This is a genomic window from Streptococcus sanguinis (genome assembly GCF_001078705.1).
Classification (GTDB): Bacteria; Bacillota; Bacilli; order Lactobacillales; family Streptococcaceae; genus Streptococcus; species Streptococcus sanguinis_D.
In genome coordinates this window covers 1,382,568-1,613,253 of the sequence record NZ_CDMW01000001.1, presented here as the reverse complement: position 1 = coordinate 1,613,253, position 230,686 = coordinate 1,382,568, and the positions used below count along the sequence as shown (strand labels likewise).

Annotated in this window: 230 protein-coding genes, 1 tRNA gene, 8 pseudogenes and 1 other annotated feature (2 of these 240 only partly in view); of the genes and pseudogenes, 197 read left to right on the top strand and 42 right to left on the bottom strand. The window is 42.7% G+C overall.

The features are described from left to right. The 7 genes from SSV_RS08145 to SSV_RS08115 form a co-directional block, all read left to right on the top strand. Nucleotides 1-732, top strand: partial view of an endonuclease/exonuclease/phosphatase family protein gene (locus SSV_RS08145; RefSeq protein WP_072074409.1) — the final stretch only. The gene continues 1,518 nt to the left of window position 1, outside the view; only the last 732 of its 2,250 coding nucleotides appear in the window; the start codon falls outside the window, past its left edge; its stop codon occupies nt 730-732. Between the two features lie 225 nt (nt 733-957). Further along, nucleotides 958-1,767 carry a pyruvate formate-lyase-activating protein gene (pflA, locus tag SSV_RS08140; RefSeq protein ID WP_072074408.1) on the top strand — a complete coding sequence of 270 codons (810 nt, stop codon included), beginning with the start codon at nt 958-960 and terminating at the stop codon, nt 1,765-1,767. A 139-nt stretch (nt 1,768-1,906) separates the two neighbouring features. Then, nucleotides 1,907-2,842 (top strand): manganese-dependent inorganic pyrophosphatase, encoded by a 936-nt coding sequence (locus SSV_RS08135; RefSeq protein ID WP_072074407.1) that lies wholly within the window; start codon nt 1,907-1,909, stop codon nt 2,840-2,842. 92 nt (nt 2,843-2,934) lie between these two features. Then, the gene (locus tag SSV_RS08130) at nt 2,935-3,447 is read left to right on the top strand and encodes a YiiX/YebB-like N1pC/P60 family cysteine hydrolase (RefSeq protein ID WP_072074406.1); all 513 of its coding nucleotides are present in this window, start codon (nt 2,935-2,937) and stop codon (nt 3,445-3,447) included. Further along, entirely contained in the window at nt 3,440-4,093 is a 654-nt protein-coding gene (locus SSV_RS08125) for a DUF1803 domain-containing protein (protein WP_072074405.1), read from the top strand. The genes SSV_RS08130 and SSV_RS08125 overlap by 8 nt, the downstream gene beginning before the upstream one ends. Nucleotides 4,094-4,193: 100 nt before the next feature. Beyond that, nucleotides 4,194-4,388, top strand: a complete 195-nt coding sequence (locus SSV_RS08120) for a CsbD family protein (RefSeq protein WP_002894655.1) — start codon at nt 4,194-4,196, stop codon at nt 4,386-4,388. Between the two features lie 219 nt (nt 4,389-4,607). Beyond that, nucleotides 4,608-5,366 (top strand): CPBP family intramembrane glutamic endopeptidase, encoded by a 759-nt coding sequence (locus SSV_RS08115; RefSeq protein WP_176693592.1) that lies wholly within the window; start codon nt 4,608-4,610, stop codon nt 5,364-5,366. 45 nt (nt 5,367-5,411) lie between these two features. Here SSV_RS08115 and SSV_RS08110 read toward each other — a convergent pair whose 3' ends face one another. After that, complete coding sequence (locus SSV_RS08110) at nt 5,412-6,857, bottom strand: UDP-N-acetylmuramoyl-L-alanyl-D-glutamate--L-lysine ligase (protein WP_072074403.1); 1,446 nt, start codon at nt 6,855-6,857, stop codon at nt 5,412-5,414. A gap of 86 nt (nt 6,858-6,943) precedes the next feature. Between SSV_RS08110 and SSV_RS08105 the strand changes: the two genes are divergently transcribed. From SSV_RS08105 to SSV_RS08055, 11 genes are all read left to right on the top strand, one after another. Further along, on the top strand, nt 6,944-8,572 hold the full coding sequence (locus SSV_RS08105; protein ID WP_072074402.1) for a putative polysaccharide biosynthesis protein: 1,629 nt from the start codon (nt 6,944-6,946) through the stop codon (nt 8,570-8,572). Nucleotides 8,573-8,668: 96 nt separating this feature from the next. Continuing rightward, on the top strand, nt 8,669-9,826 hold the full coding sequence (locus SSV_RS08100) for a cystathionine gamma-synthase (RefSeq protein ID WP_072074401.1): 1,158 nt from the start codon (nt 8,669-8,671) through the stop codon (nt 9,824-9,826). A 1-nt stretch (nt 9,827) separates the two neighbouring features. Further along, nucleotides 9,828-10,994: a MalY/PatB family protein gene (locus tag SSV_RS08095; RefSeq protein WP_072074400.1), complete on the top strand. Its 1,167-nt coding sequence runs from the start codon at nt 9,828-9,830 to the stop codon at nt 10,992-10,994. Between the two features lie 163 nt (nt 10,995-11,157). Continuing rightward, nucleotides 11,158-11,787 carry a uracil phosphoribosyltransferase gene (gene upp, locus SSV_RS08090; RefSeq protein WP_002903228.1) on the top strand — a complete coding sequence of 210 codons (630 nt, stop codon included), beginning with the start codon at nt 11,158-11,160 and terminating at the stop codon, nt 11,785-11,787. Nucleotides 11,788-11,867: 80 nt separating this feature from the next. Beyond that, entirely contained in the window at nt 11,868-12,485 is a 618-nt protein-coding gene (locus tag SSV_RS08085) for an ATP-dependent Clp protease proteolytic subunit (RefSeq protein WP_223310285.1), read from the top strand. Between the two features lie 160 nt (nt 12,486-12,645). Next, the gene (locus tag SSV_RS08080; RefSeq protein WP_002920616.1) at nt 12,646-12,915 is read left to right on the top strand and encodes a YlbG family protein; all 270 of its coding nucleotides are present in this window, start codon (nt 12,646-12,648) and stop codon (nt 12,913-12,915) included. An 87-nt stretch (nt 12,916-13,002) separates the two neighbouring features. Continuing rightward, complete coding sequence (locus SSV_RS08075; RefSeq protein WP_072074399.1) at nt 13,003-14,163, top strand: ABC transporter substrate-binding protein; 1,161 nt, start codon at nt 13,003-13,005, stop codon at nt 14,161-14,163. Between the two features lie 245 nt (nt 14,164-14,408). Continuing rightward, on the top strand, nt 14,409-15,278 hold the full coding sequence (locus tag SSV_RS08070) for a branched-chain amino acid ABC transporter permease (protein WP_072074398.1): 870 nt from the start codon (nt 14,409-14,411) through the stop codon (nt 15,276-15,278). Nucleotides 15,279-15,281: 3 nt separating this feature from the next. Continuing rightward, nucleotides 15,282-16,235, top strand: coding sequence for a branched-chain amino acid ABC transporter permease (locus tag SSV_RS08065; RefSeq protein WP_060976680.1), 954 nt, complete (start codon nt 15,282-15,284; stop codon nt 16,233-16,235). Further along, nucleotides 16,235-16,999 carry an ABC transporter ATP-binding protein gene (locus tag SSV_RS08060; RefSeq protein WP_004185854.1) on the top strand — a complete coding sequence of 255 codons (765 nt, stop codon included), beginning with the start codon at nt 16,235-16,237 and terminating at the stop codon, nt 16,997-16,999. Before SSV_RS08065 ends, SSV_RS08060 begins: the two co-directional genes overlap by 1 nt. Further along, nucleotides 16,999-17,709, top strand: a complete 711-nt coding sequence (locus tag SSV_RS08055) for an ABC transporter ATP-binding protein (RefSeq protein WP_002894681.1) — start codon at nt 16,999-17,001, stop codon at nt 17,707-17,709. Before SSV_RS08060 ends, SSV_RS08055 begins: the two co-directional genes overlap by 1 nt. Before the next feature lie 299 nt (nt 17,710-18,008). On the opposite strand, the gene SSV_RS12265 is transcribed toward SSV_RS08055, so the two are convergent. Further along, on the bottom strand, nt 18,009-18,140 hold the full coding sequence (locus SSV_RS12265; protein ID WP_002931319.1) for a hypothetical protein: 132 nt from the start codon (nt 18,138-18,140) through the stop codon (nt 18,009-18,011). Between the two features lie 318 nt (nt 18,141-18,458). On the opposite strand from SSV_RS12265, the gene SSV_RS08050 reads away from it, so the two are divergent. Next, entirely contained in the window at nt 18,459-19,115 is a 657-nt protein-coding gene (locus tag SSV_RS08050; RefSeq protein WP_072074397.1) for a CBS domain-containing protein, read from the top strand. Nucleotides 19,116-19,150: 35 nt separating this feature from the next. Here the strand turns inward: SSV_RS08050 and SSV_RS08045 are convergent, their stop codons facing one another. Continuing rightward, entirely contained in the window at nt 19,151-20,038 is an 888-nt protein-coding gene (locus tag SSV_RS08045; RefSeq protein WP_072074396.1) for a YitT family protein, read from the bottom strand. A 313-nt stretch (nt 20,039-20,351) separates the two neighbouring features. Here SSV_RS08045 and tmk point away from each other — a divergent pair, with 313 nt between their 5' ends. The 12 genes from tmk (at nt 20,352) to nth (ending at nt 30,019) form a co-directional block, all read left to right on the top strand. Beyond that, nucleotides 20,352-20,990 (top strand): dTMP kinase, encoded by a 639-nt coding sequence (gene tmk, locus SSV_RS08035; protein WP_072074394.1) that lies wholly within the window; start codon nt 20,352-20,354, stop codon nt 20,988-20,990. Further along, a complete protein-coding gene (locus SSV_RS08030) occupies nt 20,987-21,877 on the top strand; it encodes a DNA polymerase III subunit delta' (RefSeq protein ID WP_072074393.1) in 891 nt (296 codons plus the stop codon). Before tmk ends, SSV_RS08030 begins: the two co-directional genes overlap by 4 nt. A 24-nt stretch (nt 21,878-21,901) precedes the next feature. Beyond that, entirely contained in the window at nt 21,902-22,219 is a 318-nt protein-coding gene (gene yabA / locus SSV_RS08025) for a DNA replication initiation control protein YabA (RefSeq protein WP_002894690.1), read from the top strand. A gap of 2 nt (nt 22,220-22,221) precedes the next feature. Then, nucleotides 22,222-23,091 carry a 16S rRNA (cytidine(1402)-2'-O)-methyltransferase gene (rsmI, locus tag SSV_RS08020; protein ID WP_072074392.1) on the top strand — a complete coding sequence of 290 codons (870 nt, stop codon included), beginning with the start codon at nt 22,222-22,224 and terminating at the stop codon, nt 23,089-23,091. Between the two features lie 112 nt (nt 23,092-23,203). Next, nucleotides 23,204-24,064 carry a DNA adenine methylase gene (locus tag SSV_RS08015; RefSeq protein ID WP_072074391.1) on the top strand — a complete coding sequence of 287 codons (861 nt, stop codon included), beginning with the start codon at nt 23,204-23,206 and terminating at the stop codon, nt 24,062-24,064. After that, nucleotides 24,057-24,860: a DNA-methyltransferase gene (locus tag SSV_RS08010; protein ID WP_011837305.1), complete on the top strand. Its 804-nt coding sequence runs from the start codon at nt 24,057-24,059 to the stop codon at nt 24,858-24,860. Before SSV_RS08015 ends, SSV_RS08010 begins: the two co-directional genes overlap by 8 nt. Beyond that, nucleotides 24,857-25,387 (top strand): hypothetical protein, encoded by a 531-nt coding sequence (locus SSV_RS08005; RefSeq protein WP_002897081.1) that lies wholly within the window; start codon nt 24,857-24,859, stop codon nt 25,385-25,387. The genes SSV_RS08010 and SSV_RS08005 overlap by 4 nt, the downstream gene beginning before the upstream one ends. A gap of 11 nt (nt 25,388-25,398) precedes the next feature. Continuing rightward, complete coding sequence (locus SSV_RS08000; RefSeq protein WP_072074390.1) at nt 25,399-26,319, top strand: type II restriction endonuclease; 921 nt, start codon at nt 25,399-25,401, stop codon at nt 26,317-26,319. Between the two features lie 207 nt (nt 26,320-26,526). Further along, nucleotides 26,527-27,618 (top strand): 3-phosphoserine/phosphohydroxythreonine transaminase, encoded by a 1,092-nt coding sequence (gene serC, locus SSV_RS07995; protein ID WP_072074389.1) that lies wholly within the window; start codon nt 26,527-26,529, stop codon nt 27,616-27,618. Between the two features lie 12 nt (nt 27,619-27,630). Further along, entirely contained in the window at nt 27,631-28,806 is a 1,176-nt protein-coding gene (locus SSV_RS07990; protein WP_072074388.1) for a 3-phosphoglycerate dehydrogenase family protein, read from the top strand. A gap of 135 nt (nt 28,807-28,941) precedes the next feature. After that, the gene (locus tag SSV_RS07985; RefSeq protein ID WP_072074387.1) at nt 28,942-29,295 is read left to right on the top strand and encodes an arsenate reductase family protein; all 354 of its coding nucleotides are present in this window, start codon (nt 28,942-28,944) and stop codon (nt 29,293-29,295) included. 94 nt (nt 29,296-29,389) lie between these two features. Then, entirely contained in the window at nt 29,390-30,019 is a 630-nt protein-coding gene (gene nth, locus SSV_RS07980) for an endonuclease III (RefSeq protein ID WP_072074386.1), read from the top strand. A 27-nt stretch (nt 30,020-30,046) separates the two neighbouring features. Here nth and SSV_RS07975 read toward each other — a convergent pair whose 3' ends face one another. Both SSV_RS07975 and SSV_RS07970 read right to left on the bottom strand, forming a co-directional pair. Continuing rightward, on the bottom strand, nt 30,047-30,433 hold the full coding sequence (locus SSV_RS07975) for a bleomycin resistance protein (protein WP_072074385.1): 387 nt from the start codon (nt 30,431-30,433) through the stop codon (nt 30,047-30,049). A gap of 11 nt (nt 30,434-30,444) precedes the next feature. Next, nucleotides 30,445-31,272: an exodeoxyribonuclease III gene (locus SSV_RS07970; protein ID WP_072074384.1), complete on the bottom strand. Its 828-nt coding sequence runs from the start codon at nt 31,270-31,272 to the stop codon at nt 30,445-30,447. A gap of 141 nt (nt 31,273-31,413) precedes the next feature. Here SSV_RS07970 and SSV_RS07965 point away from each other — a divergent pair, with 141 nt between their 5' ends. From SSV_RS07965 to SSV_RS07900, 15 genes are all read left to right on the top strand, one after another. Next, nucleotides 31,414-31,869, top strand: coding sequence for a DUF3290 family protein (locus tag SSV_RS07965; protein WP_002897090.1), 456 nt, complete (start codon nt 31,414-31,416; stop codon nt 31,867-31,869). After that, a complete protein-coding gene (locus tag SSV_RS07960) occupies nt 31,866-32,498 on the top strand; it encodes a DUF421 domain-containing protein (RefSeq protein WP_072074383.1) in 633 nt (210 codons plus the stop codon). Before SSV_RS07965 ends, SSV_RS07960 begins: the two co-directional genes overlap by 4 nt. Before the next feature lie 128 nt (nt 32,499-32,626). Then, nucleotides 32,627-34,624: a methionine--tRNA ligase gene (gene metG, locus SSV_RS07955; RefSeq protein ID WP_072074382.1), complete on the top strand. Its 1,998-nt coding sequence runs from the start codon at nt 32,627-32,629 to the stop codon at nt 34,622-34,624. Nucleotides 34,625-34,836: 212 nt separating this feature from the next. Further along, nucleotides 34,837-35,787: a hypothetical protein gene (locus SSV_RS07950; protein ID WP_080983545.1), complete on the top strand. Its 951-nt coding sequence runs from the start codon at nt 34,837-34,839 to the stop codon at nt 35,785-35,787. A 453-nt stretch (nt 35,788-36,240) separates the two neighbouring features. Beyond that, nucleotides 36,241-36,996, top strand: coding sequence for a DeoR/GlpR family DNA-binding transcription regulator (locus tag SSV_RS07945; RefSeq protein ID WP_072074381.1), 756 nt, complete (start codon nt 36,241-36,243; stop codon nt 36,994-36,996). Nucleotides 36,997-37,204: 208 nt separating this feature from the next. Further along, entirely contained in the window at nt 37,205-37,630 is a 426-nt protein-coding gene (lacA, locus tag SSV_RS07940) for a galactose-6-phosphate isomerase subunit LacA (protein ID WP_009659075.1), read from the top strand. Nucleotides 37,631-37,646: 16 nt separating this feature from the next. After that, nucleotides 37,647-38,162: a galactose-6-phosphate isomerase subunit LacB gene (gene lacB / locus SSV_RS07935; RefSeq protein WP_072074380.1), complete on the top strand. Its 516-nt coding sequence runs from the start codon at nt 37,647-37,649 to the stop codon at nt 38,160-38,162. A gap of 12 nt (nt 38,163-38,174) precedes the next feature. Continuing rightward, on the top strand, nt 38,175-39,104 hold the full coding sequence (locus tag SSV_RS11800) for a tagatose-6-phosphate kinase (protein ID WP_080983544.1): 930 nt from the start codon (nt 38,175-38,177) through the stop codon (nt 39,102-39,104). A gap of 3 nt (nt 39,105-39,107) precedes the next feature. Further along, the gene (gene lacD, locus SSV_RS11795) at nt 39,108-40,088 is read left to right on the top strand and encodes a tagatose-bisphosphate aldolase (RefSeq protein WP_080983543.1); all 981 of its coding nucleotides are present in this window, start codon (nt 39,108-39,110) and stop codon (nt 40,086-40,088) included. Between the two features lie 196 nt (nt 40,089-40,284). Beyond that, nucleotides 40,285-41,118, top strand: a complete 834-nt coding sequence (locus tag SSV_RS07925) for a PRD domain-containing protein (protein ID WP_072074379.1) — start codon at nt 40,285-40,287, stop codon at nt 41,116-41,118. A 48-nt stretch (nt 41,119-41,166) separates the two neighbouring features. Further along, nucleotides 41,167-41,484, top strand: coding sequence for a PTS lactose/cellobiose transporter subunit IIA (locus SSV_RS07920; protein WP_002894735.1), 318 nt, complete (start codon nt 41,167-41,169; stop codon nt 41,482-41,484). Beyond that, nucleotides 41,484-43,190, top strand: a complete 1,707-nt coding sequence (locus SSV_RS07915; protein ID WP_072074378.1) for a lactose-specific PTS transporter subunit EIIC — start codon at nt 41,484-41,486, stop codon at nt 43,188-43,190. Before SSV_RS07920 ends, SSV_RS07915 begins: the two co-directional genes overlap by 1 nt. An 83-nt stretch (nt 43,191-43,273) precedes the next feature. Beyond that, nucleotides 43,274-44,680, top strand: coding sequence for a 6-phospho-beta-galactosidase (gene lacG / locus SSV_RS07910; protein WP_072074377.1), 1,407 nt, complete (start codon nt 43,274-43,276; stop codon nt 44,678-44,680). 224 nt (nt 44,681-44,904) lie between these two features. Further along, nucleotides 44,905-45,015 carry a hypothetical protein gene (locus SSV_RS12260; protein WP_255297048.1) on the top strand — a complete coding sequence of 37 codons (111 nt, stop codon included), beginning with the start codon at nt 44,905-44,907 and terminating at the stop codon, nt 45,013-45,015. A gap of 19 nt (nt 45,016-45,034) precedes the next feature. Continuing rightward, complete coding sequence (locus SSV_RS07900; RefSeq protein WP_072074376.1) at nt 45,035-45,937, top strand: aldose 1-epimerase family protein; 903 nt, start codon at nt 45,035-45,037, stop codon at nt 45,935-45,937. 426 nt (nt 45,938-46,363) lie between these two features. Here SSV_RS07900 and SSV_RS07895 read toward each other — a convergent pair. After that, nucleotides 46,364-47,410: pseudogene (locus tag SSV_RS07895) on the bottom strand (ferredoxin reductase family protein); the annotation flags it as partial. Nucleotides 47,411-47,600: 190 nt separating this feature from the next. Further along, nucleotides 47,601-47,687 (bottom strand): annotated as a pseudogene (locus tag SSV_RS12005) (low temperature requirement protein A); the annotation flags it as partial. A 201-nt stretch (nt 47,688-47,888) separates the two neighbouring features. On the opposite strand from SSV_RS12005, the gene SSV_RS12110 reads away from it, so the two are divergent. The 4 genes from SSV_RS12110 (at nt 47,889) to SSV_RS07880 (ending at nt 50,420) form a co-directional block, all read left to right on the top strand. Continuing rightward, nucleotides 47,889-48,026, top strand: a complete 138-nt coding sequence (locus SSV_RS12110) for a hypothetical protein (RefSeq protein WP_176693517.1) — start codon at nt 47,889-47,891, stop codon at nt 48,024-48,026. 75 nt (nt 48,027-48,101) lie between these two features. Beyond that, entirely contained in the window at nt 48,102-49,094 is a 993-nt protein-coding gene (locus SSV_RS07890; RefSeq protein WP_080983542.1) for a replication initiation protein, read from the top strand. After that, nucleotides 49,091-49,294: a DUF3173 domain-containing protein gene (locus SSV_RS07885; RefSeq protein WP_072074374.1), complete on the top strand. Its 204-nt coding sequence runs from the start codon at nt 49,091-49,093 to the stop codon at nt 49,292-49,294. Before SSV_RS07890 ends, SSV_RS07885 begins: the two co-directional genes overlap by 4 nt. After that, nucleotides 49,281-50,420, top strand: coding sequence for a tyrosine-type recombinase/integrase (locus SSV_RS07880; protein ID WP_072074373.1), 1,140 nt, complete (start codon nt 49,281-49,283; stop codon nt 50,418-50,420). The genes SSV_RS07885 and SSV_RS07880 overlap by 14 nt, the downstream gene beginning before the upstream one ends. Before the next feature lie 91 nt (nt 50,421-50,511). On the opposite strand, the pseudogene SSV_RS07875 reads toward SSV_RS07880, so the two are convergent. Then, a pseudogene (locus SSV_RS07875) lies at nt 50,512-50,670 on the bottom strand (ferredoxin reductase family protein); the annotation flags it as partial. 325 nt (nt 50,671-50,995) lie between these two features. On the opposite strand from SSV_RS07875, the gene SSV_RS07870 reads away from it, so the two are divergent. After that, nucleotides 50,996-51,388 carry a DUF805 domain-containing protein gene (locus SSV_RS07870; RefSeq protein ID WP_072074371.1) on the top strand — a complete coding sequence of 131 codons (393 nt, stop codon included), beginning with the start codon at nt 50,996-50,998 and terminating at the stop codon, nt 51,386-51,388. 264 nt (nt 51,389-51,652) lie between these two features. Here the strand turns inward: SSV_RS07870 and SSV_RS07865 are convergent, their stop codons facing one another. Then, nucleotides 51,653-52,966 (bottom strand): DUF2974 domain-containing protein, encoded by a 1,314-nt coding sequence (locus SSV_RS07865; protein ID WP_176693591.1) that lies wholly within the window; start codon nt 52,964-52,966, stop codon nt 51,653-51,655. Nucleotides 52,967-53,007: 41 nt separating this feature from the next. Between SSV_RS07865 and SSV_RS07860 the strand changes: the two genes are divergently transcribed. The 10 genes from SSV_RS07860 to SSV_RS07815 all read left to right on the top strand — a co-directional run bounded on the left by SSV_RS07860 (nt 53,008) and on the right by SSV_RS07815 (nt 61,652). Further along, entirely contained in the window at nt 53,008-53,694 is a 687-nt protein-coding gene (locus SSV_RS07860; RefSeq protein WP_032908743.1) for a response regulator transcription factor, read from the top strand. Next, the gene (locus SSV_RS07855) at nt 53,678-54,658 is read left to right on the top strand and encodes a sensor histidine kinase (protein ID WP_072074369.1); all 981 of its coding nucleotides are present in this window, start codon (nt 53,678-53,680) and stop codon (nt 54,656-54,658) included. Before SSV_RS07860 ends, SSV_RS07855 begins: the two co-directional genes overlap by 17 nt. A gap of 11 nt (nt 54,659-54,669) precedes the next feature. Beyond that, nucleotides 54,670-55,050, top strand: coding sequence for a class Ib ribonucleoside-diphosphate reductase assembly flavoprotein NrdI (locus tag SSV_RS07850; RefSeq protein ID WP_176693590.1), 381 nt, complete (start codon nt 54,670-54,672; stop codon nt 55,048-55,050). Nucleotides 55,051-55,198: 148 nt separating this feature from the next. Next, nucleotides 55,199-55,954: a TraX family protein gene (locus tag SSV_RS07845; protein ID WP_072074368.1), complete on the top strand. Its 756-nt coding sequence runs from the start codon at nt 55,199-55,201 to the stop codon at nt 55,952-55,954. Between the two features lie 169 nt (nt 55,955-56,123). Continuing rightward, a complete protein-coding gene (locus SSV_RS07840) occupies nt 56,124-56,903 on the top strand; it encodes an ABC transporter ATP-binding protein (RefSeq protein WP_072074367.1) in 780 nt (259 codons plus the stop codon). Next, nucleotides 56,884-58,884, top strand: coding sequence for an ABC transporter permease (locus tag SSV_RS07835; protein ID WP_072074366.1), 2,001 nt, complete (start codon nt 56,884-56,886; stop codon nt 58,882-58,884). Before SSV_RS07840 ends, SSV_RS07835 begins: the two co-directional genes overlap by 20 nt. 149 nt (nt 58,885-59,033) lie before the next feature. Further along, nucleotides 59,034-59,900 (top strand): ABC transporter ATP-binding protein, encoded by an 867-nt coding sequence (locus SSV_RS07830; protein ID WP_072074365.1) that lies wholly within the window; start codon nt 59,034-59,036, stop codon nt 59,898-59,900. Nucleotide 59,901: 1 nt separating this feature from the next. After that, entirely contained in the window at nt 59,902-60,747 is an 846-nt protein-coding gene (locus SSV_RS07825; RefSeq protein ID WP_072074364.1) for an ABC transporter permease, read from the top strand. A gap of 22 nt (nt 60,748-60,769) precedes the next feature. Then, nucleotides 60,770-61,225: a LytTR family DNA-binding domain-containing protein gene (locus tag SSV_RS07820; protein ID WP_061410523.1), complete on the top strand. Its 456-nt coding sequence runs from the start codon at nt 60,770-60,772 to the stop codon at nt 61,223-61,225. A 10-nt stretch (nt 61,226-61,235) separates the two neighbouring features. After that, complete coding sequence (locus SSV_RS07815; RefSeq protein ID WP_072074363.1) at nt 61,236-61,652, top strand: DUF3021 domain-containing protein; 417 nt, start codon at nt 61,236-61,238, stop codon at nt 61,650-61,652. A gap of 122 nt (nt 61,653-61,774) precedes the next feature. On the opposite strand, the gene SSV_RS07810 is transcribed toward SSV_RS07815, so the two are convergent. Next, nucleotides 61,775-62,728 carry a hypothetical protein gene (locus SSV_RS07810; RefSeq protein ID WP_072074362.1) on the bottom strand — a complete coding sequence of 318 codons (954 nt, stop codon included), beginning with the start codon at nt 62,726-62,728 and terminating at the stop codon, nt 61,775-61,777. Nucleotides 62,729-62,879: 151 nt separating this feature from the next. On the opposite strand from SSV_RS07810, the gene SSV_RS07805 reads away from it, so the two are divergent. From SSV_RS07805 to SSV_RS07610, 38 genes and pseudogenes are all read left to right on the top strand, one after another. Next, entirely contained in the window at nt 62,880-63,446 is a 567-nt protein-coding gene (locus SSV_RS07805; protein WP_072074361.1) for a TetR/AcrR family transcriptional regulator, read from the top strand. A 194-nt stretch (nt 63,447-63,640) separates the two neighbouring features. Continuing rightward, entirely contained in the window at nt 63,641-63,988 is a 348-nt protein-coding gene (locus SSV_RS07800) for a hypothetical protein (RefSeq protein ID WP_072074360.1), read from the top strand. After that, nucleotides 63,989-64,345 (top strand): class Ib ribonucleoside-diphosphate reductase assembly flavoprotein NrdI, encoded by a 357-nt coding sequence (locus tag SSV_RS07795; protein ID WP_176693589.1) that lies wholly within the window; start codon nt 63,989-63,991, stop codon nt 64,343-64,345. Nucleotides 64,346-64,378: 33 nt separating this feature from the next. Further along, the gene (locus tag SSV_RS07790) at nt 64,379-64,564 is read left to right on the top strand and encodes a hypothetical protein (RefSeq protein ID WP_072074358.1); all 186 of its coding nucleotides are present in this window, start codon (nt 64,379-64,381) and stop codon (nt 64,562-64,564) included. A gap of 297 nt (nt 64,565-64,861) precedes the next feature. After that, complete coding sequence (locus SSV_RS07785) at nt 64,862-66,715, top strand: SpaA isopeptide-forming pilin-related protein (protein ID WP_176693588.1); 1,854 nt, start codon at nt 64,862-64,864, stop codon at nt 66,713-66,715. A gap of 186 nt (nt 66,716-66,901) precedes the next feature. Next, complete coding sequence (locus SSV_RS07775; RefSeq protein WP_072074356.1) at nt 66,902-67,642, top strand: class I SAM-dependent methyltransferase; 741 nt, start codon at nt 66,902-66,904, stop codon at nt 67,640-67,642. A gap of 327 nt (nt 67,643-67,969) precedes the next feature. Further along, on the top strand, nt 67,970-73,300 hold the full coding sequence (locus tag SSV_RS07770; protein WP_072074355.1) for a SpaA isopeptide-forming pilin-related protein: 5,331 nt from the start codon (nt 67,970-67,972) through the stop codon (nt 73,298-73,300). Between the two features lie 163 nt (nt 73,301-73,463). Next, nucleotides 73,464-74,640: pseudogene (locus tag SSV_RS07765) on the top strand (oxidoreductase). A gap of 348 nt (nt 74,641-74,988) precedes the next feature. Continuing rightward, nucleotides 74,989-75,120 carry a hypothetical protein gene (locus tag SSV_RS12255; RefSeq protein WP_009659231.1) on the top strand — a complete coding sequence of 44 codons (132 nt, stop codon included), beginning with the start codon at nt 74,989-74,991 and terminating at the stop codon, nt 75,118-75,120. Between the two features lie 178 nt (nt 75,121-75,298). Next, nucleotides 75,299-76,060, top strand: coding sequence for an ABC transporter ATP-binding protein (locus SSV_RS07755; protein ID WP_072074354.1), 762 nt, complete (start codon nt 75,299-75,301; stop codon nt 76,058-76,060). After that, a complete protein-coding gene (locus tag SSV_RS07750; protein ID WP_072074353.1) occupies nt 76,060-78,048 on the top strand; it encodes an ABC transporter permease in 1,989 nt (662 codons plus the stop codon). The genes SSV_RS07755 and SSV_RS07750 overlap by 1 nt, the downstream gene beginning before the upstream one ends. A gap of 158 nt (nt 78,049-78,206) precedes the next feature. Continuing rightward, the gene (locus tag SSV_RS07745; protein ID WP_072074352.1) at nt 78,207-79,613 is read left to right on the top strand and encodes an amino acid permease; all 1,407 of its coding nucleotides are present in this window, start codon (nt 78,207-78,209) and stop codon (nt 79,611-79,613) included. Between the two features lie 37 nt (nt 79,614-79,650). Continuing rightward, nucleotides 79,651-79,920 carry a hypothetical protein gene (locus tag SSV_RS07740; RefSeq protein WP_072074351.1) on the top strand — a complete coding sequence of 90 codons (270 nt, stop codon included), beginning with the start codon at nt 79,651-79,653 and terminating at the stop codon, nt 79,918-79,920. 137 nt (nt 79,921-80,057) lie between these two features. Continuing rightward, a pseudogene (locus SSV_RS07735) lies at nt 80,058-81,002 on the top strand (S41 family peptidase). Between the two features lie 63 nt (nt 81,003-81,065). Further along, nucleotides 81,066-81,491, top strand: a complete 426-nt coding sequence (locus SSV_RS07730; RefSeq protein WP_072074350.1) for a GNAT family N-acetyltransferase — start codon at nt 81,066-81,068, stop codon at nt 81,489-81,491. Nucleotides 81,492-81,506: 15 nt separating this feature from the next. Continuing rightward, a complete protein-coding gene (locus tag SSV_RS07725; RefSeq protein WP_072074349.1) occupies nt 81,507-81,965 on the top strand; it encodes a GNAT family N-acetyltransferase in 459 nt (152 codons plus the stop codon). Nucleotides 81,966-82,042: 77 nt separating this feature from the next. Continuing rightward, entirely contained in the window at nt 82,043-82,513 is a 471-nt protein-coding gene (locus tag SSV_RS07720; RefSeq protein WP_072074348.1) for a GNAT family N-acetyltransferase, read from the top strand. Nucleotides 82,514-82,676: 163 nt separating this feature from the next. After that, nucleotides 82,677-83,498, top strand: a complete 822-nt coding sequence (locus tag SSV_RS07715; protein WP_072074347.1) for an EbhA — start codon at nt 82,677-82,679, stop codon at nt 83,496-83,498. A 233-nt stretch (nt 83,499-83,731) separates the two neighbouring features. After that, entirely contained in the window at nt 83,732-84,400 is a 669-nt protein-coding gene (locus tag SSV_RS07710) for a Fic family protein (RefSeq protein WP_072074346.1), read from the top strand. 338 nt (nt 84,401-84,738) lie between these two features. After that, the gene (locus SSV_RS07705) at nt 84,739-84,975 is read left to right on the top strand and encodes a DUF2829 domain-containing protein (protein WP_002899859.1); all 237 of its coding nucleotides are present in this window, start codon (nt 84,739-84,741) and stop codon (nt 84,973-84,975) included. After that, a complete protein-coding gene (locus SSV_RS07700) occupies nt 84,968-85,666 on the top strand; it encodes a 3-oxoacyl-ACP reductase (RefSeq protein WP_072074344.1) in 699 nt (232 codons plus the stop codon). The genes SSV_RS07705 and SSV_RS07700 overlap by 8 nt, the downstream gene beginning before the upstream one ends. 9 nt (nt 85,667-85,675) lie before the next feature. Next, the gene (locus SSV_RS07695) at nt 85,676-86,656 is read left to right on the top strand and encodes a glycerophosphodiester phosphodiesterase family protein (RefSeq protein WP_072074343.1); all 981 of its coding nucleotides are present in this window, start codon (nt 85,676-85,678) and stop codon (nt 86,654-86,656) included. Continuing rightward, nucleotides 86,653-87,396, top strand: a complete 744-nt coding sequence (locus SSV_RS07690) for a GNAT family N-acetyltransferase (RefSeq protein WP_072074342.1) — start codon at nt 86,653-86,655, stop codon at nt 87,394-87,396. The genes SSV_RS07695 and SSV_RS07690 overlap by 4 nt, the downstream gene beginning before the upstream one ends. Further along, nucleotides 87,393-87,740 carry a DUF7716 domain-containing protein gene (locus SSV_RS07685; RefSeq protein ID WP_072074341.1) on the top strand — a complete coding sequence of 116 codons (348 nt, stop codon included), beginning with the start codon at nt 87,393-87,395 and terminating at the stop codon, nt 87,738-87,740. The genes SSV_RS07690 and SSV_RS07685 overlap by 4 nt, the downstream gene beginning before the upstream one ends. 50 nt (nt 87,741-87,790) lie before the next feature. Beyond that, the gene (locus tag SSV_RS07680) at nt 87,791-88,240 is read left to right on the top strand and encodes an ASCH domain-containing protein (RefSeq protein ID WP_072074340.1); all 450 of its coding nucleotides are present in this window, start codon (nt 87,791-87,793) and stop codon (nt 88,238-88,240) included. 94 nt (nt 88,241-88,334) lie between these two features. Further along, nucleotides 88,335-88,961, top strand: coding sequence for a PadR family transcriptional regulator (locus SSV_RS07675; protein ID WP_072074339.1), 627 nt, complete (start codon nt 88,335-88,337; stop codon nt 88,959-88,961). 403 nt (nt 88,962-89,364) lie between these two features. Further along, the gene (locus SSV_RS07665; RefSeq protein ID WP_141640141.1) at nt 89,365-90,159 is read left to right on the top strand and encodes a hypothetical protein; all 795 of its coding nucleotides are present in this window, start codon (nt 89,365-89,367) and stop codon (nt 90,157-90,159) included. 126 nt (nt 90,160-90,285) lie between these two features. Further along, nucleotides 90,286-91,665: a bifunctional UDP-N-acetylglucosamine diphosphorylase/glucosamine-1-phosphate N-acetyltransferase GlmU gene (gene glmU, locus SSV_RS07660; RefSeq protein WP_072074337.1), complete on the top strand. Its 1,380-nt coding sequence runs from the start codon at nt 90,286-90,288 to the stop codon at nt 91,663-91,665. Between the two features lie 8 nt (nt 91,666-91,673). Beyond that, the gene (locus SSV_RS07655) at nt 91,674-92,225 is read left to right on the top strand and encodes an NUDIX hydrolase (protein ID WP_072074336.1); all 552 of its coding nucleotides are present in this window, start codon (nt 91,674-91,676) and stop codon (nt 92,223-92,225) included. Nucleotides 92,226-92,237: 12 nt separating this feature from the next. Then, nucleotides 92,238-92,660 (top strand): cell wall synthase accessory phosphoprotein MacP, encoded by a 423-nt coding sequence (macP, locus tag SSV_RS07650; RefSeq protein ID WP_072074335.1) that lies wholly within the window; start codon nt 92,238-92,240, stop codon nt 92,658-92,660. 75 nt (nt 92,661-92,735) lie between these two features. Then, nucleotides 92,736-93,428 (top strand): 5'-methylthioadenosine/adenosylhomocysteine nucleosidase, encoded by a 693-nt coding sequence (locus SSV_RS07645; protein WP_072074334.1) that lies wholly within the window; start codon nt 92,736-92,738, stop codon nt 93,426-93,428. A 13-nt stretch (nt 93,429-93,441) separates the two neighbouring features. Then, on the top strand, nt 93,442-93,750 hold the full coding sequence (locus tag SSV_RS07640; RefSeq protein WP_072074333.1) for a DUF898 family protein: 309 nt from the start codon (nt 93,442-93,444) through the stop codon (nt 93,748-93,750). Between the two features lie 111 nt (nt 93,751-93,861). Then, entirely contained in the window at nt 93,862-95,403 is a 1,542-nt protein-coding gene (locus tag SSV_RS07635) for an ABC-F family ATP-binding cassette domain-containing protein (RefSeq protein WP_072074332.1), read from the top strand. 139 nt (nt 95,404-95,542) lie between these two features. After that, nucleotides 95,543-97,612 (top strand): Sgo0707 family adhesin, encoded by a 2,070-nt coding sequence (locus SSV_RS07630; RefSeq protein WP_072074331.1) that lies wholly within the window; start codon nt 95,543-95,545, stop codon nt 97,610-97,612. Between the two features lie 89 nt (nt 97,613-97,701). Further along, nucleotides 97,702-99,162, top strand: coding sequence for an isopeptide-forming domain-containing fimbrial protein (locus tag SSV_RS07625; protein WP_072074330.1), 1,461 nt, complete (start codon nt 97,702-97,704; stop codon nt 99,160-99,162). 56 nt (nt 99,163-99,218) lie between these two features. Continuing rightward, nucleotides 99,219-100,685, top strand: a complete 1,467-nt coding sequence (locus SSV_RS07620) for a SpaA isopeptide-forming pilin-related protein (protein ID WP_072074329.1) — start codon at nt 99,219-99,221, stop codon at nt 100,683-100,685. A gap of 61 nt (nt 100,686-100,746) precedes the next feature. Next, a complete protein-coding gene (locus SSV_RS07615) occupies nt 100,747-102,189 on the top strand; it encodes an isopeptide-forming domain-containing fimbrial protein (RefSeq protein WP_072074328.1) in 1,443 nt (480 codons plus the stop codon). 72 nt (nt 102,190-102,261) lie between these two features. After that, nucleotides 102,262-103,158, top strand: a complete 897-nt coding sequence (locus SSV_RS07610) for a class C sortase (RefSeq protein ID WP_072074327.1) — start codon at nt 102,262-102,264, stop codon at nt 103,156-103,158. 173 nt (nt 103,159-103,331) lie between these two features. On the opposite strand, the gene SSV_RS07605 is transcribed toward SSV_RS07610, so the two are convergent. The 3 genes from SSV_RS07605 to SSV_RS07595 are packed head-to-tail and all read right to left on the bottom strand — an operon-like array spanning nt 103,332 to nt 104,896. Beyond that, nucleotides 103,332-103,568: a zinc-ribbon domain-containing protein gene (locus tag SSV_RS07605; protein ID WP_002897142.1), complete on the bottom strand. Its 237-nt coding sequence runs from the start codon at nt 103,566-103,568 to the stop codon at nt 103,332-103,334. Nucleotides 103,569-103,603: 35 nt separating this feature from the next. Continuing rightward, nucleotides 103,604-104,422 (bottom strand): peptidylprolyl isomerase, encoded by an 819-nt coding sequence (locus SSV_RS07600; protein ID WP_072074326.1) that lies wholly within the window; start codon nt 104,420-104,422, stop codon nt 103,604-103,606. 54 nt (nt 104,423-104,476) lie between these two features. After that, nucleotides 104,477-104,896: an NUDIX domain-containing protein gene (locus tag SSV_RS07595; RefSeq protein WP_072074325.1), complete on the bottom strand. Its 420-nt coding sequence runs from the start codon at nt 104,894-104,896 to the stop codon at nt 104,477-104,479. 226 nt (nt 104,897-105,122) lie between these two features. Here SSV_RS07595 and SSV_RS07590 point away from each other — a divergent pair, with 226 nt between their 5' ends. The 3 genes from SSV_RS07590 to gloA2 all read left to right on the top strand — a co-directional run bounded on the left by SSV_RS07590 (nt 105,123) and on the right by gloA2 (nt 108,254). Further along, the gene (locus tag SSV_RS07590; RefSeq protein ID WP_072074324.1) at nt 105,123-105,320 is read left to right on the top strand and encodes a PspC domain-containing protein; all 198 of its coding nucleotides are present in this window, start codon (nt 105,123-105,125) and stop codon (nt 105,318-105,320) included. Nucleotides 105,321-105,449: 129 nt separating this feature from the next. Then, the gene (locus SSV_RS07585; protein WP_072074323.1) at nt 105,450-107,750 is read left to right on the top strand and encodes a DNA translocase FtsK; all 2,301 of its coding nucleotides are present in this window, start codon (nt 105,450-105,452) and stop codon (nt 107,748-107,750) included. Between the two features lie 117 nt (nt 107,751-107,867). Continuing rightward, nucleotides 107,868-108,254 (top strand): SMU1112c/YaeR family gloxylase I-like metalloprotein, encoded by a 387-nt coding sequence (gene gloA2, locus SSV_RS07580; RefSeq protein ID WP_072074322.1) that lies wholly within the window; start codon nt 107,868-107,870, stop codon nt 108,252-108,254. A 110-nt stretch (nt 108,255-108,364) separates the two neighbouring features. Here the strand turns inward: gloA2 and SSV_RS07575 are convergent, their stop codons facing one another. After that, nucleotides 108,365-108,712 (bottom strand): DUF3397 domain-containing protein, encoded by a 348-nt coding sequence (locus SSV_RS07575; protein ID WP_002897148.1) that lies wholly within the window; start codon nt 108,710-108,712, stop codon nt 108,365-108,367. Between the two features lie 151 nt (nt 108,713-108,863). Between SSV_RS07575 and rplK the strand changes: the two genes are divergently transcribed. The 9 genes from rplK (at nt 108,864) to SSV_RS07530 (ending at nt 116,879) form a co-directional block, all read left to right on the top strand. Then, complete coding sequence (gene rplK, locus SSV_RS07570; RefSeq protein ID WP_072074321.1) at nt 108,864-109,289, top strand: 50S ribosomal protein L11; 426 nt, start codon at nt 108,864-108,866, stop codon at nt 109,287-109,289. Nucleotides 109,290-109,390: 101 nt separating this feature from the next. Further along, a complete protein-coding gene (gene rplA, locus SSV_RS07565) occupies nt 109,391-110,080 on the top strand; it encodes a 50S ribosomal protein L1 (RefSeq protein ID WP_002894855.1) in 690 nt (229 codons plus the stop codon). A gap of 133 nt (nt 110,081-110,213) precedes the next feature. Further along, entirely contained in the window at nt 110,214-111,662 is a 1,449-nt protein-coding gene (locus tag SSV_RS07560) for an APC family permease (protein WP_072074320.1), read from the top strand. A gap of 181 nt (nt 111,663-111,843) precedes the next feature. Beyond that, a complete protein-coding gene (locus SSV_RS07555) occupies nt 111,844-113,058 on the top strand; it encodes a glycosyltransferase (protein ID WP_072074319.1) in 1,215 nt (404 codons plus the stop codon). A 195-nt stretch (nt 113,059-113,253) separates the two neighbouring features. Further along, the gene (gene pyrH / locus SSV_RS07550; protein ID WP_072074318.1) at nt 113,254-113,979 is read left to right on the top strand and encodes a UMP kinase; all 726 of its coding nucleotides are present in this window, start codon (nt 113,254-113,256) and stop codon (nt 113,977-113,979) included. 19 nt (nt 113,980-113,998) lie between these two features. Further along, nucleotides 113,999-114,556, top strand: a complete 558-nt coding sequence (gene frr / locus SSV_RS07545) for a ribosome recycling factor (protein WP_072074317.1) — start codon at nt 113,999-114,001, stop codon at nt 114,554-114,556. Nucleotides 114,557-114,660: 104 nt separating this feature from the next. Next, on the top strand, nt 114,661-115,515 hold the full coding sequence (gene cvfB / locus SSV_RS07540) for an RNA-binding virulence regulatory protein CvfB (RefSeq protein ID WP_002897151.1): 855 nt from the start codon (nt 114,661-114,663) through the stop codon (nt 115,513-115,515). A gap of 68 nt (nt 115,516-115,583) precedes the next feature. Beyond that, the gene (locus tag SSV_RS07535; RefSeq protein WP_002894860.1) at nt 115,584-115,799 is read left to right on the top strand and encodes a YozE family protein; all 216 of its coding nucleotides are present in this window, start codon (nt 115,584-115,586) and stop codon (nt 115,797-115,799) included. A 90-nt stretch (nt 115,800-115,889) separates the two neighbouring features. Continuing rightward, entirely contained in the window at nt 115,890-116,879 is a 990-nt protein-coding gene (locus SSV_RS07530; RefSeq protein WP_141640140.1) for a PhoH family protein, read from the top strand. A 66-nt stretch (nt 116,880-116,945) separates the two neighbouring features. Here the strand turns inward: SSV_RS07530 and ald are convergent, their stop codons facing one another. Continuing rightward, entirely contained in the window at nt 116,946-118,058 is a 1,113-nt protein-coding gene (ald, locus tag SSV_RS07525) for an alanine dehydrogenase (protein ID WP_072074316.1), read from the bottom strand. A 128-nt stretch (nt 118,059-118,186) separates the two neighbouring features. Between ald and SSV_RS07520 the strand changes: the two genes are divergently transcribed. The 22 genes and pseudogenes from SSV_RS07520 (at nt 118,187) to SSV_RS07405 (ending at nt 141,064) form a co-directional block, all read left to right on the top strand. Next, nucleotides 118,187-118,756, top strand: a complete 570-nt coding sequence (locus SSV_RS07520) for a GNAT family N-acetyltransferase (RefSeq protein WP_072074315.1) — start codon at nt 118,187-118,189, stop codon at nt 118,754-118,756. 48 nt (nt 118,757-118,804) lie between these two features. Further along, nucleotides 118,805-118,877, top strand: a tRNA-Thr gene (locus SSV_RS07515). Nucleotides 118,878-119,101: 224 nt separating this feature from the next. Further along, nucleotides 119,102-119,599, top strand: coding sequence for an rRNA maturation RNase YbeY (gene ybeY / locus SSV_RS07510; protein ID WP_011837247.1), 498 nt, complete (start codon nt 119,102-119,104; stop codon nt 119,597-119,599). Beyond that, nucleotides 119,580-119,978: a diacylglycerol kinase family protein gene (locus SSV_RS07505; RefSeq protein WP_002894866.1), complete on the top strand. Its 399-nt coding sequence runs from the start codon at nt 119,580-119,582 to the stop codon at nt 119,976-119,978. Before ybeY ends, SSV_RS07505 begins: the two co-directional genes overlap by 20 nt. A gap of 66 nt (nt 119,979-120,044) precedes the next feature. Then, on the top strand, nt 120,045-120,944 hold the full coding sequence (gene era / locus SSV_RS07500) for a GTPase Era (RefSeq protein ID WP_072074314.1): 900 nt from the start codon (nt 120,045-120,047) through the stop codon (nt 120,942-120,944). 24 nt (nt 120,945-120,968) lie between these two features. After that, complete coding sequence (locus SSV_RS07495) at nt 120,969-121,751, top strand: alpha/beta fold hydrolase (RefSeq protein WP_072074313.1); 783 nt, start codon at nt 120,969-120,971, stop codon at nt 121,749-121,751. Nucleotide 121,752: 1 nt separating this feature from the next. Continuing rightward, nucleotides 121,753-122,223, top strand: a pseudogene (locus tag SSV_RS07490) (NUDIX hydrolase). A 27-nt stretch (nt 122,224-122,250) separates the two neighbouring features. Continuing rightward, nucleotides 122,251-123,075, top strand: a complete 825-nt coding sequence (gene mutM, locus SSV_RS07485; protein ID WP_072074312.1) for a DNA-formamidopyrimidine glycosylase — start codon at nt 122,251-122,253, stop codon at nt 123,073-123,075. A gap of 5 nt (nt 123,076-123,080) precedes the next feature. Next, a complete protein-coding gene (gene coaE / locus SSV_RS12250) occupies nt 123,081-123,677 on the top strand; it encodes a dephospho-CoA kinase (protein WP_072074311.1) in 597 nt (198 codons plus the stop codon). Between the two features lie 3 nt (nt 123,678-123,680). Continuing rightward, nucleotides 123,681-124,883 carry a multidrug efflux MFS transporter gene (locus SSV_RS12245; protein WP_304362502.1) on the top strand — a complete coding sequence of 401 codons (1,203 nt, stop codon included), beginning with the start codon at nt 123,681-123,683 and terminating at the stop codon, nt 124,881-124,883. After that, nucleotides 124,883-125,032 carry a 50S ribosomal protein L33 gene (gene rpmG, locus SSV_RS07470; RefSeq protein WP_072074309.1) on the top strand — a complete coding sequence of 50 codons (150 nt, stop codon included), beginning with the start codon at nt 124,883-124,885 and terminating at the stop codon, nt 125,030-125,032. The genes SSV_RS12245 and rpmG overlap by 1 nt, the downstream gene beginning before the upstream one ends. 42 nt (nt 125,033-125,074) lie before the next feature. Beyond that, nucleotides 125,075-125,308, top strand: a complete 234-nt coding sequence (gene secG / locus SSV_RS07465) for a preprotein translocase subunit SecG (protein WP_002894878.1) — start codon at nt 125,075-125,077, stop codon at nt 125,306-125,308. A gap of 89 nt (nt 125,309-125,397) precedes the next feature. Then, nucleotides 125,398-127,746 carry a ribonuclease R gene (gene rnr, locus SSV_RS07460; RefSeq protein ID WP_072074308.1) on the top strand — a complete coding sequence of 783 codons (2,349 nt, stop codon included), beginning with the start codon at nt 125,398-125,400 and terminating at the stop codon, nt 127,744-127,746. Further along, a complete protein-coding gene (gene smpB, locus SSV_RS07455) occupies nt 127,709-128,176 on the top strand; it encodes an SsrA-binding protein SmpB (RefSeq protein ID WP_072074307.1) in 468 nt (155 codons plus the stop codon). The genes rnr and smpB overlap by 38 nt, the downstream gene beginning before the upstream one ends. 176 nt (nt 128,177-128,352) lie before the next feature. Then, nucleotides 128,353-129,315, top strand: a complete 963-nt coding sequence (locus SSV_RS07450) for a hypothetical protein (protein WP_072074306.1) — start codon at nt 128,353-128,355, stop codon at nt 129,313-129,315. Nucleotides 129,316-129,339: 24 nt separating this feature from the next. Beyond that, a complete protein-coding gene (locus SSV_RS07445) occupies nt 129,340-130,386 on the top strand; it encodes a hypothetical protein (protein ID WP_072074305.1) in 1,047 nt (348 codons plus the stop codon). Between the two features lie 382 nt (nt 130,387-130,768). Further along, entirely contained in the window at nt 130,769-132,496 is a 1,728-nt protein-coding gene (locus SSV_RS07440) for a C69 family dipeptidase (RefSeq protein ID WP_072074304.1), read from the top strand. Nucleotides 132,497-132,649: 153 nt separating this feature from the next. Beyond that, entirely contained in the window at nt 132,650-133,513 is an 864-nt protein-coding gene (tehB, locus tag SSV_RS07435) for an SAM-dependent methyltransferase TehB (RefSeq protein ID WP_072074303.1), read from the top strand. A gap of 425 nt (nt 133,514-133,938) precedes the next feature. Then, nucleotides 133,939-136,008: a M13-type metalloendopeptidase gene (locus SSV_RS07425; RefSeq protein WP_072074302.1), complete on the top strand. Its 2,070-nt coding sequence runs from the start codon at nt 133,939-133,941 to the stop codon at nt 136,006-136,008. Nucleotides 136,009-136,410: 402 nt separating this feature from the next. Further along, entirely contained in the window at nt 136,411-138,075 is a 1,665-nt protein-coding gene (locus SSV_RS07415) for a C69 family dipeptidase (protein ID WP_072074300.1), read from the top strand. Then, nucleotides 138,068-138,889: a PrsW family glutamic-type intramembrane protease gene (locus SSV_RS07410; protein WP_072074299.1), complete on the top strand. Its 822-nt coding sequence runs from the start codon at nt 138,068-138,070 to the stop codon at nt 138,887-138,889. The genes SSV_RS07415 and SSV_RS07410 overlap by 8 nt, the downstream gene beginning before the upstream one ends. Nucleotides 138,890-139,012: 123 nt before the next feature. Then, nucleotides 139,013-141,064 (top strand): C69 family dipeptidase, encoded by a 2,052-nt coding sequence (locus SSV_RS07405; protein WP_072074298.1) that lies wholly within the window; start codon nt 139,013-139,015, stop codon nt 141,062-141,064. Between the two features lie 90 nt (nt 141,065-141,154). On the opposite strand, the gene SSV_RS07400 is transcribed toward SSV_RS07405, so the two are convergent. Continuing rightward, nucleotides 141,155-141,715 carry a TetR/AcrR family transcriptional regulator gene (locus SSV_RS07400; RefSeq protein WP_072074297.1) on the bottom strand — a complete coding sequence of 187 codons (561 nt, stop codon included), beginning with the start codon at nt 141,713-141,715 and terminating at the stop codon, nt 141,155-141,157. Nucleotides 141,716-141,858: 143 nt separating this feature from the next. Here SSV_RS07400 and SSV_RS07395 point away from each other — a divergent pair, with 143 nt between their 5' ends. The 6 genes from SSV_RS07395 to SSV_RS07370 all read left to right on the top strand — a co-directional run bounded on the left by SSV_RS07395 (nt 141,859) and on the right by SSV_RS07370 (nt 148,361). Continuing rightward, a complete protein-coding gene (locus tag SSV_RS07395; RefSeq protein ID WP_072074296.1) occupies nt 141,859-142,560 on the top strand; it encodes an ABC transporter ATP-binding protein in 702 nt (233 codons plus the stop codon). Nucleotide 142,561: 1 nt separating this feature from the next. Beyond that, on the top strand, nt 142,562-145,285 hold the full coding sequence (locus SSV_RS07390; RefSeq protein WP_072074295.1) for an FtsX-like permease family protein: 2,724 nt from the start codon (nt 142,562-142,564) through the stop codon (nt 145,283-145,285). Between the two features lie 93 nt (nt 145,286-145,378). Next, entirely contained in the window at nt 145,379-146,227 is an 849-nt protein-coding gene (locus SSV_RS07385; RefSeq protein WP_072074294.1) for a metallophosphoesterase family protein, read from the top strand. A gap of 56 nt (nt 146,228-146,283) precedes the next feature. After that, complete coding sequence (locus tag SSV_RS07380) at nt 146,284-146,733, top strand: Rrf2 family transcriptional regulator (protein ID WP_072074293.1); 450 nt, start codon at nt 146,284-146,286, stop codon at nt 146,731-146,733. Between the two features lie 230 nt (nt 146,734-146,963). Beyond that, nucleotides 146,964-147,821 carry a VOC family protein gene (locus SSV_RS07375; RefSeq protein ID WP_072074292.1) on the top strand — a complete coding sequence of 286 codons (858 nt, stop codon included), beginning with the start codon at nt 146,964-146,966 and terminating at the stop codon, nt 147,819-147,821. A 36-nt stretch (nt 147,822-147,857) separates the two neighbouring features. Continuing rightward, on the top strand, nt 147,858-148,361 hold the full coding sequence (locus SSV_RS07370) for a methylated-DNA--[protein]-cysteine S-methyltransferase (protein ID WP_072074291.1): 504 nt from the start codon (nt 147,858-147,860) through the stop codon (nt 148,359-148,361). A gap of 109 nt (nt 148,362-148,470) precedes the next feature. Here SSV_RS07370 and SSV_RS07365 read toward each other — a convergent pair whose 3' ends face one another. The 5 genes from SSV_RS07365 to SSV_RS07345 all read right to left on the bottom strand — a co-directional run bounded on the left by SSV_RS07365 (nt 148,471) and on the right by SSV_RS07345 (nt 153,539). Beyond that, on the bottom strand, nt 148,471-149,163 hold the full coding sequence (locus SSV_RS07365; RefSeq protein WP_072074290.1) for an alpha/beta hydrolase-fold protein: 693 nt from the start codon (nt 149,161-149,163) through the stop codon (nt 148,471-148,473). Further along, nucleotides 149,144-150,172 carry an ABC transporter substrate-binding protein gene (locus SSV_RS07360; RefSeq protein WP_072074289.1) on the bottom strand — a complete coding sequence of 343 codons (1,029 nt, stop codon included), beginning with the start codon at nt 150,170-150,172 and terminating at the stop codon, nt 149,144-149,146. Before SSV_RS07360 ends, SSV_RS07365 begins: the two co-directional genes overlap by 20 nt. A 55-nt stretch (nt 150,173-150,227) precedes the next feature. Then, nucleotides 150,228-150,983 carry an ABC transporter ATP-binding protein gene (locus SSV_RS07355; protein ID WP_072074288.1) on the bottom strand — a complete coding sequence of 252 codons (756 nt, stop codon included), beginning with the start codon at nt 150,981-150,983 and terminating at the stop codon, nt 150,228-150,230. Nucleotide 150,984: 1 nt separating this feature from the next. Next, nucleotides 150,985-152,031, bottom strand: a complete 1,047-nt coding sequence (locus tag SSV_RS07350; protein ID WP_072074287.1) for a FecCD family ABC transporter permease — start codon at nt 152,029-152,031, stop codon at nt 150,985-150,987. Between the two features lie 425 nt (nt 152,032-152,456). Continuing rightward, a complete protein-coding gene (locus SSV_RS07345; RefSeq protein ID WP_072074286.1) occupies nt 152,457-153,539 on the bottom strand; it encodes a M24 family metallopeptidase in 1,083 nt (360 codons plus the stop codon). Between the two features lie 162 nt (nt 153,540-153,701). Here SSV_RS07345 and ccpA point away from each other — a divergent pair, with 162 nt between their 5' ends. The 7 genes from ccpA (at nt 153,702) to thrS (ending at nt 160,540) form a co-directional block, all read left to right on the top strand. Further along, on the top strand, nt 153,702-154,706 hold the full coding sequence (gene ccpA / locus SSV_RS07340) for a catabolite control protein A (RefSeq protein ID WP_002894913.1): 1,005 nt from the start codon (nt 153,702-153,704) through the stop codon (nt 154,704-154,706). 88 nt (nt 154,707-154,794) lie between these two features. Continuing rightward, entirely contained in the window at nt 154,795-154,938 is a 144-nt protein-coding gene (locus tag SSV_RS12105) for a hypothetical protein (RefSeq protein ID WP_176693586.1), read from the top strand. A gap of 14 nt (nt 154,939-154,952) precedes the next feature. Continuing rightward, on the top strand, nt 154,953-155,951 hold the full coding sequence (locus SSV_RS07335) for an LTA glycolipid anchor biosynthesis glycosyltransferase, IagA/BgsA family (protein ID WP_072074285.1): 999 nt from the start codon (nt 154,953-154,955) through the stop codon (nt 155,949-155,951). A gap of 1 nt (nt 155,952) precedes the next feature. Next, on the top strand, nt 155,953-157,275 hold the full coding sequence (locus tag SSV_RS07330; RefSeq protein WP_072074284.1) for a glycosyltransferase family 4 protein: 1,323 nt from the start codon (nt 155,953-155,955) through the stop codon (nt 157,273-157,275). Between the two features lie 70 nt (nt 157,276-157,345). Further along, the gene (locus SSV_RS07325; RefSeq protein ID WP_072074283.1) at nt 157,346-157,828 is read left to right on the top strand and encodes a hypothetical protein; all 483 of its coding nucleotides are present in this window, start codon (nt 157,346-157,348) and stop codon (nt 157,826-157,828) included. Between the two features lie 338 nt (nt 157,829-158,166). Then, complete coding sequence (locus SSV_RS07315) at nt 158,167-158,565, top strand: hypothetical protein (RefSeq protein ID WP_072074281.1); 399 nt, start codon at nt 158,167-158,169, stop codon at nt 158,563-158,565. A 31-nt stretch (nt 158,566-158,596) separates the two neighbouring features. Next, on the top strand, nt 158,597-160,540 hold the full coding sequence (gene thrS / locus SSV_RS07310; protein ID WP_072074280.1) for a threonine--tRNA ligase: 1,944 nt from the start codon (nt 158,597-158,599) through the stop codon (nt 160,538-160,540). A 54-nt stretch (nt 160,541-160,594) separates the two neighbouring features. Here thrS and SSV_RS07305 read toward each other — a convergent pair whose 3' ends face one another. Further along, nucleotides 160,595-160,957 (bottom strand): MerR family transcriptional regulator, encoded by a 363-nt coding sequence (locus SSV_RS07305; protein ID WP_004192884.1) that lies wholly within the window; start codon nt 160,955-160,957, stop codon nt 160,595-160,597. Between the two features lie 77 nt (nt 160,958-161,034). Here SSV_RS07305 and SSV_RS07300 point away from each other — a divergent pair, with 77 nt between their 5' ends. Further along, on the top strand, nt 161,035-161,412 hold the full coding sequence (locus SSV_RS07300; RefSeq protein WP_002899930.1) for a carboxymuconolactone decarboxylase family protein: 378 nt from the start codon (nt 161,035-161,037) through the stop codon (nt 161,410-161,412). Nucleotides 161,413-161,450: 38 nt separating this feature from the next. On the opposite strand, the gene SSV_RS07295 is transcribed toward SSV_RS07300, so the two are convergent. From SSV_RS07295 to SSV_RS07275, 5 genes are all read right to left on the bottom strand, one after another. Next, nucleotides 161,451-161,849 carry a hypothetical protein gene (locus SSV_RS07295; protein ID WP_072074279.1) on the bottom strand — a complete coding sequence of 133 codons (399 nt, stop codon included), beginning with the start codon at nt 161,847-161,849 and terminating at the stop codon, nt 161,451-161,453. A gap of 108 nt (nt 161,850-161,957) precedes the next feature. After that, a complete protein-coding gene (locus SSV_RS07290; protein WP_072074278.1) occupies nt 161,958-162,617 on the bottom strand; it encodes an amino acid ABC transporter permease in 660 nt (219 codons plus the stop codon). A 10-nt stretch (nt 162,618-162,627) separates the two neighbouring features. Beyond that, nucleotides 162,628-163,308: an amino acid ABC transporter permease gene (locus SSV_RS07285; RefSeq protein ID WP_072074277.1), complete on the bottom strand. Its 681-nt coding sequence runs from the start codon at nt 163,306-163,308 to the stop codon at nt 162,628-162,630. A gap of 12 nt (nt 163,309-163,320) precedes the next feature. Continuing rightward, nucleotides 163,321-164,133, bottom strand: a complete 813-nt coding sequence (locus SSV_RS07280) for a transporter substrate-binding domain-containing protein (protein ID WP_072074276.1) — start codon at nt 164,131-164,133, stop codon at nt 163,321-163,323. Nucleotides 164,134-164,147: 14 nt separating this feature from the next. Continuing rightward, complete coding sequence (locus SSV_RS07275) at nt 164,148-164,909, bottom strand: amino acid ABC transporter ATP-binding protein (RefSeq protein WP_072074275.1); 762 nt, start codon at nt 164,907-164,909, stop codon at nt 164,148-164,150. Nucleotides 164,910-165,250: 341 nt separating this feature from the next. Here SSV_RS07275 and yycF point away from each other — a divergent pair, with 341 nt between their 5' ends. The 9 genes from yycF (at nt 165,251) to ftsY (ending at nt 176,037) form a co-directional block, all read left to right on the top strand. Then, a complete protein-coding gene (gene yycF / locus SSV_RS07270; protein WP_002894937.1) occupies nt 165,251-165,952 on the top strand; it encodes a response regulator YycF in 702 nt (233 codons plus the stop codon). Continuing rightward, entirely contained in the window at nt 165,945-167,291 is a 1,347-nt protein-coding gene (gene vicK, locus SSV_RS07265; protein WP_061602833.1) for a cell wall metabolism sensor histidine kinase VicK, read from the top strand. Before yycF ends, vicK begins: the two co-directional genes overlap by 8 nt. Nucleotides 167,292-167,300: 9 nt before the next feature. After that, nucleotides 167,301-168,101 (top strand): MBL fold metallo-hydrolase, encoded by an 801-nt coding sequence (locus tag SSV_RS07260; protein ID WP_072074274.1) that lies wholly within the window; start codon nt 167,301-167,303, stop codon nt 168,099-168,101. 91 nt (nt 168,102-168,192) lie between these two features. Continuing rightward, a complete protein-coding gene (locus tag SSV_RS07255; RefSeq protein ID WP_061602831.1) occupies nt 168,193-168,552 on the top strand; it encodes a YbaN family protein in 360 nt (119 codons plus the stop codon). Nucleotides 168,553-168,673: 121 nt separating this feature from the next. Then, nucleotides 168,674-169,372: a ribonuclease III gene (rnc, locus tag SSV_RS07250; RefSeq protein ID WP_002912898.1), complete on the top strand. Its 699-nt coding sequence runs from the start codon at nt 168,674-168,676 to the stop codon at nt 169,370-169,372. Further along, complete coding sequence (smc, locus tag SSV_RS07245; protein WP_072074273.1) at nt 169,363-172,899, top strand: chromosome segregation protein SMC; 3,537 nt, start codon at nt 169,363-169,365, stop codon at nt 172,897-172,899. Before rnc ends, smc begins: the two co-directional genes overlap by 10 nt. 1 nt (nt 172,900) lies before the next feature. Further along, nucleotides 172,901-173,695 (top strand): Cof-type HAD-IIB family hydrolase, encoded by a 795-nt coding sequence (locus SSV_RS07240; protein ID WP_072074272.1) that lies wholly within the window; start codon nt 172,901-172,903, stop codon nt 173,693-173,695. After that, the gene (locus SSV_RS07235) at nt 173,695-174,513 is read left to right on the top strand and encodes a Cof-type HAD-IIB family hydrolase (RefSeq protein ID WP_072074271.1); all 819 of its coding nucleotides are present in this window, start codon (nt 173,695-173,697) and stop codon (nt 174,511-174,513) included. The genes SSV_RS07240 and SSV_RS07235 overlap by 1 nt, the downstream gene beginning before the upstream one ends. Nucleotides 174,514-174,516: 3 nt before the next feature. After that, the gene (gene ftsY / locus SSV_RS07230) at nt 174,517-176,037 is read left to right on the top strand and encodes a signal recognition particle-docking protein FtsY (RefSeq protein ID WP_072074270.1); all 1,521 of its coding nucleotides are present in this window, start codon (nt 174,517-174,519) and stop codon (nt 176,035-176,037) included. 51 nt (nt 176,038-176,088) lie between these two features. Here the strand turns inward: ftsY and zwf are convergent, their stop codons facing one another. The 4 genes from zwf to SSV_RS07210 form a co-directional block, all read right to left on the bottom strand. Further along, complete coding sequence (zwf, locus tag SSV_RS07225) at nt 176,089-177,549, bottom strand: glucose-6-phosphate dehydrogenase (protein ID WP_072074269.1); 1,461 nt, start codon at nt 177,547-177,549, stop codon at nt 176,089-176,091. 175 nt (nt 177,550-177,724) lie between these two features. Continuing rightward, a complete protein-coding gene (locus tag SSV_RS07220) occupies nt 177,725-178,543 on the bottom strand; it encodes a TIGR03943 family putative permease subunit (protein ID WP_072074268.1) in 819 nt (272 codons plus the stop codon). Further along, entirely contained in the window at nt 178,540-179,445 is a 906-nt protein-coding gene (locus tag SSV_RS07215; protein ID WP_072074267.1) for a permease, read from the bottom strand. The genes SSV_RS07220 and SSV_RS07215 overlap by 4 nt, the downstream gene beginning before the upstream one ends. Further along, the gene (locus SSV_RS07210) at nt 179,442-179,579 is read right to left on the bottom strand and encodes an SPJ_0845 family protein (protein WP_002894961.1); all 138 of its coding nucleotides are present in this window, start codon (nt 179,577-179,579) and stop codon (nt 179,442-179,444) included. Before SSV_RS07210 ends, SSV_RS07215 begins: the two co-directional genes overlap by 4 nt. 178 nt (nt 179,580-179,757) lie before the next feature. Here SSV_RS07210 and SSV_RS07205 point away from each other — a divergent pair, with 178 nt between their 5' ends. The 10 genes from SSV_RS07205 (at nt 179,758) to SSV_RS07160 (ending at nt 187,090) form a co-directional block, all read left to right on the top strand. Next, nucleotides 179,758-181,890 (top strand): Tex family protein, encoded by a 2,133-nt coding sequence (locus tag SSV_RS07205; RefSeq protein WP_072074266.1) that lies wholly within the window; start codon nt 179,758-179,760, stop codon nt 181,888-181,890. Then, a complete protein-coding gene (locus SSV_RS07200) occupies nt 181,877-182,314 on the top strand; it encodes a SprT family protein (protein ID WP_072074265.1) in 438 nt (145 codons plus the stop codon). Before SSV_RS07205 ends, SSV_RS07200 begins: the two co-directional genes overlap by 14 nt. Nucleotides 182,315-182,451: 137 nt before the next feature. Continuing rightward, the gene (locus SSV_RS07195; protein ID WP_304362498.1) at nt 182,452-182,727 is read left to right on the top strand and encodes a PspC domain-containing protein; all 276 of its coding nucleotides are present in this window, start codon (nt 182,452-182,454) and stop codon (nt 182,725-182,727) included. Between the two features lie 71 nt (nt 182,728-182,798). Continuing rightward, nucleotides 182,799-183,287 carry a histidine kinase gene (locus SSV_RS07190; protein WP_072074263.1) on the top strand — a complete coding sequence of 163 codons (489 nt, stop codon included), beginning with the start codon at nt 182,799-182,801 and terminating at the stop codon, nt 183,285-183,287. 12 nt (nt 183,288-183,299) lie between these two features. Further along, nucleotides 183,300-183,749, top strand: a complete 450-nt coding sequence (locus SSV_RS07185; RefSeq protein WP_072074262.1) for a preprotein translocase — start codon at nt 183,300-183,302, stop codon at nt 183,747-183,749. 47 nt (nt 183,750-183,796) lie between these two features. Beyond that, nucleotides 183,797-184,288 (top strand): NUDIX hydrolase, encoded by a 492-nt coding sequence (locus SSV_RS07180; RefSeq protein ID WP_072074261.1) that lies wholly within the window; start codon nt 183,797-183,799, stop codon nt 184,286-184,288. 137 nt (nt 184,289-184,425) lie between these two features. Beyond that, entirely contained in the window at nt 184,426-185,361 is a 936-nt protein-coding gene (gene hprK, locus SSV_RS07175; protein ID WP_072074260.1) for an HPr(Ser) kinase/phosphatase, read from the top strand. Next, nucleotides 185,354-186,139 (top strand): prolipoprotein diacylglyceryl transferase, encoded by a 786-nt coding sequence (lgt, locus tag SSV_RS07170; protein WP_072074259.1) that lies wholly within the window; start codon nt 185,354-185,356, stop codon nt 186,137-186,139. The genes hprK and lgt overlap by 8 nt, the downstream gene beginning before the upstream one ends. Before the next feature lie 57 nt (nt 186,140-186,196). Continuing rightward, complete coding sequence (locus SSV_RS07165; RefSeq protein WP_072074258.1) at nt 186,197-186,595, top strand: DUF948 domain-containing protein; 399 nt, start codon at nt 186,197-186,199, stop codon at nt 186,593-186,595. Between the two features lie 15 nt (nt 186,596-186,610). Next, the gene (locus SSV_RS07160) at nt 186,611-187,090 is read left to right on the top strand and encodes a YtxH domain-containing protein (protein WP_072074257.1); all 480 of its coding nucleotides are present in this window, start codon (nt 186,611-186,613) and stop codon (nt 187,088-187,090) included. Nucleotides 187,091-187,210: 120 nt separating this feature from the next. Here the strand turns inward: SSV_RS07160 and SSV_RS07155 are convergent, their stop codons facing one another. After that, nucleotides 187,211-187,513: a DUF3270 family protein gene (locus SSV_RS07155; RefSeq protein WP_002894977.1), complete on the bottom strand. Its 303-nt coding sequence runs from the start codon at nt 187,511-187,513 to the stop codon at nt 187,211-187,213. A 130-nt stretch (nt 187,514-187,643) separates the two neighbouring features. On the opposite strand from SSV_RS07155, the gene SSV_RS07150 reads away from it, so the two are divergent. From SSV_RS07150 to SSV_RS07140, 3 genes are all read left to right on the top strand, one after another. Continuing rightward, nucleotides 187,644-188,573, top strand: a complete 930-nt coding sequence (locus SSV_RS07150) for a peptidase U32 family protein (RefSeq protein WP_176693585.1) — start codon at nt 187,644-187,646, stop codon at nt 188,571-188,573. Between the two features lie 228 nt (nt 188,574-188,801). Further along, complete coding sequence (locus tag SSV_RS07145) at nt 188,802-190,088, top strand: peptidase U32 family protein (protein WP_141640139.1); 1,287 nt, start codon at nt 188,802-188,804, stop codon at nt 190,086-190,088. Nucleotides 190,089-190,160: 72 nt separating this feature from the next. Continuing rightward, nucleotides 190,161-190,484, top strand: coding sequence for a CHY zinc finger protein (locus SSV_RS07140; RefSeq protein WP_176693584.1), 324 nt, complete (start codon nt 190,161-190,163; stop codon nt 190,482-190,484). Between the two features lie 26 nt (nt 190,485-190,510). On the opposite strand, the gene SSV_RS07135 is transcribed toward SSV_RS07140, so the two are convergent. Beyond that, a complete protein-coding gene (locus SSV_RS07135) occupies nt 190,511-190,867 on the bottom strand; it encodes a hypothetical protein (RefSeq protein WP_072074253.1) in 357 nt (118 codons plus the stop codon). 90 nt (nt 190,868-190,957) lie between these two features. On the opposite strand from SSV_RS07135, the gene SSV_RS07130 reads away from it, so the two are divergent. Then, a complete protein-coding gene (locus SSV_RS07130; RefSeq protein ID WP_002897227.1) occupies nt 190,958-191,170 on the top strand; it encodes a YdbC family protein in 213 nt (70 codons plus the stop codon). A gap of 24 nt (nt 191,171-191,194) precedes the next feature. On the opposite strand, the gene SSV_RS07125 is transcribed toward SSV_RS07130, so the two are convergent. Beyond that, nucleotides 191,195-191,740 carry a biotin transporter BioY gene (locus SSV_RS07125; protein ID WP_072074252.1) on the bottom strand — a complete coding sequence of 182 codons (546 nt, stop codon included), beginning with the start codon at nt 191,738-191,740 and terminating at the stop codon, nt 191,195-191,197. Nucleotides 191,741-192,059: 319 nt separating this feature from the next. Between SSV_RS07125 and SSV_RS07115 the strand changes: the two are divergent. Further along, nucleotides 192,060-192,771: pseudogene (locus tag SSV_RS07115) on the top strand (cyclase family protein). 355 nt (nt 192,772-193,126) lie between these two features. Here the strand turns inward: SSV_RS07115 and gorA are convergent. Further along, the gene (gene gorA / locus SSV_RS07110) at nt 193,127-194,476 is read right to left on the bottom strand and encodes a glutathione-disulfide reductase (protein ID WP_176693583.1); all 1,350 of its coding nucleotides are present in this window, start codon (nt 194,474-194,476) and stop codon (nt 193,127-193,129) included. A 209-nt stretch (nt 194,477-194,685) separates the two neighbouring features. Here gorA and SSV_RS07105 point away from each other — a divergent pair, with 209 nt between their 5' ends. Genes SSV_RS07105 through SSV_RS07095 form a run of 3 tightly spaced genes read left to right on the top strand, consistent with a single transcriptional unit; the run spans nt 194,686 to nt 197,799 of the window. Continuing rightward, the gene (locus SSV_RS07105) at nt 194,686-195,849 is read left to right on the top strand and encodes an efflux RND transporter periplasmic adaptor subunit (protein ID WP_002931019.1); all 1,164 of its coding nucleotides are present in this window, start codon (nt 194,686-194,688) and stop codon (nt 195,847-195,849) included. Next, nucleotides 195,833-196,531: an ABC transporter ATP-binding protein gene (locus tag SSV_RS07100; RefSeq protein WP_072074249.1), complete on the top strand. Its 699-nt coding sequence runs from the start codon at nt 195,833-195,835 to the stop codon at nt 196,529-196,531. The genes SSV_RS07105 and SSV_RS07100 overlap by 17 nt, the downstream gene beginning before the upstream one ends. Continuing rightward, the gene (locus SSV_RS07095) at nt 196,531-197,799 is read left to right on the top strand and encodes an ABC transporter permease (protein ID WP_072074248.1); all 1,269 of its coding nucleotides are present in this window, start codon (nt 196,531-196,533) and stop codon (nt 197,797-197,799) included. The genes SSV_RS07100 and SSV_RS07095 overlap by 1 nt, the downstream gene beginning before the upstream one ends. Before the next feature lie 98 nt (nt 197,800-197,897). Here SSV_RS07095 and lysS read toward each other — a convergent pair whose 3' ends face one another. The 6 genes and pseudogenes from lysS to SSV_RS07065 all read right to left on the bottom strand — a co-directional run bounded on the left by lysS (nt 197,898) and on the right by SSV_RS07065 (nt 203,196). Next, on the bottom strand, nt 197,898-199,388 hold the full coding sequence (gene lysS / locus SSV_RS07090; RefSeq protein WP_072074247.1) for a lysine--tRNA ligase: 1,491 nt from the start codon (nt 199,386-199,388) through the stop codon (nt 197,898-197,900). A 100-nt stretch (nt 199,389-199,488) separates the two neighbouring features. Beyond that, nucleotides 199,489-200,123, bottom strand: a pseudogene (locus SSV_RS07085) (histidine phosphatase family protein). Between the two features lie 62 nt (nt 200,124-200,185). Then, a complete protein-coding gene (locus SSV_RS07080) occupies nt 200,186-200,671 on the bottom strand; it encodes an aminoacyl-tRNA deacylase (protein WP_072074246.1) in 486 nt (161 codons plus the stop codon). Then, nucleotides 200,664-201,512 carry a DUF368 domain-containing protein gene (locus tag SSV_RS07075; RefSeq protein ID WP_176693582.1) on the bottom strand — a complete coding sequence of 283 codons (849 nt, stop codon included), beginning with the start codon at nt 201,510-201,512 and terminating at the stop codon, nt 200,664-200,666. Before SSV_RS07075 ends, SSV_RS07080 begins: the two co-directional genes overlap by 8 nt. Nucleotides 201,513-201,654: 142 nt before the next feature. After that, nucleotides 201,655-202,512, bottom strand: coding sequence for a glycoside hydrolase family 25 protein (locus SSV_RS07070; RefSeq protein WP_072074244.1), 858 nt, complete (start codon nt 202,510-202,512; stop codon nt 201,655-201,657). 207 nt (nt 202,513-202,719) lie between these two features. After that, entirely contained in the window at nt 202,720-203,196 is a 477-nt protein-coding gene (locus tag SSV_RS07065) for a glutathione peroxidase (RefSeq protein WP_072074243.1), read from the bottom strand. 154 nt (nt 203,197-203,350) lie between these two features. Here SSV_RS07065 and ftsW point away from each other — a divergent pair, with 154 nt between their 5' ends. From ftsW to SSV_RS06975, 18 genes are all read left to right on the top strand, one after another. After that, nucleotides 203,351-204,583, top strand: a complete 1,233-nt coding sequence (gene ftsW, locus SSV_RS07060; protein WP_072074242.1) for a cell division peptidoglycan polymerase FtsW — start codon at nt 203,351-203,353, stop codon at nt 204,581-204,583. Nucleotides 204,584-204,629: 46 nt separating this feature from the next. Beyond that, the gene (ppc, locus tag SSV_RS07055; protein ID WP_072074241.1) at nt 204,630-207,476 is read left to right on the top strand and encodes a phosphoenolpyruvate carboxylase; all 2,847 of its coding nucleotides are present in this window, start codon (nt 204,630-204,632) and stop codon (nt 207,474-207,476) included. Between the two features lie 252 nt (nt 207,477-207,728). Next, the gene (tuf, locus tag SSV_RS07050) at nt 207,729-208,925 is read left to right on the top strand and encodes an elongation factor Tu (RefSeq protein ID WP_002912857.1); all 1,197 of its coding nucleotides are present in this window, start codon (nt 207,729-207,731) and stop codon (nt 208,923-208,925) included. Nucleotides 208,926-209,263: 338 nt separating this feature from the next. Then, nucleotides 209,264-210,592, top strand: coding sequence for a lipopolysaccharide biosynthesis protein (locus SSV_RS07045; RefSeq protein WP_072074240.1), 1,329 nt, complete (start codon nt 209,264-209,266; stop codon nt 210,590-210,592). Nucleotides 210,593-210,598: 6 nt separating this feature from the next. Continuing rightward, nucleotides 210,599-211,591 (top strand): glycosyltransferase family 8 protein, encoded by a 993-nt coding sequence (locus SSV_RS07040; RefSeq protein ID WP_072074239.1) that lies wholly within the window; start codon nt 210,599-210,601, stop codon nt 211,589-211,591. 36 nt (nt 211,592-211,627) lie between these two features. Beyond that, nucleotides 211,628-212,344, top strand: a complete 717-nt coding sequence (locus SSV_RS07035) for a glycosyltransferase family 2 protein (RefSeq protein ID WP_176693581.1) — start codon at nt 211,628-211,630, stop codon at nt 212,342-212,344. Continuing rightward, nucleotides 212,344-212,703, top strand: a complete 360-nt coding sequence (locus tag SSV_RS07030; protein ID WP_002912850.1) for a DUF2304 domain-containing protein — start codon at nt 212,344-212,346, stop codon at nt 212,701-212,703. Before SSV_RS07035 ends, SSV_RS07030 begins: the two co-directional genes overlap by 1 nt. Then, complete coding sequence (locus SSV_RS07025; protein ID WP_072074237.1) at nt 212,693-213,472, top strand: glycosyltransferase family 2 protein; 780 nt, start codon at nt 212,693-212,695, stop codon at nt 213,470-213,472. Before SSV_RS07030 ends, SSV_RS07025 begins: the two co-directional genes overlap by 11 nt. A gap of 24 nt (nt 213,473-213,496) precedes the next feature. Continuing rightward, the gene (locus SSV_RS07020; protein WP_072074236.1) at nt 213,497-216,478 is read left to right on the top strand and encodes a rhamnan synthesis F family protein; all 2,982 of its coding nucleotides are present in this window, start codon (nt 213,497-213,499) and stop codon (nt 216,476-216,478) included. Beyond that, nucleotides 216,465-217,772, top strand: coding sequence for a DUF2142 domain-containing protein (locus tag SSV_RS07015; RefSeq protein WP_072074235.1), 1,308 nt, complete (start codon nt 216,465-216,467; stop codon nt 217,770-217,772). Before SSV_RS07020 ends, SSV_RS07015 begins: the two co-directional genes overlap by 14 nt. 3 nt (nt 217,773-217,775) lie before the next feature. Further along, a complete protein-coding gene (locus SSV_RS07010) occupies nt 217,776-219,023 on the top strand; it encodes a glycosyltransferase family 4 protein (RefSeq protein ID WP_072074234.1) in 1,248 nt (415 codons plus the stop codon). A gap of 113 nt (nt 219,024-219,136) precedes the next feature. Next, on the top strand, nt 219,137-220,285 hold the full coding sequence (gene cps2T / locus SSV_RS07005; protein ID WP_072074233.1) for a beta 1-4 rhamnosyltransferase Cps2T: 1,149 nt from the start codon (nt 219,137-219,139) through the stop codon (nt 220,283-220,285). After that, complete coding sequence (locus tag SSV_RS07000; protein WP_072074232.1) at nt 220,282-221,217, top strand: glycosyltransferase family 2 protein; 936 nt, start codon at nt 220,282-220,284, stop codon at nt 221,215-221,217. Before cps2T ends, SSV_RS07000 begins: the two co-directional genes overlap by 4 nt. A 5-nt stretch (nt 221,218-221,222) precedes the next feature. Further along, a complete protein-coding gene (locus SSV_RS06995) occupies nt 221,223-222,029 on the top strand; it encodes an ABC transporter permease (RefSeq protein WP_072074231.1) in 807 nt (268 codons plus the stop codon). Then, nucleotides 222,029-223,234, top strand: a complete 1,206-nt coding sequence (locus SSV_RS06990; RefSeq protein ID WP_072074230.1) for an ABC transporter ATP-binding protein — start codon at nt 222,029-222,031, stop codon at nt 223,232-223,234. Before SSV_RS06995 ends, SSV_RS06990 begins: the two co-directional genes overlap by 1 nt. Before the next feature lie 16 nt (nt 223,235-223,250). Further along, nucleotides 223,251-224,921 carry a rhamnan synthesis F family protein gene (locus tag SSV_RS06985; RefSeq protein ID WP_072074229.1) on the top strand — a complete coding sequence of 557 codons (1,671 nt, stop codon included), beginning with the start codon at nt 223,251-223,253 and terminating at the stop codon, nt 224,919-224,921. A gap of 56 nt (nt 224,922-224,977) precedes the next feature. Then, nucleotides 224,978-227,446 carry an LTA synthase family protein gene (locus tag SSV_RS06980; protein WP_176693580.1) on the top strand — a complete coding sequence of 823 codons (2,469 nt, stop codon included), beginning with the start codon at nt 224,978-224,980 and terminating at the stop codon, nt 227,444-227,446. A gap of 79 nt (nt 227,447-227,525) precedes the next feature. Then, nucleotides 227,526-228,014 carry an EbsA family protein gene (locus SSV_RS06975; protein WP_002895031.1) on the top strand — a complete coding sequence of 163 codons (489 nt, stop codon included), beginning with the start codon at nt 227,526-227,528 and terminating at the stop codon, nt 228,012-228,014. On the opposite strand, the gene SSV_RS06970 is transcribed toward SSV_RS06975, so the two are convergent. Then, nucleotides 228,011-228,208: a ferredoxin gene (locus SSV_RS06970; RefSeq protein WP_295345912.1), complete on the bottom strand. Its 198-nt coding sequence runs from the start codon at nt 228,206-228,208 to the stop codon at nt 228,011-228,013. The two genes, SSV_RS06975 and SSV_RS06970, sit on opposite strands and share 4 nt — an antisense overlap. Nucleotides 228,209-228,253: 45 nt before the next feature. Between SSV_RS06970 and SSV_RS06965 the strand changes: the two genes are divergently transcribed. The 5 genes from SSV_RS06965 to rplT form a co-directional block, all read left to right on the top strand. After that, nucleotides 228,254-228,691: an SAG1386/EF1546 family surface-associated protein gene (locus SSV_RS06965; protein WP_002895035.1), complete on the top strand. Its 438-nt coding sequence runs from the start codon at nt 228,254-228,256 to the stop codon at nt 228,689-228,691. Nucleotides 228,692-228,700: 9 nt separating this feature from the next. Beyond that, complete coding sequence (gene cmk, locus SSV_RS06960; RefSeq protein WP_072074227.1) at nt 228,701-229,378, top strand: (d)CMP kinase; 678 nt, start codon at nt 228,701-228,703, stop codon at nt 229,376-229,378. A gap of 26 nt (nt 229,379-229,404) precedes the next feature. Further along, nucleotides 229,405-229,535 (top strand) — a sequence feature (ribosomal protein L20 leader region). Nucleotides 229,536-229,551: 16 nt separating this feature from the next. Continuing rightward, on the top strand, nt 229,552-230,082 hold the full coding sequence (gene infC / locus SSV_RS06955) for a translation initiation factor IF-3 (protein WP_002895037.1): 531 nt from the start codon (nt 229,552-229,554) through the stop codon (nt 230,080-230,082). Between the two features lie 33 nt (nt 230,083-230,115). Further along, entirely contained in the window at nt 230,116-230,316 is a 201-nt protein-coding gene (gene rpmI / locus SSV_RS06950) for a 50S ribosomal protein L35 (RefSeq protein WP_002895038.1), read from the top strand. 44 nt (nt 230,317-230,360) lie between these two features. Next, nucleotides 230,361-230,686: the 5' portion of a 50S ribosomal protein L20 gene (rplT, locus tag SSV_RS06945; RefSeq protein ID WP_000124830.1), read on the top strand. It continues 34 nt past the right edge of the window; the window shows 326 of its 360 coding nt (coding positions 1-326); it begins with the start codon at nt 230,361-230,363; its stop codon lies beyond the right edge, outside the window.

Genomic DNA, 230,686 nt, shown 5'->3' with positions numbered 1-230,686 from the left:
CGTAAATCCTTGGCAGCTGAGTTTGAATTTAAGGGACAGCATATCGTTGTTATCGCCAATCATTTGAAGTCCAAGATTGGGGATGATGCCGTGTATGGCTCCGCTCAGCCAGCAGTTCAGCATACGCAGGCTGCTCGGATAGAGCAGGCTAAAATTTTAAATAGCTTTGTTCAAGAAGGGCTGAGACAAAATCCTAACCTTAAGTTTGTGTTGACTGGTGATTTTAATGATTTTGAATTTTCCGAAACAGCTAAAGCACTGGCAGGTAATGAACTCATTAATCTCATGCAGGAACATGACACGGCTGACCGTTATTCCTACTTCTACCGCGGCAGCAACCAAAGCTTGGACAATATTTTCATTTCGAAGAACCTGGCTGGAAAGGCAGTCTTTGCGCCTGTCCATATCAATGCCTCTTTCATGGAGGAACATGGCAGAGCTTCAGACCATGATCCCGTAGTGGTGCAGCTGGACTTTTCTAAGGATGTCGCAGCTTCGTCTTCTGACAGCTCCCAACCGTCTCAATCAACTGGACAATCTTCTGTAGCAGCAGAGCAAGGAGCTCCGTCTCAGACCAATCCTCCATCGTCCAATCAAACTGGACAAGGTCAGACAGTTGGCAGCAAGAAGAAGGGACTCCCGCAGACCGGCCAAAATAACAGTAGCTGGGCAGTCTTGGGATTGACCTTGCTGATGTTTGCTTTTACTCTCAAAAAGAGAAGCAGAAATTAACTAAAATCAATTTAAAAAGCGAAATCAGGGTGGAATAAAGATTCTGCCCTGCTTTTTTATTTGCCTACTACTTTCGCCCTAAAGTTTCATCTGTTGTAAAACACTGAAAATGAAACTGAAAAACAGTTTGTTTTCTAAAAAATAGGCAAATTAAGTCTATTTTTGCTTTAATCATGTTATAATGTAGTTAGTTATAAAACGTTTTCAGACTTAAGAGGTTTTGCGATGGTTGAAGAGAAAATTGAAGAAGCAGTTGATTATGGAAAGGTAACGGGCATGGTCCACTCCACCGAAAGTTTTGGAGCTGTTGATGGACCGGGTATCCGTTTTATTGTTTTTTTGCAGGGCTGCCACATGCGCTGCCAGTATTGCCATAATCCGGATACTTGGGAGATGGAGACCAACAAATCTCAGCTGCGGACAGTGGATGATGTTTTACAAGAAGCTCTCCGTTATAAGGGTTTCTGGGGCAATAAAGGGGGAATCACTGTCAGTGGAGGAGAAGCCTTGCTGCAGATTGATTTTTTGATTGCCCTCTTTACCAAGGCTAAGGAGCTGGGCATTCACTGTACATTGGATACCTGTGCGCTACCATTCAGAAATACGCCTCGCTATCTGAAAAAATTTGACAAGCTTATGGCAGTCACCGACCTTGTCCTGCTAGACATCAAGGAGATTAACGAAGAACAGCACAAAATTGTGACCAGCCAGACCAACAAGAATATCTTGGCTTGTGCCAAGTACCTGTCTGATATTGGAAAACCAGTCTGGATTCGCCATGTCTTGGTGCCAGGATTGACCGATCGCGATGATGACTTGATTGAGCTAGGTAAATTTGTAAAGACGCTGAATAATGTTGATAAGTTTGAAATTCTACCTTACCATACCATGGGAGAATTTAAATGGCGGGAGCTGGGCATCCCTTACAAGCTGGAAGGAGTTAAGCCTCCGACAGCTGATCGGGTCAAGAATGCCAAGGAGCTCATGCAGACTGAGTCCTATACAGAGTATATGAATCGGGTGCATAATAGCTAATCTACTTTGAGTATGAATAAATGGGCTGGTGGGCTAACCAGTCCATTTTTCTTAAGAAAATGTCCTTCTGCTTTTGTGAAATGCCTGTAATTATGGTAAAATAAATGCAATAAACATTATATAAAAGAAGAGGTTTATCATGTCTAAAATTTTAGTTTTCGGTCACCAAAATCCTGACTCAGATGCCATTGGTTCATCTTACGCTTTTGCTTACTTGGCTCGCGAAGCTTATGGCTTGGATACAGAAGCTGTTGCTCTGGGTGAGCCTAATGAAGAAACTGCCTTTGTTTTAGATTACTTTGGTGTAGCTGCGCCGCGCGTGATTACATCTGCCAAGGCAGAGGGAGCTGAGCAAGTCATCTTGACAGACCATAATGAATTCCAGCAGTCTGTAGCAGATATTGCTGAAGTTGAAGTTTATGGCGTGGTGGACCACCACCGTGTAGGCAACTTTGAAACAGCTAGTCCCCTTTACATGCGCTTGGAGCCAGTGGGATCTGCTTCCTCTATTGTTTACCGCATGTTCAAGGAGCACGGCGTAGCAGTTCCAAAAGAGATTGCAGGACTGCTGCTGTCAGGTTTGATCTCTGACACTCTCTTGCTCAAGTCACCAACTACCCACCCAACTGACAAGGCTATTGCACCAGAATTGGCTGAGCTGGCTGGTGTCAACTTGGAAGAGTATGGTTTGGCTATGCTCAAGGCAGGTACAAACTTGGCTAGCAAGTCTGCAGAAGAATTAATTGACATTGATGCTAAAACCTTTGAGCTGAACGGAAACAATGTCCGTGTAGCACAGGTCAACACTGTTGATATTGCCGAAGTTTTGGAGCGTCAGGCAGAAATCGAAGCTGCTATTGAGAAAACAAACGCTGAAAATGGCTACTCTGACTTCGTCTTGATGATTACTGACATTATCAACTCAGACTCAGAGATTCTGGCTATCGGAAGCAATATGGACAAGGTCGAAGCAGCCTTTAACTTTGTTCTTGAGAATAACCATGCTTTCCTAGCAGGCGCTGTCTCTCGTAAGAAGCAGGTGGTACCTCAACTGACAGCAAGTTTTAATGCTTAAAAAGCTCATTTGAATAGATTAGTTACTAGATGAGGGACCATTCCCCTCATACTTAAAAGGAGTTTCGGCTCCTTTTTTGATAGACGAGAGAAATGAAGATTCAAGATTTACAAGACGGAGATTTGATTTTTACAGTCGGAGCTTCAGAAATTGCTGCAGCAATCCGAGCAGCAACTGGTTCATACAGCCATGTGGCCATCTTTTTTAATGGTGAGATTTTTCATGCAACCCATGAGAAGGGTGTTGTCAATCAAGATTTGTCTGATTTTTTGCAGGATGAGGATGTTTATGACGTGTACCGCTATCCAGCTATTGAAGCAGAAGCTGTCTTTAAAAGGGCCAAATTACATCTAGGAAAGCCATACAATTTCAGTTTTTATCCGCAGTCCGATGGTTTTTACTGCTCGGAGTATATTGCGGAGATTTTGCCGATTTTTGATACGATTCCCATGCAGTTTGGCGATGAGGAAAATCTAATTTCTGATTTTTGGCAGGAATATTATCGGGACTTGGGCTTAGCGGTTCCCCTAGGTCAGCCCGGGACGAATCCTAGTCAGTTGGCTCAGTCAAGAAAACTCATCTACAAAGGAGAACTCCATGATTAAAATTATAAATCCCAGCCGTTTGACACGCCAGCCTTTTTTTCAGGAATTGATTGATTATTTGGACCAGCATGAGGCAGTGATTCTACGTGAGATTAAGCGAGAGTTTGAGGACGTGGCTAATATTGACCGCTCGATAGAGGACTATATCAAAGCTGGCTACATCCGGCGGGAGAACAAGCGATATTACCTGTCGCTGCCTTTTGTGGAAAGTTTGGAGGATTTGCGATTGGACCAGGAGGTCTTTATCAGTGATGATAGTCCCCTCTATCAGGAACTCTTGGAGCTGCGCTTTGAGACCCAGCTTTCCAATCAGACCAATGCGGCGGTCTTGCTGGAAGAGACAGATTTTCAGCGGGATAAGCTGACCTTGGCTAATTATTTTTACAAGATGCAGCGTCAATATCCGCTTTCTGAGGCACAAAAGCCCCTCTATGCTGTCTTGGGCGATGTCAATCCCGAGTATGCTCTCAAGTATATGACGACTTTTCTCCTCAAGTATGTCCGCAAGGATGAGCTCATGCAGAAGCGGCGGGACATTTTTGTCGATAGCCTAGTAATCTTGGGCTATATCCGGCAAAACGAAGTAGGCAAGTATGAGTTGCAGGCCAGCTTTGATAAGGAGAGATTGATTTTCCAGCTGGACTGATTTTCTCATAGAATGAGCAGAATATTTGACCTTTGAAAAGAAAAATCCTATACTACTGTAAACGGTATCAGAAACCGTAAAAAAGAATGGAGGCAATCATATGTCACTAGAAAATAAATTCGATCAAGCCAAAGGCGCTGTTAAAGAAGGCGTGGGCAAAGTTACAGGCGATAACAAGACTGAAGCAGAAGGCTTTGTAGAAAAAACTGTTGCCAAAGCCAAAGAAGTTGCTGAAGATGCTAAAGAAGCTGTAGAAGGTGCCGTTGAAGGTATCAAAAACAGCTTGGATAAATAAGAATAGTGAGAAGAGAGTTAAAATTTGACTCTCTTTTTTCCTTTCCAAGTAGAGATGAACTCTTTTTTTCAGTTTCTGACTATAGATGAACATATTAAGCAGTAATAAAAAAGTTTTATAAATTTGTAAATAATAAAAATTTAAGCTTTTCATGCTAAGATAGAAATATAAAAAAGAACCTGAAATGATGATATAAATTTACAGGTGGTGAAAGGAAAGATGATGAAACGATTGACACACCTACACCCCTCAAAGCCTTTGAAAGAGTTGAGGTGGTTTGATATTGCTGTGATTACTCTGCTCATGTTTGGGCAGTTTATTTACCGCTCAACGGAGCTTTATTTAGCTAGCTTTGCGCCAGCCGCCAGCACAGGAGCGACTGAAACGGTGACCAATACAGTCACTGAAGGAGCGGCTTTTTCTAGCAATTTCAATTTTCAGCTGCTGATGCTGTTTTTGACCATTCTTTATCTATTGCTTCGGCGCTTTGACTTTAAGCAGCTTCCTATCCGTCTGAGCTGGTCGGTTCTCCTTTGGACTCCGCTTATTTTTGTAGTGGTAGGCTTCTTTGGTGACATTGTGACGACCCTGAGCGGCGAGTATAATTACTTTGATCCAACTCTCTGGTCTTATGTAGATGTTCTGGAAATCTTCCGGAAATTTGCTGAACTGACACCTATGGCTATTCTATACGGGCTTCTCAATGGCTTCTATGAGGAATTCTTCTTTCTAGGACTTATGACTTCTGTTAAGGATAAGTATAAGTGGTGGGCTCTGGCCTATTCTACCATCATTCGGATTTCTTTCCACACCTATCAGGGCATGCTGTGGGCCTTGGTTATCGGAGTGGTGTACGGTCTCTTTTACTATTTCCTTTACAAGTACAAGGTCAAGAATCTCCTGCCTTTCTTTCTCATGCACGCTTTGGCAGATATGTTTGGCTCCAGCTTGATGTACGTTCTGATTAAATGGCAGTAATTTTTACAAAACAACAATAAAAAGGCGATATGCTCGCCTTTTTTCTTATAAATACTTTTCAGCAAGAGCGTAGTCTCCTGGATAGGCTACTTTTTCTCCTTCTACGATTTGATAAGCATCTGCTCCTTTACCAGCCAGAATGACGGCATCTCCCTCTCGGTCTGTCAGACTCAGAGCTTTTTTGATGGCTTCTTCACGGTCGGCTATTTTGTCCACTGGATAGGAGATGTAGGATGCGATTTCCTTCGCAATGGCTAGAGGATCTTCATAGTTGGGGTCGTCCGCAGTTAAGATAACGGTCAGCTCAGGATGCTGATTGAGTAGGAGACCGAAGTCTTTGCGGCGACTTTCACCCTTGTTTCCGGTAGCACCCAAGAGGAGGATAATCTTGCCCTTTTGGTGTTCCTGTACCACAGACAGTAGGTTGCTTAGGCTTACGCCATTGTGAGCATAGTCAACGAAAATCTTGGCGCCATTTTTCTGAGTCAGAACTTCCATGCGACCCGGTACTCGGGTTGCAGCAATTCCTTTTTTGATGTCTTCGAGTCTAGCACCCAGTCGCAGACAGGCAAGACCAGCCGCTACTGCATTTTCCTGATTGAAGCGGCCGATGAGCTGGATATCGTAGTGGCCAGCTAACTTACCAACAGCTTCAAAGCTGAAAGCCTGAGAGTCCGTGATGGTATTGCTAGAGTCTGCTCCATAGAAATCGTGTTCCATAGAAGCGACTTGCTCTTTCACGATTTGGAAATGGTCCATGCCGCTATTCACGATAACTGCTCGGCTATTGTTCATCAAGAGCCGCTTATTGTAGAAGTAATCTTCAAAGGTTGGATGTTCGATAGGGCCGATATGGTCGGGGCTGATATTAAGAAAGACACCGACATCAAAGGTCAGGCCGTAGACCCTTTTCTTGAGATAAGCCTGACTGGAGACTTCCATGGTGAGATGAGTCCGATTATTAGCAAGGGCTTGGGCCATCATTTTAATAAGATCCAGACTCTCTGGTGTGGTCAGAGTTGACTTGAAGAAAGTCTCGCCATCCAAAGTAGTGTTCATAGTCGAGAGCAGGGCAGGCCGATGACTTTGGGAAAGGATCTGATAGGCAAAATAAGCTGTAGTTGTCTTGCCCTTGGTGCCAGTAAAGGCCAGCAATTTGAGCTTTTTCTCAGGATGGCCGTAAAATTCCATGGCTAAGAGACTCATGGCCTGCTTGACATCGTTGACCAAGAGAACCGGAATACCCACTTGAAAGTCTGTCTCGCTGATATAGAAGCGCAGACCAGCTGTGACGGCTTTTTCTAGAAATTCTTTCTTAAAAGCCTCACCCTTGACAAAAAAGAGGGTAGAGGCATCCGCTTCCCTGCTGTCATAGCTGATACTATCGAAAGTTAAGTCGCTGTATGAGAAGAAGTATTCTCCATCTTTGACAATATCACGAAAATTATGGTCTTCTTTTAAAATATCTAATACGGTTTCAATTTTAATCATAAATCTATTGTAACCCTTATGGCTAGGTTTTACAAGAGGCAAGGAAAAGTTTATAATAAAAGAAGAATAAATAGAAGAGGTTTTCTATGAGCCAAGAAACAACAAGCCAGCAGCAGCAGATGCTGCGGGGAACTGCCTGGTTAACTGCCAGCAATTTTATCAGTCGTCTTCTGGGGGCCATCTATATCATTCCTTGGTATATTTGGATGGGCAAGCACGGCGCCGAGGCCAACGGCCTTTTTACTATGGGCTACAATATCTATGCCTGGTTTTTACTGATTTCTACAGCTGGCGTACCAGTAGCTGTGGCCAAGCAGGTGGCTAAGTACAATACCATTGACAAGGAAGAGCATAGCTTCACTCTGATTCGAGAGTTTCTCAAGTTTATGTTGCTTTTGGGAGCTGTCTTTGGGGTGATTATGTACCTGCTCTCACCAGTTTTCGCTTCTATGTCAGGGGGCGGAGCGGACTTGATTCCAGTCATGCAGAGTCTGTCCTGGGCTGTTTTGATTTTCCCATCGATGAGTGTTATCCGAGGCTTTTTCCAAGGATTTAACAATCTCAAGCCTTATGCCATCAGTCAGATTGCGGAGCAGGTTATTCGGGTTATCTGGATGCTGCTGACAGCCTTTTTCATCATGAAAACTGGTTCTGGCAACTATGTAGAAGCGGTTACCCAGTCTACCTTTGCCGCCTTTATCGGTATGCTTGCTAGCATGGCTGTCTTAGCCTTCTATCTCTGGAAAACAGGGATGCTGACTTCCATCCTTCATAAGCCATCGAATGCTACTGAGATTAATGGCCGTGCCCTCCTTTGGGATACCATTCGAGAAGCCATTCCTTTCATTATTACAGGATCTGCCATTCAGCTTTTTCAGATTATTGACCAAGCTACCTTTATCCATGTCATGGGTTGGATTAGCAAGTACAGCAAGTCCGAGCTCTTGGTTCAGTTTGCCTACTTCTCAGCCAATCCTAATAAAATTACCATGATTTTAATTGCAGTGGCTACCTCTATCGGCGGTGTCGGGATTCCTCTTTTGACCGAGAACTATGTCAAAGGTGATTTCCGATCGGCTGCCCGCTTGGTGCAGGATAATCTTAGTATGCTGATTTTCTTTATCTTGCCAGCAACAATTGGTGCTGTTTTGGTGGCAGAGCCTCTGTATACTGTTTTCTATGGCAAGCCAGACGGCTTAGCGCTGGGACTTTTCATCTTTGCTATGCTGCAGACCATTATCCTTAGTCTATATACGGTGTTGGCTCCGATGATTCAGGCCCTCTTCCAAAATCGAAAAGCTATTATTTACTTCCTTTATGGAGTAGGAGTCAAGCTGGTGCTGCAAGTACCCTTGATTTATATTTTCAAAGCTTATGGACCTCTTCTTGCGACGACAGTCGGCTTGATTATCCCAATCCTGCTCATGTACCAGGAAATTCGCAAGGTAACAGGTCTGAATCCTAAGAATCTCTTTAAGCGGAGCCTCCTGTCAGTGATTCTGACGGTTCTAATGACCATCTTTGTCTTGGTGGCAGAACTTCTCATTGGACTCTTCTTCCATCCTAGCGGACGGATTTCCAGCTTTGTCTATATAGCTCTGATTGGCGGCATTGGCCTCGCTGTCTATGGCGGACTGGCGCTCAAAGTTCGCCTTATGGATCGCTTTATCGGTTCAAAAGCGGCTAGTCTTCGACGACGCTTTCATATCTATTAAAAAGCCACTAGGCTTTTTAATTTTTAGCTTTGCTTTTCTAAAACATCAACATTATAGTTTCAAACTATAGCTAGCTCTTGGAAAGAAAAAAGATAAATATTTTCAAAAGATGTTACAATAGAGGATGAAGTATTATCAAAGGACTGGAAGGTTAATATGAGTAAGGACGTAAAATTAAATACACTACTGGCTCAGGCTGGGGTTAAAACAGATGAAACAACTGGTGCTTTAACAACACCCCTTCATTTTTCAACCACCTACCAGCACCCTGAGTTTGGCCAGTCAACAGGCTATGACTATACTCGAACCAAGAATCCAACGCGGGTTAGCTTGGAAGAGACTCTGGCTGCTATCGAAAGCGCAGAGTATGCCCTAGCGACTAGCTCTGGTATGTCGGCTATTGTGCTGGCATTTAGTGTCTTTCCAGTCGGCAGTAAGGTTTTGGCTGTTCGGGATCTCTATGGCGGCTCTTTCCGCTGGTTTGCCCAGGCTGAAGCAGAAGGGCGCTTTGCCTTTACCTATGCCAATACAGAAGAAGAACTTCTGAATAGTCTAACAGAGGATATAGATATTGTCTATATCGAGACACCGACCAATCCTCTTATGGTAGAGTTTGACATTGCCCGCATTTCCCAAGTGGCTCATGAGCGAGGAGCATCTGTCATTGTGGACAATACCTTCTACAGTCCTATTTACCAAAGACCGTTGGAGGATGGAGCTGATATAGTTCTGCACTCTGCGACCAAGTATCTGGGCGGGCACAATGATGTCTTGGCTGGAGCCATCATGACCAATGATGTTGCTATCTATGACAAGCTTTTCTACAACCTCAATACAACCGGTTCGGTCCTGTCTCCTTTTGACAGCTATCTGCTTCTGCGCGGTCTCAAGACACTGGCTCTCCGCATGGAGCGCTCTACTCAGAATGCACAAGAAGTAGTCGCTTTTCTGAAGAAATCTCCTGCGGTAAAAGAGGTTCTCTATCCAGGCAAGGGTGGTATGATTTCCTTTAAAGTTGTGGACGAAGGCAAGATTCCTCATCTCTTAAATAGCCTGAAAGTCTTTACCTTTGCGGAAAGTTTGGGCGGAGTAGAGAGTCTGATTACCTATCCGACGACCCAGACTCATGCAGACATTCCGGTTGAGGTGCGTCATTCTTATGGCTTGACTGATGATTTGCTGCGCCTGTCGATTGGAATTGAGGACAGTCGAGATTTGGTCGACGATTTACGCGCGGCCTTGGAGAGTGAATAATATGGGAAGATATAATTTTGAAAAAGCCCCCTGTCGTGTAGGGCATCATACTTATAAATGGAAAGAAGTGGAGAAGGACAAAGAAGTCCTGCCAGCCTGGATTGCAGATATGGATTTTGAAGTCCTGCCTGAAATCCAGCAAGCCGTTCATGATTACGCTAATCAGTTAGTCTATGGCTATACCTATGCCAGTGAAGAGCTAATCAATGCTGTTCTAGATTGGGAGCGGGATGAGCACGACTATACTTTTGATAGGGAAGCCTTGGTATTTATAGAAGGAGTTGTTCCTGCTATTTCGACAGCTATCCAAGCCTTTACCAAGGAAGGTGATGCTGTTCTAATCAACACTCCTGTTTACCCACCTTTTGCCCGCAGTGTCAAGCTCAATAATCGTCGGCTTATTACCAGTTCTCTGATAGAGCAAGACGGACTTTTTCAGATTGATTTTGAGCAGCTAGAGCGGGACATCGTAGACAATGAGGTCAAGATTTATGTTCTTTGCAATCCGCACAATCCCGGAGGCCGAGTTTGGGAACGGGAAGTATTAGAGAAAATTGGCCGCCTCTGCCAAAAGTACGGCGTTCTCTTGGTCTCAGACGAAATCCATCAAGACTTGACGCTGTTTGGCCATGAACATCAGTCCTTCAATACTGTCTCGCCTGACTTTAAGGACTTTAGTCTGATTTTAGCAAGTGCGACTAAGACATTTAATATTGCTGGGACTAAAAATTCCTATGCTGTGATTGAGAATCCTAGCTTGAGACATCAGTTTAAAAAACGCCAGCTGGCTAATAACCAGCATGAAATTCCTGGTCTTGGTTTTTTAACGACAGAAGCAGCTTATCGTTACGGTTGGTCTTGGTTGATGGAGCTCAAGGAAGTTCTGGAGAAGAATGTAAATTTTGTGGTTGATTATTTTGCCAAGGAAGCGCCTCGCCTGCGGGTCATGAAGCCTCAAGGGACTTATCTGATTTGGCTGGACTTTTCAGATTATGGCCTGACAGATGACCAGCTCTTCCAGCTGCTGCGAGAAGAGGCAAAGGTCGTCCTGAATCGAGGAAGTGATTTTGGTCAAGAAGGAAAAGGTCATGCACGTCTGAATGTTGCTACTCCTGAGACGATGGTTGAAGAAATCTGCTTCCGTATTGCAGAGGTATTGCCAAAATAAATCAAAAATTTTTTTGATTTATTTCTCAAATACCTTTATATCATGTGTTATAGTCTATGGAACTAAGGTAAAGAAAATCCTTGAAAAGGCTTGCTTATGGCAAGCCTTTTCACTTTTTTTTTGATATAATAAGAAGAATAAATTGAAAGAAGGAAATCCAATCATGGGAAAACTTGAAGTTATCGCTCATCCACTTATTCAGCATAAATTGTCAATCTTACGTCGTACAGATACCTCTACCAAGGCTTTTCGTGAATTAGTTGATGAAATCGCAATGCTCATGGGATATGAGGTCTTGCGCGATTTACCACTTGAAGATGTAGAAATTGAAACACCGATTACGAAAACCATTCAAAAGCAGATTGCAGGTAAAAAATTGGCTATTGTTCCAATCTTGCGCGCAGGTATTGGCATGGTGGATGGACTTCTGAGCTTGGTTCCAGCAGCTAAAGTTGGGCATATCGGAATGTACCGTGATGAAGAAACCCTGAAGCCGGTTGAATATTTGGTAAAGCTGCCAGAAGATATTGACCAACGTCAAATTTTCGTTGTAGATCCAATGCTAGCTACGGGTGGTTCTGCTATCTTGGCTGTGGATTCTCTCAAGAAACGTGGTGCTAGCCATATTACATTTGTCTGCTTGGTTTCAGCGCCAGAAGGAGTAAAAGCCTTGCAGGAAGCTCATCCAGATGTTGATATTTTCACAGCTGCCCTGGATGATCACCTCAATGACCATGGTTATATCGTACCAGGACTGGGAGATGCAGGAGATCGTCTTTTCGGAACCAAGTAAAAGTTTCTATTTGACCTTTTTTGACCAAAAGGATATAATAGTTCCGTAATTTGAAATTCTATTTCTTAGTTTGATAGAAAATTTTAAAAAGAGAAAGAGAGAAAACTATGATTCCTGTAGTTATTGAACAAACCAGCCGAGGGGAGCGCTCCTATGATATTTACTCTCGGCTATTAAAAGACCGCATTATCATGCTGACCGGTCCAGTAGAGGACAATATGGCTAATTCAGTCATTGCCCAGCTCCTTTTCTTGGATGCTCAGGACAATACTAAAGATATTTACCTCTATGTAAATACGCCGGGTGGATCTGTTTCAGCAGGTCTGGCTATTGTGGATACTATGAACTTCATCAAGTCTGATGTTCAGACCATTGTTATGGGTGTAGCTGCCAGCATGGGAACGATCATTGCTTCCAGTGGTGCCAAGGGCAAACGCTTCATGCTGCCAAATGCAGAATATCTGATTCACCAACCAATGGGAGGAGCTGGAAGCGGTACCCAGCAGACTGATATGGCTATTGTAGCGGAGCACCTGCTTAGAACTCGGAACACCTTGGAAAAAATCTTGGCAGAAAACTCTGGTAAGTCTGTTGAGCAAATCCACAAGGATGCAGAGCGTGATTACTGGATGAGCGCTCAAGAAACCTTGGAATACGGCTTTATTGACGAAATCATGGAAAATAGCAATTTAAGCTAACATAGGAGGAGCCAAAAGCGGCTCCTTTTTTGCTGTTTTGAATCTGCTGAGCTACCAAGCTATGGCGTTTTAAGCTGATTATAAAGCTTTTGAGGGCTAGTTTTTTTGCCCTATCTTTGCTATAATCATCTAAGAACTACATGGACCGGAAAGGAGTTTTATGATAGAGAGAGAAGAAAGGGTAGGCTTGATTGTCTATCTTTACTATAATCGAGATGCCAAAAAGCTAGCTAACTTTGGGGATATTATTTATCATTCTAAGAAGCATCGTTATCTGCATCTCTATGTCAAGCAAGAGGAAGCCCAGAACTTACAGGAGAATCTGCCCAAGGAGCGCTATGTTAAGCAAGTTCGGATTTCTCACATAAAAGAACTGGATCAAAACTTTGTTGGAAGCCTGTATAGAGAGCAAGAAAACGTTATCATTTGATAAAATTTTTATAAAGGGTTGACAATTGTCAGATAATTCGATATATTCTTACTATATCATCAAATAAATACTTAAGGAGATTTCCTAATGAAGAAAAAATTTGCACTATCCTTAGTAGCTTTTGCTAGTGCGGCCCTTCTCGCAGCTTGTGGAGAAGTATCTAACAACAACTCAACAGCAACTGGTACAGAAATTGGCGATACGATTAAATTTGGTTTTAACTTTGAAGAATCAGGTGAAGTAGCAGCCTACGGTACAGCTGAACAACATGGTGCTCAGTTGGCAGTTGATGAAATCAACGCTGCTGGCGGCGTAGATGGTAAGAAGATTGAAGTTACTGATAAGGATAACAAATCAGAAACTGCTGAAGCATCTACTATCACTACTAGCTTGGTTACCCAAAGCAAGGTAAATGCAATCATTGGCCCTGCGACTTCTGGAGCTACAGCTTCAGCTACTGCAAATGCTGCTAAAGCAGGTGTACCAATCATTACACCAAGTGCGACACAGGATGACCTGACCAACAAGCAAGATTATCTTTTCCGTGCTACCTTTATTGATAGCTACCAAGGTAAAATCATTTCTAAGTATGTTACTGACAACTTGAAAGCTAAGAAAGTCGTTCTTTACTACGACCAATCTAGTGACTACGCTAAAGGAATGGCGGATGCCTTCAAGAAGGAATTCAAGGGTGAGATTGTAGCAACAGAAACCTTCCAATCTAAGGATACAGACTTCCAAGCTGCTTTGACAAAGATTAAGGGTAAAGAATTTGACGCTCTGGTTGTTCCAGGTTACTATACTGAAGCTGGTAAAATTGTCAATCAAGCGCGTGGTTTGGGTATTGACCAAACAATCGTTGGTCCTGATGGCTTTGGTGATGCTAAGTTCGTTGAGCAAGCAACTCCTGCTGCAGCTACAAATGTTTACTATGTATCTGGCTTTACAACTTCTGGTGAAATGTCAGAAAAAGCTAAGAAGTTTATTGAAGCATACAAAGCTAAGTACAAAGAAGAGCCATCTATGTTTGCAGCTCTGGCATATGACTCTGTTTATATGGCAGCAGAAGCAGCCAAAGGTGCTAAAACTTCTGTAGATATCAAAGACAACTTGGCTAAGCTTAAAGATTTCGATGGAGTGACTGGTTCAATCACTATTGATAAAGATCACAATCCAGTGAAAACAGCTTTGATGATTGGCTTGAAAGACGGTCAGGTAGATACTGTAGAAACAGTTAAAGCGGAATAAGAGTTATGAGGCTGGGGCTATCCCAGTCTTTGACTTGTTTTCGATTTTTAGTTGTTTGAACGAAATTAGTAGATGATTTCTTGCTTTATGAATCTATGGATTGAAAGAGTATTGTTTTATAATCTATTTTTCTTCGTTTCTCAATTAACTATTATTCGTATTTTGGGAGTGGGATGATAAAATCACGACCTAGTCTGCTGATTTTTCTCCCATTCCTTATTTTATTATAGAAAGAGTGGTGTCTAATGCTCCAACAATTAGTCAACGGTCTAATCCTGGGTAGTGTTTATGCGCTTCTGGCTTTGGGTTATACCATGGTTTATGGGATTATTAAGCTGATTAACTTTGCCCACGGCGATATCTATATGATTGGTGCCTTTATGGGCTATTACTTGATTAATATCCTGAAGTTTAATTTCTTCCTTTCTCTTATTTTAGCGATGTTTGGGACAGCGATTCTTGGTGTGATTATTGAGTTTTTAGCCTATCGTCCTCTGCGAAATTCGACTCGGATTGCGGCTTTGATTACAGCCATTGGAGTTTCCTTTCTCCTCGAGTATGGCATGATTTTCTTTGTCGGTGCCAATACCCGTTCCTTCCCGCAGGTTATTAAAACAGTACGCTTTAACTTAGGACCTATTTCTATCTCAAATATTCAGTTGCTGATTTTGGGAATTTCCATTTTCCTTATGGTGGCTCTGCAATTTATTGTGCAGAAGACAAAGATGGGTAAGGCTATGCGCGCTGTATCTGTGGACAGTGATGCTGCTCAGCTGATGGGAATCAATGTCAATCGGACAATCAGCTTTACCTTTGCTTTGGGGTCAGCTCTTGCAGGAGCTGCTGGCGTTCTAATTGCCCTTTATTATAATTCATTGGAGCCTTTAATGGGGATGACTCCAGGTATTAAGTCCTTTGTAGCGGCCGTTCTCGGTGGTATTGGAATCATTCCTGGTGCAGCACTTGGTGGCTTTGTTATCGGTCTTTTGGAAACTTTTGCGACAGCGCTTGGACTATCTGATTTCCGCGATGCCATTGTCTATGCGATTTTGATTGTCATTCTTCTGATCCGTCCAGCTGGTATCCTCGGCAAAAATGTGAAAGAGAAGGTGTAAGGTATGAAAAAGAATTTAAAGGTAAATATTTTCTGGCTTGGCCTTGTCTTAATCGGCTACCTGCTGATGACAGTATTGGTTAGTGCTGGTGTTCTCAATGCTTTTTACATTCAAATCTTAGAGCAGATTGGAATTAATATTATTTTGGCTGTGGGGCTCAATCTCATCGTCGGATTCTCGGGTCAATTCTCTCTTGGGCATGCTGGCTTTATGGCTATTGGTGCCTACGCTGTAGCAATTATTGGCTCTAAATCACCAACTTATGGAGCTTTCTTTATTGCTATGCTGGCGGGAGCTGTCATTGCTGGTATTGTGGCTTTGGCAGTTGGTTTGCCAACACTACGTCTTAAAGGGGACTATCTCGCGATTGCGACTCTTGGTGTCTCAGAGATTATCCGGATTCTGATTATTAATGGCGGTACTTTGACTAATGGTGCAGCTGGTATCCTATCCATTCCGCCGTTTACGTCTTGGCAGATGGTCTATGTCTTTGTTGTTATCACAACGATTTTGACCTTGAATTTCCTGCGCAGTCCTATTGGCCGCAGTACTCTGTCTGTCCGTGAGGATGAGATTGCTGCCGAGTCTGTTGGGGTTAATACTACTAGAATCAAAGTGACAGCCTTTGTCTTGGGAGCTATCACGGCTTCTATTGCTGGCTCACTTCAAGCTGGCTTCGTTGGTTCAGTTGTTCCTAAGGACTATTCCTTTACCAACACTATCAATATCTTGATTATTGTCGTTTTTGGTGGCCTAGGCTCTATGACTGGAACCATTGTAGCTGCAGTAGTATTGGGAGTTCTCAATATGTTGCTGCAGGATGTATCCAGCATTCGGATGATTGTCTATTCTTTGGCTCTAATCTTGGTCATGATTTTCCGTCCAGGCGGACTTTTAGGAACTTGGGAGCTCAGTCTGTCTAAGCTCTTCAAAAAGAATAAGGAGGTCAAAGAATAATGGCACTTCTTGATGTGAAAAATCTAACTAAAAACTTTGGCGGTCTGACTGCTGTCAGCGATGTGACCTTGGAACTCAACGAGGGCGAGCTGGTTGGTCTGATTGGCCCTAATGGTGCGGGAAAAACGACTCTTTTCAATCTCTTAACGGGCGTTTATGAGCCGAGTGAAGGGACAGTGACACTAGATGGCCACTTGCTCAATGGTAAGGTTCCTTACAAGATTGCTGCTTTAGGGCTCGGGCGGACCTTCCAAAACATCCGGCTCTTTAAGGACCTTAGTGTTTTGGATAATGTTCTGATTGCCTTTGGTAATCATCATAAGGCTCATGTGTTAGCTTCCTTCTTCCGCCTGCCAGCCTACTACAAAAACGAAGAAGAACTCAAAGCCAAAGCTTTGGAGTTACTGAAAATTTTTGACCTGGACAAGGAAGCAGAAACCTTGGCTAAGAACCTAGCTTATGGTCAGCAGCGTCGCTTGGAGATTGTTCGGGCCTTGGCAACGGAGCCTAAGATTCTTTTCTTGGATGAGCCGGCTGCAGGGATGAACCCTCAGGAGACAGCAGAGCTGACTGCATTGATTCGACGGATTAAAAACGAATTTAACATTACCATCATGCTGATTGAACATGACATGAGTCTGGTAATGGAAGTCACTGAGCGCATCTATGTGCTGGAGTACGGCCGCTTGATTGCGCACGGAACACCTGATGAAATCAAGAATGACAAACGCGTTATTGAAGCTTATCTAGGAGGTGAAGCCTAATGTCCATGCTTAAAGTTGAGAATCTCTCTGTCCATTATGGCATGATTCAGGCTGTCCGTGATGTCAGCTTTGAAGTAAACGAAGGAGAAGTCGTTTCCCTGATTGGTGCCAATGGCGCTGGGAAAACGACCATTCTCCGGACTATTTCAGGCTTGGTTCGTCCAAGTGCTGGTAAAATTGAATTTGTAGGCAATGAAATTCAAAAAGTTCCTGCTCAAAAAATCGTAGCAGCCGGACTTTCGCAAGTACCAGAAGGTCGACATGTCTTTCCAGGTTTGACCGTTTTGGAGAATTTGGAAATGGGCGCCTTTCTCAAAACAAACCGCGAAGAAAATCAAGCCAATCTCAAAAAGGTCTTCTCTCGTTTCCCACGCTTGGAAGAGCGTAAAAATCAAGATGCTGCAACCCTTTCAGGTGGTGAGCAGCAGATGCTGGCTATGGGACGGGCGCTGATGTCTACTCCTAAACTTTTGCTTTTGGATGAACCTTCTATGGGCTTGGCGCCGATCTTTATCCAGGAAATCTTCGATATTATCCAAGATATTCAGCGACAAGGAACAACTGTGCTTTTGATTGAGCAGAATGCCAACAAGGCTCTCTCTATCGCCGACCGCGGCTATGTTCTTGAAACAGGCAAAATCGTTCTGTCCGGAACCGGCCAAGAGCTCCTCGCTTCTGACGAAGTCCGCAAAGCATATCTAGGTGGCTGAAACAATCTGGGGGATTGTTTCAGATTGCAGATAGGAACTCGCGGCAGCGAGTTTTCTTTAAAATGTCTGGAAGACATTTTTAGGTTGTTGATAGAAAGTTACGATAGTAACTTAACATTTTGAAAAGATCCATTGGATCTTTTTCTTTATTTGTAGGATGAGGATTTTTTTAAGTCTCATTTTGCGGTGATGAAGTATACAATCATTGAAAAATAAAAAGCAGCGTATCATACACTGCCTATCAATCGAAACATATTTGAATATCAGATTTTAAAACATGAAGTTCTATACTTTAAAAATTATTTGCTAGGTGCAAATAGATTAAATCCAACATGGTACATAATTGCGAACATGACTGCAAAGATAATCACTGCTAGGACTAGCTGAACGCCTTTGGGTAGATTGTTTAATTTGTCCATCAGATTTTTCATGGGAACTCTCCAATTCTACTGATATTTTAATAGTATTGTATCATTAATATATGACCAAGTCAATACATGTTCTGATATAATTGAAGACCTGAAGCTGATGCTTATTAACTCGTTACCGACTAGCTAAAACTTGAACTTTAAAAATGGTTTCTGAAGTGAGATAGTATAGTCGACCATTTCCTATCTTCAATTTTTCCAATCGCGGGATTTTTCTAAATTTTGAAAACTTAGGCAAAGCACTTGGAAGCGTTTGAAATCAGCTGCAAAATAAAGTATAATAAGTACAAGAAATACGGATAGGAAGAAGAGGGGACTCTTATGGCAGTTAAAGATTTTATGACGCGTAAGGTGGTTTATATCAGCCCAGATACAACAATTGCTCATGCGGCAGATATGATGCGTGAGCAGAAGCTCCACCGTCTGCCGGTGATTGAGAATGACCAATTAGTGGGACTGGTGACAGAAGGAACGATTGCGGAAGCTAGTCCGTCTAAGGCAACGAGCCTGTCCATTTATGAGATGAACTATCTTCTCAACAAAACTAAGGTTGGTGATGTTATGATCCGTGATGTGGTCACGATTTCTCAGTTTGCCAGTCTGGAAGATGCGACCTATCTGATGCTGAAAAATAAGATTGGCATCCTACCTGTTGTGGACAATGAGCAGCTTTATGGGGTTATCACTGACCGCGATATTTTCAAGGCCTTCTTAGAAGTATCTGGCTATGGTGAAGAGGGAGTCCGTCTGCGTTTTGTCACTGAGGATAAGGTAGGGGTTCTTGAGCAGATTATCCGCCTTCTGGTGGAAGAAAACCTCAACATCTCCAATACAGTCAATATCCCACGCAAAGATGGCAAAGTAATTATTGAGGTGCAGTTGGCTGGCGATATAGACATGGAGATTCTCAAGAAAAAATTTGAAGAGCATAGCATTGAGCTGGCTGAGATTACACATACTGCTGCAAAAGCTTTATAAATAACATAAAAAAGCCTCATCGTTAGATGAGGTTTTTAACGTACAATAGGTTGTTTGTTGGCATCTAAAGTGAAGCCTTCGCCCAAAATCTCATGAGCTTCGGTAATAGTAGTAAATGCAAATGGGTCGACTTGATTGATGAGTTTCTTCATTTGCTGCATTTCATTACGGGAAACAACACAGTAGACAATTTGCAGATCCTGCTTGCTATAGAAGCCTTGCCCCTTGAGGTAGGTCACGCCACGATCTAGCTTGTCATTGATAGCTTCAGCCAGCTCAGTTGGCTTACTGGTAACGATAAGGAATCCCTTACCAGCAAAACCTCCTTCTGCAATCAGGTCAATGACGCGGGAGGTGATAAAGACAAACATGAGGGTATAAGACACCATACGCAGGTCTTTGAAGACCAGAAGAACCAAGGTAATGACCACAAAGTCAACAGTCAGCATGAGTCTACCCATGGAAATGCTGGTGTATTTATTGAAGATGCGGGCTACAATGTCGGTACCGCCAGTTGTTCCGCCAGCATTAAAGATGGTTCCTAGTCCAATTCCCATGACAATCCCTGTTCCTAGGCAGGCAAGTAAGACGTCGCCATCCAGAGCCGAAAAGAAGTACTCTTGCAGGTGCTTAGAAGCTGGCAGCATTTCAAAAATCTTGAGCCAGGCAGACACAGAGAAAGTCCCTAGAATGCTGAGATAGAGTGTGCGAGACCCCAGTAACTTCCAAGCAATAATAAAGAGCGGGATGTTAATCACTAGGTTGGTCGTTGAGACAGGGATTTTAAATAGATAGTAGGTAATCAAGGTCAGACCCGTTGCTCCACCCTCATACAAATGAAAGGGAATGACCAAATAATGAATCGCAAAAGAAAAAATTCCAGCCCCAAAAATGATGGCCAGTACGTTTTTTAATTTAAACATAAGATCCTCCTAAATCTCTTTCCAGAAATTTCTTCTGAATATATTTTACCAAAAATTTAGCCTTTGTAAAACACTTTGAAAAAATATTTAAAGTTTTTTCTTATGATGGGCTTTTAGCTTTTTTTTTGGTAAAATAAACAATAGATAAAAAAGAGTGGGATGAAAATAATGAGTTGACGGAGTCGGCTCTTATCAGGCTGCTCAGCAATGTGGACGAACTCTGAAAAGTAGCTTATATCAAGCTTTAGAGCAATTCGCATCTGCATTTTCTTATAAAGATTAAGCAATTAGAAGTTAGAGATTAAAGGTAAAGATGAAAAATGGTATTTTGATTTCACTGGAAGGTCCGGAAGGGGCTGGAAAGTCGAGTGTGTTGGAAGCCTTGCTTCCTTTTTTGCAAAATTATGGTACTGGCCTGATTACGACGCGGGAGCCGGGCGGCGTCCAGATTGCGGAGGCCATTCGCGAAGTGATTTTGGAGCCTAGTCATACGGCTATGGATGCAAAGACGGAGCTCTTACTGTACATTGCCAGCCGCCGCCAGCACTTGGCTGAGCGGGTTTTACCAGCTTTAGCACAAGGGAAAATCGTCTTGATGGACCGTTTTATCGATAGTTCGGTGGCCTATCAAGGATATGGCCGCGGATTGGATGTAGCAGACATTGAATGGCTCAATCAATTTGCGACAGATGGACTCAAGCCTGATTTGACCCTCTATTTTGATATTGATGTGGAAGAAGGGCTGGCGCGGATTGCTAGAAACGAGAGCCGAGAGGTGAATCGGCTTGATCTGGAAGGTTTAGACCTGCACCAGCGGGTTCGGCAGGGTTATTTGGCGATTCTTGAAAAGGAGCCCGAGCGCTTTGTCAAGGTGGATGCTAGCAAACCTTTGGATAAGGTGGTGGCTGATAGTTTGGCCATCATTCAGGAACGATTTGGGAATCCGTCATGAAGATAAAAGATATACAGCAAAGCCAGCCCAGCTTGTTTGAGCAGTTTCAGCATATTCTTGAACAGGGGCGGCTTAGTCACGCCTACTTGTTTACCGGAGCTTTTGGCAGTTTTGAAATGGCTCAAATCCTGTCTCAGAGTCTCTTTTGCGAGAATAAGCAAGGCGTCTGGCCTTGTCAGTCTTGTCGTTCTTGTCGTTTGATTGCAGAAGAAGATTTTTCTGATGTAACGGTGGTGCGACCGGTTAATAACATTATTAAAACAGACCGAGTTCGGGAGCTGGTCCGAAACTTCTCTCAGAGCAGCTTGGAAGGCAGTCGGCAGGTTTTCATTATCTGCGATGCGGATCGGATGCACGTCAATGCAGCCAATTCCTTGCTCAAAGTCATTGAGGAACCACAGAGCGAGATTTATATCTTTCTTCTGACTGCTGATGAACAGCTGATTCTGCCGACGATTCGAAGTCGGACTCAGGTTTATCATTTCTTGAAAAATACAGCTGCTTTGCAGCACAGCTTGGAACAGGATGGCTTGATTAAAAGTCGAGCGGAGCTGCTAGCTGCCTATAGTCAGACTCAGTCTGAAGCGGAAAGCTTGGCTCATAATAATGCCTTTTTTGAATTAGTCAGTGAATGTGAGCGCTTTGTCAAGGATTTTCAAAATCGCTCCAGTCAGGCATTTCTGCAGGTTTCGCGTCTAGCAAAGCTGGCTGATGATAAGGAGAAGCAGGAACAGGTCTTCAAGCTCTTGGAAGTGTTATTTTATAAGGAAATAGCATCAGAAAGCGGTCGACAGGCCTTGGAGCAGCTTTTGCTGGCTCGGAAGATGTGGCGGGCCCAAGTATCTTTTCAAAACGCTTTAGAATATATGAGTTTGAAGGGAAAGTAAAAAGAGGCAGCACAGGAGTATAAAATGGATAAAAAAGACTTATTTGACGCCTTGGATGATTTTTCACAGACGCTTTTAGTGACCCTTGCTGAGGTGGAAGCTGTCAAGAAAAATCTCAAGAGTGTGGTAGAGGAAAATATTGCTCTGCATCTGGAAAATGACAAGCTGAGGGAGCGCTTGGGAGAGGTGGAGAAGGAAGCTCCGACCAAGACCAAGAAAAACCGGGATAATCTGCGTAAGCTTTACTATGACGGCTTTCATGTCTGTACGGATTTCTATGGCCAGCGCCGGGAGAATGACGCAGAGTGCATGTTCTGCGATGAATTGTTATTTAGGGAGTAGTGATGCAAGTTCAAAAAAGTTTTAAGGGCGAAACTGCCTACGGCAAGCTTTATCTGGTCGCAACTCCTATCGGTAATCTGGATGATATGAGTATCCGTATGATCAATATCCTGAAAGAGGTCGACAGGATTGCGGCTGAAGATACGAGAAATACAGGCCTGCTGCTTAAGCATTTTGGGATTGAGACTAAGCAGATCAGTTTTCACGAGCACAATGCCAAGGAGAAAATTCCAGTTCTCTTGGACATGCTTCAAAGTGGAAGAGATATAGCTCAGGTTTCGGATGCTGGTCTGCCCAGTATTTCTGATCCTGGACATGATTTGGTTCAGGCAGCGCTAGAAGCTGGAATTACTGTAGTGCCGATTCCTGGTCCTAGTGCTGGAATTACAGCCTTGATTGCCAGCGGATTGGCTCCCCAACCGCATATTTTCTATGGCTTTCTGCCTAGAAAGGCAGGCCAGCAGAAGGAGTTTTTTACTAGCAAAAAATCCTATTCTGAGACTCAGATTTTCTACGAATCCCCTCATCGGATTCGGGCTACGCTGGAAAATATGCTGGCAGTTTATGGTGACCGACATGTCGTCTTGGTGCGCGAGCTGACTAAGATTCATGAAGAGTATCAGCGAGGGCTGATTTCAGACTTGCTGGCCTATACGGCTGAACATCCGCCTAAAGGAGAGTGTCTCTTGATTGTAGCTGGGGCGGTAGAAGATGCTCCACAAGAAATTTCTCAAGAGCAGATCCTAGCTGAAATTGATTTTTTAGTTGAAGCCGGCAGCAAAAAAAATCAGGCCATCAAGGAAGTGGCCAAGAAATATGGCAGGAACAAGAGCGAGCTCTATGCGGTTTATCATGAACTAAGAGAAAGTTGAAATCTGATTTCAACTTTTCTTTTTAGCGGCTTCTTTGTATTTTATAACATAAAAGCAAATTCTTTGTTTGGTATGTGTTATAATAATTTCATTACAATTAAAAGGAATAATCATGTCTTTAGACACTAATGTAAAATTAAAATATTATAATCTCCAGCCGTTTACTAAATGGACTGGGGGAAAGCGCCAACTTTTAGGAGAGTTAAGGAGCTATATGCCGGAGACCTATAGTCGCTATTTTGAACCATTTGTTGGCGGTGGAGCATTATTTTTTGATTTGGCTCCAGAAAAAGCGGTCATTAATGACTTTAACGAGGAACTGATAAATGCCTATCGCCAGATAAAAAATAATCCAGCTGAATTGATTAATTTACTGATAAAGCATAAAGAGAATAATAGCAAAGATTATTATTTAGAATTGCGTTCGGCAGATCGCGATGGTCGAATTAGTAGGATGACAGGGGTAGAGAGAGCGGCGCGAATTCTCTACATGCTTCGGGTTGATTTCAATGGATTGTATCGAGTCAATTCTAAAAATCAGTTTAATGTTCCTTACGGTCGCTATAAAAATCCAAAAATAGTGGATGTAGATTTACTTTATCAAATCAGTGAATATCTAAATGAGAATGATATAGAAATTTTGCAAACGGATTTTGCGGAGGCGGTTAAGGATGCTCAAACAGGCGATTTTGTCTATTTTGATCCGCCCTATATTCCTTTAAACGAAACAAGCTCATTTACCTCTTATACCCACGAGGGCTTTTCTTATGAGGAACAGGTTCGTTTACGCGATACTTTTAAGGAATTGACGGAGCGAGGAGTCTATGCTATGCTGTCAAATTCCTCGAGTCCTTTGGTAGAAGAATTATACAAGGATTTTAATATTTATTTTGTGGAAGCTCAGCGAACGAATGGTGCCAAGAGCTCAAGTCGTGGAAAAATTTCAGAAATTATAGTAACAAATTATGACTAATTACGAATATAAGTATGGGGGTGTTTTAATGACAAAACCATACTATAATAAGGAAAGGGCTATTCTGGTTCATGCAGATACCTTTGACTTCTTATCACAAATGAAGCCAGAAAGTATGGATATGATCTTTGCTGATCCACCATACTTTTTGAGTAACGGAGGTTTTTCGAATTCTGGCGGTAACATTGTCTCTGTTGATAAAGGTGATTGGGATAAGGTTTCTGGCCTTGAGGAGAAACATGACTTTAATCGACGGTGGTTACGATTAGTCAGACCTATTTTAAAGCCTAATGGTACTATCTGGATTTCAGGCAGCTTACATAATATTTACTCTGTGGGTATGGCCTTGGAACAAGAAGGTTTTAAAATTTTAAATAATATTACTTGGCAAAAGAGCAACCCAGCTCCGAATCTATCTTGCCGCTATTTTACTCATTCCACGGAAACGATTTTGTGGGCTCGTAAAGATGATAAAAAAGCTAAGCATTACTATAATTATGATTTGATGAAAGATATTAATGGCGGTAAACAGATGAAGGATGTGTGGATAGGACCATTAACTAAAAAGGCAGAGAAGTGGGCAGGAAAACATCCAACACAAAAGCCAGAATATTTATTAGAACGGATCATTTTGGCTAGCACAAAAGAAAATGATTATATACTTGATCCCTTTGTTGGCAGTGGAACAACAGGAGTTGTAGCTAAGCGGTTAGGTCGTAAATTCATTGGTATTGATGCGGAGAAAGATTATTTAGAAATAGCCAAAAGAAGATTGGAGGAAGAGGTTATATTATGAGTAGAATAGAACTTACAAGATATTTTTCTAATGAAGGAAGTCGAAATGATGTAAGAATGAGAGTTGTTGAATGTTTTTCAAGAGAGCAACCGGGTGAAGGAACTGGTGATAGTGCAACAAGATATGTATATTATGTGGAGCAGTTGAACGATGGAAAAAGAGTGTATCTTCAGAGACCTGCTAATTTACACAACGGTTTCGATTTTTTAGTCTGTGTTGAAGATGTTAATTATTCTTCTGAAGGAAAGAGGAAAAGAAATTATCCTAAACATGAAGATATTAGTCACGATTTACAGTTAAAAAAATCTAATAATCCTAGTGAATACAAAAAGCTATATTCCTTGTTACAAAAGGTGTATGAATGTTATGATATTTCTGAACATGAAATAAAATCTATACATTTTGAAATTGGTTTTCCAGTTGATCATATTGTCAAAACTATTAAATGGTTGTTTATTGAACAAGATATAAGATATTGGAATTATTCTGGTAGAAATATGACTTGGAATGTTATTCCAGAACCATAAGGAGAATAAACATGAAATTTTCTGATTTTGTCACCTTATCATTGGATGAGCGTTTACAATATTTCCTCTTAACTCTTTCAGTTACCAACCGTACACCAGAGTACTATGTAAATTGGAGTAAGGTTAGACGGGAGACAAAGGAGTTTGAACTTGAATTAAACACTTTAAACTATTTAATTGGTAAAGATAATATTTATGAAGAGGCCTTTAATTTATTTTCAAAACAGCCTGATTTACTGAGGGCTGTTCCTAGCTTGATTGCCAGCCGTGATAAAGTTTTAGATATTCTTTCCTTGGATGAAGATGATAATATGAGCTTTCATCAATTAGATTTTAAGAAGATTGACAAAAGTGATATAAAAGTTTATGTAGATTTTATTGAGCAAGCCGGTTTGTTGTACTTTTTACAAAAGGAAGCTAGCCGATCACTTGTTGATTATGTGTATGGTGTAGAAGCGGGATTAGATAGTAATGCTCGTAAAAATCGAAGTGGAACGACTATGGAAGGCATCCTTGAACGAAGTGTTGCTAAAGTTTGTCAGCAGCATGATTTAGAGTTTAAATCCCAAGCCACGCCATCTTTCATAAAAGAAATGTGGAATATAGAAGTACCAGTTGATAAATCACAACGCCGTTTTGATGTAGCTGTTTATTCAAAGGAAAAACATAAAATTTGGTTGATTGAAACAAACTACTATGGTGGAGGCGACAGCAAACTGAAAGCTGTGGCTGGAGAGTTTACTGAATTAAGCCAGTTCGTCGTCAATTCACCAGATGATGTAGAGTTTGTGTGGGTGACAGATGGGGTGGGCTGGAAAACGGCTCGTTTGCCATTAGCAGAGGCATTTGCTCATATTCCGTATGTGTTTAATTTGGATATGCTTAAACATGGTTATTTGTATGATTTATTGATGCCAAAAAAAATTGATTAGAAACTAAACATTTATCAGCGGTAGTTTTGTATTGATATAGTTATTCTGTTAAAATTAGGTCTAAAATAATTAGAAGCTTTCACAGCTTCTTTTATTATTTCTTCATTTTGTTCGTGTTTTCCTAAAAAATTCCCTTCTTTTTAAGAAAAAATAGATATTTTCTAAACTTTGTGATATGATATACAAAATAAATTTTGGAGGTAGGATATGACGATTTACAATTTTTCTGCTGGACCGGCAGTATTGCCCAAGGAAGTCTTGAAAAAAGCTCAGGCTGAGTTTTTAGACTATGCCCAAAGTGGCATGAGTGTGATGGAGCTGTCCCACCGATCCAAAGAATTTGACGATATTATCAAAGAAGCTGAAAGTTTGCTGCGTGAGCTCATGGATATTCCGGACAATTACCGCGTGCTATTTCTGCAGGGTGGGGCTTCTACCCAGTTTAGCATGATTCCCCTTAATCTAGCCCAAGGCGGCAAGGCCTACTACCTAGTAGCTGGATCTTGGGGAAAGAAAGCTTACACTGAAGCAGTCAAGCTGTCTAAGTTCATTCCTTTTGAGCCTATTCTCTTGACTTCGTCAGAGGACCTAAATTACACGGAAATCCCTTCTTTTGATGAAAAGGAGATTGATCCGCAGGCGGCTTATGTGCATCTGACAACCAATAATACTATCGAAGGAACGGCTATTTATGACCTGCCTGCGACTAATGGCGTGCCGATTGTGGCGGACATGTCTTCTAATATCCTTGCTGCTCAGTACCGAGTAGAGGATTTTGGTTTGATTTATGCTGGGGCTCAGAAGAATATCGGACCTGCTGGCGTGACAGTTGTCATCATCCGAGAAGACTTGTTGGATGATGAGCCAGTTCTATCTAGCATGTTGGATTACCGCATTCAGGCGGACAATGCCTCTCTTTACAATACACCACCGACTTTCGCCATCTATATGGCCAAGCTGGTCTTTGAGTGGGTCAAGGAGCTGGGTGGCGTAGCAGAAATGGAAAAGCGCAATCGTGAAAAATCTAGCCTTTTGTACGACTTCATTGAGCAGTCAGGCTTTTACCGCAGTCCAGTCCGTTATAAGGAGCAACGCTCAGTAGCTAATATTCCCTTTGTGTCTCCTAGCCCAGAGCTGGACGCCAAATTTAACAAAGAGGCTGCAGCAGCGGGATTTAAAAATATCAAGGGGCACCGCAGTGTAGGCGGCATGAGAGCTAGTCTCTACAATGCCTTTCCGCTCCAAGGTGTCAAGGATTTGATTGCCTTTATGCAGAAATTTGAAGAAGAGAATTCTTAAGGGAGGGAATCTATGGTCTTTAGTGTCAAAACCTTTAACAACATCAATCAAATCGGGCTTAAGGAGCTGGGCAATGCTTTTCAGATTGACGGAGACAAGTCTGACAATCCGGATGCTTATATCCTGCGCAGTCAAAACCTGCATGGACAGGAATTTCCGAGCAAGCTCAAAGCCATTGCGCGGGCAGGTGCAGGAACCAATAATATTCCTGTCGATCAGGCAACAGCTCAGGGAATTGTGGTTTTCAACACACCAGGAGCTAATGCCAATGCGGTGAAAGAAGCGGTCTTGGCTTCCATTCTCCTGTCTGCCCGTGACTATATCGCAGCTAACAGTTGGGCTAACGGCCTTTCTGGAGATGATGTTCCCAAGCAAGTGGAAGCTGGTAAGAAGCAGTTTGCTGGGACAGAGATTTCAGAGAAGACTTTGGGAGTCATTGGGCTGGGAGCTATCGGCGGCCGTATTGCCAATGATGCCTATCGTCTGGGGATGAACGTCCTGGGCTATGATCCTTATGTATCCATTGAAACAGCTTGGAATATCTCTAGCCATGTCAAACGGGTAGCAGACATTAAGGAAATCTTTGAGAAGAGTGATTATATCACTATCCATGTGCCCCTGACTGAGGATACGCGTGCTACTTTCGATCAGGAGGCTTTTGGTCTCATGCAAAAAGGAACAACCCTTATCAACTTTGCCCGTGGCGAGCTGGTGGATAATGCTGCCCTCTTTGAAGCCTTGGAAGCAGGTGTTATCAAGCGCTATATCACAGACTTTGGTGTAGATGAGTTGCTCCGTCATCCGCAGATTACAGTCTTTCCGCATCTGGGCGGATCGACTGAAGAAGCTGAGCTCAACTGTGCCATTATGGCTGGGAAAACCATTCGCCGCTTCATGGAAACGGGCGAGATTATCAACTCAGTGAATTTCCCTAATGTCCGTCAAGCTCTCTCAGCCCCTTATCGGATTACCCTGATTAACAAAAATGTACCGAATATTGTAGCTCGGATTTCAACAGCGGTCAGTGATTTGAATATCAATATCGACAATATCATCAATCGTTCCAAGGGTGATTATGCCTATACTTTGCTGGATCTGGATGAGTCGGATGAAAGTAAGATTCAGGACTTGGTTGATAAATTTGAGAATAGCGACAATATTGTGCGCGTGCGTTTAATTAAAAAATAATCGAAAAATAGAGGTGTTTCTTCATGGAATGCGTCTGTGCCTGCCGATGAGCCTTTCGCTTGTCGGCTTTTTCTAATGAGTCTCGGCTTGACAAGAAGGAGCTAGCTAGGCTATCATAGGGACGGAGGAAAAACAATGTTACAATTTATCGAATACCCAAAATGCTCTACCTGCCGCAAGGCCAAGGCTGAGCTCAATCAATTAGGAGTGGACTTTGAAGCGGTGGATATTGTCCAAAATACACCTAGCCGGGACCAGCTCCTAGACTGGATTCAGAACTCGGACTTTGAGCTCAAGGCCTTTTTCAATACTAGCGGCCTCAAATACCGTGAACTAGGTCTCAAAGAAAAAGTTCCGCATTTGACAGCTCAGGAAGCTGCAGATTTATTATCGACAGACGGCATGCTGATTAAACGACCGCTCTTGGTTCGAGATAACCAAATCTTGCAGATTGGCTACCGGAAGGCGTATGAAGAGTTAGGTTTGTAAAGTATTAAGAACAGCTGCATTCTCAATCATGATTTTTGGATGCTTCTTCCTTTCATGATATAATAAATCTATCTCAATCTTAGAAAGAAGAATCATGGTTTTATCAAAAAAACGGGCTCGTCATGTCATCGAAGAGATTATTGCTCTTTTTCCTGATGCCAAGCCCAGTCTTGATTTTCGCAATCACTTTGAGCTTTTGGTAGCGGTCATGCTGTCGGCTCAGACGACAGATGCTGCGGTCAATAAGGCGACACCAGCTCTGTTTGAAGCCTATCCAAGACCTCAAGACATGGCTGCGGCTAGTGAAGCAGACATTGCCAAATACATCTCCCGCCTAGGGCTCTATCGCAACAAGGCCAAGTTTTTGAAGAAATGCGCCCAGCAGCTTTTGGATGACTTTGACGGTCAAGTACCACAAACGCGGGCAGAATTGGAAAGTCTGGCCGGTGTCGGACGCAAGACGGCCAATGTAGTCATGAGTGTGGGCTTTGGTATTCCAGCCTTTGCTGTCGATACCCATGTGGAGCGCATCTGCAAGCACCATGATATCGTTAAAAAGTCGGCAACGCCACTAGAGGTAGAAAAGCGAGTTATGGATGTCCTTCCACCAGAACGTTGGCTGCCAGCCCATCAGGCCATGATTTACTTTGGTCGTGCCATCTGCCATCCTAAAAATCCCGAGTGCGAACACTATCCGCAACTCTATAACTTTAAAGACATTTAAAAAGCGAGGTCAAATGACTTCGCTTTCTTATTCACTAAATCTTAAAAAATAACCATCAGGATCCAAAATCGCAAATTCATGAGGGTAAATAAAGCTATCTCCTACTCGAAATTCTCTTTTTGTCAGGGAACGATGGATAGGATAGTCAGCTTCCAGCAGTTTTTGGTGGAGCTGAGGAACATCCGCAATGCCAAAGGAAATATTGACACCGCGCCCGAAAGGATAGATCAGCTGAGCTAATTCTTCTACGCTGCCTTCTTCTAGCATAAGTTGGCAGTCTTCAAGCGAGAGGAAGAGAAATTTCTCCTCTGGACGCTCGTATTCGACAGTGAATCCCAGCAAGTTGCAGTAGAAGTGGCGTGATTTTTCGATGTCAGATACCACAAATTCAGGAATGACAGCTTGATAGTCCATTCGTTTTCTCCTTAGAGCTCAATCTCCATGACAATCGGTGTGTGGTCTTGGCGCGCACCGGAGTCAATCATATCAGACTTGGTTACCTTGTCAGCTACGCGGTTGCTAGTCAGCCAGTAGTCGATTCTCCAGCCTGTATTGTTGATTTTAGAAGTCTTGCTGCGTTGCGCCCACCAAGTGTATTGGTTAGGAATATCGCCGTGTAAGTGGCGGAAGGTATCGGTAAAGCCTTTAGCCAGCAGGTTGGTGAAGCCAGCGCGCTCTTCGTCAGTAAAGCCTGGTGAACGGCGGTTGCTTGCTGGATTGGCCAAGTCGATTTCTTTGTGGGCCACATTGTAGTCGCCAGTAGCGAGGACTGGTTTTTGTTCATCTAGTGTTGCCAAGTATTCAGCATATTTGGCATCCCAGACTTGACGGTCATCCAAGCGTTTGAGGCCATCGCCAGCATTAGGAGTATAGACCTGAGTGACAAAGAAACCGTCAAATTCCAGCGTAATGATGCGGCCTTCGACATCCATGGTTGACGGAGCGCCGATTTCTGGGAAGGTTACGGTTGGCATCAGTTCTTTTTTGTAGAGGAACATGGTTCCTGCATAGCCCTTGCGGGCCGGCTCTTGGGAGGAGCGCCAAGTGTTTTCATAGTCTGGGAAAAGATTTGTCAAAATCTCCAAGTGCTTTTTTGTAGGACCTTTAGCAGATAGCTTTGTTTCCTGAATGGCGATAATATCTGCATCTTCTGCTTGCAAGGTCTGAAGAACAGCTTGCGAGAGCTTAGCGCGGGCTGAGTCACCGGTTAATGCAGCGTTGAGAGAATCAATGTTCCAAGAGATGAGTTTCATAAAATTTCCTTTTCTAGTAAAATTTACTGAGTTTATTATAACAAAATTTAGGGCTGATTTATAGCAAAGTGATTGTAAGGAAGCTTGAAAAATAATGAAAATTTTTCTATAATTATCCTAGAAAAATAGAGGGGAGAAACCATGAAATTCTATTCTTATGATTATGTTTTGAGTCAGATTAGCCAGCAAAACTGGGTGACAGTTGCGCTTTCTGTCTTGCTGCTGCTTGTGACAGGATTTTTTGCTTTTAAGGCCTATCGCAATAAGCGTGATTCAAAATTCCGGGAACTAGCCATCATCTCTGTTTTGGCCTTGGTCGCTATGGTATTGATTGGCATTAGCAATTTTCAGACTGACCAAGACTCTAACAACCAGTTTCAAACCTCTCTGCATTTCATTGAGGTTATTTCAGAAGACTTAGGTGTGGATAAGTCAGAAGTTTATGTCAATACTTCAGCCGCAACGGATGGAGCGATTTTGAAAGTCGGAAAGAACTTTTATCGGGCTATGAGCGGCAGTGAGCCGGATAAATATTTGCTTGAAAAAATTGACTTGCATAAGACGACAGATATCGAAATAGTGGAGGTTGAAAAATGACATTGAATTTTCTTGAAATCCTAATTAAGCTAGCGCTGGGTCTTTTCTCACTGGTGTTTGTCATCAATGTGACGGGAAAAGGCAATCTGGCGCCCAATTCAGCGATCGACCAGATTCAAAACTATGTCCTTGGTGGCATTATCGGTGGGGTGATTTATAATAGCTCCATTAACATTCTTCAGTATGCAGTCATTCTCATCATGTGGACTATCTTGGTCTTGACCCTAAAGTGGCTCAATAATAATGTCCGTGCGGTTAAGCATTTGATTGATGGCAAGCCGACAACGTTGATTCAGCACGGGAAATTGAGTCCCGAAGCCTGCCGTTTTGTTGGTCTTTCAGCAGCAGATGTAGCTTTGAAGCTACGCAGCCAAGGTATTTTCCAGCTCAAGCAGGTCAAACGGGCGGTTATAGAACAAAATGGCCAGCTCATCGTTGTTCAGGCAGGTGAAGAGAATCCTAAATATCCCCTTATCACAGACGGTGTTGTTCAGGTTGATATTCTGGAGTCTATTGACAAAACAGAAGACTGGCTGGTGGAGAGACTGGCTAAAGACGGATACACCGATATTTCGAATATCTTCATCGCAGAGTATGAAAGTGGCAACTTGAATGTTGTGACCTATTAAACCTAGAATATTTTCTAGGTTTTTTAATTGATTTTATTGTAAATGAATGTCTTTTCGCAAACTTAACAAAATATGATATAATGAAGTGCTATCAAAAAAGGTTTCATTAGCCTTGAAAGGATTAAAAAATGACTGAGAAACAATCGTTTTATATTACAACCCCTATCTATTATCCGAGCGGTAAGCTCCACATCGGGTCTGCCTATACGACCATTGCTTGTGATGTTCTGGCTCGCTACAAGCGTCTCATGGGCTATGATGTTTTCTATCTGACTGGCCTTGACGAGCATGGACAGAAGATTCAGGCTAAAGCTGAAGAAGCTGGTATCAGCCCACAAGCTTATGTAGATGGTATGGCGGTTGGGGTCAAGGAACTCTGGAAACTGCTGGACATTTCTTATGATAAATTTATCCGGACGACCGATGACTACCATGAAAAGGTTGTAGCTGATGTCTTTGAGCGTCTCTTAGCACAAGATGATATTTACTTGGGTGAATATTCAGGCTGGTACTCTGTATCTGATGAGGAATTCTTTACTGAAAGCCAGCTGGCAGAAGTCTTCCGTGATGAAAATGGAAAGGTAACAGGCGGAATCGCACCGTCTGGACATGAAGTGGAGTGGGTATCAGAAGAGTCTTACTTCCTGCGCCTTAGCAAGTACCAAGACCGCTTGGTAGAATTTTTCAAATCTCACCCTGACTTTATCACTCCTGATGGTCGTCTTAATGAAATGCTGAAAAACTTCATTGAGCCAGGTCTGGAAGACTTGGCCGTATCTCGGACGACTTTTACTTGGGGCGTGCCTGTGCCATCTAACCCTAAACACGTTATTTATGTCTGGATTGATGCCCTGCTCAACTATGCGACAGCACTTGGCTACGGTCAGGATGATCATGCTAACTACGATAAATTCTGGAACGGAACAGTCTTCCACATGGTGGGCAAGGACATTCTGCGTTTCCACTCTATCTACTGGCCAATCCTGCTCATGATGCTGGATATTAAGCTGCCCGACCGCTTGATTGCTCACGGCTGGTTTGTCATGAAGGATGGCAAGATGTCCAAGTCTAAGGGCAATGTGGTCTATCCGGAAATGCTGGTAGAACGCTATGGTTTGGATGCATTGCGTTATTACCTTATGCGCAGTCTTCCGGTTGGATCCGATGGAACTTTCACACCTGAGGACTATGTGGGTCGTATCAACTATGAGTTAGCTAATGACCTTGGGAACCTCCTCAACCGTACTGTTTCTATGATTAACAAGTACTTTGACGGTCAAGTGCCAGCCTACGAAGAAAATGTGACAGACTTTGACGGAGCTCTGGCTCAGGTAGCATCTGAATCAATCGCTGACTACTACAAACACATGGATGCAGTTGACTACCCACGTGCTCTGGAAGCAGTCTGGACGCTCATCTCCCGCACCAATAAATATATCGATGAAACAGCTCCTTGGGTTCTGGCAAAAGATGAAGCTAAGGTAAAAGAGTTGGCAGCAGTTATGAGCCACTTAGCAGCCAGCCTTCGTGTTGTGGCACACATGATTGAGCCTTTCATGATGGAAACGAGCCAGGCTGTCCTCAGTCAACTAGGCTTGCCTCAAGCTGAGTCTCTGGAAAATCTAGCAATTGACCAGCTCCCAGGAGGCTTGACAGTTGTAGAGAAAGGGACACCAATCTTCCCTCGTCTGGATATGGAAGAAGAAATTGCCTATATCAAGGAACAAATGGAAGGCAACAAACCTGAGGTTGAAAAAGAATGGAATCCAGAAGAAGTCGAGCTCAAACTTAACCGTGGTGCTATCAAATTTGACGACTTTGATAAGGTGGAAATCCGTGTCGCAGAAGTCAAAGAGGTTTCTAAAGTTGAAGGCTCAGATAAGCTTCTTCAATTCCGCTTGGATGCAGGAGACGGTGAGGACCGCCAAATCCTCTCTGGTATTGCTAAATACTATCCAAACGAGCAAGAACTGGTCGGTAAGAAAGTCCAAATCGTAGCCAACCTCAAGCCGCGCAAAATGATGGGCCGTATCAGCCAAGGTATGATTCTATCAGCCGAGCACGGCGACCAACTAACTCTCCTTACTGTGGACGAAAAGGTCCAAAATGGAAGTTTGATTGGATAACAATTTTTGATCTAATGACAATCCCCCAGCAGGAGGCTGCTGGGGGATTTTTGAATTTGGAAATTAAAAAGGTATGGTTTGTGATTGAGAAAAGAATTGTTAGCCAAAAAACATTTAAATAACCGTCAGTACATTGACAAAGTTGACAAGTTGTAGGATAATTGGCTTGTAGATTTACTTTTATCTATTAAATTATTTTAGGAGAATTATTTATGGCTTTTTGGGATGATGTTGTTAAAGGAGCTGGTGACTTAGCCAATGGGACTGTTAAAGCAGTAGGAAATGGTTTTAATGCTACTACTAAAGCTGTCGGAGATGTTGCAGGGAGCGCTGGTAAAGAGATTGATAAGGTGGTTAATGGAGCTAAGGGTAAATTTGATGCGAAGCCAGAAGAAGTGGCCATGCAAGTCTTAGAGCAAGTATCCAAGCTACCAGTAGTTAAAGTTGATAGAAATCAATTTCTAATGGATAAATTTGGCAAGGGTTTAAGTCAAGATGAAGTAGGGAAATTATTAGCTGATGGTCCTGTAAATATTGTTTCCAAGGATAAATTGGACAAAGCTGCAAAGGCTTGTATTATGGATAATGTCCTATTATCAAGTGGAGCTTCTGTTCTTGCTGGTTTACCAGGAGGAATTGCTATGGCTGTGACCATACCAGCAGATGTTGCTCAATATTATGCCATGGCTTTAAAATTAGCTCAAGAACTAGGTTATATTTACGGCTTCCAATATCTGTGGTCTGAAAAGGATAAATTAACAGAAGAAGCCCAAAATACATTGCTATTGTATCTGGGTGTCATGTTAGGTGTCTCTGGAACAGGTGCGTTACTGAGAGCTGGAGGCATGGCGATTGGAAAACATGCACTCAAGTCAATTCCACAAAAAGCTTTAACGAAAACCTTATATTATCCAATTTTGAAAAAAGTATTAAAGGTTTTCGGTATCAGTCTTACAAAGGGAACATTTGCTAAAGGAGTTTCCAAGGTTCTTCCTGTTGTTTCAGGGGTTATTTCAGGAGGTATCACTTTTGCTACTATGAAACCAATGGGGGAAAACTTGCAAAAAGAACTTTCTAAAATGATTGATTACAATGAAGAACAATATGAAAAAGATGTTAAATTAATCCGTAAAGAAGCTGAAGTAATTGAAGATGGGGCATAATTCAATTGTTAAAATTTATTATGAAAGTCTTTGGTCTACAAGTATGGGCTAAAGGTATGAATAAAATATCTAAAGATTTGAATAAACCTAAGGAAATATCTGTTGGAAAGGCTTTGTTCTATTCATTTACCTTCCCAAAAATGATTGGATTGTTTAATTGGATATTAAAGACGAATGACAAGGATAAGTAAAATTTAATCAAGTCTTCTCACTTGCTTTCAATTTTAATTGGCTGTTTAGGCAATATAAACTTTCTTTCCAAAATCAGCCTTAGTAAACTACATAGTGATTATTCAGAATAGAAATAAGCCTCAGGATAATCTTATTGAGGCTTTTCTAATACCCTGTACCACAGCATAAACCCTCATTTTTGTTTAAAACAAACAAAAAATATGGAAAAAAACAGAAAAATGAGTTATAATAAACAAAACCAATGTGTAGAGAGGCTAAAGTATGGGAAAAAATCAGAGACAGGACGAAATAGTTAAGCTGGTGGATCGAGCTGGGACAGTGACAGTTGCTGAGATTGTGGAGAGTATGAAGGTCTCCGACATGACGGTTCGGCGGGACTTGATTGAGTTGGAAAGTAAAGGGCTGCTGACTCGTGTTCACGGTGGGGCTAAAAGTAATCAGCACCTCAAGTACAGAGAAATCCCTCATGAAGAGAAGCTTTATCAGAATATTGAGGCCAAGCGGGCTGTTGCCAAGAAGGCTGTGGAGCTGATTGAAGATGGCGATACTATTTTTCTTGGACCGGGGACTTCTGTAGAAGTGCTGGCTGAGGAAATCAGCAATCAGCATCTGCGCGTGATTACCAACTGCCTTCCGATTTTTCACGATCTTTTGAAGAAGAAGTCGGATACCTTCAAAGTTTTTCTCCTGGGTGGGGAGATGCGGGAAGCGACTCAAGCCTTTGTCGGCGAGATGACCAATGCCATCATGGACAAGATGTATTTTACCAAGATGTTTTTCAGCGGCAATGGTATCAAAAATGGTCAGATTATGACTTCTTCTTTTGAAGAAGCCTACACCCAGAAGCTAGCTTTGGAGCGCTCGACAGAGACCTACCTACTGATTGATTCTTCTAAGATTGGCAAGGAAGATTTTACCTCTATCTGTCCTTTGGCTGATATTACAGCTGTTATCACAGACCAGATGTCTGAAAATGCTCAAGAAGAACTTGAGGTTTATACCAAGATTATTTCCTAGTTTATTTTAAATGGATGAAAAAATTATCAGAAAGCTCTTTTTAGGGCTTTTTTTGTTTATTTTAATCATCTTTAAAAATATTTTGATTAAAATAAACAAAAATCTGTTGACAAATAGCTTTTAAAGGAGTATAGTATGCTTATAGGAAACAGAAAGTGTTTTTTATAAACAATATTCTGTGCAAAAAATCAAACAAAGGAGAATGCTCATGGCAATTATTATTGGAGCAGATGCTGCTGGAAGCAAGCTGAAAGATGTGGTCAAGGATTTTCTCGTCGGAGAAAACTTTGAAGTGGTGGATGTGACGAAAGAAGGTCAAGATTTTGTTGATGTGACCCTTGCAGTTGCGGCTGAGGTGAATAAGCAAGAGGAAAATCTTGGTATTGTCATTGACGCTTATGGGGCTGGTCCTTTCATGGTGGCGACCAAAATCAAAGGGATGGTTGCGGCAGAAGTCTCAGATGAACGCTCTGCCTATATGACTCGTGGCCATAACAACTCTCGCATGATTACGATGGGAGCTGAAATCGTTGGTGAAGGACTGGCTAAGAACATTGCCAAAGGCTTTGTCAATGGCAAATACGACGGCGGTCGCCATCAAATCCGTGTTGATATGCTCAACAAAATGTGTTAAGAAAAGGAGAAATCAAATGAAAATTGCAATTGGATGTGACCATATCGTTACCAATGAAAAAATGGCAGTCTCAGATTTTCTAAAATCAAAAGGCTATGAAGTTCTTGATTTTGGTACTTATGACCATACTCGTACTCACTACCCAATCTTTGGTAAAAAAGTAGGGGAGGCAGTCGTTAGTGGACAAGCTGATCTTGGTGTTTGTATCTGTGGTACAGGTGTCGGTATCAACAACGCTGTAAATAAAGTTCCTGGTGTTCGTTCAGCTTTGGTACGTGACATGACTTCAGCTCTCTATGCTAAAGAAGAACTCAATGCCAATGTTATCGGTTTTGGCGGAAAAATCACTGGTGAGCTCCTCATGTGTGATATCATTGAAGCTTTCATTCATGCGGAATATAAACCAACCGAAGAAAACAAGAAGCTGATTGCAAAGATTGAGCACGTTGAGACTCACAATGATCATCAAACAGATGCCAACTTCTTTACAGAATTTCTTGAAAAATGGGATCGTGGAGAGTACCACGATTAGTGAGGTAGCTAGATGATTCTTACAGTGACCATGAATCCTTCTATCGATATTTCCTATCCCTTAGAAGAATTGAAAATAGATACTGTTAATCGTGTTTCGGAAGTCAGTAAAACAGCAGGCGGAAAGGGTCTCAACGTAACCAGGGTCTTGGCAGAAATTGGAGACAATATTGCTGCGACGGGCCTGATTGGTGGGACTAATGGAGAGTTCTTATTACAAAACCTTCATCCTAATGTTAGACAATGCTTTTATAACATTTCGGGAGATACGAGAAACTGTATTGCTATCTTACACGAAGGTAAGCAAACAGAAATCCTGGAAGCCGGTCCGACTATTACAGCGGATGAGGCAAATGGTTTTTTACATCATTTTAAATCATTAATGGAATCAGCTGAGGTAGTCAGTATCTCGGGCAGTCTGCCAGCGGGCCTGCCGAAAGACTACTATATTCAGCTGATTGAAATGGCTAATCAAGCTGGCAATAAGGTGGTGCTGGATTGCTCCGGAGCAGCTCTGGAAGCTGTACTCAAATCAGATGTCAAACCAACTGCCATCAAACCAAATAACGAGGAACTTTCTCAGTTATTGGGTCACGAAGTTTCCAAAGATTTGGATGAGTTAAAAGCTGTCCTTTCAGAACCCTTATTTGAAGGAATCGAGTGGATCATCGTATCACTCGGTGCAGATGGAGCTTTTGCTAAACACTGGGATACTTTCTATAAAGTGGATATTCCTAAAATCCAAGTGGTCAATCCAGTTGGCTCTGGAGACTCAACTGTTGCAGGGATCTCTTCAGCCTTGAGTCATCAAGAAGATGATGTCTCTCTGCTCAAAAAAGCAAATGTTCTGGGCATGCTCAATGCCCAAGAAAAAATGACTGGTCATGTCAACGTTGAAAACTACGACGGCCTATACAATCAAATCACAGTAAAAGAGGTATAAAGAATGGTATTAACAGAACAAAAACGCAAGTACATGGAAAAACTTTCTGATGAGAATGGCATCATTTCTGCTTTGGCATTTGACCAACGCGGTGCTTTGAAACGCCTCATGGCCCAACACCAGGAAGCAGAACCAACAGTAGCTCAAATGGAAGAACTGAAAGTTTTGGTTGCAGAAGAGCTAACTCCTTATGCTTCATCTATGCTTCTGGATCCTGAGTACGGACTGCCTGCTACTAAGGCTTTGGACAAGAATGCTGGCTTGCTATTGGCCTATGAAAAGACAGGCTACGATACTTCTAGCACTAAGCGCCTGCCAGACTGTCTGGATGTTTGGTCTGCAAAACGCATCAAAGAACAAGGTGCGGATGCAGTGAAATTCCTCCTTTACTATGATGTAGATAGCTCTGACGAACTCAACCAGCAAAAGCAGGCTTATATCGAGCGTGTGGGGTCAGAGTGTGTGGCAGAAGATATTCCTTTCTTCCTTGAAATCTTGGCTTACGATGAAAAGATTGCGGATGCTTCCAGCGCTGAGTACGCTAAAGTAAAGCCACACAAGGTTATCGGTGCTATGAAGGTCTTCTCAGACCCACGCTTTAATATTGATGTCTTGAAAGTGGAAGTGCCAGTCAACGTTAAATACGTTGAAGGCTTTGGCGATGGTGAAGTGGTTCATACAAAAGCTGAAGCAGCTGCTTTCTTCAAGGAACAAGATGAGGCAACCAACTTGCCATACATCTACTTGAGTGCGGGTGTATCTGCGAAACTTTTCCAAGAAACACTTGTGTTTGCTCATGAGTCAGGTGCTAACTTCAACGGTGTTCTTTGCGGACGTGCGACTTGGGCTGGTAGCGTTAAAGACTACATTGAGCAAGGTGAAGAAGCAGCTCGCAAGTGGCTTCGTACAACAGGGTTTGAAAATATTGATGAGCTCAACAAGGTTCTTCAAAAAACAGCTACCTCTTGGAAAGAAAGAGTCTAAAATTTATTGAAAAATAAATAAAGTAAGGGTTTACATTCTGATACTGATATGCTATAATGAAATCAAAAATTGAATAGGGTGAGCGTTACTAAGTTGGATTAGGCGTGACCGCAAATAAATTGAGGGAAGATATAGCCTCGGTTTGTTTGTGGTCTTTTTGTTTTGCCAGCACCCTAGAAAATGAAGAGGAGGAGATATGTATCGAATCATACATCCTATGAACAACAATGTTGCTCTAGCTAAACATGAAAATGGTGAAGAGGTTGTTCTGATTGGGAGTGGCATAGCTTTTAATAAAAAGAAGGGTGATATCGTTCTGGAAAGTAAGATTGAGAAAATCTTTCGCCTAAGAACGGAAGAGTCTAAAGAAAACTTTGTGGCCTTGCTCAAAGATGTTCCGCTGGACTTTATCACAGTGACTTATGATGTGATTGATACCCTTTCTAAGAAGTATGATTATCCTGTCCAGGAGTATATCTATGTCACGCTGACGGATCACATCTACTGTTCTTATCAGGCTGTGCAGCAGGGCAGGTACAAGGAGAGTGACCTGCCGGATGCTTCGGATAAATACCCTGTTCCTTATCAGATTGCTCAGGAAGCCTTAGCGATATACCGCGAGAGGTTGTTGGATAATTTCCCTAGCGACGAGGTCAATCGCATTGCTTATCACTTTATCAATGCCGAAGGGGAGACCAATCCTGAGGGACAAAGCCATTTGGGCAGACGAAAAGATATTCTGGCTGCAGTTGAGGCAGAGCTGAAGGAAAATGGCATTAAAAGAAGTGCAGAAAACAGCAACTTTTATGACCGTTTTATGATTCACCTGAACTACTTTTTGGACTATCTGGACAGAAGCCGTGATGACAATGTTTCCCTGCTGGAAATGGAAAGTCAGATCCAAATGACCTACCCTCAAGCCTATCAGGTCGGAAGCGATATTTACCAAATTATTGCCCAGAAGACGGGAATTGATCTCTACCGCAGCGAAAGAGTCTACCTGGTGCTGCATATCCAACGCCTTTTATAATAGAAAATAATAATAAAATTTTACATAAGAATACAAGGAGGAACTCTCATGAATAGAGAAGAAGTAACATTGCTCGGTTTTGAAATTGTGGCCTACGCTGGTGACGCTCGCTCCAAGCTCCTAGAAGCTTTGAAAGCAGCAGAAGCTGGGGATTTTGCTAAGGCAGACGCCTTGGTAGAAGAAGCCAATGGCTGCATCGCTGAAGCTCACCATGCTCAGACCAGTCTCTTGACAAAAGAAGCGGCTGGTGAGGACTTGGCTTACAGTGTGACCATGATGCACGGCCAGGATCACTTAATGACTACCATCTTGCTCAAAGACATGATGCACCATTTGATTGAACTATACAAAAGAGGAGTAAAATAATGAACAAACTCATCGGACTTATTGAGAAAGGGAAGCCTTTCTTTGAGAAGATTTCTCGGAATATCTATCTCCGCGCTATTCGGGATGGCTTTATCGCTGGTATGCCAGTCATCCTCTTCTCATCTATCTTTATCTTGATTGCCTATGTGCCAAATGCTTGGGGCTTCCATTGGTCTAAGGACATTGAAACTTTCCTAATGACTCCTTATAGCTATTCGATGGGGATTCTGGCTTTCTTTGTGGGTGGAACCACTGCTAAGGCTTTGACAGACTCTGTCAACCGCGACCTGCCTGCTACAAACCAGATCAACTTCTTGTCTACTATGCTGGCTTCTATGGTCGGCTTCCTCCTCATGGCAGCTGAGCCTGCCAAAGAAGGTGGCTTCCTAACTGCCTTCATGGGAACCAAAGGTCTTTTGACGGCTTTCATCGCAGCCTTTGTAACGGTTAATGTCTATAAGGTTTGTGTAAAAAATAATGTCACCATTCGCATGCCAGAAGAAGTTCCACCAAATATTTCCCAAGTGTTTAAAGACTTGATTCCATTTACTGTCTCAGTCGTTCTGCTCTACGGCCTGGAACTGCTTGTTAAAGCAAGTCTGGGAGTAACCGTTGCTGAATCCATCGGAACACTTCTTGCTCCACTCTTTTCAGCGGCAGATGGCTATCTGGGAATCACGCTTATCTTTGGTGCTTATGCTTTCTTCTGGTTCGTGGGAATTCACGGTCCGTCCATCGTTGAGCCTGCCATTGCTGCCATTACTTATGCCAATATCGATGCCAACTTGGCTTTGGTACAAGCTGGGCAGCATGCGGATAAGGTCATCACTTCTGGTACTCAAATGTTCATCGTTACCATGGGTGGTACTGGTGCGACCTTGATTGTTCCATTCCTCTTCATGTGGATCTGTAAGTCAGAGCGTAACCGTGCAATTGGACGGGCATCTGTTGTCCCAACTTTCTTTGGTGTCAATGAGCCCATTCTCTTTGGTGCTCCAATCGTACTGAATCCAATTTTCTTTATTCCATTTATCTTTGCGCCTATCGCAAACGTATGGATTTTCAAATTCTTTGTTGATACCTTAAACATGAACTCCTTCTCAGCCAACCTTCCTTGGGTGACACCTGGACCTCTGGGAATTGTGTTGGGTACGAACTTCCAGCTTCTGTCCTTTGTTCTTGCAGCCCTTCTTGTCGTGGTGGATGTGGTTATTTACTATCCATTTGTCAAGGTTTATGACGAACAAATCCTGGAAGAAGAGCGTTCCGGCAAAGCTAACGATGCTCTCAAAGAAAAAGTAGCAGCCAACTTTAATACTGCTAAAGCAGACGCTATCCTTGAAAAAGCAGGAGTGGATGAAGAAGCTCCAGCTCAAAACAATATTAGCGAAGAAACCAATGTTCTGGTGCTCTGTGCAGGTGGTGGTACTAGTGGATTGCTGGCTAACGCTTTGAATAAAGCAGCAGCTGAATATAATGTTCCTGTGAAAGCAGCAGCAGGTGGCTACGGTGCTCACCGTGAAATGCTGCCTGAGTTTGACCTGGTTATCCTGGCTCCTCAGGTTGCCTCCAACTTTGAAGACATGAAGGCGGAAACTGATAAATTGGGTATCAAGCTGGCTAAGACTGAAGGCGGCCAATACATCAAACTCACCCGTGATGGTAAAGGAGCGCTAGCCTTCGTTCAGGAGCAATTCAACAACTAAATCTGTTTATGTGAGATGAAGCAACTTGATAAGAATGTCATCAAGCTTGACTTCATCTCAAAGGCTATTGAAAGGAAAATAAGATGACAAAAACTTTACCTAAAGATTTTATTTTCGGAGGTGCAACAGCGGCCTATCAAGCTGAGGGAGCAACCCACACAGATGGAAAAGGACCTGTTGCCTGGGATAAGTACCTAGAGGACAACTACTGGTACACGGCAGAACCTGCCAGTGACTTTTACCACAAATACCCAGTGGATCTGAAATTGGCTGAAGAGTATGGTGTCAATGGTATTCGGATTTCCATTGCTTGGTCACGGATTTTCCCGACAGGCTATGGCGAGGTCAATCCAAAAGGTGTGGAATTTTACCATAATCTTTTCGCAGAATGCCACAAGCATCATGTAGAGCCTTTTGTGACCCTTCACCACTTTGATACACCAGAGGCCCTTCATTCAAATGGCGATTTCCTCAATCGGGAAAATATTGAGCACTTTGTGGACTATGCGGCTTTCTGTTTTGAAGAATTTCCAGAAGTTCGCTATTGGACAACTTTCAACGAAATTGGCCCCATTGGTGATGGTCAGTACTTGGTCGGCAAATTCCCGCCGGGTATCCAGTATGACTTGGCCAAGGTTTTCCAATCCCATCACAACATGATGGTCTCTCATGCCCGCGCCGTTAAGCTTTATAAGGACAAGGGCTACAAGGGTGAAATCGGTGTCGTTCATGCCCTGCCGACAAAATACCCTTACGACCCAGAAAATCCAGCAGATGTCAGAGCAGCAGAGTTGGAAGATATTATTCATAACAAGTTTATCCTAGATGCGACTTATCTGGGGCACTATTCAGATGTAACTCTGGCAGGAGTAAATCATATCCTTAAGGTCAATGGTGGTCAGCTGGATCTACGAGATGAAGACTTTGCGGTTTTAGAAGCAGCTAAAGACCTCAATGACTTCCTTGGCATCAACTACTATATGAGTGATTGGATGCGCGACTTTGACGGTGAAACAGAAATTATCCATAACGGAAAAGGCGAAAAGGGAAGCTCTAAGTATCAGATTAAGGGAGTAGGGCGCAGAGAACCTCCAACCCATATTCCGAAAACTGATTGGGATTGGATTATCTATCCGCAAGGTCTCTATGACCAAATCATGCGGATTAAGAAAGATTATCCCAACTACAAGAAGATTTATATCACGGAAAATGGTCTGGGTTATAAGGATGAATTTGTGGACAATACGGTTTACGACGATGCTAGGATTGATTACGTCAAGCAGCATCTGGAAGTCTTGTCCGATGCGATTGCGGACGGTGCTAATGTCAAGGGCTACTTTATCTGGTCTCTGATGGATGTCTTTTCTTGGTCTAACGGTTATGAAAAACGCTACGGCTTATTCTACGTAGACTTTGAAACCCAGGAACGCTATCCGAAGAAATCCGCTCACTGGTATAAGAAACTAGCCGAAACACAAATGATTGAATAGAAAGTAAAGCCGTTAGAGTTGAACTCTTTCGGCTTTTCGAAAAGAGGGAGGCCATGCTTGAAAAAAACAAAGAGTTTACTAAAAGCAGTATCAGGTTCTCTATATAAAAAAGTTTAAATTATTAATTTTGAACGATGTTCTCAAGTACCTCGGATTAAAAAACGGAACTTATTCTTATTGGAGATTGGTTCGTATCAGAAGGTTTAGAAGGGATTTGCCATTCTATGTTGACTATTGATTGTTTTGAGTATACGTTTCTAAGTTTAGTTGAGGAATCTGACAGAAGTTTGGTTAGTTTTGATGTAGATATAATACCTTATGAAAAGGATAAATAGTAAAAAGAGAGGTAAAAATATGGTACTAGAGTTATCAAATGATTTTCTAAAAGTTCATTTTAAGGAAAAGGGTGGAGAATTATCTTCTATAAAAGATAAGGATGGCGTGGAATATTTATGGCAGGGAAATCCTGAATATTGGGGAGGACAGGCTCCAGTCTTGTTTCCTAACTGTGGTAGTGTCCGTGATGATGCTCCTCTCTTTATTATGGGAGATGAAGGAGTTATAGAAGGCCATCTTCCTCGTCATAGTTTAGTTAGAAAGAAAGATTTTGAACATAAGATAATAAATGACCATCAAATTATGTTTTCAATTGAAAGTAATTCGGAAATGTTAAAACAATATCCTTATCCTTTTCGTTTAAGTATATTTTATACTTTAGATAAATCTAAGATTGAAGTAGAATACTTAGTTGAGAACTTAGGATTAAATCAAGATATGCCTTATTTCATAGGCGCGCACCCGGGTTTTAATTGTCCCTTATTTGAAAATGAACGGTATGAAGATTATTATCTCGAGTTTGAAAAAGAAGAAAATTGTAGTATTCCAGCATCATATCCAGAGACGGGATTGCTTGACATAAAAAGCCGTTCTCCTTTTTTAAATAAAGAAAAAGTATTAGCTTTAGATTATGATCTATTTTCAAAGGATGCAATTACTTTGGATAAGCTGGTTTCTCGTTCGGTAACATTAAAGTCTAAGAATCATAATAAGGCAGTAAAAATTGATTTCCAAGATTTTCCATATTTGATTTTGTGGTCTACTGCGAATAAAGGGCCGTTTATTGCAATTGAACCATGGGGCGGCTTATCTACATCAAAAGAAGAATCTGGATTTTTTAATTACAAGGAAAATGTAACTTTTATTGAGCCTGAAATGTCTGATTATAAAACTTATTCCATTGAGATAACAGAAATTTAAACGAATAATGGATAAAAAGTACTTGCTTTATTAGATTAGTAGGTAAAAAATCTGTAAAGGTATCGTTGGGAGAGGGATTATTATGTTGTTTCAAAAGTTACTCCAAGACACTATTTATAATGCATTATTTGCCAATATAATCTAGTATATTTATGAATGTAGAGAATCATTGGATGTATCCACGTATTTGATTTAAAAACAAAAATATATTAGGTTGGATGATTTTACTATTAAAAGCATAGCTGTAAGCAATAAAGATGAGGATTTCATTGTTTCGGATTTACTTGTTATAGGTTATTTAGAGATTGTTGGATATTCTAAATATGGCGTAGACCTCCCAATTTGTATCTTGATTCAGCTCCATCCATTACTAGACAATAAAACATCAGGAGCAACCTTATTGTTGCTCCTGATGTTTTATGCTCTTTATTTAAATTTAAAGCCTTCATAGACCAGATCTGCTTTAGGATTGGTCTTTTTAAATTCGTTGGCTAGCTTCTCCATCATCTTGACAGGTCCGCACATGAAGACGGTGGTTTGGTTATCCAGAGGATAATTCTTGAAGTCTAAATAGCCGGAGACCTTGCTATCGACCAAATGAAGGTCAAACTGCGGATTCTTGGCCGCATAGTCTTTGAGGAGGTCTAGGTAAACAGCATTTTCTGCTCCAGTATAAGCGTAGTAGAAGCTGACTGGACGATTCAGATTAGGATTTTCACGGATATAGGAGATAAAGGGCGTAATGCCAATCCCACCAGCAATCCAAATCTGCTTTTCCTGTCCTTGGTCAAGAATCATGTGGCCATAAGCTCGGTCAATGGTAACCTTTCTTCCTTCTTGAATGTTGTCATAAAGTTTCTTAGTGTGGTCTCCAGAGTTCTTGATAGTAAAATAGACAATATTGTCATGGCCGCCAGAGATAGAGAAGGGATGTGGCGCTTTTTCAAATCCTTCTTGGAAAATCTTGACGAAGGCAAACTGACCGTACTGGTAGTCTAACTTTTGACTGAGTTGGATTTTCAACTCCACGTTATCGTGGTTGAGGCGTTTGACCTGCATGATTTTTCCCAGATGGCGAAAGGCCAAACTTTGATAGAGGAAGATGATGTAAAAGCCAGAAGCTAAACCGATGATAGCGTAGAATCCGACTACGAAACCTAGTAAGGTCGGTGTTAGGAGTCGACCGCCCATCAGCATATAGGCGTGGAAGAGACCAAAGATATAGGCCAAATAGACAAAGCGGTGAATCCAGCGCCAAGCTTCATATTTGATGTGCTTGCCAAGATAGGCCACCAGAACAATGCTGACAAATAGATAGATGCCGACGTTCCCAAGCTGGGCTGCCAGATGAGAGCCCCAGAGACTGCCACCCATGGCAACATTGTGGAGAGCAAGAAGAACGACGGAAAAGATAGCTGTAAACTTATGATAAGCATACATCTTTTCGATGCCATGGAACCATTTTTCTAATTCCGAGAATACATTTGAAATAAAAAAGAATGCTGACAAATCAACATTCTTTTTATGTTCACTTTGATAAACATTATAAAATTTGTCTGTTTAGCTACCAAAAAGCTACCAATAGATTTGTAATTTTTAAAAAACAAATTAATGAAAAAATTAAAGCCTTGGTTCCCAAAGCTTTTTTTATGTTATAAACTCATTAAAAGAACTCCCAGTTAGATTTGGAATATTTTTTATTCTGTGTCATATAAAAATAAATAAAATGAATGGCTATAGCTAGAGCTAATTAACTTATTTTATCACCTAAAAACTTACAAATCAAGTTTTTAGTTGACTAACTAAAATATTTTTTATAAAATATATTTATAACTTAGAAATAAGTTATAAATGATAAAAAATAGTTCATAAGTTTAGGAACAGTGAGTGAGGAGGAAGTTGAGGACGAGACTATGACTTACGACTATTCGAAGCCTTGGAGCTAGAAATTGTGTGGACAAGGACAAGGGACGAGCCTGACGGGAAGTCAGGCGAAGTCCTGCAGACTGGCGTCCATACAATTTCTAGCCAAACAAAAGCTGGCTATTCTAACAGCCAGCAAACCGATACACTTAAGACAACGTCCTAAGTAACGAGTCATTGGCAAAAATCAATAGTAGCAATGAATTACGCATATTTTAAACATAGAAAGGAGGCGTTACAGTTGAAAAATACCATTCAATCTCTACGAGAATATCAAAATCAAGTAGATTTATCAAAACTAGAAAAATCTATTTATATCAGTATTGACCGATTAACAGTAATCTTTGATAGTGAAAACCAATCACTTAGACGAATATTTCGTGAATTACGAAAATCACTCAATAATATAATTCAAGAATTTAGTATTCAAGAAAATCTAAAAGAAAACTATTTTACTCTTTATAAAACTATAAACGAAGATAGTATAAATCTAATTTTCTTTCAACTATCGGATTATGGTGGTTATCAAGTCATACGCCTAGACTTCAACCCAAACTCACTAAAAGAATTTGAGGGGTTACAAGTGTGGAGGCAGATTATGAATTACGCTCGATTAAATCGATTAGAAATTAGACTGTCACGATTAGACCTTGCTTTTGATATCTTTAATAGGCCAGAAATAGTTTTTTTACAACATATCAAAGGAGGCGTTAGTCATAAAATATTCTATGGTAGAGGGGGAAATATAGAAAGTAAATACTGGGGGGCAAGTGGTAGCAACGTTCAAGTACGTTTGTATGATAAGAATATAGAGGTATTAAGTCATAAAAGAGCTGATAAATTAAATATAGAGAGCAAACCTTTTTGGTGGCGATTAGAGTTCCAACTTCGGACAAAGGCTATAAATGAAGAAACCATTTCAGAAATTTCTAAACGATTAGAGAATTTTAGTTTTTTTAGTCTTTCAAGTGTTCCAGATGATAGCAAAGCATTTGCTTATATCTTTCTCCATGCACCAGCTCTTTTACCCGAATTATTTCCCTATCTAAAACCTAACACTATAAGAGTCAAAAAAACTAGACTTAGAAAACACCTAAAAGCATTTGATAGTAACTCATTTTCTTTAGAGCTTCAAGATGCACTTAAAAAACAAACGCCACGATTAAACAATGAATTAAAACAATTAATAGGTGAATTCATTGAACTTACTGGGAAAGGAGAAGATATTTTATGAACAATAAACTCACTATGACAGTACAAGATATTATGGACTTAGGGTTCTCAAAATGGACTGCTTATAACATTTTACGACAAGCAAAACACATTATGGTTGAACGTGGTTTCGATTTCTATAACAATAAAGGGCTCGGAACTGTTCCCGTATCAGTTGTATCAGAAATTCTTGGATTGGAGGAACTGCATGTCAAAAACTAGATATACTGGTGTTACTAGAGACGATAAAACTGGGAAATATACTTATTATTTTAAAGCTGGAGTTGACCTAGCTACTGGTAAACCGTATCAAGAACGCAGACGTGGTTTTCAAACCGCAAAAGAAGCCTTTGAGGCACGAACAAGAGCTTTAAATAAAGTGCATCAAAAAGGTGGAATTAAGCACACTCAGTGGACGTTTAAACAATTTATGGACGAAGTATTTATACCAAACTATTATGCTACTACAAGTCCAGACCTTGAACGAAGACGTCAAATTATATTTGATGAATTTATTCAATATTTTGGTAAGAAAAAACCTAGAGAAATTACAACTTATGATGTTATAAATTATAGAAATAGTTTATTAGAAAAATATTCAAATTCATACGCAAGAAACAAAATGATATTACTTAATCAAGTTTTGAAAACCGCAAAAAAGTATGGGTTAATTTTCCATGAAATACCTACAAGTAATATCAGTCCTATTCCAATAACAAAAAAACATATCGACTTTTGGACAAAAGATGAATTTCAAAAAGTAATACAATCCCTTGATAAAGAGAGTTATTTTGAGCATTTTATTTATACACTCCTTTGGCTTTATTATTTTACGGGAATGCGTGTAAATGAGGCAACTGCTCTTTATTGGGAGGATGTGGACTTTGAAAAGAAAACACTAGCAATCAATCACAACTTACAGTATATAAATCGTGAAAATTGGGAGCGCCGTAACAAGCTAAAAACCGAAAGCTCTCGGCGTACTATTGGACTCGATGATAATACTCTAAAGGTTCTTAAGGAGTGGAAAGAAAGACAAGAAAAAGTCGATAAAATACCATTCATTCTGTCGCCCGACGGAGTTCCATATCGTAAACGTAGTATTAGAGACCAAATTTTAAAATACTCTAAACGTGCTGGTGTTAAATACATTCAACCAAAAGGTTTGAGACACTCCCACGCATCTTTGCTTATTAATGAATATAATGTAAATGCCCTATATATCCAAAGACGATTAGGCCATGCTGATGTCAAAACAACACTTAGCATTTATAGTCATTTATACCCCAACGCAGATACCGAATTAACTGATAAACTCAATCTCATATCAAATGATTTTATTAATTAAGTCTACTTAGCTACCAAAAGAGCTACCAAAAAATATAAAAGTATCTAAAAAGCCTTATTTTAAAGGGCTTTTTTTGAATTTTTCCCACTATTTCTAATAGGGCATTCCGAGTCGCAAGTAAAAAGGTCAGCGAAAGGGTTGTTAAGGCCAAACCAGGTACGATAAAGTTGGTCATCCCAGCTGAAGCCCAAGTATAGATGGTCAGGATTATGCTAACAGCAATAAGGGTGATTCCTTTGATAGATTTCATGATGGTTTCCTTTCTGATTTTTATCACTATTTAGTTGTAAATGAATTTGTTACATTCTAACAAAGAAAAAACAAGCTGTCAAGATAAGAGCTTGTTTTGTTAGTAGCTATTGATGTCTAATATTTAAAATCTATTCTAGGCTCACTAGAGATAAAGGTCTTTCGTTTTTATATCTTAATAAGGCTTTGATTTTCAGTGAAATTTTTCATGTGATACAGGGAAAGGAATTCGGTATGTTTTTATGGAAGAGAAGTTTATTTTCTGAAAATCTTGTAAAAATTTGTTAGATATGATAAACTGATAAAAAAATAAAGAGGTTTGTTTTATGATTAAGGCTTATAAAAATTTTCTCAAAGGTTATGTAGATTTTTCTGGTCGCTCTACACGTTCTGATTACTGGTGGATTTACCTAACCAATTTTTTTCTTGGTGTTTTTTTGTACGTGGCTACTTACTCAACACTAATATCTAATCCAAACAGTATTGAGGCAGTTAAAACCGCCAATTCCTTAACTTATTTTTCTATCTTTTGGTTTCTCGTTTTCTTCTTGCCTGGCTTAGCTTTAACTATTCGTCGTTTACGAGATGCTGGTTTCCACTGGGCTTTAATTTTTGTCGCTTTGATTCCTTGGGTAGGCTCAATAGCTCTTCTTGTTTTGTTAGCTTTTCCAAGCAAGAATATTGTAGATTTAGATGCCAAAATTGATCAAGAAATGTAGTTGTTTAATGATTCATCAAGTAAATCGGTATGCTTTGTCACTATGCTGCTTGGATCATCCTATTTTCTTGTAAGACTATGTTTATTGCTGATTTCTAGTCGCTATTTATTGAAATCTTATTTTGCTTCATCTTGATACAAGCTAGTATCAATTTTTGGCGAATTATTTTGACGTCTATGATGAAACACTCCTGACTCTAGTTTTCTAGATTCAGGAGTGTTTTTCTTTTATATCTAGAGAGTTATTCAGTGTAGAGTTTTTGGTTTATAGGCTATCGTTTTTATCTGTTTGAATCAGCTTATTACTTGTAAAGGGGAGATTCTTAGTGAATTCGGATAGATTTCCTTTGACCCCTTGCATAAATTTGCTAGGATTTGGCAAATTAATATCATCTTTCCAGCTTTGAACACGCATATTCAGCAGGAGCTTGGACAAGCGCAGCAGCATGTCACGTTCTTGGTCTGTTAGAGATTGAGCATTTTTCAGGATTTCGAGGACTTTGTTAAAGTTTTCAACATTGGACAGTTCGTTGACAGATTGGATACCAGCATCTAAAATCAGTCCGAAAAAGAGGTCGAAAAAGTCTTTAAGTTCTTCATCTGAAACGGTGCTCACCCAATTTTTAAACGTTTTGTCTATCTGCAGGCTCTCTGCATCTAGTGTATCCAGCAATAGGAAAGAGTCTCCCTTTATTTTCCATGAAAAGGTATCGTGCTGGGCAAAGCCGCCGATGGCACTGCTTTTGACAATCCTAGCTTCCTTAGGTGTTTCCAGCATCATGCCGACGATGGAGTTCTGAGGCAGGTAGCGTTTCATCCTTTCAACCACAGTCTGATAGCCATCGCTTTCGATGACAGAGTGATTGAGACCAGGAGAGTCATAGCTGTAGATGGCTTTAATGCGGTCTTGGAGCGACGCATCCATCTGACTGGCCGCATAAGAAGCCAGGTTTCCCCCTTTGGAATGGCCGGTTAGGATAAAGTTACCGGGCAGATTTTCTAAGGCTTTCTGTAGGTAGCGGGCGGCCATTTTCTGAGCAGGGATTTGAGCCATATAGGTCATGTGGAAGTCTTCCTTCCAGCCGACAATGGAGTCGTCTGTGCCGCGAAAGACCAGGACATAGGTATCGGGCTTGATTTTGAAAATCAAGGCAGCGAATTGTTTCTGGATATCTTGGTCAACGTCATTGACATAGCCCATCAGTTTTAGATTTTTAAAGCGGGTAGAGGCTGCGGCCAAATCCAGTAGTTTCAGTCGGTTTTTGCTGACCATCATGGAGAGGTCGCGCGGTACTTGATTGGCCAAATCCAGCAGCCGGCAGTCACAGTAAGGGGACATGTCTTCATGCACTAGTTGGTCAAAAGGCAAGTAGGTCAGCTCTGTCAGAATTAGCAGATCCAGTTCATTGAAAGGTTTATCATAAATGCTGTCATGCTGGACTTCTTCAAGGTAAGTAAAAATATTGCTCATATTATATCTCCAATTTCTACTAGTTAGTATAGCATATTTTTCTGATAGAATTTCTCTTTTCCAGAAAAATCCTACCTTAGACTGAGGATGATAAACAAGTAATCGCATTTTTTGGTATAATGTTACTAGCAAGAAATCGGGAGGGAAAGATGCACAAGATTTTACTAGTAGAAGATGATCCAGTCATCCGTCAGATGGTTAAGAAAATGCTGGAACAATGGGGCTTTCAGGTAGTGGCAGTTGAGGACTTTATGGATGTGCTGACTGTCTTTGTCCGAGAGGAGCCGCATCTGGTGCTGATGGATATCGGCTTGCCCTTGTTTAACGGCTATCATTGGTGTCAGGAAATCCGCAAGATTTCAACGGTGCCTATCATGTTTCTGTCTTCCCGCGATCAGTCCATGGACATTGTCATGGCTATCAATATGGGGGCAGACGACTATATTACCAAGCCTTTTGACAATAATGTCTTTCTGGCTAAGGTTCAGGGCTTGCTGCGTCGTTCCTATGAGTTTGGAAACGACCAGAGTCTCTTGGAGCACCAAGGTGTCATTCTTAATCTCAAGTCTACAGATCTGGTCTTTGATGGGAAAGTGGTGACCTTGACCAAAAACGAATTTCAGATTTTACGGGTTCTCTTCGAGCATTCGGATGGTATCGTGGCGCGTGATGATCTGATGAAGGAACTCTGGAATAGTGACTTTTTCATCGATGACAATACCCTATCGGTCAATGTCGCTCGCCTACGTAAGAAGCTTGAAGAGCACGGACTTAAAAACTTCATCGAAACCAAAAAAGGAATAGGATACGGTCTCATCAATGGACACACAGGATAAATTTTTCTTTTTTAAGTCTTACCTTTATTCACGGCGATTTTTTCTAGCTCTGCTAATTCTTCTGCTAGGCTTTATTCTGCTCTTTGCCTTTGTCTTTGATACTTACCGCAGTCTGCTGGAATATGTCGCGCTCTTGCTGGCTTTTCTGTCTTTCTTGTTTATCGGAGCAGATGCTTGGACTGCCTTTAAGGGCTATCGCAGCCAGAAGCTGCAGGCCTCTGCTCAGGCTCAGACTCCTCTAGAAAAGCTTTTGCAGGAACGAGTGGAGGAGCTGGAGTACGAACAGAAGAATCAGCTCTTGGTTGAGCAGGAAAAATACAATGATTTGCTGGACTACTACACTCTTTGGGTTCATCAAGTCAAGACACCCATTGCTGCCAGTTCACTCTTGATTGGAGATTTGAAGGATAAGGAAGCCAAGTCTCAGTTGGAGCAGGAGCTCTTTAAGATCGAGTCCTACGTTCATCTGGTGCTCCAGTACCTCCGTCTGGAAAGCTTCCATGATGATCTAGTGCTGAAGCAGGAAAATCTGGCTGATTTGGTCAGGGAAGTGGTCAAGAAATACGCCCTTTTCTTCATTCAGCAAGGACTCAGCCTCAATCTTCATGACCTAGACCACACGATTGTCACTGATAAAAAGTGGTTTGTAGTGATTTTGGAGCAGATCCTGTCCAATAGTCTTAAATACACCAAAGAAGGCAGTATAGAGATTTATTTTCACGAGGGCAGCCTCTACATTAAGGACACGGGTTTGGGGATTCAAAATGCTGATTTGCTGCGGGTTTTTGAGCGCGGTTTCTCAGGCTACAATGGTCGTCTGACCCAGCAGTCATCAGGCTTAGGTCTTTATCTGTCCAAGAAAATTGCTGACCAGCTGGGACACAAGATTGCGATAGACTCTCAAGTTGGTCAGGGAACGACGGTTTCCATCGCCTTTCCTGAGAAGAAATTGATCTTTGAATAGGAGGAAGAAAGTTGCTAGTAGTGGTTTATGATAGTCTGACTGGTTTGGGCAAGAAGTTTGCTAAAAGTCTGGGGTTACCTAACCAGTCAGTCTGGAAAAAGCTGGAGGGACCCTGTATTTTAGTCAGCAGAAATAGCGGTGCTGGGCAGATTCCGTGGACGACCAAGCGCTTCATCAAAAAGTATGAGCATCTAATCAAAGGCTTTGTCATCAATGGCAACCAGAAGCGTTATCCGCAGACCTTTTGCGGGGCAACGGATAAGATAGTGGAGCAGTATGGTCTCCGCCATATTCGTAACATAGAGGGCTCTGGAACGGAAGCAGACCGACAAGCGGTCAAAGGCTTTCTAAAACAGTTGCAGACAGAAGAAAGTTCTCATAAAAGCCGCTAGGTTTTGTGCTATTTTAGGTAGATGCTTTGCAAGATTTTTAAAAGTGACAAAATTGTAAGAATAAAACTAGCAAATGAAAGGTTAGGTTATGGTACCGGCCTTTCTTTTTTATTATCATAGAGGCAAGAAATAAGAAGGAGACAGAAAAATGAAATCAAAAGGTATAAATGCTTTTCAGTTGAAGCTCTTCATGGCCTTTCTTATGGTTTTTGACCATATCAGCCAGATACCAGGGCTAGTGCCGGACGGCTGGGATGGCGTCTTGCATGCCCTAACCCGCTGTGTCGGAGTAGCATTTGCCTTCATGGCAGTGGAAGGTTTTCTCCACACTCGTAACCGCCTGGCTTACAATATGCGGCTCTTCTTTTGGGCAGCCCTGATGCAAACAGGAAACTGTATCCTGACACTCCTCTTTCAGGAGAAGGGCATCTACCTCACTCACAATATCTTCCTGACCTTGGCCTGCGGGGTTCTCATGCTGAGTCTTTTCTTTGGTTTTTCTGAAAATGGCGGAGCTGCTAAGGATAGGAAGCGTGGTTTGCGGATAGCGGCAGGAGTATTAGTCTTGCTGGCTGGGCTTCTCTTTAGCGAAGGCGGCATGGCTCTGCTTCCTTTCATGCTCTTGACCTACCTTTTTAGAAATCAAGTCTTTTTCAGAAACTTGTCCTATGTAGTTTGGGCGGGAGTTCTCTTTGCCATGAGTATTCAAATTTATCCAACCTTGCAGGACACGCTATCGATGCTGCTCTATAATTCAGACTGGCTCTTTATCACTGTTCTTCCCCTCTTGCACTTCTACAATGGTGAGCGAGGATCCAGCAGCAAGTGGAGCAAATATTTCTTCTATATTTTCTATCCAGCCCACCTTTGGTTAATTGCTTTGATTGCCTTTTGGGTAAAATAAAGTCCATCTTATCTTACAAAAGTGTAAGATTGCACTTTAAAATGTAAGCTTAGGTTATGGCTGGGCGGTTGGTATTGAGATAAAATAGACTTATCAATTAGGAGGCAGTTTATAAATGCTGCTAAAAGCAGGGCTTTGATAGGTGCCTGCTAGACAGAAAGGAAGAAAGATGACATTATTAGACGTACAGCACGTGAAAAAGATTTATAAAACCCGCTTTCAGGGCAGCCAAGTAGAGGCCTTGAAAGACATTCACTTTACAGTAGAAAAAGGCGAATATGTCGCCATCATGGGGGAGTCAGGCTCTGGGAAATCGACCCTGCTCAACATCCTAGCCATGTTGGACAAGCCGACTGAGGGCCGCGTCTTTCTCAACGGAACTGACACGGCAACCATCAAAAACAGCCAGGCTTCCAGCTTCCGCCGAGAGAAATTAGGCTTTGTCTTTCAGGATTTCAATCTGTTGGATACCCTGTCGGTCAAGGATAATATTCTCCTGCCTCTAGTTCTCTCTCGCCGTCCCATTACCGAGATGATGCAGAAGCTGGTCACAATCTGCAATGAGTTGGGGATTAACAAGCTGCAAGAGAAGTTTCCATATGAGATTTCCGGTGGCCAGAAGCAGCGGGTCGCAGTGGCTCGGGCTATTATCACAGATCCTGAGATTCTGCTGGCGGACGAGCCGACAGGAGCCTTGGATTCCAAATCTTCGGCGGCGTTGCTGGATGTCTTTGACGACATCAATGCACGAGGCCAAACCATTCTCATGGTGACCCACTCAACGGCAGCGGCTAGCCGCGCCAAGCGGGTGCTCTTTATCAAGGATGGGATTCTTTATAATCAAATCTTCCGAGGTGACAAGACCGAGCGGGAGATGTTCCAAGAGATTTCTGACACTCTGACAGTTATGGCAAGTGAGGTGGGCGATTATGTTCAAACTAACGAGTAAACTGGCTTTGTCAAACCTGGTTAAAAATCGCAGTTTGTATTATCCATTTGCTTTGGCGACGGTACTGGCAACAGCGATTTTGTATAGTTTTGTCTCACTGGCTCATAGCCCCAACATGGAGACCTCTTATGGTGGTACAGCAGCTCGCATGACCTTGCAGTTTGGTATCCATGTCATTCAGATTGCCGTCCTTATCCTCATTACCTATGCCAATAGCTTTGTCATGAAAAACCGCTCCCGAGAGTTGGGAGTCTATAGTCTGCTGGGCATGGAGAAAAAGCATCTGCTAGTCATGACCTTCTTTGAACTCTGTGTCTTTTATCTACTTACAGTTGGTCTGGGAGTCTTGTCTGGTCTAGCTTTGGACAAGATGCTTTACGCAGTCCTTTTGAAATTGATGGGAATGCCGGCAGTTCTTGCCTCGACCTTCCAATGGCAGAATGTCTGGATTACTCTAGTCAGTCTGGGAGTCGCTTTTGCGGTGATTTTGTTGCTCAACTCTACCCGACTTCTACGCTATAGCTCTCTTAACCTAATGAAAGAAAAGAAAGCAGGCGAGAAGAAAGGACGCTTCCTTTTTCTGCAAACCTTGCTGGGGCTCCTGCTCATGGGTGTGGCTTATTATATGGCTTTGACCGTTACCAAACCTGTCGCTGCTATTGGCAATTTCTTTATAGCTGTGATCATGGTTATCCTAGCAACCTATCTGCTTTTTAATGCAGGCTCGATTACACTATTGCAATTTCTCAAAAAGCGCAAAGGCTACTACTATAAAACGCAGAATTTCATTTCTGTTTCCAATCTCATCTCGCGGATGCGCAAAAATGCAGCAGGATTGGCAACTATCTCCATTCTATCTACCATGCTCCTAGTGACTCTGGTCGGTACAATCAATATCTATGTTGGGGGTCAGGATTATATTACCACCTTGCATCCGAAGGATTATAATGTCAGCATCGTCTTGCCGAAATCGACTGATCAGAAGGAGGCTCTGTTGGACAAGATCCAGCAAGTTGCTCAGGACACAGGTCTGAAGAAGCCAAGCTATACTGACTATCTCTACCAATCGGCCTTCATCATGAAACTGGCTGGTAATGATGTGACAGTTCCAATGCAAAGCGAGCTGGAGTCGGATTCAAGTATCTTGACCAAGTCTGTAGGCACGATTACGGTCATCAATCGTCAGGATTATGAAAAAATGACAGGGGAAAAGATAGACATGGCAGACGATGAAACTCTTGTCTATGGAAAAAATATTTCCTTAAATAAGGACAATCCTCTCCGAGTGAATGGTAAGGACTGGAAGATTAAGCAGCTTTTATCGTCGAATTTTACGCATGGGGAAATTCCTAATCCAAACGATGTGACCATGGAACAGGGGCTCTATATGGTGGTCAATGATAGCAAAGAGGTTAATCTCGATGTGGATCATTACTACTACATTGGAGTTGCTTCAGAGACTAAGGACAGTAAAAAGTTTGTTGAGCAAGTCCAACTGGGGTTGAGGGACACTCTGGAACAGGAACAAGCACAAGATGGTAGCTTCGCAATGGCTAGTGACCGTTACAGCTCAGAAAAGAGCTATCAAGAACTTACTGGAACCTTGCTCTTCATCGGTGTCTTCCTTTCCGTTATCTTCCTCCTAGGGGCCGTTCTCGTGATTTACTATAAGCAAATCTCTGAAGGATATGAAGACCGAGATGGCTTTATCATCTTGCAAAAAGTTGGTTTAGATGAAAAGCAGACTAGAAGTACCATTCGAAAGCAAATCTTGACTGTCTTCTTCCTACCTCTCATCTTTGCTTTTCTACATGTAGCAGCGGTCTTTCACATGCTGCGCTTGATAGTTGCCCTATTGGGTGTGACCAATCTTCCTCTTTTGATTCAGACAACACTTGCAACTTGCGGAGTCTTCCTCTTGACCTATATTCTAGTCTTTCTGTTGACTTCACGTAGCTACCGCAAGATTGTCGCCCTCTAAGAGCAAATCCTTGACCTCTGGTCTGGGATTTTTGATGTCTGGATTTTTACCTCTCATCTTCTTGATTTTACCGCTTGTCCAAAAAGCTGAGATTTTTCAAAAAAGACTTGCTATCATAGTCTCAGAAGTTAAGGACAGGAGAAAAGATTATGTTAGTAGAAACGAAAAATCTTAGCAAGGTTTATGGCGATAAGGTGGCTGTCAATGGTCTCGATATTCAGATTGAGAGAGGCAGTTTCACCGCTATTCTAGGACCAAATGGCGCAGGGAAATCCACGACCATTCAGATGCTGATAGGGCTCTTGCAGCCGACATCCGGGCAGATTTGCTATACTGAAAAGCCTAGGCTGGGTGTGGTTTTCCAAAACAGTGTGTTGGACGCCCGGCTGACAGTTTTAGAAAATCTGACCATCAGAGCCAAGCAGTACAAGGAGATGCCGGCAGGTAGAATTGAGCGCTTGGTGTCTCAGCTAGGTTTATCAGCCTTTGTCAAGCAGCCTTATGGCACGCTGTCTGGCGGCCAGAAGCGTCGGGTGGACATTGCGCGAGCCCTGCTCAATAGTCCCGACCTGCTTTTTCTAGATGAGCCTACGACAGGCCTGGACATTCAGACTCGGGAGAGTATTTGGAGTTTGCTCAAGCAAATTCAGAAAGAAGAGCAGATGACCATTGTCTTGACAACCCACTATCTCAATGAAGCTGATGATGCAGATAAGATCTATATCGTAGATCATGGTCAGGTCATTGCCCAAGGCTCTGCAGACCAGATTAAGGGAAACTATGCCCGCAATGTCTTACGGATTTTAAGTCAAGATGCAGCAAGTTTAGAGAAAAGCTTGCCAAGAGGCTACGCTTGGGAGCAAGTCAAGGAAGGGGAACTTATCCTTCACCCTAAAACGACTCAAGAAGCTCTGACCTTATTGGCTCAGGCAGGTCCCTATATCGAACAATTTGAATTCCAACCCGGAACCATGGACGATGCCTTTATGGCACTGACAGGAAGAGAGGTACGCTAATATGCTCGCTTTGATAAAACGTAATTTTTTACTTTATTTCCGCAACCGCAGTGGGGTAATTTTGTCCCTCTTCGGAGCCATTATTCCCTTTGTGCTTTATATCGTTTTTTTGAAAAATAATTACAAAGCTCATTCCAGTCAGCTGATGGACTTGTGGCTGATTGGCGGCGTGTTGGCAGTTACAGGATTAACGACCACCTTGGCGGCTTTCTCTCGGCAGGTCGAAGATCGGGAGCGGAAGGTGACAGACGACCTCTTTATCACGGACTTGGGACCATGGGGCTTGCAGCTTAGTTATCTTGTCAGCTCTGTTATTATCGGCTTTTTGATGCAGGTCATTATGTTTGCCTTTATGCTCAGCTATTTTACGCTGGCGGATAAAATTTCCTTTGAATGGGGGAGTCTTCCTTACCTGATGCTTCTGATGCTCTTGAACAGCCTATTGGCCACACTGATAAATGCTCTGATTGTTCAATGCTTCAAATCAGTGGATAGTTTAGGGAAATTGGCAACAGTAGTCGGAGCAACTTCTGGTTTTCTAGTGGGAACCTATATCCCCATTGGAACCTTACCGAACATGGCGCAAAACCTGATGAAGCTTACCCCTTCTAACTACATGGCATCTCTTTTCAGACAGGTTCTCATGAAGGAAAGTCTAGCAGATACTTTTGCCAATAACAGCCATCCGCAAGCAGCTTTTGAAAAAACAATGGGAATTCGCATTGAATGGCAGGAGCTCTTGACAAGGACAGAAACTTTCTATATAGTTGGAATAGTTTTAGTTGCAATAGCGCTTATTTGGATGGTGCAAAATATGATTGCCATCCGCCGGCTGAAACTACAATAGAATGTGAATAGGGAGCTTCCTCTTGCAAGCAAAATTTGAAACAGATCCAACCATTTCATCCAAGGATCCGCTGGTTGTGGTCAAGGCAGACCAGCTAGCGGCAGAAGCCAAGGCCATCTTAGATTATTTAGAGCAGTACAAGGCAGGGCCAAGTGGCGTCCTGCCTATCAAGTCGGATGATAAACTGGTCATGCTGAAGACTGAAGATATAATCCTAGCAGACATCAACCAGACAACTCTGATGATTTACAGTAGAGAAGGCATTTACCAGACGACAGAGACCTTGACTCGCTTTCAGCAGCGGATTAGCAGCTCGAACTTTATCCAGGTTTCCCGGCATGCTGTCATCAATATTGACCATCTGGAGTCTTTGTCTGACAGCTTTTCTGGCAATATGACGGCCAAGCTGACCAATCAAATCAAAACCGAAGTCAGCCGTCGCTATGTCAAACTCTTGATGGAATATCTGGGAATCTAGGAGGTAAGTGATGAGTATAAAAAAATGTCTACACGCTATATTGATGGGCATCCAGACAGGGAGTGCAGTCTATCTGATTGTCCTTGCTCTCTCTATTCAAAAAAATCCGCCCACAACAAGTAATATCGTCAGTGTCATGATGATGAGCGGCTTGATTGGGATTATCAGTTCAATGTTAAAAACTCTTGAAGACCGATTCTCTTTTTCAGTCTCGATTTTACTGCATTTCGCCGCTGTCGCAGTCTTAGTATGCTGTTTCATGGTCTATAATAACTGGGGATTTTTAATTGCCAGCTGGCATTTCTGGTTTAATTTTATTCTGATTTACCTCTTTGTATGGCTCTTTCGTTACTTGGATACAAATCTTAAGACCAAGAAGATTAACAGCGCCTTGGCTAAGCGCAGAAAGGAAAAAGAGGGCAAGTAACTTGCTGAAAACCGTTCTGACAAGCATATCATAAAAACAAATGGAGCTGGACTATATCCTGCTCCTGTTTTTTATATCTAAAAAACTCAAGCTAGATTTTCTAGCTTGAGTTTTATGCGCTATTACACTCCCAATCGGATATGAGGGAAGTGGTTGTAAAGATAGTCAAAGGTTGACTGAAGTTTAGTGTCTGTTGTTTTACCAATATTCTTAAAAGGCATTTGGTATTTCTTTTGATTGTTTCGAACAGCAACTAAGGTTGAGTTTCTGTTTGAAGCAACGAAGCCGCGCTGCATGGTGAGAATGTGGTGGTAGAGATGGACGACCTCTTTGAGATCAATCGCCTTGAAACCTCTATAGTAGGTAATGAGATGGTCTTTATAAACAGCAATTTTCAGCACATCGTCGTGGAAAGAAGCTTGCTCCAGCAGGATATTGAGATTGTCCTTGGCCTCTGGATAGGCTGCATAGATTTCTTCGTAGGCAGCGATATTTTTCTTGCGGCCGATAATTCCTATAACGACAAAGAAAACACAGAGTCCAATCAAAAACAGAATGTAGAACATGAATGCAAGATTGTCAGATTCAAATTCAGTGATAGAGATATAGGAGCTGCTTGACATTACTGTGATGACTTCGGGATTGTCTGCTAGGAGACCGCGAACGAGGCTGCCATAATTAGAGATATATCCCTGATTTTTTTTAGGGGAGTTAGCATTAACATAGGAGCCAACGATTCGGACAGGATTTTTTTCCAGCTCGCCCTTTTTCTCTTTTTCTAAGAGCTGGGCAATCTGCTTATCCCCTTTTTTAGCTTGCAGACCAACATATCCGTCTTGGTAGGCAACCAGCCAAACTTGGGTATTATCTTCTACTTCAATCAGAGCCTCTGGAAAAATATATGACACTTCAGCATAGACTGCTGAATCTACTCCAGGATCGCTATTTCGGTCATAGGCAGTCTTGGTGTTGACCTTTTGGTATTGGATAAAGCCCATCACTGCAGCAACTGCTAAAAAAATAAAAGTAATTACCAGTAGGGCGATGGTACCCTGGTTACGTCTTTCCTTGAGCATAGCTCAACCTCCAAAATATAGTATAAAAAAATAATTTGATTAGCAAACTATCTTTTTTGTATAGTATAGCATAAATGCTTGACAAATGGCAAGAATGTGTTAAAATATGAATGAATAGAAAGTTTAATTCATTCATGAAAGAGGCATAGAAATGGATAAAAAAAATGAGCTCCTGGCTGCGGCTAGGGAAGTCTTTGCGGAAAAAGGCTATAAGGCAGCTGGAATTTCTGATATTGCTAAGAGAAGCCATATGGCTGTCGGATCCTTTTACAAGTATTATGAGTCCAAGGAAGCTATCTTCTTGGAGGTTTATGTAGCTGAAAATAGCCGTATACGAGAGGGAATCATGCAACGCGTAGACTGGCAGGGCGAGCCCGAGGCAATCGTTGAACAGCTTTTTGCAGTCACTTTTGAATTGATTTCACCCAATAAAATTCTGGCTGAGTGGAACAAGCCAGGCATTTCTCAGATTCTGCACGATTACTATAATCAGGATTCCGGCCGAGCGTCCAATGCCTTTCATCAGTTTCTGATTCAGACTTTCAGTCAGCGCTTGCAGGAAGAGGGCTTTTCGAAAGGGAAAATAGCTGAGATCATGAAGGTTTATGACTTGATTTACTACATAGACATGCATGTCACGGAGCAGGAATTTTCAGGCTACTTCGATAGTCTTGAGACTTTAGTGAAATATTTTGTTAAGGGGATTTTTTCCAAATAGAGGAAATTCCTTTTCTTAGAAGCGGCAGTGAATGAATTTATAAAATTATTCATTCACAAACAAAGGAGGTGATGGGTTATGCCCTGTGATTCGGAAATGGAAAGGAACGTAATTAGATAAAATACATTATTTTTTATCATGATATGAATGAATATCTGGAACTATTCATTCAAAAACAGAAAGTGTGGAAAAGAATGAATAAGCAAGGAGGATTTGCCATGAGTGGAATGGCTATTTTGGGTATCTGTCTGGTCGTGATTGGTCTTTTGACCATTGGCTACGGCGGTGTGACAGTTGGTTTTAGTTTAAGTGTGGATTTTCAGTCATTTTTAGTCGGAGGTCTCATCATTGTCCTAATCGGAGCAGCTTTGATTCCGGGCTTGCCGACAGTTGTTAAGCTGACGGCACTGGCTTTGACAACTTTGTCATTGCTGATGTACATTCACATGATGCCAGATTTGGAGTTTATGCTTATGCTCATCTCTGATGTTGTGGTTTTAGGCTTTGCGGCCTGGTTTGCTATTCTTTTTTTAAGAAAGTAGGTGATAAAGATGATTGTAGTTTATGATTCAAATACTGGTGTTGGTAAACGATTTGCAGAATCACTGGGCTATCCGACCCAGACCATCAAGGAGAAACTGGAAGAGCCTTGTATTCTCATTACTCGAAATGCTGGTGCTGGGAAAATTCCCTGGTCTACCAAACGCTTTATCAAGAAACATCCTGGGCTGATTAAAGGTTTTGTTAACAATGGCGACTCTGTTAAACATGGTCGGACTTTCTGCGGGGCGACTGCCTTGATTATCGAAAAATATGGGCTCCACCATATCTGCGATATTGACCAAGGCGGTAGTCCAGAAGATGTCAAGACTGTGCAGGCATTTTTGGCGGAGTGCTAGTCTCATCAAGTTTCGCATAAATGGAGGACTCGTATGTCTAGGTTCAAGAAAATTGGGAGCTTGTTTCTGGCTCTGATTTCTGTCTTTATCTTAACGGCCTGCGGGCATACACAGAAAGAGCCCGACACTTCAGATGAGACGGAAAGAAATTCTTCCAAACAAGAAGAAATACATCAGAATCAAGTAGATGCAACTTCCAGTGCGTCACAGAAAGATTGACTTTTTGTCAAAATAGAAGAGCTGAATTTGTTCAATTATTTCAGCTTATCTGTTCATTATTTGGCCTGTTTTGCTTACCATAAAGGAGAGAGAAGACTAACATCTTCTTTCTCCTTTTTATGATAAAACCCTGTGAGCATTCCTATAGTTTTTTAATAGCCAATATGGTACAATGAATTAGTATTGTCTTTCCAGTGTTTGTCAAAAAGGCAGAAGAACATGAAAAGGGCGTGTTCGACTGGCTGGCCAATACGCTGTGCTTTTAAACAAATTTTACTTGTGAGAAAGGAAGATTGCATGAATAAAAAACTGAGAGTATGGTTTCAGCTAATCATTCTCTGTCTAGGTGTGTTCCTGCCTTTCCTAGCCGGAACCCTTAAGGCTCAGGCGGCGGAACTTAATGATGTCATCACTGAGATGCACCTCACCACTAACTCTGGTGAGCAGCTGACCAATGGTGTTGATATCTGGCAGACCTTCCGTGTCTATGCTAAGTTTGCCCTGCCGGACAACCAGGCTCATGCGGGTGATACAACGGTGATTCATTTACCGAATGAATTTACCTTTGGGAATTCATCAGCTATTGAGCTTAAGGATGAAAACGGAGCCCTGGTGGCTAATGGAGTCCTGGATAGCGATGCCAAGACCATCACACTGACATACACAGACTATGTGGAGCAGAAGTCCAGTGTCAGAGGCGAGTTTTTCTTCTATTCGCGGATTGACCACGAAGTTGTCACAGAGGAAAGGGATATTCCAGCTACTTTCACGGTAGGCAATAATAGGATTTCGGCTGGCAGCATTCACTATAATGGCCCGCCGAAAAAGTATGAATCTCTGCTAGAAAAGAGTGCTTTTCAGTGGGATGCCGATGCTAAGAATGAAATCCGCTACAATGTGGCCATTAACCGTAACATGGGGAACTACAAAAATGTCTCTGTGACGGACAAGCTGGGTGACACAAATGCTAAGATTGTTCAAGACTCTGTACGAGTATATAAGGTTTCTTGGCGCTGGAATAATGGTGATTGGGCGCGTGATTCGACTGAAGATGTAACAGCAGACTTCCAGTCTAAAATGACCTTTGGAGCTGAAGGTGATAGCTTGACAATCAACTTCGGTGACGTAGAAGGCTTCGGCTACCTGCTTGAGTACAAGACATTGGCCGACTATGATTTGGCTGATGGAGAAGTTGTAGGAAATAAGGCTACCATGAACTATAACAATACCGAGACCGTGTCTGTCACCAATGAATACTCTTATCAGATTGCTGGCGGAACATCCGAAGGTTATAATTTCAAGGTGAAGGTTCACAAGACTGATGAATCTAATGCTTCTCTGAGCGGTGCAGTCTTTGAAGTGGTGCGGAAAGCGACCAATAAGGTAGTTGGCACAATCACGACAGATGCGGATGGCAATGCAGAAGTTGGTAATCTTCTGCGTGACACTTATATCCTGCGTGAAACGACTGCTCCAGCTGGTTATGACCGCCTGACAGAGGATATTACTATCAGTACGACGGATTTTGGTAAGACTTTGAACGTAGGCAGTCCAGCATCTGGAGATTCTGGAGACAGCAGATTGGTTGCAGTCAATGTAGTCAATAAACAAACTCAAACTCCAACTGACAAAAAGGTAACGTTCAGTAAGGTCAACCTAGCTGGTGAGGAAATTGCCGGTGCTCAGATTCAGATTTTCAAGGGACGGGAAAGCAAGGGCAGTCCTGTCGCATCTTGGACTTCAGAAGCTGACAAATCTAAAGAAATCAACTTAGAGCCGGGTATTTACACCTTCCATGAAGAAGCGGCTCCGACAGGTTATCTGGCTGTGACAGATATTATCTTCCAAGTTAATGAAGATGGCACTGTAACAGTTCTAGACGCTAATAGAAATGCTGTAGAATATACAGACGGTAAGTTGTTCATTACTGACCAAGCGGCACCTACTGAACCAAGCACACCGGATAAGTCGGTTCAAGGTGGCACCAAGCCAAATCAATCATCTGATTCTGATAAAGCAGCAGACGGTCAAGGAAAATCTAAAAAAGTTCTTCCTGCGACTGGCTCTGCTGAAAGCCTTGGACTAGTTCTTGCTGGTCTGGTAGTCCTGGCTCTTTTAGAACTTTACCGTAAGACTCGACTGAGCAAATAAATAAAGAGAGGATAGAGCAGAATGCTTTATCTTCTTTTGTTTGCACATTTTTTGTCTAGTTTTTTTGCAGCTTACTGAGCAATTTCTTCCGGTTACTCATGTAGGGCAGCCACTTACGGAAAAACTCTTGTTTTTAGCTCAGAATCCTCTATAATAAATGGCAAATAGAAAAAGGAGACAGAAGATATGACAGATACAAAAATACAAGAGAAGCTGAAGCCAGGCTTGAAGTTAGAGGATCTTCAAAAAGACGGAGACATCTATCTGGCGCTGAATCCGGACTATGTCTCAGGGGACAATGCCAAGTATATGACCATGTACAATCGATTGGCTCGCTGGTATGATTTTGGTGAGAAATGGATGGGGCCACTTCTCCATGGCAAAGCTATTGACAAGCTGAGAAAGGACCAGATGGCAGAAATAGAATGGAAGGATCATCTATCCGTCCTTTATGTCTCTATCGGGACTGGTCAAGACCTGCGCTACATTCCTGAGAATATTGACCTGAAAAGCCTAGACTTTGTTGGGGCAGATATTTCCATAGGCATGCTGAAAAAATGTCAAAAATCCTGCACCAAGAAGACCAATCTGAAGCTCTTTCATGCTTGTGCAGAGGACCTGCCTTTTGCAGATAATAGCTTTGACATCGTCTATCATATCGGTGGAATTAATTTCTTTAGTGATAAGGCCAAGGCCATGCAGGAAATGCTGCGGGTGGCTAAGCCAGGAACTAAGATTATGATTTCAGACGAGACGGCAGACTATGTGGACAAGCAATATAAGAAGAACCACTTCAGCAAGAACTATTTTAAGGACGCTACTGTTGATTTAGGAGAAATTGAGGCCGCTATACCGACAGGAGTCAAAGAGAAGGAGTTGAAACTCCTCTGGGACGGAAAATTTTATGCCCTAACGTTTAGGAAATAAATCAGAAGAATCGGACTTTGTCTCCGGTTTTTCTGCGTTATTGAGGACATTGATTGTCAGACGCAATTGACCCTAGCAATAGTGGTCTGATTTGCAAATGAATCATTTAAATCGTCCACCTTTTCTAAATGACAAAAAGGTAAACAAATGTTAAAAAAATTTCCTTTTGTGTATAGCCATTTTTCTTATAGTATGATAAAATGTAGATGTAATGTATCTATAAATGTTCGCTTTTTAGAAAGTGGGCACTGACAAGATGGGGAAGCTCAGTTAGTATACAATTACATTGTACATTTAAAACTGAATATTGTGAGAAAGGAAAATTGCATGAACAAAAGGATTAGAGCATTGCTCCACCTTATTATTCTTTGTTTAGGAGTCATTTTGCCATCAGTTGCTCCTCTTACTCAGGTGCAAGCAGCTGAGTTTGGTGATGTTATCACGGAGATGAGCCTGAAGAATTCTTCAGGTGGTGATTTGACGCAGGGAATTGATATTTGGGAAACTTTTCGAGTTTACGCAAAGTTTGTCTTGCCGGATAACCAAGTACATCAAGGAGATACGACAAAAATCACCTTGCCTTCTGAGTATGCTTTTGGGAACTCTTCAGCTATTGAGCTTAAGGACGGCTCGGATAACGTAGTGGCAAATGGATTTTTGGATTCAACCAACAAGACCATTACTTTGACCTATACAAATTATGTTGAGCAAAAGTCTGGTGTTCAAGGAGAATTCTTCTTCTATGCACGAGTTGATCATGATGTTGTGAGACAAGAAGGTGACTTGAATGGTGGATTTACCGTAGGAGGTCGGATGTTGTATCCGGGAATCGTCCATTATAATGGACCACCCAAAAGATATGACTCAAAAATTGAGAAGAGCTCTTATCAGGCAGCAGAAGACGGTAAGAATGAAGTTCATTACAATATTGCGATTAACCGCAATATGGAGCATTATACCGATGTAACGATTACTGACAAGATTACCTCGCCTAATTTTAAAATCATGAGAGACTCAATTCGGGTCTATAAAATTGCTTGGCGCTGGAATAATGGAGATTGGGTGCGGGATTCAACAGAAGACGTGACAGCTAATTTCCAATCAAAAATCACGGAAAATGCTGCTGGTGATGGATTCACGATTGACCTTGGCGACATGGATGGTTTCGGGTATTTGCTGGACTATAAGACAAAAGCAGATTACGATCTTGTTGATGGTGAGCGTGTTTCCAACAGTGCTACCATGACCTATAACGGTGGTCAAACAACGACATCAGCTGAAAATCGCTCTTATCAGATTGCTGGCGGTGTTGGAGAAGGCTATGTTTTCACCATTAAGCTTCATAAGGTCAATGAAAATGGTGAGAACCTGCAAGGTGCAGAATTTGAAGTTATTCGTGATCGGAGCGGTGCAGTTGTCGGGAAATTAACTACAGATTCTAACGGGAATGCCAACTTGGGTGACTTGTTGCGCGATGATTATACCATTCGTGAAGTGACTCCTCCTACAGGATATGATAAATTAACTGAGGAAATTAAGATTGGTTCCCAGGATTTTGGAACAGACAAATCTGTATCGCGTGAAATCGTCAATAAGAAGACGGTAACTGAGCAGGATATAACCTTCAAAAAAGTAGATCCAAACGGGAAAGAAATTCCTGGTGCGCAACTGAAAATCTATAAAGGTGATCATGTTGATCAGGAAGAAGCTCCCGTTGCAGACTGGACTTCAGAAGAAAATACTTCTAAAGTCATAAAATTGTCTCCAGGAACCTATACACTGACTGAAGCCAACGCTCCTGCGGGTTATCAATATGTAGAAGATATTACATTTACAGTAGGTGCTAATGGTACTGTTGCTCTTGTGAAAAAAGGAGCAGAAGATACTGTTCAAGCAGCAGGGTCAATTCTGACGATTACCGACAAGGAGGACAATAGTCCTAAAGCCATTACCTTCAGTAAGGTCAACCTAGGCGGTACTGAAATTGCTGGCGCTCAAATTAAGATTTTCAAAGGCAACAAAGCGCAGGGTCAAGCAGTAGAAAGCTGGACTTCGGAAGCTAATCAGTCTAAAGAAATCAATTTGGAGCCTGGTACATACACCTTCCATGAGGAAGCCGCGCCAACTGGTTACCTGAAAGTAACCGACATCACTTTCCAAGTCAAACATGACGGCACAGTGGAAGTGACCAATGTCGGCGAGAAAGACTCCAAAGGAGAAAACAATAAGGTTGTGACTGACGGAGCAATCTTGAAGGTAACAGACAAGGATGACGACTCAGAACGAGATGTGACGATCAAGAAAGTAGATCCAAACGGGAAGGAAATTCCTGGTGCGAAATTGAAACTCTACAAAGGCAGTCAGATTCGTCCTGAAGCTAAGCCTCTTGCAGAGTGGACATCCGAAGCCAACGCATCTAAGGTAGTAAAATTAGCTCCAGGAACTTATTCTCTGAAAGAGAGCCTTGCTCCTGCTGGATTTGTAGCTGTAGAAGATATTAAATTCACAGTTCATTCTGATGGCACCATTACAGTTGATGCTAAAGGAGCAACAGATTCTGTTGAAGCAAATGGCTTGGTTCTTACTGTAACCGATAAAGAGGACAATAGTCTTAAAGCCATTACTTTCAGTAAGGTCAACCTCGGCGGTACAGAAATTGCTGGTGCTGAGATTAAGATCTACAAGGGCGAGAAAGCTGAAGGTACAGCAGTAGAAAGCTGGTCTTCTGAAGCTAATCAGTCTAAGGAAATCAATTTGGCACCTGGTACTTATACTTTTCATGAGGAAGCAGCTCCAACTGGTTACCTCAAAGTAACCGACATCACTTTCCAAGTCAAACATGACGGCACAGTGGAAGTGACCAATGTCGGCGAGAAAGACGCTAAGGGTGAATCTAACACCGTTGCGACCAATGGTTCAACTGTTACGGTGACTGACAAAGATGATGACCTACCGCGTAAGATTACCTTCAGTAAGGTTAACCTAGGCGGTACAGAAATCGCAGGAGCTCAAATCAAGATCTTCAAGGGCGAGAAAGCTGAAGGTCAAGCAGTAGAAAGCTGGACATCCGAAGCTGGTAAGTCAAAGGACATCAACTTGGCACCTGGTACTTACACCTTCCATGAGGAAGCAGCTCCAACAGGCTACCTCAAAGTAACAGATATTACTTTCCAAGTTAAGCATGACGGAACAGTAGAAGTAACAAACGTTGGCGAGAAGGACGCTAAGGGTGAATCTAACACCGTTGCGACCAATGGTTCAACAGTTACTGTGACTGATAAGGACGATGATCTCCCACGTAAGGTGACCTTCAGTAAGGTCAACCTCGGTGGTACTGAGATTGCTGGTGCAGAGATCAAGATCTACAAGGGCGATAAAGCAGAAGGCACAGCTGTCGAAAGCTGGACATCTGAAGCTGGTAAGTCTAAGGAAATCAACTTAGCACCTGGCACTTACACTTTCCATGAGGAAGCGGCTCCAACGGGTTACCTCAAGGTAACAGATATTACTTTCCAAGTCAAAACTGACGGAACAGTAGAAGTAACCAATGTCGGCGAGAAAGACTCTAAGGGTGAAGACAACAAGGTCGTAACCAACGGCTCAACTGTTAAAGTAACCGATAAAGATGATGACCTTCCACGTAAGATAACCTTCAGTAAGGTTAGCCTTGGTGGTACAGAAATCGCAGGAGCTCAAATCAAGATTTTCAAGGGCGATAAAGCTGAAGGTCAAGCTGTTGAAAGCTGGACATCCGAAGCTGGTAAGTCAAAGGACATCAACTTGGCACCTGGTACTTACACCTTCCATGAGGAAGCAGCGCCAACCGGTTACCTCAAAGTGACTGACATTACTTTCCAAGTCAAACATGACGGCACAGTGGAAGTGACCAATGTTGGTGAGAAGGACGCTAAGGGTGAAGAGAACAAGGTCGTAACTAACGGCTCAACTGTTACAGTAACCGATAAGGATGATGATCTCCCACGTAAGGTGACCTTCAGCAAGGTCAACCTCGGCGGTACAGAAATCGCGGGTGCACAAATCAAGATCTACAAGGGCGATAAAGCAGAAGGCCAAGCAGTCGAAAGCTGGACTTCGGAAGCTAATCAATCTAAGGAAATCAACTTGGCACCTGGTACTTATACCTTCCATGAGGAAGCAGCCCCAACGGGTTACCTCAAAGTTACTGATATCACATTCCAAGTCAAGCATGATGGAACAGTAGAAGTAACCAATGTTGGTGAAAAAGACGCTAAGGGTGAAGAGAACAATGTCGTTACAAACGGTTCAACAGTGACCATTACCGATAAGGATGATGATCTCCCACGCAAGGTGACCTTCAGCAAGGTTAACCTTGGTGGTACAGAAATCGCGGGAGCTCAAATCAAGATCTTCAAGGGCGAGAAAGCTGAAGGTCAAGCAGTAGAAAGCTGGACATCCGAAGCTGGTAAGTCAAAGGACATCAACTTGGCACCTGGTACTTACACCTTCCATGAGGAAGCAGCGCCAACCGGTTACCTCAAAGTGACTGACATTACTTTCCAAGTCAAACATGACGGCACAGTGGAAGTGACCAATGTTGGTGAGAAGGACGCTAAGGGTGAAGAGAACAAGGTCGTAACTAACGGCTCAACTGTTACAGTAACCGATAAGGATGATGATCTCCCACGTAAGGTGACCTTCAGCAAGGTCAACCTCGGCGGTACAGAAATCGCGGGTGAGAAAGACTCTAAGGGTGAAGACAACAAGGTCGTGACCAACGGCTCAACTGTTACAGTAACGGATAAAGACGATGATAGTCCCAAAGCCATTACTTTCAGTAAAGTTAACCTTGGTGGTACAGAAATCGCAGGAGCTCAAATCAAGATCTACAAGGGCGATAAGGCAGAAGGAAACGCAGTCGAAAGCTGGACATCTGAAGCTGGTAAGTCTAAGGATATCAACTTGACTCCAGGTACCTACACCTTCCATGAGGAAGCAGCACCGACCGGTTACCTCAAAGTGACCGACATCACTTTCCAAGTCAAACATGACGGCACAGTGGAAGTGACAAACGTTGGTGAGAAAGATGCTAAGGGTGAATCTAACACCGTTGCGACCAATGGTGGAACTCTGACTATTACTGATAAGGATGACGACCTTCCACGTAAGGTGACCTTCAGTAAGGTCAACTTAGGCGGTACTGAGATTGCTGGTGCAGAGATTCAAATTTTCCAAGGCAAAGAGGCAACTGGTAATCCTGTAACGAAATGGACTTCAGAAGCAAATAAATCGTATGAGATTGAATTAGCTCCTGGAGTATATACCTTCCATGAAGCTGCAGCCCCAACTGGTTACCTAGCTGTTACTGACATTGTGTTCCAAGTGAATCTCGATGGCACAGTAACAGTTGTAAATGCCAATGGAAATACAGTTGAATACAAGGATGGGAAGTTAGTCATAACTGACCAAACGAAACCGACTGGTCCAGACAAAGATCCGTCTAAAGAAACAGGTAATCCAGATCCGAAAAAATCAAATCAAGATAAACCTGGAGATAAGGGGAACTCGAAGAAAGTTCTGCCTTTCACAGGTACAGAAATCAGCTTTACGCTACTTGCTATAGGCTTGATTATCATAGTTGGTTGTGGGGTTTATTTCGGAATCCGTTTCAAAAAATAAAACAGAAAACAAGTGTCAATGAAAATTGACGCTTGTTTTTTTATGCAATTGACCGTCGTTTTCTTACCGGATACCTGATGGTTAATACCACTTACTGAAAAGCCCTTGTTTTTGCCTCTGAATCTTCTATAATAGTTGTCAAATAAGAAAGGAGATTTTTACTATGTCTAAACAAATTGTAGACCCGATTCAATTGCGTCACGGTGCCAAATTAACCAACCGTTTGGTGCTGTCCCCTATGTATACTTTCAGTGGCTTAGAAGGAGGATTTGTGTCTGATGATACTTTGCGATACTATGGAGCACGCTCTCAGGCAGCAAGTCTTTTGATTACTGAATTTCATTATGTTAGTCCATCAGGAGGGCCTTGTTACCAGACTGGTTACCCAGTTCAATTAGGTATTTACTCTGATGACCACATTGAAGGGGAGAGAAAATTAGCAGCTGCCCTTCAGAAGGATGGCAATAAAGCGATTTTGCAGCTTCATCATGGTGGGATAGCAGCTTCAGGCCGTGCTTTGAAGGGTGAGGAAGTATTGGCTCCCAGTGCTTTAGATTTTTCTTTCTTGCCATATCCGGTGAGAGAATTGACCGATGAAGAAATCCTTGAAATTATCAAGGATTTTGGTCGAGCAGTCAAACGTGCAGTTCAAGCTGGTTTTTCAGGAGTGGAAATCCATGGTGCCAACCACTATCTGCTGCAGCAATTCTTTTCTAGCACATCCAATGTTCGTCAGGACAGATGGGGCGGAACTTTGGAAAAACGTATGGCCTTTCCTTTGGCGGTAGTCGAGGAAGTGAAGCGTGCTGCGGCCATGTATGCGCCAGAAGATTTTATTATTGGCTATCGGATTAGCCCAGATGAAATCCATGATGATCAAGTTGGCTATACTTATGAAGAAGCCAAGCTTTTGGTCAAGGAGCTGGTCAAGCACGAACTAGACTACATCCATTTGTCGCTTTTGGCTGGCTATGATTCAAAACCTACAGGATCAGACAAGACCTATGCAAATCATTTTAAGGAAGTGATGGATGAGCAAACTAAACTGATTACAATCGGTGGTGTCTTTAGTCAGGAAGATGCAGAAGCTGCTATTGAGGATACGGCTGCGGATTTAGTTGCAATCGGCCGTGGTACCTTGATTGACCCGCTATTTGGCAACGGGACATGGAGCAGAAATTGTCCATGAGATTAGCCCTGAGCAGTTGAAAAATTCTCAATTGACACCGGGCTTGCTTGAAGTGTTCAGCCGTAAGGATTCTGGCGGGCTGCCTCCTCTACCTGGTCATGACAGTATTATTCATCTTCATACGGGTAAATTTGGGGATGAGGGGCAGTAAGAATAGCCTATTCAAGATAGTATTGACAGAAGTCTGAACCTCCTCTGGAAAGAAAACTTTTATATCTTTAAATTTAGGAAATATATCATGAAAACCGGAAACAAATTCCGGTTTTTTTATTCGCTTGATGAAAGAAGCCGATAGGTATCGTTGAATTTAGGTCTATTGACGCAGTTTAAGGGCAATCGAAAACTATTTTTCCTAAGTGACAAAAATGTAAGTTTACAGGCTAAAATGAAAGGTTATCTTATGGCAGCTAGTCTAGGAATTCGGTATCCTATAAGTGTAAAGAAAAAGAAGATAACAATCTTCCAAACTAAACATCAGATTTCAAGAAGGAGGCTCGCTATGAAAATCAATCTTTTTAACCATCGCCAAAGTAAACCTAAAGCTCAAAAGATTTCCAAGGAAGAAATCGAGAAGACTCGTCTAGGCTGTGCTTCCAGTCAATATTATTTCTGGCTGCAGTACAGTCACTGAGAGATTCCATTATTCAAGGGTAAGAGAAAGGTTAGTTGACTTTTCTCTTTATCCGACTTGGAGTACAAGATGACAAAAATGTAAGATTGGCAGGCAAAATGAAAGATTAGGTTATGGAAACTTGTCTGTCTTTCCGGTATGATAGTAGTATCAAGTTAAATAAAGAAGAGGTTCGAATATGACATTATTAGACGTACAACACGTGAAAAAGATTTATAAAACCCGCTTTCAGGGTAGTCAAGTAGAGGCACTGAAAGACATTCACTTTACAGTAGAAAAAGGCGAATATGTCGCCATCATGGGGGAGTCAGGCTCTGGGAAATCGACCCTGCTCAACATCCTAGCCATGTTGGACAAGCCGACTGAGGGCCGCGTCTTTCTCAACGGAACTGACACGGCAACCATCAAAAACAGCCAGGCTTCCAGCTTCCGCCGAGAGAAATTAGGCTTTGTATTTCAGGATTTCAACCTGCTGGATACCCTGTCGGTCAAAGACAACATTCTCCTGCCTTTGGTCCTCTCTCGCCGTCCCATTACCGAGATGATGCAAAAGCTGGTCACAATCTGCAATGAGCTGGGGATTAACAAACTCCAAGAGAAGTTTCCTTATGAGATTTCCGGTGGCCAGAAGCAGCGGGTTGCAGTGGCTCGGGCCATTATCACAGACCCTGAGATTCTGTTGGCGGACGAACCGACGGGAGCCTTGGATTCCAAGTCTTCGGCAGCCTTGCTGGATGTCTTTGACGACATCAATGCGCGCGGTCAAACTATTCTCATGGTAACCCACTCGACAGCAGCGGCTAGCCGCGCCAAACAGGTGCTCTTTATCAAGGATGGGATTCTTTATAATCAAATCTTCCGAGGTGACAAGACCGAGCGGGAGATGTTCCAAGAGATTTCTGACACTCTGACAGTTATGGCAAGTGAGGTGAAGGACTAGTGTTTCGATTAGCATCAAAATTGGCGGTATCCAATCTGATTAAGAACCGCCGTCTCTATTATCCTTTTGCACTGGCTACCTGTGTGGCTGTAGCCATTTCTTATATTTTTAACTCCTTGGCTTTTAATCCCAATCTATCCAAAATGACAGGTGCCAGCTCTGTTATCTTCGTTTTGGTCTTAGGAGTCGTTATTGTAAACATCACAGCTGGAATTATTGTCTTTTATGCTAATCAATTTGTCATGAAGAATCGCTCCAAGGAGCTGGGGCTTTACGGCATGTTGGGGCTCAATAAACGCCATCTCTTTGTTATGACCTTTATTGAGCTGTTAATTTTCGGGCTAGTGGCTGTAAGCTTGGGGCTGATTATTGGTGTTCTCTTTGACCAGCTGATTTATGCCTTTTTGCTCAAGCTCATGGGTACCAAGGTGGTTCTAGTTTCGACTTTTCAACCTTTTGTAATGGTATTGATTATCATATTCTATGCTTTTGTATTTTTCTGTTTAGTAATTAAAAATGGCTTTTACTTAAGAAAGTTTGATGCTCTGCAATTAGTCAAGGAAAAAAATAGCGGGGAGAAAAAGAGTCGCTTTTTACTCTTGCAAACTATTATTGGTATGTCTTCCCTCGTTTTTGGATATTATCTTGCTTTAGGTGTATCTAATCCGATGGCAGCTATTATCATTTTCTTCGTAGCTGTACTTTTTGTTATTCTAGGGACTTATCTGCTTTTCAATGCAGGAACGACTGTTTTCTTACAATTTTTGAAAAAGAGGAAGACGTTTTATTATCAGCCAGATAACATGATTTCGGTATCTAATCTAATTTTTCGAATGAAGAAAAATGCAATCGGTTTAGCGACGATTTCTATTTTGTCGACAATGGTTCTGGTTACCTTATCTGGTGGAGCCAACATTTATGCTGGTGGTGATTATATGCAGAATGCCATGTTCCCGCATGATTTCAGTATCCAAGGAAAAGAAGTAACAGGTGAGGTGCTGGACCAAGCTTTGACGGAGTTTGTTCAAGAGCAGCAGCTGCAGATTAGTAAAAAAGTTATTTACCAGTATTATACGATAGGGGTTAGCAGCCGAGCTGGTAATCAGCTAGATATTTATTCTAAGGGACAGAAATCATTCACTCCAAATCTTTATATTTTGGCCATTTCTGAGAGTGATTATCAAGGAATGACGGGTCAAAGTCTTCAGCTTAAAGATGATGAAATAGCCATATTTGAGCAAGGACTGGAACTAGATAGCAAAAAAGATTTACAGCTAGCTGATAAAAATTTAAAAATCAAGAGAAAATTAAAAGAAGATTTCGTTTTCGGTAATATACCCGATCCGATGAATATGATAGTGCCTGAAAAAATCTATATGGTAGCTAAAAATCCGAGTCAAATCTTTTCTTCATTGATGAACGATTACGCTGTCAATGTTAACTATTATGGAGGATTAAATCTCAAGCTTCCAAAAGAAGAACAGAGAAAACTCAAAGAAACATACCAAGAAAAGCTAAGCAGTTTTAATACCACCTTACCTGAAAATCAGGCTATCTACGGTTCGGTGACTGCCTTTGATAAGCAAGAAATAAAAGGAATGCTAGGCGGTATGTTCTTTATTGGAATTTTCCTATCAATCGTTTTTATGCTTGGAACTGTTCTTATCATCTACTACAAGCAGATTTCTGAAGGCTATGAAGATAGAGAAGGCTTTGTTATTTTACAGAAGGTTGGATTGGACGAAAAACAAATTAAGAAAACGATACGTAGGCAGATTCTGATAGTCTTCTTCCTACCCCTAATTTTTGCCTTTCTTCATTTGGCTTTTGCCTATCACATGCTGAGCTTGATTTTATCTGCTTTAGGGGTGCTGAATGCCACACTTATGTTAGTAGTGACTCTGGGTGTTTGTGCTCTGTTTATTGCAGTATATGTCGGTGTCTTTCTCATCACATCTCGCAGCTATCGCAAAATTGTGGCTATGTGATAGCAGAGACAGTCATCATATACCTTTCATCTATTTTAAAGACTTAGGCTGAGATTTCTCTCAGCCTTTCTTTTCTCGGAAAATTTCCGAGAAAGATTCCTAAAAGCGTGGAAATATGATAAAATAGGACGTTAATGCAATTAGGAGAGTAAAAATAGATGAATATTTTTAGAAAAAAAGATGCTAGTAAGGACAGAACGGGCATGCGCCGTCACTTGAAAATTCCTGATTTAATTTTGCTTGGTATTGGAGCCATGGTAGGAACTGGGATTTTCACCATCACAGGGACTGGGGCAGCCAAATATGCTGGGCCAGCTCTGACCGTTTCGATTGTCATTTCAGCGCTTTGTGTGAGTATTTCGGCCCTTTTTTACGCTGAGTTTGCCTCACGGATTCCGGCCAATGGTGGAGCCTACAGTTATATTTATGCGGTTCTAGGAGAATTTCCTGCTTGGCTGGCTGGCTGGCTGACCATCATGGAGTTCATGACCGCTATCTCAGGTGTTGCCTCTGGCTGGGGCTCTTATTTGAAAGGATTGCTTAGTGGCTTTGGTATCCAACTGCCGGCAGCTCTGAATGGCACTTTCAATCCTAAAGCGGGTACTTATGTGGACTTGCTGCCTATTCTGGTCTTGGTCTTTGTAACGGGAGTTGTTCTTCTGAACTCAAAGGCAGCCCTGCGCTTCAACTCAGCCTTGGTAGTCTTGAAATTCTCAGCCTTGGCACTCTTTATCATTGCAGGATTTTTCTTCATCAAGCCAGAAAATTTGTCTAACTTTGCACCTTTTGGCTTCGGAGAAATTTATGGCGGCAAGGTCGGTATCATGGCTGGGGCTTCGCTTATGTTCTTTGCTTTTCTAGGTTTTGAGTCCATTTCCATGGCGGTCGATGAAATCAAGGAGCCCCAAAAGAATGTTCCACGCGGGATCGTTTTATCCTTGAGTATTGTAACCATTCTCTATATTTTGGTGACCTTGGTCTTGACTGGGATTGTTCACTATAGCAAGCTGGATGTCTCAGATGCGGTGGCCTTTGCCCTGCGCAGTGTCGGACTTGGCTGGGCAGCCAACTATATCTCAGTTGTCGCTATTTTGACTCTGATTACGGTCTGCATCTCCATGACCTACGCCCTGTCGCGGATGATTTACAGTATTGCGCGTGATGGTCTCTTGCCTGGCTCTTTCAAGAAATTGACAGAGACCAGTCGGGTGCCAAAGAATGCAACGATTCTGGTAGGGATTGCTTCAGCCATCTGTGCGGGTATCTTCCCCTTGGCTAGTATCGCTTCTTTCCTCAACATCTGTACCTTGGCCTATCTGATTTTATTAGCTGTGGCAGTCTTGAAATTGCGGAAAGACAAAGGAATGCCCAAAGCTGGAGAATTCAAAACGCCTTTAGTCCCTCTGACGCCAATCTTGTCCATTGTTATCTGTCTATCCTTTATGACTCAGTACACCAAAGAAACCTGGCAGGCCTTTGGCATTGCCCTAGCGCTGGGAAGTCTTATCTATGCCTTCTATGGCTATCGAAACTCTGAAATAGCTGTAAAAGAGAAGTTGGGATAAAGTATTGATATTAAAGAGAAAGTAGAAGGAGAAAAGAATGAAGAAACTTAATCTAACCCAAAAGAAGAAAATCTGGCTCTTTGCCCTTGCATTGCTTGCCCTGATCTTACTAGCGATTGTGATCAATATTCAGTTGAACCAGCCCGAAGATATGCATGCTGAGTATGTTCGGCTTTGGAAGACAAGGTGGCATGAGGAAAATAAAGACTGGCTCTATCCACTGAAAAATATCTGTCTTGTTATTCTGGCAGCTCTCGCTGGGTCTGGTTTAATAATTGCATTCTCTAAGAGTGAGAGATGGAAATAAGCTTCTGTAGATTTAAATGAAATAATCTTACAAAAATGTAAGATTGACGATGATAAATGTAAGGTAGAGACATGGAAAACGTGTCTCTATTTTGCTATAATCAGCTCAGAAATCCTCACTAGAAAGGTTGTGCGATTATGAAAAAAGTCCTTTTAGGTTGCTTTGGAACAGTACTGGTTTTGCTTGCACTTTTAATAGGTTTTCTTGCCTACTTTGGTCCAGACTATGGCATTTTTCTTTTCCCACCTAGTCCGCAGGACTACGCTCGCTCGGTTGTGAAAAAACTTGATTTTGGTCTTTATACTGACAAAGATTGGGAAAATGAGAAAAAGAAAGCCTTAGAGAAGCTTGAATCTGCCAAGACTTATCAAGATACCTATCCTGTCTTGGAAAAATTAACCAAAGAGGCTGGCGGAAAGCATTCTTATTTTTTAAATCCACAGGATAATCCCGAGAATAGTCCGGAAAGCAAAAATCAGCCTGAAGTGCAGAATCGAGAGGGAGTTCTCTATTTAAAAGTTCCTGCTTTCACTGGTGATGCACAGGCAGCGAAGGCTTATACTAACAAACTTTCAGCAGCTCTTTAAAAGGCTGACTATCAGGCGGTTGTAGTGGATTTGAGAGATAATACCGGCGGGAATATGTATCCGATGATTGCTGGACTGACCTCTCTTTTGCCTGATGAAGACCTCTTCCAATTCGTTTATAAAAATGGAAGCAAGAGCGCGGTTTCTCGATCAGATGTCCTTAAGCAGCTTGGTCTGGAGCAGACTGATGAGAAAGCAAAGAAAGTTCCGATAGCTGTTCTTACCAATGGGAAGACAGGCAGCTCAGGAGAGATGATTGTTTTAGCTTTTAAGGGACTTGAAAATGTTAAAATTTTTGGTCAGCCAACGGCAAGCTATACTACGGGGAATAATTATTATCAACTATATGATGGAGCAGTTTTGCTCTTGACTACCTCGAGTATCCTAGATCGCACGGGCAAGCTTTATGAGAATGAGGCAATTCAGCCCGATGTCCTAACAGACCATCCTTTAGAAGAGGCGGAATCTTGGTTGAAGGGACAGATAGGAGAATAGTTCATTGAAAGCAGTCAAAGAGACTGCTTTTCTGCTATAATAAAGAGAAGAACGAGGTGACAGATGATTCGTAAGATAAAACTAAGAGACGCTGCAGCTATTCAGCGGCTTAATGCTGAGTGCCTAGGCTACGATTTCGATAGGGAAGCGACGGAGGCTCAACTGAAGAGGCTGCTAGAGAATGACCAGCATTTGATTTTGGTAGTTGAAGAAGATGGTCAGGTCATAGGTTACGCTCATGCGGCTAGCTATGACTGTCTCTATTTCCCGTTCTTGCTCAATCTCTTGGCCTTGGCCGTCGCTCAGGATTTTCAAGGGCAGGGACATGGCAGAGCGCTGATGCAAGCTTTGCGTGACGAGGCAAAAGCGGCAGGCTACACAGGGATTCGGATTAATTCAGGTATTTCCCGCTCCGCAGCCCATGAATTTTATCGCAGCCTCGGCTGCAGCGAAAAAGCAGACCAGAAACGCTTTTATTGGGAATTTTAGAGAAAGGAGGAGTAGATGATGATTGAACAACTAAACCAGCAGCATGCTTTGGAAATTGCTAAGGACTGGCATTATGAGGCGCCTTATGATTTTTATGATATGAAAAATGACCTGGAGGATTATGAAGAAATGGTCTCCCCTGAAGCGCGTGGAGACCGTTATTATCAAGTCCTGAGAGAAGGGAAACTCTATGGATTTTTCTGCTTGGAGCAGAAAGGAGAGCGAATTTTGGATCTTGGTTTGGGGATGAAGCCGGAGCACTGCGGAAAAGGTCGGGGCGCTGCATTTTTGAAAGAAATTCTGGACTTTATCATGGAAAATTTTGCACCCCAAGTCATCAGGTTATACGTGGCTGACTTCAATCACCGAGCCCAGCAGCTTTATCTCAACATGGGCTTTGAAGTGGTGAGGCGCATTCCGCAAGAAAGCAATGGCGATATTCATCTCTTTGTAGAGATGGAGAAGAAGGTCTAGTCAACATCGCAGCCAGACAAAGAGACATATAAGTGCAATCACTCATTATCCCTAGAAAAGGAAGTAGGCAGTTTACCATGAAAAAAGAAAGCAGCAGAAGAGCTAGCAATTGTGAAATTCGTTTTGTAGAAAGTGCGGAAGAATTTCAAGGCTTATTAGAGGTCTTTCGAGAAGTCTTTGACTGGGAAGAGTCTGAGTTTCCGGATTCCTCGTATCTTTCCAATCTGCTGGAAAATCCTCAACTTTTAGTGCTTATCACAAAGGCAGAAAATCAAATTGTTGGAGGTCTGACAGCCTATGTTCTGCCGGGCTATCAAACTAAAAAGTCCAGCATCTTTATCTATGATTTGGGCGTCGCGACTAGTTTCCAGCGACAAGGAATTGGCAAAAGTTTGATTGATAAACTGCTTGATTATGCAAAAAAACATCAGATACAGGATGTTTTTGTCGATACAGAGCTGGAGGATAATGAAGATGCTCTGGCCTTTTACCAAAAGACTGGCTTTGACAGTCAAGCAAAAGTCGTCCAATATACTTATGACTGCTGATAGCTGGCAGCGGATTTATAAACGAATATCAATAAACAAAAGGAGAAAACCATGACATTGGATAGTTTTTATAGTTCTTAAGAGGAAGACTGGTATTTTAAAAATATTATTGTGAATTTATTATTTAAGCTTAAATAAAGCAATTACAAATAGGAGTTTAAAAATGAAAAAGAAAAACATTGTTGTCATAAGTATTATTTTAGTGGTGCTGGCATTAGCAACAGGTTATTATTTCTTTATTTTTACCCCGCATCAAAAAGCTGTTTCAAACTTTGAGAAAGCAGTAGAGATGCTAAAAGGTAATAATAAGGAGATAGAGGAACAAGTAGCGGCTGCAACAAAGTTGACAAAAGATAAGGCTGAGCCTCTAGATGCCAGCAGCTTAGAAGAATTAAAAACAGCTGTTTCAAATGCCAAAGAAGAAATTCGTAAAGTTCCAAAAATGGAGACTAGTACCTCGGATATTGAAAACCAAGCTAAAGAGATCGCCGTGCCTATAGACTACTCTGTCACTCAGAAAAATTTATCTGAAAAAATGGCAAACTATGAGAAGAGTGTCATCCAACTCAAACAGATTACGAATCCATCTAGCTCTTTTGTAGAAGAAAGACTTAGAGAAATAGATACGGTGACCGAGGTTCAATCTGCTACAGAAAATCATGTTCCTAACGGTCATTTGAATAAACAGGGTGGCTATACGGCGTCAGTCTATTTTTCTGATAATCAGGTGACAGAATCGGTAGAGGGTGTTGACATTGTTGATAAAGGAACTGATGTAGGAGGAAATATAGAAGTTTATAAGACTAAGGAGGAGGCAGAGAAGCGGAATACCTATCTATCTGCCTTTGATGGGAATGGGATTCTAAACCCAGGTTCTCACTATGTTTATGGTACGATTGTTATTCGTACCTCTCGTCACTTAACAGCTAACCAGCAAACAGGATTAACGGAAAAAATATATCAAAAGCTAATTGAAATAAAATAATTCGCTATACAATGAAAAGTCCATCGGCTGATAATGTATTGTTTTAGAGCAATCAAGAACCTAATATCAGTATTTTCAAAAGCTCAAGCATTTAATTTTAGGGTGAGTCGAAAAGATTGATTTTATAACCAAAAGGCTTGAAGCTGTTAATATTTTTTAGCATGAAGCGCATAATTTCTAAAACTTAAACAAGTCAGCTATATCAAATACACTAAAGAGTGAAAGGAAACAAAATGACCTATAAACAAGATTATCTGGATGATATTCTGATCCGTATTGCCTACCATTCTAGCGGGATTGAGGGAAACACTATATCTCTTCCCGAAACGGTCAGTATCATCTTAGAAAGCACCTTGCCAGGGAAGCATAAGAGTATCAGAGAGTTCTATGAGATAGAGAACCACAAACAGGCTTTTTCTTTGTTGCTGGATAGCTTGGCTAATAACGCTCCCTTGACTGTGGGGCTGGTGCAAGATTTCCATGCGCTATTGACAGACCGCCTGCAGCACGATAGAGGGCAGTTTAAAACTGTTCAGAATGCCATCATAGGAGCTGAGTTTAAGACGGCTTCACCAGAGGAAACGCCTTTCCTAATGGCTCAATGGGCAGATAATACAGCTTATAGACTAGATGCGGCAAAGAGTGAGCGTGAGATAGTAGAGATATTGGCTGATACTCATATCCAGTTTGAGCGTATTCACCCTTTTAGCGATGGGAATGGACGTACTGGCCGCTTGGTTCTTATGTACTTAGCTATGAAGTACCTAGGTGCTCCAGTCATCATCAGTAAGGATGATAGGGCGGAGTATATGGAGCTTTTAGCTGCTCAAAACATCCAAGGACTGGCTAACTTATTGCAGCAGTCACTAGATGACGAAAAGGAGAGAATGAGCCAGTTTTAGCAATGAACTATTTTTGCTATAAAAAAATTTTAAAAGCAATCATCAATGGGGTGATGATACAAGATGAGTAGCTGAAATTCGCTGGTGGAGTTTAAAACAAAAAAACAATGTTGGCAAAGTTTGGCTACTATGAGCTTGAAAAAATCATTTAAGATAGCGACAATATCCGTACAATCGTAGATGTAGAAGGTTAAATAAAAAGAGGCTGTTTCATACTACGAAAAAGCTATAAATGGTCTATGAGTCCACAAAAAGGTGAACAAATTTAAAAACCACCTCATTTCAGAGGTTGGAAAACCTTATCAAATCAGGGTTTATAGATGATAAAGGAGAAAACCATGACATTTGAAGAAATTTTACCAGGTCTTAAGGCCAAGAAAAAATATGTGCGTACAGGCTGGGGCGGGGCAGAAAACTACGTCCAGCTCTTTGACACGATTGAGCAGAATGGGGTGGCTCTCGAAGTGACACCTTATTTCCTCATCAATGTTTCAGGCGAAGGGGAGGGCTTCTCCATGTGGAGTCCGACTCCTTGTGATGTGCTCGCTACAGATTGGGTGGAAGTAGATGACTAAGACGGTACTGGTGACGGGAGCTAGCTCTGGCATCGGCCGAGCTCAGGCTCTGACCTTTTTGGAAAATGGCTACCGCGTCTACGGGGTGGACAAGGATGAAAATCCTGGTTTTCTCAATGAGCTTCGTTTTGTCAAGATGGATTTGACAGGGAATTTGACACCACTCTTTACTAGCTTACCTGAGGTGGATATTCTCTGCAATACAGCAGGTATTTTGGACGATTATCGTCCCCTGCACGAGACCAGCGACGAGGACTGGGAGCAGATTTTTGCGCTCAATCTGACCGCTACAATAAAAATCACTCGCTTTTACCTGCAGAAAATGCTGGAGAAGAAATCTGGCATCATCATTAACATGTGCTCGATTGCTAGCTTTCTGGCTGGTGGCGGCGGTGCTGCCTATACAGCTTCTAAGCATGCTCTGGCTGGCCTGACTAAGCAGATAGCCTTAGACTATGCGGATAAAAATATCCAAGTCTTTGGCCTAGCGCCAGGCGCAGTCAAGACAGCCATGACTGCCTCAGATTTTGAGCCAGGAGGACTGGCAGACTGGGTTGCTGAGGAAACGCCGATCAAGCGCTGGCTGGATCCTCAGGAAGTGGCAAACATCAGCCTCTTTCTAGCCAGTGGTAAGGCAGCTGCTATGCAGGGCGAGATTATCAAAATTGACGGCGGCTGGAGTTTGAAGTAAGGAAATAAAATGTTTAAATGGGAAAAACGCAAAAAGACTTATATGGTTTGTCTGGCCTTGCTATTTCTTATCTGGTTAAACAATACAAGCCTCTTTTCTAATAAAGAGAGACAGGAATATAAAATCCTAGCCCATCGAGGACTTGCGCAGACCTTTGATGAATCTAAAGCGGACTGGGACAGCAATACGGCAGCCATGATTGACCCTCCTACACATCCCTATCTTGAGAACACCATTTCTTCAATGCAGGCGGCTTTTGACCTAGGAGCGGATGCAGTGGAGTTTGATGTAAAATTGTCCAAAGACAAGCAACTGGCAGTCTTTCATGATGCAACTCTGGAATTCAAAACAGGCATTAAGGGAGAAATTCAGGACTACACAATGGCTGAGCTCAAAAAGATGGATATCGGTTACGGTTATACGGCTGATGGAGGAAAAACCTATCCTTTTAGAGGAAAAGGAGTCGGCCAGATGCCCACAATAGATGAGGTTTTTGAGTCCTTTCCTGACAAGGAGTTTGTGATTGAGGTCAAAGATGGGAAATTAGAAACCTATAAAGTCTTGTGGGAAAAGCTAAAAACGCTCTCGTCCGAAAGGCTAGATGGACTAAGTGTTTGCGGGGCAAGTGAGGAAGGCGTTCATTGGTTGCGCAGTCAGAGCAGTAGTCTCAAGCTCTTGTCCAAAAAGCGCATGCTTAATGCTCTTATCCAATATGAATTATTGGGCTTTACTGGCTATATCCCTGAGGAAATGAAAAATGCAGAGCTGCGCATTCCTTTGAAATATGCCAAATTCTTATGGGGTTGGCCAAATAAATTTATGGAAAGAATGGAAGCTGTCAATACATGGGTTGAGCTAACAGCTGGCGGCAGCGACTTATCAGAAGGTTTCGATCATATCCATAGTCTAAAAGATATCCCAGAGGGCTTTGACGGCTATATCTGGACCAATAAAATCAATGAACTGCATCTGAAAGAAGACAAAAAATGAAGGTGAAAAATATTTTTTTCCAATCCTGGACCAAAAATATGGTAATTTACGGTTTGGATGCTGGCCTAGGGCAGTTCTTCATGAATGCGCCTGAGACATCTTGCCTTTACCAACTAGGAAATTTCATTTTTCCGGCTGGTCAGGTGGATCCGGATTTGTGGCAGGAATTTAGCAAAAAATATAGTTTAGCTGACAAGGTCATTATTTCCGAGGAGTCCAGCTGGCAAGAGTTTCTGGATAGTCAGAGTGAGTTAGGCAAGTTTACTCGTTATGCTTTTGCGGACAGGGCTTCATTTGACAAAGAGGCTTTGGAGAAATGGCAGCGCAGGTTACCTGCAAACTACTACCTTTGTCCGATTGATGAGGAGAGTTATGAGCGTTTGGCTGAGGAAGTCTGGTCTCAGGATTTGCAGGGTGATTTTTCCGATTTTGACCATTTTCAAGCGTTGGGTGGCTTTGGATTTTTACTCTATTTAGGGAAGGAAATCATTGCTGCTGTATCGACAGGATTGGTCTATCATGGAGCCCTTGAGATTGAAATTGCTACCAAGCCAGCCTACCAAAGGCAGGGCTTGGCTAAAATCTTAGGTGCCCAAATGATTTTAGAAGCTCAACATCGCTCGCTCTTTCCTCTTTGGGATGCGCATAATGAAGCTTCCAAGAAGATTGCAGAAAGCTTGGGCTATCAGTTTCTAGGAGCTTATCCGGCTTATGAATGGAAAGGGACTTTTGACCAATGAAGAAAAACCAAACCTATGACTTAAAAGACATCATGGAGGCTGTAAAATCGGAAGAGCTAGATGATGATTTCTGTTTATATGCTAAGGAAAATGGAGAACTGAATTTTCAGGAGAGCTACTTGCTTGCTGATTATCCTCAAGTGGTGGATAATAAGGATGTTTATCCTAGACAAGTAAGGGAGCAGGAGCTGGAGTTGATTTATTACGGTGAAGATTTTGCGGATGTTCTCTTGTCAGTTATGGAGCAGAAAGCAGAAGCAACTGATCAAGAGTGTTTACAGGCTCTGCTTTACTATTATGAGCATGATGACTTTATGGATTTTGATAAAAATACAGTTTTGTAGGAAGATTTTTTATAAACAATAATTTTTATTTTAGAAAGACAGGAGAAATGATGACCCCAAAAGAAATGTGGCAGGCATATAAGAAAATCAATCCAGAGATTGGCGATGAGATTGACGCCTGGGCCTTTGGTGCCTTGGCAGATGAGCTTGCCGACTTAGTGCTTCGTGGTGAAAAGACAGCGACTGCTTCGGCCTATGAGCTCTATAAGCTTGAAAATGAGCCCTTGCCGCAGGCAGGAAGTTTTGATGTCATTTTAGACAGTCAAGATAGGGCAGTCTGTATCATTGAAATCACCAAAGTCTCTGTGCTGCCTTTTAATGAGGTTTCAGCCGAACACGCCTTTAAGGAAGGAGAAGGAGACAAATCCTTGGCCTACTGGCAACAAGTCCATCAGGAATTTTTCACGGAGTGTCTGGCGGAAGCCGGTTTGGAATTTTCCCAAGAAACGGGTGTCGTCCTAGAAGAATTTCGCAAGGTCTATCCGCTGGATCAAGCTTAAGTCTATTTTTGAATAGGCTTTTTGTTTGCCCTTGATAAATCGAAGCAGAAATGTTACTATTAGGTATATAAAGGAATCGTGATATGGAGGAGAAATGGACAAATTAATTTTAGGCTTACTCATGATAAAGCATTTTACAGTTTATGAAATTCGTCAGGTCATGCGGCAAAATTTCAGCTCCATGTGCAGCGACAGTCTAGGCAGTATCCAAGCAGCTTTAAAAAAGCTGTCCCAGCAAGGGGCAGTGACTTATTCGGAGTATGTAGAAAAAGGAAAAATGAAGAAGGAATATGCCATTACCGCTTCGGGACGAATCTTGTTTTTGGAGTGGCTTAAAACGCCTATCGACATGAGCAAGAACAAGAATATGGACTTGGGGAAATTCCTCTTTATGGGTTATCTGCCCAAGAAAGAGCAGCTTCAGATGCTGGATTTGACCATTGAGGGACTGGAAGTTGAAGTCCAAGAGTTTGAAGCTGTCAAAGACGCGATTCGTTATACAGAGGAGCAGGAAAAAGTAAAAGCCTATCTAGAGCAGAACAGCCACCTGGCTACAGAGCTGATAGAGACCAGTCAGGCGGCTGATTTAGCTGAAAGTATTTCCCAGATTGGCTATTTTGAAATGAAGACGCTCGAATTTGGGCTGGATTCGGCCCGCTTTCAGTTGGACTGGTTTACCAAGCTTCGCCAGCAGTTGGCTGAAAATGAGAAAGAGAGCTGAGATACTAAGTATTCGAAAAGCAGTGGGTACTTGCCTTGTAGATACATTTGGCAATGACTTTGAGAGTTTGAAAAACCAATTAGCATTTCTTCCGCTACAGGATATATCGAGTATGTACTTGTAGATGCGGCTTATCGGGACCAAGGGATTTCCGGTCAGCTTCTGACAAAGGATTTAAAGAATTTGTCTGGATGGAGCGGTTAGTTGACAATAAAGACAATCCTAATGGAGAGGCAGAAATTGATTAAAGCCCGCAATCTATATAAATCCACAATTCATAAGGCCAAAGAAACTAATTTTTTAACAGTCTTCAAAGACCGTTTCTGAAAAAGATTGAAAATAGCTCTAAAAAAGCTTATAATAAAAGCTATAAAACGACAGAAAGCTCCTAGGAGGATTGATTTTGAAGAAGGTTCATTTTTTTATCATTTACGGCTGTGTCTGCTTTGTACTGATTGGCGGAACCTTTCTTTATACCTACTTTAAACCTGGAGGAATCGCAGAAGCTCTTGAATCCCGCTTTAAGCTGTCAGCTGTAGTGGATGCATCCTTGAAAAAATTCGACCATGATAGTTTCTACATGGATCGGCTGTCTGAGTCGACCTATCTAGAAGGCTATAAAAAAAGAAAAGCTGAGACCGTTAAACAGCTAACTGTTTCAGATTCACCTTATTTAGCCAAGCTTTACGAAACCTATGATGATCAAGAACTGACCCATTATTTCAGCGAAGAACGGATGTACTTGGAAGAAAAAGACGGCTTTGAGACCATTGATGACACCGACTCCCGGAAACATATCAATGGCTATTCGGGCATGTCCTCCTTTAAGGCTTTGCTGCAGGTCATGGTAGATAATGAGTCAGAACTAACTAAGAAAAAAGTGGAAGGCGGCTATGAGTTTTCGGTGACAGCAGAAGGTGATTTGGCCTATGACCTTATCGATGCTTTCTACTATGCTTATAATGATGAGCATTATGATACGACCATTGACATTGAGAAGTGTAAGGTTGCCTTTGTGGTTGACCCTAAGACTCGGACTATCCGCTCTATTGATATGACCATGGATTTGGACGAAGATACAGCTTTAGATGGAGAATTGATTTACTTCAAGCAGCGGGCTGTTTTCAAGGACTATGGCAAGGCAAAAGTCCATCTTCCAAAGAAAATCAAAGAAAAAGAAGCAAAATCAGCTGTTTAAAGGCTGATTTTTTTGTTCAAAAGTTTTTTGTTGCAGATTTTTATGGGGCTGGCTTGATTTTAAATTTTTAAAAATTACCTTTTAGTGATATAATAAAGGTGATATCCTACAGAAAAGAGATAATTGATGACAAATTACGCGATTATTTTGGCTGCGGGTAAGGGTACTCGCATGAAGTCAGATTTACCAAAGGTACTGCACAAGGTTGCAGGAATTTCTATGCTGGAACATGTTTTTCGTAGTGTTAGTGCCATTAATCCAGAAAAGACCGTGACAGTTGTTGGCCACAAGGCAGAGCTAGTCGAGCAAGTCTTGGCAGGTCAGACAGACTTTGTCCGTCAGACCGAGCAGCTGGGAACGGGTCATGCCGTTATGATGGCGGAGCCTGTTTTGGAAAATCTGACAGGTCAGACGCTGGTCATTGCTGGCGATACTCCCCTGATTACAGGAGAAAGCCTGAAAAATCTGATTGACTTTCATGTCAACCACAAGAACGTTGCGACTATCCTGACAGCAGAAGCAGATAATCCTTTCGGGTACGGCCGTATCGTACGCAATCAGCACGACGAAGTCTTGAAAATTGTTGAGCAGAAGGATGCTTCAGACTTTGAGCAGCAAATCAAGGAAATCAATACGGGGACTTACGTCTTTGACAATGCCCGCCTCTTTGAAGCCCTCAAAAATATCAATACCAATAATGCTCAAGGCGAATACTATATCACAGATGTGATTGGTATTTTCCGCGAAAATGGTGAAAAAGTCGGCGCTTATACGCTGAAAGACTTTGATGAAAGTCTGGGGGTTAATGACCGCGTAGCTTTGGCTACAGCTGAGAGTGTTATGCGCCACCGGATTAACCAGCAGCATATGGTCAATGGTGTCAGCTTTGTCAATCCTCATGCGACCTATATCGATGTGGATGTAGAAATTGCGCCAGAGGTTCAAGTTGAAGCAAATGTGACCCTGAAAGGTCAGACCAAGATTGGGGCAGAGACTATCCTGACCAATGGTACTTATATTGTGGACTCTGTCATTGGAGAACGGACTGTCATTACCAACTCCATGATTGAGGAGTCAAGTGTTGCGGATGGAGTGACGGTCGGGCCTTACGCTCACATTCGTCCAGGTTCTAGTCTGGCCAAGGATGTCCATGTCGGAAACTTTGTTGAGGTCAAGGGCTCTTCTCTAGGTGAAAATACCAAGGCTGGTCATTTGACCTACATTGGAAACTCTGAGGTTGGTGCTAATGTCAACTTTGGTGCGGGTACGATTACGGTTAATTATGATGGCCAGAAGAAGTACAAGACTATCATTGGTAACAATGTCTTTGTTGGTTCCAACTCGACCATTATTGCCCCAGTTGAGCTGGGTGACAACTCACTGGTCGGTGCGGGTTCTACTATTACCAAGGACGTACCAGCAGATGCCATTGCTTTGGGTCGTGGCCGTCAGATCAACAAGGAAGATTACGCTAAGCGACTTCCTCATCATCCTCAAAATAAGTAGGTTCAGTCATGGAATTTGAAGAAAAAACCGTCCAACGTACGGAAATTTATCAGGGACCGATTTTTAAAGTGGTTCAGGACCAGGTAGAGCTGCCAGATGGCAAAGGCCAAGCTCAACGGGATTTGATTTTTCATAATGGGGCGGTCGCTGTAATTGCTATCACTCCGGAAAATAAGATGATTTTAGTCAAGCAGTACCGCAAGGCGATTGAAGCGACTTCTTACGAGATTCCAGCTGGAAAGCTTGAGGTAGGTGAGAATGCCGATCCCCAAGCAGCTGCCCTCCGAGAATTAGAAGAAGAAACAGGCTACACTGGACAACTGGAGTTGATCTATGATTTCTACTCTGCCATCGGTTTTTGCAATGAAAAAATCAAGCTATACAGCGCCAGCCATTTGACAAAGGTCGAAAACCCTCGTCCCCAAGACGAGGATGAAACATTGGAACTTTTTGAAGTCAGTCTGGAGGAGGCACATCAGTTGCTGCAAAACGGTGACATCTGCGATGCCAAGACCATCATGGCCCTTCAGTACTGGGAACAAAAAAATCTGAATAAATAGGAACGTAGATCAATGGGAAAAGCTTTATTAACAGATGAAATCATTGAGCGGGCCAACCGCGGTGAGGATATTTCGGGGCCGCCCCTCATGGATGACGAGGAAACCAAGATTCTTTCAACTGGCAGAAGCTCCTTTAGCTCGCAGCAGTCTAGCAGACAGGCTACTCAATTTGGCTATCAGAGTCCTCAAAACCGCTTTGGTTATGAAGAAGCTCGGTCTCAGCAGTATCAGAGTCGTTTTGGCTATCAGACTGCTCAAAACCAAGAGGAGTTTACAGATGAGACTCTGCACATTGAGGTAGATCCGACCGTGACTAAGAGCCGTCGTATTGAAAACCAAAAGCGGAGCCTCTTTCAAGCCAAACTCAATAAGATTCTCCTTTGGGTGGTCATCCTCTTGATTGGTTTGATTGCTGCTATTATTTGGTGGCCTTAAAACCTGCTCTATTACACTTAAAAGGAAGCCTAGCCTGTCTAAGCTTCTTTTTCATCAGATGATTTGAGGTATTATATGAAAATTGGAATTATTGCGGCTATGCCTGAAGAGCTGAAGATTTTGCTGGAGCATTTAGAAAATCCAAAGAAGCACCTGCGTTTGGGGCATGTCTATCATACGGGCTCTATTGGCTACCATGAAGTGGTCTTGGTTGAAAGCGGGATTGGTAAGGTCATGTCCGCTATGAGTGTGGCTGTTTTGGTCAATGACTTCAAGGTCACAGCCGTGATTAACACAGGCTCAGCTGGAGCAGTGGCAGAAGGTCTGGCGATTGGCGATGTGGTGGTCGCAGACCGTCTGGTCTACCATGATGTGGACGTGACGGCCTTTGGCTATGATTACGGTCAGATGGCTCGGCAGCCGCTCTATTTTGAAGCGAGCCGCTATCTGGTTGCTGAAATGAAGAAAATTTTGGAAAAAACCCATCAAAATGCAAGAGTAGGTTTGATTGCGACAGGTGACAGCTTTGTTGCTGGTCAAGACAAGATTGACCGCATCAAGGAGCATTTTCCGGATGTCCTGGCTGTCGAGATGGAGGGCGCAGCTATTGCTCAAGCTACACATTCGATTGGCCTGCCTTTTATGGTTATTCGCGCCATGAGCGATACAGCAAGTCATGATGCCAATGTCACTTTTGATGAATTCATTCTTGAAGCAGGTAAACGCTCTGCAGAAACCCTGATTCAATTTCTGAAAGAGTTGGTTTAAAGGGGAAGATAGTATGTACAAAGAGTCTTGTTTTGATGGTGGTCTCTTTTCTTACATCGGTCATGTGATTTTGGCTACCTTGATTACAGTTTTTACACTGGGAATTTGTGCACCTTGGGGCATGTGTATTCTGTATAATTGGAAGATAAAACATACAGTTATTGACGGGCACCGTCTTTACTTTGATGGTACTGCCATGCAGCTTTTTGGAAATTGGATTAAGTGGTGGTTCCTGACCATAGTTACCTTTGGTATTTATGGCTTTTGGCTGAAGATCAAACTGACCCAGTGGATTACCAAGCATACACATCATGCGAATTGAGACCAAGCAAGCGAGACTTAAGTGGCTCGCTTTTCCTTTTCTTCTGTCTTGCCAAAAAATCACTTTTGATGGTATAATCAAGGAACTGCAATCAATGATAGAGGAGAAAAAATGAGTATCTTAGAAGTAAAAAATCTCAGCCACGGTTTCGGAGACCGGGCTATTTTTGAGGATGTATCCTTCCGCCTGCTCAAGGGTGAGCATATCGGCCTGGTCGGTGCCAATGGCGAGGGGAAGTCAACCTTTATGAGCATTGTGACGGGTAAAATGCTGCCGGACGAAGGTAAGGTTGAGTGGTCCAAGTATGTGACGGCTGGCTATCTGGACCAGCATGCTGTGTTGGAGCAAGGTCAGTCTGTCCGTGATGTCTTGCGTACGGCCTTTGACGAGCTTTTCAAGACAGAGGCCCGCATCAATGAAATCTATATGAGCATGGCTGAGGATGGAGCGGACGTTGATGCCCTGATGGAAGAAGTGGGCGAGCTGCAGGATCGCTTGGAGAGCCGAGATTTCTATACTCTAGATGCCAAGATTGACGAGGTCGCACGGGCACTGGGTGTCATGGACTACGGTATGGAAAGCGATGTGACGGAGCTATCTGGTGGACAGCGGACCAAGGTTCTCTTGGCTAAGCTGCTTCTGGAAAAACCGGATATCCTGCTCTTGGACGAGCCAACCAACTATCTGGATGCGGAGCATATTGACTGGCTCAAGCGCTATCTACAGAATTATGAAAATGCCTTTGTTCTGATCTCGCATGATATTCCTTTCCTGGATGACGTCATCAATATCGTCTACCATGTGGAAAATCAGCACTTGACCCGCTATTCTGGCGACTACTATCAATTCCAGGAAGTCTATGAGATGAAAAAATCTCAGCTGGAAGCAGCCTATGAGCGCCAGCAGAAAGAAATTGCGGACCTTAAGGATTTTGTGGCTCGCAATAAAGCCCGCGTAGCGACCCGTAATATGGCCATGTCCCGCCAGAAAAAGCTGGATAAGATGGACATTATTGAGCTACAAAGTGAGAAGCCAAAGCCTACCTTTGACTTCAAACCTGCCCGCACACCTGGCCGCTTTATCTTCCAAGCCAAGGATTTGCAGATTGGTTACGACCGTCCGCTGACTCAGCCTCTTAATCTGACCTTTGAGCGCAATCAGAAGGTGGCTATCATCGGGGCAAACGGGATTGGAAAAACGACCTTGCTCAAGAGTCTGCTGGGGATTATCCCGCCTATTGCAGGTCAGGTCGAGCGTGGGGACTATCTAGAGCTGGGCTATTTCGAGCAGGAAGTAGAAGGTGGCAATCGTCAGACACCGCTGGAAGCAGTCTGGAACGCCTTTCCGGCCCTTAACCAAGCAGAAGTCCGAGCTGCTTTAGCTAGATGTGGTCTGACCTCCAAGCACATCGAGAGCCAGATCCAGGTCCTTTCAGGTGGGGAGCAGGCCAAGGTCCGCCTTTGTCTTCTCATGAACCGAGAAAATAATGTTTTGGTGCTGGACGAGCCGACCAACCACCTGGATGTCGATGCCAAGGAGGAACTCAAACGGGCGCTGAAAGAATACAAGGGCAGTATTCTCATGGTCTGTCACGAGCCTGATTTCTACGAAGGCTGGATGGATCAGATCTGGGATTTTAACCAGCTGACTTAAGAGCATTGTTTTTAGTCAAATTGTAAGTTAACACTCAAGAGAAATTTCAAATTTAAAAGGTGCTCAATTTTATTTAGACACCTTGACAAATATGTAAAGAACTGCTAGTATATCCATAAGCAGTTTTTTTGAAGACTAAATGGAAATTATTATGAAATACCTTATGAAAAAATATGTTAAGTCATTTCTACTTGGGTTGACTTTTATTTTTGTGCTCTTTTCTTCAGCAGTCTATGCTGTTACTGAGCTTACTGAAAGTACGAATCTATCAACGCTGGATATTTATCAGTTTACCTTAACCCAAGCGAATATGGATATCTTGAGTCAAAATGGCTTGGTCGAAAGAGATTACATCCCAGCTAATGGAGGGTGGAAAGAAAGCACGGTCTTCTCGCTAAGAGTAGATAAAAACCAAACTCAGCAAACCTTTAATAGCCCCATTCAATTGCGGTTTAACAATGCAGGTATTGTTAATGGCAAGGTTGTAGATGTTTATGTAACCTTCCACAGCATTGATGCCCACCTAATCCAGAAAAATGCTGACTATCAAAATCCAAATAAGACAGTTGTTCCTTTTCTAACTGTGGATGAAAACTGGGGAAGCAAATCTATCCAGATTATGGACTTTATTTGGGCACCGCATCCGACTCTTACTCATGATATATATGGAAGTTTTGCTTTGGATGTCAATGTAACTGCAGAATTGAGATACCAAGACGGAACGCCAACAGATTTAAAAATGGTCATGTTGCCGTCTGATATTGATGTGGTATACAATTCTTTCGGACGAGAAGAGAGCTTCTCTATCTATGATAATCTTACAGCCTCTAATAAAATCGTAAAAAATACTTCCTTTTCGCTTAATGAAAGCGTATCGGGCAATAAAACAACATGGCACCCTACAAGGAGCACACAGGGTTCTAGTGATGAACATAATGTTTCAGGGTTTGCTATGCGGTCTGAAACGAATGCTACTCGATTTGAATTTACAACGACGGCAGTCAGTGGTGGTTTGTTTGGCTTTTATACAGAGACGCCAAAGGCACCAGAGAAAGAGGTTTCAAAAGATAAGATCCCTGCCCTTGCCGGAGAATCTCTAAATTATACGGCCAAATTTACTATGCCGACTCCTGGTAAGGACGTCATTGGCTCCCTATCTTCAATGCAGATGATTGAGACTTTGGACGAACGTTTGGATTTCCAGAGCTTGAACCTTCAATTTGACGGTCAGACTTTGACGCAGGGGGAAGATTATAGGCTGGTCAGAGATGGTCAAAAGGTGGTTATAGAAATCCATGCCAAGCACCTGACTAGTAGTAATGCTGGAAAAGAATTTACGATTGTATACAAGACAAAAACAAACGATAACATTTTACAAAATAGGGTACCTATTGAAAATAAGGTCACACAAGAAATTGATAATATTCCTGTTTCCTCAGAAATTGTTACAACTAATGTACTCTACAAGAAAAGTTACCAATTCGAAAGTGGAACGCAAGACAAGGCTCTTCCACCAGAAGTTTTGAATTTGCTACCACAAGAACAAAACGATCTAGAAAATGGTTCAACAGTCACACCTGAACCCCCAAAAGGAAATAAAAGACTTGTCAGCACCTCAGAAGGAAATTGGATTTTCCAAAACTATAATAAGGAATCCGAAATCATTCAAAACCAGGATGCACTTTTTACTGGAATATGGAATTTTCAAGAATACGAAAAACCCAGAAAAGAAGTCTTAAATAAGAATAATGAAAATATCGATAACCAAGAAGTCAAGGCCAATGACGTTCTAACCTATAAAATCACCTACAAAAATACCAGTGACAGGGAGTTGGATGTCACCATTACAGATGAACTCCCTAAACACACGGACTATGTCCATGGTTCAACCGTATATGATGGCTTTTCTAATAGAAGATTAAGTTGGAGAAGAAGGCTGTCACCAGAGGAGACAGTAGAAGTGTCCTTTAAAGTTCGAGTGGATCAGGATGTAGATGGGCAAATTCTTCAAAGCGTAGCTCGAGTATCGACAGATCTGTTTACATTAGAAACAAATAGGACGAGCAATCCGACAGCTATAAAAAAATATGTCCTTCCAGAAACAGGTGGGAATGGAACTCTCTTATATCTCTTGGGGGGCTCTATCGTAACAGTGGGATCAGCGCTTTGGCTATTTGTCCGAAATAAACGATATAGGAAATTTCAATAAAGAAAAAGATAGGAAATCACGAAAGCTTTGAAGAGGAATGGGATGCCTCGAAGACCAAACTTGAGTGAAGATAAAATTAGGAGATTATAATGAAAAAGATAAAACAGCTGGTCATGGCGGTCTTGGTCTTTGTCTTAACCTTTGCCGGCCTACCGGTCGTATCAGCAGACACGACCTATACCATTCAGCTGACTGGGACATCAACGGGCCATACTTACGAAGCTCATCCGATTTTTCTTGGAGACCTCGATCCTGCCACGAATACTCTTACCAATATCAGATGGGCTCCGGGGATTTGGGATTCTGGTAAAAGTAGGTTTGGAGATGCGGCCGACAAAGCAGCCTCTTTAAGTGCCAAAGGGGATGATTCGCAAGAAGCAAGAGAGTTTGCTCAGGAAATTTCCAAGTATCTATCCGGCGGTGGACGAAAAACAGTATCGGGACAAAATGGAACAACGACCATTTCTGGCTTGGCTCCAGGCTACTATTTGATTAAGGAAATAAATAATACCTTATACAAAAAAAATGAAGCATACACTCGCTTTATGCTGCAGGTGGCAAGAGATACGACAGTAGCAATCAAGTCTTATGTTCCTAGTCTTACTAAGGTTACCAAGTCAAGTACGACGGGAGAGGAAACGACTATAACGGATTACTCTATCGGTGATACAGTTCCATTCCAACTGACAGCGACACTACCAAGAAACTTGGATGATTATTCTGAGTATGAGCTATCTTTTAATGATAGTTTAATGCCCGGTTTGACTTATAATAACGATGCGCAAGTTTATCTAAAACGTGGTGATGAAGAAAGCTTGATAACCGACCATTTTAATATTTCCATAGAATCGTCTCGTAATCTAACCATAGCCACTAGTAATTTGAGGCAGGTACCAAATGTAGATGCTTCTAGTAAGATTGTGGTTCGTTACACTGCTCAACTGAATCAATACGCAACAACACATGCCAGTGCCAATGCTAACATGAACGTGGCTAGTCTAAGCTTTTCGAACAACCCCAATACGGCTTTGGCAAAATCAATCGGAACAACGCCCCAAAGTAAAGTTCAGATCCATACCTACCAACTCAATGTCTATAAGATGACTGAAAGGGGAGGAGCTCTTCCGGGAGCAGAATTTACTCTTTATAAAAAAGTAAATGACCAGTATATAAAGGTTGGAACTACACAAGAATACAAAAGAAGTAATTTCTCAGGCTTTAAAGGACTGGGTTCTGGAGATTATAAACTAGTAGAAACGATCACTCCAAAAGGCTACAACACTATGAAGGATATTGAGTTTAGCCTACGAGCAACTTATGATCCAACATTGCCAACTACTCGGACCGCTATTCAAGCAACTTCAGACAGAGCAACTTTTACTTATGAATTGACAAATGGAATTTTTACAACGAATATTGTCAATAAAAAAGGAGCCCTTCTACCAAACACAGGTGGAATCGGAACGACTATTCTTTACCTAGCAGGTACAGGGTTTGTGCTAGGCGCGGGAGTTTTGTGGATAATAAAGAAAAGAGTAAATAAAAAATAGGATAAAATCGGAAGAACTGAACGGGAAATCAGTCTCTTCCTCAAATGGAGATTATGATGAAAAAAATAAAACAACTAGTCATGGCGGTCTTAGCCTTGGTCTTGACTTTTTCCGGCCTTCCAGTCGTATCGGCTGATACAACGACCTACACCATCCAACTGACTGGAACGACAGCTGGTCACACTTACGATGTTTATCAGATTTTTTCAGGGAGTTTAGATGCTAGCAACACCTTAACCAATATCGAATGGGGCTCAGCAATTAATCAAGGGAATATTGAATTTTACATGGGGACAGCAAGTGCGAAAGCTGCCAGCCTCAGTGGAAAAGCTAATGACTCTGAAGAAGCAAAGACCTTTGCACAAGACATCATCCAATACTTAACGTACGGACCTACTAAGGTAGTTTCTAGTGAGGACGGAACAACAACTATTTCTGACTTAGAGCCGGGTTACTACTTGATTAGAGACAGATATAATTCGTTGGCTGGTAAAGAAGGAGAAAGCTATACTCAGTTTATGTTACTCGTTTCAAAGGATACTAATGTAGCAATAAAATCAAGTTTACCAACCATTACTAAAAAGGTTAAGGCAAGTGACTCCAATACCTACTCTTCAGCGACTGACTATGCGATTGGCGACAAGGTTTACTTTGAGCTAACTGCAACTCTTCCGAGTAACTATGCTGATTATCCTTCCTATCAGTTGGTCATCGATGATATCATGCCACCAGGTATGGCTTATAATTATGATGCTCAGGTTATTCTAAAAAACGGCAATATAGAGACAGATGTTACAAGTAGATTTAACACTTACATCTATCAGGCAGGTCAAGGCATTAGATTAAATATTGTTAATCACTATCTAGATCGATTGAGCGACGTAACAATAACAGCTTCAAGTAAGTTTATCATTCGTTATAGTACGACGCTTGGAGATAAAGCTATCACTGGGGTAGCTGGTAATGAAAATACAGTGAGCTTGACTTACTTAAACGAGCCAAACGAAAAAAATTCTAATTCTACAGCAAAAACACCTGATAGTAAAGCCAAGGTTTACACCTACCAGCTGAAAGTAAATAAGGTCAAAGAAAATCAAGACCCTCTAGCTGGTGCAGGATTTACTCTTTATAAGAAGGTCAATAACCAATACACTGAGATTAAAAAGTTTGAAGCCGGATCTGAGACCACTTTTGATTTTAAGGGACTTGATTCTGGTGCCTACAAGCTAGTTGAAAGTACTGTTCCAGCAGGTTACAATGCTATGAAAGATATCGAGTTTACCATTTCAGGTACAATCGACTCCACAGGAGCTTTGACAAACCTGACAGCAACTTCAGCAACCGCAAGCTTTGAGACCGATGTCAATACTGGTATTATCACCCTGAAAGTGGTCAATAAGCAAGGTGCCCTTCTGCCAAACACAGGTGGCATCGGAACGACTATTCTTTACCTAGTTGGTACAAGTCTGGTTCTTGGAGCAGGCCTGCTCTTTGTAGTCAAAAAACGTGTTTCAACAAAATAAAAGGAGAACTAGAGGAAGTGATGAATGTTTCATTCATCTCCTTCCTAAAATGGAGATTAAAATGAAAAAAGTAAAACAACTAGTCATGACCGTCTTGGTCTTTATCCTGACTTTTGCAGGGCTACCGGTCGTATCGGCTGATACAACGACCTACACCATCCAACTGACCGGAACGACAACGGGTCATACTTACGAAGTCTATCATATTTTTTCAGGAACTTTAGATGCTAGCAACACCTTGACCAATATCGAGTGGGGTCCTGGGGTTACTGGAGCAGGTAGAACTCATTTTGGAGATGCTTCTGATAAAGCAGCTTCTTTGAGTGGTAAGCAAAATGATTCTGCGGAGGCCAAAGCCTTTGCCCAAGAATTGAATCAATATTTATCAGGTGCAGGTGTAACAAACGTTAAATCCCAGCAAGGAACGACAACCATTTCAGGACTAAAACCTGGTTACTATCTTATTAAGGATAGTAGGGGATCATTGAATAGTAGAAGTGGTCAAGCCTATACTAGATTTATGTTGCAAGTGGCCAAGGATACAACTGTAGCCGTGAAAGCAGATGTTCCAACTCTTACAAAACAAGTTCAAGCTAATGGTTCTCAAAATTATACTGCAGCGACGGAGTATAGAATCGGACAAAACATTCCTTTCCAAATTACCGCAACTCTTCCAAGCAACTATGCTGAATTTCCGCAATATGTATTTACAATCAAGGATACGATTCCTGCTGGAATGACCTATAATAATGATGCTCGAGTTTATCTAAAAGAAGGTGGAACTGAAAAAGACATTTCAACATTTTTCCCAATTTCCTATACAGGAAATGTCATTACGATAACTGCTGGTGATCTTAAAGGCAATCAAGAAGTAACAGCATCTAGTAAGATTGTCGTTCGCTACACTGCGAGTTTAAACAATTATCCTATAATGGGTGGGGTAGGAAATCCTAATATAGCTAGCCTGACCTATTCAAATGATCCAAATGGAAATAATTCTTCAACTACTGAAACTCCTGAAACCAAGGCTAATGTCTATACCTACCAGCTGACAGTGAATAAGGTCAAAGAAAACCAAGCAGCTCTTGCTGGTGCAGGATTTACTCTTTATAAGAAGGTCAATAACCAATACACTGAGATTAAAAAGTTTGAAGCTGGATCAAACAGCAGATTTGATTTTATGGGGCTGGATTCGGGTGACTACAAGCTTGTGGAAAGTACAGTTCCAGTGGGCTACAATGCTATGAAAGATGTCGAGTTTACCATTTCAGGAACGATTGACTCCACAGGAGCTTTGACAAATCTGACAGCAACTTCAGCAACCGCGACATTTGATTCTAATGTCAATACTGGTTTAATCACCCTGAAAGTGGTCAATAAGCGAGGTGCTCTTCTGCCAAACACAGGTGGCATCGGAACGACTATCCTTTATCTAGTCGGCACAAGTCTGGTTCTCGGAGCAGGAGTGCTAATGATTATTAGGAAACGTGCAAACTCCAACTAATGTCTGGAGGAAAGGAAGAGGTAGATGAAGTAGGCTATCTATTTTCCTTTCTAATGCGACTGAATGAATATTATGAAAAAACATCTTATTAATTTTTTACTAATTTTATTTCTAATCAGTGGCATAGGCTTATTGCTTTATCCCACTGTAAGTGATCTTTGGAATTCTTATCATCAGTCGCAAGCTATTTCAAACTATGAGAATAAAGTAGAAAAGCTAGACACGAGTAAAGCAGATGAGATGAGAGCGACTTCAGAGTTCTATAACCAAACCCTCGAAAAAGGAGTTGTCCCTAACTATCGTCTTTCAGAGGAAGAAAAAAAGACCTACAATAGCCTATTAGATGTTACAGGGACTGGCATTATGGCTTATGTGGAAATTCCCACGCTAGGAACCAACCTTCCCATTTACCATGGGACGGATGATGCTATTTTGCAAGTAGCAATTGGGCATATTCCAGGAAGTTCACTGCCGGTTGGCGGTCAAGGGACTCACTCAGTTATATCAGGCCACCGAGGTTTGCCATCAGCCAAACTGTTTACTGACATTGACAAATTAAAAAATGGCGATCGTTTTATGATCCATGTCTTGGGAAAGACTATCACCTATCAAGTGGAACAGATTTTGATAGTTGAGCCGGATGATGTTTCTTCATTGGCTATTGACCCAGAGCAGGATTATTGTACACTGGTTACCTGTACCCCTTACGGGATAAATAGTCACCGCTTGTTGGTGAGAGGTCACCGAGTTCCGAATGAGGAAAAAGCATCTAAGTCAAGTAAGAAGAAAGACTCCATTCCTTGTCTTTACATTCTGATCTTCCTTCTAGTCCTTGTACTTATTTTGATACTATTGTTTTGGATCCTTCATCGTAGAAGGGAAAAGAAAAGAGCCGAGCTTCGTCGTCAAACGGGTTTACGCTCAGCTGTTTACCGCAAACGGAACAAAAAGGGACGCCATGCAAAATGACTTATGGCAATAAGAGTAGTTATGTGAGAACTAATGAAGAAGGTTGTTCCTTTTTTATCGAAATAACAGGACCTTTTTCTTAAAAATGCTCACACGATAAGACACTTAGTCTTGATATTTTACTCTTACAAAAAAGCGACTGGCACAAGATTTGTCTCAGTCGCTTTTTATTACTAATAATTCAAAAACTGCTCGATTTCCTGCTTTTCAATCTGTTTGCCGTGCTGGCAGACTGGGCAGGTGAGGTAATGTTTTCTACCGTAAGGAAAGGTAGGAATCCAATAGAGTGTAAACTTTCGGCCGGTTTCAATAATGTCCCAAGGTGCGACGTTGTGGCAGTTGGCACACTCGATATTGCTTTGGGTCTGTCCTACGTTTTTCTGATAACCTTTATATCCCCAGATAATCATATTGATTTCCCTCCTTTATTGGTTGGGCGGCAAGCTTATTTGCTGAAGTCATAGTCCTTGATAATCTCGATTTTTTCAATCTTGATATCTTTTTTAGGCTTGTCATTATCGTCTGTTTCTGCAGCAGCGATTTTGTCCACCACATCCATACCTTCCAACACTTGGCCAAATACGGTATAAGCTCCGCCATCTAAAGTAGGATTTCCACCGTTTTTATAGGCTTCGATGATTTTAGCTGGGAAGGAATCCGTAGACATTTGGCTAGTCAAATCTTTCTTGCTTTGATTGATGAAGAACTGACTGCCATTGGTACCAGGGCCTGCATTAGCCATGGATAGGGCACCACGAATATTATAGAGATATGGAGAATACTCATTTTTAAAGCCGTTTCCAGGGTCTTTAGACTTGTCTTTTCCCTTCCAGATAGACTCGCCTCCAGTGCCGTTGCCTTTAGGATCTCCGGTCTGAATCATAAATTCATTGATGACGCGGTGGAATATAATGCCGTCATAATAGCCTTCCTTAGCATGGGTCAGGAAGTTTTCAACGGCTAGTGGGGCTTGTTTTGGAAAGAGCTTGATGCGGATATCGCCTTCAGTCGTTATCAACTTGACTTCCGCTTCATCTTCAGCAACTTCTGTAGATAGCTGCGGAAAATTGGCATTTTCGTTGGTCATGGCATCCTTGAATTGCTCACGGAGTTTGCTGGTTTCCTCTGGGTCAGAGCTAGAGCTCACTAGCGAAGAACTGCTGGATGAGTTGGAGGAGCTAGTAGTCTCCTCTTTCTTACCTTTACCAGAGCAGCCAGCCAAGACAAGTCCTGATAAGAGACTAATAAGAAGAATTTTTTTCATATAAGACCTTTCTCGCATTAGATTGTAAACTACTGATATTTTACTACAATTAAGCTAGTTTTTCAAACCCTCCTGTGTCAGACAATCCAGGAGCAGATTTTTAAGTCCTGCTGGCTGTAAGTTCAGGCCACGAATTGCTTCTATATCTAGCCATTCAGGCTGATAGAGATTCTGGGCATGACTGCGAAGGGCTTCCTCGCCCTGAATCATTGGAACTGATGTATGGCCGATAGTGGCATGGAAATAGATTTCTAGGCGTTGGCCATTTCTGAAAGTAAAGCCTGGCTGCAGCTGCTTTTCAGACAAGCTCCAACCCAGCTCTTCCTGAATTTCTCGTTGAGCTGCTTGGACTGCAGTCTCACCTGACTCGGCCCGGCCGCCCGGTATCACAGAATACTCTTCTCCATTTTTACAGCGGTGGATGAGCAGTATCTGCTTGGATTGGTTATTGAAAAGAATAACTCCAGCTCGCATTATCTTTCTCCTCCTATATTTTTACTGTTTACTAATTAGACATTCCCTCTATTCTACCACAAGAACAAGAGTTTTGCTTGGACTTTCTAAAAGAATGGTAGAGAGATCACATTTATCTTGATAAGATTAAGTTTCAAATACAGAAGAAGTTAATAGTAGACAGTCTTGTGCATCATGAAAGAATATGGTAAAATAAATAGATTAAAAATAGTAAGGAGTGTTTTCCATGGAGAAAAGACTGACAAGAGATGTCAAAAACAAGAAAATCGCTGGTGTATGTGCTGGTATCGCAAATTACTTTGATTTAGATCCAACCTTGGTTCGTGTTATTTGGATTCTTTTGGTCTGTGTGGCAGGCACAGGTGTCTTGGCTTACTTGATTGCTTGGGCGGTTATGCCAGAAGATTCAAGTGCAGAAGCTTAATAAGGATTGCGTGATAGTGAAATGAGAACTGGTTAGCCCAGTTCTTTTTACGTGGATAAATAAGTTTTTTGCTTTGGATCTAGATAAAAGATTTCTCATCCAAGGCTCAAATATGGTATAATAAGGGTTATGGCAACTAAGAAAAACACGAAAAAAGGCCGGACAACTCGTCGGCCGACAAAAGCAGAATTAGAAAGACAAAAAGCAATAAAGAGAATGATTGCCACCTTTGTGCTGGCCCTTATTCTTTTGTTTGCAGCAATTAAGCTGGGTGCCTTTGGAGTCACTATTTATAATATGATTCGCCTCTTGGTGGGAAGCTTGGCTTATCTGGCTATTCTGGCCAGCTTTGGCTATCTCTTTTTTTTCAAGTGGCTGCACAAGCACGAGGGGACGGTTTCAGGATTTATCAGCCTCTTTTTGGGACTGGAGTTAATTTTCCAAGCTTATTTTGTCAGTGTGTTGAAGCTAGAAGGGGCAGCTGTCTTATCCACAACTCTAGGCAGGATCCTGACTGATTTGACAGCCTTTAAGGTTAGCTCCTTCGCGGGTGGCGGCCTGCTGGGCTCTCTCCTATACGCGCCTATCTCTTTCCTTTTTTCAAATATCGGTTCTTATTTCTTCGGCCTGCTCCTCATTCTTTTGGGCGGTCTGCTTATGAGCCCTTGGTCTATCTATGACATTTCAGAAAAGGCTATGGCAGCATTTCAAAATTGGAGAGAGAAGCAGGAAGAAAAGCGGCAGCTCCGTTTCTTGGAGCAGGAAGAAAAAGCTGCACAGGCAGCTATGCAAGCCATTGAAGTAGAGCAAGAAGAAGCCGAAGTCGATCCTGAAACAGGAGAGATTTTAGATGATGAGGACTTGTCAGATACAGCTGTGGACTTTGACGAAGCGGACTATGAGGAACTGGGAGAGTATGACCCTCATGAGCCTCTGGACTTTGGTCGCGAAGAAGAGACGGACGAGACAGATGTAGACGTTGAAGTGGACTTTACTGCCAAGGAAAGTCTGGACTACAAGCTGCCGACCATCAATCTCTTTGCGCCCGACAAGCCTAAGAATCAGTCCAAAGAAAAGCGCATTGTTCGAGATAATATCAAAATTTTGGAAGAGACCTTTGCTAGTTTTGGGATAAAGGCTGCTGTTGAGAGGGCTGAAATCGGACCTTCCGTCACTAAGTACGAGGTCAAGCCAGCTGTTGGTGTTCGGGTCAATCGGATTTCCAATCTGGCTGATGACTTGGCTCTTGCCCTAGCTGCCAAGGATGTACGGATTGAGGCACCAATTCCTGGGAAATCTCTTGTCGGAATTGAAGTGCCCAATTCTGAAGTTGCGACCGTGACTTTCCGAGAACTTTGGGAACAGTCGAAAACGGATGCCAGCAAGCTCCTAGAAATCCCACTTGGGAAGGCTGTCAACGGCTCTGTCCGCTCCTTTGACTTGGCTAAGATGCCCCATCTCTTGGTAGCGGGCTCTACTGGCTCTGGTAAATCTGTGGCTGTCAACGGCATTATTGCCAGCATTCTCATGAAGGCCAGACCGGATGAAGTCAAGTTTATGATGGTGGATCCTAAGATGGTGGAGCTATCTGTTTATAATGACATTCCCCACTTGCTTATCCCTGTTGTGACCAATCCACGTAAAGCTAGCCGTGCACTCCAGAAGGTTGTAGACGAGATGGAAAACCGCTATGAACTCTTCTCCAAGGTCGGTGCCCGTAATATTGCTGGCTACAATGCTAAAGTAGCTGAGTACAATGCTCAGTCAGAATATAAGCAGATTCCCCTGCCTCTAATCGTCGTCATCGTTGACGAGCTGGCTGACCTCATGATGGTAGCTAGCAAGGAAGTGGAAGATGCCATTATCCGGTTGGGACAAAAAGCGCGTGCGGCTGGGATTCACATGATTCTGGCTACCCAGCGACCATCTGTAGATGTTATCTCCGGATTGATTAAGGCCAATGTACCCTCTCGGATTGCCTTTGCTGTGTCCAGCGGGACAGACAGTCGGACCATTCTGGATGAAAATGGAGCAGAAAAGCTCTTGGGTCGTGGGGATATGCTCTTTAAGCCTATTGATGAAAACCATCCGGTTCGTTTGCAGGGCTCCTTTATCTCAGATGAAGATGTGGAGCGAATAGTAGCCTTTGTCAAGAACCAAGCTGAAGCAGACTACGATGATAGCTTTGATCCTGGTGAAGTATCTGAAAGTGATTTGGATACTGGCGGGGCAGATGATGGAGGAGATCCGCTCTTTGAAGAAGCCAAGGCCTTGGTTATCGAGACTCAGAAAGCCAGCGCATCTATGATTCAGCGGCGACTCTCGGTCGGCTTTAACCGGGCCACTCGCCTTATGGAAGAACTTGAAGCGGCAGGCGTTATCGGTCCAGCCGAGGGGACCAAGCCGAGAAAGGTTTTGCAGACAAACTGATTCTAATTTCACTAGTCTGCTAGCAAGATAACCATTTGATAAAAACAAATCTGCCAGCAGCCAGCCAGCAGATTTTCTCTACTTAACATTACATTGCCAAAGAAAGGAAAAGAAGGTATGAAACTAGACACTATTCACCACATAGCTATTATTGGTCATGATTATGGCAAAACTAAAACCTTTTATGTGGACAAGCTGGGCTTTGAGCAGCTGGATGAGCACCATCGGCCAGAAAAGCAGGATATTCTCTTTAATGTCTGTAAGGGAAATCTAACTCTAGAGATTTTCATCAAGAAAGAAGCACCCAAGCGGCCAGCCTTGCCACATCCTGAGCATACAGGTCTGCGACACCTGGCCTTCCGAGTGACAAATGTCGAAGAATGCTTAGCGGAATTTGACCGTTTGGAGATTCCTCATACCGAGCTGCGCTACGACGACTTTGACGGCCGTAAGATGGCTTTCTTCTTTGATCCGGATGGCCTGCCTCTGGAGATTCACGAATAAAACTAGGAAAATCGGGAGGTCCTTCTTTCACGGCAAAAGAACGACTTGTAAGTCCCGCATATGAAAACCCCATCGGCTAACTCGTGACCGATGGGGTTTATTTTACATTGTTACAAAAAGAGCCCGATGACCATGGCTAGGTACATGAAGAAGGTTAGGAGAAATCCTGCCCGCCAGAAGAACTTAAAGAACTTAGGATAGTAGAAGCTCCGTTTTTTCTTGAGAAAATAGATGGTGATGGCGATAGCGAGAACTGAGAGAGCCAGGGTCAGCTGGGGCAGCAAGCTATGATAGTAGGCCTTGTCTGAAATGATATAAAATTCCACAACAAAAAGCGGAAAAGCCAAGTCCGCAAAGTTTAAACCGTATTTTCTTAATTGAAAAACTCGCACTGTAATAGTGGTTAAAATCAATGTTAAAAAGATAAATAAAATCGAAGCAATCTTTAATAGTGTCATAAGATTATTTTACCACAAAAAATTCAAAAAAGAAGATAAAATTCCTTGCATTTAACAAAGTTTAGTGTATAATAGAAAGGTATGCGAAAAGCATACTTGTGGGAGGTAAAAATCTTTATTTACCGCCAAAACCACAAAGGAGGATTTAAAAATGGCTAAAAAAGTCGAAAAACTTGTAAAATTGCAAATCCCTGCTGGTAAAGCTACTCCAGCTCCACCAGTTGGTCCTGCGCTTGGTCAAGCCGGTATCAACATCATGGGATTCACTAAGGAGTTCAACGCTCGTACAGCTGATCAAGCTGGTATGATTATTCCAGTTGTTATCTCAGTATACGAAGACAAATCATTCACTTTCGTGACTAAAACTCCGCCAGCTGCTGTTCTTTTGAAGAAAGCTGCAGGTGTTGAAAAAGGTTCTGGTGAGCCAAACAAAACGAAAGTTGCAACAGTTACTCGTGCGCAAGTACAAGAAATTGCTGAAACTAAGATGCCAGATTTGAACGCTGCAAACATCGAGTCTGCAATGCGTATGATTGAAGGTACTGCTCGTTCTATGGGATTCTCTGTTGTTGACTAATCAATAACACTCATCCCATTTGCCCGCATTACACTTGATCAGATTGACGAGTGACGTGGGAGATGAAAATCGATTGAACCACTTACAAGGAGAAAGATAAAATGGCTAAAAAAAGCAAACAACTTCGTGCTGCTCTTGAAAAAATCGACAGCACAAAAGCATACAGCGTAGAAGAAGCTGTAGCACTTGCAAAAGAAACTAACTTTGCAAAATTCGACGCAACTGTAGAAGTTGCTTACAACTTGAACATCGACGTTAAAAAAGCTGACCAACAAATCCGTGGCGCAATGGTATTGCCAAACGGAACTGGTAAAACTTCACGTGTTCTTGTTTTCGCACGTGGTGCTAAAGCAGAAGAAGCGAAAGCTGCTGGTGCAGACTTCGTTGGTGAAGATGACCTCGTTGCAAAAATCAACGACGGTTGGTTGGACTTTGACGTAGTAATCGCTACACCTGACATGATGGCACTTGTGGGTCGCCTTGGACGTGTCCTTGGACCTCGTAACTTGATGCCAAACCCTAAGACTGGTACTGTAACAATGGACGTTGCAAAAGCAGTTGAAGAGTCTAAAGGTGGTAAGATTACTTACCGTGCAGACCGTGCAGGTAACGTACAAGCTATCATTGGTAAAGTTTCATTTGAAGCTGACAAGTTGGTTGAAAACTTCAAAGCTTTCAACGACACAATCCAAAAAGCAAAACCAGCTACTGCTAAAGGTACTTACGTAACGAACCTGACTATCACTACTACACAAGGTGTTGGTATCAAGGTTGACGTAAACTCGCTTTAAGAAGAATATAAATGGAACTGCCTCCGGGTAGTTCTTTTTTTGAAATAAAAATGATGATAGCGGTTACAATTGTAAAGAAACATGTTATAATAATATCGAATCAATTTATTTTATAACAAAAGGAGACGGTGTAATGAAAAAAGATCAGAACCAGCTAACCTGGCTGATGGTATCTCTGATTGCTTTTAATATGGTCTGGGGTCTGGGCAATGTGGTTAATAACTACTCCCAGCAGGGCATTTCGGTAATTGTTTCTTGGATTCTTATCCTAGCTATTTACTTTATTCCCTATGCCCTCATCGTGGGGCAGCTTGGATCGACTTTCAAGGAGAGTGGAGGCGGTGTCAGTGACTGGGTGGAGAAAACCTCTACCAAGCGGCTGGCTTATTTTGCGGCCTGGACTTACTGGGTGGTGCATATTCCTTATCTGGCTCAAAAGCCACAGGGAGTTTTGATTCCGCTGGGCTGGGCTCTTCAGGGGAATGGCGACTTTTTGAGCAGTCTTGATATTCACTGGATCGTTATTCTTAGCTTGCTGATTTTTGGTGCCTTTCTCTACTTGTCTACCAAGGGACTGTCCACGCTCAAGGTGATTGGGGGGCTAGCTGGCAGTGCCATGCTGATTATGTCCTTCCTATTTGTTCTCTTAGCAGTTGGTGCGCCTTTTATCAAGCCTGACATGCAGTTTGCGACGGCCAATATGGATAAGCTTAGCACTTACATTCCCAACTTTGATTTTTCTTATTTCACGACCATCTCCCTCTTAGTCTTTGCGGTTGGTGGAGCTGAGAAAATTTCGCCTTACGTTAATCAAACACGCAATCCAGCCAAGGAATTTCCAAAGGGGATGATTGTCATGGCTGTCATGGTTGGAGCATCTGCTATCCTGGGCTCTCTGGCTATGGGCATGCTTTTTGATGGCAGCAATATTCCTGAGGATCTGATGCGAAACGGTGCTTACCAAGCCTTCCAAAAGCTGGGCAACTATTGGGGCGTGGGCAATGTACTAGTAGTCATCTATGCTCTGACCAATATGGTTGGACAGATTGCTGCACTGGCTTTCTCTATTGATGCGCCTCTGCAAATCATGCTCAATAATGCTGATGAAGGGTTTGTCCCAAGCTGGCTGCGAAAGCGGACATCAAAAGGTGTCCTCATTAACGGTTACATCTTGACAGGGATTTTAGTTAGCTTCTTGATTATTCTGCCTATCTTTGGAATCAAAGAAATTGACGGCTTGGTCAAATGGATGACCAATCTCAACTCCATCGTTATGCCCATGCGGTATCTCTGGGTATTCCTGGCCTACATGATGTTGAACAAGGCCTGGAAGAAGTACAAGGATGCCGAGTACAAGTTTACCAAAAATCCAAAAGTTGGCTTTGCCATCGGAGCTTGGTGCTTCCTCTTTACAGCCTTTGCCTGCATCTTAGGGATGGTTCCCAAAGTAGACTATGCAACAGATCCAGCTGGCTGGCAATTCTCTCTCTTGACTAATATTTTGACCCCAATCGTCTTAATCAGTCTGGGTGTTATTCTACCAATTTTAGCTAAGCGGGAAAAGAAACAGTCGCTCAAGTAGTGAGTGGACCTAGCAAAAGATGATTGAAATATTCATTCCCAGTCCTATCTGATGATGGGGCTGGTTTTTGATAAATTATGCTGAAAAATAGCTTAGTAGAATGATTGAATTCAACCACTGAATTCGCTATAATTAATAAGAATGATTCGCAATGAAATAGGGAAAGATGTTAGGAGAAATGATGAATCAGAAGAAAAGTGTTATTTTAGCTGGAGATTATGGTTATATTCGTCAGATTGAGACAACTATAAAGTCCTTATGTTGTTACCATGAAGATTTAGCTATCTATGTCTTTAATCAAGATATTCCTCAGGAATGGTTTATCAACATTCGGAGAAAGGTCAAAGGGACAGGGAATGATCTGGTTGACATCAAACTTTTACGGGACGATTTTAGGCAGAATTGGGAAGAATCAACCTACCACCATATCAACTATATGGCATATGCCCGCTATTTTATTCCAGAATATGTAAAGACTGACCGATCCCTCTATTTAGACTGTGACTTGATTGTTACTCAAAACTTGGACCATTTGTTTGAACTTGACTTAGAAGATTATTATATCGCTGCTGTTCGGGCCACTTTTGGCCTAGGGATTGGTTTTAACTCAGGTGTTATGCTTATCAATAATAAGCGCTGGCGAGAAGAGAATATTTCTCAGCAATTGGTAGAGCTGACTGATCGGGAAATTCCTACAGTTTTGGAAGGTGATCAGAGTATTTTGAATATGCTCTTTGGTGACCAGTATTTGAAGTTAGAGGATAACTACAATTTTCAGATTGGTTTTGATATGGGTGCTTCCCAGTATGGACATGACTTTGTCTTTGATATACCTCTGTCTCCTCTACCGGCTATTGTTCACTACATATCTGCTTTAAAGCCGTGGAATCTTCTGACCAATATGAGACTGCGAGAATTATGGTGGTTTTATAATGATCTAGAATGGTCCTCTATCATTTCCAGTAAGGATATTAAAGGCCTGAGTAATCATGACCGAGGTCTTGGCCAAGTCTATAACAAGGAGTTATTGACCTTGACCAATAGCGACTCTTTAGAAAAAATTGAAGAATTGGTTCAAGCTTTACCTGATTGTCTTTTCCACATAGCTGCTTATTCAGATATGTCTGATCGTTTGGTTAGTCTTTTAAGATATGAGAATGTTCGCCTACATCGTTTAGTCTTGCCGATTCTTTTAAAGCGTTTAATGGAGTCTTGTGATATTTATTTAGACATCAACCATGGTAATAAATTCCAAGATTTTCTAGAGATGGTTGAACAGAAAGGAAAGCCTATTTTCGCTTTTGATTCTACGAAAACAGAAGGAATCTCAGAAAGAGTCTTTGCCTCTAATAGTTACCAAGAAATGGTAGAAGCTATCCGGGCCTACTCTGACTGACACACCTCTGGGTATGATTTTTTGAGTAGTTCAAGTTAGGCTAGTCCTATCTGATGATGGGGCTGGTTTTTTTGTGAAATGAGCTTGTTTGCTCTGCTATTTTACAAAAAGGAAAAAAGAAAAATTTCAGTGATTTAACTATATAAAAATCTCAAAATGTGGTAAAATAGTACAGATAAAATAAGGAGTAAAAAAATGGTAGAACCTAAGTATAAGCGTATTTTGATTAAGTTGTCGGGTGAAGCTCTTGCCGGTGAAAAAGGCGTTGGTATTGATATTCAAACCGTTCAGAAGATGGCGGAAGAAATCAAAGAAGTTCACGATTTGGGAGTTCAGATTGCTCTGGTTATCGGAGGTGGAAACCTTTGGCGGGGTGAACCGGCAGCAGAAGCGGGCATGGACCGCGTGCAGGCCGACTATACTGGTATGTTGGGCACTGTCATGAATGCGCTGGTAATGGCGGATTCGCTGCAGCAGGTAGGTGTTGATACGCGCGTGCAGACAGCGATTGCTATGCAGCAGGTGGCTGAACCTTACATCCGTGGTCGGGCTCTTCGTCATCTGGAAAAAGGCCGTATCGTCATTTTCGGTGCAGGCATTGGTTCTCCTTATTTCTCAACCGATACAACCGCTGCCTTGCGCTCAGCAGAGATTGAAGCAGATGCGATTCTCATGGCTAAAAATGGCGTGGAGGGTGTATATAATGCCGATCCTAAGAAAGACAAGACCGCCGTTAAGTTTGATGAGCTGACCCACCGGGATGTCATCAGCAAGGGACTGCGGATCATGGACTCAACGGCTTCGACCCTGTCTATGGACAATGACATTGACTTGGTTGTCTTTAACATGAATGAGCCAGGCAATATCAAACGCGTTGTTATCGGTGAGCAAATCGGAACAACAGTATCAAATAATTTATAAGAACGGAGATTAGAAACTCATGGCAAATGCAATTGTAGAAAAAGCAAAAGAAAGAATGACCCACTCGCACCAAAGTTTGGCTCGTGAATTTGGCAGCATCCGTGCAGGCCGCGCCAATGCCAGCCTTTTGGACCGCATCCATGTTGAGTACTATGGAGTAGAAACTCCGCTCAACCAAATCGCTTCGATTACGATTCCGGAAGCGCGTGTTCTTTTGGTGACACCTTTTGACAAGTCTTCTATCAAGGACATTGAGCGTGCGCTTAATGCTTCTGACCTCGGAATTACGCCAGCCAGCGATGGCTCTGTGATTCGTCTGGTCATTCCAGCCCTGACAGAGGAAACCCGCCGGGACTTGGCTAAAGAAGTGAAAAAGGTTGGTGAAAATGCTAAAGTTGCAATCCGTAACATCCGCCGCGATGCTATGGACGACGCTAAGAAGCAGGAAAAAGCCAAAGAAATCACTGAAGATGAATTGAAGACCTTGGAAAAGGATATTCAAAAAGTAACGGACGATGCTGTCAAACATATCGATGATATGACAGCAAACAAAGAAAAAGAACTTTTAGAAGTTTAACATTTTTATCAGAATCAAAACTCAGTTGGCTTTGGCTGACTGAGTTGTTTTAACATCAAAAATCCTTGCCCGGTTTGAAGAAGCAAGGTAGAAAATAGGTCTATATGAATACAAATCTTGCCAGCTTCATCGTGGGTATCATCACGGATGAAAATGATCGCTTTTACTTTGTTCAAAAGGACGGTCAGGTTTACGCTCTTTCTAAGGAAGAGGGGGCGCATGAGCTGGGGCAGTCTGTCAAAGGCTTTGCCTACAGCGATATGAAGCAGAAGCTTCGTCTGACAACTCTTGAAGTCACGGCTACTCAAGACCAGTTTGGCTGGGGAACCGTAACGGAGGTTCGCAAGGATCTAGGCGTCTTTGTCGATACCGGTCTGCCGGATAAGCAGATCGTCGTGTCATTAGATATCTTGCCAGAGATCAAGGAACTCTGGCCTAAGAAGGGCGACCGCCTTTACATCCGTCTGGAAGTAGATAAGAAAGACCGCATCTGGGGCCAACTGGCTTATCAGGAGGATTTCCAGCGTTTGGCTCGTCCTGCTTATAATAACATGCAGAACCAAAACTGGCCAGCCATTGTTTATCGTCTCAAGCTTTCTGGCACTTTTGTCTACCTGCCGGAGAATAATATGCTGGGCTTCATTCATCCGAGTGAGCGCTATGCAGAGCCACGTCTAGGGCAGGTCTTGGACGCGCGGGTGATTGGCTTCCGTGAAGTAGACCGAACTCTTAATCTCTCGCTTAAGCCTCGCTCCTTTGAAATGCTGGAAAACGATGCCCAAATGATTCTGACCTACCTGGAGAGCAATGGCGGCTTTATGACTTTGAACGACAAGTCTTCTCCAGACGACATCAAGGCTACCTTTGGCATTTCCAAAGGCCAGTTTAAAAAAGCTCTTGGTGGGCTGATGAAAGCTGGTAAAATCAAGCAGGACCCGACTGGAACGGAGTTGGTGTGAGGATAAAGAATCACGTATCTAGAGCTGATGCTTGGAAGAATACAATCTTAAAGAAATGAAAGGAACCTATGAGAAAATCTTTTTACAGCTGGCTGATGACAGAGCGCAATCCTAAGAGTAAGGAGCCCAAGGCTATTTTGGCGGACTTAGCTTTTCAGGATACAGCCTTTCCCAAGCATACGGATGATTTTGATGAGGTCAGTCGTTTTCTGGAGGAGCATGCAAATTTTTCCTTTAACCTTGGTGAGTTCGATGCTATTTGGGAAGAGTATCAGGCCCATTAAGTGGATAGTGGCTAGGGATAGTCATTTTCTGCTTGCTTTGATATAATGAAGGTAATTCATTCAAAAAAATAAAATAGAGAGGTTCTTTGTTTGCAGGAACATTCAGTAGAATTAAAACTGGGCCATCCAGATGATGCCTTTCATCTTTTTGGCTCTAATGAACGCCATCTGCGCTTGATGGAACAGGAATTAAAGGTCACCATCCATGCCCGAACCGAGATTGTGCAGATTTTGGGCACAAAGGCTGCCTGCGAGGAGACTCGACAGGTCATTCAGGCTCTGTTGGTCTTGGTCAATCGTGGCATGACCATCGGTACTCCCGATGTTGTGACAGCCATTACCATGGTTAAAAATGACGAAATTGATAAGTTTGTAGCTCTTTACGAAGAAGAGATTATCAAGGACAGCTATGGCAAGCCAATTCGGGTCAAGACACTTGGCCAGAAAATTTATGTGGATAGTGTTAAAAATCATGATATTGTCTTTGGGATTGGTCCAGCCGGGACAGGGAAGACTTTTCTTGCGGTGACCTTGGCGGTGACAGCTCTCAAACGTGGGCAGGTCAAGCGAATCATCCTGACAAGGCCAGCGGTAGAAGCAGGTGAGAGTTTGGGCTTTCTGCCTGGTGACCTTAAGGAAAAGGTGGATCCTTATCTGCGACCGGTCTATGATGCCTTGAATCAGATTTTGGGCAAGGACCAGACAACGCGCCTTATGGAGCGAGAAATCATTGAGATTGCACCTTTAGCCTATATGCGTGGGCGGACGCTGGATGATGCCTTTGTGATACTAGACGAAGCTCAGAACACCACCATCATGCAGATGAAGATGTTTCTGACACGGCTGGGATTCCAGTCCAAGATGATTGTCAATGGAGATATCAGTCAGGTTGACCTGCCTCGCAATGTTAAGTCGGGGCTCATTGATGCTCAGGAGAAATTAAAGAACATCTCCCAGATCGACTTTGTGCATTTCTCAGCTAAGGATGTCGTTCGTCATCCAGTGGTGGCGGAGATTATCCGAGCTTATGAACCAACTCCTGTTAAAGAGGCTGCAACTGAGCCAGAAGAAATGGAATAGCATACGAAAAGAGCAGATTTATTTCTGCTCTTTTTGTGAGATTAATTTTAAAGTTGAAATAATCAACTAAACGAGTTCGTCAATAGAAGTGTAGTCTTTGTTGAGGCCTTCAGCAACTGGTTGACTGGTGATATGACCTTGGTAGGTTGTGACACCTTGGCGCAGACCTTGGTCATCTGCAATGGCTTGTTTGAAGCCTTTTCCTGCCAAAGCCTCTACATAAGGAAGGGTGACATTGGTCAAGGCGATAGTAGAAGTGCGGGCTACGGCACCAGGAATATTAGCAACTGCATAGTGGAGGACACCATGTTTTTCGTAAACAGGCTCGGTGTGAGTCGTTACGCGGTCAGCAGTTTCAATAACACCGCCTTGGTCAACGGCTACGTCAACAATAACAGAGCCTGGACGCATTTGCTTAACCATATCGTCTGTCACCAGTTTTGGAGCTTTAGCACCTGGAATGAGGACAGCGCCAATCACGACATCTGCCTCTCGAACGCTAGCTTCGATATTGAACGGATTAGACATGAGGGTCTGGATTTGATGACCAAAGACATCTTCTAAGACAGACAGACGCTTAGCGCTGATATCCAGAATAGTCACTTGAGCACCCAGTCCTAGAGCGATACGAGCGGCATGGGTCCCTACGACACCGCCACCGATGATGGTTACTTTCCCTTTCGGAACGCCCGGTACGCCACCGAGAAGTACGCCAGATCCACCTTCGCGCTTAGTCAGGAAGTGGGCTCCGATTTGGACAGCCATCCGTCCAGCTACCTCACTCATAGGTACCAAGAGTGGCAGTTGTCCATCTTGATCGCGAACGGTTTCGTAAGCCAGACCAGTTGTCTTAGCACTTGTCATAGCATCTGCTAGTTCAGGAGCGGCAGCCATGTGCAGGTAGGTAAAGAGCAAGAGATCGTCGCGGAGGAAGGCATATTCAGCTGCCAGAGGTTCTTTGACCTTGACCACTAGCTCAGCTGCCCAAGCTTCTGCAGCAGTAGGGACGATTTTTGCACCTTGCTTTTGGTAGTCTGCATCTGTAAAACCAGATCCCAACCCCGCATTAGTCTCAATCAGAACTTCATGGCCTTTACCAACGAGGCTATGAACACCAGCTGGTGTCAGAGCGACACGATTTTCATTGTTTTTGATTTCTTTTGGAATACCGATTAACATAAAAATATGCTCCTTTTTAAGATGTTTTTATTGTATAGGAAAATAATTTAAAAATCAAGAAAAAATCGGAGAGGTTTGCTTTCATTAGTGAATTGTGCTATTCTGTTAAGAAAAAATAGGAGGTTCTGATGGAAAATATCTATGTCAAGCTGGCCCGTCATGCAAGACTGGAAACTGAGCGGCTGATTCTGCGTCCAGTGACCTTGGACGATGCCCCTGCGATGTTTGAGTACGCTTCAGATGAGGAAAATACTCGCTATACTTTTGAGACAAATAAAAGCCTGGAAGAAACACGCAATAATATCGCTCTCTTTTATCTGGCCAATCCTCTGGGGCGCTGGGGGATAGAAGTGAAAGATGGCGGTAAATTCATCGGGACTATTGACCTGCATAAGATCAGGCTGGACTTGAAAACAGCGGCTACCGGCTATGTAATCAATAAAAAATACTGGAATCAGGGCTATACGACAGAGGCTAATCGAGCAATCATTAAGCTGGCTTTTGAGGAAATTGGGATGAACAAACTTGTGGCGCTGCATGATGTGGATAATCCAGCATCTGGCCGTGTTATGGTCAAGTCTGGTATGAAATATTCCCACGAAGAGCCTTACGCATCACTAGACAAACATGAGAACGGCCGCATTGTGACACGGGTTCATTACTATCTGACTAGGGAAGATTATTTTGCAAAAAAATGAGAAAGGATATTGACAAGCACCTATCTACATGATATATTAGATAGGTACGCTGATTTAGCTCAGTTGGCAGAGCGCATCCATGGTAAGGATGAGGTCGCCGGTTCGATCCCGGCAATTAGCATCTTGTAGGACAAGGTTGGGTTTTCCCAGCCTTTTCTTTTTGTCAATGATAGCAGGTAGTGAGAAGCAATGTTTTGAGAAATAGAAAATAGAATATAGCTGTTTTTATCTTTGCAGTGAGAGGTTGACGAATCTGCTCTGCTATTTTCCAAAAGCCTGCCCTCGGCTCCCTAAAGTGAGTCAAAATATGATATAATAAGGTAATACTAGCAAAGCGGGTAAGATATGTATATCGAAATGGTAGATGAAACGGGTCAGGTTTCGGAAGAGATTCTTAAACAGACCCAGGAAATTTTGGAGTTTGCGGCCCAGAAAACGGGCAAGGAAAATAAGGAAATGGCTGTGACTTTTGTTAGTAATGAGCGCAGTCATGAACTCAACTTGGAATATAGAGATACGGATCGGCCGACGGATGTGATCAGCTTGGAGTATAAGCCTGAGTTGGACATCGCTGTTGACGAGGAGGATTTGCTGGACCATCCTGAGCTAGCTGAGATGCTGGAGGATTTTGACGCCTATATCGGTGAGCTGTTCATTTCAGTGGACAAGGCGCGTGAGCAGGCTGAAGAATACGGCCACAGCTTTGAGCGAGAGATGGGCTTTTTGGCAGTGCATGGTTTTCTGCATATCAACGGCTATGATCACTATACGCCGGAAGAAGAAGCAGAAATGTTTGGATTACAGGAAGAAATTTTAACTGCTTATGGACTCACAAGGAAATAACAAACGCAAATGGAAAAACCGAGATGTGGTCTCGAGTCTGGAATTTGCTTTAACCGGTATTTTTACAGCCTTTAAAGAGGAGCGCAATCTGCGCAAGCATGTCCTTTCGGCTTTGGCAGTGATAGTTGCGGGACTGATTTTTGACTTGTCTGCGATAGAATGGCTCTTTCTCTTTTTGAGCATTTTTCTGGTCATTGCCTTTGAGATTGTCAATTCTGCTATTGAAAATGTCGTGGACCTGGCCAGTGACTATCACTTTTCTATGAGGGCCAAGAATGCCAAGGATATGGCAGCGGGAGCTGTTCTGGTCGTGTCTGGCTTTGCTGTTGTGACGGGACTTATTATTTTTGTTCCCAAGATTTGGGACTGGATTTTTTAAAGATTTGAAAATCGGGGGAGACTGCCGATTTTCTGCTGTCTTAATGAAAATAATAGAGGTGAAATAATGACTTTTAAATCAGGTTTTGTAGCTATTTTGGGACGCCCCAATGTTGGGAAATCAACCTTTTTGAATCATGTTATGGGGCAAAAAATTGCCATCATGAGCGATAAGGCTCAGACCACACGCAATAAAATTATGGGAATTTACACGACGGATAAGGAGCAGATTGTCTTTATCGACACGCCAGGAATCCATAAGCCTAAGACGGCTCTAGGCGATTTCATGGTGGAAGCAGCCTACAGCACCCTGCGTGAGGTGGACACCGTCCTCTTCATGGTGCCAGCTGATGAGCCGCGTGGCAAGGGCGATGACATGATTATCGAACGTCTGAAAGCGGCTAAGGTGCCAGTTATTTTGGTGGTTAATAAGATTGATAAAGTTCATCCGGATCAGCTCTTGGCGCAAATTGATGATTTCCGTCAGCAGATGGACTTCAAAGAAATCGTGCCGATTTCAGCCCTGCAGGGCAATAATGTTTCCCGTCTGGTTGACATCCTCAGTGAGAATCTGGAAGAAGGTTTCCAATATTTCCCAGAAGAACAGATTACCGACCATCCGGAGCGCTTTCTGGTATCAGAGATGATTCGGGAGAAAGTGTTGATGTTGACACGGGAGGAAATTCCCCACTCAGTCGCAGTGGTTGTTGACAGCATGAAGCGAGACGAGGAGACGGACAAGGTCCATATCCGAGCAACTATCATGGTGGAGCGCGACAGCCAAAAAGGCATTATCATCGGTAAAGGCGGCTCTATGCTGAAGAAAATCGGCTCTATGGCTCGGCGCGATATTGAGCTCATGCTGGGGGACAAGGTCTTCCTAGAAACCTGGGTCAAGGTCAAGAAAAACTGGCGGGACAAGAAGCTGGACTTAGCGGACTTTGGCTATAATAAGAAGGAGTATTGAGGTTCTAAGCCAGTAAGTGAGGTGATGGAGATATCGTCGTTATTCATTGACGAAAGAGGGCAGCAAAATCCAAAAAGTATTATCTTTTTGCATGCTTCAGGCTCTAGCAGTCAGATGTGGCGGCACCATGTTGCTGCACTTGAGCAAGATTTTCATTGCATTCTTGTGGATTTACCTGGTCACGGAGCGAGTCGTGATATTGAGTGGACAAACTTTGATGATGTCGTGGAAATGATTGTGGCTGTCATTAAAAGCAAAGCACATAGCAAGCCGCACTTGGTTGGGCTTTCATTAGGCGGCTCACTCATTCTTAAGTTCTTGGAAAAACATTCTAGCCTTATAGATAGAGTCATTGTGGATGGGGCAAGCCCTCAGCCAATTAAGGGCTATCGCAAGATCATTGCCATTGTCTATTTGATGTCTTTCTTGAAAAATACTAAATTTGTGGCCAATCTCCTGACAAAAAAGATGCAAGAGGACGGAGCACCTGTCCAAGATATTCAGCGCTTTGTTGCAGATTTCCAAAGAGCTGAACGGCGCTCGTTTCGTCGTGCGATGTCACAGGCAAATCTGCTGAGACTTGACTTGCGGTTTGATAATCCTGCTTTCTTTATCTCAGGTGGGAAAGAAACCGAAATCATTCATAACATGCACCGCATGTTGGCGCAGAAAAATGCTAGATCTGAATGCGCCTATTATCCTAATAAAGGGCATGCTTGGCTTTTTAGTGATGTAGATACGCATATTCAGCTGCTGCGCTATTTCTTTCAAAACGCTGCCTTTCCAGAGAAATTGAAAGGATTTTGATATGGACTATATTTCCTATATTCGCTCCAAGGTGGGGCATGATAGAGTTATTCTGAATTTTGCTGGTGGGATTCTGGCAGACGAGAAAGGCCGTGTGCTTCTGCAGTTGCGAGGCGATAAGAAAACATAGGCGATTCCTGGTGGAGCTATGGAGCTTGGGGAGACTTCTCTGCAAGCAGCTGTGCGTGAATTTTACGAAGAGACAGGCATTGCTGTTGAAGCCAAGCGCTTGCTGAATGTTTACACTAATTTTGATGAATCCTATCCTAATGGCAATAAAGTGCAGACGGTTGTCTTTCTGTATGAATTGCAAGCACTGAAGAATGTTGATATTTCCAATTTTCATAATGAGGAAACACTGCGGTTAGGCTTTTTTTCTAAAGAAGAAATAGCAGAGCTGGAAAATGTATCGGATAAACACCGCCTGATGCTGGATGAGTATTTCTCGGACAGCTTTGCTATGGGGCTTTGATATTAAGAATACTAAGAAAGGAGCTTTATGCCTGAATTACCTGAAGTGGAAACGGTTCGGCGCGGTTTGGAGCGTTTGGTTGTTGGTAAGACGATTGGGCAGGTGCAGGTCCGCTATGCCAAGATGATCGGTACGGGAGTGGATAGCTTTGTCCATGATTTGCCAGGTCAGACCATTGAAAGGATTGGCCGTCGGGGCAAGTATTTGCTCTTTTACCTGACAGGCGGAGTGCTGGTTTCCCATCTGCGAATGGAAGGCAAGTATCTTTTTTATCCTGATGCGGTGCCTGAGAGAAAACATGCCCATGTCTTTTTCCAGATGACAGATGGTGGGACGCTTGTTTATGAGGATGTCCGCAAGTTTGGGACCATGGAGCTGTTGAGAAAGGATCAGCTAGAGGCTTATTTTACTGCTAGAAAGCTTGGTCCTGAGCCGACAGATGCAGACTTTCTTTTACCGCCTTTTGCCACAGCGTTGGGTCGTTCCAAGAAGCCCATCAAACCCTATTTGCTGGAGCAGACCTTGGTCGTTGGGCTGGGCAATATCTATGTAGATGAGGCCCTTTGGCGGGCGCAGATTCATCCGGCAAGGCCAGCAGCTAGTCTAAAGCCTGCTGAAGTGAAGCGACTGCGTGAGCAGATTATAGAAGTTTTGCAGCTGGGGATTGAAAAGAGAGGATCGACCATTCGGACCTACCGCAATGCTTTGGGTGAAGATGGCACGATGCAGGATTTTCTGCAGGTCTACGGGAAGACTGGTCAGCCTTGTGCTAGATGCGGCAGCCCGATTGAAAAAATTAAGCTAGGTGGACGCGGTACTCATCTCTGTCCTCATTGTCAGAAAGCGAGGTAACTGTCATGGTAAGAATTATCGGTATCACTGGCGGCATTGCCTCGGGTAAGTCAACAGTGACAGAGTTTTTGAGGCAGCAGGGCTATCAGGTCATTGATGCGGATCAAGTAGTGCATGAGCTGCAGGAGCCAGGGGAACGGCTTTATCAAGCTCTTTTATCTACTTTTGGCTCAGCTATCTTACAGGAAGATGGGCGCTTGGATCGGCCCAAGCTGGGAGCTATGATTTTTGGGAATCCCGAACTCATGGCGCGGTCCAGTCAAATACAAAACCAGATTATCCGCGAGGAACTGGCTGGCAGGCGAGATATGCTCGCAGAGACGGAAGATACCTTTTTTATGGATTTTCCCTTGCTGTTTGAGTTACAATATGAAGACTGGTTTGACCAGATCTGGCTGGTGGATGTGACTGAGGAAACTCAGCTCAGTCGTCTTATGTCTCGAAATGCCCTCAGTCAGGAAGAAGCAGAAAAACGTATAGCAGCTCAGCTATCTCTCCGAGAAAAACGAAAGAGGGCGGATGTGCTGATAGATAATAATGGCTCGCTTGAGGAAACTCGACAGCAGATTCACGATGCTTTGCAGAAATTAGAAAGAAGATGATTTATCACGTCACAAGTAAATTGGAAACATAACCTGAAAGTCGCTTGGTTTGGGAACTTCCTGACTGGTGCCAGCATTTCTCTGGTGACGCCTTTTATGCCACTTTTCGTGGAGCAGCTTGGGGCTAGTGGTCATGAGGTGGAGTATTACGCTGGGCTAGGTATTTCACTCTCTGCAATCTCAGCGGCACTGCTCTCTCCTGTTTGGGGAAGTCTAGCGGACCGATATGGCCGCAAGCCTATGATGATACGTGCAGCTACTGCCATGGTTTTCACGATGGGCGGCATTGCTTTTGTGCCCAACATTTTCTGGCTCTTGCTCCTACGCTTTCTAAACGGTGTTTTCGCTGGTTATGTTCCCAACAGCACAGCTCTGATTGCCAGTCAGGCTCCTAAGGAAAAAACGGGTTATGCTCTGGGAACTCTCTCGACCGGTGTCGTTGCGGGTAATCTTATGGGGCCATTTATTGGCGGTCTGATTGCGGAGATGTTCGGTATTCGCAATGTCTTTCTCCTGATTGGCGGCTTCTTTCTAGTGGCAGCCTTGATGACCTTTTATTTGATTCGGGAGGATTTTGTGCCGGTGACCCGACAAGAAGAGGTAGGCTTTAGGGAATTGCTGCGCCAACTCAGGTATCCTAAGATGCTGATTAATCTCTTTTTGACCAGCTTTGTTATCCAGTTTGCAGCTCAATCTATCAGCCCTATCCTTGCTCTCTATGTCAGAGAGCTGGGGCAAAGGGACAATCTGATCTTTGTTTCGGGTCTCATCGTTTCTAGCATGGGACTTTCCAGCATGATGAGCTCCAGTATTCTGGGGCGGTTAGGAGACCGTATCGGCAATCACCGGCTTCTGGTGCTGGCTCAGTTCTATTCAATCCTGATTTATCTGCTCTGTGCCAATGCTGGCTCCCCTATGCAGCTGGGCTTTTATCGCTTTTTATTTGGCCTAGGAACAGGGGCGCTGATACCGGGTGTCAATGCTCTGCTAAGCAAGATAACACCCAAGTTTGGAATCTCTAGGATTTTCAGTTATAATCAGATTTTCTTTTATTTGGGTGGGGTGGTCGGTCCTATGTCTGGATCGGTCATTGCGGCAGCCTATGGCTATCATTCAGTCTTTTATGCAACAGCGGGGCTAGTTGCCGTCAGTATGCTGGCCAATCTCTTTAGTTTTCGAAATTTATTTAAAAAGAAGGATATCTAGTGCGCGTTAAAATAAATTTAAAATGTTCCAGCTGCGGCAGTCAGAACTATCTGACCAGCAAAAATACTAAAACGCATCCGGAAAAAATTGAGGTCTTAAAGTATTGTCCTAAGGAAAGAAAAGTTACTTTACATCTTGAATCCAAGTAGATTTTATGATAAAATAGATAGGATTTTAAGGAGTTTTTATTTATGTACAACCTATTATTAACCATTTTAGTCATTTTATCAGCTATTATTGTCATTGCAATTTTTATGCAACCAACCAAAAATCAGTCCAGCAACGTCTTTGATGCCAGTGCTAACGACTTGTTTGAACGTCCTAAGGCACGCGGTTTTGAAGCTGTGATGCAGCGTATGACGGGAATCATGATCTTCTTCTGGCTACTGATTGCATTGGTATTAGCAGTATTATCTAGTAAATAAAATGGGCTCTGACTTCGTCTTGGCCTATTTTTTAAGTTTTAAAGAGATTTAGCAAGGATAAAGAAAACGCTCATCAAGAGAAGAGGAATATGAAATCAGAAATCATTGAATATTTAAAAGACAGGCAGCAGGCCAGCGTAGATGAGCTGGCGGCTGCTTTAGGGAAAGAATCTTCCAAGGATTTTAGTAGCTTGGTCAAGACCATTTCCCAGATGGAAAGAAAGCATCGGATTCGCTTTGATAACGAGGGGCGGATTGAGCTTTACGAGAAGAAAAAGAAGGAGCGTCTGACGCTCAAGGGTGTTTTTCATGCCCACAAGAATGGCTTTGGCTTTGTCACCCTGAATGAGGCAGAGGATGACCTCTTTGTCGGCCGTAATGATGTCAATCATGCCATTGATGGCGATACGGTGGAAGTAGTCATTACCAAGGTGGCAGACCGGATCAAGGGAACATCAGCTGAGGCTAAGATTATCGATATTTTGGAACACAGCCTGACGTCAGCAGTTGGTCAGCTGGTTCTGGATGAGGAAAAGCCCAAGTACGCGGGCTACATCCGCTCGAAAAATCAGAAAATCAGCCAGCCCATTTATGTCAAAAAACCAGCCTTGGTTCTGGATGGCACAGAGGTGCTCAAGGTTGCTATTGACAAATATCCAACTAAGAAACACGATTTCTTTGTGGCCAGTCTGGTCGATGTGGTCGGTCATGTCAACGACCCTGGTATTGATGTACTGGAAGTGCTGGAGTCTATGGATATCATCTCCGACTTTCCAGAAAAGGTCTTGGAAGAAGCCGAGCGAGTTCCAGATGCACCGACTGAGAGTGATTTGGAAGGGCGTTTGGACCTGCGTGATGAGATTACTTTTACCATCGATGGGGTGGATGCCAAGGACTTGGACGATGCGGTCCATATCAAGCGACTGAACAATGGCAACTTTGAGCTGGGCGTCCATATCGCAGATGTGTCCTACTATGTCAAAGAAGGTTCTGAGCTGGACAAGGAAGCCCTCAATCGGGCAACCTCTGTCTATGTGACTGACCGCGTGGTGCCCATGCTGCCAGAGCGCTTGTCAAACGGAATCTGCTCTCTCAATCCCAATGTGGATCGGCTGACCCAGTCGGCGATCATGGAGATAGATGCCAAGGGGCGCGTGGTCAAGCATAGCATTACCCAGACTGTTATCAAGACGACCTTTCGCATGACCTACAGCGATGTCAACGACATCATCGCAGGAGACGAGGAAAAAGCTGAGCAGTTCAAGGCTATTGTGCCTAGTATTGACAGCATGGTACGACTACATGAGATTCTGGAAAGCATGCGATTTAAACGCGGCGCGCTTAACTTTGACACCAATGAAGCCAAAATCATGGTCAACAAAGAAGGTCGACCGGTGGACATTGTCCTGCGTCAGCGGGGAATTGCTGAGCGTATGATTGAGTCCTTTATGCTGGTGGCGAATGAGACGGTGGCTGAGCATTTTGCTAAGTTAAATCTGCCCTTCATCTATCGGATCCACGAGGAGCCTAAGGCGGAGAAGGTGCAGAAGTTTATCGACTACGCCTCTAGCTTTGGGATTCGGATATACGGGACGGCTAGCTCTATGAGTCAGCAGGCTCTGCAGGATATTATGGAATCGGTCAAAGACCAGCCTTATGAGGAAGTCCTGTCCATGATGCTTTTGCGCTCCATGCAGCAGGCACGCTACTCTGAGCACAATCACGGCCACTATGGTCTGGCAGCGGAGTTTTATACGCATTTCACCAGTCCGATTCGCCGCTATCCGGACCTTCTGGTTCACCGGATGGTGCGGGATTATGGCAAGTCTAAGGAAATAGCAGAGCATTTTGAGCAAGTGATTCCAGAAATTGCCAGTCAGTCTTCCAGCCGGGAGCGTCGGGCTATCGAGGCTGAGCGTGAAGTCGAAGCCATGAAAAAAGCTGAGTACATGGAAGAATTCGTTGGAGAAGAGTTTGATGGCGTAGTTTCAAGCGTGGTCAAGTTTGGACTCTTCGTCGAACTGCCCAATACGGTCGAAGGCTTAATTCATGTCACAAACTTGCCAGAGTTTTATAGCTACAATGAGCGGACGATGACCCTGCAAGGAGAAAAGTCTGGCGTGGTCTTCAAGGTCGGTCAGCAGATTCGTATCAAGCTGGTCCGAGCGGATAAGGCTACGGGCGAGATTGACTTTGAATACCTGCCTAGTGAATTTGACCTGGTAGAAAAGACTAGCAAGAGTAGCAGAGGCAGGTCAGGCAGAAAGAGACGCCGTGAAGATGACAAGCGCAGCCATTCTTCTAAAGAAAAAGTCTACAGAGATAAGAAAGATAAGAAGTCCAAGAAAGGCAAGAGCCAGAAGGCATTTTACAAGGAACTAGTCAAGAAAGGAGCCAAGCATGGCAAAGGGAGAAGGAAAGGTCGTCGCGCAAAATAAAAAGGCCAGACACGACTATACCATCGTGGATACCATCGAGGCCGGCATGGTGCTGACTGGGACGGAGATTAAGAGCGTCCGTGCCGCCCGTATCAATCTCAAAGATGGCTTTGCCCAGATCAAGAACGGTGAGGCCTGGCTCAGCAATGTCCATATTGCTCCTTATGAAGAGGGCAATATCTGGAACCAAGAGCCTGAGCGCCGCAGAAAGCTACTGCTGCATAAGAAGCAGATCCAAAAGCTGGAGCAGGAGACCAAGGGAACCGGAATGACGCTAGTGCCGCTCAAGGTCTATCTCAAGGACGGCTATGCCAAGCTGCTCCTGGGCTTAGCCAAAGGGAAGCACGACTATGACAAACGCGAGTCCATCAAACGCTGCGAGCAAAACCGAGACATTGCAAGACAAATGAAGAACTTTAATACAAGATGAAAGACTGGGCGACCGGTCTTTTTTAGTATTTAACTCTGACTTTTGATTTATGCTATAATGGAAAGGATGAGGTTTGAGGATGACCACTTTTGGTGAATGATTGATGAAAAAAGTGGAATGGCTCCGAGGACTAACAAAATAAATGGCTAGATGAATTAAAAACTGGTGGTAAGTAAATGAAACTCAATAAAAAATTTTTCATATTTATATTCTGTTTGATTCTGACTTCTGTGGCTTCACTGACTTTTTTTCTAGGTGGGAATAAGAAAGAATATGCTAAGAGTGAATATTGTGTTGAAGGAATACAGCTATTTAATAAAGATAAATATGTTTTGGTTGGCAGTAAAGAAAATGATTCTTTTCGCTATAGTCAAAATTATATAACGGATTTTAAATACAACAGCTTGGATGAATATGACAGTGTAATTTCATCTAAAGTAAATAAAGAGGAATATTTCAAAATCAAGATTTATAATTTGCACGATTCTACCAAAATAACTAGCAAAGAAGTCGATATCTATAGTTTGTTAGGGCAAGAGAATACATATAGGCTTAAGCAGATTCAGGAGCAGTTCTCAAGGGATGGAAAAGAGTATTTATCCTTCAGCATGTATTCGAACGAAGGCGGTAAGATAGAAAAAACTATATACGTAATTCTGTCGTTGGATACGGGAAAAATCGAAAAGAAGATGTCAGAAAAAGAATTTAATCTACTTTTAGATCAGAAGAATACTAGAACTTATATGAGAGGAACAATGTATAAGTCTATGGATCTTGTAAGAGGTGGAATAGGGGATCAGATTAATAACACACTATTAAAGTATGGTATGGAGTATGTTCCTGGCTACATAATACCATCGTATAAAATAGGTGATTCTGTAGAAGTTTCAGATACTAATTTTGCAAAACTTTATCCAGAAATTGCGAAAAAAATGAGAGACATGAATAAAATCTATTTCCGTCCAGACCAATACAATGAGGAGGAATGGTTTAATGATTTAATTCATTGGTTTGCGCCCGAAGGTCAGGAAGTGATGGAACTTTATGCTACAGATGAAACAACTGGAGAGAAAACAAAAATTCGCTCTTTTAGCGATTTCAAGAAGTGGGTTGAAACCCATCCACAAAAAGAGAAATAGAAACAATAAGAAGAAAGGTAAAAAATGATAAGAAAACTATTGTTAAGTCTTCTTTCTTTAGCGGTCTTGGGACTTGCCATATTTGCTTGGCAGTGTCATTTAAAACAAGATCAGCTTCAAAAAGCCAAGGAAGAAAGAGAAACTTATGAATCCTTAAATTATTATACAGGGACTTTTACAATTGATGATTATTCTTTTCTTGGAAATGGTACAGGGGTAGCGGTTCATTGGAAATCAGAAAATCCAGAGGAAGATGCTTTAGTTCGCAAGTATGCTACTCTACCGGCAACCTCAGAGAATCCAACGCATGTGACACGTGGTGCGCGTAATGCCAACTATATTGTTCGAGAAAATATCAAACTTCCATCAGGACCGAATTATCTTGATAAAAAAAATGAAGGTAACTATTATACTTTATCCATTTACCATGTTAAGAATCAACAGCTAGAAGGTTATAAAGAAGATTTGTATAAATTAGTTTCAGACTATAATTCTCGATATTTACCTAGAGGAATAGATGAAACATTAACTGTCATTGATGGAAATAATTATTTGTCTATTCTTGCCTCTGAGCCTGGGGAATATGATAAGTTTCAAACTCTTTGGTACAATCTTGATACTCGAAAAATTGAATGGGAAGATAACAAGACAGCACAATCCCAAAGCCCAACCTTTAATTTTAAACTAAATAGGCAACAGTTTGATGAAAAGTTGGGGAATTTTAGATTTCCTATTTTATATCCTTTAGGCGAAGCTGTGGATACAAGTTGGATTCGAAATATCTTGATGGCGCAAACAGACCCAAAGGCAGCGGCATTATTGGAAAAAACGAACTCTCAACTTTATATACTTGATAAGAGCGTTAAGGACTACCTAGAGTTTTATAGTCTATTGGTTCCTTCTAATACAGACTTATATGAAGGTGTAATTCCAGCAAGTATCAGTAAAGATGGATTGGAACATCCTTTTAGCTCTAAAGAGGAATTCAACCAGTTTTATGATGAGAGTAAGGATAAGGAATTAATGAAACAAAAACAGAATAAATCAATTTTACAAGAAAGGGTATACTGATGAGTTGTAAAGAGATAGATGCTGAAAAGTAAAATAGAATTTTTGTTTATAAATCACCTCCTAACAGCCTGGTTCTGTTAGGATTTTTTTATTTTGTCCCATGATTTTTTAATTCATTTTTTGCTTGTGTAATCGCTTGCAAGCATCTTGCTAAAGGGTTATACTATAGTTGTAGTGTTAAATGTTGGTAGACGGTTTGTTTTCTATCTTCGGCAGTATGCTGGCTGTTGGAGCGCACTTTGCTTTTTTGTAACTGAGCTCGGACCGATAAGGAAAATAGAGATACAGCTTTTCCAGCTTTAGCTGACTTAGGGCACTAACTGTCCTAAGATTTTTCTTGGTTTTCTTGAGGTCCTCGTATCTTTTGTAAAGGAGATAGACGATGAAGAAACTCTTGTTCAAGGTCATGTTTCTTGTGATGTTGGCATCCATGCTGCCAGTGCAGGTGGCTCAAGCCTGCTCAGGTTTTATTGTTGGGAAAGGTCTGACGTCAGATGGATCAGTCCTCTATGGGCGGACAGAGGACTATCCTTATCCACCAGATGGAGGCCGTCACAATCAAAACTATGTGGTGGTGCCAGCGAAGACCTACAAGGAAGGAGACAAGATTCAGGACGAGTCAAACGGCTTTACCTATCCACATTTAGCGAACGAAATGAAATACACGGCCACTTACGACTCTGCGCGTGGTGATGGCAGCAATGGAAACTTTGGCGCCCACGGATTTAATGAAGCTGGTGTTTCCATGACGGCAACGGTCTCAGCGACGCCACATGATAAAATTCTAGAAGCGGATCCCTTGGTCAAAGACGGTCTGCCAGAAGCTTCTATGATTGACTTGGTACTGCCGCGAGCTAAAACAGCACGTGAAGGTATTGAGATTGTTGCCAAGACCCTTGACGAAAAAGGTTCTGCTGAAGGGAACATTATCATGGTTGCAGACAAGAATGAGCTCTGGTACATGGAAATCCTATCAGGCCATCAGTATGTTGCTATTAAATTCCCAGACGATAAGTATGCTGTCTTTGCCAATACCTACTATCTAGGTCATGTTGACTTGAATGATACAGAAAATGTCATTGCCTCTAAAGGTGTGGAAGAAGTGGCTAAAAAAGCTGACCACTACAAAACAGACCAAGGAGGCAACTTTATGATTGCCCAGTCTTATGGACCAGACGAGTACATGGAGCGGAACCGTTCACGGACCTATGCAGGGATTAAGCATATGGATGGTGAGTCTCCAGTCACTTATAAGGATAAATATTATGATCTGCTGCGAACTCCAACAGATCCAAATAAACGCTATACGGTTCAAGATGTGATTGGTGAACAGCGGAACCGCTTTGAAAATCTGCCAGAATTTCTCCCAGATGATACGGTAGAAGTTGGCAAGGACTACGATACCAATGTCTACAAATATGCCTTGGGGAACGAAAATGTCATCGATGCCCATATCTATCAAATCAAGTCAGATTTGCCAAGTGAATTTGGCGGGGTGCTCTGGCTAGGTCTGGCTCAAAGTCGGAACACACCTTATGTGCCATTCTACGGTAATGTCACTGATACTTATGAAGCTTTCAAGAATCGCTCTGAAAAATACGATGGCAAGTCCTGGTACTGGTCTGTCTGGCATATTGACCAAATGGTTATGAAATATCCAGACATCTTTGACAAGAGCATTCAGGATAAGTGGAAAGAAAAAGAAGAAGAGTGGATCAAGGAGCAGGCAGAAAAAGATACCAAGTATGCGGCTTACTCAGATGAAGAAGCTAAGGCAGCTAGTGATGAAGTGACCAAGGAAGCTTTGGAGCGCTCTGATAAGGTCTTTAAAGAAATCAAGGCTGTCGAAGCTGAGATGGAAGCTAAAATCAAGAAAGAAAAGGGTGATGATGCTGATTTAGTCTATGATGGCTATAATAAAGCGAATCTGTTGGCTGACTATGAAAAATCTCATAAGAAGGACAGCAAGACAGAAAGCAAAAAAGAAGCTTCTGAGGCTAAGAAGGCTGATTCCAGTCAGACACTTTGGATTGTCCTAGGTTTGCTGCTGGTTGCAGTATTGGGCTTTTTTGGCTATAAGCAAGTTAGCAAGAAAAAAGAAGATTCATAAACTTCCTATGTGAGAAAGAACTGGTCAATCAGCCAGTTCTTTCTTTTTTGCAGGGAAGTCCGTTCAATTTAACACTTGTCAAGTCTGTGCTTTTCGAGTATGATAAAGACAGTTAGATTATTCGGAGCTTGGCTTTCAGAGAAAGGATTTTTTATGACAGAAGAATTGCTAGCCTATAAACGCATGCCGTTGTGGACGGCTGAGACAATGCCAGAAGCGGTAAAGAGAAAGCACAATACCAAAGAGGGAACTTGGGGCAAAATCACTGTTCTCAAGGGACGTCTTAAGTTTGTCGAGATGTCAGAGGAGGGTGAGGAGCTGGCTGAGCACATCTTTGAGGCTGGTCAGGACAATCCTTTTGCCCAACCCCAAGCTTGGCATCGGGTCGAAGCCTTGACGGATGACCTAGAGTGGTATTTGGAGTTTTACTGTCGGCCTGAGGATTATTTCCCAAAGAAATACGGCAGCAATCCAGTGCACTCAGAGGTTTTGGAAGCCATGCAGACAGTCCGACCAGGGCGGGCGCTTGATTTGGGCTGTGGTCAAGGTCGCAATGCTCTCTTTCTAGCCAAGCAGGGCTTTGAAGTGACGGCTGTAGATCAGAATGAGCTGGCACTGGAGATTTTACGCAGCATTGTGGAGCAGGAGGGTTTAGATCTGCCAGTGGGTAGCTACGACATTAACTCAGCTAGTCTGACCCAGACTTATGATTTGATCGTTTCCACCGTTGTCCTTATGTTCCTGCAGGCGGATCGGATTCCGTATATTATCCGAAATATGCAAGAACATACAGCGCTTGGTGGCTACAATCTCATCGTCTGTGCTATGGATACAGAAGACTTCCCATGCTCTATGCCTTTTCCTTTTACTTTTAAGGAAGATGAGCTTGCCGAATATTACAAAGACTGGGAGCTGGTTAAGTACAATGAAAATCCTGGTCACCTCCATCGCCGTGATGAAAACGGCAATCGAATTCAGCTGCGCTTTGCGACGATGCTGGCTAAAAAGGTTCAGTAGGAGACAGTAGGAAAGAACTAAATTTTTGAAAATTTAGCTTTACCAACTTATTTTGAGGTTCTGGTTTAAAAGGTCTGGGAGACAATTTAAATTGTCTCAGCCTCAATATTTTTTGAACATAATAAAGCTAGACTGAGGAATTTTTGTCCCAGTCTTTTTTATTTTAGTGAAAAACTTTAGAAATATTTTAGAATTTCTTGAGAAATATCTGAAGTTTGGAGGCTATACTAGAAAGTGCAAGGGGGAGAGAAAAGAGCTGGAAGCAACAGGACAGCTGGTAGAAAACTTTAGTTTTTCTTTAAGTGTGAGTCTAGAGCAGATCACTTTTAAAAGCAGACTGAACGACCTTATTCTCTCCTCTTGCGGCAATTTTTTCCAGACCTTCAGTTTTCTGTTGACGAGGAAAAAAGAATATGTTAAAGTAAATGAGTAAAATAAAAAAGTCAATTATATTTTACTTAATATACAAGGAGGAACTCATGAAGAAAAGAACGAAAATCATTCTAACTTCTACGTTGACTGTGACCAGCCTAATCTTAGCTGCCGGTGGCTACTGGGCTTATAAGACATTTGTCCCTCAGGAGACACCGGTCGATAAGAATGCCACAGTGAGGACCAATTACTATCAAGCCATCAATAAAAAATGGCTGGAAAAGGCAGAAATCCCTAGCGACCAGCCGTCTAATGGTGTGTTTTATGAACTGAACGAGCAGGTCAAGGATAAGATGAAGGCGGATGTCAAAAATCTAGTCTCTGGTAAAGAAGAGTCAACGATTGAAGGCATGCCTGAGTTTATTAAATACTACCAGCAGGCTACTGACTTCAAGCAGCGGGAAAAGGATGGCCTATCCCCTCTCAAGTCCTATCTCAAGGAAATTGAAGACTTGTCCGACCTGAAGGACCTAGCTAGCAAGGCTGTTGACTGGGAAAAGCGTGGTCTAGCACTGCCGTTTACCCTTGAAATTAGTTCTAACCTAGAAAATACCAATCAGAAACAAGTGAATCTGTCCAGTCCAAGTCTTATGCTACCGGATAAGAGCTACTATGAAGATGAAGGTGCTAAGAAAAGGATGATGGATCCGCTGGAAAAAGCATTCAAAGAAGCCTTGCAAAAGCTGGGCTATAGTGAAAAAGACAACGAAAAGATTGTCAAAGAAGCCTTAGAATTTGATGGAGAATTGGCCAAGTATGCCCAAAGCAATGAAGAAGCTTCGGAAATTAAAAATCTCCACCATCCTAAGACGGCAGAAGACATCAATGCCTACTCTGATACCTTTAAGTTTCACGATATTATCAATGACTATCTAGGCCAGGAAGCTGGTGATGTCAATGTACCTAACCCTAAGTATTATGAAAATTTTGCCAAAGTAGTCAACGACAAGAACTTTGCCAAGCTCAAATCTTGGATGCTTGTGAAGCAGGCAGCATCAGCATCTAGTTTTCTAACCGATGACTATCGGCTGATTTTTGCAGAGTACCAAAAATCCTTGCAAGGTACTAAGGAAGCAACTTCAAAAGAAGATGCAGCATACGATCTGACAACAGGAACTTTTTCAGATGTCTTCAGTCTTTACTATGGCCGCAAATATTTCGGTGAGGAAGCCAAGCAAGAAGTGACCCAAATGGTCAAAGATATCAAGGAAGTCTATCGGGAACGAATGCTGAAAAACGAATGGCTGTCAGAAGAAACCAAGCAGAAAGCAGTCAAGAAGCTGGATACGATGAAACTCTATATCGGCTATCCTGAAAAAGTTCGCGAAGTGACTAAGGCCTTAAAAGTAGATGATAAAAAATCCTTCTTTGAAAATGCAATTGCTTTGAGTCAGGCAAAACATCAATATGATGTTGAGCACTTCTCTGAGCCAGTAGACAAGACCGAGTGGCTGATGCCTTCCTATGATATCAACGCTTACTACTCACAGGAAAATAACAGTATCAACTTCCCAGCCGCAATCCTGCAGAATCCATTCTTTGATGTTAAGCAAGAAATGGAAAAGAACTATGGTGGTATCGGTATGGTTATCGGTCACGAGATTACTCACGCCTTCGACTCAAACGGTGCAAACTTTGATGAAGAGGGGAATTTGAACAATTGGTGGACAGAAGCAGATAAGAAAGCTTTTGACAAGAAAATTGAAGCTGTTACCAAGCAGTGGGATGGTATTGAAATCTACGGCGGCAAGGTCAACGGCAAGCTTACGGTAACAGAAAATGTAGCCGATGCGGGTGGACTTTCAGCTACTCTCGAAGTTGTGAAAAAGAAATATCCAGATGCAGACTTGAAGAATTACTTTGAAAACTATGCCAATATCTGGAGAAGCAAGGCCAGTCTGCAATTTAACCAACTTCTCTTGAAGGTGGATGTTCATGCTCCGTCCGAACTGCGGGTCAACCAGCAACTCAAAAATGTAGAGGCCTTCTATGAAACCTATCCAGAAATTAAAGAAGGTGATGCCATGTATCTGGCTCCTGATAAGCGGGTCAGCGTATGGTAAGATTGCTTGTCTAGAGAAGACGATAAAATAATCTAAGCTATGAAGCACAACCAGTTTGGTAATAGGAGAGAAGTTTGTTCTTTTTCTCCTATCCATTCTTTCCTGCGACACTTGCGCGGCTGCGGGTTGTGCCTCCGCAGCCACGTGTCTTTAAAGTCAGATTTTATCTGGCTTTTTTCTTTTACAAAAAAATTTTTATACAGCTTGATATAAATCTATGGAAATTTATACAAGAGACTTGGTGGGGCTGCTAGGTATAGAGCTAGAGTAATTTTTTCCTAGGGGAATTTATTCATTTTAGGCAGTAGAAGAGATTTTGGAAACGCTTGCAACCATGGTAAGAGAATAGTATACTAAATATGCGATAAATATTTTATCAATTAATATACAAAGGAGAAACTGATGAAAAAGAAATTTTTCAGTTGGGCTATTCCAGCCTTGATGCTTCTTACACTCTTTCCTTTTCAGGTTGTCTCAGCCTGTACCGGCTTTATTATCGGCAAGGATTTGACGACGGATGGTTCGACTCTCTATGGTCGAACAGAGGACCTGGAACCCAACCACAACAAGAATTTTGTGGTACGGGAGCGCAAGTATAACAAGGCTGGTGATAGATTCGTAGATGAAACCAATGGCTTTAGCTTTGATTTGCCAGCTGTTAGCTACAAGTATACAGCGGTACCGGATGTGACACCAGAGCAGGGAGTTTTCGATGAGGCCGGTTTTAATGAGGAAGGCGTTTCTATATCTGCGACAGTCTCAGCCAGTGCTAATGATGATATTCAAAAAGTAGACCCTTATGTTAAGGACGGTATCGCTGAATCTGCTTTAACTTCTGTAGTCCTGCCTCATGTGAAAACAGCAAAAGAAGGAGTAGAGCTACTAGCTAAAATTGTCAGAGAAAAAGGTGCAGCCGAAGGCAATATCGTGACGATTGCTGACAAGACGGGTGTATGGTATATGGAAATCCTTTCTGGCCACCAATACGCTGCCATCAAGTTTCCGGATGACAAATACGCTGTTTTTCCCAATACATTTTTCCTAGGTAGTGTAGATAAAAATGATACTGAAAACACCATCTTATCAGCTGATCTGGAAAAAATAGCTCAGGATGCTGGCACCTATAAGGAAATCAATGGCAGCTTCCATGTAGCCCAATCCTATAATCCGCCGCTGGCAGAAGCTGACCGCTCTCGGGTTTGGTCCGGTATCAAGGCGCTGGATCCTAATGCAGATGTGCAATATGACGATGAATACTTTGAACTCATGCACTCAACCAGCGACAAGCTTAGTCTGCGTGATGCGATGAACTTGCAACGAAATCGATTGGAAGGAACAGACTTCAAACCGCAAGATCAGATGGAGCTAGACGGAAAAGGGATTCCAGATAAAACCAAAGCAGACCCGGTTTATAAATATCCTATTTCCAATCCAAATGTCATGGAGGCCCACATCTTCCAGCTAAAGGATAATTTACCTGCCTCTACTGGAGGAGGGATTCTCTGGCTAGCTATGGGAAGTCCGCGCAATGCACCATACCTCCCTTACTATGGCAATATCAGCAATACCTCTCAACCTTATCAAGAAATGAGTACAGCCTACAATGAGAATTCCTGGTATTGGACTGTTAGCCGAATCAATGATTTGGTTGCAAAATACCCAGAACTATTTGAAGATGGCTCTATTCGCAGTGAAATTGAGCGTATGGAAAGCCAATGGATGGAGGAGCAGCCTGCTCGTGATAAGGAGCAGATTAGTCTGTCTGAACAGCCAGAACAAGCCAGTCTTAAAGCGACAAAAGATTCTATGGAGCGAGCGGATTCAGTCTTTAAGCGCCTCAAGGAAATCCAGAAGATTGCTGAAGATAAGGTCGTGGCTGAATACGGTACAAGTGCTTTAGAGGAGATTGAGGAGTTAGAGGACTCTGACACAGAGGAGACCATTCGTCTGGAAGATTTTGACTACGATATTGCTATTGCAGGAGGCATCTTTGTGCTGACTGTCATTGGAGTAGCGATTTATCTTGTCAAAGGAAAAAATAGAAAAGGAGCAGACAGTCATGAATAAAACAAGAAGAATTGCTCTCTATATCTACTTAGTCCTAGCTGGTATAGGCTTGCAGTTTGAGCTTGGGAGCATGGCAGAGAAGGATGTCACCTTAGAAGCTGGCCGCGACTTGGTTCTGAACTTAGCTGTTTTAGCTGCTTTTTTCCTGCCTTTCTATTTCTTGATTAAAAAACTCGCCAAGAAGTTATCGGTTGAGACGATTGTTCTAGGGACAGCCCTTTTTGGAGGTGCCTTTATCTCTGGCTGGCTCAGCTTTGCAGGCAATAGCTTGATTGATATTATTAACTCTAACTTTATCAAGGATCCAGCTGTTTTCAATGATTGGACCAATGCGCTGACTGCTCCTTTTGCGGAGGAATTTTTCAAGTCTCTGACAGCCTTTGCCGCTCTCTACATTTTGGGGCGCAAGGATATTGAGTCAGTCTTAATCGCTGGGCTGAGTTCGGGCTTTGGCTTTCAAGTCATAGAAGATATTGGCTATGTATCCAGAGTGACTTTCGGAGGACAATATAGTGGTTCCTTAGAAGCAGTTGGCCGAATTGCTGGCGGATTGGCTTCACATACTCTCTATACAGCAGTGGTGACCGTTGGGGTTTATCTTCTCTTCTCCACAGCTTACAAGAAATACCGCCTCTTTGGTCTCTGGTGCGTCGTGTCAACAGTTGCCAATCACTTTATTTGGAACTCTCCTTTCTTCGAAACAGAGCATCGGATTAACATCGTTGTCGGTTTCTTATTTGCCTTTCTCGTTGCTACCTTTATAGAAGTTTACCGACTGGTCCTGAAGGAGAATAGGACAGATTTAGAAATTTAAATAATTTTGAGGAAAATTATAAAATAAGGTTTTGTAATCGCTTGCAAAACCCAGAGTAAAAGGCTATACTGAATATAGTATTTCATTTTGTAATGTTTACAAAAAAACAAAGGAGATATTTTTATGAAAAAAATATTGTTTCGTTCCTTGTTAGCTCTTTCGACCATTTTTCTCTTTCCTTTCCAAGTGGTCGAAGCCTGCACAGGATTTATTGTCGGGAAAGACCTGACGGCAGACGGCACAACGCTTTACGGTCGGACAGAGGACTTGGAGCCCAATCACAATAAGGTCTTTCTGGTTCATCCGAGAAAGACCAATGCGAGTGGTGCCAAGCTGGTCGATGAAACTAACAACTTTGAATGGACCCTACCGGCAGAAAGTTACAAGTATACTTCGGTATCAGATGTGACCCCATCCCAAGGTATTTTTGACGAGGTTGGCTTCAATGAATACGGTGTTTCCATTTCTGCGACTGTTTCTGCCAAGGCTAATGATGCCATCCAAAAAGTGGATCCTTATGTAGCAAATGGCTTGGCTGAGTCTATCCTGACAACTGTCGTTCTGCCTCATGTTCAGACTGCCCGTCAGGGTGTGGAGCTGATGGCACAGATTGTCAGAGAGCAGGGAGCAGCAGAGGGGAATATTATCACCATTGCTGACAAGACCGGTGTCTGGTATATGGAAATCCTATCTGGTCACCAATATGTTGCTATTAAATTCCCAGATGACAAGTATGCTGTTTTTCCTAATACTTTCTTCTTGGGCAGTGTTGACTTTGACGATACAGAAAATGTTATTGCCTCAAAGGGTGTTCAGGATGTAGCCAAGCAAGCTAACTCTTATAAAGAAATTGACGGCAAATTCCACATTTCACAGTCCTATAATCCACCGATGGCAGAGGCAGATCGTTCACGTGCCTGGGCGGGTATCACCAGTCTAGATCCAAATGCGGCCGTGTCTTATAACGACTCTTACTTTGATCTCATGCACTCCACAGACAGAAAGATCAGTGTAGCAGATGTCATGGCTATGCAGCGCAATCGCTTTGAGGGTACTCAGTTCAAACCGCTGGACCAAATGGAGCTAGATGGTAAGGGGCTGCCACAACGCGGTACGACAGACCCTGTTTACAAATATCCGCTGGGCAACCCAAATGTCATGGAAGCTCATATCTTCCAGCTCAAAGACGGTGTTCCAGCCAATATGGGCGGTGGCACTATGTGGCTGGCGGTAGGCAGCCCGCGCTTCTCACCTTACCTGCCTTATAATGGGAATATCACAGATACTTACGACGCTTATAAGGTCAACACAACTAGCTATAGTCCAGACTCTTGGTACTGGGTAGCATCTCATATCTATGATATGGCGGCCAAGCATCAGGACCTCTTTGGTACTTCTGTCCAAGACAAGTGGAAAGCTTTGGAAGCCCGCTTTATTGAGGAGCAAAATGCTCTAGATGCAGCCAATGCAGCTCTGCCAGACTCTTCAGCCAAAGTTACAGAGGAAACACAGGCTCGAGCAGCTCAAGTCTTTAAGGAAATGAAAGAGCTAGAAGCTGAAATGGAAGCTAAAATCAAGGAAGCAACAAAAACCACTCCATCTAGCTCCAGCAAAGATTCTAGTAGCTCTTCGTCATCTCAAAGTTCGTCAAGTTCTTCTTCTTCAGAAACTTCTAGCAGTTCTGATACACGGACGGAAGTCAATGTAGAAGATGACAGCTTGGTGGATGTCGCAACGGGCATTCGCTTGAAAAATGCTGACTTGGTCAAGGCCGGTCTTCAAATGTCTGTGCAAAAACTGGAAAGCAAGAATCAGCCGACAGATACCTATGACATTCGCTTGACCAATCCGAATGGTCAGCCAGTGCATCAAGTCAGTCCGACCCTTGTGACGATTCCAGTCCGCAAAGACCTGCCAGTAGATGCTGTCTATGCCCTGGATGAAAATGGCAAACAAGTTGAGAAGTTTGATGTAACGGTTAATCAAAACCAGACCATCAGCTTCACGACCGATCATTTCTCTGTTTACCAAGTACAGTATCGAAATGAGCAGTCCGTCAAGGCCAAGAAAAAAGACCTGCCATCAACAGGTGAGCAAGTCACCATCATGGGCCTTGCAGGCTTGATTATCCTAGCAGGAGTCTTCTTCCTTTTGAAGAAAACAAAGAAAAACTAATTTAAAATAAAAAGAAGGCCGAGCAATATGTTCGGCCCTTCTTAGTGGAAAAAACGACTTTTGTCTAGGCCAGCCTTCAAGCTATAGCCTTTATCTCCAATAATCATAGTTATAAGTAGTCAAAATCATGTCAGTGATTTCTTCGGGCTCTTCCTGAGCTCCGCTAGCTATCCAGAGGGAAATAACTCCTTCAACGCTGGATAGGAAGATTTCCAGTGCATATTTCTGAGGGATCTGAAAGTTCTCCTCTAAAAAATGCTGGGTAGCAGTCTCTTGCTTGTCACTCAGAATGATACTGGTCATAAACTCCCGAATAGCCTCTCGAAAGTCAATATAATGGCTTCTGGTCAGGGCATTGATTAGACGTTCATTGGCACGCAGTATATGAAATTTTGCTATCATTAACTTTTTGGGATATTCGTTCTCCACTTCAAACATGCTATAACTAGAAAGTTGGGAAATAATTTCGCTTTTGAGACTATCAACCATCTGATACTTATCTTGGTAGTGGAGATAGAAGGTGCCGCGGTTAATCCCTGCCCGTTTGCAGAGTTTGCTGATGGAGATAGTATCAAACCTTTCCTCTGATAGTAGCTGAATCAAGGCTTCCTTGATGTCTTCCTTAGTGCTGGTTTTTCGTTTCTGGATCATTTTTTCTTCCCTTTTTGCTTAAATCAACACTTTGTTGATTTTTGGTTATTGATTTTTATCTAAGCTCATTATATAATATCTGTGATTTGGAATCAACAGTTTGTTGATTTAAGGAAACGAGCTTTGAAAAGGAGAGAAACGATATGGCTTATATTGAAATGAAACATAGCTTTAAACGTTATCAGATGGGGGATACGGAAATAGTTGCCAATCACGATATTTCATTTGACATTGAAAAGGGGGAACTGGTCATTATCCTAGGTGCTTCTGGTGCCGGTAAGTCTACGGTACTTAATATCCTCGGAGGTATGGATACCAATGATGAGGGAGACATCCTGATAGACGGACAGAATATTGCTGACTACAATTCCCACCAGCTGACGGACTATCGCCGCAATGACGTGGGCTTCGTCTTTCAGTTTTATAATTTGGTGCCTAACCTGACGGCCAAGGAAAATGTCGAATTGGCTTCTGAAATCGTCAAGGACGCTCAAGATCCAGTAGCAGCTCTGACCGCAGTTGGTCTGGAAAAGCGCCTCAATAATTTTCCGGCCCAGCTATCAGGCGGGGAGCAGCAGCGGGTGTCTATCGCTCGGGCTGTAGCTAAGAATCCCAAGATTTTGCTCTGTGATGAACCGACAGGAGCTCTAGACTACAATACCGGCAAGCAAGTGCTGCAAATCTTACAGGATATGTCCCGCAATCAAGGTGCAACGGTTATTATCGTGACCCACAATGCTGCCTTTGCTCCCATTGCTGACAGGGTTATCCGCATGCACGATGCGAGAGTCAAGAGTGTTACAGTCAATGAAGAGCCTCAGGATATAAGTACATTGGAGTATTGATATGAAGAGAAAGATTTATTGGAAAGATATTCTGCGCTCCTTCACTAGCTCTAAAGGACGTTTCCTATCTATTTTAATCCTCATGATGCTGGGCTCTTTAGCTCTCGTGGGGCTCAAGGTCGCTCCACCCAATATGCGCAGAACAGCAACAGATTACTTGAAAGAGCAACGAACCATGGACTTGGCTGTTATGGCGGACTATGGTTTGGATAAGGCGGATCAGAAAGAGCTGGAATCTATTAAGGGAGCTGATGTCGAGTTTGGCTATCTGACAGATGTCACCGTAGACGAGGAGGCCCTACGAGTATTCTCGGATACCAAGGATATTTCAAACTTTCAAGTGACCTCCGGTCGTCTTCCCAAGAATGCGCAAGAAATTGCCCTGGCTAGCTTTTGGTCTAGAAAATATAAACTTGGTCAGGAGATTGATCTGACCGAGAAAGCAGGCAGTCGGTCAGTTCTGAAAAACAAAACTTATAAGATTGTGGGTTTTGTCAACTCAGCAGAGCTCTGGTCTGATAGAAATCTGGGCAATGCGACTAGTGGCAGCGGAGCTTTATCAGCCTATGCTGTAGTCAGCCCCAAGGCCTTTGATACAGATGTTTACAGTATTGCCCGCCTGCGCTATCATGATTTAGAAAAGCTGGCTCCCTTCTCTGAAAGCTATCAGGAGCGTTTGGAGCAGCACCAGACTGCTTTGGACAAGAGCCTGGAAGATAACGGAGTGGCTCGCTTTAAGCGATTAGAGGCAGATGCCAAAAGCACCATTCAGAAGGGCCAAGATAAGATTGCTCAAGCTGAGAGTGAGCTGAGCCAAGGGAAAAAGCAATTAGAGCAAGCTCAGAGTCAGCTAGACCAGCAAAAAAGCCAGCTAGTAGCAGCTCAATCTGCTTCTATCCTCCCTCCTGCACAGCTCAGCCAGAGCCAGCAGCAGATTCAGGAAGCTGAGTCCCAGCTCAATCAGAAAAAATCTGAGCTGGCACAGGCGGAGAAAGACTTATCAGCTAGCAAGGACAAGCTAGCTGACGCTAAGGCAGACCTGAATCGTTTGAAAGAGCCGGTCTATCATAGCTATGACCGCAAGTCTCTGCCAGGTGGTAATGGCTATCATATGTATAAAAACTCCATGAATAGTATTGCGTCGATTGGTAATATCTTCCCGGTGGTGCTCTATTTGGTGGCAGCTATGGTGACCTTTACCACCATGACTCGCTTTGTCGATGAGGAGCGAACGAATGCAGGCGTCTTCAAGGCTCTAGGCTATCATAGCCGAGATATCATTCGCAAGTTTGCTCTTTACGGTTTGGTAGCAGGCAGTCTAGGTACCCTCATAGGGATTCTGCTGGGACATTATTTCTTGTCAGGTGTGATTTCTTCTATTATTACCAGAGGGATGGTGCTTTCTGCCCCTCATGCTTATTTTTATATTTCCTATAGTTTACTGGCCCTGGGGCTTTCCCTTCTATCCAGTGTTCTCCCTGCCTATTTGGTGGCAAGACGGGAGCTGACAGAGGAAGCAGCTCACTTGCTTTTGCCCAAGCCACCGGTCAAGGGCTCCAAGATTTTCTTGGAAAGACTGCCCTTTATCTGGCGACGTCTTAGCTTTACTCAGAAGGTCACAGCACGCAATATCTTTCGCTATAAGCAGCGAATGTTTATGACTATCTTTGGTGTGGCGGGTTCTGTTGCCCTGCTCTTTGCCGGTCTAGGACTCCAATCTTCTATTGGTGGTATTCCAAAACGTCAGTTTGAGGAGATTCTGCGATACGACTTGATTGTCGCTGTCAATCCTGAGGAGAATCAAGCCGAACAAGACAAGCTGAAAAAGATGTTGGCAGATGACTCGATTGCTGACTATCAGGAGATCCACAGTGAAACCTTGACAGAGAAATACAAAGGAAAAAAAGAGACAGAGTCAGTCACTTTGATGGTTACGGACAAGGAAAATTTCGAACCTTTTATTTCTATGGAAAGTCCTGATAACCAGCAAAAGCTGACTCTCAAGGACGGTGTAGTTGTTTCGGATAAATTGGCCCGTATAGCTGGAGTTAGCCCCGGTGGCAGTATAGAGCTGGGTGGCAAGCCTGTCAAGCTCGCAGCAGTCAATGAGAATCATTTTGGCCATTTTGCCTTTATAAAGGCAACTGACTACCAGAAGATTTACGGCAAAAAGCCCGAGAAAAACGCTTATCTAGTGCGACTCAAGAACCCTTCTAGTAAGAATATTGTGGACAAGGCCAATGAATTTATGAGCCTCAAGTCTGTCAAGAGTGTTTCTCAAAATGCAAGCATGGTGAAGCAGTTCAACGTTCTAGCTGATTCTCTTAATAATACAATGCTGGTTTTGGTGCTGATTTCCATTCTTTTAGCAGTCGTTATTCTCTACAATCTGACTAATATCAATGTAGCAGAGCGGATTCGTGAGCTGTCCACCATCAAGGTTCTGGGCTTCCATAATAAGGAAGTGACCCTCTATATTTATCGAGAGACCATTATTCTGTCAGTAATTGGGATGGTAGTTGGGCTTCTAGGCGGTTTCTTCCTGCATCGTTTTTTGATTGAGAAGGTTGCGCCTAGCATTATCAGCTTAAACCCTCAAGTAAGTCCCTCAGTCTATCTGTTTCCTCTAACTGCAGTGACTCTTATTCTGACCTTGCTTGGCTTCTTTGTCAACTACCGTCTCAGACGAGTAGATATGATGGAAGCACTTAAGTCTGTCGATTGAAAAAAACACTTCAAAACTTTCACTCACTTGATGGGTGGAAGTTTTTTTGAACTTTGATATAATATTCCTTGTAAAGAAAGAGAAAGACATACGATGACACGAAAAATTGCCTTATTATCCGATGTACATGGGAATAGCACAGCCTTGGAAGCAGTACTGGCGGATGCGGAAAGCCAGCAAGTGACAGATTATTGGTTTTTGGGGGACTTGCTCCTGCCAGGAACTGGTCGCAGAAATATCTTAGATAGGATGGAGCAGCTGTCTATTAGCCTCCAGGTCAGAGGGAATTGGGAAGACAGTCTCTGGCATGCCCTGCACCAAAAGTTAGACTTGACACGTCCCAGCCATCTCTACCTGACCCGGCTCTGTCATTTTGTCCTAGAAGAAATCCGTCCAGAAGAGATTGACCGCATGCAAGAACTTCCTCTGCAAATCTTGACAGAAGTAGAGGGATTGAAGATTGCGGTCAGCCACCATCTGCCAGATAAGAATTGGGGGCGGGAGCTGATTCATATTGGCGAGCAGAGCAATTTCGACCGCCTTTTTGAAGGAAACGACTGCGCTGTCGCTGTTTATGGTCATATTCACCAGCAGTTTCTCCGCTACGGGACCAATGGACAGCTGATTATTAATCCTGGCTCTATTGGTCAGCCGTTCTTTCTAGATTCAGCTTTGCGTCAGGACTTGCGAGCCCAGTATGCCATTTTAGAGATAGATGAGACTGGTCTGGCTGATGTCGACCTTCGGCGCGTGGCCTACGATGTGGAGCAGGAGCTGCGATTGGCTCGGGAGCTCCACTTGCCTTACTATGAGATTTATCGGGAGAGCTTGGTCAATGGTATCCACCATACCCATAACCACGACCTGCTGCGGGAAATCAGTGAGCGGGAAGGCTATGCAGATGAGATTGCAGCTTTCTTAAAGTCCAGTCGTAACTCTTGAAGTTACACCATTTTTGAGATATAATAGTGAGAGAAGATGATGAGGGAGGAGAGAAAATGCAGATTTCTAGCCGTTTTACCATTGCCACTCATATGCTGATTGTACTGGCTTTGGAGGGAAAAAAACGAAAACTGACAAGTGATATTCTTGCTGGAAGTGTCGGCGTCAATCCAGTTATTATCCGCAAGACCCTGTCCCAGCTCAAGAATGCCGGGATGATTACCATTGCTCGTGGGACTGGAGGAGCAGAGATTGCCAAAGATTTGAAAGACATTAGCCTGTTGGACGTCTATAGCGCGGTTGAGTGTCTAGGCAAGAGCGGCCAGCTCTTTAGTTTTCATGATAAGCCCAATCCAGACTGTCCTATCGGCAAGAACATTCACAATGTCTTAGATGACCGATTGGCGGCTATTCAGGCAGCCATGGAAGCTGAATTAGCTCAGACCAGCCTTGACGAAGTTGTCGCAGCAACCGAAAAAGAAATTAAAGAACAATCTGTTTCCTAGTGAGCAGATTGTTTTTTTGTTAAGAATTTTGCGAGATGTAATAATTGACATTACATTAAGATGTGCTATACCAATAGATGTAATAGAAATAATTACAATATGACTAAGTCTTCGGAGCAAATGGAGATGTGGAAATCTATATCAAGGAACCTATCTCTGTTTTGGAGAAATAAAAAAAGATTGAGCAGACGGACTGCTGACATTTAAAATTTAAGAGGAGAGCAAAAAACATGATTTTTGAATATCAAAGCAAGATTTATCTAGGAGAGGTGGCACTTTATGTGGCTGACCTAGCAAGACAAAGGGATTTTTATCAGCGTGTTTTAGGGCTGGAGCTTTTGGAAGAGCAGGACGGACAGGTGGCTTTGGGTAGGGACGGACAAGCGCTGGTGAAACTCTTAGCAACCAGTGACCGTCAGACCGTCAAGTCTGCTTACGGTCTTTATCATCTGGCGCTTTTGCTTCTAAGCCGCCAAGCTTTGGCGGATATCCTTAAGCATTTATCAGAAAATAAAGTTCCTATGGTTGGAGGGGCGAACCACGGTTATAGTGAAGCCATTTATCTGGAGGATCCGGAAGGCAACGGCATTGAGCTTTATCGGGACAAGCCTCAGGCTGATTGGGATATTCGGGAAGATGGCCGCATTGTCGGAGTGACGGAAGCGCTCGCGGCTCAAGAAATCTATGAACTAGGTCAGGAAGTCCAACCGTTTAGTATTGCCGAAGGCACTCGTATGGGGCATGTCCATCTGTCTGTGAAAAATAGCAGAGCAGCCAGTCATTTTTACCAAAAGCTTCTAAGCTTGGAGGACAAATTTTCTGTACCTTCTGCAAGTTGGCTAGCATCAGGTAACTACCATCATCATTTAGCAGTTAATGAATGGGGAGGTTCTCACTTGAATCATCGCCAACCCAAGCAACTGGGACTAGCCTATTTTGAAGTGCAAGTAGAAGGGAAAGAAGACCTAGTAGCTATTTATGAAAATGCTCTGGATTTGCAGGCGCCAGTCCGATGGATTAGCTCCCAAGAGCTAGAAGTCACAGACCCAGATGGAATTGTGGCTAAATTTAAGACAAGAGTGGTATAATAAGGCATATCAAGAAGTTAAAAGAAAGAAAAAAATATGTACAAGACTTATTATGCATCACCGATTGGTCGGATTCTCATCTTGACAGACGCAAATGCCTTGCTGGGACTTTGGCTTGAGGATCAGAAATATTTTGGAGCAGGCTATGATCTGGAGCAAGCACAGCAGGAGGAGACAGAAGTTAGCCAGCATGTTGCTGCTTGGCTGGATGCTTATTTCAAGGGAGAAAATCCCGCGACAGATGAAATTCCATTGGCACCTCAAGTGACTGAGTTTAGAAGCAAGGTTCTGACAGTGCTGCGGAAGATTCCCTATGGGCAAACGGCTACTTATTCAGACATTCTAAGAGAATTACAAGCCGAGTACGGTAAGATTGGTTCTGCTAGAGCAGTCGGTGGTGCCATCGGCCATAATCCCATTTCCCTTCTGATTCCCTGCCACCGGATTGTCGGAAGCGACGGTAAGCTGACCGGCTATGCCGGCGGCCTTGATAAAAAATCCTTCCTACTGGAGTTGGAGTCGGGGGAGAAGACTGAATAAATCTTTCTACTCAAGACTTTTACCATTTTACTGATGAGAGTCTTTTGCCTGCATTAATAAACTAAAAATCCCCTTTGTCACTTACAGCAGCTGACAAAGGGGTTTTTCATTAGTCGATATGCCATTGTGTGGCCAGCCAGTCGGCAAAGGCGGTATAGCGCTCTTTGATGGCTTCATGATGTCCATAAGGATCAAAGACGGAGCACGTGGTAAGGATTTCTTTCTGAATCAAGCGATGAATTTCTTCAGCATAGAAAGGAGCCTTGGAAAGTCGGTTCGAATGATTCGCACCTTCTGTCTTTCCATTCTGCAAATAAACCAGACAGTCCTTGTTTTTCAAGTCCTGTGTCCGGCAATAGTCGGTAAAACCTGGGTACCAAAAGGAACCGCAGATAGAAAAGACACAAGGAATCTCGCAGACGCTATAGAGACTGTAAATAGCCGCTAATCCACCGAGAGAGTAGCCACCATAGGCAATTCTCTTATCATCCAGTAGGTAGAGCTGTCTGATTTCTGCTAATATACCTCTGAAAAGCTTTTGGTGATAGCTATCTGCTCTGCCGCCAAAATCAGGATTGCCAGGTTTTAGAGCATTGGCTTTCCAGGGTGTAAAATCGTCCAGCCTGTTGTTGGATATCAGTCCGATCAAGATTACCGATGAGGAAAGCCTGCTTAGGTAGTTTATCTGGCCATCATTTAGCAAGATTGCTGGATAAGGTCGTGATCCGTCATACTCTTGGGGCAGAGCAATATTGACTGTGATCCCCTCCCAGACAAAGGTCTTATTTATTGACAAAGTCATTGATTTTCTCGAGTGAGTCGATTACAGCAGGACCATAATCCATGAACTCATCATAGGAGATGGTCATAATCTTCTGATTTTTGACCGCTGGGACATCTTCCAGAACGGGATTAGCTTTCATTAGATCAACTGCTTGTTCATCCATGGCCTTGTTGCGGTCGCTGGTTACGTAGATGATGACTTCTGGATCCATAGAGACTAGATTTTCCAAGGTTAGGTCAGAGGTTCCAGTCGCTACATTGGTATAGCCGAGCTGGTTAAGCAGGCTCTCCTGCAGGGCTGACTTATAGGCACCGAAAGTCTCATCGTTGTAGGCACACATGATGAGCGCTTTTTTCTTTTCGCCTTGGCTAGCTTTATTGGTCTTCTTAACACTGTCAATTCTTGCCTGCAGCTGGTCAGCATACTGATTGGCCTTGTCCTGAACATTAAAGATGTTTCCTATGTTCTTGACATCTTCAACGATATTGCCTAGGTCTTGCTTGGTATTAGACAGGGAAGCCTTCTGTGTGTAGACAGGGATTTTGTTTTCATTCCAGGCACTGACTGTCCCCAGAGACTTCTCAGAAAACATCATGTTTCGCCCAAGAAGAGCATCTGGCTCATAGGATAGCACAGTTTCCTGTGACACGGTTTTCTTGTCGCCGACTTGCGGAATGGTGGCAATATCAGCCTTGTATTTATCTGTGACATCGTTGTCTGGATTGAGCATACCTGCGATCTTGTCTTTCAATCCTAGTTCAATCAAGATTTCGGTCGTCGAAAGGTTGTTGGTGATGACCTTTTCCGGTGCCTTTTCAAATACCTGATCAATCTCCTTGCCTTCGGCATCGTAAGTTTTGATTGTCACTGGATATTTTGTCTCTGCTGTGCTCTTTTTCGCGCTTTCTGTTTTGGAGGAAGATTGTGAAGTTGCGCTTTCTTTCGTACTTTCCTTAGAGGAAGAATTGCAGGCTGCCATTGTCAGTGCAGCAGTTGCGACGAGTAAGATACTGAGTGTTTTTTTCATATTGCCTTCCTTTCTTGGGCTTGGAGCTTGTATAGATAAAGCTGAGAGCAGGCTCTTATAGATACTGAATCATGGCCTGCCGATCCTTGGTCCAGATTACTTTGCTCTGAATACCGTAAACGGCTTGCAGTGAATCATGGGTGATGGCCTCCTTTGGAGCGCCTTGGTATGCAATCTCACCTCCCTTCATGAGGTACAAATAGTCTGAATACCGACAAGCCAGTTGGATATCGTGTAAAACAGCCAAAACATTGATGTTGAGGTTTTTGACGATACGCAGCATATCCAGCTGGTATTTGATGTCCAGATGATTGGTCGGCTCGTCTAGGAGCAGTAGGCTTGGCTGCTGGGCCAAAGCGCGTGCCAGCAGGACTCTTTGCTTCTCACCACCAGACAGGGATAGATAGGTTCGCTCTCCCTTGTCTAGCATGTCCACCTGTCTCAAGGCATGACGGACAAGGGCGTAGTCTTTTTCGCTCTCTTTTTGAAAAAGGGACAGATGGGGCGTCCTGCCCAGCATGACGATTTCTTGGACAGTGCAGTCAAACTGAAGATGGTTAAACTGAGTTACAACGGCTATTTTCTGGGCTGCTTTTTTTATGCTGACCTGTTCAAGTGGCCTTCCGTTTAGATAAATGTCCCCGCTGTCAGGTTTGATTTGGCGGTAGATGGTTTTGAGCAGACTAGTTTTGCCGCTTCCGTTGGGCCCTAAAATGGTGTGAAACTGATTTCCCTCGACCTTGAGCGAAATCCCTTTTAAAATCTCTTTTGGGCCAATAGAATAGTGGATATCTTGGCAAGTTAGATCCATATCAGCTGCTTACCTCCTTTCGGCTTTTGGCTACAATGTAGATAAAGAAGGGGGCACCGACCAAAGCGGTGAAGATCCCAATCGGCAGCTCGGCATTTTTGACCAAAATTCGAGCCAAAACATCTGCCCAGACAAGAAAGAGAGAGCCGAGCAGGGTAGCGATAGGAAAGAGCCTTTTGTAGTTGGTACCAACTAATCTGCGAGCAATGTGCGGAGTGATTAGTCCGACAAAGCCGATAATACCACAGCAGGCAACCAGCACCGCAGTCATGACTGCGACAACTGTGATATAGAGGAACCAGTAAAAACGCAGAGGTACCCCTAATGTTAAAGCTGCTTCGTCCCCCATCATCATAGTATTGAAAATACGATACTGGGAACAGAAAAACAAAAAGGAGAGAACAACAACAAGAGCTGGCAAGGTAAGATCTGACCAAGAAGTTCCGGCCAGCGAGCCCATGGTCCAGAACTTGATCGTCATAAGGCTGTCAGCATTAGCACCGACAGAAATGATAAAGTTGGAAAAGGCGATAAAAAGGGCATTTACAACTGTTCCTGATAAAATCAGACTGCTTGTCGTCATTTTTCCCTGTATGGATGCGATAAAAAGGACCACTGCCGATGCCAGAATGGCTCCTATAAAGGCACCTGTGCCAGTAATGGATTTGAGCCCTAAGATAATGCTCAGTGTGGCTCCGAAGGTTGCACCCGCTGAAATTCCTAGGATATAAGGCTCTGCGATGGGATTATTGACAGTAGATTGCATGACGCTGCCACAGACAGAAAGGCCAGCACCAGCTAGGATTCCCAAAAGCACTCTTGGAACCCGCATGTTCCAAACAATTGCGATTGTAGACGGAGATAGTTTGCCTATGCCGAGGTAAAAACCAAGCTTGCTGAAAATAATCTGGTAAGTATCTTGTATGTCAATAGTGACAGATCCCAAAGATACAGCTAAAAAGAGGGAGAAAGCCAGAAAAATGATGAGAAGCAAGAGTAGGCAGACATAGCGAGAAAATCCGTGATTTTCTGACCTTTTGAAGAGCATCCAGACCTCCTTAACAGCAAAGATTAGAATTTTTAGACAATTTCATAAAAAATTATAACATTTTTAAATCAGAAGGGCAAGAAGGGATAAAAACCTATGATATGACAAGGTTTAATGACGCTTTATCTTTTCAGTGATGAAATCATCTTGCTAGTGTAAAAACTGGTTAGAGCGGAGTAATTGAGTTCTTCGGAATGTCTCTGACAGACGACGTCATTGGAGGAAAAGCTGGTGCCCTTTAATGACTTATTATAAATACCAGGAAACAAGAAAAAACGACAGAAACATTTCTATCGTTTTTAGAAATTATAAATGCGTAAGGACTGAGACAGCTATAACAATGTCCAACAATGATAGCTTAAAGAACCAGAAGTCCTTTGCCAAGTCCAATAATCATTCAAGACATAATATAAGATTATAAAATTCTATTCAAAATACAACAAGTCCTTGCTAGTCTCGGTGAAGAGTTCAAAACCATTCTTAGTGACATGGCCGCAGTCTTCGATGCGGACACCGACCTTGCCAGGGATGTAAATACCAGGCTCAACAGAGAAGCACATGCCTTCTTCGATGACCATGTCGTTGCCCTCCATGATGGATGGGAATTCGTGAACATCCATACCGATACCATGGCCGAGACGGTGGTTGAAATACTCACCATAGCCAGCTTTTTCGATGACTTGCCGAGAGGCACGGTCTACTTCATGAGCTGTGACACCTGGCTTGATAAAGTTAAGAGCAGCTTGCTGGGCTTCCAATGTCAGATGGTAGATATCTTTTTTGAACTGGTCAGGCTGGCCAACAGCAACAGTCCGCGTCATATCGCTGGCGTAGCCATTGACCATACAGCCGAGGTCAAAGAGCAGGAGGGCGTTATTTTCGACTTTATTGGCACCGGGAATGCCGTGCGGATTGGCTGCATTATTTCCCGTCAGCACCATGGTTTCAAAGCTCATCTCATAGCCTTCGCGCTTGATGGCAAAGTCAATCTGAGCGATGATATCTGTTTCAGTATTGTCCAGTGAGATATTGTCAAAACCGATATTGACAGCCTTGTCAGCATATTGCCCAGCTACCAGCATTTTCTGGATTTCGTCGGCTGATTTGATCAAGCGCAAGCGGTTGACGTAAGGAGTCAGGTTGGCAAATTCTGCACTATCAAAGACAGTTTTCAATCCATGGTATTTGGTCAAAATCAAGTTATCAAACTCAAGAGCGACAGTCTTGAAGGAGTGAGCCGGCAAGGCAGCTTTAATCTTCTGCCAAGGATTTTCAGAGTCCATATAACCAAGAACTGAAAAGGGGACAGCTCCTGAGGCACGCTCAACCTCTAGAGCAGGCACGAAGAGCAGGGGCTCATGGTCAGGATAGACAAACAAAAACATCTGCCGCTCATGCGGGTCGCTATAAAAACCAGTCAGATAATTGATAGTGACTGGATCAGACAGAACAGCAGCATCTAGCTTCTCATTCTCGAGATAGTGGGTGATTTGTTGGATTTTTGTCATGGTCACAACCTTCTTTCTATGCCTCTATTTTGGCAAAAAATGTCAAAAAAAGCAAGACTTTTCAAAAACTTATCAAAATACTTGAAAGTGTTTACAAGAAGTGATAAAATGGTGAATGTAGGAAAGTGAAAACGATATTTTCAATAGAAGAAAGGAAACTATATGAACACAGACGACACAGTAACCATTTATGATGTCGCCCGTGAAGCGGGAGTTTCGATGGCGACAGTCAGTCGGGTAGTGAATGGAAACAAGAACGTCAAAGAAAACACACGTAAAAAAGTTTTAGAGGTCATTGATCGTCTTGACTATCGTCCAAATGCAGTAGCACGTGGACTAGCCAGCAAGAAGACTACAACCGTCGGCGTTGTCATTCCAAATATTACCAATAGCTATTTCTCAACCTTGGCAAAAGGGATTGATGATATTGCCGAAATGTATAAATACAACATTGTCTTGGCTAACAGTGATGAGGACGATGATAAGGAAGTATCCGTTGTCAATACTCTCTTTTCTAAACAGGTGGATGGCATTATTTTCATGGGCTATCATCTGACAGAGAAAATTCGCTCAGAGTTTTCACGTTCGCGCACACCGGTCGTTTTGGCGGGTACTGTCGATGTGGAGCATCAGCTTCCGAGCGTTAATATTGACTACAAACAAGCAACGGTTGATGCTGTAGAATTACTGGCTAAGCGCAATAAGAAAATTGCCTTTGTCAGCGGACCTCTTGTAGATGATATCAACGGGAAAATCCGTCTATCAGGCTATAAAGATGGCTTGAAGAACAAGAAACTTTCTTACAGCGAAGGCTTGGTTTTTGAATCAAAATATTCTTATGATGATGGCTACCACTTGGCAGAACGTGTTATTGCTTCCAAAGCAACAGCAGCTTTTGTCACAGGAGATGAACTGGCAGCAGGCCTCTTAAATGGTCTGTCTGATCAAGGCATCAAGGTTCCAGAAGATTTTGAAATCATTACCAGTGATGATTCGCAAGTAGCTCGTTTCACTCGTCCTAACCTTTCCACAATCGGTCAGCCCCTCTATGACATCGGCGCTATCAGTATGCGCATGCTGACTAAGATTATGCATAAGGAAGAATTGGAAGAACGCGAAGTTCTCCTGGCTCACAGCATTAGCGAGCGTAAATCAACTCGGAAATAAGCGGTGAGATAGAAGCTTTATTATCAAGTCTTCTGAGCTTGAAAAGCGACAAAGGAGACCAAGCAAACTACTGCTTTAAGAGAGTTTCATGATTATGAAGCGAGGCAGAGGTACTATACCTCAGCTTTTTTGTGTTTCCGTTCAGTTAGAACGTTTTTCTAAGCTTTATCAGGCTTTGGATGGATTTTTTACCTCATTTGCCCTTGTGGTTTTCCTTTTTATTTTATTTTAGGTATAATAGGAAGTATGAAAGTATTACTGTATCTTGAAGGAAAGTCCGTTTTGGAGAAATCAGGAATCGGCCGAGCCCTCCAGCATCAGATGCATGCCTTGGATTTGGCTGGGATTCCTTATACGACGGACGTTTTAGGAGATTATGATGTGGTCCACATCAATACCTATGGTCCCCGTAGCTTGCTTCTCCTCCATGCTGCCAAAAGGGGCAATAAAAAAGTGATTATGCATGGGCATTCGACCAAGGAGGACTTTGAAAATTCCTTTATTGGTTCCAATCTTTTCGCCCCGCTCTTTGGTAAATATCTGACGCACATGTATAAAAAGGCGGATTTTATTATCACGCCTTCAGAGTATTCTAAGCAGCTTATCCAGTCTTATGGTGTCACTACACCCATGGTAGCTGTGTCAAACGGTATTGACCTGCCTAAGTATAAGAAAGATGCTCGCAAGGAAGAAGTTTTTAAAAAGTATTTTAAGATTAAAGAGGGGCAGAAGGTGGTCGTCTGTGCTGGACTTTATTTCCGCCGCAAGGGGATTGAGGATTTTGTAGAGGTTGCCCGCAGGATGCCTGATGTACGCTTTATCTGGCTGGGCTCTATCAATCTCTGGCTGATTCCGCGCAAGATTCGTCGTCTGGTTCTCTTTGACCACCCTGATAATGTCGAATTCCCTGGTTATTTTAAGGGAGCGGTATTTCAGGGAGCCATGTCTGGAGCGGATGCCTTCTTTTTCCCGTCCTATGAGGAAACTGAAGGAATTGTTGTCCTGGAAGCCTTGGCCAGTGAGCAGAATGTTGTGCTGCGTGATATCCCGGTCTACCAGGGTTGGGTGGATGAGCATTCAGCTGAGCTCTGCAACAATGTAGATGAGTTTGTCCAGTCACTGAGAAATATCTTAGACAAAAAGGTGGACAAGCGTGAAGCAGGCTATCAGGTGGCTAGAAGCCGGTCCATTGACGATGTCTCAGGTCAGTTAGTTGAGGCTTATCAAACAGTTTTGGAGATGTAAGATGCGTATTGGTCTTTTTACAGATACCTATTTTCCTCAGGTCTCTGGGGTTGCTACCAGTATTCGGACTTTGAAGACGGAGCTGGAAAAACTAGGTCACACGGTATTTATTTTTACGACGACGGACAAGGATGTCAATCGTTATGAGGATTGGCAGATTATTCGGATTCCCAGCGTACCTTTCTTTGCCTTTAAGGACCGAAGAGTGGCTTACCGAGGCTTTTCTCATGCCTTAGAAATTGCCCGTCAGTACCAGCTGGATATTATCCATACCCAGACTGAGTTTTCACTAGGGCTGCTGGGGATTTGGATTGCTAAAGAGCTGCGGATTCCGGTAGTACATACCTACCATACCCAGTATGAGGATTATGTGCACTATATTGCCAAGGGAATGGTCATCCGTCCTAGCATGGTTAAGTACATCGTCCGTGGCTTCATGAGTGACTTGGATGGGGTTATCTGCCCTAGTGAGATTGTTTATGACCTTTTGGTTAATTATAAAATCGAAGCAGAAAAACGAGTAATTCCGACAGGGATTGAGCTGGCGAAGTTTGAGCGGCCAGAAATTTCGCGTGAGGATATTAAGAAGCTTCGTTTCAAGCTAGGAATAGCTGAAGATGAGATTATGCTGCTCAGTCTGTCCCGTATTTCTTATGAAAAGAATATCCAGGCTATCGTTGAGGCGATGCCTGCCATCCTTGAAGAAAATGACAAAGTCAAGCTAGTCATTGTCGGCGACGGTCCCTATGCCGAAGACTTGAAAGAACTGGTTGCCAAGCTTCAGATTGAAGAAGCTGTCATCTTTACGGGGATGATTGCTCCTAGTGATACTGCCCTTTACTATAAAGCTGCGGATTTCTTTATCTCTGCCTCAACCAGTGAGACTCAAGGTCTGACTTATCTGGAAAGCTTAGCCAGCGGCACACCGATTATTGCTCATGGCAATCCTTATCTAGATAATGTTATCAGTGACAAGATTTTTGGGACCCTTTATTACCAAGAGAGAGATTTATCAGGCGCTATTTTAGAGGCAATTATTGCGACACCTGATATGGATGAGCAGAAGTTAGCAGACAAGCTCTATGAGATTTCAGCGGAGAATTCTGGTCGCAGAGTCTATGAGTTTTATCTGGATTTGACCATTTCCAAGGACTTCCATAACGAGCTTAGCCCAGAGGAAAGTGCTGCCAAGCGTCTGGCCAAGACAGTGGCCTATCTGCCTGGCAAGGTCATTTCTCTACCAATCAACGGCTCCGTTCGTATCCTTAAAGCTTCGACTAAGCAAGTGAAAAAAATCAGGAATATTACTAAGTTATTAGAATAGAAACATGCCTTGCATCATTGTGGCAATAGCTGTTTATGCAAGGTTTTGTATAGAATAGAGGAGAAATCTTATGAAAAAATATCTCAAACAGCTGCCGTGGCTGCTTTTGTTCTATGGCATTTTCATTGCTTCAGATTGGATTTGGCAAGAGCTTTGGAGATATCTTATAGACAATACAGAAAGTGTAGAAAGTGTTTTGAACTGGCTTTCTAATCTTAATTTATTTTATTATGCTTTGCTGCTTCCTTTGATTGGCGCAGTGATTGTTTATATAAATACTCGGATGCAAGGTTTTTCACTGCCCTTTCTTCTTTTGATTCCAGGTGTTCAGTATTATTACCTATTCAAAAACTTTTTTGACGGACTTTTTTACTCAGGAGATAAGATTTATAATCCAATCACTTCCACGCTTTACAATGCTAGGGATATTCATGTCTTGTTATTTCTTTCTTTGGGAGGAATGCTGTTGGCAGAGCAACACCGTAAAAAACGTCAAGCAGCCACTTTGAGTCAAGAGGCTCTCAATCGTTTTTCTGGTTTTGATGGCCAATAGCCCTTGCAAATTTCTCCAATCGTGCTATAATGTTTTCTAGAGACAAATCACCTGCAGGAAATCTTTTAGAGAGCGCGTGGAGCTGGAAATCGCGTAGAGGATGCAGTTGGGACTACTCTATTAGCTTTTATGAAAACATAAAACGGTGGCTACGTTAGAGCCGATTCGAGGTGTAAGTCTTTTGACTTGCATAAATGAAGGTGGAACCACGTTGCGACGTCCTTTTATGGATGTCGTTTTTTTGTTTTCATTTATCTTTTGTTACTTTTTGATTGGCGAGAGATGGCTTTTACTTTGCTACAATATTATAAAAAATAAAATGAATAAAGGAGCTCTGTATGGGATTCAAATTTGAAGAAATTAAGGCTTTTTTAATGAAGCATGGCTTAGATTCGAACATAGCTGAGTCGCTGCATGCGGTCTATGGAACTCAGCGCTTGGGAGGCACTGCAAATGCCTACTTTTTAATTGTTTTTACCGAGACAGGAATCTACATTATTTCTATTACCCCTATGGGGAAATTAGGAGAGGTTGTAGGAGAATTTTCAGCAGAAGAAATCCAAGCTTATCAATTTAAGAAGCGCCTGTTTATGGGATATAAACTTAAGTTTTCGATGAATGATAAACAGAGTTTTGAATTTAATGTTAATAAGGTAATGATTGGTGCAGGCTGGCATAAAACTGAGCTACAAAAAATCCTAGAAATAAACTATTACAATAAAAGAATAGATTCTTAAAATATTTGGATAATAAATAAGGAGAAAATACATGATTAAGATTACTTTCCCAGATGGCGCTGTTCGTGAATTCGAATCTAGCGTTACAACTTTTGAAATTGCCCAATCTATCAGCAATTCCCTAGCTAAAAAAGCTTTGGCTGGTAAATTCAACGGCAAATTGATTGATACGACTCGTGCCATCACTGAAGATGGTGCCATCGAAATCGTGACACCTGACCACGAAGATGCTTTAGATATCTTGCGTCACTCAGCAGCCCACTTGTTTGCGCAGGCAGCTCGCCGTCTTTTCCCAGATATTCACTTGGGCGTTGGTCCCGCCATTCAGGATGGTTTCTACTACGATACGGACAATGAAGCAGGGCAAATTTCAAATGAAGATCTGTCTCGTATCGAAGAAGAAATGAAGAAAATCGTCAAAGAAAACTTCCCATCCATCCGTGAGGAAGTGACCAAGGATGAGGCGCGTGAAATTTTCAAAAACGATCCTTACAAGTTGGAATTGATTGAAGAGCACTCAGAAGACGAGGGCGGTTTGACCATCTACCGTCAGGGTGAATATGTGGATCTCTGCCGTGGGCCTCACGTTCCATCAACTGGTCGCATCCAAATCTTCCACCTCTTGAACGTGGCCGGTGCATACTGGCGCGGGAACAGCGATAATGCTATGATGCAGCGGGTCTATGGTACTGCTTGGTTTGACAAGAAAGACCTGAAGAAATATCTGCAAATGCGGGAAGAAGCTAAAGAACGCGACCACCGTAAGTTAGGGAAAGAACTGGATCTCTTCATGATTTCTCAAGAAGTGGGTCAAGGTTTGCCATTTTGGCTGCCAAACGGTGCGACGGTTCGTCGCGAGTTGGAGCGCTACATCGTTGACAAAGAGTTGGCTTCAGGCTACCAACACGTCTACACTCCGCCGTTAGCTTCTGTGGAGCTTTATAAGACTTCTGGCCACTGGGAGCACTACCAAGAGGATATGTTCCCAACCATGGATATGGGTGATGGAGAGGAGTTTGTTCTTCGTCCCATGAACTGCCCTCACCACATCCAAGTCTACAAACATCATGTTCACTCATACCGCGAGCTGCCAATCCGTATCGCTGAGATTGGCATGATGCACCGCTATGAAAAATCTGGTGCCCTGACTGGTTTGCAACGGGTGCGTGAAATGTCCTTGAACGATGGCCACTTGTTTGTAACGCCAGAACAGATTCAAGAAGAATTCCAGCGTGCGCTGCAGTTGATTATCGACGTTTATGCCGACTTCAACTTGACAGAATATCGTTTCCGTCTGTCTCTTCGTGATCCTCAGGATACGCATAAGTATTTTGATAACGATGAGATGTGGGAAAATGCCCAAACCATGCTGCGAGCAGCCTTGGACGAAATGGGTGTGGACTACTTTGAAGCAGAAGGAGAAGCAGCCTTCTACGGTCCAAAACTTGATATTCAGGTTAAAACAGCCCTAGGAAATGAAGAAACTCTGTCAACTATCCAGCTGGACTTCCTCTTGCCAGAGCGTTTTGACCTCAAGTATGTCGGAGCTGACGGTGAAGAGCATCGCCCAGTTATGATTCACCGTGGAGTTATCTCAACCATGGAGCGCTTCACAGCTATCTTGATTGAAAATTACAAGGGTGCCTTCCCGACTTGGCTGGCTCCGCATCAAGTGACTTTGATTCCGGTTTCTAACGAAGCCCATATTGACTATGCTTGGCAAGTAGCTAAGAAGCTGCGTGACAAGGGTGTCCGTGCTGATGTGGATGAGCGTAATGAAAAGATGCAGTATAAGATTCGTGCCTCACAAACTAGCAAGATTCCTTATCAGTTAATTGTTGGTGACAAGGAAGTAGAAGACGGTACTGTTAATGTCCGCCGCTACGGTCAAAAAGAAACACATACAATACAAGTAGACGAATTTGTAGAGCAAATCTTAGCAGACATTGCTAGCAAATCCCGCGTTGAAAAGTAGAACTCATTAGATAACAATTAAACCCGAGCAATTAGCTCGGGTTTCGTTTATAGACTATTTAGGAAGATTCCTGATTTCTGCTTGATACCATTCAATTTTATTATCTAATTTTTTTAGTGACATTTGCCAATTTTTAATTTGTTCTTGAACAAAACTGCGGTGCTTCTGCAGCATTTCTAAGCGTTCTTTCAGACTGCCATCACCCTGGTAGCGCAAGTCAGCATATCTCTGAATATCTTTCAAATGCATACCCGTATCTTTTAAACGCTGAATAAACTGAACCCAAGCAAGATCGTTCTCGTCGTAGGAACGCTGACCACTTTGATCTCTATCAACTTTAATCAATCCTCGTTTCTCATAATATCGGAGCGTATGCGTTGATAAATTCACTTTTTGGGCAAATAGACCGATTTTCATAAAAAACCTCCTTTGATTTCTTGACTTAGAGTATGGTCTAAGATTTATAATGACATTGTAATCGTTTAAGGAGGTAAATGCAAATGAAAAATAAGCGATTTGAACGTGGATTAGAAAGACTCAATCAGATTGATGGTGAGGGCGGTGAGAAGGTCATTTCCTCTCTGAAAGAAATAGCTCCCGATCTAGGAGACTATATTGTAGAATTTGCTTTTGGCGATATCTATAGTCGGGAGGGACTGAATCTACAGGAGCGAGAAATCGTCACTCTTGCTAGCCTTTTGACACAGGGGGGTTGTGAAGCACAGCTGGAAGTACATATTCAAGCGGCTTTAAATGTTGGCTTAACCCCCGAAAAGATTATAGAATGCTTTTTGCAGTGCATCCCTTATGTTGGATTTCCTAGAGTACTAAATGCTGTTTTTCTAGCTGACAAACTATTTAAAAAAGAATAATAAAAAGGCCGCTGACTACATCAGTGGTCTTTCTAGTTTTAATTCAAGTATTTATCCACATAATCATCAAAATCAGGATATTCATTTCGGTTCATGGCATAGAGCATTTCCCCATAGAGAGGGTCGCTAGACGGGTCGTCTGGTTCTAGAAGAGTAGCTATTTTCATATCATCATCTGGGAAAAGGATGGTGTAGTGATAGGTGTCGCTGACAGTGATACTAAAATATTTAGTATTATCTTGATAGCCTGACTTATCTATCTTATAGTGAAATTCTTTATCACCTAGCTTGCCTGTTTTGTCATTGAAGACAATGTCAATGTCCTCTCCGTTTGCTTTCTGAGCCTTCCATTTTCCCTGGAAGCTAGCGTGCTGACCGCAGGCGCTGAGAAAGATTAGTGTTAAGAAAGTGATGAAAAGCCATATTAGTTTTTTCATATTGTTCTCCTTATCTATCCTTTGATATTATTCTACCACAAATATGAAAAATAAAAAAGCTGAGTTGGTAAACTCAACTTTTGCACAGTAGGTCTGTATTTGAGCTATCTATTCTGCAGCTTGAGCCCAGCGTTGAGATAGCTTGCGCGAGAAGCTGGAAATGGCGAAGTTAATCAGGAAATAGATGGCTGCTACTAATAGGTAGAGTGCGAAGACCTGTTCAGCTTCAAAATAGCGTCCCATTAGAATTTGAGCAGAACCAAAGAGTTCTTGGAGCGCAATAACAGAATAGAGAAGGCTGGTATCCTTGATCACTGTGACAAACTGAGAAATGATGGCTGGCAGCATTTTCCGAATAGCCTGAGGTAGGATGATATAACGCAGAATCTGAAACTGAGTAAATCCTTGAGATAAGCCAGCTTCAGTCTGACCTGGGTTAATGGCATTGAGACCGCCCCGGATAATTTCTGCCAAAGCAGCAGAAGTAAAGACAGTGAAGCTAATGATACCGGCTGGCGTTGACTTAATCTGAAAGACTAAAAAGATAGTGAAAATCCAGAGCAGATTGGGTACATTACGGACAAATTCGATATAAATGCTGGCAATCAGCTTGAGCAGTTTATTTTTTCCGTTTCTCATGACTGCTAGAATAGTTCCAAAAATCGTGGATAGGACAATGGAAATGAAAGAAATTTGTAGCGTCAGCCAGAGCCCCTTAAGGATAAAGAGGAGGTTGTTTGTGGTTAAGACTTTTAAAATATTTTCCATAGAGACCTCCTTAGGTACTGTAAGCTTGTTTATTGGCTTCTTCTACCTTACGTCCCCAGCTGGCGATTGGGAAGCAAAGAAGGAAGTAGAGCAAAGCTGCTCCAGCAAATGCTGGGATGTAGTTGGAATTCAGAGCAGACCAGGACTTGGTCACGAACATCAGATCCATACCAGAGATAATAGCGACGGTAGAAGTGTTTTTTATCAGATTGACGACCTGATTGATTAACGGTGGCAGGATAATCCGAAAAGCTTGGGGCAGGATGATATATCGCATAGTTTCGACATAGGTAAAGCCCTGAGAGAGTGCAGCTTCAGTCTGTCCGCGAGGAATGGACTGGATACCTGAGCGGATGACTTCGGCGATGTAAGCACCGTGATACAATCCTACACAGAGAACCGCAGTCCAATAGATTGAGGGCATGATGGTGTAATTGCTGACTAGCGGAAGACCGTAAAAGACAATCACAAATTGCACTAAGAGTGGTGTATTCTGATAAAACTCAACAAAAATACGAGCTAGACCACGTAGAATTTTATGCTTACCTGTGCTGATAGCTCCGAAGAAAATCCCTAGTAAAAGAGCCAAGGTCAGGGCACCGATAGAAATGGCTAAGGTAAAGAGGAATCCTTGGAAAAACTTGCCAAAGTCCGCAAAGTAGGCCTGCCAAGAAGAAATACTAAAACTCATGGGGTCTCCTTTCTAATCATCTGTTGAAGCAGATGGTTTTAAATCATATTTGTCATAAATTTTCTGTAGACTGCCGTCTTCCTTCCATTTAGAGATTAGGCCATCTACATAGTCATTCAATTGAGTATTGGATTTTTTTGTTACCACACCATAATCGGCTTTTTTGAAGCTGTAATCCAGAATGTTTGACTTGGAACTTACATAACCAGTCAGGATGGACTTGTCAACAGAAATGGCATCAATACGATGAGCCCGCAAGGAAACAGCAAGTTCAGGATAGGAGCCTAATTCCACATATTTGAAGTTGAGCTTTTTCTCTTGGGCGATTTCTTCTAGCAAGGTCTGAGTGATAGAGCCTTGGACGACGCCGATAGTCTTGTTATTCAAGTCCTTGATGTCTGTAATTTTGCTGGATTTATTAACTAAAAAACCAGAAGCATCAGTGTAGTAAGGGGTTGTAAAATTATAGATTTCCTTACGCTCGTCTGTGATGGTAAAGGTCGCAATGACCATGTCAACTTGTCCGTTGTCCAGAAGTGGTCCGCGAGTTTGTGCAGTAACTGGGACGTAGTTGATTTTGACGCCTAGTTCCTTGGCAATCTTTTTTGCAATATCGATTTCTAGACCGCTGTAAGTATTACTATCAGGATTGAGGTAACCAAAGTTAGGTACATCCTGTTTGACACCGACATTGAGGACACCACGTTTCTGGATAGCCTTGACCTGTTGGCTGGTAATGGAATCGGCTTGTGCGGGAACGGCGTGAATCAAGCCAAGAGTCAATAGGAGTAAGACTAGGCTGATGATTATTTTCTTTAGTTTCATAGATCTTCTCCTTTCTAAGAAAGCACGTTATCACTCTCATGGTTGATAATTTTACTGAGAAATTGCTTAGCGCGTGGTTCAGTAGGATTGTCAAAGAAAGCATCAACATCAGTAGTATCCACTAGCACCTCACCGTCTGCCATGAAGATAATGCGGTCAGCTACCTCACGGGCAAATCCCATTTCGTGTGTGACCACAATCATGTTCATGCCGTCTTTGGCTAATTTTTGCATAACAGCCAGAACATCCCCGATTGTTTCAGGGTCCAGGGCAGAAGTAGGTTCATCAAAGAGCAGGAGCTCAGGATGCATGGCTAAACCACGGGCAATGGCAATCCTTTGTTTTTGTCCACCGGATAGCATGCCTGGGTAAGAGTCTTTCTTGTCCCACATGTTGACAAATTCTAGATATTTTTGAGCGATTTTTTTAGCTTCTTGTTTATCCATTCCTAGAACTTTAATAGGCGCCAAGGTAACATTTTCTAACACCGTTTTGTGGGGGTAAAGATTAAAATGTTGAAAGACCATTCCGACTTCTTTACGTAAGTTGACCAGTTCTTTGGCAGCAGTGTTCGTGACCTCGTGGCCATTGACAATTAAGCTTCCCTGGTCAATGCCTTCTAAAGCGTTGATTGTACGGATAAGAGTAGATTTTCCTGAGCCGGATGGTCCCAGCAGTACAACTACTTGCCCTTTTTCAAAACTGAGATTGATATTGCGCAGAGCATGGTAATCTCCGTAATACTTTTCGACATTTTTAAATTCAACTAAAGCCATATCCTTCTCCTTTGTGTTAGATAATATGACATAGATTTTACCATAGAATAAATAAACTGTCAAATTGAATAAAAATGAGTATTTCCATTTAGAGAAAAAATTTTTTTGGATGAGAATTGTCCATTTTCTACAAATGTGGAATAAAAATGGCTTGAATTAGTGTTTTTTAAGAAAACTTTGGTATAATAAGACTAGGTAAATAAATAAAATTGGATTGGGAGTCTAGCTAGGCAAACTAGATTGCCTTTTGCACGTTTTGATGCAGGACGACTTAGCTGACTATGTCACAACTTTTCTATCATGGAGTTGATTCAATCCCAATCTTATGTTAAGGTGAACATATGAAGAAAATATTAGTTGTAGATGATGAGAAACCAATCTCAGATATTATTAAATTTAATATGGCCAAGGAAGGCTATGAGGTTTTGACTGCTTTTGATGGTAAGGAAGCCTTGGAAATGTTTGAGGCAGAACAGCCAGACATCTTGATTCTGGACTTGATGCTGCCAGAAGTGGACGGACTGGAAGTTGCTCGGACTATTCGTAAGACTAGTAATGTGCCGATTATTGTATTGTCTGCTAAGGACAGTGAGTTTGACAAGGTTATCGGTCTTGAAATCGGTGCAGATGACTATGTGACCAAGCCTTTCTCAAATCGTGAGCTGCAGGCGCGTGTCAAGGCACTTCTTCGTCGGGCAGACCTTGTGGTGGAAAACCAAGTGGAAGAAAGTGGTCCGAACGAGCTGACCATTGGGGAACTGCAGATTTTGCCAGATGCTTTTGTTGCTAAGAAGCATGGCAAGGAGCTGGAGCTGACCCACCGTGAGTTTGAGTTGCTTCACCATTTGGCGACACATATCGGTCAGGTGATGACACGTGAGCACTTGCTGGAAACGGTATGGGGCTATGACTATTTTGGTGATGTCCGTACAGTGGATGTGACTATCCGCCGCCTGCGTGAAAAGATTGAAGATACGCCAAGCCGACCTGAGTATATCCTGACTCGCCGCGGAGTTGGCTACTATATGAGAAATAATGATTGAAGCAATTAAACAATTTGTGATTTCTGCGGATTTCGTCTTTGCTATCATTATTATCGGCTTCATTGTAGTTGTGGCCTTGCTTTTATTGGAAAATCGCCGGGATAATCAAAAGCTTGTACAGCTTAATCAAAAGGTTAAAGATTTGATTGCAGGTGACTATTCTGAAGTGCTGGACATGCAGGGAAGCCCGGAAATCACAGATATGACCAACAGTATCAATGATCTTTCAGAGGTCATTCGACTGACACATGAAAATCTTGAGCAAGAAACTAAACGCCTTTCCAGCATCCTGTCCTATATGACAGATGGCGTGCTTGCGACCAACCGCCGGGGGCAGATTATCACTATCAACGATATGGCAACCAAGCAGTTGGGAGTTAAGAGAGACGAGGTCCAAAATATGAGTATTTTGGATCTGCTTTCGATTTCTGACGAGTATGATTTGCGGGACCTGATTACCAATGTTCCTGAGCTTACGATAGATTCTCAGGATGAAAATGGTGAATACTTGAGCTTGCGGGTTCGCTTTGCCCTGGTAAGGCGGGAGTCGGGCTTCATTTCTGGTTTGGTAGCTGTCTTGCATGATACGACAGAGCAGGACAAGGAAGAGCGGGAGCGTCGTCTTTTTGTTTCCAACGTCAGCCATGAGTTGCGGACTCCGCTGACCAGTGTCAAGTCCTATCTGGAAGCCCTGGATGAGGGAGCTTTGTCTGAGCCAGTAGCACCGGACTTTGTCAAGGTATCGCTCAATGAAACCAACCGCATGATGAGGATGGTGACGGACTTGCTTAGTCTGTCACGCATTGACAACGAGACCAGTCATCTGGAAGTGGAGCTGACGAATTTCACGGCCTTTATCACCTTTATCCTCAATCGCTTTGACAAGATAAAAAATCAAGACGAAACCAAGAAATACGAGATTATCCGTGATTATCCGATAACACCAATCTGGGTAGAGATTGATACAGATAAGCTGACCCAGGTCATTGATAATATCATGAACAATGCCATCAAGTATTCGCCAGATGGTGGAACCATTACTGTTTCCATCAAGACAACTGATGAGCAGTTGATTCTCTCGATTGCAGATGAAGGTCTGGGGATTCCCAAGCAGGACCTGCCTAAGATCTTTGACCGCTTTTATCGAGTGGACAAGGCGCGCAGCCGCGCACAGGGCGGAACAGGTCTGGGGCTGGCTATTGCCAAGGAAATCATCAAGCAGCATCAGGGCTTTATCTGGGCTAAGAGTGAGTATGGCAAGGGCTCGACCTTTACCATTGTCTTGCCTTATGAGAATGATGGCGTCCGGGATGACGACTGGGATAATGAAGACATATAGAAAGTAAACATGACTAAAGGATTTCAATACAGTATTTTGGCGTCAGGATCAAGTGGTAACTGTTTCTATCTGGAAACAGATCAAAAGCGGATTCTGGTTGACGCTGGCTTATCAGGCAAGAAAATCACTAGATTGCTGGGCGAAATTGACCGCAAGCCTGAGGATTTGGATGCCATTTTAGTGACTCATGAGCACAAGGACCACATTCATGGTGTTGGAGTGTTGGCTCGCAAGTATCATTTAGATATTTATGCTAATGAGGCCACTTGGAAGGCTATGGAAAAGGACTTGGGCAAGCTGGATGCTAGTCAAAAGCATGTCTTTGAACTGGGCAAGACCAAGACCTTTGGAGACTTGGATGTGGAGAGCTTTGGTGTCAGTCATGACGCAGCCTGTCCGCAGTTTTACCGCTTTATGAAGGATGACAAGAGTTTTGTCATGCTGACGGATACGGGCTATGTCAGTGATCGGATGGCTGGTATTATCGAAAATGCCGATGGTTATCTGATTGAGAGCAACCATGATATTGAAATTCTTCGCAGCGGTGCCTATCCTTGGGGCCTCAAGCAGCGGATTTTGTCGGATATGGGCCACCTGTCCAATGAAGATGGAGCAGAGACCATGATTCGGACGCTGGGCAATCGCACCAAGCGAATCTATCTGGGCCATCTCAGTAAGGAAAACAATATCAAGGAATTGGCTCACATGACCATGGTCAATCAACTGGCTCAAGCCGATATGGCAGTTGGTCACGACTTCCAGGTCTATGATACCTCGCCTGATACCGCAACGCCTTTGACGAGTATTTAAACACCAGGCCGAAAGGTTTGGTTTTCTTGCTCTAGTGCGGTATCCATTAAATATTTAAAAAGCAACGGTTTTATTTTGCAAAGGAGCTTGTATGCGGCCAATTTACTTTGTGGTAGGTCTATTATCTTTAGGGTTGGGAGTTTTGGGGATTTTTCTGCCTCTCCTGCCGACGACGCCATTTCTTCTCTTGTCCATTGCCTGCTTTTCGCGCAGTTCCAAGCGTTTTGAGAATTGGCTCTATCATACAAAGATGTATCAGACCTATGTGGCGGATTTTCGAGAGACGGGAAGGATTGCCAAGGAACGTAAGAAAAAGATTATCGTTTCCATCTATATCTTGATGGGGATTTCCATTTTTCTAGCACCTATTATTTGGGTTAAGATTGGACTGTTGGGTCTGACCGTTTTTATCACCTATTATTTGTTTAAAGTAATTCCGGATAAGGAATAGAAATCACTGTCAGCAGGTGCGTTTGCGCCTGTTTTTTGTTATAATAGAGACTGTATATCTTTGGAAAGGAAAAGGTATCATGCTGCTTATCTGACTCAAGTCAGCATGATATAAAATAGTAATGGAAAATTTGAAAAAAGCATTGCTGGAGCAGTTTGACTTGGTTTTCGCTGATGAGACCTTGTTGGAAACGGCTTTTACCCATACGAGCTATGCCAATGAGCACCGCCTCTTAAAAATTTCACACAATGAACGCTTGGAATTTTTAGGAGACGCTGTTCTGCAACTGATTATTTCGGAGTATCTTTATACCAAGTATCCTAAGAGGCCAGAGGGCGACCTGTCCAAGCTGCGTTCCATGATTGTTCGGGAGGAGAGCCTGGCAGGCTTTGCCCGTGATTGTCAATTTGATCATTTTATCAAGCTGGGACGCGGAGAGGAGAAGTCTGGCGGCCGGAATCGTGATACGATTTTAGGTGATTTGTTTGAGGCCTTTTTAGGCGCCTTGCTCTTAGATAAGGGTGTGGAAGCGGTCAAAAGCTTTCTCTATCAAGTCATGATTCCCAAGGTGGAAGCGGGAGATTTTGAGCGGGTGACGGACTATAAGACCAAGCTGCAGGAGTTGCTGCAGATTAATGGTGATGTGGAAATTGCCTATCAGGTCGTCTCTGAGACAGGACCGGCTCATGCCAAAAATTTCGAGGTGGCTGTTCTCATCAATGGCCGCAAGTCCGGTCAAGGCCAGGGGCGTTCTAAAAAGCTGGCCGAGCAGGAAGCTGCTAAAAACGCATTTGAAAAGGAAAGTTCTTCATGTTTTTAAAGGAAATTGAAATTCAGGGCTTCAAGTCATTTGCTGATAAGACTAAAGTTGTCTTTGATCAGGGAGTGACTGCGGTTGTTGGGCCAAATGGTTCCGGCAAGTCCAATATTACGGAGAGCCTGCGCTGGGCCTTGGGAGAGTCTAGTGTGAAAAGTCTGCGGGGCGGCAAGATGCCCGATGTGATTTTTGCGGGAACAGAAACCCGCAAGCCACTCAATTATGCATCAGTGGTAGTGGTTTTGGACAATAGTGACCAATTTATCAAGGATGCTGCCAATGAGATTCGGGTGGAGCGCCACATTTACCGCAGTGGTGACAGTGAGTATAAGATTGATGGCAAAAAAGTCCGTCTGCGCGATGTCCATGATCTTTTCATGGATACGGGGCTGGGACGGGATTCCTTCTCCATCATTTCCCAAGGGAAAGTTGAAGAAATCTTTAACAGCAAGCCAGAGGAACGTCGGGCAATTTTTGAGGAAGCTGCTGGAGTGCTTAAGTATAAGACACGTCGTAAGGAAACGGAAAGCAAGCTTAGTCAGACCCAGGATAATCTGGACCGTCTGGAAGACATTATCTACGAGTTGGAGAGCCAGGTCAAGCCCTTGGAGAAGCAGGCTGAAACTGCTAAGCGCTTCTTGAGTCTGGATGGCCAGCGCCGAGAGCTTTTCTTGGATGTTTTGGTCGCTCAGCTGACAGCCAATAAGGAAAAGCTGACCAAGGCTGAAGAAGATTTAACGAATATCCAGCAGGAGCTAGCAGCCTACTATAGCAAGCGCGATGAGCTGGAAGTTGAAAATCAAACCTTGAAGGCCAAGCGCCATGAGCTCAATCAAACTTTGTCTGATGATCAAGCTAGTTTGCTGGAATTGACCCGCTTAATCAGTGATTTGGAGCGGCAGATTGACCTCTCTAAGCTAGAGTCCAGCCAGGCAGCGACGAGCCGTCGGGAAAATGAAGAACGTTTGGCCACTTTGTCAGAAAAACTGGCTCAGATAGAAAGCAACATAGAAGACAAGCAGGCTGAATTGAGCCAAATAGCTGCCAAACTGAGTGACAATGAGCAGTCTATCGCTACTTTGGAAGCAGAATTAGCAGACTTTTCAGATGATCCAGACCAGCTGATTGAACATCTACGTGAGCAGTATGTCAAGCTCATGCAGGAAGAGGCAAATCTTTCTAATGACTTGACTTCTCTGGAGAGCCAGCTGGCTAGCGAGCTTAAATTGGCTGAGAGTAAGAAAGCAGACTATGCTAAATTGCAAGCAGATTTGGAAGCTAGCCAAACTCAGGAGCAGGCTGGTTTGGAGGAGTTGGAAATTGCTCGCCAAGCCCTCAAGAATCTACTGGCTGACTACCAGAGTCAGGTTCAGTTGGTAGAGAAGCTGGAGGCTGACTATAAGCATCAGCAGACTAAGATGTTTGAGCTTTTGGATGACCTCAAAAACAAGCAGGCGCGTTCCAATAGCTTGGAAGCCATTCTCAAAAATCACAGTAATTTCTATGTTGGAGTCAAGAGTGTACTGCAGGAGGCAGGTCGACTGGGCGGTATTGTAGGAGCAGTTAGCGAAAAGCTTAGCTTCGACGCCCACTATCAGACAGCGCTGGAAATTGCCTTGGGAGCTAGCAGTCAGAACATTATCGTGGAAGATGAGGTAGCTGCGACTCGGGCTATCGAATTTCTGAAGAAAAATCGGGCTGGCCGGGCAACCTTCCTGCCTTTAACGACCATCAAGCCGCGTCAGCTGCCTGACCATAACCGTGCTACGATTGAAAAGAGTGCTGGTTTTCTGGGACTAGCTTCTTCCTTGGTCAGCTATGAGTCATCGCTAGACAGCATTTTTCAAAATCTGCTGGGAACAACCGCTATTTTTGATACAGTGGAGCATGCCCGAGCAGCAGCTCGCCAAATACGCTATCAGGTTCGCATAGTGACTTTGGATGGAACAGAGCTTCGGACTGGCGGTTCTTTTGCTGGTGGTGCCAACCGCAATAACAATACTATCTTTATCAAGCCGGAGCTAGATGCTTTGCTTGAGGAGATTAAGCAGAAAAATGTCAGCTTGAAAGAGCAGGAAGAAGCAGTGCAAATTCTGCAAAACCAGCTAAGTCAGGCTAAGCAGGTATTGGAACAAATCAAGACAGACGGTGAACAGGCTCGCTTGGCTGAGCAAAAGGCTAATCTAGCCTATGAACAGTTAGCCAAGCGCGTAGAAGAGCTCACAAGTCTGAAAAATCTACAGGAACAGGAGTTGGCTGGTCAATCTGCTTTGGATATTTCAGAAGAGAAAGACCGACTGCAGACCCGCTTGACCGAAATTGAGCAAGAAAAAACGGACATCACTGCAGAAATAGAGCAGGTTAAGTCGAACAAAGATGCAGTTCAGGCTCGTTTCGACAAGCTTTCCTCTCGCCTAGCTGAACTCAAGCTCCAGCGAACAGAGCTGACCTCCAACCAACGCTTTGAAAAGAATGACTTGGAGCGTCTGTCCGAGGAGAAAGCCAGCCTTGAAAAAGAGCAGGCAACCTTGGAGCTTTTGATGGAGCAAAAGGAGCAGTCCGGCCTGCAGAAAGTGGATATCACAATTCTGGAAGAGCAATTAGAGACCGCCAAGCAAGAAAAGACTGAGCTGGATCAAAGACTGATTCGTCTGAAATTTGAACTTGAAGATTTAGAAGGTCAGTCTGACGATATTGCCGGTCGTTTGGAGCAAGCCCGCCATCAAAATGAAGAATTGATTCGCCGGCAGGCTAAAGCAGAGGCAGAAAAGGATAAGCTCATGGATGTCATGCGCCGTCTGGCAAGCAATCTGACAGATGACTATCAGATGAGTTTCGAAGAAGCAAACAGTCAGGCTCGTCCGTTAGAAAGTTTACCAGCTGCTGAAAGCCAGGTGAAGGATCTGGAAAGAGCCATTCGAGCTTTAGGTCCAGTCAATCTGGAAGCAGTTGAGCAGTTTGAAGAAGTCAGCAACCGTTTGAACTTCCTCAACGAACAGCGAGACGATGTCCTATCAGCCAAAAATCTGCTCTTAGAGACGATAGAAGAGATGAATGACGAAGTCAAGGAACGCTTTAAATCGACCTTTGAAGCCATTTGTGAAAGCTTCAAGGTGACTTTCCGTCAGATGTTTGGCGGTGGTTCAGCAGACCTGATATTGACGGAGGGAGACTTGCTGACTGCAGGTGTAGAAATCTCCGTGCAGCCACCTGGCAAGAAAATCCAGTCGCTTAATCTGATGAGCGGTGGCGAGAAGGCCTTATCAGCTTTGGCTCTACTCTTCTCTATCATCCGCGTTAAGACCATTCCTTTTGTCATCTTGGACGAGGTGGAAGCAGCGTTGGATGAGGCTAATGTCAAACGCTTTGGGGATTATCTCAATCGATTTGACAAGGACAGTCAGTTCATCGTGGTCACTCACCGTAAGGGAACCATGTCAGCTGCAGACTCTATTTACGGAGTTACCATGCAGGAGTCTGGTGTTTCCAAGATTGTCTCGGTCAAGTTAAAAGATTTAGAAAGTATGTAAAATGAGTATAAAATTAGTAGCAACGGATATGGACGGTACCTTTTTGGACAGTAAAGGTCAGTTTGATATGGACCGCCTCAAGCAAGTTTTGACTCGCTTCAAGGAAAAAGGTATGTATTTTGCCGTGGCTAGCGGACGCGGCCTCTTGTCGCTGGAAAAGCTGTTTGAGGAAGTGCGCAATGAGATTATTTTTATTGCTGAAAACGGCAGTTTGGTGGAATTTCACGGTCAGGATCTCTATGAAGCAACCATGCCACGGGAGTTTTACCTCAGGGTTTTTGACAAGCTGCAGGAATCTCCCTATGTCAATGTCAATGAGCTGCTTTTGACAGGCAAACGCGCCTGCTATGTATTGGAGACTGTGGATCCGACCTATCTTTCCTTCAGTGCTCATTATAATGAAAACATTCAAAAAGTGGCGAGCTTGGCTGATATCGACGATGAAATTTTCAAGTTTACGACCAATTTTGCTGAGGACCAAGTCGCAGCTGGTGAAGCTTGGGTCAATGAGAATATTGATGGAGTCAAGGCCATGACAACTGGCTACAAGTCCATTGACATCGTTCTGGACCATGTGGATAAGGGGGTTGCCATTGTTGAGCTGGCCAAGAAGCTAGATATAGATCTTTCTCAGGTTATGGTTTTTGGTGATAATCTCAATGATTTGCACATGATGCAGGTGGCTGGCTATCCGATTGCGACTGAAAATGCTCGCCCTGAGATTTTAGAAGTCGCCAAGGAAGTCATCGGCCACCATGATGCTCAGTCGGTTATCACTTACATGGAGGGATTATAATGGCAGATATAAAACTGATTGCTCTGGACTTGGATGGAACTCTCCTGACTTCAGACAAGAAGATTTCTGAGCGTAATTTAGCAGCTTTAAAAGCAGCTCAGACCAAGGGAGTTAAGGTAGTTCTGACTACGGGTCGCCCCCTCAAAGCCATGGACTTTTTCCTGCATGAGCTGGGAACAGACGGTCGAGAAGATGAGTACACCATTACTTTTAATGGAGGACTTGTTCAGCGCAACACTGGAGAAATTCTTGATAAAACGGTCTTTTCTTATGATGATGTAGCCCGGATTTACGAGGAGACGGACAAGCTCCATATCCCTCTTGATGCTATCTGTGAAGGACTTGTCTATCAGATTCAGTCCGATCAAGACTCGCTTTATGCTCAGTTCAATCCAGCTCTGACCTTTGAGTCTATTGATTTCAGTGATTTGTCCAGCCAGCAGACTTACAATAAATGTGTCACTGCTTATGCTCAAGAACCACTGGATGCGGCTATTGAGCAAATCTCGACGGAATTATTTAATCGCTATGAGATTTTCAAATCTAGAGAAATGCTGCTGGAGTGGTCCCCTAAAAATGTCCACAAGGCCAAGGGTCTGGAGAAGCTGATTGCCCATTTAGGCATTGAGAGAAGTCAGGTCATGGCCTGTGGTGATGAAGCCAACGATCTGTCTATGATTGAGTGGGCTGGTCTGGGGGTGGCCATGCAGAATGCAGTAACCATCGTCAAAGAAGCAGCCAATGTGGTGACACCTATGACCAATGATGAGGATGCAGTGGCTTGGGCTATTGAAGAATATGTACTAAAGGAGGATTAGCCGATGGGATTATTTGACCGCCTTTTCGGCCGAAAAAAACAAGAACCGCCAATTGAAGAAGTTGTCAAGGAAGCATTGGAAAACATTGGCGAGCTTGAGGAAGAAACAGCGCCTGTTCCAGAAGCAGGAGAAAATTTTGAAGCGGAAGCTGTTCAGTCCTATCAGGATGAGCAGCAACTTGATGACCAAATTTCGGATACAAAAGATAGTTTGGCTGATGTTGAAGAGCTAGCATCTCAAGCTATCCAAGAAGAAAGCAAGGAGCCAGAGCATGAAAGAGAAATTATTGCAGAAAATCAAGAAGTGGCTCAAGGAGCAACTCAGACTGAAGAAACTCTAGAAGAGCACCAGTCTGAAAGTGTTGACGAAATAGTAGAAAATTTTGTTGAACAAGCGGATCTTTCGGATGAAGCATCATCTCATACCGAGCATGAAGCAGCTTCCTATGACGAGGTGGGAACTGATTCAAATGATGAGTTCGAGCTAGAAACAGAAGCTGAGTCACTAACAGAATCAGAACAGGTCGACCAAGCAGCTGATGTTGCTGAAGAATCAGAAGCAGAAACTACAGAAGAGTCTGTTGAACTTCCTCAAGAGGAATCCACTCAGGAAAAATATGACCGCAGCCTAAAGAAGACTCGGACAGGATTTGGAGCACGGCTCAATGCCTTCTTTGCTAATTTCCGCTCAGTAGATGAAGAGTTCTTCGAAGAGTTGGAAGAGCTGCTCATCACTAGTGATGTAGGGGTTCAAGTGGCTTCCAGTCTGACTGAGGAACTACACTATGAAGCCCGTCTGGAAAATGCTAAAAAACCAGCTGCTCTGCGCCAGCTGATTATTGAAAAATTGGTGGACATCTATGAGAAAGATGGCCGCTTTAATGAAAAAATTAATTTCCAAAACGGTCTGACTGTCATGCTCTTTGTTGGGGTCAACGGAGTCGGTAAGACCACCTCTATCGGTAAACTAGCTTATAAGTACAAACAACAAGGCAAGAAAGTCATGTTGGTAGCAGCAGATACATTCCGAGCTGGAGCGGTGGCTCAGTTGGCTGAATGGGGTCGGCGCGTAGATGTTCCAGTCGTGACAGGGCCTGAGAAGAGCGATCCTGCCAGTGTTGTCTATGACGGTATGGAGCGTGCTCAGGCAGAGCAGGTTGATGTTCTTATGATTGACACAGCTGGCCGCCTGCAAAATAAGGACAACCTCATGGCAGAGCTGGAGAAAATTGGCCGTATTATTAAGCGGGTGGATCCAGAAGCACCGCATGAAACTTTCCTAGCCCTCGATGCTTCAACTGGTCAGAATGCTCTAGTTCAGGCTAAAGAATTTTCTAAAATCACACCAGTCACAGGAATTGTACTGACAAAGATTGATGGAACAGCTCGAGGCGGGGTTGTACTAGCCATTCGTCAAGAATTGGATATTCCAGTGAAGCTGATTGGCTTTGGAGAAAAGATTGATGATATCGGTGAGTTTAACTCAGAGAACTTTATGAAAGGCCTGCTTGAAGGCTTAGTATAAAGCAAAAAAGCCAGTACGAGTACTGGTTTTTTTATGAACAATTTTTAAATTTTATTTGTTTGGAGACCACTGCCAGTCAGCTCCAAATTCTCTAAGGAGTTCAAAGGCAGCATCTGGTCCCATAGAACCGACTGGATATTCATGGAGAGGCACTTCGTTGTTATGCCAGAGCTCTTCAATCTGATCGATCAGCTCCCAGCTAGAGCGCACTTCATCCCAGTGGCTGAAGTTGGTTGAGTCATTGTTAAGGACGTCAAAGATTAATTTTTCGTAAGGATCTGGGGAAGCACCGCTAGCTGTTGCATCTGTCCGGTAGTCCAGAGAAAGGGGAGCTAAGCTGAAGCGTTCGCCGACCTCTTTGCCATTCATGCTGAGTGAGAAGCCCTCAGTTGGCTGGATGTGAATGGTCAGAACATTTGGGGCTAATTCCTCACCAAAGATAGACTCCATCTGCTTGAAGACAATATTGACAAGAGTGCCTTTTTCAGTGAGGCGTTTACCAGTTCGGAAGAAAAATGGAACATCACGGAAACGTTCGCTATTTACGAAGAAAGCTCCTGAAGCAAAGGTTTCAGTCATGGAGTCAGGGTTGACATTAGGTTCACTCCGGTAGGAGATGTATTTCTTACCTTTGACCGTGCCAGACTTATACTGACCGCGGATAAAGAAGCGTTTCAAGTCTTCTTTATCAGGCTGCACCAAGCGCTCAAAAACCTTGACTTTCTCTGCCCGAATGTCCTCTTTGCTGAAGCTTTTCGGCTTGTCCATAGCTAAGAGTGATAGGAGCTGCAGAGTATGGTTCTGCACCATATCGCGCAGAGCACCGGACTGGTCATAGTAACCACCACGTTCTTCAACACCAAGCTTTTCTGCAAAGGTAATCTGGACATTGTCAATGTAGTCACGATTCCAGATGTTTTCAAAGAGAAGATTGGCAAAACGAATAGCGAAGATGCTCTGAATCATTTCCTTGCCTAGATAATGGTCAATACGGAAAATCTGCTCTTCATCAAAGGCAGCCAAGAGTTCTTCATTAAGTTGGCTGGCAGTTGCCAAGTCTGTCCCGAAAGGTTTTTCGACAATCAAACGTTCAAAACCTTTGCCATCTACGATGTTTTCAGACTTGAGGTGTTTGGCAATGGTGCCGAAAAACTGGGGTGCCATGGACAAGAAGAAGAGCTTATTGTGCTCGGCTTGGTATTGCTCATTGAGTCGGTTTTGAAGCTTGCGCAGCTCAATGTAGTGCTCGGTATCCTGCACATCATGACTTTGATAATAGAAGTGGCTGGCAAACTCTTGGGCTTGCTCTGGACTGTCAGCTAAATCAGCGATTGCTTCGACAACGACAGACTCAAAATACTCCTTGCTCCAAGGCCGACGGGCTGTTCCAATAACTGCAAAATGCTTGGAAAGATTACCAGACTTATAGAGCCTGAAGAGGGATGGATAGAGTTTTCTTTTGGCCAAGTCACCGCTGGCTCCGAAAATTGTTACAATAACTTTTGAAGACATCCTGATACCTATTTTCTAAAATGATGTCTCTATTTTATCACAATTTTTCTAAAGATTGTATTCAGAAATTCGGTTTCTGAAAAGGGAGATAAATAGAAAGAATTTGACCGCTGCTTGAAACATATTCAAATACAAAAAATGAGGCTTAGACACGATTGTGCCAGCCTCATTTTCTTTATTCAAATACCCGATAAACGTAAGGGTTGTCCGGTTTTTCTACCTTATCAAAGTTTTCAACTTCTAGAGTTGGAAGGCTTTGCCCCAGACTTTTATGGTAGTGCATGGTAATTTTCCCCTTGGCATGAATCCAGGTATTATTCTCGAAATGCTGGGTATTTCCAGTCGTCAAGAGACCATAGACACCTGAGTCGGCGATACAATGAATAATACCAAAGCGAAAGAGAAATTGGCTCTTCTGGTCGCTGGGGTCATTGTAGACAAATCCAGTGAACTCCAGCGTTTTGCCTACAAACTCGTCGGGATAATCATAGATGACCTCCATGATTTCCATGTAGTTCTCAGTAGTGACCTGAATGGTATCTTGCTTAACATATTTCTTAGCGGCTGCCCGCATTTCTTTTTCGTAAGCCCCTTTGGTAAAGTAGGTGCTGGTGTCCGGCTTCAGGTATTGGCTGGTTGTGCCTTCGTCTTGCTGAATAGCAGTTGAAGTTCCCTCAGCTAGTGGGAAATGAAATCCTTTGGCCGAAACTGTTGTCGAATCCAAGGTTACGGTTGGAAAGAAAATTCCCACAAAAAGCGGAATGACAAGGAGCAGCACGCTGCCTAACTTAGCCCAGCGAGTGCTTAAATGACTGTGGACCTCCATCTTCTTCATCCAGATGATGAGCTGCACGACTGCCAAGATAAAGGACAGAATCATAGACAAGTACGCCAGATAGGAATAGTGGAGATTGATATATTGATTAAGCTTGCCCGTCAGCTGCAGATACATGGTGATCTCAAAGTAGCCGACTAAGATTAGAAATCGAATCATAGCACCACCCCCACAAGCCAAGAGTAAAGAAAGACGACGACGGTAACCAGGCTGATAAATTGCCAGATAAAGCGTGTCTTAAAGTAGTTTTTCATCATCAGCAGATTCTTGACATCTAGCATAGGCCCAATGACCAAGAAAGCTAAGACTGGCGATAGGCCGAAGCTAGCAATCAAAGAGCTTCCGATGAAAGCATCAGCTTCGCTGCAAAGTGAGAGCAGGAAGGACAGCAGCATGAGCAGAAGAATAGCAACAGCCGGTGTCGAGCTGATAGAGGTCAGGATTCTGGTTGGCACATATACTTGTACCAGGCTGGCGAAGAGACAGCCAAAGACCAGATAGCGACCAGTATCGAAAAATTCGTCAATGGCCTGCACAAAGACCTGAAAAAACTTTTGTCCTTTGCTGAGATGTGAAAAGTCATGCTCATGAACAGCCTTGCGATTTTCTTTTTGAATATTGCTGTCTGCAAAGAAGCCCAGAAAAATCCCTAAAAGAACAGCCACGACCATAGAACCTAAAGCACGAAGCAGAGCCATTCGGAAGGAATTTCCAAAAGCTGAGTAGGTCGCAAAGAGTACGATGGGGTTGATGACTGGAGCCGTTACCAGAAAAGGCACAGCCGTGTAACTGGGAACTTTTTTTTCCAGAAACCGATTTATAATAGGAACAATTCCGCACTCGCAAGAGGGGAAGACAAAACCAACCAAGCTTCCAAAGAAAATCCGAGCCCATTTGTTCTTGGGCAGGAAACGATAAACCTTGTCTGGCGTGACATACACTTCGATAAAGCCAGAAATGATACTTCCAATCAAGACAAAAGGCAGGGCCTCAATGATAATGGAGAGAAAAATGGCACCAGCTTGCAGGACACTGGCCGGTAGCTGAGAGAAGAAGCTCATTCTTTCTTATCCTTCTCGTTTTTAGATTTTTTCTTGTCTTCCTCTGGGAATTCTACCTTTTCTATCTTGGGCAGGGTCGCAAACTCCTCGAACATCTTGTCCAAATCGTCTGATCTAGTAAATTTAACAGCCATAAAGGCACCTCATTTCTAAAATAATAATTCTATTATACTACCAATCATCAAAAAATGAAATTTTGAAACATAAGAGGTTCTTTGTCGCTGATTTACCCTAAATTTTTTTGTACAAATAGTACTAAATAGTTCTAAAACTGCCTATCTTTCAAAGCACTTGTGATATAATAGGATTGTTATGGAAAATATAAATATTGAAAAAATTGCCCAGAAATTGGGCCTTAAAGAAAGCCAAATATCACAGGTCCTAGATCTGACCGCTGAAGGGAATACGATTCCTTTCATTGCTCGTTATCGTAAGGAAATGACAGGAAATCTGGATGAAGTCGAGATTAAGGCGATCATTGACCTAGATAAGAGCATGACTGCCTTGGCAGAGCGTAAAGCGACGGTCTTAGCTAAGATTGAGGAGCAGGGCAAACTAACGGATGCTCTTCGCTCTGAGATTGAGGCTGCTGAGAAGCTGGCTGATGTGGAAGAACTTTATCTGCCCTACAAGGAGAAGCGCCGTACCAAGGCTACTATTGCTCGTGAAGCAGGTCTCTTTCCTTTGGCCCGCTTCATCCTACAGGATGCGGCTAATCTGAAGGAAGAAGCTGAGAAACTCACCAGTGAAGCCTTTCCAACAGCAGAATCTGCTCTAGCTGGAGCAGTGGATATTCTGAACGAGGCGATTTCTGAAGATAATAAGCTGCGGGCTTGGACCTACCACGAGATGCAGACAAATTCTTCTATTATATCTAGTCTCAAAGATGGTGATTTGGATGAAAAGCAGGTCTTCCAGATTTATTATGAGTTTTCCGAAAAAGTAGCGACTATGCAAGGCTACCGTACTCTAGCCCTTAACCGTGGTGAGAAGTTAGGTATTCTCAAGGTCGGTTTTGAGCACAATCTTGAGAAGATTCTGCGCTTTTTTGAAGTACGTTTCAAGGTGAAAAATGCCTATATTATCGAAGCTGTTCAGCAAGCGGTCAAAAAGAAAATCATTCCAGCTATGGAGCGACGTATTCGGACTGAGCTGACTGAGGCTGCTGAGGATGGTGCGATTCAGCTCTTCTCAGATAACCTCCGCCATCTACTCCTGATTGCCCCTCTCAAAGGTCGCGTAGTACTGGGCTTTGACCCAGCCTTTCGGACAGGGGCTAAGCTAGCTGTTGTTGATGCGACAGGTAAGATGCTGACGACTCATGTCATCTATCCGGTGCCACCAGCAAAGCCAGCTCAGATTGAAGCATCTAAGAAAGAGTTGTCAGAGCTGATTGAGCAGTTTGGTGTGGAAATCATTGCCATCGGAAATGGAACTGCCAGCCGAGAAAGCGAAGCCTTTGTAGCTGAAGTTTTGAAATCTCATCCGAATGTCAGCTATGTTATCGTCAATGAGAGCGGAGCATCTGTCTACTCTGCTAGTGAACTGGCTCGTCATGAGTTTCCAGATTTGACGGTTGAAAAGCGTTCAGCTATTTCCATTGCCCGCCGATTGCAGGATCCTTTGGCTGAGCTGGTTAAGATTGATCCTAAGTCCATCGGAGTTGGTCAGTACCAGCATGATGTCAGCCAGAAAAAACTGTCGGAAAGTCTGGACTTTGTTGTGGATACGGTGGTCAACCAAGTCGGGGTCAATATCAACACCGCCAGTCCTGCCCTGCTGGCCCATGTAGCGGGTCTTAATAAGACTATCTCAGAAAATATTGTCAAATATCGGGAAACAGAAGGTCTGATTCGGTCTCGCGAGGCCATCAAGAAAGTGCCGCGACTGGGCGCAAAGGCTTTTGAACAGGCAGCCGGCTTCCTGCGTATTCCTGAAAGTGATAATCTGTTAGACAATACGGGCGTTCACCCAGAGTCTTATAAGGCGGTGGAAGAGCTCTTTAAGCGTCTGGAAATCAGCAGTTTGGATGAAGCAGCCCAAGCCAAATTAAAAGCTGTTCAGACTGCTAGTTTGGCTGCTGAGCTAGGCTTGGGAGAAGAAACCCTAAAAGATATTATTGCTGATTTGCTCAAGCCTGGCCGGGATTTGCGTGATTCCTTTGACGCGCCAATTCTGCGGCAGGATGTCTTGGATATCAAGGACCTGCGTATCGGTCAAAAGCTTGAAGGTGTCGTACGGAATGTCGTCGATTTCGGAGCCTTTGTGGATATTGGTATCCACGAAGACGGTCTTATTCATATCTCCAAGCTGAGTACAGACTATATCAAGCATCCTAGTCAGGTCCTATCTGTTGGCGACTTAGTCACAGTCTGGGTGGATAAACTGGATGTGGAGCGGGAGAAGGTCAACCTCTCTCTGATAGCACCAAATGAATCTAACTAACTATGTCAAGCGGGTTTCGCTTGAGGATTTTGGCTGGGAATTCCGTCACAAAGCTTATTGGAACAAGCGTCTCCGTACTACAGGGGGACGCTTCTTTCCTAAAGATGGTCACTTGGATTTCAATCCAAAAATCTATAAAACTTTTGGGCTGGAGACCTTTCGAAAAATTGTCCGCCATGAGCTGGCTCACTATCATCTCTATTATCAGGGTAGAGGTTACCGTCATGGGGATAGAGATTTTAAAGACCTGCTCAAGCGAGTTGATGGTCTGCGCTACGCTCCATCCTTGTCCGACTCGCAAACCTTTCTCATCTATGAATGTCTGAGCTGCGGAGCACTTATCCGTCGCAGACGCAGAGTCAATCTTCAAAAATACCGTTGCGGACGCTGTATGGGCAAGCTTCGTTTGTCGGAGAATGCTTGATAATTAGTAAGAGAGTTCATTGAAGAACTCTCTTTTTCAAAAGAATGAATATTCTAATCCATAATCAGCCCTTGGCCCGATTGTTTTTCTGTGAAATATGGTAGAATAAAGTAAATATGATCATTGAGGTCTCTATCATGAACGTGAAATTCTATAAGTTGAAAAAGAATCGACTGATTTCCGGTGTCTTGTCCGGTCTGTCTGATAAATTTGATTTTGATCTGAGCCTGGTGCGCTTCCTCTTTATTATCTTTACTGTGGTCAATTTCGGCTTGGGAATTCTCATCTATATCCTGCTGGCCATGGTTATGCCTTATAAAGAAGACATAGAAGAGGAAATATATGGAACTGGCCCACGCAAACGAAAAGAAGCGGAAGCTATAAAAGACGATAAAGACGGTTGGTTTTGGTAATTCTTAATAAAATAGAAAATTTCGGGATGCACTCCCGATTTTTTACTAGCTGAAGAGGAGAGAATGATTTTATGAAAAAATTTTCAATCATATGGTATGCATTCAAGTTCTTGCTTTATATTATTCTGTCATTTATTGTTAGTTTTGGAGGGCTTGGTCTTCTGGCTTTTCTCCTTAAGTCTAATTACGGCACTAGTCTGACAATGTCTTTTCTAGGGATGATGATTTTTGGCTATGGCTTTTTGAATTTTTTCTTCTTTCTGTTTACACCGCCAACTAGTCAATCTCTGAAAAAAAGTGTTTTACTACTATCTATTTTTATGCATCCGCTTTTTATTGCAGTTTCTGTTTTCTTTTTGAATAGTTCTCATGCAGATGGTCTAAGTAATTGGATCAATAGCCTTAAGAGCATGATTCCAATATTCTTCATTATTCTTCTGGTTAATACGATTCTTTATTTTTTTGCTTATTCTATAAAAAAAGGTCGTGAGAATCTACGTATAGCTAAACAAAGGGAAAAGTCTGAGTCGCTTGATTCATCAGATCATTTTGAAGATTAGAAAGGCAGCATTATGAAACAATTTTCTTTACCGGTGTATTTGTGGAAATTTTTCCTGTATTTGATTATTAGTTTAATTCTACATCTAGTTCTTATTTTTGCAGCGGGCATGGTGGCAGGAGGATATGCTAGCTTCTTTGTTTTCTTTATAGGTATTCTAGCTTTTCCATTTGGCTTGTGGAATTTCTTCTTTTTCTGGAAAGTATTATCTCCGGAGCAAAGCTCAAAGCGTTTAGTAGGACTTGCATCTATTTTATTTTTGCCAGTTCTATGTCTCGTAATTTATGGTTTTGTTGGAGGTTTCCAAATAATTATAAGCTCCCTCCCTAACAGCCTATTTTATATTTTTGGTATGCTAGTTTCAAATACAATCGTATATTCTCTTGCTCATTCAATAAACCTTTCTAACTATAAAAAGCGAGCTATTTCTCAAACTGAAAATGTTCAGAGTGAAATAGACTGAACCTTACAAATTCAACGAAATCCTAAGCATTCATCCAAGGAGGAAATATGACAGAAGTTTGGAATGCTTATGACTTAAATCGAAATCAACTCCCTCATCTCTTAGTTCGAGGAGAAAAAATTCCTGAAGGACAGTTTCATCACTGCGTCAATGTCTTGGTTCGCTATCAGGATGGTGATATTCTCTTTATGCGACGGTCAACGAATAAAAGCCTTTATCCTGGCTACTATGAGTTCGGAGCGGGAGGCAGTGTGCTGGCAGGAGAGGATAGTCAGACAGCCGCCCTGCGGGAGTTAAAAGAAGAAACAGGCCTAGTTCCTGACAGCATCAGGCTTTTGGAGCAGGTGTGCTCTATCAAAGACCAGTGCCATTTCGACTATTATGAAGTGGTCGTGTCTGGGGATAAGAGTCAAGTCCGCTATCAGACGGGTGAAACAGATGCTCATCTCTGGTTGCCTCTGAAAGAGGTCCCGGCCTTTGTAGAAAACCATCCTTGTTTTAAGAACCAAAAGAAAATTCTCAGCAGCCTGATCGATTGATATCTCGGCTGTTTTTTTATTTTTACTAAAAGTTGATTTAAATCAAAATATTTTTTCGACCTAAAATCAATCTTAAAGATTCTTTTGAGGTAAAAATTTGCTATAATAGAAGCAGACAAATTTGAAGGGAGAAGACAATGTCAGTAAAGGTCAAAGACCTCTTAAAAATATCCCGCCTGTCTCAGGAGTACGGAGATAAAGTTTTACTGGAGAAAGAAATAAAAACTTCTGATATTTCTCGGCCTGGACTTGAAATGACTGGATATTTTGATTTTTATACACCCGAGCGGATACAGCTGATTGGGATGAAAGAGTGGTCTTATCTGATGAAGATGAGCTCTCATAACCGCCATCAGGTGCTGCTGAAAATGTTCCAGCCTGAGACGCCAGTGATTATCATTGCTCGAAATTTAGAGATTCCTAAAGAAATGTTTAGCGCTGCTGATGAGAAGCAGATTGCTATTCTTAGAAGCAAAACCTCTACTAGTCGCTTGTCTGGAGAAATTTCCAGCTACCTTGATTCCCGGCTAGCTGAGAGAACCAGTGTTCATGGTGTCCTGATGGACATCTATGGCATGGGGGTTCTCATCCAAGGGGACAGCGGAATTGGTAAAAGTGAAACAGGGCTTGAGTTGGTTAAGCGCGGCCATCGGTTGGTTGCGGATGATCGAGTGGATATCTATTCCAAGGATGAAATGACTCTTTGGGGAGAGCCGGCTGAAATCCTGCGCCACTTGTTGGAAATTCGTGGTGTTGGTATCATTGATGTCATGAGTCTTTACGGAGCCAGCGCTGTCAAAGATTCTTCTCAGGTTCAGATAGCTGTCTATCTGGAAAACTTTGATGTCCATAAGACCTTTGACCGTCTGGGTAATGATACAGAAGAGCTGGAGGTTGCTGGCGTCAGAATTCCGCGTATTCGGATTCCTGTGAAGACCGGTCGCAATATCTCGGTTGTGATTGAGGCTGCAGCTATGAACTATCGAGCTAAGCAAATGGGCTATGATGCTACCAAGATCTTTGAAGAGCGCCTCACTGATTTAATTAGCCGGAATGAGGTGAAGTATGATTGATCCAGTAGCTATCCAACTAGGGCCTATCAGTATTCGCTGGTATGCCATCTGTATTGTCACAGGCTTGGTCTTGGCCGTTTATCTTGCCATGAAGGAGGCTCCACGTCGGAAGATTATTCCTGATGATATTTTGGATTTTATCCTAGTAGCTTTTCCCGTAGCCATTGTGGGTGCCCGACTTTATTACGTGGCATTCGAATGGGATTATTACGGTAAGAATCTGATAAAAATCATTGATTTTTGGAATGGCGGAATAGCCGGGATTGCCATTTATGGTGGGCTGATAGCTGGTGCTATCGTTCTCTACTTTTTCTGTCGGAGAAGGCTGATTCACCCAGTTGATTTTCTAGATATTGCAGCACCAAGCGTGATGATTGCCCAGAGTATTGGTCGCTGGGGAAATTTTGCCAACCATGAAGCCTATGGTGCAGCAGTAAAAAGTTTGGACTATCTGCCTAGCTTTATTCGTGAGAATATGTATATTGAAGGCAGTTACAGACAACCAACCTTTCTCTATGAATCTGTATGGAACCTACTTGGTTTTATCTTGATTATTGTTCTCCGCCGTCGGCCTAAGTTGCTGAGACAGGGAGAAATAGCCGCCTTCTATCTGATTTGGTATGGATTTGGTCGGATGATTATTGAGGGTATGCGGACGGACAGTCTCATGTTTGCTGGTCTGCGTGTTTCCCAATGGCTGTCGCTGATTCTTATTTTTGTCGGAATTGGCATCATCATTTACCAAAGAAAAAAGCAAGCCCCTTATTATCAAGAATAAGCAATGCTAAGAGTCGCTGACTTCTGTAAGAGATGTCTGCAATGAAAGGAGAGAAATATGATAATTGAAATTGCTTATGCTTTACTGGCGGTAGCCCTCATTATCTTCGTGATTTACTTGACGATTACTGTCAAAAATCTGGGCGAGAAAGCTGGTAAGATGCTAGATGAAACAGAAAATACCATCAAGGTCTTGACTTCTGATGTCAACGTGACCCTTCACCAAACCAATGATTTACTGGCCAAGGTCAATGTCTTAACTGACGACATCAATCAAAAAGTCGCAACCATTGATCCTTTGTTTACAGCTGTTGCGGAGCTGTCTGAGTCCGTTTCAGATTTAAATGTTCAGGCGCGTACGCTGAGTAAAAAAGCAGTGTCTGCTGGTAAGGGAACCGTCAAAACTACGGCTGGTTTATCTGCTTTGCGTTTTGCTTCAAAATTGTTTAAAAAATAAGAAAGAAGGTTTATTATGGGAAAATTTTCATCACTGTTATTGGGCGCTGTTACTGGTGCAGCTGCTGCCTATTTTCTGACCAGTAAGAAAGGAAAGGAAACGACAGATAAGGTTCGGGACTTTGTAAAGGAATATCAAGAAAATCCTGACGATATCCATGAAGCTGTCGTTCAGTCTGCTAAAGACTTTTCAAATCAAGCTGTTAGCGCAATTCAACAAACCAAGGAAAAGGTTGAGAAAGGTGAGATTACAACTGAAACAGTCATCGAATCGGTCAAAGAAACGACCAAGTCAGTCGTGGACTACTCACAAGATAAGTTTAACGAAATCAAAGAAAAATTTGATAAAGAAGAAAGCAGCTTAGCTGAGGAAGAACCTGTGATCTTTGAAGAGGAAGAAGAACCTTCAGAAGAAATCATCATTGACTTCGGAACAGAAGCGACAGAAGGACAGGAAGAAAAGGCTGTTGAAACAGACAGTCAAGAAGAAAAATAAACCAAAGAAGACTAGCAATTTTGCTAGTCTTCTTTGGTTACAAGAATGAAAAAAGAACCGAGGACTTAAAGCGTCGTCGGTTTTTCTTATATTTTAAAATCGTAGAATCACAAGGTTGGTTTATTTGCTAGTTTGGCGTTTCTTTGCGAACAGGCGATAAGATTGAATGCTAATCAGGCTGGAAGCAATGGCCAAAGTGAAGGACATAAATGTATTCATTTTTAAACTCAAAAATACAAAGCTAAACAAAACTGTCAAGACACAGAAAACAGCAATATTTAAGAAGAAAAAGAGTTCACTTAATCTTGGTGATGTTTCTGCTTCAGGTAAGTACTCTTGATAGAGTGGTGTTTGTTCAGATTCAATTTCTTGATAGTAGTAGTCAGTTGGGTCATCATATTGTTGGTATTTTCTTACGTGCATAATTCTCTCTCCTTACAGTACCCTCTAATTCTACCATTTTTTTGCAGTTTTAAATATTACAAAAGAGTTACAAAACGAATAAATTCGAATGAAAAACCACTCCTTTATATTTTTTTGCTATAATGGTTTTATGAAAAAGATAATTATTACAGCAACAGCTGAAAGTATAGAACAAGTTGAGGAACTTTTGGAGGCGAATGTCGACCGAATTTATGTCGGTGAGAAAAATTATGGCCTTCGGTTGCCTCATAATTTTAGTTTGGACGAATTAAATCGAATTTCTGACTTAGTTCACCAAGCAGGAAAAGAGTTGACCGTTGCAGTGAACGCGCTCATGCATCAGGAAATGATGGATAAGATCAAGCCCTATCTTGATTTTTTGCAGGAGATTGGGGCAGATTATATTACGGTTGGAGATGCTGGTGTTTTCTATGTGCTGCAGCGAGATGGTTATAAATTAAAAACTATTTACGATGCCTCAACCATGGTTACCAGCAGTCGTCAGATTAACTTTTGGGCTAAGAACGCAGGAGTTTCAGAAGCTGTCTTGGCGCGTGAAATTCCTTCTGCTGAACTTTTTAAAATGCCAGAAATTCTAGAAATTCCTGCTGAAGTCTTGGTTTACGGGGCCAGTGTTATCCATCACTCCAAGCGTCCTCTTTTGCAGAATTACTATAATTTTACTCATATCGATGATGAAAAGACACGGGAGCGAGACCTCTTTCTGGCGGAACCAAGCGATTCGCAGAGCCATTACTCGATTTTTGAGGACAATCATGGTACTCATATTTTTGCCAATAATGACTTGGATTTGATGACCAAGCTGATAGAGTTGGTTGACCATGGATTCTGCCACTGGAAGTTGGAAGGGCTCTACACACCTGGTCACAACTTTGTCGAGATTGCTAAGATTTTTGTAGAGGCGAGAGATTTGATTGAAGCAGGCAAGTTTAGCTCAGATCAAGCCTTTGTGCTGGATGAGGCGATTCACAAACTGCATCCGAAAAATCGTTTTCTCGATACCGGATTTTATGACTATGACCCTGATATGGTAAAATAAAATTAGAAACGAGAACTCTTTTTAGGAGTTCTTTTTTGAAAGCAAAAATAAGATTGATAAAGCAGGAGTAAAAAATAGATGTTTCAAACTATTTTTTTGAATTAATTCGAAAAATCCGAAAATTAGAATTGTGAAAATAATTCAAAGAACCTTGCTTTTAGGGGTAAATTACTATAAAATAATAAGGATTAGACATCAACACTTTTATATTGCAAATAGGAGAAAATGATGGCAAGAAAATTGAAACGACCAGAAGTGTTATCACCTGCTGGTACTTTGGAAAAGCTAAAAGTAGCTGTTCGATATGGAGCAGATGCTGTTTTTATTGGCGGACAGGCCTATGGTCTGCGCAGTCGGGCTGGGAACTTTACCTTTGAACAGATGGAAGAAGCGGTTCAGTTTGCGGTTAGTTATGGTGCCAAGGTCTATGTCGCGGCCAATATGGTCATGCACGAGGGGAATGAAGAGGGAGCTGGTGAGTGGTTCCGCCGTTTGCGGGATATCGGGATTGCGGCTGTCATTGTTTCAGATCCGGCTTTGATTGCTATTGCAGCATCAGAAGCACCCGGTCTGGAAATCCACCTATCAACTCAGGCTAGTGCGACCAACTATGAAACGCTGGAGTTCTGGAAAAATTTAGGACTGACTCGTGTTGTCCTAGCTCGCGAAGTTTCTATGGCTGAGCTGGCTGAAATTCGCCGACGTACTGACGTTGAAATAGAAGCCTTTGTTCATGGAGCCATGTGTATTTCCTACTCCGGCCGCTGTACATTATCCAACCACATGAGTATGCGCGATGCCAATCGTGGAGGCTGCTCACAATCCTGCCGTTGGAAATATGACCTCTACGACATGCCATTTGGTCAAGAACGTAAGAGCTTGAAGGGTGAAGTTCCTGAAGAATTTTCTATGTCCGCAGTTGATATGTCCATGATTGACCGCATACCAGACATGATTGAAAATGGAGTGGATAGCTTGAAGATTGAGGGACGGATGAAGTCTATTCATTACGTTTCTACGGTGACTAACTGCTATAAAGCAGCAGTGAACGCTTATCTAGAAAGTCCTGAAAAGTTCGAAGCTATCAAGCAGGATTTGGTCGATGAGATGTGGAAGGTTGCTCAACGTGAATTGGCCACAGGATTTTACTATCATACTCCAACTGAGAATGAGCAGCTTTTCGGAGCGCGACGCAAGATTCCGGAATACAAATTTGTAGCAGAAGTAGTAGCCTATGACGCAGACAGTCAGACAGCGACTATTCGTCAGCGTAATGTTATTCATGAAGGCGATCAGGTTGAATTTTATGGACCGGGCTTTCGTCATTTTGAAACCTTTATCACAGACCTTCGAGATGCTGACGGTAACAAAATTGATCGGGCTCCTAATCCGATGGAGCTTCTGACCATTCACTTGGAGCAGCCCGTAGAGGCTGGCGATATGGTGCGAGCTCGAAAGGAAGGCTTGATTAATCTTTATAAGGAAGACGGCACTAGCGTGACCGTCCGAGCTTAATCTTATATTCATAGGTGGCTTTTTAATCTGAAAGCCATTTTTATGAATAGAGGTTTTCAGAGAGGAAATAGCATGATTCAGGTTTACGGAGATATTCTTGATGAGGAGACTCGCTGCCAGCATTATCACAGTGAGAGAGATATCATAGCTCTTAAGTGCTTTGCTTGTCAGAAATACTATCCTTGCTTTCTCTGTCATGACCGCTACGAAGATCATGCTTTTCTGGCCTATCCTGTGAGTCGGTCAGAAGATCGAGTAGTTCTTTGCGGCCATTGCAGGACGGAGCTGACTATTTCCCAGTATCTTGGTTGTGAGGATGCTTGTCCTATCTGTACTCATCCTTTTAATCCAGGATGCAAGAAGCATCGATCAATTTATTTTCAGAAAAACAAATAACTCTTCCATCCAGCTGGATGGAAGAGTTATCTTTTGAAACGATGGCTGGTGATGCGAATGTCCTTCTTTTGGGCTTCACGGATATTGTTGGGTACGAGACTGATTCGCTTGATGTCCTGCACGCGGATAATAGTGGTCATACTTTTCTTGAAATTCTTGATAATAAGCTGCAGGCGCTCGCGATCGTATTTGACAATATCGCCGGTGAAGCTTTTATCCAGAAAGATAACGTGGACACCAGATTGTTTACGCAGAGCTAACTCGATGGTACGCAGGATGCGGCCGCTGTCCTCTGGTCCTTGTTCATTCTTTTTGCCACTGATAAATTCGTTGGCTCTTTGTAAAATCATTTCGAGATATTTTTTCATAGCTAAAATCTCCATAACTTGTTACAATATATTATATAACAAAATTCCCTAAATTGTAAATTCTTTTACGAATTATTAGTTGGAAAATAAAACAAGAGGTGAAATATGGCTGAATTTACATTCGAAATCGAAGAAAAACTACTGGTCCTGTCTGAAAATGACAAGGGCTGGACCAAGGAGCTTAATCGCGTTAGCTTTAACGGAGCACCAGCTAAGTATGATATTCGGACTTGGAGCCCAGACCACAGCAAGATGGGCAAGGGAATTACACTTTCCAATGAAGAATTCCAAGTTCTCGTGGATGCATTTAAAAACTGATAGAGAAAGTTCTATCAGTTTTTTCTATTTCTCAGAAAAGTAGGAATGGAATTTCAAACTCTTAAAAATAGGGATGCTGATAATGGTGATAGCAATCATTTTTAGCAAGTCAGGCAGGATAAAAGGAGTCAGGCCAACCGCGACTGATTTAGAGAAATCAAGACCTCCTAAGAAATGCAGTCCTAGAATACCGCCGACAAAGACGAGAGCGTCACCCAATACATTGGCTATAAAAATCATATAGAAAGGACTGTCCTTATGGGTCAGACTGGATGTCACAAGGGAAAAGAGTAAGTAGAACCAGAGGTAGCCGGCGCTTGGGCCAAAGATGGCCTGAAAACCACCGCTTCCTCCAGCAAAGACCGGCAGGCCAATAGCTCCCAGCAGCAGATAAATAAAGACTGACAAAACAGCTTCGCGAGGTTTGAAAATCGTTGCAATCAAACCGACAGCAAAAGTCTGCAGCGTGATGGGAACGGGGCCGATGGAAATAGTTAACTGGGACAGGACAGCTAGAAAAGCAGCTCCGATAGCTGGGAGGGCAAGAAGAAATGCTTTGTTCTTGTTCATAAATAGTAAACCTCTTTTTGTTTTTATGGTAACTATTTTAAAAGCTAAATAAAAAAAAGTCAAGTCCTTCTTAATCGGACGAGACAAATATACAGACAGATTCTTATTTTCGTTTCTTGCTTCTGATAAGCAAGACAAAGAAGGCGATAAGGCCAAAAATATTAAAGAAAAGGATGCCCAAGGCTGCAATAATTTTTTTCGTTTTACTCATCTGTTTTCCTCGTTTCTGGATTGCTTTGTACTATCATATCAAAATTTTCAATGTTTGAATAGGCTTGATTAGAAAAATAAGTCGAAGATTCAAACTATATTGACATAAATAAAACAGGAAGCACAGGATAAAAAAGGGGAACTTCTACCACCAGATTAGGGAAGACGCTCCGCATTTTCCAGATCTGCCTGTTTTGGAGAAGAAGGATATTTTCACTTTGAAAGACGGTTTTCATGTTCAGCAGTTTTCTGTAGTTGGCCAGTACGGGACTCATATTGATGCTCCGGTTCACTTTGTGGAGGGTGGTCGCTGGTTGGAAGAGATTGAGCTAAAAGATCTTTTTCTGCCTTTGGTAGTTATTGATAAGTCTAAGGAAGTAGCAGGGAATCCAGACTTTATTTTGGGCAAGCAGGATATTTTAGATTTTGAAGCGGAGCACGCGAGAATTGAGACAGGAACCTTTGTTGCCTTTCGCTCAGACTGGTCCAAGCGCTGGCCAAGTCAATCAGCTATGCGCAATCTGGATGCTCAGGAGATTCAGCACACTCCCGGGTGGGGACGGGATGCTCTAGAGTTCCTTATCCATGAGCGTGGTGTCAAGGCGGTAGGTCACGAAACTTTTGATACAGATGCGGGTATTCCCACAGCGGAGCATGGACTGCTCAATGAATACTATCTTTTGGAGCAGGACATTTATCAGCTAGAAGTTATGACCAATCTAGATCAGCTGCCGGCCAAGGGTGCTCTCATCTCGATTAGCTTTCCCAACTGGCATCAGGCCAGCGGTTCACCAGTGAGGGCTGTAGCTATTTTACCGTAAAGTAAAAGGAGTCTGAGATTTCATTTCAGGCTCCTTTTCGCATATAATAACTAATAAAAAGATCGTTTTTCATAATCTTTGGAATTTCTTGATGGATATTTGATAATTTACCTTTTAAAATAGTTGATGTAGAGGTTGGATGTCTGAAAAAATTCTGACTTTCTTCCATTAGACTGATATTTGAAAGGAAAGTCAAATGAAACTGAAACAGCTAAAATTTACAATCTTACAAAAATGTAAGATTCGTCTGTAAAATGAAAGATTAGGTTATGGAACGTTCAACATCTTTATTATAAAATGGTAGCAGAAGTCAAAAAGAGGCTGGAATACCAAACCTCTTCTGATTTTGAATTTTTTATCGCATGGTTACGAATTCTTCGGAGCCAGTCGGGTGAATAGCAACTGTAGCATCAAAGTCAGCTTTGGTAGCGCCCATTTTGATAGCAACTGCGAAACCTTGAATCATCTCGTCTACTCCGTAGCCAATACCGTGAAGGCCAACGACCTTTTCATCCTCACCGGCAGTGATGAGCTTGAACTTGGCCTGTTGGCGGTGCTGGGTGACAGCTGAATACATGGATGTGAAGCTAGATGTATAGACACGGATATTTTCTGCTCCGTAAGTCTTGATAGCCTCTACCTCCGTCAGGCCGACTGTCCCAATAGCGGGATGGGAGAAGACGACAGTTGGAATAGTTGAGTAGTCCATTTTAGCATTTGTTTTACCATTGAAAAGACGCTCAGACAGAGTTCGTCCAGCCTTGATAGCAACAGGAGTTAATTCTTTTTCGCCTGTTACATCGCCGAGAGCATAGATGCCAGGAACCACAGTGTTTTGGTACTCATCTACAGCGATAAAGCCACGTTCATTGAGAGTGACGCCAGCTGCTTCCAGATTGAGGTCTTGGACGTTTGGCTTACGACCAATTGCCCAGATAACATGCTGGGCTGTGTGACTGCTGCCATCTTCAAAGTAGAGCTTGAGCTGACCATCAGGCAGTTTTTCCAGCTTTTGTGGAATCTTATGAGTATGAAGCTGGAGTCCAGAGTTCTCCATTTCTTGGAGCAGACCGTCAATCAGATAGCTGTCAAAGTTGCGTAGTGGTCGATCCTTACGAACAAAAAGATCTGTTTTAACTCCCAGAGCATGGAGCACACCTGCTAGTTCTACTGCTATATAGCCTGCTCCGACAATGGCAACAGATTCAGGTAACTCTTCCCAAGCGAAAACATCGTCGGAATTCTCGCCGTAGCCTGCGCCAGGGATATTGGGGACAGCTGCATGAGCACCCGTCGCGATGACAATGTGCTTGGCGCGTATAAGCTCGCCGTTGACTTGGACAGTGTTTGCATCCACAAAGCGGGCACGGCCTTCGATTAGCTCAACCCCATTCCGCTTGAAGCTACCATCATAAGATGAACGTGCTCGGTCAATATAAGCTTCGCGATTTTTCCTAAGGGTAGCAAAATCAAAAGCCTGATTATCAGAGGTAAAGCCGTAGTCTGGTCCATAATGCTGGATAGCTTCTGCGATTTGGGCTCCGTACCACATAATCTTCTTTGGGACACAGCCGACATTGACACAGGTGCCACCCAGTTTCTTTTCTTCAATAACGGCAACCTTGGCACCGTATTCGCCGGCCCGATTCATGGTAGCAATTCCCCCGCTGCCACCGCCAATAGCAATCATATCAAATTCTTTCATCTTATTAGAATCTCCTTCTATTATATGAGGTAATTGTACCTTTTTTGGCAGGTGAATGCAAAAATCTGCTACGGATTTTAGTGGAGTGACTATCTGAGATAAAATAGCAACCATTTGTGAAAAACTGTAAATTTTTTTAGAAGAATTATGATAGCCTTGTGATATAATATAACAAAAGAAAATCGTTTTCATCAAGAGGAGGAAAAAAGATGAAAAAGTTAAAGAAATGGCAATTATTTAGCATTATTGGGGCTACGATTGCAGTTGTTGCAGGAGCAATTCTCTTCATGTTTTTAAATGGAGGGAATCCTTCTGAGATGCCGGTTGACACGACTCCGCTGGTTCAAAAGGCCAAGGAAGGGTCAGTGGCTTCTTCAGTTTTGCTGACAGGAAATGTCACAGCCAGCAATGAGCAGTACATCTACTATGACAGCACCAAGGGTGACTTGGAAAATGTACTGGTCAATGTCGGTGACCAAGTGACTGCCGGTCAAGCGTTGGTTACTTATAAAAGTGCAGAGGCTCAGGCAGCTTATGATGCAGCTGCTCGGGCGGTTAGCAAAGCCGATCGTCAATTGCATGACTTGCAAACCAATGGTGTGACTGTAAATACAACTGGTGACGAAGAAGCAGATGGGGCGTCTGAAGCTCAGGCTCAGCGTTCTGTGGAGTCTCAGGCAGCTGACCTGCGCGATGCTCGGGCTGATGCAGTGGATAATATGAACAAAGCGCAAGCTACTCTTAATGCCTTAACAGTGACCAGCACTGCAGATGGTACGGTCGTAGAAGTCAACCGCGATGTTTCAAAATCAACAACAGGTGCCACTCAAACCTTGGTTCACATCGTCAGCAATGGTAATCTGCAGATTAAGGGTGAATTATCCGAATACAACCTGGCTAACTTGTCTGTCGGCCAAGAAGTGACCATTACATCAAAAGTTTACCCAGACAAGAAATGGACTGGTAAAATTAGCTACATTTCCAACTATCCAAAAGACGGCCAGCAGGCAGCAGCTCAACCATCTGGAACAGGTGGCAGCGGAACAGCTTCAGGTTCTAAATATCCATTTACAATTGACATCACCAGCGAGATTGGTGAGCTCAAGCAGGGATTCTCTGTCAATATTGAAGTTAAAAACAATACTCAGGGACTCATTGTACCAGTCAGCAGTGTGGTAATGGACGGAGACAAGAACTATGTTTGGGTCCTGGAAAAAGGAGTTGCCAAGAAGACAGAAGTAACGCTCGGAAATGCTGATGCTGAAAATCAAGAAATCTCATCTGGTTTGACAAAGGATAGTAAAGTTATCATCAATCCGACAGATAGCTTGAAAGACGGTCAAGAGGTGAAATCTTATGAAGAAGCTAATTGAGTTAAAAAATATTAATAAGAGCTATCGCAATGGAGACCAGGAACTGCAGGTATTAAAAGACATCAGTCTGGAGGTTGCAGAGGGTGAGTTTGTTGCCATCATGGGACCGTCTGGATCTGGTAAGTCTACTCTGATGAATATCATTGGGATGCTGGATCGTCCGACTACTGGTGAATATCATCTAGGAAGCGAAGAAGTAGCTAAGCTAGGTGATAAGAAGCTGGCCAAGGTTCGAAATAAGCAAATCGGCTTTGTCTTCCAGCAGTTCTTTCTCTTGTCTAAGCTTAATGCCTTGCAAAATGTGGAACTGCCCTTAATCTATGCAGGAGTCGGTCAGTCTAAACGCAAGTCCTTGGCCGAGCAGTTTCTGACCAAGGTGGAGTTGGACACGCGGATGCATCACCTGCCTTCAGAGCTTTCTGGAGGACAGAAGCAGCGGGTTGCTATTGCTCGTGCTTTGGTCAATAATCCCTCTCTGATTCTGGCTGACGAACCGACGGGGGCCCTGGATACCAAGACTGGCGAGCAGATTATGGAGCTCTTGACTGAGCTCAATCGAGAAGGGAAAACCATTATCATGGTAACCCACGAGCCTGAGATTGCGGCCTATGCCAAACGGCAGATTGTCATTCGTGATGGTGTCATCTCATCTGATAGCGCTAAGGAAGGAGGACTAGTCTAATGCAAAACTGGAAATTTGCCATTAGCTCCATTCTTGGACACAAGATGCGGTCTTTCCTGACCATGATTGGGATTATTATCGGAGTGGCTTCGGTTGTGGTTATCATGGCCTTAGGAGATTCCATTACCCGACGGGTCAATGAGAGTTTTACCAAAAGTCAGAAAAACATGCGCCTGGTCTTTTCTCCTAAAAAGAGCAAGGACGGCTCCTACACACAGACGGCTGATCTCTATTCTGTAAATGTGGAAGATGAAAGCGAAGAAGTGGTGGAACCACCCAAGGCCCAGGAAGCATGGGTTAAGGAATTGACCCATATCAAGGGAGTGGACGGCTACTATGTGACCAACTCTGCTATGGAAACCTTTAGCTACGAAAATAAGCAGGCTGAGCGCGTCAACTTTGTCGGTGCAAACATGACCTATATTCAGGTGAAAAAATATAAGATTATCGCCGGCAGGGGTCTGAGACAGCAAGACTATCAAGGCTTTGCCAGTGTTGTGCTGCTGGACGAAGATCTGGCTGCGAACCTCTTTTCTTCCGCTGAGGAGGCAATCAATAAAATTGTAACAGTAGGTGCTAGTAACTATCGGGTGATTGGGGTTTATAGAGATCCTGAAACTGCTGCTGCATCTGGCTCCATGCAGGTCTATGGTGGTAATGCCATTACGACCAATACTCTCATAGCTGCAAACTTTGGAGTAGATGAGATTTCAGAGATTGTTCTTCGGGTGAATGATACCAGCTTGGTTCCAGAACTTGGCCCTAAGGTTGCTAAGAAATTAACGGAAATTGCTGGTCTCCAACAGGGCGAATATCAAGTGACAGATGATAGTGCTCTATATCAGGAAGTACAAAATATTTATGGTGCTATGACAGGTGTTATCGGTGCCATCGCTGGAATCTCACTCTTTGTTGGAGGTATCGGCGTTATGAATATCATGCTAGTATCTGTCACTGAGCGGACTCGGGAAATCGGTCTGCGGAAGGCTCTGGGAGCAACGCGTGGCAATATACTGATGCAATTTCTGATTGAGTCTATGATTTTGACACTGATTGGTGGTTTGATTGGACTGGTTCTAGCTGCGGGACTTGCGTCTGTATTAGGCTCAGCCATGAGTCAAATGCTGGAAGGAACACCAGTAACGGTATCTCTACCGGTCAGCATCGTTAGCCTTCTCTTCTCAGCAACCATTGGTGTTTTCTTCGGAATCTTGCCAGCCAACAAGGCCTCCAAACTGGATCCAATCGAAGCACTGAGGTATGAATAATACAACAAAAAGTCTGGGAAACCAGACTTTTTTGTGATGTAACAAATCCTGCTGGGATTCCAGCAGGATTTGTTTTTTGATATCGTATAAAATACAGATTATTTCATCGTTGGGAAGAGCAGGACATCTCGAATGGTAGTCACGTCTGTTAGTAACATAACCAGCCGGTCGATACCGATTCCTAGGCCTCCAGTTGGTGGCATACCGTATTCCAGAGCCTCAACAAAATCATAGTCGATGCCAGTTGCTTCGTCATCTCCCAGTTCTTTGGCTTTTGCCTGTGCTTCAAAACGAGATAATTGATCGATTGGATCGTTCAACTCTGTGAAGGCGTTGGCATATTCTTTGGTCATGATGAAGAGCTCGAAACGGTCCGTGAAGCGTGGGTCTTCTGGATTTTTCTTAGCCAGAGGTGACACTGCTACAGGGTGACCGTAGACAAAGGTTGGCTGAATCAAGGTTTCTTCCACAAATTCTTCAAAGAAAGCATTGATAACATGGCCAACTTCGGTGAAGTGCCTTTCAAGCGGAACTTTCTTTTCCTGAGCCAAGGCAGCAGCTTCTTCAAAGCTCATATCTTGCCAGAAATCAACACCAGTAATTTCCTTGATGGCATCTACCATGTGAACGCGTTTAAATGGTTCGTTGATCTTGATTTCAGTCCCTTGGTAGTTGACTGGTCCATCTCCATTAACAGAAACGGCTGCATGTTGGATAATACCTTCAGTCAAGTCCATAATATCTTGGAAGTCTGCATAGGCTTGGTAAACCTCGATGGAAGTGAACTCTGGATTGTGAGTTGCGTCCATTCCTTCGTTACGGAAGATACGCCCAATCTCATACACGCGCTCCATACCACCAACGATAAGACGTTTAAGGTGAAGCTCGGTTGCAATCCGCAGTACCATGTCAATATTTTGGGCATTGTGGTGGGTAATAAATGGACGGGCGGCAGCACCGCCTGCTTCATTATGAAGAACAGGAGTTTCAACTTCAAGGAAGCCTTGTCCATCCAAGTAACGTCGGATTTCTGAGATGATTTTTGAACGAGTGACAAAGCGTTCAAAGCTTTCGCGGTTGGAAATCAAATCCAAATAACGTTTACGGTAGATAGTTTCGACATCTGTCAGGCCGTGGAATTTTTCAGGGAGGGGACGCAGAGCCTTAGACAAGTGAGTAAGGTGGGTCGCCTTGATAGAAAGCTCCCCCATATCTGTCCGCATAATCTCACCTTCGATACCGAGGAAATCTCCTAAGTCAGCCTTTTTGAAGATTTCATAATTTTCTTCACCAACCGCATCTTTACGCACATAAATCTGTATTTGGCCTTCACGGTCTTGGATGTGGGCAAAGCCAACCTTTCCTTTGCCGCGCTTGGTCATGAGACGACCAGCGATAATAGCTGTTTCGTTGAGTTCGTTTAATTCTTCTTTATCTTTATCGTTGTATTTTTCTTTCAGTTGAGCAGAGTTAGCAGTTCGCTCAAAGCGTTTACCAAAAGGGTCAATTCCCTGCTCAGCCAGCGCAGCCATTTTTTCACGGCGGATAATCTGCTGGTCGTTTAATTCCTCAATATGTTCAGTAGTCATGTTTTTCCTCCAAAAGTTTTCCTACCTATTTTATCACAAAAGATAGGGAAATTCATCTATATTTGGCTATAAAGTAAGAAAAAAAGCTAGAAATCCAGCTTTACTTTTCTGCCTTTTCAAGTAGGTAATCCGTATTATTCCAAGTGATCAGCTCAAAATTCTCAAAGTCTTCTGTTTCAAGGATGGTGATGCTGGCATTAGTCAGACCGCCATTCTTGCGCAGGAGAGGTGTGTCATAGCCTAGCATGGTCCGAATACTGGCGGTTAAGTGGCTCCGTGTCCGACAATGAGCACTTGTTCATAGTCCTTTTCCTTTAAGGGCTTTATAAAGGAAATGGTCCGGTGGGTCGTATGGTAAACCGACTCAGCGTCAAAAAAAGTATGATTGAATTGTGAGAGATTGTGGCGGAAGGCAGTCATCTGGTGCGGATAGATGGCTTCTATGGTAGAGATTTTTGCGCCTTCCAGTTTTCCCAACTGCCATTCTCGCAGTTCAGGCACTGATAAGATTTCAGTCTGGAACTGGCTTTCTTCTTGGATAATTTCAGCAGAGCGAACGGCACGAGAGAGGTCGCTGCTGTAAATCTTGCCAAATTGAGTCTGAGCCAGATGTTTTCCTAGGGTATGCAGTTCTTCAACGGCGGTTGGCAGCAGTGGCGAATCACCGCTGGCTCCCTGAAAGCGGCCTTCCTGATTCCATTCCGTTCTTCCGTGTCGGACAAAGTATAATTTCATAGTGGTTGATTGTTTCTTTCTTATTAGAGTTTTTTGAGAATATTAGGTGCAGTATTGAAGAATTATGAGCTAGGATTCTCCTTGAGGTCTGCAAAGTCAGCTTGAACAAAATCCGCCAAATCTTGAGCCTTGATTTCGATACTGCGGCCGACTTCGCCAGCAGACACGACGATGCTATCTCGCTCTAGAGCTGACTGGTCGATATAGATTGGAAAGTTGTGCTTTTGCCGGATACCGACAGGATTGTTGGCTCCGTGGATATAGCCTGTTGTCTTTTCCAAGTCTTTCTGGGGAATCATACTGACTTTTTTATTACCGGAGATCTTGGCCATTTTCTTTTCGGACAGATGTTCTGTGATTGGCAGGATACCGATTATTGTGCCAGTCTTGTCTCCTGTCAAGGCCAAGGTTTTATAAATCTGGGAACGGTCCAAGCTTTCGGCAGGCTGTTCTGCTAAGGCATTTAGCTGCAGACCTTTATGTTCAATCTTAGCCTTGCTTAAAATTTGCTCGACCAGTGTTTTTTTGATTTTTGTTTTTTTAGCCATTAGTATATCTCTCTTCTAATTGTGACATCCAGAGTCCCAGCCAGGTTCCCAGGCCGAAGAAAAAGGCTGCAAGAACAAGTGTCAATATAGAAACTCCATGATAGCTAATGCTTTCACTGTTTCCTGCTTGAGGCACTACAATGAGAAGTGTACTGGATAGGACAATGCCAATGATAAAGTGATAGACACGAGAGTAGTAGTTTTTCAAAATATGATCCATGAGCTTAGAGAAGAGAATCAGTGCTAAGGCGCCTCCGATTCCGATAGGGAGAAAGGTTCCCAAGAGATCCAGTTTGCGAAATCCATTCAGCATAGGGGCATAGAGTCCTAAAATCAGGAGAAGGTTGGACGGACTGAGTCCGGGAATTAAAATGCCCAGTGCAATCAAAGCTCCTGCTAAGATGAAAGAGAGAAAGTTAGCTGGCAAGGTGCCGACCATCCCATTTAAGGAATAAAGAAAGATTCCTGAAAGAATGAGGCTGACCCAGAAAACAAGAATATCAACTCGATCACGCTCACTTTTAGCGACAGACTCTTTAATGAGGCTGGGAACAGTTCCGATAATGGCTCCGGCAAACCCCCAAAGAACAATCACTTTGTAGTTGTCGAGCAGCAGATTGACAGGATAGGAGAAGGCAGCAATTCCTAAAATCATTCCGATTCCAACTGGTATGAAATAGAGAACATTTTCGACGAAGTTTTCCTTTAAATGTGCTAAAAAATGAATCAAGCGTTCGTAAATACCTAAGATAGCTGCTAAAACACCGCCTGAAACTCCCGGTAAAATAAAGCCAAGTGCAATGACCATTCCTTTGAAAATTCTATTCAACCAAGAAATCATTGTATTTTCCTTTTCTAATTTCATTTATCAAATCATTATATCATAAAATATAGGCTTTATTAAGAGGAAACGGCCGGAAATTTCCTATTTTGTGACAATAAAAAACGACAGCAGTCTTTGAGACTTGAGCTGTCGCTCTGAGCTATTGACTTTCTTTAGGAACTGTAAATAGCTTTTGATAAGTAGCTGTCTGGTCTTTCAAGGTTGACAACTGGTTCAAATCAAGATAATGAGAGAACCCAGTCAGCTGACCTTGTGATGTGTACTGGTGCAAGTCGTAATCTTGCTCAGTATTTGGTGCGGCATTGTAGTAGCCGTCGTCATTGCCATAAGTCGGAATCCAAATTGCTGTGAACTTATCGGTAGAGATGCTATGCTCCTCCATAAAATAAGTTCCAATATAGATCCCAATATTTTTAACACCAAGTGACTCTAGCTTGGCTCGGAAAGCTTCAACTCCCGCATTCATGTCAGACATAGTCTTTTCTTCGACGTCTAGCCAATAATAGGTTGGATGGTACTTGGCAGAAGCCTTGTAGAAACTTTCGGCTTCTTTTTCCATTTCCTTTTTGCTATTGGCGGCCACATAGGCATAGACAGCAACAGGTATGTTGCGCTTTTGAAATTCTTTGATGTGTCTTTCATAAGATTTGTCCAGACCATTCAGATGAGTTGCTGCGTTTTCTTTTTTTGCCTGCGCTCCACTATGAACACGGACAATTACTCCTGAAACATTCTGTGCAAGTAAGTCGTAATTAATCTCACTTGGCAGCTGCCAGCCAGAAATGTCAATGATTGGTCTGGAAATAAAGTCTTCATCCAAGGACGAATCGTCAGATGTTACCTCTTTTGTTGAGGAACTTGGAGTCTGTTTAGTTTGTGAAATTTTTGCCTGTGCTTGCTTTTCCTGAGAGTCAGTAATTTGCTTGCTTATCAAAATAAAAATGATAAAAGAAGCAAAGAAAATTAGGATTGCAAGCGGTTTAATCCTCTTCCTCATACTCGTTTATTTTAACTTAAAACAAATAAAAAAGCAAAAAATATCCCCAGAATTGCTGGAAAATGAATAAAATGTAATATAATTGAAATATTATAAAGCAAAAAAAAGACGTTTTGAAAGCTCAAAATGTCTTGTTTTTTAAAGTTCTTAGTCAAGCTGTGGAAGGTGAGATTCCGTTGGCTAAATCGTTTTGCTTTTTCTTACCTTTTATAATAGCTTTTGAATGAGTTCTTCTATCTTTTGGGGAGAGGTTTGTGGAGAGAAGCGTTTGATGACTGTTCCGTCTCGACTAACCAGAAACTTTGTGAAATTCCACTTTATGTTTTCGCCCAGAAGACCGCCCTTTTCTTTTTTGAGCCAGTCAAAGAGTGGAGCGGTATGAGGACCATTGACATCAATCTTGGCAAATCGAGGAAATGTCGTTCCGTAGTTAAGGCTGCAAAAGCTGTTGATTTCTGCAGCGTCTCCAGGAGCCTGCCGGCCAAATTGATTGCAGGGGAAATCCAGGATTTCAAATCCGTCTTTCTGATAGCGCTCATAGAGTTCCTGCAGTTCTTGATACTGAGGAGTGAAGCCGCAACCGGTCGCTGTATTGACAATCAGCAGTATCTTTCCCTTATAATCACTCATTTTTTGCAGACTTCCGTCTTGTTTTTGGATTTCGATATCATAAATGTCTGCCATGTTCTCCTCCTTTGTTTGCTTCCTATCTTATCACAATTTTATGTAAAAGAGAGAAAGCAAGACCTTATTGTTCCAGTCTCTGCACTAATGCTTTTTTTTCAATCCAAAAGGTGGTATAATGAGAATTGAATTTTTAGAAGTTTAATGGTGAAATATGAAAATTGACAAGAAACACTTGTTGAATTATTCCATCTTGATTCCCTATTTGATTTTATCTGTTTTGGGATTGATTGTGGTCTATTCAACGACGAGTCCTACCTCGATTCAGGCCGGAGGAAATGGTTTTGGGATGGTCATGAATCAGGGGATTTTTTGGATAATAAGTCTCTTTATAATTGCGCTCCTATATAGAATCCGCTTGGGTTTCTTAAAAAAAGGAAGTATCCTGACTATAGTTATCTTTGCTGAGATTATCCTCTTGCTTTTATCTCGTTTTATAACAGGGACTATCAACGGAGCTCATGGTTGGCTGAAGCTTGGAGCTTTCAGTATTCAGCCTGCGGAGTATTTGAAGATTATTCTGGTCTGGTATCTAGCATTTCGCTTCACAAAGAGGCAGGAAGAGATAAAGGTCTATGACTATCAAGCCCTGACTCACAACCATTGGTTTCCTAAAGCCTTTAACGACTGGCGGACTATGGTGGCTATTCTGATTGGGATTGTAGCTATTATGCCAGACCTTGGAAATGCGACTATTCTATTTTTGACTGTCGTGATAATGATAGCTGTCAGCGGGATTGGCTATCGATGGTTTTCTACGATGCTGGGAGCCATTGTTAGTGTTTCCGGCTTGGTTCTAGCTAGCATTTGGTTGATTGGGGTTGAGCGCGTGGCCAAGATTCCAGTCTTTGGATATGTGGCCAAGCGTTTCAGCGCTTTCTTCAATCCCTTCAAGGATCTGTCTGGCTCAGGCCACCAATTGGCAAATTCCTACTATGCTATGAGTAATGGCGGCTGGTTTGGTCTAGGTTTGGGTAACTCTATTGAAAAGCGTGGCTATTTGCCGGAAGCTCATACAGACTTTGTATTTTCTATCGTGATAGAAGAGTTTGGTTTCTTTGGTGCCAGTCTGATTCTGGCCTTACTCTTTTTCCTGATTCTGAGAATTATCTTGGTAGGGATTCGGGCAAAGAATCCATTTAACTCCATGATGGCTTTGGGAATTGGCGGTATGATACTCATGCAGACCTTCATCAATATCGGTGGAATTTCAGGTCTCATTCCGTCTACAGGAGTAACCTTCCCCTTCCTATCGCAAGGAGGGAACAGTCTTCTGGTCTTGTCAGTAGCCATTGCCTTGGTACTTAATATTGATGCCAACGAGCGCCGTGATGCCCTGTATGAGCAGATGGAAGCAGAGGCGCAAGACCAGTCTGAGGAAGTTTAATCGCAGTTCGTGTGAACAGTTGTTGCAAAAATGAAAGGTGCAGATTATGTCATTTAACAAATTAGAAAGCTACAGCAATAAAGAAGTGATTCGAGAAGAAGTCGCCATTTTGACAGACTTACTTGCAGATATTACTCGGAATCTTCTCGGCCCTGAGACCTTTGAAAAAATCTCCCTTATGGAGGAGCTGGCGGTTAACTCCAAATATCATGAGTTAAAAGCGATTGTAGAAGAACTGACGACAGATGAAATGGTTTATATTTCCCGCTATTTCTCTATTTTGCCGCTCTTGATTAATATCTCAGAAGACGTGGACCTGGCTTATGAAATCAACCATCAGAACAATATCGATCAGGATTATCTTGGGAAGCTGTCAACAACTATTGATCTGATTTCAACGCGGGAAAATGCTCAGGAGATTCTGGAAAATCTGAATGTTGTGCCAGTACTGACAGCTCACCCGACTCAGGTTCAGCGTAAGACCGTTCTGGACTTGACCAATCATATCCATAGTTTACTGCGCCAGCATCGAGATGTTAAGGCTGGCCTGGTCAATGAGAAGAAGTGGCTCGGAAATCTCCGCCGCTATATTGTGCTTATGATGCAGACAGATATGATCCGTGAGAAGAAGCTGAAAGTGACCAATGAGATTACCAATGTCATGGAGTACTATAATAGCTCTTTCCTACAAGCTATCACCAACTTTATGGTTGAATACAGACGCTTGGCAGAAGAGCGGGGTATCAAGCTGGATAATCCTAAGCCTATTACTATGGGAATGTGGATTGGCGGTGACCGGGATGGCAATCCTTTTGTAACAGCAGAAACCTTGAAACTATCAGCCACCCTCCAGAGTGAAGTCATCCTCAACTATTACATTGACAAGGTTTATACACTCTATCGCACCTTCTCACTATCGACCAACCTATCAGAAACCAGTCAGGCAGTAGCAGAAATGGCAGCTCTATCTACTGACAAGTCTGTTTATCGTGAAAATGAGCCTTACCGCCGTGCTTTCCACTATATCCAGTCCAAGCTGATTCAAACCTTGCTTTACCTAAAAGAAGGCAACTTTTCAAGTGACGGTCAGCGATTGACTGACCGAGCTGAGGAAAAATTGTCTGCGAAGGCCAACCTTTCTGTCAGCAATAAAGGAAGAGAAATCATCCCTAATTATATCCAGTCTCGTATCAGCGAGACCCTGACTGAGCTCAAGAAGGAGGAGACACCTTCTTACAAAACAGCTCAGGAATTTAAAGAAGACTTGCAGGTCATTTATGATTCTCTTATCGAACATCATGGTGAAGCCTTGGTAAGTGGGGACTTGACTGAACTTCTCCAAGCGGTTGATGTTTTTGGCTTCTTCTTGGCAAGCATTGATATGCGTCAGGATTCTAGTGTTCATGAGGCCTGTGTGGCTGAGCTCTTGGCTTCGGCTAATATTGTTCAGGATTATAGTAGTCTGTCAGAAGAAGAAAAATGCCAGGTCCTCCTCAAACAGCTGCTTGAAGATCCTCGTATCCTGTCAGCTACCCATGAGACTAAATCCGAACTCCTGCAAAAAGAACTGGAGATTTTCAAAACAGCCCGTCAGCTAAAAGATGCCATTGGTGAGGAAGTGATTAAGCAGAATATTATTTCTCATTCGACCAGTGTATCAGATCTACTTGAGTTGGCTATTATGCTCAAGGAAGTGGGGCTGATTGATGAAAATGGGGCTCGTGTCCAGATTGTTCCGCTTTTTGAGACCATTGAGGATTTGGACAATTCCTGTGATACTATGGAGAAATACCTGTCTCTGCCGATTGCGCAGAAGTGGATTGCTTCTAAGGATAATTATCAGGAAATCATGCTGGGCTATTCAGACAGTAATAAGGACGGTGGCTACCTGTCTTCTTGCTGGACTCTCTACAAAGCACAGCAGCAGTTGACAGCTATCGGTGATCAATTTGGCGTAAAAATTACCTTCTTCCATGGCCGGGGAGGGACAGTGGGACGCGGTGGCGGCCCAACCTATGAAGCCATTACTTCTCAGCCACTCCGCAGTATCAATGACCGGATCCGTCTGACTGAGCAAGGGGAAGTCATTGGTAATAAATATGGAAATAAAGACGCAGCCTACTATAACTTGGAAATGTTGGTTTCTGCTGCCATTAACCGCATGGTCACTCATAAGAAGAGCGATAGCCATACTTCTGATAAATATGAGCGGATCATGGATCAAGTAGTTAATCGCAGTTATCAGATTTACAGAGATTTGGTCTTTGGCGACGAGCGTTTTTACGATTACTTCTTTGAATCTAGCCCAATCAAGGCTATCTCTAGCTTTAATATCGGTTCTCGTCCAGCAGCCCGTAAAACCATCACTGAAATCGGCGGTCTCAGGGCTATTCCATGGGTCTTCTCATGGTCTCAAAGTCGTGTCATGTTCCCAGGATGGTATGGTGTCGGGTCAAGTTTCAAGGAATTCATTGATGAAGACCCAGAAAATAATCTGGCCTTTCTGCAATTTATGTATAAGAGATGGCCGTTTTTCAAGTCTCTCTTATCAAATGTAGACATGGTTCTGTCTAAGTCAAATATGAATATCGCTTTTGAGTATGCGCAGCTTTGCGAAGATCAGAATGTGCGTGATATTTTCAATATTATCTTGGATGAGTGGCAGCTGACCAAGGATGTCATCTTGGAAATTGAAGGTCATGATGAGCTCCTAGCAGAAAACACTTATCTGAGAGACAGTTTGGATTACCGCATGCCTTATTTCAATGTTTTGAACTATATCCAGCTTGAACTAATCAAGCGTCAGCGAAATGGTCTGCTTACACCGGATCAAGAAAAGCTGATTCACATTACCATCAACGGTATTGCGACTGGTTTGCGAAACTCTGGCTAATACAAAGAGAAAATCGGAGAAATCCGATTTTTCTATTTTTGTAACCAAAAGGCTTTTTGATTCGTTATACTTGTGACAGTTCAACCGCTTTTCTTTGTATCAACCTTACTATAAATTAGACAAGGAATAATTCACAAAAAAATGCTAAAAGACTTGCATTTTCATTTAAATTTGATAAAATAGTAAGGAAAGTTAGACTGTATTGCCTACTGTCTATCTATAAAATATATTTTATTGGAGGCTTTTACTCAAATGGCAAAAGAAAAATACGATCGTAGTAAACCACACGTTAACATTGGTACCATTGGACACGTTGACCACGGTAAAACTACTTTGACTGCAGCTATCACAACTGTATTGGCACGTCGCTTGCCTTCAGCAGTTAACCAACCTAAAGACTATGCGTCTATCGATGCTGCTCCAGAAGAACGCGAACGCGGAATCACTATCAACACTGCGCACGTTGAGTATGAAACTGCTAAGCGTCACTACGCTCACATCGACGCTCCAGGACACGCGGACTATGTTAAAAACATGATCACTGGTGCTGCTCAAATGGACGGAGCTATCCTTGTAGTAGCTTCAACTGACGGACCAATGCCACAAACTCGTGAGCACATCTTGCTTTCACGTCAGGTTGGTGTTAAGCACTTGATCGTCTTCATGAACAAAGTTGACTTGGTTGATGATGAAGAATTGCTTGAATTGGTTGAAATGGAAATCCGTGACCTCTTGTCAGAATACGACTTCCCAGGTGACGATCTTCCAGTTATCCAAGGTTCAGCTCTTAAAGCTCTTGAAGGTGACTCTAAATTTGAAGACATCATCATGGAATTGATGGACACTGTTGATGAGTACATCCCAGAACCAGAACGCGATACTGACAAGCCATTGCTTCTTCCAGTCGAAGACGTATTCTCAATCACTGGTCGTGGTACAGTTGCTTCAGGACGTATCGACCGTGGTATCGTTAAAGTCAATGACGAAATCGAAATCGTTGGTATCAAAGAAGAAATCCAAAAAGCAGTTGTTACTGGTGTTGAAATGTTCCGTAAACAGCTTGACGAAGGTCTTGCAGGGGACAACGTAGGTGTGCTTCTCCGTGGTATCCAACGTGATGAAATCGAACGTGGACAAGTTATCGCTAAACCAGGTTCAATCAACCCACACACTAAATTCAAGGGTGAAGTTTATATCCTTACTAAAGAAGAAGGTGGACGTCACACTCCATTCTTCAACAACTACCGTCCACAGTTCTACTTCCGTACAACTGACGTTACAGGTTCAATCGAACTTCCAGCAGGTACTGAAATGGTAATGCCTGGTGATAACGTAACAATCGACGTTGAGTTGATCCACCCAATTGCCGTTGAACAAGGTACTACTTTCTCTATCCGTGAAGGTGGACGTACCGTTGGTTCAGGTATGGTTACAGAAATCGAAGCTTAATTCGATTCCGTTCCCAGATAACAATTATAGTCAGACACTAAACCCCGTGAAAACGGGGTTTTTAGTATGTATTTGTAATTGTTTTAAAAATAAGGAAAAATAAAAGGTAGTCGGTAATCTCCAGAATAGATAGCTTGATTTTGCAGAACCACCTTTAAGATTATTTAGGAAACGGGAAGGGAAGAAGTATAGATATAAGATTGATAGAAGTTTTGCCCTTTTTAATTAGGTTGGGGAGAAATGAGTATCATTTAAAACAGAGATTCTTTCAGGAAGGATTTTCACTTTTCACTGAAAGTATAGTATAATAAGAAATAGAATACATTTGGAGAAGAAAAATGCCCTCAAAATCAGGATCGTCACCTTATGCTAAAAATAATGACGGTAATAAAGAAATAGAAAAAATAATCTCAAAAGAAGGACTGAAAAATAACTATATATGGAACATGTTGGGGACGGTCTCATCCTCATTGATATCCGTCGTCTTGCTTCTACTAGCTTCTAGATTTCTAGATTCAAGAGATTCTGATATTTTTAGTATTGCTTATGCTCTTGGTCAGCAGTTCTTTGTTCTAGGTTATTTTCAAGTTAGAAATCTGCAATCTACGGATGTAAAAGAAAGATACCAATTTGCTTCTTATCATAACACGAGACTTTTTACGATCTTTTTGATGATTTTAACATCGTTTATCTATACTCTCTGGCAAGGGTATGATGTTTACAAATCTAGTATTATTTTATTGCTTGTTCTTTATCGGGCTATAGATGCGTATTCAGATGTTTTTCAAGGATTATTTCAGCAAAAAAATAGATCAGACTTAGCTGGAAAGGTGCAATTCTATAGGAGCTGGATTTGCATGTTAATATTTGCAATAGTCCTGTTGTTTACAAAATCATTGATGGTAGCTAGTATTGTTATTTGCTGTGCGAATTTCATTCTGACCTTCCCCTTAGATTTCAGAAACTGTAGATTACATTTTTCTCAGGAAATGTTTTCTCCTAAACTCTATGACGACAGAAAAAATGTGTATTCTATTTTGAAAAATAGTTTTCCCTTGTTTTTAAATGGATTTTTGATAACGTATATCTATAACGAGCCAAAAATTGATATTGATTACCTTTTGACAAATGGCTATTTTTCATCTGGGGTTCAAAGAGACTTTAACGTTCTATTCATGCCTGTCTTTGTCCTATCCCTTTTATTCTTCGTCCTAAGACCGTTGACTACACAGCTTTCTATTTATTGGACTGAGAAGAAATTTACACTATTTTTCAAACAGGTCAGTACCCTAAATCTAGTAATGACTGTTTTAGGACTTGTTATTGTTATTTTGGGCTATCTGATTGGTACAGAAGTGCTTAGTGCTGTTTATGGTATCCGTTTACAGGAGTATAAGCTTCCTTTCACTATACTACTTATAGGTGGCATTTTAAATGTTTTTGCTCTAGTAGTTGATATCATTATGACCATCTTTAGAAAACAGCATTATCTGATGATAGCCTATTTATTGACATTTGCTGTTTCAAAATCTATTACTTTACCATTTATCCGCGACCAAAAATTGCTTGGAGCTGCTAATTCCTTTTTAATCTCCATGTGCGTCTTTTATGCAACAAGTCTGATTATTTATGGCGTTGTTAAAAATCAGGAAAAAAGAAAGAAGTAGGATTCTATGAATATCTTATTTACATTAAATGATGCGTTTGTACCTCAAGTTGCAACCTGTATGTGTTCTATATTTGAGAATAATAAATCTGCTGAGAATATTACAGTATATTTAATTGGCGAGAGGATAAGCCAAGAGAATCAAAATAAATTAAAAGGATTCGCTAAAAGTTACGATAGAAAAGTTTGTATTATTTCTATAAATAATATCGCAGACTATATTGACTTTGATTTTGATACAAACGGTTGGTCTTCTATTATTTTGGCACGTCTTTTTTTAGATAAACTTCTTCCACAAGAAGTTGATAGGATCTTATATCTCGATGGAGATACACTAGTTCTAGAAGATTTAGGTTCATTGTTTTATAGCGACTTAGGAGATAAGGTAATAGGTATGTGTCCTGAACCAACTGTGGATAAGTCAAGAAAGGAATTTCTAGCTTTGAAAGAGTACCCTTATCATAATTCTGGTGTCCTATTGATCGATCTAAAAAAATGGCGTAGGGAAGAGATTGGTAAAAAGGTCATAGAATTTTATCAGTTTCATGAAGGGAAGCTATTCGCACCAGACCAAGATGCCTTAAATGGAGCCTTGAAAGAGCAAATTTTTACCTTGCCAATTTCCTTTAATTATTTTAATATTTATGATGTCTATCCTTATAAAACGTTGAGTGAATTAAGTAAGCCAACTAAGTTTATATCACAGGAAGATTTTAATTATTTTCGGAAAGCACCTACAATTATTCACTATCTTGGTGAAGAGAGACCTTGGCGGAAGGGGAATACGCATAGGTTTAAAAAGGAATATCTCTATTATCTCCACAAAACTCCATGGAAGGATACACCAATGGAAGAAGGTTGGCAGCTGTATTTTGTTTGTTTTAGAATCTTTAATATTGTTATGAAGCCTTTTCCAATGCTAAGATATAAGATTATCAATTCCCTAATCCCGAGCTTTATGAAGTATAGAAAAAAACAGTTACAGAAAAACAAAAAATAATGTGATGACATGTTATAGAAAGAATAGATTAAATTAATGAAAGTTTTAATGATAATTCCTGCTTATAATGAGGAAGAAAGTATTTTAAATACGGTTATGAGCATTGTAGAATATCGGAAGAAAGTTGATTTTGACTTAGACTACGTAGTTATCAATGATGGGTCAGTTGACAGAACTAAGGAGATTCTGGACAGCCATCATCTGAATGCTATTCATTTAGTTATGAATTTAGGGATTGGTGGAGCTGTTCAGACGGGCTATAAGTATGCTCTTGAGAAGGATTATGATGTGGCCGTACAGTTTGATGGAGATGGTCAGCATGATATTGAGTCGCTGGATGCTTTGCTGGAGCCTATTCGTCGTCAGCAGGCTGATTTGGTTGTTGGTTCTCGTTTTATCGGTGACAAGTCTTCGGAATTTCAGACGACTTTTATGCGGCGATTTGGCATTACCATTATTTCAGCTTTTATTAAATTAACAACTGGTACAAGGATTTTGGATACCACATCAGGCTATCGATTGGCCAATCGAGACATTATTCGACAATTCGCTGCGCGCTATCCTATCAAGTATCCTGAGCCAGAATCAATCGTCCATATCTTGAAGCGGAAATATAAAGTGGTGGAAGCACCAGCCAATATGTTTGAACGTGCAGGAGGAGTCTCTTCGATTACTCCGATTAAGTCCGTTCGCTATATGATTGAGGTTTGCTCTTCGATCTTGATTGCTGCTTTTATGAAAGAGAGTGAATAATGTCCATTTTGTCTATTGTTATGCTAGTGGCTTCAGTTCTATTCCTGTATTTTGTCTTTCGGAATATTAATCAAAACAATATTTTATTTGAGCAAGCCTTTATGTGGATTATTATTGGCTTTGTACTGATTGTTATCTCTATTTTTGATTGGATTCCAGTTTCGATTGCCAAATTGTTAGGCTTTGAACTGACCTCAAACTTTGTCATGTCCTTGGCCATTTTTTTCCTACTGGTTATTGTTTTTTTACATACTATTTCTATTTCCAAGCAAAAGGAGCAAATCAAGCAGTTGGTGCAAGAACTGTCCATCATGAAGCAAAGAATGTCCAAGTTAGAGAGTGAAAAAGATGAAAAATAACCATACCTGGGTGATTTGCGCCTATGGCGAAAGTGAATTTTTAGAAGCTTGTATCCTGTCTTTGCAAGCTCAAACCTTGCCTTCAAAAATTATCTGCTATAGCTCAACACCGTTGGATTCAATCAAGCAGCTGTGCCAGAAGTACGGTATTCCTTTTTATACGAAAGAAGGTGGTGGTATCGGTAAGGACTGGAACAATGCCCTTTCTTTTGTTGAGACGGCTTATGCTACCATTGCCCACCAGGATGACTACTATGAGCCAACTTATCTAGAAGCAGTGATGCAAAAAATAGAGCAGTCGAAGGATATTCTCATTGCCTATACAGACTATTTTGAAGAGAAAAATGGAGTCAAAATTCCAGCTAATACTAATCTGAAAATCAAGACTCTCATGCTTAAAACCTTGAATCTGATGCCGGCCAGCCGTTTTTGGAGAAATCGGGTCCTGGCTTTTGGCAATCCCATTTCCTGTCCGGCAGTGACTTACAACTTAGAGGCATTAAGGGATTTTCGATTTGATGAGGAAATGCGCGTGAGTCTGGATTGGTATGCTTGGTACAAGATTAGCGCCTATAAGGGTCGCTTCGCTTATATTTCCGAGAAGCTTATGTGCCATCGGATTCATGGAGAATCTGAAACAACCAAGACTATTTCAGATAATACGCGGACCAAAGAAGACTTGTTTATGTATCAGCTTTTCTGGCCAAAGTGGGTGGCTAATCTGATAAATAAAGCATATATGAAGAGTCAAGATGCTAACTCAAATTAATAGAGTTATTTACAAGGAAAGTATATGAAAGATTTAATATCTGTTGTTGTAACTTGTTACAACCATCAAGATTACATTGAACAGTGTTTGCGCAGTATTTTTGCTCAGACCTATCGAAATATTGAGCTGCTCGTATTGGATGATGGCTCCTCTGACCATTCTGCTGAAATCATAGAGGCTGTCTTGGCGGATTCCCCTTTTCCGACGCGGTTTGAAAGTCACGAAAATATGGGGGTCGTCAAGACAAGAAACAAGGCTTTGCAGCAAATTCAAGGCACTTATTTTATTTTTGTGGATAGTGACGATTTTCTGGATTCGGACTATATTGAGAATTTCTACACTAGCATGGTTCAAGAGGAGGCAGATATTGTCTATGGTGATTTGTATGACCCTGATAAAAAGGAAGTTTACCTTAAATCACGGCCTTATGACAAGCTAGCTTTCTTAACGGAAAATTTTATTTCCAACTGTTCCCTCATTCGTCGTTCGGTTGCTGATGGTATTTATTATGATGAAGCGCTGAATCGTGAAAAACTAGAAGACTATGATTTTCTTTTAAACTTAATTATCAATCAAGGTGCGAAACCAGTTTATGATGCAAAAACAAAGCTGAATTACCGGGTCTTTGATAAGGAATCAATCTCTAAACGGGATTCTACGAGATATCATTATGAAATGTATCTGAAAATTCTGCGTAAGTATGTGAGACAGATACCAGATGAAATATACCAAGCTTTGGGCAAGAACATATTTACACTGGAAGGTCGTTTGGATGAGTTGATTCAGCATATGGATAAAGTGAACGACTATGTTCTTGAACTGCAGGAGGAACAGAGGCAGTTACATAAAAATCTAGACTCCTTGAAATCCAGACTGAGAACGATAAAGGAACAGCGAGATGAGGCTATTCAGGAGCAGTTTCGTATTCGCCGATCTATTTCCTATCGACTGGGGAATGGCATGATTACGCCATTGAAACGTTTGGCTCAGATAATCAAAAATCCTCGCAGTATCAAAGCTGTTTTAAGTCGGATTAAGCAACAGCTGGTTCGTTTGAAACGCCAAGTTAAGTCTCCTAAGGTTTATTATTATCAATGGTTGCGGAACTCTCAAAGGGAAAAAGCTTTAGCTTCAGTTTCAAGCGGAGAAAAAGTCTTAGTCTATGTCATTTTTGAATCCGAGCCACGCTTGCAGCAGTATAAGGTTATCTTTTTAGAAAAGTTAGCAGCTTTGGCTGATAAGACTCTCATCGTCGTTAACGGCGGACTGGCTGAAGAGGACATAGAAACTTTAGAGCAGTATGGGCAAGTCTTGGTGCGGGATAATAGTGGCTATGATACGGCAGCTTTTCGTGAAGGCATTCTTTCTTTAGGAAAGGAAACGTTGCAGCATTGCTCTCAGCTGATGCTCGTCAATGACACCAATATCGGTCCTATGACTGATTTAGCAGCAGTCTTTCAAACCATGGCTGGCAGAAATCTTGATTTTTGGGGAATTTCTTATGGTGAGACCCAGGAAGATATCACTGGTTTTAACCGCTATGGTTACATTCCAAATCATTTGCAATCCTATTTTCTAGTAATCGAGCCTTTGCTGCTTCAGTCCGAAGAATTCTACGACTATTGGCAAGTGCTGACTGACACGGATTCACGGGAAGAAGCAATCGGAAAACATGAAACGACTTTTACCAAGTACTTTGCTGACTTGGGATATCGTTACGATGCCTTGGTTCACGAAAATCAGGATTCGGCTATGTATATTCATCCATTAAGGATGTTAAAGGCGGGCTGTCCTCTGATTAAGTATACTTCTTTGAAGAATTATGATGATCAGCAGTTTTTATGGCAAGGTCTGGAAAGAGAGTCAGAAGTTCCTGATGTATTGGACTATGTTCGGGAGAAGACAGACTATCCAGTAGAAATTCTTGAGAACATTGTTCAAAAATTTAAAGCGGTGCCTCGTGATCAATATATTCTCATCATTGACGGTGTAGAGAATATCATTCCGCAGTGTACGCGCTACCGTGTACTCAATAAGGCAGAGCAGCTTAGAAAGAATGGTTTTGCAGTGAAAGTGGTCAATGCGTCTGAGTTTAGTCTGACTCAAGCCCAGTATTCCAGCCACATCATTATCTACCGCGCTCCTTGGTCCGCTCAGCTCCAGCTTTTATGTGATTTGGCTCGGGAGGAGCATAAGCCAGTCTATTTTGATATTGATGATTTGGTCTTTGATACCCTTTATACGGACCAGCTGAGCTATACCCAAGGTTTGTCTGAGAAGGAAAAGGGCAATTACGATGCTGGTGTCAAGAATTACGGGAAAATGCTGGCGGCTTGTGATGGGGCGATTACCTCTACGAATCAGCTAAAAGAGGAATTGCTCAAATATAAGAACTCCGTCCTGCTGAATCGTAATTTGGCGTCCAGCGAATTGATTGCGGTTAGCTCGCAGTTCTTGAAGGAAGACTTTGGTGCAGACGACAGGATCAAAATCGGTTATTTCTCTGGTTCCATCAGCCACAATGAAAATTTTGAGCTCATCAAGCCGGCTATCAAAGAAGTGCTAGACAACTACCCAACTGTGGAGCTTCATATTGTAGGGCACTTGGATATCCCGCAGGATATGAAACAATATACACAGCGTATTGTCGTCCATGAGTATGTGGACTGGAAGGCCTTGCCTCAGTTGATTAGTCAGGTTGATATTAATCTGGCTCCTCTGGTTGACTCAGTCTTTAATCGGGCTAAGTCAGAAATCAAGTGGATAGAAGCAGCTCTAGTCAAGGTGCCAACGATTGCCAGTCATATCGGTGCCTTTGCAGACATGATGATTGACGGTCAGACTGGACTTTTAGCCAAGGATAGTGAATGGAAAGAAAAGCTGGAAAGCCTGATTCTTTCTGCGGATTTACGCAGAGAACTGGCCGAGAATGCCTACGCTTTTGTAGTAGAAAATTGCAGTTTAGATAAAAAAGATGAAATGGTGACTTATTTTGAAAAGAAATAGAGAAGTAAAAGTCGAGAATATTTTCTTATTATTGGCAAGTATCTTTGTCTTGACTTTTATGATTGCACAGCCAATTAATCGGGTGCCTGATGAGACCAATCACGCTCGTATGACATGGGAAATCTTCCATAAACCGACCAATCGAACATATAAATGGATGGACAAAATCCCATCCACTCCGAATGTTTCGCCGGCAGAGTACAAGCAGCTGTTCACAGAGAAGATAGATCTGGCGCAAGAAGAGTTTACCTTTGGCTTTAATCTCAAGGCCATCTCTTTCCTGCCTCAGCTCCTAGGTATGACCTTGGGAAGCATGCTTTATCCGTCAGTAGGCTTCATCGTGATGATGGGGAGGCTCTTTAATGCTTTGGCATATATCATCGGGGTTTATCTGCTTATTAAATACTTCAAATATGGCAAAAAAGCTCTGCTTTTCCTATCTCTTTTGCCTATTATGGTCCAGCAGGCTGCTTCTCTCTCTTACGATGTGATGAGCTATCTGGAGATTATGTTGATGGTTGGCTTTTTGACCAATATTGCCTACCATAAGAAATTTACCAACAGAAATGTACTTGAGCTTTTGGTGATTTCTATAGGCCTCTTTGTCACCAAACCGAATAATGTCCTTTTATTAGGCTTGCTGCCTTTTGTTGACTTTGAGTTTGAAGGATTCCTTGCGGTTCTGAACAAGCCTTTTGTTGCAACCAAAGCTTTTGTAGCTCGTTATCGCCCTATCTTCTATGTACTTGGTTTTTCCGCTTTTTTTCTTGCCTTGCATCTGGCATTTCGCAATCAGGGAGGGCTCGTGCACTATGGCCAAGTCTTACTGAATACGCTCTTTAAACAAAGTGTTAATGGCGACTTGAATACGATTTTGACAATTGGTATGATTGGCTTTTTAGGGAATTTTACTATCCAGCTGCCGCTTTGGCTAATTTTTATTGATGTGGCAGTTTTGGCGCTTATCTTCTTGCAGTCGCAGAAAGATTTTATGACCAAGGGCTACACAGTCATGTCGCGTTATCTGTTTCTGGTTCAAGTGATTGCTGTTGTGTCGATTATGTATCTGCAGTGGACGCCCATCGTCCTCGGTAAAGGTGCCATGATATCGGTTGGTGCTCAGGGACGTTATTTTACACCCTTCTTGATCTTACTGCTACCAACTGTTGCTAATCTAGGAACCTTGGACATTAAAGACAGAGTGGTGAATCGAATGATGGTTGGGACTCTGGTAGCTAACTTCTTGGTTTCCCTCTACTTGATGGTGCCCTTTTATTGGAATGTATTAGGATAAGCTATGAAAAAAAAGATATTATTCATTTCGCCGACTGGAACGCTGGATAATGGAGCTGAAATCTCTATTGTCAATTTGATGGAATACTTGGTCCAGACTGGTCATCAGGTTATCAATGCGATTCCGGATTATCATGTAGCTGTTCAGCAGGACTATATATCCAGCTTGGCAGCCTTGGGTGTTGAGACTATAGCCTTGCCGTCAGTTAAATGGTGGTGGAATGACGCACCTGGTGGCCTGCCTGGTAGTCCTGAGTCTAGAGCTCGGTCTTATCAGGATAATACCTCAGCGCTCAGAAAGATACTAACGGAGCGAAAGATTGATTTGGTTATTACCAACACAGCCAATATGTTTCAAGGTGCAGTGGCAGCGGCCTGCGAGAATGTTCCGCATTTCTGGCTGATTCATGAATTTCCTGACGGAGAGTTTGGTTACTATAAGGAAAAGCTAGATTTTATCAGTGATTATTCGCAGGAAATATTTGCAGTTAGAGGAGCCTTGCAGAGACAGTTACAGGAGCTGCTACCAAACAGAAAAGTCTTGTCTTTTGCGCCTTTTACGAAAATTCAGCCTACTGATATAGGAGAAAAGGATGGAGCCGAAAGGCGTATCGTGTCAGTTGGGCGTTTGACAGAGCGGAAAAATCAATTAGAATTAATAAAAGCCTATTCCAAGCTATCTCAGCCAAAACCGGCTTTGGTTTTTATCGGTGCCTGGGATGAGGAGTACAAAAAAAGATGCGATACCTATATCACCGAACACCAGATAAAAAATATTAGCTTCTTAGGGCCCAAGGACAATCCTTGGGCAGAGGTGACGGCAGCAGACCTAGCGGTATTTCCGTCTGCGATGGAGACCTTTGGTTTAGTCTATATTGAAGCGATTATGAATGGCCTTCCGACCATTTTGTCGGATAATCCTGGTCATCTATCCGCCTATGAAATCTTTGAAGAAGGCCAGCTCTATTCTTCTGGCAATATCGAGGAGTTGGCTGATAAGATAAACCTTGCCTTGGCAAACTTTGAGGGATTAAAAGACCAGTCGGTGGCCAATCTTGGCAAAATCCAAGAGCGCTACACAGTTCAGAGTGTTTACCAAAACTTATTGGATAAGATAGAAAACACTGAAATGTACCAGGCTAACTCCTTGCGCCATGTCAAGTGCTTATTGGATACAAATTTACCTTCTCAATCAGCCAGCTCTTTCTTACGCAAAGTGAAAAATAAGCTGCTTTCTGGTAGAAGAGGTTAAAGAAAGAAAAGGACAAGTGTAGCCGCGGCTCTACCTGTCCTTTTTGTATTATACAAACACACTAGAAAGTGGTATAATAGAATGGATTGTAAAATCTTGAATTGAGGGAAATCATGAAACATGTCTTCATCATCGGGAGTCGGGGACTTCCTGCCAAATATGGAGGATTTGAAACCTTTGTCGAGAAATTGACAGAGCATCAAATCTCTTCTCAAATCCAGTATCATGTGGCTTGCCTATCAGATGATGAAGCTTTTCATCATTTTGACTACAAGGGAGTAGACTGCTTTACAGTCAAGCCACCCAAGCTTGGTCCTGCCCGCGTAATTGCCTATGACATGATGGCTGTCTCCTACGCCCTCAAGTTTGCTAAGAAAGAGCAGATTGAGCAGCCAATTTTTTACATTCTTGGAAATACGATTGGTGCTTTTATCCTTCCCTTTGCTCGTCGTATCCATCAGGCAGGCGGTCAATTCTTTATCAATCCTGACGGGTTGGAGTGGAAGCGGGCCAAGTGGTCTAAGCCAGTCCAAGCCTATCTCAAATATTCTGAGAAGGTTATGACCAAGTACGCAGACTTGGTTATTGCGGACAATCAAGGCATCGAAAGCTATGTTCAAAAAGCTTATCCTTGGTCTAAAACGACCTGTATCGCTTATGGAACCGACCTTTATCTGTCCAATTTGACGGAAAACGAAGGCAAGGTCAGGGTCTTCTTTGAAAAGTGGGCCAGTAAGGAAAAAGACTATTACCTCATTGTCGGACGCTTCGTTCCGGAAAACAACTATGAAACCATCATTCAAGAATTCATGAAATCCAAAACCAGACGTGACTTGCTGATCATCTGCAATCATGAGGGCAATCCCTATTTTGAAGAGCTCAAGCAGAAAACAGGCTTTGACCGTGATTCTCGCATTAAGTTTGTCGGTACGGTCTACGATCAGAATCTGCTCAAATATATCCGTAATCATGCTTTTGCATACATACATGGGCATGAGGTTGGTGGGACCAATCCGGGACTCTTGGAAGCTCTGGCTCAGACAGATGCCAATCTGGTATTGGATGTGGATTTCAATCGGAAAGTAGCCAAGGAAACGGCTCTATACTGGCAAAAAGAACCTGGCCAGCTGGCCCAACTGATTGACCAAGTAGATGCGCAAACAGAGTTTACGGAGCTAGGTCAAGCCGCCAAAGAAAATATGAAAGAAAACTACACATGGGAAAAAATTGTGGGTGAATACGAGGATTTATTTTTATCATGAAAGTGACCATTCTTCTGTCCACCTATAATGGGGAGCAGTTTCTGGCCGAGCAGATTAAGAGTATTCAAGAGCAGACATATAGGGACTGGCAGCTGCTGATTCGTGATGATGGATCTACAGATGGGACGCGGGCTGTCATTGAGGAATTTTGCCGCAAGGATGACCGCGTTGCCTTTATCAATCGGGAAAATCCGCAAAATCTGGGTGTCATTCAGAGTTTTCATAGCCTGCTTCAATACCAAGATTCGGATTTCTATCTCTTTAGCGACCAAGATGACGTTTGGCTGCCAGACAAGATTGCCATGCAATTGGCTGAGGCAGACAAGTATGATAGCAGTCAGCCCTTGCTGGTGTATACTGACTTGAAGGTCGTGGATCAAGAGCTACAGGTTGTTCACGAAAGCATGATTCGCACTCAGTCAGATCACGCTAATACAGAACTAGTCCAAGAGTTGACGGAGAATACGGTGACGGGCGGTGTTTCTATGATAAATCGCGCCTTGGCCCAACTTTGGACTGGGGAGGAAGAGCATGAACTGCTCATGCACGACTGGTATCTGGGCTTGCTGGCTGCGGCTTTTGGTAATCTAGTCTATATTGACAAGCCGGGTGAGCTCTATCGTCAGCATTCAAATAATGTGCTAGGAGCTCGAACGCTCAGAAAACGCGTAAAAAACTGGGTGCGTCCCCATGTTCTTTTTGCCAAATATTGGAAATTGATAAAAGATAGTCAGACTCAGGCTAGAAATTTGCTGGTCCTGCCTCTGACTGCTGAAAATAGAGAGCTAATTGAGAACTTTGTGACCATTATGGAGGTGCCTTTTAAAGAGCGCTGGCGCAGGATTCGCCAGTATGGCTACCGTAAAAACCGTGCTTTTCATACCCTGGTTTTTACGAGCCTCATTCTCACAAAGTTTGCTTATAAGGAGTAATATTCATGGATTTTTTTAGTAAAAAAAATCGTATTCTTTTGAAAGAATTAATCAAGACGGATTTTAAGTTGCGTTATCAAGGGTCCTTGGTCGGCTATCTCTGGTCGATTTTGAAGCCATTGATGATGTTTACTATCATGTATCTGGTCTTTGTCCGCTTTTTGCGTTTTGATGACGGAACACCCCACTATACAGTAGGGCTTTTGATGGGGATGGTCTTCTGGTCTTTCTTTACTGAAGCCACCAATATGGGCATGCTTTCCATCGTGTCTCGGGGAGATTTGCTTCGTAAATTAAACTTTCCCAAGCATACCATCGTCATTTCATCGGTTCTTGGAGCAGCTATTAATTTTCTGATTAATCTGGTCGTTGTTTTCCTTTTCGCCTTGATTAATCAGGTGGAATTTGGCTTGCATACGCTGGTGATTATTCCTCTTTTTCTGGAGGTATTGGTTTTGGCAATGGGCTGCGCCCTCATGCTGTCTTCCTTGTTTGTGAAGTATCGGGATATTGGACCGATTTGGGAAGTGGCTCTTCAAGCAGGAATGTATGCTAGTCCTATTATTTACTCTCTGACCTTTCTTTTGCAGCGGAAGCAATTCTTTGTCGCTAAAATAATGATGCTCAATCCGATTGCCCAGATGCTGCAGGATATGCGCCATTTCATCGTTTCTCCTGTCAATGTCAGAGGCTGGGATATCGTGAACAACAAACTAATCGCCCTTATTCCTTATATGATTCCTTTTGTGATATTGGCTCTAGGTTTGTTCTTCTTTAATAAAAATGCTAAGAGATTTGCGGAGATTTTATAATGTCAAATAATATTGCAGTAAAAGTCGACCATGTAAGTAAATTCTTTCGATTGCCTACTGAGGCTACTCAGAGTTTGAGAACCAGTTTGGTCAATCGTTTTAAGGGGATCAAAGGCTACAAAGAACAGCATGTTTTGAAAGATATTTCCTTTGAGGTCGAAAAAGGTGACTTCTACGGGATTGTCGGCCGCAATGGATCTGGTAAGTCCACTCTCCTGAAAATTATCTCTGAGATTTATATTCCGGAGAAGGGAAAGGTAACTATTGATGGTAAGTTGGTTTCCTTTATTGAACTGGGTGTCGGATTCAATCCAGAACTAACTGGCCGCGAAAATGTCTATATGAACGGTGCCATGCTGGGATTCTCAACAGAAGAAGTAGATGCCATGTACGATGATATCGTGGAGTTTGCTGAGCTGGGCGAGTTTATGAACCAAAAACTTAAGAATTATTCCAGCGGTATGCAAGTGCGTCTGGCCTTTTCAGTGGCCATCAAGGCTCAGGGTGATATTCTGATTTTGGACGAGGTCTTGGCTGTCGGGGACGAAGCCTTTCAGCGTAAGTGTAATGACTATTTCAAAGATCGCAAGGAGTCAGGCAAGACGACCATTCTGGTGACCCATGACATGGGAGCTGTTAAAAAATATTGTAATAAGGCTGTCTTGATTGAAAATGGCTTGGTCAAGGCTATCGGCAATCCAGATGATGTGGCCAACCAGTACAGTCTGGACAATGCGACTGAAACAAAAGCCATGAACGAAGGATTCCAGGTTGAGAATGCAGCGGTTTCTGATTTGAAGGTTAAGCTCTTGCATTCGCCTCAGATTTCACCTGAACAAGAGATTGAATTTGAAATTTCTTATCAGGTAAATCAAGACCTACCGACCTATGTTTCCTTTTCTCTGACAGATATCGATCGAACCATCTGGCTTTACAATGATAATTCCATGGATCAGCCAACAGAAGGACCTGGAAAGAAGCGCTTGACTTACAAGTGTCATGTGTCACAGATAAATAACGCTAAGTTAAAACTGCAGGTTTCAGTGCGGGATCAGGAAGAACAGATTCTAGCCTTTGCAGACTCTCAGAACAACCCTGTTATCTTAGTCAATCGCCAGGATATTAAGGATGACGATGTCTCTGCTAAGGATTCTGCCACTGGCTTAATCCAGCGTAATGGCAGTTGGAAGATTTCTCAATCATAAAGAATAAGGTATTTTCATGGAACGAATATTACTCTATGTTCATTTCAATAAATGCAATCATATAAGCGGTCATGTCTTCTATCAATTGGAGCAGCTAAAGCCGCTTTTTTCTAAGATTATTTTTATTTCAAATAGTCCTTTGAGCGATGAGGACAAATGCCGGCTGAGAGAAGACTTGGGAATTGCTGACTTGCTTGAGCGGGATAATCGAGGCTTTGATTTTGCTGCCTGGCGTGACGGTATGAACTGGCTGGGTTTTGATACTTTGCAGAACTCAGACTCTCTGACTCTCATGAACGACACTTGCTTTGGTCCGCTATGGGATTTGGCGCCCATTTATCAGCGCTTTGAAGAGGATTCGCAAGTTGATTTTTGGGGAATGACTAATTTTCGCAAGACCAGGTACTTTGAAGAACACCTGCAGAGCTACTTTGTCACCTTTAAGCAGTCAGTTCTCAAAGACAAGTCTTTCCGTGAATTTTGGTCTCAGGTAGAAGATTTTACTGACGTTCAAGATGTGATAGACCATTACGAGACCCAGTTTACCAAGCGCTTTGTAGAGGCAGGATTCAGATATCAAGTTCTCTTTGATACCCGTCAGGAAGAAGCGGGAGAATTGCTTCATCCAGACTTTTCATACTATAAGCCCCTTAGGATTCTGGAAGCAAAGGTTCCTTTTCTAAAGGTGAAGGCTCTCACAGGCAATCCTTTTTTGGCTAGGTATTTGCTGGAAGAACTTGAAAGCAACTCATCCTATCCGACTTCTCTTATTAGGGAACATCTTTTCTATCATTTTGGTCCGGACCTTCCTTGTTTGCTGCAGGATAAGTATTTGTCCCAATCGACTTCAAGCTATCGGGCTGAACATCCTGTCCTCCTGCATATTCATGTGACGGATTTTCCTATTTTTCAGCAGTATCAGGACAAGCTATTTTCTCTGCCGTCTCAGTATCAGTATTTAGTGACTGTAGCGCAGCCAGAAATGCTGAAACAGTTGCAGACAGCTCTGGGTCATCTGGGCAATAAAGTTCAGATTGTCCTAAGTCAGACATCTCATGCCTGGCTTGCCATGCTGGAGCAGAAGGAAATTCTGCAAAACTATGCTTATATCGGCCACCTATCTACTCATCAATTGGTGGAGAATCAGGCAGTTTTTGACCAAGCTATGCGCTCTGATTTGATAAATATGATGGTGGATTATGCGGATGCAAGCATAGAAGCGCTAGAGAAGGAGTCTGTTGTAGGGCTGGTTGTTCCAGATTTACCGCGTCTAGTCAGGGACGGCTTGTTTGAGACAGAACCGCCGCGTCCAAGACTATCTGCTATTTGGCAGGAAGTTGGTTTGCATAAGTCTTTTGACTTTATGACCACCCCTTCTCTGACGAGAGTCTATGGCGGCTTCTTATGGTTCAAATATTCTGCTTTGGCTAGTTGGTTCCAGATGAAGAGCTTAGAAAGTCTGCCATCCTCTGATCAGGAGCTGTCTGATGTTTTAGAGCATTTATTGGTTTATCTAGCTTGGGACAGTCATTCTGATTTCAAGATTATGCCCTTATCTTCCCTCCCCCCTTTACTGGACTGGCAGAGGAAAAAAGCAGAGTTGACCGAGCAAAAAGAAAAATTAAGTCAGAAAAATTTATCTCAAAAGATTAGAAATCGTTTGTCCAATCTTTTAAAGAAAAAGTGAGATTCTTAATTCACAAAAATCTCGCTAGAGAATATAACTATTTACCAGAAAGAAAAATGAAATTTTTACTCAATCACTATAAGCAGTTCTCATACCTGCTGATTAGTTTTTTGCTTTTAGATATAGTCGCTGTTACGACAGTCTTATTGTTGGAGGAAGGCGAAGATTTGCGGAACTATCCAGCCTTGTGGCTGGCCTTTCTGATGCTGCTCCCTCTTTTGTTTGGCTTGGGCAAGCTTTTGTCTCAGCTCTTCAGCAAAAGATTCTTTATAAAGTCAGCTATTATATACGCTCTCTATACAGGATTCTCTTACTTACTGACAGTAACGCAGCATGTCAATGATTTTGAGTTCAAAGCAGATCAAGTGTTTAGCAATCATTTTTGGCAGTTTAACTCCCTGCCTGGCTTGCTTTTGATTTTCTTATTTGCTTATATTTTTATCCATTTTCCAAAGCTTAAAAAACGCTTCCCGGGTAAGTTTTTGCAGGTTACCAAGAAAAATAGAGAGGTACTGGAAAATCTTTTTCTGTCCCAGCTCTTCCTATTTCTTGCTTTGATGGACGATAAGATGCCGGAATTGCTGCATCACCAAAGCTATTTAGTGAATTTCCTTGAGGAAGGCAAGTTGGAAATAACGCAGAACTTTATGCTAACTTTCCTCTGCCTTATCGCACTTATCTTTATCCTGCTTTCTCTCCCAAGCTTTCTAGCTGTTAAGGGATTGCGCGATCTCGCTCAGAATAAACCTAGTGTTTCTGTTGCTTTTGTGTTGAGTGCAGTCTTTGCTCTTGTATTTAATTACACCATTCAAAATACTATCCGAGGAGATGTAGTTGTTTTAGAGAGGTATCTTTTCACTGGAGCCAGTCTCTTTCAAATCATCGTTTTTTTCATGATTTTTATGGCTCTTTACCTAATTTTCAATCATTTTCTCCTACCAACCATGCTTATAACAGCGCTAGTGGTGATTGCCACCATAGCTAGCAGTCTGAAATTTCAGTATCGCCAAGAGCCGATTTTGCCAAGTGATATGGTCTGGCTGAGAAATCCTAAGACCCTCTTTGACTTTCTCGGAGGCAATTATGGATTTTATGCTATCTTGGGACTAGTTGCTCTAGGCGCTCTCTATTGGTATTTGCGCAAGAAAATATTGCCAGGAAAGCTCATTACCGTTCTTAAATACCAGCTCCTCTTGCTAGTCCTGCCCCTGGTCTTTTTCTTGGGAGTCATTGATATATTTGCCACTAAAAAGAATGGCAAAATAGTAGAGAATATTCCAGTTATTTCGGTCTTGAATAATTACCATGACCTGACTTGGATGGGAAATACTGTCAATTCACAGCTACGCTCCCTTTCCTTTGTCTGGTTTTCACAGATGTCGGATACAACCATGACTGAGCCACGTGGCTATTCCAAAGCAAAGATTCAAGAGATAGAAAAGAAATACAAGGGGATTGCTGAAGCTATTAACAAAGAGCGCCATAATAAAATCGAAGATCAAACGGTCATTTATCTCCTGAGCGAAAGTTTTTCTGACCCTGCTCGAGTTGACGGCGTTACTATGTCTGAAAATCCTATTCCTTATATCCAGGAAGTGAAATCCCATACTACTAGTGGACTTATGAAGTCAGATGGTTATGGTGGAGGAACGGCCAACATGGAATTTCAGACCCTGACTGGTTTACCTTTTTATAATCTGTCTCCGTCTATTTCGGTTCTCTACACTGAAATTGTCCCGAGGATGAATAGATTCCCTTCCATTAGTGATGCTTATTCATCTAAGAATCGGACAGTAATCCATCTGGCCTCCCCTAGCAATTATGCCAGAAATGTCATTTACCAAGATTTGGGATTTGATACCTTTATTCACTATGGTACCAAAGGCCTGAAAGGTAATAATATTGGTGGGAATTACAGCGATCAAACGACTTATAATCAAGTCTTGGAGCATTTGAATGGCAAGCAGGGACAGTTTTTCTCTGTTATGACCATGCAGAATCACATGCCTTGGAGTGAGCCTAATCCTGTCTACATGTCTGCCAGCTATCCTGACTTTAGCAAGGAAGGGAACGAATCTCTTTCTAGCTATGTCAGAATGCTGTATCACACAGATCAGGCGACCAAGGAGTTTCTTGAGAAGCTTTCAAAGGTAGATAAAAAGGTAACGGTCGTCTTTTATGGCGATCATCTGCCAGGTCTCTATCCTCAGTCAGCCTTTAAAGAAGATCCAGAAAGCCAATATCTGACAGATTATTTCGTTTGGAGCAATTATGAAACTCCTAAACTCGATTATCCAAGAGTCAATTCTAGCGATTTCTCCGCTCTCTTACTGGAGCAGACAAATTCCAAAGTATCACCTTACTATGCTTTATTAACAGAAGTATTGCATAAGGCCAGCGTGGATAAAAAGGAATTGGACGAAGAAGCTCAAGAAATAGCAGATGATTTGAAACTGATTGAGTATGATATGGTCAGAGGAAAGGGCTACTTGTCTGATAGCTTCTTTAAGACAGCAAAATCATAAATAAAAAAATAGAATAGGCAAGTCTACCTGTTCTATTTTTTCTTAATTTATGCTAAACTAGTAATATGGGGGTGTGAGCATGATAAAGATTTTCGGTAAGGTTCGCTATCACTGGCAGCCAGATGTAGCTATCCTGATAATATATTGGTCTTTATCGGTCATTCCGATTTTTGTTGGCCTTGCTTTAATGTATGAAAGCTCACGAGTGCCGACTCTTGTTCTGTTTTCTTTCTTCTTGTTCATGGTTTTGTTGGGAATGGGAGTTCATCGTTATTTTACCATTTATGACGATGGAACCTTGCGAATTATCACAGCCAATCCCTTTACTCCGATAAAGGTCAAGATTTCAGATATTGAAAAAGTCGAAGTGACCAAGACGTCAATTACCTTATATTTTAAAGGGCAGAGTCGCAGCCGGAGTTTTTGTATGCGCAAGTGGCCTAAAAAATATTTTGTCAATGCCCTGGCCCTTAATGAGCATTTTAAGGGTGAGGTAGAATTAGTAGACAATTTTACCCATATTGACTATTTTGAAGCTTACTATGGCAGTCAGTCTAAAAAATCCTAGTCTTTCAAAAGAGCTCGGGTTGGGCAGTTTTTGATGGCTTCCACGACATCGGGATCCTCAGCGATTTCCTTTTCTAGGAGCTGGTCGTCCTGGTAAAATTTGACGATGCCATTGTCATGATAGTCAAAAAGATCTGAGTAGGTTTGACAAAGCCCACAGGCAATGCACCGTTCGGGAATGAGTGTTACTTTCATACCCATATTGTAATAAGATTTTAAGAAAAACTCAAGGAGGAAGTCATGGAAAAAGAACCATGGGAAGAAGATGTATACGATAACGGAGAAGATAAGTTGAAACGAACTAAGAAGTTTAGCGCCTTGAATGCAGATCGCTTGTTGACCATATTAACCATTATTTTCTGTATTTTAGTGGTTGCGGTTGTGTGCTTCCTGACCTATCTGTCTACTGGTGGAAGTAATAGACAGACACAAATGGAAGGTTTCTATGGCACTTCAGCAGCAAGTTCCAGCAGTGAAGCGTCTTCTACAGCAGAGCAGACGGCGGCGAATACCACAGAATCCTCTGAGGGAACTCTGACTGTCCAGCCTGGTGAAGGTGAGGCAGCCATTGCGGCGCGTGCAGGTATTTCTATTGCCAAGCTTGAACAGCTTAACCCTTCTCATATGTCCACTGGTTCTTGGTATGCCAATCCAGGTGACGTTGTGAAGATTGAGTAGGAGCCAGCTATGAAACAGATTCAAATTGCGATTGACGGTCCTGCTTCCAGTGGAAAATCGACCGTTGCTAAGATTATTGCCAAGGACTTTGGCTATACTTATTTAGATACAGGAGCCATGTACCGGGCTGCAACCTATCTGGCTCTGCGGCATCATCTGACAGAAGCAGACGCCACTGAAATTGTAGACTTGCTCAATAATCATTCGGTCAGTTTTGGTCGAGCGGAAGATGGTGAGCAGCTAGTCTTTGTTGGCGATGTGGATGTGACTCACCCAATTCGCGAAAATGAAGTTACCAATAATGTTTCCTGGGTATCTGCCATTCCTCAAGTCCGTGAGAAACTGGTGGCCTTGCAGCAGCAAATTGCAGCTCAGGGAGGGATTGTCATGGATGGCCGTGATATTGGAACGGTTGTCTTGCCTCAGGCTGAGCTCAAGATTTATCTGGTAGCTTCGGTTGAGGAAAGAGCTGAGCGCCGATATAAGGAAAATCTATCTAAAGGCATTCCTGCTGACTTGGAGAAACTGAAAGAAGAAATTGCCGAGCGGGATTATAAGGACAGTCACCGCGAGGTTTCACCACTGAGACCGGCTGATGATGCCCTGCATTTTGATACTACGGGTGTTGGCATTTCTGAAGTTGTTGCATTTATCGAAGAAAAAGCGAAAAAAATCATTGACAAATAAAATGAAACTTGGTATGATAGTAGAGTTGAGAAAAGCAGAAGTGAGAGCTTCTCGCCTTGCGACTAACGTTGTCTGGCTCTACAGGATTCAGTTTCAGTAATGAAATACTATCGTGTAGTGCGGGTTTGCGTTAGCAGGTCCGCACTTGTTTTTCTCTAAAAATAAAAAAAGAGGTGAAAACCATAGCAAAACAAGACTTATTCATCAATGATGAAATTCGTGTGCGTGAAGTTCGCTTGATCGGTCTTGACGGCGAACAATTAGGTATTAAACCGCTGAGCGAAGCGCAGTCTCTTGCGGATGAAGCAAATGTCGATTTGGTCCTGATTCAGCCACAAGCTAAACCACCTGTTGCAAAAATTATGGACTACGGTAAGTTCAAATTTGAGTACCAGAAAAAACAAAAAGAACAACGCAAGAAACAAAGTGTTGTTACTGTGAAGGAAGTTCGTCTGAGTCCAACCATTGACAAGGGAGATTTTGACACTAAACTTCGCAACGCACGCAAGTTCCTTGAAAAAGGAAATAAAATAAAGGTATCTATCCGCTTCAAAGGTCGGATGATTACCCACAAAGAAATCGGGGCTAAAGTTTTAGCAGATTTTGCTGAAGCGACTCAAGATGTTGCTATCATTGAACAAAAGCCTAAGATGGATGGACGTCAGATGTTCATGCAGATGGCGCCAATTCCTGACAAAAAATAGATTGTCAGAAAGATAGAAAAAGGAGAAAACATTATGCCAAAACAAAAAACACACCGCGCATCAGCTAAACGTTTCAAACGTACAGGTTCTGGTGGCTTGAAACGTTTCCGTGCTTACACTTCTCACCGTTTCCACGGAAAGACTAAGAAACAACGCCGTCATCTTCGCAAAGCAGGAATGGTGCATGCAGGAGATTTCAAGCGTATCAAAGCAATGCTTACAGGTCTGAAATAAGAGCTACTGTAACGATTATCTAGGAAATATTGGAGGAAATATAAATGGCACGTGTTAAAGGTGGCGTTGTATCACGCAAACGCCGTAAACGTATTTTAAAATTAGCTAAAGGTTACTATGGAGCAAAACATATCTTGTTCCGTACTGCAAAAGAGCAAGTAATGAACTCTTACTACTATGCATACCGTGACCGTCGTCAGAAAAAACGTGACTTCCGCAAACTTTGGATCACTCGTATCAATGCGGCAGCTCGTTTGAACGGACTTTCATACTCACAATTGATGCATGGTTTGAAATTGGCTGAGATTGAAGTTAACCGTAAAATGTTGGCTGACTTGGCTGTTAACGATGCAGCAGCTTTCACAGCTCT

Excerpts from the sequence above, each read along its gene's own strand:
- SSV_RS07445 (WP_072074305.1), top strand. The coding sequence starts at position 129,340 with ATGATAAGAAAACTATTGTTAAGTCTTCTTTCTTTAGCGGTCTTGGGA.
- SSV_RS07220 (WP_072074268.1), bottom strand. The coding sequence starts at position 178,543 with ATGATTCGATTTCTAATCTTAGTCGGCTACTTTGAGATCACCATGTAT.
- SSV_RS07365 (WP_072074290.1), bottom strand. The coding sequence starts at position 149,163 with ATGACTTTGTCAATAAATAAGACCTTTGTCTGGGAGGGGATCACAGTC.
- SSV_RS06965 (WP_002895035.1), top strand. The coding sequence starts at position 228,254 with ATGGAAAAAGAACCATGGGAAGAAGATGTATACGATAACGGAGAAGAT.
- SSV_RS08130 (WP_072074406.1), top strand. The coding sequence starts at position 2,935 with ATGAAGATTCAAGATTTACAAGACGGAGATTTGATTTTTACAGTCGGA.
- SSV_RS07335 (WP_072074285.1), top strand. The coding sequence starts at position 154,953 with ATGAAAGTATTACTGTATCTTGAAGGAAAGTCCGTTTTGGAGAAATCA.
- SSV_RS08135 (WP_072074407.1), top strand. The coding sequence starts at position 1,907 with ATGTCTAAAATTTTAGTTTTCGGTCACCAAAATCCTGACTCAGATGCC.
- SSV_RS06990 (WP_072074230.1), top strand. The coding sequence starts at position 222,029 with ATGTCAAATAATATTGCAGTAAAAGTCGACCATGTAAGTAAATTCTTT.
- coaE (WP_072074311.1), top strand. The coding sequence starts at position 123,081 with ATGGTAAGAATTATCGGTATCACTGGCGGCATTGCCTCGGGTAAGTCA.
- SSV_RS07025 (WP_072074237.1), top strand. The coding sequence starts at position 212,693 with ATGAAAAATAACCATACCTGGGTGATTTGCGCCTATGGCGAAAGTGAA.
- SSV_RS07865 (WP_176693591.1), bottom strand. The coding sequence starts at position 52,966 with ATGCGATTACTTGTTTATCATCCTCAGTCTAAGGTAGGATTTTTCTGG.
- tuf (WP_002912857.1), top strand. The coding sequence starts at position 207,729 with ATGGCAAAAGAAAAATACGATCGTAGTAAACCACACGTTAACATTGGT.
- SSV_RS07180 (WP_072074261.1), top strand. The coding sequence starts at position 183,797 with ATGACAGAAGTTTGGAATGCTTATGACTTAAATCGAAATCAACTCCCT.
- SSV_RS08115 (WP_176693592.1), top strand. The coding sequence starts at position 4,608 with ATGATGAAACGATTGACACACCTACACCCCTCAAAGCCTTTGAAAGAG.
- glmU (WP_072074337.1), top strand. The coding sequence starts at position 90,286 with ATGACAAATTACGCGATTATTTTGGCTGCGGGTAAGGGTACTCGCATG.
- lacA (WP_009659075.1), top strand. The coding sequence starts at position 37,205 with ATGGCAATTATTATTGGAGCAGATGCTGCTGGAAGCAAGCTGAAAGAT.
- SSV_RS07970 (WP_072074384.1), bottom strand. The coding sequence starts at position 31,272 with ATGAAACTCATCTCTTGGAACATTGATTCTCTCAACGCTGCATTAACC.
- SSV_RS08105 (WP_072074402.1), top strand. The coding sequence starts at position 6,944 with ATGAGCCAAGAAACAACAAGCCAGCAGCAGCAGATGCTGCGGGGAACT.
- SSV_RS07105 (WP_002931019.1), top strand. The coding sequence starts at position 194,686 with ATGAAAAAGTTAAAGAAATGGCAATTATTTAGCATTATTGGGGCTACG.
- SSV_RS07615 (WP_072074328.1), top strand. The coding sequence starts at position 100,747 with ATGAAAAAAGTAAAACAACTAGTCATGACCGTCTTGGTCTTTATCCTG.
- SSV_RS07405 (WP_072074298.1), top strand. The coding sequence starts at position 139,013 with ATGAAAAAAATATTGTTTCGTTCCTTGTTAGCTCTTTCGACCATTTTT.
- macP (WP_072074335.1), top strand. The coding sequence starts at position 92,238 with ATGGGAAAAGCTTTATTAACAGATGAAATCATTGAGCGGGCCAACCGC.
- nth (WP_072074386.1), top strand. The coding sequence starts at position 29,390 with ATGGTTTTATCAAAAAAACGGGCTCGTCATGTCATCGAAGAGATTATT.
- tmk (WP_072074394.1), top strand. The coding sequence starts at position 20,352 with ATGAAAAATGGTATTTTGATTTCACTGGAAGGTCCGGAAGGGGCTGGA.
- SSV_RS07495 (WP_072074313.1), top strand. The coding sequence starts at position 120,969 with ATGGAGATATCGTCGTTATTCATTGACGAAAGAGGGCAGCAAAATCCA.
- SSV_RS07390 (WP_072074295.1), top strand. The coding sequence starts at position 142,562 with ATGAAGAGAAAGATTTATTGGAAAGATATTCTGCGCTCCTTCACTAGC.
- SSV_RS07810 (WP_072074362.1), bottom strand. The coding sequence starts at position 62,728 with ATGCTCAAGGAAAGACGTAACCAGGGTACCATCGCCCTACTGGTAATT.
- SSV_RS07950 (WP_080983545.1), top strand. The coding sequence starts at position 34,837 with ATGGCTTTTTGGGATGATGTTGTTAAAGGAGCTGGTGACTTAGCCAAT.
- lysS (WP_072074247.1), bottom strand. The coding sequence starts at position 199,388 with ATGACTACTGAACATATTGAGGAATTAAACGACCAGCAGATTATCCGC.
- SSV_RS07560 (WP_072074320.1), top strand. The coding sequence starts at position 110,214 with ATGAAAAAAGATCAGAACCAGCTAACCTGGCTGATGGTATCTCTGATT.
- vicK (WP_061602833.1), top strand. The coding sequence starts at position 165,945 with ATGATTGAAGCAATTAAACAATTTGTGATTTCTGCGGATTTCGTCTTT.
- ald (WP_072074316.1), bottom strand. The coding sequence starts at position 118,058 with ATGTTAATCGGTATTCCAAAAGAAATCAAAAACAATGAAAATCGTGTC.
- SSV_RS08015 (WP_072074391.1), top strand. The coding sequence starts at position 23,204 with ATGTCTTTAGACACTAATGTAAAATTAAAATATTATAATCTCCAGCCG.
- SSV_RS07350 (WP_072074287.1), bottom strand. The coding sequence starts at position 152,031 with ATGCTCTTCAAAAGGTCAGAAAATCACGGATTTTCTCGCTATGTCTGC.
- SSV_RS07315 (WP_072074281.1), top strand. The coding sequence starts at position 158,167 with ATGGGATTCAAATTTGAAGAAATTAAGGCTTTTTTAATGAAGCATGGC.
- SSV_RS07295 (WP_072074279.1), bottom strand. The coding sequence starts at position 161,849 with ATGAAAAAACTAATATGGCTTTTCATCACTTTCTTAACACTAATCTTT.
- SSV_RS07205 (WP_072074266.1), top strand. The coding sequence starts at position 179,758 with ATGGAAAATATAAATATTGAAAAAATTGCCCAGAAATTGGGCCTTAAA.
- SSV_RS08060 (WP_004185854.1), top strand. The coding sequence starts at position 16,235 with ATGGCACTTCTTGATGTGAAAAATCTAACTAAAAACTTTGGCGGTCTG.
- SSV_RS07790 (WP_072074358.1), top strand. The coding sequence starts at position 64,379 with ATGTCTAGGTTCAAGAAAATTGGGAGCTTGTTTCTGGCTCTGATTTCT.
- metG (WP_072074382.1), top strand. The coding sequence starts at position 32,627 with ATGACTGAGAAACAATCGTTTTATATTACAACCCCTATCTATTATCCG.
- SSV_RS07370 (WP_072074291.1), top strand. The coding sequence starts at position 147,858 with ATGTACAAGACTTATTATGCATCACCGATTGGTCGGATTCTCATCTTG.
- SSV_RS07375 (WP_072074292.1), top strand. The coding sequence starts at position 146,964 with ATGATTTTTGAATATCAAAGCAAGATTTATCTAGGAGAGGTGGCACTT.
- SSV_RS07075 (WP_176693582.1), bottom strand. The coding sequence starts at position 201,512 with ATGATTTCTTGGTTGAATAGAATTTTCAAAGGAATGGTCATTGCACTT.
- SSV_RS08120 (WP_002894655.1), top strand. The coding sequence starts at position 4,194 with ATGTCACTAGAAAATAAATTCGATCAAGCCAAAGGCGCTGTTAAAGAA.
- SSV_RS07985 (WP_072074387.1), top strand. The coding sequence starts at position 28,942 with ATGTTACAATTTATCGAATACCCAAAATGCTCTACCTGCCGCAAGGCC.
- SSV_RS07870 (WP_072074371.1), top strand. The coding sequence starts at position 50,996 with ATGATTAAGGCTTATAAAAATTTTCTCAAAGGTTATGTAGATTTTTCT.
- upp (WP_002903228.1), top strand. The coding sequence starts at position 11,158 with ATGGGAAAACTTGAAGTTATCGCTCATCCACTTATTCAGCATAAATTG.
- SSV_RS07640 (WP_072074333.1), top strand. The coding sequence starts at position 93,442 with ATGTACAAAGAGTCTTGTTTTGATGGTGGTCTCTTTTCTTACATCGGT.
- SSV_RS07620 (WP_072074329.1), top strand. The coding sequence starts at position 99,219 with ATGAAAAAAATAAAACAACTAGTCATGGCGGTCTTAGCCTTGGTCTTG.
- SSV_RS08005 (WP_002897081.1), top strand. The coding sequence starts at position 24,857 with ATGAGTAGAATAGAACTTACAAGATATTTTTCTAATGAAGGAAGTCGA.
- SSV_RS07915 (WP_072074378.1), top strand. The coding sequence starts at position 41,484 with ATGAACAAACTCATCGGACTTATTGAGAAAGGGAAGCCTTTCTTTGAG.
- SSV_RS07805 (WP_072074361.1), top strand. The coding sequence starts at position 62,880 with ATGGATAAAAAAAATGAGCTCCTGGCTGCGGCTAGGGAAGTCTTTGCG.
- SSV_RS07720 (WP_072074348.1), top strand. The coding sequence starts at position 82,043 with ATGAAAAAAGAAAGCAGCAGAAGAGCTAGCAATTGTGAAATTCGTTTT.
- SSV_RS07505 (WP_002894866.1), top strand. The coding sequence starts at position 119,580 with ATGGACTCACAAGGAAATAACAAACGCAAATGGAAAAACCGAGATGTG.
- mutM (WP_072074312.1), top strand. The coding sequence starts at position 122,251 with ATGCCTGAATTACCTGAAGTGGAAACGGTTCGGCGCGGTTTGGAGCGT.
- SSV_RS07835 (WP_072074366.1), top strand. The coding sequence starts at position 56,884 with ATGTTCAAACTAACGAGTAAACTGGCTTTGTCAAACCTGGTTAAAAAT.
- SSV_RS07280 (WP_072074276.1), bottom strand. The coding sequence starts at position 164,133 with ATGAAACTAAAGAAAATAATCATCAGCCTAGTCTTACTCCTATTGACT.
- SSV_RS08095 (WP_072074400.1), top strand. The coding sequence starts at position 9,828 with ATGGGAAGATATAATTTTGAAAAAGCCCCCTGTCGTGTAGGGCATCAT.
- SSV_RS07885 (WP_072074374.1), top strand. The coding sequence starts at position 49,091 with ATGAACAATAAACTCACTATGACAGTACAAGATATTATGGACTTAGGG.
- zwf (WP_072074269.1), bottom strand. The coding sequence starts at position 177,549 with ATGTCTTCAAAAGTTATTGTAACAATTTTCGGAGCCAGCGGTGACTTG.
- SSV_RS07655 (WP_072074336.1), top strand. The coding sequence starts at position 91,674 with ATGGAATTTGAAGAAAAAACCGTCCAACGTACGGAAATTTATCAGGGA.
- rnc (WP_002912898.1), top strand. The coding sequence starts at position 168,674 with ATGGAAAATTTGAAAAAAGCATTGCTGGAGCAGTTTGACTTGGTTTTC.
- SSV_RS07190 (WP_072074263.1), top strand. The coding sequence starts at position 182,799 with ATGAAAAAATTTTCAATCATATGGTATGCATTCAAGTTCTTGCTTTAT.
- SSV_RS07385 (WP_072074294.1), top strand. The coding sequence starts at position 145,379 with ATGACACGAAAAATTGCCTTATTATCCGATGTACATGGGAATAGCACA.
- SSV_RS07860 (WP_032908743.1), top strand. The coding sequence starts at position 53,008 with ATGCACAAGATTTTACTAGTAGAAGATGATCCAGTCATCCGTCAGATG.
- SSV_RS07020 (WP_072074236.1), top strand. The coding sequence starts at position 213,497 with ATGAAAGATTTAATATCTGTTGTTGTAACTTGTTACAACCATCAAGAT.
- SSV_RS07705 (WP_002899859.1), top strand. The coding sequence starts at position 84,739 with ATGACATTTGAAGAAATTTTACCAGGTCTTAAGGCCAAGAAAAAATAT.
- SSV_RS07695 (WP_072074343.1), top strand. The coding sequence starts at position 85,676 with ATGTTTAAATGGGAAAAACGCAAAAAGACTTATATGGTTTGTCTGGCC.
- SSV_RS06970 (WP_295345912.1), bottom strand. The coding sequence starts at position 228,208 with ATGAAAGTAACACTCATTCCCGAACGGTGCATTGCCTGTGGGCTTTGT.
- SSV_RS07855 (WP_072074369.1), top strand. The coding sequence starts at position 53,678 with ATGGACACACAGGATAAATTTTTCTTTTTTAAGTCTTACCTTTATTCA.
- gorA (WP_176693583.1), bottom strand. The coding sequence starts at position 194,476 with ATGAAAGAATTTGATATGATTGCTATTGGCGGTGGCAGCGGGGGAATT.
- SSV_RS07425 (WP_072074302.1), top strand. The coding sequence starts at position 133,939 with ATGAGTAAAATAAAAAAGTCAATTATATTTTACTTAATATACAAGGAG.
- smpB (WP_072074307.1), top strand. The coding sequence starts at position 127,709 with ATGGCAAAGGGAGAAGGAAAGGTCGTCGCGCAAAATAAAAAGGCCAGA.
- pflA (WP_072074408.1), top strand. The coding sequence starts at position 958 with ATGGTTGAAGAGAAAATTGAAGAAGCAGTTGATTATGGAAAGGTAACG.
- SSV_RS07585 (WP_072074323.1), top strand. The coding sequence starts at position 105,450 with ATGGCAACTAAGAAAAACACGAAAAAAGGCCGGACAACTCGTCGGCCG.
- SSV_RS07305 (WP_004192884.1), bottom strand. The coding sequence starts at position 160,957 with ATGAAAATCGGTCTATTTGCCCAAAAAGTGAATTTATCAACGCATACG.
- SSV_RS07725 (WP_072074349.1), top strand. The coding sequence starts at position 81,507 with ATGATGATTGAACAACTAAACCAGCAGCATGCTTTGGAAATTGCTAAG.
- ftsY (WP_072074270.1), top strand. The coding sequence starts at position 174,517 with ATGGGATTATTTGACCGCCTTTTCGGCCGAAAAAAACAAGAACCGCCA.
- SSV_RS08030 (WP_072074393.1), top strand. The coding sequence starts at position 20,987 with ATGAAGATAAAAGATATACAGCAAAGCCAGCCCAGCTTGTTTGAGCAG.
- SSV_RS07415 (WP_072074300.1), top strand. The coding sequence starts at position 136,411 with ATGAAAAAGAAATTTTTCAGTTGGGCTATTCCAGCCTTGATGCTTCTT.
- smc (WP_072074273.1), top strand. The coding sequence starts at position 169,363 with ATGTTTTTAAAGGAAATTGAAATTCAGGGCTTCAAGTCATTTGCTGAT.
- SSV_RS07145 (WP_141640139.1), top strand. The coding sequence starts at position 188,802 with ATGGCAAGAAAATTGAAACGACCAGAAGTGTTATCACCTGCTGGTACT.
- SSV_RS07255 (WP_061602831.1), top strand. The coding sequence starts at position 168,193 with ATGCGGCCAATTTACTTTGTGGTAGGTCTATTATCTTTAGGGTTGGGA.
- SSV_RS07600 (WP_072074326.1), bottom strand. The coding sequence starts at position 104,422 with ATGAAAAAAATTCTTCTTATTAGTCTCTTATCAGGACTTGTCTTGGCT.
- SSV_RS07040 (WP_072074239.1), top strand. The coding sequence starts at position 210,599 with ATGAATATCTTATTTACATTAAATGATGCGTTTGTACCTCAAGTTGCA.
- SSV_RS07355 (WP_072074288.1), bottom strand. The coding sequence starts at position 150,983 with ATGGATCTAACTTGCCAAGATATCCACTATTCTATTGGCCCAAAAGAG.
- SSV_RS07010 (WP_072074234.1), top strand. The coding sequence starts at position 217,776 with ATGAAAAAAAAGATATTATTCATTTCGCCGACTGGAACGCTGGATAAT.
- SSV_RS08050 (WP_072074397.1), top strand. The coding sequence starts at position 18,459 with ATGGCAGTTAAAGATTTTATGACGCGTAAGGTGGTTTATATCAGCCCA.
- yabA (WP_002894690.1), top strand. The coding sequence starts at position 21,902 with ATGGATAAAAAAGACTTATTTGACGCCTTGGATGATTTTTCACAGACG.
- SSV_RS06975 (WP_002895031.1), top strand. The coding sequence starts at position 227,526 with ATGATAAAGATTTTCGGTAAGGTTCGCTATCACTGGCAGCCAGATGTA.
- SSV_RS07260 (WP_072074274.1), top strand. The coding sequence starts at position 167,301 with ATGACTAAAGGATTTCAATACAGTATTTTGGCGTCAGGATCAAGTGGT.
- SSV_RS07450 (WP_072074306.1), top strand. The coding sequence starts at position 128,353 with ATGAAACTCAATAAAAAATTTTTCATATTTATATTCTGTTTGATTCTG.
- SSV_RS07095 (WP_072074248.1), top strand. The coding sequence starts at position 196,531 with ATGCAAAACTGGAAATTTGCCATTAGCTCCATTCTTGGACACAAGATG.
- SSV_RS08000 (WP_072074390.1), top strand. The coding sequence starts at position 25,399 with ATGAAATTTTCTGATTTTGTCACCTTATCATTGGATGAGCGTTTACAA.
- SSV_RS07360 (WP_072074289.1), bottom strand. The coding sequence starts at position 150,172 with ATGAAAAAAACACTCAGTATCTTACTCGTCGCAACTGCTGCACTGACA.
- SSV_RS07740 (WP_072074351.1), top strand. The coding sequence starts at position 79,651 with ATGAAGAAACTTAATCTAACCCAAAAGAAGAAAATCTGGCTCTTTGCC.
- SSV_RS07610 (WP_072074327.1), top strand. The coding sequence starts at position 102,262 with ATGAAAAAACATCTTATTAATTTTTTACTAATTTTATTTCTAATCAGT.
- SSV_RS07635 (WP_072074332.1), top strand. The coding sequence starts at position 93,862 with ATGAGTATCTTAGAAGTAAAAAATCTCAGCCACGGTTTCGGAGACCGG.
- SSV_RS07535 (WP_002894860.1), top strand. The coding sequence starts at position 115,584 with ATGAGAAAATCTTTTTACAGCTGGCTGATGACAGAGCGCAATCCTAAG.
- SSV_RS07815 (WP_072074363.1), top strand. The coding sequence starts at position 61,236 with ATGAGTATAAAAAAATGTCTACACGCTATATTGATGGGCATCCAGACA.
- SSV_RS07045 (WP_072074240.1), top strand. The coding sequence starts at position 209,264 with ATGCCCTCAAAATCAGGATCGTCACCTTATGCTAAAAATAATGACGGT.
- thrS (WP_072074280.1), top strand. The coding sequence starts at position 158,597 with ATGATTAAGATTACTTTCCCAGATGGCGCTGTTCGTGAATTCGAATCT.
- SSV_RS07675 (WP_072074339.1), top strand. The coding sequence starts at position 88,335 with ATGGACAAATTAATTTTAGGCTTACTCATGATAAAGCATTTTACAGTT.
- SSV_RS07960 (WP_072074383.1), top strand. The coding sequence starts at position 31,866 with ATGACATTGAATTTTCTTGAAATCCTAATTAAGCTAGCGCTGGGTCTT.
- SSV_RS07945 (WP_072074381.1), top strand. The coding sequence starts at position 36,241 with ATGGGAAAAAATCAGAGACAGGACGAAATAGTTAAGCTGGTGGATCGA.
- SSV_RS07575 (WP_002897148.1), bottom strand. The coding sequence starts at position 108,712 with ATGACACTATTAAAGATTGCTTCGATTTTATTTATCTTTTTAACATTG.
- SSV_RS07595 (WP_072074325.1), bottom strand. The coding sequence starts at position 104,896 with ATGCGAGCTGGAGTTATTCTTTTCAATAACCAATCCAAGCAGATACTG.
- SSV_RS08070 (WP_072074398.1), top strand. The coding sequence starts at position 14,409 with ATGCTCCAACAATTAGTCAACGGTCTAATCCTGGGTAGTGTTTATGCG.
- SSV_RS12260 (WP_255297048.1), top strand. The coding sequence starts at position 44,905 with ATGTTGACTATTGATTGTTTTGAGTATACGTTTCTAAGTTTAGTTGAG.
- era (WP_072074314.1), top strand. The coding sequence starts at position 120,045 with ATGACTTTTAAATCAGGTTTTGTAGCTATTTTGGGACGCCCCAATGTT.
- SSV_RS08125 (WP_072074405.1), top strand. The coding sequence starts at position 3,440 with ATGATTAAAATTATAAATCCCAGCCGTTTGACACGCCAGCCTTTTTTT.
- SSV_RS06995 (WP_072074231.1), top strand. The coding sequence starts at position 221,223 with ATGGATTTTTTTAGTAAAAAAAATCGTATTCTTTTGAAAGAATTAATC.
- SSV_RS07070 (WP_072074244.1), bottom strand. The coding sequence starts at position 202,512 with ATGAGGAAGAGGATTAAACCGCTTGCAATCCTAATTTTCTTTGCTTCT.
- SSV_RS07685 (WP_072074341.1), top strand. The coding sequence starts at position 87,393 with ATGAAGAAAAACCAAACCTATGACTTAAAAGACATCATGGAGGCTGTA.
- rsmI (WP_072074392.1), top strand. The coding sequence starts at position 22,222 with ATGCAAGTTCAAAAAAGTTTTAAGGGCGAAACTGCCTACGGCAAGCTT.
- SSV_RS12265 (WP_002931319.1), bottom strand. The coding sequence starts at position 18,140 with ATGAAAAATCTGATGGACAAATTAAACAATCTACCCAAAGGCGTTCAG.
- SSV_RS07440 (WP_072074304.1), top strand. The coding sequence starts at position 130,769 with ATGAAGAAACTCTTGTTCAAGGTCATGTTTCTTGTGATGTTGGCATCC.
- SSV_RS07700 (WP_072074344.1), top strand. The coding sequence starts at position 84,968 with ATGACTAAGACGGTACTGGTGACGGGAGCTAGCTCTGGCATCGGCCGA.
- SSV_RS07755 (WP_072074354.1), top strand. The coding sequence starts at position 75,299 with ATGACATTATTAGACGTACAACACGTGAAAAAGATTTATAAAACCCGC.
- SSV_RS07155 (WP_002894977.1), bottom strand. The coding sequence starts at position 187,513 with ATGCACGTAAGAAAATACCAACAATATGATGACCCAACTGACTACTAC.
- SSV_RS08065 (WP_060976680.1), top strand. The coding sequence starts at position 15,282 with ATGAAAAAGAATTTAAAGGTAAATATTTTCTGGCTTGGCCTTGTCTTA.
- pyrH (WP_072074318.1), top strand. The coding sequence starts at position 113,254 with ATGGTAGAACCTAAGTATAAGCGTATTTTGATTAAGTTGTCGGGTGAA.
- SSV_RS07775 (WP_072074356.1), top strand. The coding sequence starts at position 66,902 with ATGACAGATACAAAAATACAAGAGAAGCTGAAGCCAGGCTTGAAGTTA.
- SSV_RS07325 (WP_072074283.1), top strand. The coding sequence starts at position 157,346 with ATGAAAAAATATCTCAAACAGCTGCCGTGGCTGCTTTTGTTCTATGGC.
- cmk (WP_072074227.1), top strand. The coding sequence starts at position 228,701 with ATGAAACAGATTCAAATTGCGATTGACGGTCCTGCTTCCAGTGGAAAA.
- SSV_RS07035 (WP_176693581.1), top strand. The coding sequence starts at position 211,628 with ATGAAAGTTTTAATGATAATTCCTGCTTATAATGAGGAAGAAAGTATT.
- SSV_RS07830 (WP_072074365.1), top strand. The coding sequence starts at position 59,034 with ATGTTAGTAGAAACGAAAAATCTTAGCAAGGTTTATGGCGATAAGGTG.
- SSV_RS07800 (WP_072074360.1), top strand. The coding sequence starts at position 63,641 with ATGAATAAGCAAGGAGGATTTGCCATGAGTGGAATGGCTATTTTGGGT.
- serC (WP_072074389.1), top strand. The coding sequence starts at position 26,527 with ATGACGATTTACAATTTTTCTGCTGGACCGGCAGTATTGCCCAAGGAA.
- SSV_RS07845 (WP_072074368.1), top strand. The coding sequence starts at position 55,199 with ATGAAATCAAAAGGTATAAATGCTTTTCAGTTGAAGCTCTTCATGGCC.
- rpmI (WP_002895038.1), top strand. The coding sequence starts at position 230,116 with ATGCCAAAACAAAAAACACACCGCGCATCAGCTAAACGTTTCAAACGT.
- SSV_RS08080 (WP_002920616.1), top strand. The coding sequence starts at position 12,646 with ATGATAGAGAGAGAAGAAAGGGTAGGCTTGATTGTCTATCTTTACTAT.
- SSV_RS07590 (WP_072074324.1), top strand. The coding sequence starts at position 105,123 with ATGGAGAAAAGACTGACAAGAGATGTCAAAAACAAGAAAATCGCTGGT.
- SSV_RS07150 (WP_176693585.1), top strand. The coding sequence starts at position 187,644 with ATGAAAAAGATAATTATTACAGCAACAGCTGAAAGTATAGAACAAGTT.
- SSV_RS07240 (WP_072074272.1), top strand. The coding sequence starts at position 172,901 with ATGAGTATAAAATTAGTAGCAACGGATATGGACGGTACCTTTTTGGAC.
- SSV_RS07000 (WP_072074232.1), top strand. The coding sequence starts at position 220,282 with ATGAAAGTGACCATTCTTCTGTCCACCTATAATGGGGAGCAGTTTCTG.
- SSV_RS07200 (WP_072074265.1), top strand. The coding sequence starts at position 181,877 with ATGAATCTAACTAACTATGTCAAGCGGGTTTCGCTTGAGGATTTTGGC.
- SSV_RS07215 (WP_072074267.1), bottom strand. The coding sequence starts at position 179,445 with ATGAGCTTCTTCTCTCAGCTACCGGCCAGTGTCCTGCAAGCTGGTGCC.
- SSV_RS07135 (WP_072074253.1), bottom strand. The coding sequence starts at position 190,867 with ATGGAGATTTTAGCTATGAAAAAATATCTCGAAATGATTTTACAAAGA.
- SSV_RS07680 (WP_072074340.1), top strand. The coding sequence starts at position 87,791 with ATGACCCCAAAAGAAATGTGGCAGGCATATAAGAAAATCAATCCAGAG.
- SSV_RS07710 (WP_072074346.1), top strand. The coding sequence starts at position 83,732 with ATGACCTATAAACAAGATTATCTGGATGATATTCTGATCCGTATTGCC.
- SSV_RS08045 (WP_072074396.1), bottom strand. The coding sequence starts at position 20,038 with ATGTTTAAATTAAAAAACGTACTGGCCATCATTTTTGGGGCTGGAATT.
- SSV_RS07235 (WP_072074271.1), top strand. The coding sequence starts at position 173,695 with ATGGCAGATATAAAACTGATTGCTCTGGACTTGGATGGAACTCTCCTG.
- ybeY (WP_011837247.1), top strand. The coding sequence starts at position 119,102 with ATGTATATCGAAATGGTAGATGAAACGGGTCAGGTTTCGGAAGAGATT.
- SSV_RS07210 (WP_002894961.1), bottom strand. The coding sequence starts at position 179,579 with ATGGCTGTTAAATTTACTAGATCAGACGATTTGGACAAGATGTTCGAG.
- rplK (WP_072074321.1), top strand. The coding sequence starts at position 108,864 with ATGGCTAAAAAAGTCGAAAAACTTGTAAAATTGCAAATCCCTGCTGGT.
- SSV_RS07130 (WP_002897227.1), top strand. The coding sequence starts at position 190,958 with ATGGCTGAATTTACATTCGAAATCGAAGAAAAACTACTGGTCCTGTCT.
- SSV_RS08110 (WP_072074403.1), bottom strand. The coding sequence starts at position 6,857 with ATGATTAAAATTGAAACCGTATTAGATATTTTAAAAGAAGACCATAAT.
- SSV_RS07285 (WP_072074277.1), bottom strand. The coding sequence starts at position 163,308 with ATGAGTTTTAGTATTTCTTCTTGGCAGGCCTACTTTGCGGACTTTGGC.
- SSV_RS07975 (WP_072074385.1), bottom strand. The coding sequence starts at position 30,433 with ATGGACTATCAAGCTGTCATTCCTGAATTTGTGGTATCTGACATCGAA.
- SSV_RS07520 (WP_072074315.1), top strand. The coding sequence starts at position 118,187 with ATGGAAAATATCTATGTCAAGCTGGCCCGTCATGCAAGACTGGAAACT.
- lgt (WP_072074259.1), top strand. The coding sequence starts at position 185,354 with ATGATTGATCCAGTAGCTATCCAACTAGGGCCTATCAGTATTCGCTGG.
- SSV_RS07900 (WP_072074376.1), top strand. The coding sequence starts at position 45,035 with ATGGTACTAGAGTTATCAAATGATTTTCTAAAAGTTCATTTTAAGGAA.
- SSV_RS07920 (WP_002894735.1), top strand. The coding sequence starts at position 41,167 with ATGAATAGAGAAGAAGTAACATTGCTCGGTTTTGAAATTGTGGCCTAC.
- lacD (WP_080983543.1), top strand. The coding sequence starts at position 39,108 with ATGGTATTAACAGAACAAAAACGCAAGTACATGGAAAAACTTTCTGAT.
- SSV_RS07785 (WP_176693588.1), top strand. The coding sequence starts at position 64,862 with ATGAATAAAAAACTGAGAGTATGGTTTCAGCTAATCATTCTCTGTCTA.
- SSV_RS07730 (WP_072074350.1), top strand. The coding sequence starts at position 81,066 with ATGATTCGTAAGATAAAACTAAGAGACGCTGCAGCTATTCAGCGGCTT.
- cps2T (WP_072074233.1), top strand. The coding sequence starts at position 219,137 with ATGAAACATGTCTTCATCATCGGGAGTCGGGGACTTCCTGCCAAATAT.
- SSV_RS07965 (WP_002897090.1), top strand. The coding sequence starts at position 31,414 with ATGAAATTCTATTCTTATGATTATGTTTTGAGTCAGATTAGCCAGCAA.
- SSV_RS07770 (WP_072074355.1), top strand. The coding sequence starts at position 67,970 with ATGAACAAAAGGATTAGAGCATTGCTCCACCTTATTATTCTTTGTTTA.
- SSV_RS07125 (WP_072074252.1), bottom strand. The coding sequence starts at position 191,740 with ATGAACAAGAACAAAGCATTTCTTCTTGCCCTCCCAGCTATCGGAGCT.
- SSV_RS07555 (WP_072074319.1), top strand. The coding sequence starts at position 111,844 with ATGAATCAGAAGAAAAGTGTTATTTTAGCTGGAGATTATGGTTATATT.
- SSV_RS07030 (WP_002912850.1), top strand. The coding sequence starts at position 212,344 with ATGTCCATTTTGTCTATTGTTATGCTAGTGGCTTCAGTTCTATTCCTG.
- SSV_RS07605 (WP_002897142.1), bottom strand. The coding sequence starts at position 103,568 with ATGATTATCTGGGGATATAAAGGTTATCAGAAAAACGTAGGACAGACC.
- SSV_RS07290 (WP_072074278.1), bottom strand. The coding sequence starts at position 162,617 with ATGGAAAATATTTTAAAAGTCTTAACCACAAACAACCTCCTCTTTATC.
- SSV_RS07080 (WP_072074246.1), bottom strand. The coding sequence starts at position 200,671 with ATGGCTAAAAAAACAAAAATCAAAAAAACACTGGTCGAGCAAATTTTA.
- SSV_RS07990 (WP_072074388.1), top strand. The coding sequence starts at position 27,631 with ATGGTCTTTAGTGTCAAAACCTTTAACAACATCAATCAAATCGGGCTT.
- SSV_RS07140 (WP_176693584.1), top strand. The coding sequence starts at position 190,161 with ATGATTCAGGTTTACGGAGATATTCTTGATGAGGAGACTCGCTGCCAG.
- gloA2 (WP_072074322.1), top strand. The coding sequence starts at position 107,868 with ATGAAACTAGACACTATTCACCACATAGCTATTATTGGTCATGATTAT.
- SSV_RS07715 (WP_072074347.1), top strand. The coding sequence starts at position 82,677 with ATGAAAAAGAAAAACATTGTTGTCATAAGTATTATTTTAGTGGTGCTG.
- ppc (WP_072074241.1), top strand. The coding sequence starts at position 204,630 with ATGTCATTTAACAAATTAGAAAGCTACAGCAATAAAGAAGTGATTCGA.
- SSV_RS07300 (WP_002899930.1), top strand. The coding sequence starts at position 161,035 with ATGCAAATGAAAAATAAGCGATTTGAACGTGGATTAGAAAGACTCAAT.
- ftsW (WP_072074242.1), top strand. The coding sequence starts at position 203,351 with ATGAAAATTGACAAGAAACACTTGTTGAATTATTCCATCTTGATTCCC.
- SSV_RS07185 (WP_072074262.1), top strand. The coding sequence starts at position 183,300 with ATGAAACAATTTTCTTTACCGGTGTATTTGTGGAAATTTTTCCTGTAT.
- SSV_RS07395 (WP_072074296.1), top strand. The coding sequence starts at position 141,859 with ATGGCTTATATTGAAATGAAACATAGCTTTAAACGTTATCAGATGGGG.
- cvfB (WP_002897151.1), top strand. The coding sequence starts at position 114,661 with ATGAATACAAATCTTGCCAGCTTCATCGTGGGTATCATCACGGATGAA.
- ccpA (WP_002894913.1), top strand. The coding sequence starts at position 153,702 with ATGAACACAGACGACACAGTAACCATTTATGATGTCGCCCGTGAAGCG.
- SSV_RS07690 (WP_072074342.1), top strand. The coding sequence starts at position 86,653 with ATGAAGGTGAAAAATATTTTTTTCCAATCCTGGACCAAAAATATGGTA.
- SSV_RS11800 (WP_080983544.1), top strand. The coding sequence starts at position 38,175 with ATGATTCTTACAGTGACCATGAATCCTTCTATCGATATTTCCTATCCC.
- SSV_RS07925 (WP_072074379.1), top strand. The coding sequence starts at position 40,285 with ATGTATCGAATCATACATCCTATGAACAACAATGTTGCTCTAGCTAAA.
- SSV_RS07160 (WP_072074257.1), top strand. The coding sequence starts at position 186,611 with ATGGGAAAATTTTCATCACTGTTATTGGGCGCTGTTACTGGTGCAGCT.
- yycF (WP_002894937.1), top strand. The coding sequence starts at position 165,251 with ATGAAGAAAATATTAGTTGTAGATGATGAGAAACCAATCTCAGATATT.
- tehB (WP_072074303.1), top strand. The coding sequence starts at position 132,650 with ATGACAGAAGAATTGCTAGCCTATAAACGCATGCCGTTGTGGACGGCT.
- SSV_RS07400 (WP_072074297.1), bottom strand. The coding sequence starts at position 141,715 with ATGATCCAGAAACGAAAAACCAGCACTAAGGAAGACATCAAGGAAGCC.
- SSV_RS08075 (WP_072074399.1), top strand. The coding sequence starts at position 13,003 with ATGAAGAAAAAATTTGCACTATCCTTAGTAGCTTTTGCTAGTGCGGCC.
- SSV_RS07165 (WP_072074258.1), top strand. The coding sequence starts at position 186,197 with ATGATAATTGAAATTGCTTATGCTTTACTGGCGGTAGCCCTCATTATC.
- SSV_RS07330 (WP_072074284.1), top strand. The coding sequence starts at position 155,953 with ATGCGTATTGGTCTTTTTACAGATACCTATTTTCCTCAGGTCTCTGGG.
- SSV_RS07195 (WP_304362498.1), top strand. The coding sequence starts at position 182,452 with ATGAACGTGAAATTCTATAAGTTGAAAAAGAATCGACTGATTTCCGGT.
- SSV_RS07645 (WP_072074334.1), top strand. The coding sequence starts at position 92,736 with ATGAAAATTGGAATTATTGCGGCTATGCCTGAAGAGCTGAAGATTTTG.
- SSV_RS07745 (WP_072074352.1), top strand. The coding sequence starts at position 78,207 with ATGAATATTTTTAGAAAAAAAGATGCTAGTAAGGACAGAACGGGCATG.
- SSV_RS07880 (WP_072074373.1), top strand. The coding sequence starts at position 49,281 with ATGTCAAAAACTAGATATACTGGTGTTACTAGAGACGATAAAACTGGG.
- SSV_RS07410 (WP_072074299.1), top strand. The coding sequence starts at position 138,068 with ATGAATAAAACAAGAAGAATTGCTCTCTATATCTACTTAGTCCTAGCT.
- rnr (WP_072074308.1), top strand. The coding sequence starts at position 125,398 with ATGAAATCAGAAATCATTGAATATTTAAAAGACAGGCAGCAGGCCAGC.
- SSV_RS08010 (WP_011837305.1), top strand. The coding sequence starts at position 24,057 with ATGACTAATTACGAATATAAGTATGGGGGTGTTTTAATGACAAAACCA.
- hprK (WP_072074260.1), top strand. The coding sequence starts at position 184,426 with ATGTCAGTAAAGGTCAAAGACCTCTTAAAAATATCCCGCCTGTCTCAG.
- SSV_RS07275 (WP_072074275.1), bottom strand. The coding sequence starts at position 164,909 with ATGGCTTTAGTTGAATTTAAAAATGTCGAAAAGTATTACGGAGATTAC.
- SSV_RS06980 (WP_176693580.1), top strand. The coding sequence starts at position 224,978 with ATGAAATTTTTACTCAATCACTATAAGCAGTTCTCATACCTGCTGATT.
- SSV_RS07100 (WP_072074249.1), top strand. The coding sequence starts at position 195,833 with ATGAAGAAGCTAATTGAGTTAAAAAATATTAATAAGAGCTATCGCAAT.
- SSV_RS07380 (WP_072074293.1), top strand. The coding sequence starts at position 146,284 with ATGCAGATTTCTAGCCGTTTTACCATTGCCACTCATATGCTGATTGTA.
- SSV_RS12255 (WP_009659231.1), top strand. The coding sequence starts at position 74,989 with ATGAAAATCAATCTTTTTAACCATCGCCAAAGTAAACCTAAAGCTCAA.
- SSV_RS07630 (WP_072074331.1), top strand. The coding sequence starts at position 95,543 with ATGGAAATTATTATGAAATACCTTATGAAAAAATATGTTAAGTCATTT.
- SSV_RS07345 (WP_072074286.1), bottom strand. The coding sequence starts at position 153,539 with ATGACAAAAATCCAACAAATCACCCACTATCTCGAGAATGAGAAGCTA.
- SSV_RS12105 (WP_176693586.1), top strand. The coding sequence starts at position 154,795 with ATGATTATGAAGCGAGGCAGAGGTACTATACCTCAGCTTTTTTGTGTT.
- SSV_RS07065 (WP_072074243.1), bottom strand. The coding sequence starts at position 203,196 with ATGGCAGACATTTATGATATCGAAATCCAAAAACAAGACGGAAGTCTG.
- SSV_RS07825 (WP_072074364.1), top strand. The coding sequence starts at position 59,902 with ATGCTCGCTTTGATAAAACGTAATTTTTTACTTTATTTCCGCAACCGC.
- lacG (WP_072074377.1), top strand. The coding sequence starts at position 43,274 with ATGACAAAAACTTTACCTAAAGATTTTATTTTCGGAGGTGCAACAGCG.
- frr (WP_072074317.1), top strand. The coding sequence starts at position 113,999 with ATGGCAAATGCAATTGTAGAAAAAGCAAAAGAAAGAATGACCCACTCG.
- lacB (WP_072074380.1), top strand. The coding sequence starts at position 37,647 with ATGAAAATTGCAATTGGATGTGACCATATCGTTACCAATGAAAAAATG.
- secG (WP_002894878.1), top strand. The coding sequence starts at position 125,075 with ATGTACAACCTATTATTAACCATTTTAGTCATTTTATCAGCTATTATT.
- SSV_RS06985 (WP_072074229.1), top strand. The coding sequence starts at position 223,251 with ATGGAACGAATATTACTCTATGTTCATTTCAATAAATGCAATCATATA.
- SSV_RS07625 (WP_072074330.1), top strand. The coding sequence starts at position 97,702 with ATGAAAAAGATAAAACAGCTGGTCATGGCGGTCTTGGTCTTTGTCTTA.
- SSV_RS07840 (WP_072074367.1), top strand. The coding sequence starts at position 56,124 with ATGACATTATTAGACGTACAGCACGTGAAAAAGATTTATAAAACCCGC.
- rplA (WP_002894855.1), top strand. The coding sequence starts at position 109,391 with ATGGCTAAAAAAAGCAAACAACTTCGTGCTGCTCTTGAAAAAATCGAC.
- SSV_RS08055 (WP_002894681.1), top strand. The coding sequence starts at position 16,999 with ATGTCCATGCTTAAAGTTGAGAATCTCTCTGTCCATTATGGCATGATT.